Here is a 223,192-nt window from a genome sequence, read left to right as displayed (position 1 = left end):
CCGACTCCTTTGTCCCCGCACTCACGCATGGGCTGTGTAGCTTTGGTGTGACGATCCATGTGACCGTTCACATTGCCACACTATATGCCCGCCGCCGCCGCGCCTGTCAAGCCGATCGTGTCTCAGCTTGGTAACGGCGCGTCTAGAGGCGCGGAGCGGGCCCCGTAGAGGAACGCACGATCAGCTCCGGAGCGATGACCGGCGCGGTGCGGGCACCTACGCCGTCCAGGAGAAGGGCGACGCAGCGGCGCCCCAGTTCGGCGAAGTCCTGCCGCACGGTCGTCAGCGGCGGCCAGAAGTGCCCGGACTCGGGGATGTCGTCGAATCCGACGATGCTGATGTCCCGCGGACAGTCGAGCCCTTCGTCGCGCACGGCGTGCAGCAGGCCCAGCGCCATCTGATCGTTCGAGGAGAAGATCGCGGTGAAGTCGCGGAACCGCAGCAGCTCGCGCCCGGCGTAGTACCCGAAGTCGGCGGTCCAGTCCCCGAGCACCGGCGCGGTGGTGGGGATGTCCCACGCGCTCATCTCCTCGAGGAACCCGCGCATCCGCGCCTCGGCCTCGATCCAGTCCTGCGGACCGGCGAGATGGTAGATCTGCCGATGTCCGAGCTCGATGAGGTGCCGCGTCGCCAGTCGCGCCCCCGCGGTCTGGTCGACCGTGAGCGTGTGCGTGGGGTCGAGATCCGTCGACTGCAGCGTCACGTACGGCACGTCCACCCGCTGCGCCGCGAGCGCGCGGATCACCCGCACCTGCGGGGCGATCACCACCAGGCCCTCGATCGCCTGCGCCGTCAGATGCGACAGCCCATCGGGGATGGACTGCGGGTCGCCGGGGTCGATGTTCGCCGTGGACACCCAGTAGCCGCGCTCCCGCGCGGCTTCCTCGATGGCGGCGATGGACGAGGCGGGGCCGTACTGGTCGGAGGAGGCGGCGAGGATGCCGATCGTGCGGGAACGGCTCGTGACCAGCGCCCGCGCCGCGCGATTGGGCGAGTACGAGAGGTCTGCCATGACGGCGCGCACGCGGTCACGCGTCTCGGGCCGGATGCTGGGATGGTCGTTCAGCACCCGTGACACGGTCTGATGGGAGACGCCAGCCAGCCGGGCGACATCGCGGATGCTCGGCCTGCGGCCTCCGGCGTCGTCGCTCATGGGTCTCCGTGTCGATGGATGTGTACGGTCACATCGCCTGCGGCCCATTATGCACGTTCTGCCTCCCCCGGGCCCCCGGATCCCGATGTGACGTCACATGGTCTGGCACATCCATGTGACACGCCGCCTCATTTGTCACATTCCGTTCGCCGCCTATGCTGGCGCCATGGCCGATCTCTCCCGCCATCTCCCGCTGAGCAACCGGCCGTACACGGACGAGTCATCCGTCACCGGCGACTGGCGACGGGCGGTCGCCGACGTCGTGGCGGCGGCTGCGCACCTCACTGGGGACCCGGATCAGCTCCGCGGGTTCCTCGTCGACGCGAAGCTCGCGGCCGAGTTCCCGGCGGCGTCGCCGGCCGACGTGGCCGCTGCGATCCGCTCCGGCAGACGGCGGCGCATCGCGGAGCTCGCCGATGCCACCCGGGCACTCCTCCGGCTCGCGGGAGACCGGGAGGTCGGGCTCGACCCGACGACGAGCGGCGCCGTCGCGCTGTACGGCGCCACCCGCGCACCCTTCGACCGGCGTGCCGTGCTGACCGGGAGCACGGTGCATGCCACCGACGCCGACTGGTCGTTCGGACGTGGACCGCTGCGGGAGGCGACGGCGCGGCAGATCCTCGCGTTCGTCTTGGAACTCGGCGACGAACCTCCGCCCCTCACCCGCCGCGGATGAGGGCGCGATAGAACCCGATGCCGCGGAGCCACACCTCGACGCGGATGCGCTCGTTGTGCGCGTGCAGAGCGTCGCGCTCGGACCGGGTCAGGTGGAACGGCGTGAAACGGTAGACGTGGTCGCTGATCCGCGTGAACCAGCGGCTGTCGCTCGCACCGAGCTGGATGTAGGGCGTCGTGACGATGTCCGCGGACAGCCCCTCGGCGACCGCCGAGGCGATGCGCCGCCACGGCTCCCCCTTCCACGGAGACACGGGCGAGGGATCGGAGGCGTGCCGCACCTCGATCTCGACCTGCGGGTCGGACACGATCCGCCGCAGCCGCGTCGTGACGCCGTCGACGGTGTCGCCGGCCAGGAGGCGGATGTTGACGGCCGCCTGCGCGGTCGTGGCGAGGACGTTCTCCCCCGGCGCACCCGAGAGCGACGTCGCGACGGCGGTCGTGCGCACCATCGCGTTCATCTCCGGCCCGAGGTGCGGGAAGACCTGCGCGAGGAGCGGTCCGGTGAGGGCGAGGTTGCCGAACACCCAGCGCAGCGGCGGCGGCGCGTAGGGCGCGATCGTGGCGAACAGGGCGCGGACCGGCGGAGCGATGCGCGGGGGGAACGGATGCCGGTGCAGGCGGTCGATCGCGCGCGCGAGCCGCGCCGTCGCGGGTGTCGCCGGCGGCGTGGAGGCGTGGCCGCCGGCTTCGCGGGCCGTCAGCAGCACGGTCATGACGCCGCGCTCGGCGACGCCGACCATCGCGGTCGGGACCGCGACACCTGGGATGACCCCGTCGACGACGGCCCCGCCCTCATCCAGCACGAGACCCGGGCGCACCCCGCGATCCTCGAGCAGATCGACGATCCGCTGCGCGCCGTCGCCGGCCGTCTCCTCGTTGTGCCCGAAGGCGAGATAGACGTCGCGCCCCGGCGTGTAGCCGTCGTGGACGAGCTGCTCGACGGCCTCGAGGATCGCCACGAGGGAGCCCTTGTCGTCGATCGCGCCGCGCGCGTGGATCGCGGCATCCGCGCCCGCGCCGATGAGCTCCGCCGCGAACGGCGGGTGCTCCCACTCGGTCTCGACCACCGGGACGACGTCGATGTGGGCCATCAGCACGAGCGGGTCGCCTCCTGCGGCGCCGCGCCAGCGGTACAGCAGCGAGTGACGTGCGACGACCTCGCGCTCGAGGGCGCCGTGCAGGAGCGGGTAGAGCCGCTCGAGCTCCGCGTGGAACCGGTCGAACGGCTCCGGATCGGTGCGGGTCTCGTCGGCGTCGGACACGGTCGGGATGCGCAGGAGGTCGCGGAACCGGGCGACGGATGCCGCCGGGTCGATCGTCTTCTCGGATGCCACCCCCCGAGCCTACGACCCGCCTCACCCGTCGCCGGGGCGCGGCCGGGCGACCGACCGGCAGCCCCCGCTAGGCTCTGCACATGACCGGACTTCGCTGGGGAATCCTCGCCACGGGTGGCATCGCCCACGCCTTCACCTCCGACCTGCGCACGGCGGGTCTCGACGTCGCCGCGGTGGGCTCCCGGAGCACCGACTCCGCCCGCGCGTTCGCGGACCAGTACGGCATCCCTCGGGCGCACGGCTCGTACGACGACCTCATCGCCGACCCGGACGTCGACATCATCTACATCGCGACGCCGCACAGCCACCACCTCGAACCCGCCGTCGCGGCGCTCGAGGCCGGCAAGCACGTGCTCATCGAGAAGCCCGTCACCCTCGATGCCGACGAGGCCACCGCGATCCGCGACGTCGCGGCAGGTCACGGCCTGCTCGCCATGGAGGCGATGTGGACGCGCTACCTGCCGCACATGGTCCGCATCCGCGAACTCGTCCGCGCCGGCACGCTCGGCGACATCCGCGCCGTGTCCGCCGACCACACGCAGCGGGCACCGCTCGACCCGGCGCACCGGATGAACGCGCTGGAGCTCGGCGGCGGCGCCCTGCTCGATCTCGGCATCTACCCCGTGTCGTTCGCGTGGGACGTCCTGGGCGCACCCGTCGAAGTGCGCGCGCTCGGACGGCTTGGCGACACGGGCGCCGACACCGAGGTCGCCATCGCCCTGACGCACGCCTCCGGCGCCGTGTCGTCGCTGCTGACCTCATCCCGCGCCGTCGGTCCGAACACGGCGCAGGTCATCGGCTCGGAGGCCCGGATCGAGATCGACCGCGTCTGGTACACCCCCACCTCGTTCCGCCTCATCGCACCGGACGGCACCGTGCTCGAGGAGTACCGGTCCGAGGTCGACGGCCGCGGCATGCAGTACCAGGCCCTCGCCGCCGAGCAGATCGTCGCCGAGGGGCGCACCGACAGCGACCTGCTCGGATTCGAGGAGAGCATCGCGATCATGGGGACCCTCGACGAGGTGCGCGCGCAGGTCGGCGTCACCTACCCGAAGGAGCGCTGAGCGCGTCCCGGACTGCCACACTGGGGACATGCCCGACCTGCAGAATCCCCGCGTCGCCGTCTACCTCGACTTCGACAACATCGTCATGTCCTGGTACGACCGCGTCCACGGTCGCAACTCCTACTCCCGTGACCGGCAGCGCATCGCCGAGAACCCCACCGAGCCCGAGATCGCCGAGCGCCTCGCGGCGGCCATGATCGACGTCGGCGCGATCATCGACTACGCCGCATCGTTCGGCACGCTCGTGCTCACCCGCGCGTACGCCGACTGGTCCTCGCCCGTCAACGCCGTCTACCGGCCGCAGCTGGTCGCACGCGCCGTCGACCTCGTGCAGCTCTTCCCGGCCGCCGCCTACGCCAAGAACGGCGCCGACATCCGCCTCGCGGTGGACACCGTCGAGGACATGTTCCGCCTCCCCGACCTCACGCACGTCGTGATCGTCGCCGGCGACAGCGACTACGTCCCCCTCGCGCAGCGCTGCAAGCGGCTCGGCCGCTTCGTCGTCGGCGTCGGCGTCGCGGGCTCCACCGCCAAGTCGCTCGCGGCGGCGTGCGACCAGTTCGACTCCTACGACGGCCTCCCCGGCGTCTCGGCCCCCGTGACCGAGAAGAAGGAGGAGACGACCGCGACCACCGGCCGCCGCGGCGCGAAGAAGGCGCAGGATCCCAGCGCCGAGCTGCTCGGTCGCGCCCTGCGCCTCGAGCAGGAGCGCACCGACGAGGACTGGGTACATCTGTCGGCCGTGAAGAACCTCCTCAAGCGCATGGATCCCTCCTTCAGCGAGAAGGCACTGGGGCACCGCTCGTTCTCCGACTTCGTCAAGGCGCACCCGTCGGTGGCCGAACTCGACGAGTCGACGAACATCGTGCGGGTGCGCCTGCGCGCGGATACCGTCGACGCCACCTGAAACGGCGTGTGCGTCAACGCACACTCTCTGTGCGCAGACCCGACTTGTACCTGAATCGACTCTCAGGTAGCGTTCCTCGCGCGGCAGCCCCCTGCCGCATTCCGCGCTCTACAAGGAGGTAACAGCGCTATGGCATCTGCCACCCCCGCAGCACAGAAGCCCGGGTCCAAGGATTCGGGTCTTCGTCGCGTCGTCACGGCCTCGATGGCCGGCACCGTCGTCGAATGGTACGAGTTCTTCCTCTTCGCCACCGCGGCGACGCTCGTGTTCAACCTGATCATGTTCCCGCCCGCCGACAACCCCTACACGCCCGTCATCCAGGGCTTCCTCACGTACGCGGTCGGCTTCGTCGCCCGCCCGCTCGGCGGCATCGTCTTCGGCCACTTCGGCGACAAGTACGGTCGCAAGAAGCTGCTGCAGCTCGCGATCATCCTCGTCGGCGTCGCGACCTTCCTCATGGGTTGCCTTCCCACCTACGACCAGATCGGCATCTGGGCCACGGTCCTCCTCGTCGTGCTGCGCTTCGCGCAGGGCTTCGCGGTCGGCGGCGAATGGGGCGGCGGCGTCCTGCTGGTCGCTGAGCACTCCCCCGACCACAGCCGCGGCTTCTGGGCCTCCTGGCCGCAGGCGGCCGTCCCGATCGGCAACCTGCTCGCGACCGTCGTGCTCCTCGTGCTCAACAGCGTGCTCTCGCCCGAGGACTTCCTGTCCTGGGGCTGGCGCGTGGGCTTCTGGCTCTCCGTCGTCATCGTCGCGATCGGCTACTACGTCCGCACCCGCATCACGGACGCCCCGATCTTCGAGCAGTCCAAGCAGGAGGTCGCCCAGCGTCCCGAGGTCCGCGTCGGCGTGTTCGAGGTCGTCCGTCGCTACCCGCGCCTGGTCCTCACGGCCATGGGTCTGCGGTTCGCGGAGAACATCATGTACTACCTCGTCGTGACGTTCTCGATCACCTACCTCAAGCTCGCGCTGGAGATGGACACGACCGCGATCCTCAGCTGGCTCGTCATCGCGCACATCGTGCACATGATCGTCGTGCCGTTCGTCGGCGGGCTCACCGACCGGATCGGCCGGCGCCCGGTGTACATGATCGGAACGGTCCTCGCGGCAGGGTGGGGCTTCGTGGCCTTCCCCATGTTCGACACCCGGGAACCGCTCATCATCATCCTGGCGATCTGCCTGGGCCTCGTGATCCACGCGTTCATGTACGCCCCGCAGCCGTCGATCATGTCGGAGATGTTCCCGACCCGGATGCGCTACTCCGGCGTCTCGCTCGGCTACCAGGTCACCTCGATCGTCGCGGGCTCGCTCGCTCCGGTCATCGCGACCGCGCTGCTCCAGGGCTTCGGCAGCGGGCTGCCGATCGCGATCTACCTCGCGATCGCCGCCGCGATCACGTTCGTGGCGGTCATCTCGCTGCGCGAGACGCGCGGCATCTCGCTGCACGACGTCGACGAGGTCGACCGCGCGCGCCTGGACGAGGAGACCGGCACGGTCACCGTCGCCCGTACGCGCTGACCCCGCGTGGGGCTCGCGCCCCACGCTTCGCACCGCGCCCGCCTGCGTGTCCTGGACACGCGGGCGGGCGCGGTCCGCGTTTCGGCGTGTCGTGGAACCTCGGCACGGTGGACAGGAGCGGGTACAGTGGCGATCGTGGTACGCCGGAGCACCCCACCCGGATCGCAGTCCTCGCTGCGAGAGGCGAACCGAGCCCGCCTGCTCGATTCGCTCAAGCGCCATGGGCGCCTGACCCAGATCGAACTGGCCGGGAACACAGGGCTCTCTCCCGCGACGGTGTCGAACATCGTCAAGGAGCTCACCGCCTCCGGCATCCTGCACACCTCCTTCACGTCGCGCAGCGGCCGCCGCGCGACCCTCGTCTCCCTCGCCCGCCAGGTCGGCCTCGTCGCGGGCGTGCACTTCTCCAGCCGGCAGCTGCGGATCGCGATCGCCGACGCGACTCGGACCGTCGTCGCCGAGAACACCGTGCCGCTTGCTCCCGGTCACCGGCACGACGCCGAGCTCGATCGCCTGAGCATCATCCTCGGCGACATGATGGAGACCCTCGGCGGAACGCTCGCCGACCTCCTCGCGGTCGGCCTCGCCGTCCCCGCCCCCATCGACCCGCGCACCGGGATGGTCTCCACCCCGGGTCTCCTCCCCGGCTGGGAGGGCATCGACATCGCCGCAAGCCTCAGCGCCCGCATCAACCGGCCCGTCCACGTCGACAGCGAAGCCAACCTCGGCGGGCTCGCCGAGGCGCGCGAGGGCAGCGGACGCGCCGCCTCCTCCTCCGTCTACATCCGCGTCGGGCACACGATCAGCGCCGGCCTCATCGTGGACGGCGACCTGTTCCGCGGCGTGAGCGGCAAGACGGGGCAGATCGGCCACGTCACGATCGACGAGAACGGTCCCCTCTGCCGCTGCAGCAACCGCGGCTGCCTCGAGACCTACGCCGCCGGCCCCGCGCTCCTCGCCCTCTTCCCCGAGAGTGAGGGGATGCAGCGTCTCGGCGACCTGATCGCCGCCGCCGAGGACGGCGTCGGCGGTGCACAGCGGGTGATCGCGGATGCCGGGCGGCACATCGGCATCGCGGCGGCGAGCCTCTGCAACCTCTTCGACCCCGAGATCATCGTCGTGGGCGGCGAGCTCGCGCAGGCCGGCGAGATCCTCCTGGCGCCGATGCGGCACGCGCTCGAGCGCTCGGCACTGGCCGCGACCGGCGGCCTGCCCGAGATCGTGGGCGCGTCCTTCGGCGAATGGGCCGAGTGCCGCGGCGCGATCGCGACGGCCCTGGACCACGTCCGCGTCGACGCCGACGTCCTCTCCATCACGGCATGAGGCGGCTGCCGGGCCTGCTGCTCGTGCTGGCCGTCGCCGCGGGGCTGCTCACCGCCTGCACCCCGCCGTCGACGAGCGCGCACGGCCCCATCGCGCTCCTCCTTCCGGACAAGAAGACCGCGCGCTACGAGACGTTCGACCGGCCCATCTTCGAGGCGCGCGTCGCCGAGCTCGGCGACTACGACGTCCTCTACGCCAACGCCGATCAGGATGCCGCCCGCCAGCAGCAGCAGGCCGAGTCCGCCCTCGCAGCCGGCGCCGAGGTCCTCGTCCTCGACCCCGTCGACGCGCGCGCCGCGGCGACGATCGTCGCGTCCGCCGCCGCTCAGGACGTTCCGGTCATCGCCTACGACCGCCTCATCTCCGGCGGCGGGCTCGCGTACTACATTTCCTTCGACAACGAGCGGGTCGGCGAGCTGCAGGCGACGGCCCTCGTCACGGCACTCGCGGAGCGCGGGCAGAGCGCCGCCGGCATCCTCATGGTCAACGGCTCCCCGACCGACAGCAATGCTGCCCTCTTCCGCGCGGGCGCGCGACGCATCATCGGCGACAGCGGGCTCCGGGTCCTCGCCGAATACGACACGCCCGACTGGAGCCCCGACAAGGCGCAGTCCTGGGTCGCCGGGCAGATCTCGCAGTACGGCGCCGACATCGCGGGCGTCTACGCCGCGAACGACGGAACCGCAAGCGGCGCGGTGGCGGCACTGCGCGCCGCGGACGTCTCGCCCTTCCCCGTTGTGACGGGACAGGATGCCGAGCTGTCGGCGCTGCAGCGGATCGTCGCAGGCGACCAGCACATGACCGTCTACAAGGCGTTGCGGCCGCAGGCGGAGCGCGCCGCCGAGGTCGCCGTCGACCTGCTGCACGGCCGCCCCGTCACGGGCGACATCGACGTGGACGGGACGCCCGCGACGCTGCTCACGCCCGTCGCCGTGACCGTCGCCGACATCCTGGACACCGTCGTTGCGGACGGGTTCTGGAGCATCGAGGATATCTGTACCCCCGACTACGCCGCGGCGTGCGCGGCCGCCGGACTCCAGTGAGGATCAGACGCTGACCACCGTGACCCCGCCGCGCGCCGGCCGACCGCGCGATCGCGTCCTGACGATGCGCGGCATCGACAAGCACTTCGGCGCCGTGAAGGCCCTCACCGACGTCGACTTCTGGGTCAGCGAGGGCGAGGTCGTGGCGCTCGTGGGCGACAACGGCGCCGGCAAGTCGACCCTCGTGAAGGTCCTCGCGGGCGTCCACCCGCCCGACGCCGGCGAGATCCTCTTCGACGGCGACCCCGTGCACATCACGAGCCCCGCCGATTCGCAGGAGCTCGGGATCGCGACGGTGTTCCAGGACCTCGCGCTGTGCGACAACCTCGACGTGGTCGCGAACCTGTGGCTGGGGCGCGAGCTCACCGCCGAGGGTCGCCTCGACGAGGTCGGGATGGAGCAGCGCACGTGGGCGCTGCTGCGCGAGCTCGCCGCGAAGATCCCCTCCGTCCGGACCCCCGTCGCCTCCCTCAGCGGCGGCCAGCGGCAGACGGTCGCGATCGCGCGCTCGCTGGTCGGGGAGCCCCGCGTCGTGATCCTGGATGAACCGACCGCCGCGCTCGGCGTCGCCCAGACCGCCGAGGTCCTGAACCTCATCGAGCGCCTCCGCGAACGCGGGCACGGGGTGGTCCTCATCAGCCACAACATGGCCGATGTCATGGCGGTCGCCGACCGCATCGTCGTGCTCCGGCTCGGGCGCAACAACGGCGAGTACCACGCGGCCGACGTCACGAGCGAGCTGCTCATCGCAGCCATCACGGGCGCCGTGGACAACTCGGTCAGCCGGCGCCAGGCGCTGCAGCGCGACGAGCCGCCGGCGACGACGGACGCCACCGTCACGCCGCTGACCCCGCGCGGTCGCCGGCGCCCGGACGGCGGCACCTCGTGAGCCTCGAGGAGGCCGAGCGCGAAGGCGTTCGGGCGGCGACCCTGCGGGTGTGGGGGCGTGTGCGCGGCGGCGACCTCGGCGCGCTGCCCGTCATCGTCGGCCTCGCCCTCATCTGGACCGTGTTCCAGATCCTGAATCCGGTCTTCCTCTCGAGCCGCAACCTCGTCGACCTCACGATGCAGTGCGCCGCGATCGGCACGATCGCGCTCGGCATCGTCGTCGTGCTGCTCCTCGGCGAAATCGATCTGTCCGTGGGATCGGTGTCGGGGCTGGCATCCGCGATCCTGGCCGTCGCCTTCGTGCAGCTGCGCTGGCCGCTCGTCATCGCGGTGCTCATCGCGGTCGGCGCGGGCTGTCTCGTCGGCATCCTGTACGGCCTGCTGTACACGCGGTTCGGCTTGCCGAGCTTCGTGATCACCCTCGCCGGACTCCTCGGCTTCCTGGGCCTGCAGCTCTGGGTCCTCGGGGATGCCGGGTCGATCAACCTGCCGTTCGACTCGTGGATCGTCCAGTTCGCGCAGCACGCGTTCCTTCCGGCCTGGGCGTCGTACGTCCTCGTCGTCGGCGGCACCGCCGCCTTCGCGTGGACGCTCGCGGGCCGTTCGCGCAAGCGCGCCGCAGCGAACCTGGACAGCCAGAGCTACCGCGCCATCGCGCTCCGCGCCGCGCTGCTCCTCGCTGTCCTCCTCCCCGCCGCGTGGTACCTCAACCAGTCACGCGGCGTCGGGGTCATGTTCCTCCTGTTCCTCGCCCTCGTCGTGCTCCTGCACCTCGTGCTCACGCGCACCCGCTGGGGGCGCGCCGTCTACGCGGTGGGCGGCTCCGTCGAGGCGGCACGGCGCGCGGGCATCCGGGTCGAACGGATCTACCTGTCCGTCTTCGCCCTGTGCTCGAGCCTCGCCGCGGTCGGCGGCATCCTGGCGGCCGCACGGCTGGCCGCGGCCAATCAGAGCTCGGGCGCGGGCGACACGAACCTCAACGCGATCGCTGCCGCCGTGATCGGCGGCGCGTCGCTCTTCGGCGGTCGCGGCACCGCGTTCGCGGCGCTGCTCGGCGTCATCGTCATCCAGTCGATCTCGTCCGGGCTGACGCTGCTGAACCTCAACTCCTCGGTCCAGTTCATGGTGACGGGAGTAGTCCTCGTGCTCGCCGTGACGGTCGATTCGCTGTCCCGACGCACCCGTGTGGCCGCCGGACGCGCCTGACGGCTGGGTTCACGGCGCGAACGCCGACGCACGGATGCCAATCCGTTATGTTCAAGTCTTGACGCCAAGACGTGAACGGATGATGATCATCACCAGTGCGATGGTGCACGACCCGAACGCTATTCGACGACGAAAGGCGAATCATGAAGAAGAGCTCCCTGCTCGCCGCAGCCGCACTCAGCAGCGCCGCGGCACTCCTCCTGGCCGGCTGTGCCGGCGGCACCCAGACCCCGACCTCCAGCGAGGAACCCGACGCCGAGGCGCAGCGCGCCTGCGTGATCCTCCCCGACGCGGCCTCCTCGCCGCGCTGGGAGAACTTCGACCGCAAGTACCTGCAGGAGGGCCTGGAGGGCGCCGGCTTCGACGTCGACATCCAGAACGCGCAGGGTGACGCCTCGAAGTACGCCACGCTCGCCGACCAGCAGCTCACGCAGGGCTGCGGCGTCATGCTGCTCGTGGACTACAACGGCGCGGCCAAGGGCGTGGCCACCAAGGCCAAGGGCCAGGGCATCCCGGTCATCGCGTACGACCGTCCGTTCACGGGCGCCGACTACTACGTGTCCTTCGACAACGTCGAGGTCGGTCGCATGGAGGGCCAGACGGTGCTCGACGGCCTCGAGGCCGCCGGAAAGGACCCGAGCACGGCGCAGGTGTTCTACATGGGCGGCGACCCCACCGACGGCAACGCGGCGATGTTCCGCTCCGGTGCCGTCGAGGTCATGGAGGCCGCCGGCGTCAAGGCCGTCGCAGAGCCCAAGGGCGTCTGGGACGGTGGCGTGAGCCAGACGAACTTCGAGCAGGCGCTCACGGCCAACGACGGAAAGGTCGACGGCGTCTGGGCGGCGAACGACACGAACGCCGACGGCGTCATCAAGGTCCTGCAGGACAAGGGGCTGACGGGTGTCGCGGTGTCGGGTCAGGACGCCAACCTCGAGGGGCTTCGCAACATCCTCGCCGGCTGGCAGACCGCGACGGTCTACAAGCCCGTCAAGCTCGAAGCCGACAAGGCCGTCGAGGTCGCCGTCGCCCTGCTCAACGGCGAGACGCCGACCGCAGACCAGGAGCTCGAGGACGGCACGCCGTACATCGCCGTGACGCCGCAGCTGGTCGGTCCCGAGCAGGTCAAGGATGTCGTCGCCGCAGGCGATGCATCCGCGTCGGAGATCTGCTCCGGCGAGATCGACGGGGTCAGCATGGCCGACAAGTGCGCGGAGTTCGGGGTCGAGTAAACCCCCACCCGGCGCAGGGGCGTCGCGTCCTCACAGACGCGGCGCCCCTCGCGCGCACCGGTGCACAGGGCACACCATCCAGCGCAAGGAAGCGAACATGACTCAACCGATCATCGAACTGCGGGGCGTGAAGAAGGCCTTCGGGCCTGTCAGCGTCCTCCGCGGCGTCGGCCTCGAAGTCCACCCCGGCAAGGTCACCGCGCTCGTCGGCGACAACGGTGCCGGCAAGTCGACCCTCATCAAGGGGCTCGCGGGCGTCCAGCCGTATGACGAGGGCGAGGTGCTCTTCGACGGCGAGCCCGCCGTCCTGCACACCCCGCGTGACGCGGCCCACCTCGGCATCGAGGTGGTCTACCAGGACCTCGCGCTGTGCGACAACCTCGACATCGTCCAGAACATGTTCCTCGGGCGGGAGGAGACCTCGGCGGGCACCTTCGACGAGGGCCGCATGGAGCGGGACGCCTCCGACACGCTCCGCTCGCTGTCCGTCCGGACCGTCAAGTCGGTGCGCCAGAAGGTCTCGAGCCTCTCCGGGGGGCAGCGGCAGACCGTCGCGATCGCCCGCGCCGTCCTGAAGAAGGCGCGGGTCGTGATCCTCGACGAGCCGACCGCGGCGCTGGGGGTCGCCCAGACCGAGCAGGTGCTCAATCTCGTCTCCCGGCTATCCGAACAGGGCGTCGCGGTCGTCCTGATCAGCCACAACCTCGCGGATGTGTTCGCCGTCGCCGACGACATCGCCGTCCTCTACCTCGGCCAGATGGTCGCCCAGGTCCCCACCGCGGAGACCAACCGCGATGAGATCGTCGGCTACATCACCGGCACCAAGACCCCGCCCGGCGTCGAACTCGTCGGCACCAACACCATCCCCACCGGAGGCGACCTGTGAGCGCGGACAGCAGCACCCGGACGGCCGCGGGACCCGACCCGCTCGCCGGCGACGCCATCGGCAGCGGCGTCGAGGGCGGGCTCGGCGATCAGGTCGGCGCGTGGCTCCAGCGCGTGCGCGGCGGCGAGATGGGGGCGCTCCCCGCGATCGCCGGACTCATCGTGCTCGTCATCCTGTTCGGCATCCTCAACCGGTTCTTCCTCACGCCGATCAACTTCGCGAACCTCATGAACCAGGCCGCGCCGCTCGTCGTCCTCGGCATGGCGCTCGTGTTCGTGCTGCTCCTCGGGGAGATCGACCTCTCCGCGGGCGTCACGGGCGGCGTCGCGATGGCGACGTTCGTCGTCCTGAACGTCAAGCAGGGGTTCCCCTGGCCGATCGCGCTGCTGATCGGGTTCGGGGTGGGCCTGGCGACCGGCGCCCTCATCGGGTTCCTCGTGGCCCGGGTCGGCATCCCTTCGTTCGTCGTCACGCTGGGGTTGTTCCTCGGCTATCAGGGCCTCGCGCTGCTCATCATCGGTGCGGGCGGGCTCTACCCGATCAACGCGCCCGAGCTCATCGCGCTGCAGAACGGCCGCATGCCGGTGTGGGCCGGCTGGGTCATGCTCGCCGTCATCCTCGCGATCTCCGGCGGCATGTCCTTCTGGGATCGTCGGCGCCGGACGCGCGCGGGCGTGCCCAACCGGGCGATCTCGCTCGTCTGGATCAAGCTCGCCGCGATCGCGATCCTCGGCGGCATCGCCGTCGCGATCCTGAACCTGAACCGCTCGCAGTCGGTCATCCCGATCGAGGGGGTCCCCATCATCGTCCCGATCGTCCTGGCGATCCTGTGGATCGGCACCTTCGTGCTGGACCGGACGACCTTCGGCCGCTACGTGTACGCGATCGGCGGCAACGCGGAGGCCGCTCGGCGCGCGGGCATCAAGGTGCGCTGGGTGAAGTGGGGCTGCTTCGTGATCTGCTCCGGCCTGGCCGTCGTCGCCGGGCTGTTCGCGCAGACCCGCTTGGGCTCGGTGGACGGCGCGGCGGGACGCGACATCGTCCTCTCCGGCGTCGCGGCGGCCGTCGTCGGCGGCGTCAGCCTCTTCGGCGGACGCGGCCGGCTGGTGCACGCGGCGATCGGCGCGCTCATGATCGCGACGATCATCAACGGCCTGGCGCTGCTGCGCCTGGACGCGGGCGTGTACCTGATCGTCACGGGCGGCGTCCTGATCCTCGCGGCGACCGTGGATGCCGTGTCGCGACTGCGCGGTGGGAACATCCGCGTCTAGCGGCGGGTGCTCCACAGGGCCCAGGCCACGAGGACCGGCTGGAAGGCGAGCCGGGCGAAGCGCGCCCGGTCGTCGTCCAGGCCGAAGCCCTTCCGCTTTCCGACGGCCTGCGCGACGTTGCCCGGGAAGATCGCCACGAAGAACGCCGCGAGGATCGCGCCGACGCGGCGGCGCTCCTTCGGCAGCGCGATGAGCGCGGCGCCCAGCATGATCTCGACGGCGCCGGATGCGACGACGACGGCGTCCTTGTCGATCGGCAGGAGGTCGGTCACGAGATCCGGGACCTGCGCCTGGAACTCCCGGCGCGCCCAGAACAGGTGGCTGACCCCGGCGAACATCATGGCGGCGGCGAGGATCCAGCGAGCGGTCGTCTTCATCCTCCGAGTATGCGTCACCGCCCGGCCGGTCAGGCGAGGAGGCCCTCGACCCAGCGCGGGACGACGACGCTCGCGGGACCCGCGCGCACCTCGTCGAACGCGACGTCCGCGAGCGTGGGCGCGAGGTTGAGTTCCACCGTATGTGCGCCGAACGCACCGGCGAGGGCCGCGTAGCCCGCGGCCGGGTAGACGGCGCCGGAGGTCCCGATCGCGACGAACACGTCGCACGCGACGACGGCGCCCTCGATGCGGTCGAGCTCGTAGGGAAGCTCGCCGAACCAGACGACATCCGGCCGCAGCTCCCGGTGCCCGCAGGCCGGGCACGACGGACGCTGCACGAGGTCGCCCTCCCAGGTGGGCCGCGCCCCGCACGCACCGCACAGCGCACGCCGCAGCTCGCCGTGCATGTGCACGAGGTTCATCGACCCGGCGCGCTCGTGCAGGTCGTCGACGTTCTGCGTCACGACGAGGAGGTCCTCGCCGAGCGCCCCCTCGAGCCGTGCGAGGGCGCGGTGCGCGGCGTTGGGCTCCACGGCGTGCAGGGCACGACGGCGTTCGTCGTAGAAGCGCTGCACGCGGTCCGGGTCGCGCGCGAACCCCTCGGGCGTCGCGACGTCGTCGACGCGATGCCCCTCCCAGAGGCCGTCCGCATCGCGGAACGTGGGCACGCCGCTCTCCGCGGAGATGCCCGCCCCGGTGAGCACGACGATGCGCATGCCGCCCATTCTGCCGGGCTGAGTAGGCTGGCCACGTGAGCGAAGCGCGGGCGATCGTGCGGATGCCGGACGGCACCGTCAAGCAGGTCGGACCCCTGACGGGGACCCGGGTGTGGACGGTCCCCGGTCGCGCCGGACGGCCGATCGACGTGCCGCCCGCGGAGTCCCGCCACCTCGAACCCGGCGAAGGTGACCGGCTGTGCGCGTTCTGCGCCGGTCGGCAGCTGGAGACGACCCCGGAGAAGGCGCGCCTGGTCGGCCCCGACTTCACCGAGCTCCGCCGCGTCCCCGCCTCGGAGCTCTCCGACACGGTCGCCGAGTTCCGCCGCTTCGGCAACCTGTTCGAAATCGTGTCGGCCGAGTACTGGCGCGAGAACCACGGGTTCCGCCAGCCCGCCGCCGTGTTCGAGTGGGCGCGGGCGTACCTCTCGGACCGCGTGGGACGCGCACACATCGAGCGGCTCGCCGCGATCCGCGCGCACGCCTCCGGCGAGGAGATCTCGATCGAGGAGGCGGCGCTCGACCTCCTCGGCGGCTCGCACGACGTCATCGTCGCGCGGCGCCATGTCCTCGACGGCGCCGAGACCGACGACCAGCTCGTGTCCTCGGGCGCGCTGACCCCCGACGAGCACGCCGCCTACATGGCGTTCACGGTGCGCTCGCTCACCGAGATCCAGGCCGCCCAGCCGCACGCCGCGTACGTCGCCGTGTTCCAGAACTGGCTCCGTCCGGCCGGCGCGTCGTTCGAGCACCTGCACAAGCAGCTCGTCGCGATCGACGAGTCCGGTCCGCAGGTCGATCGCGAGCTGCGGATGCTGGCATCGGACCGGCACCTCTACCAGCATCAGATCGCCGACCTCGCCGTGGCGGAGCGGCTCGTCGTCGCCGCCACCGACGGCGCCGTCGCGTTCGCGGGCATCGGGCACCGCTACCCCGCGTTCGAGGTGTTCTCCACGAGCGCCGCGAACCTCCCGCAGGAGCATTCGGATGCCGGCATCCGCGCCGTATCCGACCTCGTGCACGCCCTGCACGCCGCGACGGGCGTCCACGTCCCCACGAACGAGGAGTGGCACTACCGCCCGCCGCAGGCGCCGTGGCCCATGCCGTGGCGGATCGTCCTCAAGTGGCGGATCTCCACCCCGGCCGGGTTCGAGGGCGGTACGAAGATCTACGTCAACACGATCGACCCGTGGGAGCTGCGCCGCCGTGCCGTCGCCTCCCTCGAGGCGCTGCGGGCCGAGGGCCGCCTCGCGGACGGCATCCGGATCGGCGACGAGTGCGGCGCCGACGATGCGCGGCTGCGGTACGCCGACGACGCGGACGACGGCGCATGAGCCTTCCCTTCGAGCAGCTGCGACGCTGGCCCGATGTGGAGGCGCCCGAGCTGACCGCCGTCGACGCCGCGGACCGGCTGATCCTCGATGAGTCGGCGGCGGCCCGGAGCGATCTCGGACCCGACGGGCTCGTCGTGATCGGAGACACGTACGGGGCGCTCGCGCTGGGCGCCGTCGCCGACGGGTCCGAGCGCGTCCGCGTGCACCAGGACGACCTGCTCGGCGAGCGCGCCCTGGCCGCCAACGCCGAGCGCCTGGGGCTCTCCGGCCGGACCACCTCGCTCGCCCTGAGCGCCGACCTCGTGCGCGGCGCCCGCGTCGTGCTGCTGCGCCTCCCCCGGTCGCTCGACGCCCTGCGCGACATCGCCGGCCTCATCGCCGCCCACGCCGAGCCGGGCGTCCGCGTCTTCGCCGGTGGACGCATCAAGCACATGACGCTCACCATGAACGACGTGCTCGGCGCGCACTTCGCCCGCGTCGACGTCACGCACGCGCGGCAGAAATCCCGCGTCCTCATCGCGTCCGGTCCCGGCGACGGCGCCGATCCCGTCGCCTCCGCCGCGCAGGAGGGCGATCTCGCCCTCCGCGCCTACGGCGGCGTGTTCGCGGGGGCCGGCCTCGACATCGGCACGCGGCTCCTCCTCGCACACCTCCCCGACGATCTCGACGGCGGCTCGGCCGACGACCCGCTCATCGACCTCGCGTGCGGCAGCGGCGCCGTCGCGGCGCACCTCGCCCTCCGGCATCCGACGGCCTTCGTCTACGCCAGCGATCAGTCGGCGGCCGCCGTCCGGTCGGCCCGCGAGACGGCGATCGCGAGCGAGGTGGCCGACCGGATCACGGTCGTCCGCGACGACGCCCTTTCCCGCCGTCCGGACGGGACGGCGTCCTTCATCGCGCTGAACCCGCCGTTCCACAGCGGATCCGCCGTCACCGACCGGCTCGCACCGCGGCTCTTCGCCGACGCCGCCCGTGTGCTGCGCCCCGGCGGCCGGCTGTGGTGCGTGTGGAACTCCCCGCTGCACTACCGCCCGGTGCTGGAGCGCATCGTCGGGCCGACGCGTCAGATCGCCCGCGACCCGAAGTTCACCGTGACGGTGTCGACGCGGCGCTGACGCGTCACGCCCGCCCGGCCCAGACCGCCCAGGCCACGAGCACGGGCTGCAGGAAGAGCCGCGCGAGGCGCCGAGCGTCGGTGTCGAGACCGGGCGCCGATGCCCCCGTCCGCCACTGGTGCACGTTGCCCGGGAACACCGCGACGAAGAACGCGGCGATCACGAGGCCGATGCGCGTGCGCTCGTGCGGCAGCAGCGCGAGCGCGAGTCCGAGCATGATCTCCACGACCCCGGAGACGACGACGATCGTGTCCTTGTCCGTGCGGAAGACCTCGGTCGCCCAGCCCGGCACGGCGATGCGGAAGCCGCGGCGCAGCGTCGTCAGGTGCCCGGCACCAGCCGCGACGAGCAGGGCGGCCAGAAGCCAGCGGGCGATGGTACGGGTCATCCTCCCACGCTAGTCGGCGTGCGGCACCGGCGGCCCGGCGCAACGGCGGAGATCGTGACGGGATGCCGTGGATCACGGCATCCGGACCCCCGTCTGCCTACGAAACCCGCCGTCAGGCTTCGACGTCCCCGACGCCGGTGAGCATGCCGGCCCGGTCGAAGGTCTCGGCAGCCAGCCGGCGGCCGAGTTCGATCTGCTCGTCCGCGAGGTGGAAGTCCATCGTGCCGAGGGAGTCGTTCGGGACGACCACGAGCGCATCCGTCGGGAAAGAGGCCAACTGGTAACGCTGCACGATCGACCGCAGCACATCCAGGGACTGCGTGGCAACGTCCGACGCGCGCAACCCGGTCGGCAGTTCCTCGAACAGCTCGGCCACCGAGGTGCCCGAACCCTCGGTGCGCTCCTGCGGGGGTCGTGCGGCCATGCGCGCGGCGATGGAACGCATAGGCTCCGCCTCCATCAGCTTGCCCATCCTCGTCCGGAGCCGGTCCGACCAGACCGCGGCGTCCTCCTCCTCGTCGGAGGAGGTGTGCACCGGCAGGCCCTTGCCGCGCTGGGTGACGGTCCCGTGCCCGTCGAGGGTGACGGCCACCGTCAGGTCGGCGGCCGAGGAGGCGAGCACGCTCACCGGCACCTGGTTGGCGACACCGCCGTCCACGAGCAGGCGACCGTTGAGCGCGATGGGAGGAAACACGCCGGGGATGGCGATCGACGCGCGGATCGCCGTGTCGATCGGGCCGGAGTCGAACCACACCTCGCGGCGGGCCCACAGGTCGGTCGCGACGGCGGTGAAGGCGATCGGCAGCTCTTCGATCCGCTGCACCCCGATGATCTCGTTGACCCGCGCGAGGACCCGCCCCAGCTTGACCGCGCTCGACCCGGAGAAGTTGGGGTCGAGCAGCTTGACCACGTCGCTGCGCCGGCGCAGGCCACGCACCCATTCGCTGTACTCCGGCAGGCGGCCGGAGGCGAACAGCGCGCCGATGACCGCGCCCATGGATGTGCCTGCCACCTGGACGACGTCATAGTCCCGGGCCGCCAGCTCGTCCAGGACGCCGATGTGCGCATAGCCCCGCGCTCCGCCGCCGCCGAGGGCGATCGCCACCTTCCTGCGTTCCGTACTCACGAACCTCATCGTAGAGAACGCTCGCCGCCCGGACCGGGCGTCCGGCGCGAGCGCGGGCGCGCGCTCGTCAGTCGCTGCGCGGAACCGGGGGTCCGATCAGGACGAGCACGATGTAGAGCGCCGCGACGAGGCCGACGAGGAGGACGGCGAGCACCCAGGGACGGCGGAGGAACCAGCGCATGGCGCGGTCGTACCAGCGCCGGTCGTCCGGATCGGCCGTCTCCTCGATCCGCCACGCACCCTCGAGCAGCCCGCGGCGATGCAGCCACCGTTCGACCGGGACCGTCGCATACGGGATGACGGCGGACGCGACGGCGAGGACCGCCGGCCCCAGGCGCCACCGGTTGTTCAGCGCTACGAGGATCGCGGTGGCGCCGTACGAGAGGAAGACGAACCCGTGGATGCTGCCGCCGATCGTGACGGCGACCGCCCACCCGAGGGTGGCGCGCAGGATCAGGGCGGCGATGAGGATCGTCCACGACACCATCTCGGCGATGGCGAGGACACGGAAGAGCCGAGCGGGGGTGGAGAACACCCCTTCAGACTAGCTGAAGGATCAGATGATCCCGGCCCGGATGCCGTCGAGCGACGTCGCGACGCCGGGGAGGTTCGCGGCGAGCGCGCCGTCGAGGGCCGCGAGGCGGTCGCGCGCTTCCCGCAGGACCCGCGCGCCCTTCTCCGTGACGGTGAGGTCGGATGCCGCGCCGGCGTGCGCCATGGCGTCGGCGACGAGCCCCTCGTCCACGAGCGTGCGCACCGCGGTATGGGCGGATTGGACGGTGATGTGCGAGCGGCGGGCGAGTTCGGAGAACGAGATGCCCGGGTCGGCCCCGATGTGGCCCAGCAGCCCGAACTTGCGGGTCGAGATGCCGAGGTCGCGGAGAGCGGACGCGAGCTGGTCCTCCCACATCGCCGACACCGCGATCAGGGCGATCACGGGGCTGAAACGGGGACTCTCGTCGGTCATGCCCTTATGGTAACGATGCGGCAGGGCTCGTGGAGGGTGCGTCGCGGCGTGACAAACGTCCGCGTCGGATTCAGGTGGTCGGCGCCGGCCCCGTCGAGGCCCGGACGACGAGAGTGGTGTCGAGGAGCTGCGCGGGATCGTCCGGCTGCGCACCGTCGACGAGGGCGATGAGCGAGGTCGCCGCGCGACGGCCCGCGGACTCCAGCTGGCTTCGCACCGTCGTGAGGGCCGGGACGATCAGCTCGCTCCCGAAGATGTCGTCGAAGCCGGACACGCTCACCTGCCGCGGGACCTCGATCCCGTCCTCGGCGAACTGCTGCATCACGCCGATCGCGATCAGATCGTTGAACGCGACGACGGCGGTGGCGCGCGAGGCTCGCACACGGCGGACCGCGGCGCGCCCGCCGTCGATCGTCGGTGCGTTGGGCCCGATCTCGACCGTGGCGATGTCGCGCTGCTCCGCGTGCGCGAGCAGCGCCTCCCAGCGCCGGTCGCTGATCCACGACGCGGTGGGGCCGGAGAGGTAGGCGATCGAGCGGTGCCCGAGCCCCGCGAGGTGGTCGATGAGCGCCGCGACGCCCTTCTCGACGTCGGGGAGGATCGCGGGGACGTCGCTGACCGCCCGGTTGATAAGAACCACGGGCTTCTCGGCGGCGAGGTCGCGGATGCCGGCCTCGCCGAGGCGCGTGGTGGCCAGGATGATGCCGTCGACGCTCGGCATCAGCCGCCGGACGGCTTCGCTCTCCGCCTCGCCCGACTCCTGCGACTCGGCGATCACCAGGGTGTAGCCCCGCTCGCTGGCGGCGTGCTCGGCGCCGCGGACGATGCCGAAGATGACCGGGTTGGTGATGTCGGCGACGACGAGGGCGAGGGTCAGGGTGCGCCCCGTGTAGAGCCCCCGCGCGAGGGGGTTCACCCGGAAGCGGAGTTCGTCGGCGGCGGCGCGGATCTTCGCCTCGGTCGTGGCGCTGATGCGACCCGGCTTGCTGAGGGCCCGCGAGACGGTCGACGGACTGACGCCGGCGAGTTCGGCGACGTCGTAGATCGTCGGCGCCGAGCCCCGGCGCGCCTTCGAACCGGTCTCATCGCTCATGTGTCTCCATCCACGCCACCACGGAGTCGACGATATCGGTGACGGTCGCGTCCACGCCGACGACGAGGCCCACCTCGTCGTCCCCGAGCGCCTCGAGGGTCGCCAGCTGCGAGGCGATGAGGGAGGGCGGCATGAAGTGGCCCGCGCGCGCCTGCGAGCGGGCGACGAGGACGTGCTCCTCCCCCGCGAGGTGGATGAACTGCGCGGTCGGCGCCGCGTCCCGGAGCCGGTCGCGGTATCCGCGCCGGAGGGCCGAGCAGGCGACGATGACGCCGTCATCCGCACCACCGGCGAGCACACCCCCGACGCGGTCGAGCCACGGCCAGCGGTCCGCGTCGGTGAGCGGGGTCCCCGCGGCCATCTTCGCGATGTTCGCCGGCGGGTGCAGCGCGTCGGCGTCCGCCCACGGCACGCCGAGCCGGTCGGCCAGGGCGGCCGCCACGCTGGACTTGCCCACCGCGGAGACGCCCATCACGACCAGCCGCGGCGCTTCAGTGTCGGACATGGCTCACCAGTCGTGGACGGTGCCGTCGAGGAGGCGGTTGTACGGCAGGTAGGCCTGCTCGTACGGGTACCTGCCCGCCTCGTCGACGTCGAGCTCGACACCGAGGCCGGGCTTGTCGCCGGGGTGCAGGTAGCCGTCCTGCCAGGTGAAGGACTGCTCGAAGACCTGGTTGGTCCGCTCCCCGTGCTGCATGTACTCCTGGATGCCGAAATTGTGGATGGCGAGCCCCAGGTGCATCGCGGCGGCCATGCCGACCGGTGAGATGTCGGTGGGCCCGTGCATGCCGGACTTGATCTGGTAGAGCGCGGCGTAGTCCAGCGTCTTCTTCAGGGGCGAGATGCCGCCCATGTGGGTGACGGCGCCGCGCACGTAGTCGATGAGCTGATCGCGGATGATGTCTTTGAAGTCCCAGACCGTGTTGAAGATCTCCCCGATCGCGAGCGGCGTGGTGGTGTGCTGGCGGACGAGCCGCAGCGCCTCCTGGTTCTCCGCGGGGGTGCAGTCCTCCAGCCAGAACAGGTCGTACGGCTCGAGCGACTTGCCGAGCTTCGCCGCCTGGATCGGCGTCATCCGGTGGTGGCCGTCGTGGAGCAGCGGGATGTCGGGCCCGAACTCGTTGCGGACGGCTTCGAAGACTCCCGGCAGGTGGGTGAGGTAGGCGCGGGTGTCCCAATCCTCCTCGACGGGCTTGGCGCCGCGGCGGGCGGGCTCGTGGTCGTAGCGGACGGTCGCGTCGCCCACGTCGGCGCCCTGGGCGGCGATGCCGTAGATCGCCTTGAGGGTGGGGACGCCGGTCTGCACCCGGATGGCCTTATAGCCCTTCTCCTGGTGCGCGCGGATGGAGTCGAACAGCTCCGGCAGCTCCTTGCCCGACGCGTGCCCGTAGGCCATGAGGCCGTTGCGGCTGGCGCCGCCGAGCAGCTGGTAGACCGGCATCCCGGCCGCCTTGCCCTTGATGTCCCAGAGCGCCATGTCGACCGCGGCGATGGCGGCCATGGTCACCGGCCCCCGCCGCCAGTACGCGCCGCGGTAGAGGAACTGCCAGGTGTCCTCGATGCGGGTCGCGTCGCTGCCGATGAGCAGCGGCACGACGTGCTCGCGGAGGTAGGCGACGACCGCCATCTCGCGGCCGTTGAGCGTCGCGTCGCCGATCCCGGTGAGACCGTCGTCGGTGGTGAGCTTGAGGGTCACGAAGTTCCGGTCGGGGCTCGTGACGATGACTTCAGCTTTGTCGATTCTCATCGGATGTCCTTTCGGTCGGCGGCGCGGAAGGCGGCGCTGCTCAGTGTCGGGTCGATGGGCTCGTCCTCGCCGCGCGCTTCGCGACGGCGGGCGATGTCGGCGACGATCTCGCGGTGGCGGGCGTCGGTGAGGGGGTAGAAGAAGATGATGACGACCGCGATGAGGGCGGCGACCGCGGGCAGCAGGCCCGCGGCGGCGCGGATGCCCCACTCCGCGGACTCGGACTGCACTTCTGCACCCGCGACGTAGCCGCCGATGGCGAGGGCGTAGGCGGCGAGTGCGCCTCCGACGGCCTGCCCGGTCTTGCGGGTGAAGGAGAACAGGGCGTAGATGATCCCCTCGGCCCGCACCCCCGTCTTCCACTCGCCGTACTCGACGGTGTCCGCCTCGAGCGCCCACACGAGCATGTTGACCAGCGCGACGCCGACCTGGCAGAGGACCAGACCGCTGAAGGCGAGCCAGATCATCGACGGCGGGGAGAGGAAGACGATGAGGCCGCCCGCGATCATGACGCTGCTGCCGGTCGCGTACCCGGCGCGCTTGCCGAAACGCCGCACGAGCGCGGGCACGACGGCGGCGAGCGCGAAGGTCAGCACGATCTGCACGATCGACAGCGCCGCGTACAGGGGCAGCGCGTGGAGCACGTCGCGCAGGTAGTACAGCTGGACGGTGCTGAGCGCGAGCATCCCGGTGAGGAAGACGAACGAGCTGAGGCACAGCATGAGGAGCGGCTTGTTGCTCTTGAGGATCGCGAAGCTCTGCCGCACCGACACCTTCGGCACGTCGCGGACGACGGTCTCCTTCGCCGTGAAGAACGTCCACATGTAGAGGACGAAGCCGACGACCACGAACCCGAGCGTCATGGCGGTGAAGAGCGACTGCAGGTCGCGGTCGGGCGTGATGAGCGGGGCGACGAAGATGCCGAGCGTCGCGCCGACGAGGATCGCGCCGACCGTGCGGGCGCTGGCGAGCTTGGCGCGCTCGCCCGCATTCCGGGTCATCGCGCCGGCCAGCGAGCCGTACGGGATGTTGACGAGGCTGTACGCGAGGCCGAGCGCCGCGTAGGTGAGGTAGGCGTACAGCAGCATCCCGCTCTCACCGATCTGCGGGACGGAGAACGTCGCGACGCTCAGCAGGAGGAGCGGGAGGGACCCGAACAGGATGAAGGGACGGAACTTGCCGAGCCGCTTGTTGAACGTGCGGTCGACGATGCGCCCCGCGAAGATGTCGGCGAACGCGTCGAAGACGCGGACGACGAGCAGGAGCGTGCCGGCGGCGGCGGCGCTGATGCCGGCGACATCCGTGTAGTAGACGAGGAGGAACATCGTCGCCGTCGTGAACGCGAGGTTGTTGGCGGCGTCGCCGGCGCCGTAGCCGACGACGGTGCGCAGCTTCAGTCGTCCGGTCGAGTCGGTGAGCGGGATGGCGGTGGTCATGTCAGTCGATCTGTCCGTTCTGGTTGCGAGCGCTCCATCGTGCGCGCAGGGAGTGGGCGGCCGCCTTCGGACGCCGGTCACGGGTGAAGACACCCTTCTTGTTGCCGTCGACCCGGAAGATGCCGACGGAGGTCTGGAAGTCGGCGAAGTTCCACACCTGCTCGCCGACGATCGCGGGCACGCGGTCGTGGACCCGGTGGAACATGTCGAGGAGGGCGCTCTGGTACTCCTCGGACCACGGCTGGTCCCAGACGGAGTGGATGCCGGGCATCGTGTCGCCGCCGTACTCGGTCATGATGAGCGGCCGCGCGTAGATGTCCTGCCACTGCAGCAGCTCGCTCTCCAGCGCCGCCTCCGCGGAGGCGAGGTCGCCGGTGTTGACGTACCAGCCGTAGTAGCGGTTCACGCAGATGACGTCGAAGAGGTCGGCGATGCGCTCGACGGGGGGCGGCGCCATCATGACGTTGACGTAGGTGACCGGCCGCGTCGGGTCCGCCGCGCGGGTCACGTCGACGAGCGGTGCGAAGTACTCGCGCGCGCCCTCCTCCTGCGAGGCCGGCTCGTTGGCGATCGACCACATGACGACGCTCGGGTGGTTCTTGTCGCGCGCGACGAGTTCGCGGATGTGCTCGGCGTGGCGCTCGCGCGCCGCGTCGTTGACGCCGTCCGGGGCGAACGTCGCCGGCGCCTTCTGGCCGGTGAGCCCGCCGATGAGGCCGAAGTTCAGTCCGACGGCGGCGGTCTCGTCGATGACGACGATGCCGTGCCGGTCAGCGTACTCGAGCACCTCCTCGGCGTACGGGTAGTGCGAGGTGCGGAACGAGTTCGCCCCGATCCACCCCATCAGCTCCATGTCGTGGACGAGGTAGGACGGGTCATGCCCCTTGCCGCGGACGGGGGTGTCCTCGTGCTTGCCGAACCCGGTGAAGTAGAACGGCTCGCCGTTGATGAGGAACTCGAGCCCGCGGACCTCGACGGTGCGCACGCCGACCGGCAGCCGGTAGGCGTCGACGAGGACTCCGTCGACGTGGGCTTCCACGTCGAGGTCGTAGAGGTAGCCGGCGCCGGGCTGCCAGAGGGTGACATCCGCCACGCGAAGCTCGCCGTCGGCGCCCGCCTGCTGTGCGACGACGAGGCCGTCGGCATCCCGGAGGGAGACGGTGACATCCGCGTCGCCCGCCGTCTCGACGAGGTACGAGACGACGCCGGTGGACTCGTCGACGCCCGTCGTCACGGTGATGTCGGCGACATGGACGGCCGGGCGGGAGGCGAGCCAGACCGACCGGGCGAGACCGGCGTAGTTGTAGAAGTCGTGGTAGTACCGCTGCACGCGACGCCCGTCGGAGAGCTCCTCGACGCGTCCCGGAGGCTGGGTCTCGTTGGTGAGGACGTTGTTCACACCGATGGTGAGATGGAAGGTCTCGCCGGGGGTGACGAGGTCGGTGACGTCGGCTTCGAACGGCAGGTAGCCGCCGACGTGGCGCGCCACCTCGGTCCCGTCGACGTACACGGCGCCCTCGTGGGTCGCGGAGTCCACGCGGACGATCACCCGCTCCCCCGTCCAGCCGCGTGGGACGCGCACGTCGCGCTGGTACCAGACCCACCCGACGTGATCGCGGATCGCGGGGTCGACGAACAGGTCGTTGTAGCTGGACGGCACCGGTGCTTCGAGCGTCGTCGTCAGCGGCGCCGACCACGGCTCGGGCACCTCGGCGGTGTCGAGGGCGAACCGCCACATGCCGTCGAGGTTGACCAGCTCGCGGGTGGCGGATGTCTGAGGCTTCAGCATGGGGTTTCCTGTCTGGGTCAGCGCGTCGCGGACGCGGTCGTGCGGTGGAGCGCCGTGAGCTCATCGTCGATGCGGCGCAGGAAGGGCGCGGATGCGGTCAGACGCGACGACACGGCCGCGAGCATCGCGGCGGTGTCGAGCGGGTCGGCGGGGGCGGGGCCGGGGAGCACGCCGCGGCGGTGCGCGTCGATCCAGACCGCGATGCCGGCGGCGGATGCGGCCGGATCTACGCCGCGGTCCAGGCTCGCCTCCGCCACCGCCGCGAAGCGGTAGCGGACCTTGGTGGCGTCATCCGCGGCGATCTGGGCGAGACGGTGCTCGATGCGGTGGTTGGCGAAGCGGCGGATCAGCGCGGCGCGGTACTCGACGTGCTCGATGCCCTCCGGCAGAGCCTGCACGGCCTCGTCCCAGAACGCGTCGACGAGGGCGCGACATTCGCCGTCGGCGATGGCTTCCGCGACGGTCGTCAGGCCCCGGGTGAGTCCGGCGAAGGAGAGGATGCTGTGCGCGCCGTTGAGGAGCCAGAGCTTGCGGTTCTCCCACGGCTCGAGGTCGTCGACGAACCGGGCACCGGCCGTCTCCCACGCGGGGCGGCCGGCGGGGAACGCACCGGAGAGCACCCAGTCCGAGAACGGCTCGGTGACCACCGGCGACCGGTCCACCCAGCCGGCATCCTCGACGGCGGGCACCGTGGAGTGGATGCGGGGGGTGATCCGGTCGACGGAGGTGCCGACGAACGAGACGTGCGCGGTGATCCAGGCGGCCAGCGGTGCCGACACGGCGCCCGCGAGCGAGAGCAGGCCGCGCCGGACGTACGCGCCGTTTCCGGGGATGTTGTCGCACGGGATGACGGCCAGCGGCCCGCCGCCGGCACGCCGCCGCGCATCGAGACCGAGCAGGAGGCGACCGAGCGCCGTCGTCGGGTGCCTGCCCGACGGGTGGCCCTCGGTGAGCTCGGTGACATCGGCCGCGACGGCCGGGTGGGCCAGGTCGGCGTCGCCGGCCGGCGTCAGCAGGTAGCCGGCTTCCGTCACCGTGAGGGTGACGATGGCGACGTCGGGGTCGGCGAGCACCTGCGTCAGGCGATCCAGCCGTGCGCCGTCGTGGACCTCCACGACGGACGGCACGACCTCCACGCGGTCCGCGGCCTCGCCGCGGACGACGAGGCAGTACAGCCCGTCCTGCGGTGCGAGGAGGTCGGCCTGGTCGGCCGAACGTCCGGTGAACGCGGCGATGCCCCAGTCGGCGGCATCCGCGGCATGCGCCGTGTACCAGGCCTGATGAGCGCGATGGAAGTTGCCGAGTCCGATGTGCACGATCCGCACGCGGGTGGGCCGTGTCCCGCCGTGCGCGAGATACGCGGCGCCGTTCAGGTGCTGCGTGCTCACAGTTTGAACACCTCACGCGGGATGGCATCGACGAGGTCGCGGGCGATGCGGCGGGCCGTGGGCAGGCTGACGCGCCGTTCGACGACCAGTCGCGCGAGGAACGCGGCGTCGACGCGGCGGGACGTGTCGTGGCGGGCGGGGATGGAGAGGAAGGCCCGGGTGTCGTCGATGAATCCGCTGCCCCGGTAGAAGCCCGCGGTCTCCGTCACGGCGCTGCGGAAGCGGAGGATCGCGTCGGGAGCGTCCAGGAACCACCACGGTGCCCCGATATAGACGCTCGGGTAGAACCCGGCGAGTGGCGCGATCTCGCGCGAGTAGACCGTCTCGTCCACGGCGAAGAGGACGAGGTGGAATCCGGGCGCCGTGCCGAACGCGTTCAGCAGCGGCCGCAGGTTGCGGGTGTACTCGGTCTGCACCGGGATGTCGTGGCCGGTGTCCGCACCGAACCGCTCGAACGTCGGCGCGTGGTGGTTGCGGTGCACGCCCGGGTGCACCGTCATGACGAGACCGTCGGCCACGCTCATGCGCGCCATCTGGAACAGCATGTGCCCGCGGAGGAGGCGCTGCTCGGCGGCGTCGAGGAGCCCGGCGCGGGCTCCCTGGAAGAGCCGCTCGGCGTCGGCCGGGTTCACGTCGGTCGTGAACGGCTCGAGCACCCCGTGGTCGGCGGAGACCGCGCCGTGCGCGATGAAGTGGGCGCGGCGGTCTTCGAGCGCAGCCAGGTACCCGTCGAACGTCCCGGGCTGCCCGGTCGCGTCCAGGAGCGCCTGCACGCGTTCGGCGTAGCCGGCACCGGCGGGGTCGAGGTAAGTGTCGGGGCGGAATGTCGGCAGCACCCGCCCGCGGAAACCGGAATCGTCGGCGAGGGACCGGTGGCCCGCCAGGTCGTCGAGCGGGTCGTCGGTCGTCGCGAGGACATCGATGCGGAACCGGTCGAACAGCGCACGCGGGCGGAACGCCGGCTCGGTGAGGACCGCGGAGATCCGGTCGTAGACCGCATCGGCGTTGTCGGCGGTGAGTTCCTCCTGCACATCGAACAGCTCGGACAGCTCGTGCTGCAGCCAGTACCCGCTGGCCGTGCCGGCGAACCGGTGCCCGTTCTCGGCGAGGACGCGCCACACGGCGCGCGAGTCCTGCGGACAGGCCGGGTCGAGGCCGAGTTCGGCGAAGGAGGCTCCCCCGGCGAACAGCAGGCGGGTGACGTAGTGGTCGTGCCGGATGAGCAGCTCGGTGGGGTCGGGGAACGGCTGGTCCTCGAGGAGCAGCCGCGGGTCGACATGACCGTGCGGGGAGATGATCGGCGCGGCGGCGACCTCCTGATAGAGGTCCGCGGCGATCTCGCGGGTGGCTTCATCCGCGGGCAGGAGCGCTGCTGAGGAGAGCCCGGTCTTCACTGACATGACCCCAGTGTGAACCCTCTCGCCTGTCGTGTCAACCGCTTGCCATAAGTCGTTCACCTCGCGTCTCCGTCGGCCAGTAGGCCTATCCCTCCGCTAACGGACTCATTGGCAATCGTTTGCCGTCACGTGTCAGGAAGACCGTGGCGGTGTTCAACCGGAGCCGGGCGCCACCGCGCTGTCGGAGGCGCGGCGTATCGTCGCGAAGCGGAGAGACCGACAGAGAGGACACCCCCATGGACTGGAAGATCGAGCTCATCTTCGTGCCCGTCACCGACGTCGACCGTGCGAAGGCCTTCTACGAGACCATCGGGTTCCACACCGATCACGATCAGAGGCCTACCCCCGACATCCGGTTCGTACAGCTCACTCCCCCGGGCTCGGCCTGTTCGATCGCCATCGGCGAAGGGCTCGGCATCGATCTCGCGCCGGGCATGCAGAACACGATTCAGGTGGTCGTCCCCGATGCCGACGCGGCGCTCGCGCAGCTCCGCGACGCACGTGTCGAGGCGCAGGGCGTGCAGGAACTCGGCTGGGGTCGGTTCGTCACCTTCGACGACCCAGACGGCAACACCTGGACACTGCAGCAGCTCCCGCAGTGGAGTTAGGGGCGCACCCGCGCAGGCGCACGACGAAGGGCCCGGACGCCGCAGCATCCGGACCCTTCGTGCGACGATCAGGCCGCGATCAGAACGCCCAGTCGTCGTCCTCGGTCGCGACGGCCTTGCCGATGACGTACGAGGAGCCCGACCCGCTGAAGAAGTCGTGGTTCTCGTCCGCGTTGGGCGAGAGCGCCGACAGGATCGCCGGGTTCACGTTCGTCACGGACGAGGGGAACATCGCCTCGTAGCCGAGGTTCATGAGCGCCTTGTTCGCGTTGTAGTGCAGGAACTTCTTGACGTCCTCGGTCAGGCCGATGCCGTCGTAGAGGTCCTGCGTGTACTGCACCTCGTTGTCGTAGAGCTCGTACAGCAGCGAGAACGTGTAGTCCTTCAGGTCGTCGCGCTCGGCGGCGGTGAGCTGCTCGAGGCCCTTCTGGAACTTGTAGCCGATGTAGTACCCGTGCACGGCCTCGTCGCGGATGATGAGGCGGATGATGTCGGCCGTGTTCGTGAGCTTCGCCTTGGACGACCAGTGCAGCGGCAGGTAGAACCCCGAGTAGAAGAGGAACGACTCGAGCAGAGTCGAGGCGACCTTTCGCTTGAGCGGCTCGTCGCCCCGGTAGTAGTCCATGACGATCCGAGCCTTCTTCTGCAGGTTCGGGTTCTCCACCGACCAGCGGAAGGCGTCGTCGATCTCGGGCGTCGAGCACAGCGTCGAGAAGATCGACGAGTAGCTCTTCGCGTGCACCGACTCCATGAACGCGATGTTCGTGTAGACGGCCTCCTCGTGCGGAGTGATGGCATCCGGGATCAGCGAGACGGCGCCGACGGTGCCCTGGATGGTGTCCAGGAGCGTCAGGCCGGTGAACACGCGCATCGTCGTGGTCTGCTCCTCGGGGGTGAGCGTCGCCCACGACTGCACGTCGTTGGACAGCGGCACCTTCTCGGGCAGCCAGAAGTTGTTGACGAGACGGTTCCAGACCTCGAGGTCCTTGTCGTCCTCGATGCGGTTCCAGTTGATCGCCTGGACGGAGGTCAGGAGCTTCAGCGGTTCGGGGGTCATGTCCGTGGCTTCCTCGGGGTCAGAGCATGCAGGAGACGCACTGGTCGAGCTGCGTGCCCTCCAGCGCCATCTGCCGCAGGCGGATGTAGTAGATCGTCTTGATGCCCTTGCGCCAGGCGTAGATCTGGGCCTTGTTGATGTCACGCGTGGTCGCGGTGTCCTTGAAGAACAGCGTGAGCGAGAGGCCCTGGTCGACGTGCTGGGTGGCGGCGGCGTACGTGTCGATGACCTTCTCGTAGCCGACCTCGTACGCGTCCTGGTAGTACTCCAGGTTCTCGTTCGTCATGAACGGCGCCGGGTAGTAGACGCGGCCGATCTTGCCTTCCTTGCGGATCTCGATCTTCGACGCGATCGGGTGGATCGAGCTCGTCGAGTTGTTGATGTACGAGATCGAGCCGGTCGGCGGGACGGCCTGCAGGTTCTGGTTGTAGATGCCGTGAGCCTGGACGGATGCCTTCAGCTCGCGCCAGTCGTCCTGCGTGGGGATGTGGATGCCGGCGAACAGCTCGGCGGCCTTCGCGGTCTGCGGGACCCACTCCTGCTCGGTGTACTTGTCGAAGAACTCCCCCGATGCGTACGTCGAGTCCGCGAACCCGTCGAACGCCGTGCCGCGCTCGATCGCGAGCTGGTTCGAGGCGCGCAGCGCGTGGAACACCACCGTGTAAAAGTAGATGTTCGTGAAGTCGATGCCCTCTTCGGACCCGTAGTGCACGTGCTCCCGCGCGAGGTAGCCGTGCAGGTTCATCTGTCCCAGGCCGATCGCGTGCGAGCGGTCGTTGCCGTCCTCGATCGAGCGGACGGAGCGGATGTGGCTCTGGTCGCTGACGGCGGTGAGGGCGCGGATGCTGGTCTCGACGGTGCCTGCGAGGTCCTTGCCGTCCATCGCCAGGGCGATGTTCATCGACCCGAGGTTGCAGGAGATGTCCTTGCCGATCTCGGCGTAGGAGAGGTCCTCGTTGTAGGTGGTCGGGGTGTTGACCTGGAGGATCTCCGAGCAGAGGTTGGACATGTTGATCCGGCCCTTGATCGGGTTGGCCTTGTTCACCGTGTCCTCGAACATGATGTACGGGTAGCCCGACTCGAACTGGATCTCCGCGAGGGTCTGGAAGAAGTCGCGGGCGTTGATCTTCGTCTTCTTGATGCGCGCGTCGTCGACCATCTCGCGGTACTTCTCGGTGACCGAGATGTCGCCGAACGGCACGCCGTAGACCTTCTCGACGTCGTACGGCGAGAACAGGTACATGTCCTCGTCGTTGCGGGCGAGCTCGAACGTGATGTCGGGGATGACGACACCGAGCGAGAGCGTCTTGATGCGGATCTTCTCGTCGGCGTTCTCGCGCTTGGTGTCGAGGAACCGCATGATGTCGGGGTGGTGCGCGGAGAGGTACACCGCGCCGGCGCCCTGACGCGCGCCGAGCTGGTTCGCGTAGCTGAAGCTGTCTTCGAGCAGCTTCATGACGGGGATGATGCCGCTGGACTGGTTCTCGATCTGCTTGATCGGGGCGCCCGCCTCGCGGATGTTGGAGAGGAGCAGCGCGACGCCGCCGCCGCGCTTGGACAGCTGCAGCGCGGAGTTGATGCCACGGGCGATCGACTCCATGTTGTCCTCGATGCGCAGCAGGAAGCAGGAGACGAGCTCGCCGCGCTGGGCCTTGCCGGTGTTGAGGAACGTCGGGGTCGCCGGCTGGAAGCGGCCGGAGATGATCTCGTCGACGAGCTTCTCGGCGAGCTGCTGGTCGCCGTCGGCGAGGCCGAGGGCCGTCATGACGACGCGGTCCTCGAAGCGCTCGAGGTAGCGCTTGCCGTCGAAGGTCTTCAGCGTGTAGCTCGTGTAGTACTTGAACGCGCCGAGGAACGTCTCGAAGCGGAACTTCGCACCGTAGGCGCGGTCGTTGAGGCTCTGGATGAACTCGAACGGGTACTTCTCGAGGACGGCGCCCTCGTAGTACTCCTTCTCCACGAGGTAGTCCAGGCGCTCCTGGAGCGAGTGGAAGAACACCGTGTTCTGGTTGACGTGCTGCAGGAAGTACTCCCGTGCGGCGCGCTTGTCGGCGTCGAACTGGATCTTCCCGTCCTCGCCGTACAGATTCAGCATCGCGTTCAGGGCGTGATAGTCGAGACCTTCGAACCGGGCATCGGTCTTGAAGGTCTTCTCGGTCAATGCAGCTTCCACCATCGTTCCAATCCGTCGCTCACGCGGTCGACGTCTTCAGGCGTGCCGAACAATTCGAGCCGGTACAAGTGCGGCACGGTGCACTTGCGGCTGATCACTTCACCGGCGAGGCAGAAGGCCGCGCCGAAATTGGTGTTGCCCGCGGAGATGACCCCGCGGATGAGGTTCCGGTTTCGCTCGTCGTTGAGGAAGCGGATGACCTGCTTGGGGACCGCGCCCTTCTCCTCGCCTCGCCCTTGTCCCCCGCCGTACGTGGGGGTGACGAGCACGAACGGCTCGTCCACCACGAGGGGCGGGTCAGTGGGGCGGAGCGGGATCCGGACGGACGGCATCCCGAGCTTCTCGATGAATCGCGCCGTGTTGCCCGACACGCTCGAGAAGTAGACGAGCAGCGGCGCCTGGGTCGCGACGGCCGCGCTCATGGTGTCACGCCAGTCGGGACGCGAGCTCGTCGATCTTGTCGGGACGGAAACCCGACCAGTGACCCTCGTCGGTGACAACGACGGGCGCCTGGAGGTATCCGAGCGACTTGACGTGCTCGAGGGCCGCGGGGTCCTCGGACAGGTCGAGGACCTCGTAGTCGATGCCCTTCGAGTCCAGTGCGCGGTAGGTCGCGTTGCACTGAACGCAGGACGGCTTGGTGTAGACCGTGATCGCCATGATGACCTGTCTTCTCCCCTCAAGATCTGTGTGTGCCCGGCAGTGCGCCGCCGGGAGTCCAATACTACATATGGGTGCCGACATTCGATAGCACCACAAGGGCTAGTAGTTACATCCGTGTCATTTTCCACCGCTCTCTACAGGTACAACACATGTTCTCCACCGATTCATCCACAGGATGCCGATGATTTTCGAACCGGGAAAAGCCCTGGAATCCGGCTCTTTCGCGGCGGCCGCCAGGATCCATCCACAGATCGCACGCTAACGGGGGCCTCCGACATCCCCAGCCTGTGGAATTCGGGTTTCGGCGTGTCGTCGGCGTGTCGCGGCGGCGGTACCGTGGAGGGGTGGCCGGCTACCGGGATCTTCTGCGCACCCCCGGTGTCGCGCGCATCATCGCGGCCCAGCTGACCGCCCGCTTCCCCAACGGGATGACGAGTCTCGCGATCCTTCTGCACGTCGAGCAGATCACCGGCTCGTACGGCGCCGCCGGCCTTGTCCTTGCCGCCACGTCGATCGGGCAGGCGATCGCAGGACCGGTAACGAGCCGGTGGATGGGGATCTGGGGCATCCGCCGCGTACTGACCCTCACGACCACGGTGTGCGCGGCGGCGGTCCTGGTCATGGCCCTCGCACCGCTCGAGCTCACCGGCTACATGGTGTTCGGCTTCCTCGCGGGCCTGTCGACCCCGCCCGTGCAGTCGGCGGTCCGCACGATCTACCCGAAGCTCGTCACGTCGCGTCAGCTGACGCCGCTGTTCTCCCTGGATGCCAGCCTGCAGGAGATCATCTGGATCCTCGCGCCGGTCGTCATCACGCTCGTGGCGACGCAGGCGGGCACCGTGCCCGGCCTGCTGCTCATCGTCGCGATCCTCGTCCTCGGCGGCGCGTGGTTCATCCTGTCCCCCGAGGTCGGCCGGGTCCGCATCCCGCGCAGCCGCCGCGCGTTCGGCAAGGTGCTCGGCAAGCCCACGGTGCTGCTCGCCACCGTCATCGGCTTCCTGCTGATCGGCGCGTGCTCGGCCGTCGAGGCGGGCGTCGTCGCGACGTTCGGTCACGGGGGCCTCGAGGCCGGGCTCGTCCTCGCCGTCTTCTCTGTGGGGAGCCTCGCCGGCGGCCTCAGCTTCGGCCACATCCCGATCGGCCGCTGGGCGATGGCGCGCCGCCTCGCCGTGGTCACGGTGGGCCTGACGATGACCTTCTTCTCTCTCACGGTCTGGTGGCTCGGTGCGTCGCTGTTCGTCGCCGGCATCGGCATCGCGCCCGCCCTCGCCGTCATGTTCGCGATGACCTCAGCCAGCGTGAAGTTCAGCGAGACCGCCGAGGCCTACGGCTGGATCGGGACCGGACAGCTCATCGGCGCGGCCGTCGGCTCCGCCGTCGCCGGGTTCCTCATCGACGGGGTGGGCCCGGTCGGGGCGTACTGGGCGGGCGCGGCGTTCGCGGTGGTCGGCGTCATCGTCGCGGTGACGTGCGTGCGCGGATTCCCTGATCTGCGGCATCGCGATGCGAGCCCCATCCCCGACACCGAGCCCGTCCCGATCATCACCTGACCGGCGCCGCGGGCCGGCTCAGGCGACGCGTCGCAGCAGGGCGAGCAGCGCGAGCGCGTACGCGTCCTCGGGCTGCGGGTGGTCGAACTCGTGCCGCTGTCCCGCGATCTGCACCTCGACGCGGTGCGTGTCGGCCAGGCGGCGGAGCGCCCGGAACGCGCCGCCGAGCAGCTCGCGCAGCTGATCCTCCCGCGGGAGCCACAGGGCGTCCTCGAGGGCCACGGAGTCCAGCGCCCACTCCGTCGTGCCGTTGAACGCGAGGATCATCCCGGTCGAGTAGCTCCGCGGCTCGATCGTCATCTCGCTCACCGTGAAGACGTCGGCCTCGAACTCCGGCTCATCGAGCTGGAACCGGTCGCCCGAGGTCGGCCGCCAGACGAGGCCCGCTTCACGCAGCGACACGGCCAGGTCCGTCGAGATCATGCGACCATCCTCCCCCACGCCGCCGGCACCCCGGCGCGGGAGGACAATGTTCGAGTGACCGCATCCGCTCCCGCCTTCGACCCCGCGACCCTCCTCCCCGACGACCTGCTCGAGCGCTTCCGCGGACGCGCGGCGCAGGTCGACCGCGACAATGTCTTCCCCGACGAGGACCTCGCCGAGCTGAAGGATGCCGGGTACCTCGCGATTCTCGTCCCGCAGGCGCTCGGCGGAGCGGGACTGGGGCTCGCGGAGGCGTCGCTCCTGCAGCAGCGACTCGCCGGTGCGGCACCGGCGACCGCCCTCGCGATCAACATGCACCTCGTGTGGACCGGCGTCGCGAAGGTGCTCGCCGACCGCGGCATCGAGACCCTCCGGTTCGTGCAGGAGGGTGCCGCGGCCGGGGAGGTCTTCGCCTTCGGGATCAGCGAGGCCGGCAACGACCTCGTCCTCTTCGGCAGCGACACGGAGGCCGCGCCCCAGCCGGACGGCTCCTACGCCTTCACCGGCACGAAGATCTTCACCTCCCTCGGACCCGTGTGGACGCAGCTGGGCCTGCACGGCCTGGACACGACCTCGCCGGACGGCCCGCAGATGGTCTACGCGTTCGTGCCGCGCAGCGACGCCGTCGTGACCCGCGACGACTGGGACACCGTCGGGATGCGCGGGACGCAGTCGCGCACCACCGAGCTGCACGGCGTCATCGCCCCGGCCGACCGCGTGGTCCGGCGGGTCGCCCCGGGTCCGAACCCCGACCCGATCGTCTTCGGCATCTTCAGCGTGTTCGAGTTGCTGCTCGCCTCCGTCTACACCGGCATCGCGCGTCGCGCGCTCGAGGTTGCGGTCGCGACGGCGAAGAAACGCACGTCGAAGAAGACCGGCGCGGCGTACAGCGACGACCCCGACATCCGCTGGCGGATCGCCGAGATGGCGCTCTCCTACGACGCACTCCCCCCGCAGTTGGCCGCACTGAGCCGCGACGTCGACGCGCAGGCCGACCACGGCGCACAGTGGTTCGCGCTCCTCAGCGGCGTGAAGCACCGCGCCGTCACGACGGCCAAGCGCGTCGTCGACGAGGCGGTCCTCGTCGCCGGGGGCTCGTCCTACTTCAGCGGGAGCGAACTCGGCCGGCTGTACCGCGACGTGCTGGCGGGGCTCTTCCACCCGTCCGACCCGGAGTCGGCGCACTCCACCGTCGCGACGGCGTGGCTCGGGCCGGTCGCCTCCTGAGGCGGCGACGCCGGCGTCAGCGGCTTTCCAGGTCGTAGGCCTTGAGCAGCTCCGCGACGGCCTGCTCGCGCTGCGGGCCGCCCTCCTCGAACATGTGCGTGACGTGCGTCCGCAGGTGGTTCTCCAGGAGCATCTTGTCCAGCGACGCGAGCGCCTTCTGGGCCGCGCGCGACTGGGCGATGATGTCCATGCAGTAGTCCTCGTTCTCGATCATCTTCGCCAGCCCGCGCAGCTGCCCCTCCAGGATGCTGGTGCGGTGCATGGCGCGCTTCTTGATGTCGTCGATCACGCGGCCAGGATACGACGCGTGCGAGGATGACGGCATGGCGCGCACCTCGATGGACCTCCTGAGCCCCGCGGACCAGGAGCGGCTCCGGGGTCTCCGCTTCATGAAGGGGGTCGCCCTCGGCGCGCTCGTCCTCATGGCCGTGATCTTCGTCGTCGCGTTCGCCCTCGAGGAGCAGTACCCCTGGCTCGCGTACGTGCGGGCCGCCGCGGAGGGCGGCATGGTCGGCGCGCTGGCCGACTGGTTCGCCGTGACCGCGCTCTTCCGGCATCCGCTCGGGATCCCCATCCCGCACACCGCGATCATCCCGCGCCGCAAGGACGAGATCGGCAGGACCCTCGGCGAGTTCGTCGAGACCAACTTCCTCGAGGGCGGCGTCGTCCGCTCCAAGCTCGAGTCGACCGCGATCGCCGCGAAGGCCGGCGAGTGGCTGAGCGAGCCCGAGCACGCCGAGACCGTCGCGGCGGAGGCGTCGACGATGGCCGCCGGCATCCTGCAGGCCCTCAGCGACGACGAGGTGCAGGACCTCATCAGCGACCTCGCCCGCGAGCACCTGCTGAGCCCGGAGTGGGGCCCGACGGTCGGCGGCTGGCTCGCCCGCGTCGTCGAGGCCGACGCGCACCGCGGCGCCGTCGACCTCGGCGTCGACAGCATCTCGTCGTGGCTCGAGCACAACCGCGAGTCCTTCAGCGGGCTCGTCTCCCGCCGCCTGCCGTCCTGGGTGCCGTCCGTCGCGATGCGGCTCGTCGACGACACCGTCTACCACGAGGCCGTGAAGTTCGCGGCGGCCATCGGGCGCGACCCGGAGCACCCTGCGCGCAAGGCGATCGACGGCTACCTCGTCCGGCTCGCCGACAACCTGCAGCACGACCCCGAGACCATCGGCCGCCTCGAGGACGCCAAGAGCGCCGTCTTCGACAGCCCGCGGGTCCGCGCCCTCGCCGCGGAGGCGTGGCACACCGCCAAGACCGGTCTCCTCCGATCGCTCGATGACCCGGGGAGCCCGCTCCGTCGTCGCGTGAGCGCCGCGCTCGCCGAGATCGGGGCGCGCCTCGCGACCGATCCCGCCCTGCAGCGCCGGGTCGATGACCGTGTGACGGATGCCGCCGTGTTCCTCGTCGACCGCTACCGCCACGACATCGCCTCGATCATCACCGACACGGTGGAGAAGTGGGATCCGGCCGAGACGACGGAGAAGATCGAGCTCATGGTCGGCCGCGACCTGCAGTACATCCGCCTCAACGGCACCTTCGTGGGCGCCCTCGCCGGCCTCGCGATCTTCGCGCTCGCGCACGCCTTCTTCGGGTAGGGATGACGGGGTCCGCGGACTACTCTGAGCACATGGCCGCCGAACCGGAGGAGCTGCTGTTCAGCTACGCGGAACTGCGCGATCCGCAGCTGCAGCTGGACATGTTCGGCCGCGTGCTGCCCGCCGAGCCCGACACCCTTCCGGGGTACACGGTCGACTACGTCGAGATCGATGACATCCGCTTCAACGACCGGACCGGCCGCACCGTGCATCCGCACCTGCGCCCCACCGGCAACACGAGGGACAAGGTGCTCGGCGCGCTGCTGCGGCTGACGCCGGAGGAGTTCGTCGCCGCCGACGAGTTCGAGGTGGCGATGTTCCGCCGCGTCCGCGTGACGCTCGGCAGCGGTCGCGAGGCCTGGGTGTACCTGACCGCATGAGCGTGCTCTCGATCGATCCGCTCTGGCCCCGTGCCGGTGGCTGGCCCGCGCCCGACGGGCGGGTCGACGCGGTCCTCCTGGGACTGCCCGCCTTCCGGACGTCGCTGAGCCCGACCGGCGCGCATGCGACGCCGGCGGCCGTCCGCGACGCGCTGCGACGCTACAGCCCCACGCTCCTCGGTCCGCCGCCGATCGACCTCGATGAGGCGCTGCGCATCGCCGACGCCGGCGACGTCGCCGACCCCGACGGCCCGGAGGGCGAGGCCAGCGCCCGCGCGCGGGTGCGCGAGCTGGTCGCGATCGCCGACCTCGTCATCGCCCTCGGCGGTGACAACTCGATCACGTACGCGACCGCCCAGGGCGCCGGAGCGACAGGACTCATCACGCTCGACGCGCACTTCGACCTGCGCGACGGCGTCTCCAACGGCTCCCCCGTCCGCCGGCTCGTCGAGGATGGTCTCGACCCGCGGCGCATCGTGCAGATCGGCATCGCCGACTTCGCCAACTCCGCCGCCTACGCCCGCCGGGCCGCCGACCTCGGCATCACGGTGATCCCGCTCGACCACGTCCGACGGCGCGGCGCCGCCGAGGTCATGGCCGAGGCGCTCGAGATCGCCGGCGTCGACGGCCGCGTGCACCTCGACATCGACGTCGACGTCTGCGACCGTGCCGTCGCCCCGGGATGTCCCGCGTCGGTGCCGGGCGGACTGCAGGCGTTCGAGCTGCGCGCACTCGTGCGCGCCGCGGCACGCGACCCCCGGGTCGGCAGCGCCGACATCGTCGAGGTGGATGCCACCGCCGACGCCCCGGACGGCCGCACGGTGCGCCTTGCCGCGCTGTGCGTGCTCGAACTGCTCGCGGGGCTCGTGGCGCGGGACGGCGCCGGCTCGGACGACGGGACGGAGCGACCGTGACCACACTCGTGCTCGTGCGACATGCCAAGAGCGATTGGGGCCGTCCCGACCTCGACGACCACGACCGGCCGCTCAACGACCGCGGCCGCGCGGACGCGCCACGGATGGCGCGGCGGCTCGCGGCCACCGGCATCCGTCTGGATGCGATCCTCGCCTCGACCGCGCTGCGCGCCCACACGACGGCACAGGCCTTCGCCGCCGAGCTCGGCGCGCCGCTGCGGACCGACCCCGAGCTCTACGGGGCTCCCGCCTCCGTGCTGCTGCAGACGGCCGCCGCCGAGCGATCGCCGGCCGTCCTCGTGGTCGCGCACGACCCCGGGATGACGGTCCTCGCCGAGCGGCTGTCCGGCGGGGGCATCGGTCACATGCCCACGTGCGCCGTCGCCCTGTTCACCTGGCAGACGGATGACTGGGATGTCGCGACGGCGACCGACCCGGACGCATGGGAGTTCGACAGCCCGCGCTGAGGGCGGCTCAGACCCGCGCGCCGCCCACGAACACGTCGCGCACGAGCGGGACGCCCGGCCGGTAGGCCAGGTGCACGCGCGTCGGCGCATCGAGGACGACGAGGTCGGCCCGCGCGCCCGCGCCGAGATGTCCGACATCGGTGCGGCGCAGCGCCCGCGCCCCGCCGGCGGTCGCGGCCCAGACGGCCTCCGCCGGCGTCATCCCCATCTCGCGGACCGCGAGCGCGATCATGAGCGGCATCGAGCTCGTGAAGCTCGTGCCCGGATTGCAGTCGCTCGCGAGCGCGACCGTCACGCCGGCGTCCAGGAGGCGGCGGGCGTCGGGGTACGGGTGCCGCGTGGAGAACTCCACGCCCGGCAGCAGCGTCGCGACGACGTCCGAGCCCGCGAGGGCCGCGACATCGTCGTCGGAGAGATACGTGCAGTGATCGACCGACGCCGCGCCGGCCTCGACGGCGAGACGGACACCGGCGCCGTAGCCGAGTTGGTTGCCGTGGAGGCGCGCCGGCAGGCCGGCCGCGGCGCCCGCGGCGATGACGCGCCGGGTCTCCTCGGGTGTGAAGGCGCCCTCCTCGCAGAACACGTCGATCCAGCGCGCATGCGGACGGACGGCGTCGAGCATGGGTCCGCAGACGAGGGCGAGATACGCCCCGCGGTCGCCGGTGAACTCCGACGGGACGACGTGCGCGCCGAGGAAGGTGACCTCCGCGGTGACCTCGGCCGCGAGCCGTGCGAGCCGTGCCTCGCCCTCGACGGTGAGGTCGTACCCGGTCTTCACCTCGAACGCCGTCGTGCCCTGGCGGTGGAGCTCCGCGACGAACCCGGCGAGGCGGGCGCGCAGCTCGTCCTCCGTCGCCGCGCGGGTGGCGGCGACGGTGCGCCGGATGCCGCCGGCCGTGTACGGCGTCCCCGCCATCCGCGCCTCGAACTCGTCGGCGCGGTCGCCGCCGAACACGAGGTGGGTGTGCGCGTCGACGAACCCGGGGATGACCGCCCGGCCGTCGACGTCCTCGACGACGACCGCGGCGCCCGCGTCGTGCGCCGCGACGGCGCCGTGCGCGTCGGCGCCGGGTCCGGCCCACGCGACCCGGCCGTCGACGACGAGGACCGCGGCCCGCGTGATCGTCCCGGTCGGGTCGCCCGGGCGGGGCGTGTTGGTCGTGAGCTCGGCGATGCCGGTCAGCAGCAGGGCGTCGGTCATGGCATCGGCACGATCAGGCCGCGCTCGCGGGCGACCTCGCGGGCGCGTTCGTAGCCGGCGTCCACATGCCGCATGACGCCCGTGCCGGGATCGTTCGTGAGGACGCGCTCGAGCTTCTCGGCGGCGAGCGGCGTCCCGTCGGCGACGGTCACCTGCCCCGCATGGATGGAGCGGCCGATCCCGACACCGCCACCGTGGTGGATCGAGACCCACGACGCGCCGGAGGCCGTGTTCAGCAGCGCATTGAGCAGCGGCCAGTCCGCGATGGCGTCCGACCCGTCCGCCATCGCCTCCGTCTCCCGGTAGGGGCTCGCCACCGACCCGGCGTCGAGGTGGTCGCGGCCGATGACGATCGGGCCGCTCAGCTCGCCGGAGGCGACCATCTCGTTGAAGGTCAGGCCCGCGAGATGGCGCTCCTTGTAGCCGAGCCAGCAGATGCGCGCCGGGAGCCCTTCGAAGTGGACCTTCTCCGCGGCCTTGTCGAGCCAGCGGACCAGTCCGGCATCGTCCGGGAACAGCGCCTTGATCGCCTCGTCGGTGCGGCGGATGTCTTCGGGATCCCCGGAGAGCGCGACCCAGCGGAACGGGCCGCGGCCCTCGGCGAACTGGGGCCGGATGTACGCCGGGACGAAGCCGGGGAACTCGAACGCCCGGCCGAAGCCGCCGAGCTGCGCCTCGGCACGGATGGAGTTGCCGTAGTCGAAGACGGCGGCGCCGGCATCCTGGAAGCCGACCATCGCGGCGACGTGCTGCGCCATCGACGCGCGCGCGCGTTCGGTGAAGCCCTCGGGGTCGCGGGCGGCCTCGCCCTTCCATTCCTCGAACGGCATACCCATCGGGAGGTACGAGAGCGGGTCGTGCGCGCTCGTCTGATCCGTGACGATGTCGATGGGCGCGCCGCGGCGCAGGAGCTCGGGGAACACCTCGGCCGCGTTGCCGACGACGCCGATCGACCGCGCCTGCCCGGCGTCCTTCGCCGCGACGGCGCGCGCGAGGGCGGTGTCGAGGTCGGGCGCCACCTCGTCGAGGTAGCCGTGCGCGACGCGGCGCTCGAGGCGCGACGCGTCGACGTCGACGATGAGCACGGCACCGTCGTTCATCGTGACGGCGAGCGGCTGCGCGCCGCCCATGCCACCGGCCCCGCCGGTGAGGGTCAGGGTGCCGGCGAGCGACGCGCGGCCGAGCGAGCGGGCGACGGCGGCGAAGGTCTCGTACGTGCCCTGCAGGATGCCCTGCGTGCCGATGTAGATCCACGACCCCGCGGTCATCTGCCCGTACATCGTGAGACCGAGCGCCTCGAGCCGGCGGAACTCCGGCCACGTCGCCCAGTCGCCCACGAGGTTCGAGTTGGCGATGAGGACCCGCGGGGCCCACTCGTGCGTGCGGAAGACGCCGACGGGCTTGCCGGACTGCACGAGCAGCGTCTCATCGGGTTCGAGCTCGTCGAGGGTGCGGACGATCGCGTCGTACGCCGCCCACGACCGCGCGGCCTTGCCCGTGCCGCCGTAGACGACGAGGTCTTCGGGGTGCTCGGCGACCTCGGGATCGAGGTTGTTCATGAGCATGCGCTTGGCGGCTTCCGCACCCCAGCTCTTCGCGGTCCGCTCGGCGCCGCGCGCGGCGCGCACGGGTCCCCGCTCGTGGCCTGCGGTCATGGCATCCCCCTGTGTCATCGGGTGTTCTCTTCGAAGCCGGCGGCGTCGGCCGCGGTGCGTGCGATCCGTCCGGAGAGCACGAGCTCGGTGACGGCCTCGATCTCCGGTGAGACGAACCGGTCCGGGCCCGGGCCGTCGACGACGGTGCGGACGAGGGCGCGCACGGCGCCGGTCACGGCGCCCGGCTGGAGCGGCGCGCGGAGGTCGAGCGCACGGCATCCCGTCACGATCTCGATCGCGAGCACCCGTGCGAGCCCGTCGACGGCGCGGCGGAGCTTCCGCGCAGCCGCCCACCCCATCGAGACGTGGTCCTCCTGCATCGCGGAGGACGGGATGGAGTCGACGGATGCCGGGACGGCGAGCCGCTTGAGCTCCGAGACGATGCCGGCCGCGGCATACTGCGCGATCATGAGGCCCGAGTCGACGCCCGCCTCGTCGGCGAGGAACGGCGGCAGGCCGTGGCTGCGGGTGCGGTCGAGGGCCCGGTCGGTGCGGCGTTCGGAGATGGAGGCAACGTCGGCGACCGCGATCGCGAGGAAGTCGAGCACGTAGCCGACGGGCGCGCCGTGGAAGTTGCCGTTGGACTCCACCCGGCCGTCGTCGGTGAGGACGGGGTTGTCGACCGTGGATGCCAGCTCCCGCTCGGCGATCATCCGCGCGTGGTCGAGGGTGTCCCGCGCCGCGCCGTGCACCTGCGGCGTGCAGCGGAGGGAGTACGCATCCTGCACGCGGGTGCAGACCGCGGGGTCGCGGTGGCTCGCGACGATCGGCGACCCGGCGAGGAACGCACGCAGGTTCGCGGCCGACGCGGCCTGGCCGACCTGCGGGCGCAGGGCCATGAGGTCGGCGGCGAAGACGGCGTCGGTGCCCAGCTGGCTCTCGATCGACAGGGCGGCGGCGAGGTCGGCGGTGGCCAGGAGCACGTCGAGGTCGTGCACCGCGAGGAGCAGCATCCCCAGCATCCCGTCGGTGCCGTTGATGAGGGCGAGGCCTTCCTTCTCCTCCAGCACGAGCGGTGCGATGCCGGCGGCGGCGAGCGCGTCGGCCGCCGGGACCACGGCACCGGTCGCGTCGCGGACCTCGCCTTCCCCCATGGCGGCGAGCGCGACGTGCGAGAGGGGCGCGAGGTCGCCCGAGCAGCCGAGCGAGCCGTACTCGCGGACGATCGGGGTGATGCCGGCGTCGAGCATCGCCGCATACGTCTCCACGACGACCGGGCGCACTCCCGTACGGCCCGACGCGAGAGTCTGCAGGCGGAGGAGCTGGAGGGCGCGGATGACCTCGCGCTCGACCTCCGTGCCGGTGCCGGCCGCGTGCGATCGGATGAGGCTGGCCTGCAGCTGGCGGCGGCGCTCGGGGGCGATGAAGGTCGTCGCGAGCGCGCCGAAGCCGGTCGAGATGCCGTAATGCGGCTCGGGGTCGTCGGCGAGACGCTCGACGAGGGCGCGCGAGGTGGCCACCCGGGTGAGCGCGGCCTCATCCACGGCGATGCGGGCGTCGGCGCGAGCCACCGCGACCACGTCGGCGGGGGTGAGCGGCGCGCCCGGCCCGATGCGCACGCGCGGACTCGCCGTGCGGTGGGTGGCGGTCTCCGAGACGGGTGCGGCGGTCATGCTCTGATTCCACCCCCGCGGCGCCCACAGCGCCATGCTCCCGTGGCATCCTGTGTCTGTGATCCCAGACGTGACGCCGCACGCGAGGCCCCAGGTCCCGGCAGCCGACCAGACCCTGCGGGTGCTGACGTTCCTCGCGCGCCAGCGCGGACCGGTCGCGGCGCAGACCGTCGCGACGGCGCTGCGCATCCCCCGGTCCACCGTCTACCACCTGCTGCACGCGATGGCCGGGCACGGCTACGTCGTGCACCTCGAGGCGGAGCGGCGCTGGGGACTCGGCACCGCGGCCTTCGAGCTCGCGGGCGGCTACGCGCGGCAGGATCCGCTCGCCCGTCTCGGCCGCCCGCTCGTCGCCGGACTCGCCGACCGCGCCGGCGAGAGCGCGCACCTCGCGGTCATGACGGGGCGCGACGTGCTGTACATCGTGGAGGAGCGCGCGCCGCGCCGTCCCGCGCTCGTGACCGACGTCGGCGTGCGGCTCCCCGCGCACCTGACGGCCACGGGCCGCGCGATGCTGGCCCTCCTGCCCGCGGGGCAGGTGCGGGCGCTGTACCCGGATGCCGCGGCCTTCGCCGATCGCACCGGCCGCGGACCGCGGCGCCCGCGGGAGCTGCGCGATGTGCTCCGCGCCGTGCGGGCGGACGGCGTCGCCGAAGAGGACGGCGAGGTCACGCTGGGCCTCCGCTCGGTCGGCGTCGCGGTGCGCGATCACACGGGCTGGCCGGCGGCGGCCATCGCCGTCACGTGGCCGGGCGACGCGGATCGGGATGCCGCGGAGCTGGCGCAGCTCGCCCGCGACGCGGCGCGCGAGCTCGAGCGGCGGATCGGCGGCCGCTGACCGGGCGCTGCGTCCCCGCCGCCCTCAGCGCACGACGAGGCGCGGCCGGACGAGGACGTGGGCCTGCCCGGCCTCGAGGGCCCGGTTGCCGATGAGCGAGCCGCCGACGGTGAGCAGATCGAGCGTCCCGACTGCCACCTCCTCGGGCAGCTGCTCGATGCTCGACAGCCCCAGCGCCTCGGCCGCCGGCGTGTTGTCGAATCCGATGACGAGCAGGTCGGCGCGCTGGGCGCCGACGGCCGCGACGTGCGCACCGACCGCGAGCGAGTCGCTCACGCAGACGATCGCGTCGACGCCGTCCCGCTTCAGGAACGCGGTGGTCGCGGCGCGCGCCTTCGCGACGCTCTCCGGGACGGTCAGGCGCAGCGCGGCGAGTTCGGCATCGGTCGCGCCGCCGGCCCGCATCGCCTCCCGCCAGCCGCGCTCGCGGTCATCCCCCGTGCCCGACCCGGCCGGCCAGCCGAGGAAGGCGACCCGCCCTCCCGCATGCTGCCGCGCGTGCTCGGTCGCGGCGCGCGCCGGTCTCGCGTCGCCGCGCGGCCGAATACCAGGTCAAGGGGGTCCGGCCGTGACCGACACCGTCCAGCCCGCCGCCACGAGGATCGCGGCGGCCGAGCCCACCGCACCGACCGCGACGCGCCGCCGCCAGTGGACGAAGAAGGGCATCGCCGGGCAGGTGGTGCTGTACGGCCTGCTCGTCGTGCTCGCGCTCGTGTACATCTACCCGTTCCTCGTACAGGTCGCGACCTCGTTCAAGAGCGAGCAGGAGGCCGCGTCGAACCCGATCTCGCTGCTGCCGCAAACGTTCACCGTCGCCGCGTACGAGCGCCTGTTCCTCAACAGCGACTTCCCGCTGTGGTTCCTCAACTCGGCGGTCGTCACGCTGTTCGTGACGCTCGGCCGGGTGTTCTTCGTGTCGCTCGCGGGGTACGCGCTCGCGCGCCTCACCTTCCGCGGGCGAGGGCTCGTCTTCGCCCTCGTCGTGGGGGTGATGGCCGTCCCGAGCGTCGTGCTCCTCATCCCCCGGTTCCTCGTCCTGAATCAGGTGGGGCTGTACGACTCCTATGCGGGCATGATCCTCCCGCTCCTCGTGGACGCGGCGGGAGTGTTCATCATGAAGAACTTCTTCGAGTCGATCCCGGTGTCCGTCGAGGAGCAGGCGCGCATCGACGGGGCCGGCGCGTTCCGCGTGTTCTGGTCGGTCGTGCTGCCGATGGCCCGGCCCGCGCTCATCACGATCATCATCCTGTCGTTCCAGGGATCGTGGAACGAGCTGAACCACTTCATCGTCTCGACGCAGTCGCCGGAGCTCACGACCCTCACGAAGGGCGTCGCGAGCCTCGCCTCCGGACAGCTGAGCTCGGGCACGCAGTACCCGCTCAAGCTCGCCGCGGCCGCCATCATGACGATCCCGGTCGCCGTGATGTTCTTCGTCTTCCAGAAACGCATCATGACCACCGCCGAGGGGGCGGTCAAGGGATGACCGAGGGACTGCAGCCGTTCCTCTCCGACGGCATCGTCGCGCTGCGCGCTCCGACGCAGGTATGGTCGGGGCGGAGCGGCGAGATCGGCGCTCATGCGATCGACGGGCTCTATCACGGCGACACCCGGTTCGTGCGGGCGACCGCGCTCACCTACGGGCCGGCCGGTGCCGAGCCCGACATCGCCCCGGAGTGGATCTCCGTGGCGGAGCACAGCGCATCCGAGGTCTCCTTCGATGCCGTCCTCCGCGGGGTCGACGACGACTGGCCCGACCCCAAAGTGCGCCTGGAACGCGTGCGGACGGTCACCGACGGCGGCCTCGACGAGCGCCTCACCGTCAGCTCGCACCTGTCCGAGCCGGTCGAGCTGCGGCTGCGCCTCCGCCTCACACCCGACTTCGCGCCGCTCCAGGAGGTGAAGGCCGGCACGCCGCCGACCGCGACGTGGACGGCCACGCGCGGGTCGGACGCAGGCGCCATCGACATCGACGGCGGCGGAGCGCGCATGCGCGTCAGCGCGCCGGACGCCCGCGTGGCCGCCGACGCCGACGTCACGCTCGAGTGGATGCTGACCTGCCCGGCCCGCGGCGAGGTGCAGGTGACATGGTCGGCGACCCTGGACGACCCCTCGCTCGTCGTCCGCGGCGCGGCCGCACGCGCCCCGTGGGCGGACGCCGCGCCCGCGTCGGGCGCCGACCCGCGCCTCGCGCGGTGGGTGCGCCGCGCCCTCTCCGACCTCGACGCGCTGCGCCTCACACTGCCCGGGCACCCCGACGACGAGTTCCTCGCCGCCGGCACCCCGTGGTTCCTCACCCTGTTCGGCCGCGACTCGCTGTGGGCCGCCCGCCTCCTCCTCCCCGTCGACGTCGCGACGGCGGCATCCACCCTGCGCGTGCTCGCGCGCCTGCAGGGCACCGCCGCCGATCCGGACACGGCGGAGGAGCCCGGGAAGATCCTGCACGAGCTGCGCGCCGGAGAGCTGCGCATGCCCGGCGAGGGGATCGTCCTGCCCCCGCGGTACTACGGGACCGTCGACGCGACGCCGCTGTGGGTGTGCCTCCTCGGCGACGCGGCGGCCGCCGGGATGTCCGAGGACGAGGTGCGGGACCTGCTCCCGGCGCTGGAGGCCGCCCTCGGGTGGATGCGCGCCGGCGCGGGCGAGGACGGCTTCCTCGAGTATGTCGACGAGACCGGACGGGGCCTGTCCAACCAGGGCTGGAAGGACTCGGGCGACTCGATCCAGTGGCGCACCGGCGAGCTCGCCGAAGGACCCATCGCGCTCTGCGAAGTGCAGGGCTACGCCTATGAGGCCGCGTACGCGGGCGCCGATCTCCTCGAGCGGTTCGGACGCGACGGCGCGGACGACATCCGCCGCTGGGCCGATGCGCTGCGCGCCCGCTTCCAGGAGCGCTTCTGGGTCACGACCGACGAGGGCACCTATCCCGCGATCGCGCTGGACCGTGACGGTCGCGGCGTCGACACCCTCACCTCGAACATCGGGCATCTGCTCGGCACCGGCATCCTCGACCCTGAGCAGGAGACAGGCGTCGCGCGCCTGCTCGTCGGACCGACCATGAGCTCCGGGTTCGGACTGCGCACGATGTCGACCGGCGCCGCCGGCTACTGGCCCCTCAGCTATCACGGCGGCAGCGTGTGGGCCCACGACACCGCGATCGTCGCGCACGGCATGGCGCGCGCCGGGCTGCACGAGGATGCGGACATCCTCGTGGCAGGGCTCCTCGCCGCCGCGGAGGCGTTCGGGTTCCGGATGCCGGAGCTGCACGCCGGGGATCCGGCCGAGCGCACCCCGGCTCCGGCCCCCTACCCGGCCGCCTGCCGCCCGCAGGCCTGGTCGGCGGCCGCCGCGATCGCGTGCCTCGCGATCACGCAGCGCTGAACCTCCCCGCTCCCCGGCGTTGCGGTCCGCGTCGCCACGGGTGGAAACTGGGCGGAATCCCGACGCCTCCCGAAGGGTTCCCCCTCGTATGACGGAACTGTCGATCCTCGAGCAGCCGAGCTCCCGCACGCACAGCAGCGAAGGCAGGCGGCCCTCGATCGCCGCCCGCATCTCCGCGATGGGCCAGAACCGCATCGGCGCGCTCCTCCTCCTCGTCGCGACGGCCGCCGCCATCCTGTGGGCGAACCTGTCGACCGGGTCGTACGCCGCGTTCTGGGAGACGCACATGACGGTCGGGCTCGGCGACATCCAGCTCGACTTCACCCTGCACGCCCTCGTCAACGATGCGCTCATGGCCGTCTTCTTCTTCACCGTCGGGCTCGAAGTGCGTCGCGAGTTCGCGATCGGCGAGCTCACGAGCTGGTCCCGCGCCATGGTCCCGGTGATCGCGGCGATCGCGGGGCTCGCCCTGCCTGCGCTCCTGTTCGTCCTGATCGCCGCGCCGTCCGGTCACGCCGCCGCGTGGGGCGTCGTGATCTCCACCGACACCGCGTTCCTCGTCGGCGCGCTCGCCCTCATCGGCCCGCGGGTGCCCGGACGTCTGCGCGTCTTCCTCCTCGCCCTCGCCGTCGTCGACGACATCGGCGCGCTCAGCATCATCGCCCTCGTCTACACCGCGGACTTCACACCGGTCCCGCTCATCGTCGCCGCGGTCGGGCTCGCGGGCGTGTGGGCGACCCGATACCTCCGCAGCGGGCGCGGCCCGGTGTACGCGACCCTGGCGATCATCGTGTGGTTCGCGTTCCTGGCATCCGGTGTCCACCCGACGCTCGCGGGCGTCGCGATCGCCCTCCTCGTGCCGGTCTACCGGCCCGACCGCCGCGACGTCGAGCACGCGCTCGAGCTGGCCCGCACGTTCCGCCAGTCGCCGAGCTCCGAGTACGCGCGGGCCGCGGCCAACAGCCTCCGCGAATCCATCTCCATCAACGAGCGGCTGCAGTCGGCCTACGCGCCGTACGTCGCGTACGTCATCCTCCCCTTGTTCGCGCTGGCGAACGCCGGGGTGGTGCTGAGCCCCGAGATCCTCGCGGCCGCCGCGCAGTCCTCCCTCACCTGGGGCATCGTCATCGGTCTCGTCGTCGGCAAGCTCATCGGCGTCCTCGGGTCCACGAGCGTGTTGCGGCTCCTGCGCGTCGGCGAGTTCGGACCCGGCCTGACGCTGGACCGCATCGCCGGCGGCGGGGCGCTCTGCGGTATCGGCTTCACGATCTCGCTGTTCATCATCGACCTCGCGATCGACGATGCGGCGGCGCAGAACGAGGCCCGCGTCGGCGTCCTCGCCGCCTCCGTCATCGCCTTCGTCATCGCGACGATCGTGTTCCGCATCTCCGATGCCCTCCGGCCCGACCTGAACACGGGACAGACCCTCGTGCGTCCCGTCGACCCCGCCCGCGACCACGTGTGGGGCCCCGTCGACGCGCCGTACACGATCGTCGAGTACGGCGACTTCCAGTGCGGCTTCTGCCTCAAGGCATCCGGCTCCATCCAGGAGGTCCACGACGAGCTCGGCGACCGGCTGCGCTACGTGTGGCGGCACGCCCCGCTCGTCCAGCAGCACCCGAACGCGCTCGCCGGCGCGGAGGCGTCGGAGGCGGCCGCCATGCAGGGCCACTTCTTCGAGTTCGAGCGGGGCCTGTTCGCCGACCAGGACAACCAGCGCCCCACCGACATCATCCGGCTGGCCCAGACGCTCGGCCTCGACGTCGCGAAGTTCGAGCGCGACCTCGTCTCCCCCGAGGTCGCCTCGCGCGTCCGCGACGACATGTTCGATGCCGAGGCCATGTCCATCACGTCCGTCCCCACGTTCTTCGTGAACGGACGTCGCCACACCGGTCCCTACGACGCCCAGTCGCTCATCCGCGCGCTCCAGGCGACCGCCGACGACGGCCCCGACGTGTCCACGGTTCACTAGCCTGTCTGCCATGGATGCTGAGAAGAACACGGTGATGTCACCGACGCTCACCGATGCCCAGTGGGCGCGGCTCGCCGGCGCCGGCACCCCGCAGGACGTGGAGCCCGGCGACGTCGCCTTCCATGCGGGCGAGTCGGACTACGACCTCATCCTCATCGAGTCCGGCGCGGTCGACATCGTCCGCGACGCGCTGCGCTGGATCGGCGAGGCCGTCATCACGACGATGGGCCCCCGCACGTTCGCCGGGGAGCTCGGCATCCTCAACGGCCAGAGCGCGTTCCTCACGGCCCGCGTCACGAAGGCGGGCCGTGTCATCCGCGTGTCGCGCGCGCAGCTCCGCGAGGTCATGAACGAGGACGACGACCTCTGCGACCTGATCCTGCACGCGCTGTGGGCGCGCCGCGAGTCGCTGCGGAGCGGCCCCGCGGCCATGACGCTGAAGTTCGTCGGGTCCACGGCCTCGAGCGAGTTCCTCGCCCTCCGCAGGTTCGCCGAGCGCCTCGACCTCGTGCACGCCGCCGTCGCCCTCCCGCCGGGCGAGCTCGGCACGCTCGCGGGCCACGACCTGACCGTCGCCGACCTGCCGGTCGCCTTCATCCAGGGCGAGCCGATCCGTCGCGCGACGCCCGGTATCGTCGCCGAGCAGCTGGGTCTCAGCTATCAGGCCCAGGCCGATGAGGTCGTCGACCTCGTCGTCGTCGGCGGTGGTCCGGCGGGCCTCGCCGCGGCGATCTACGGCGCATCCGAGGGGCTGAGCACGGTGCTCCTGGATGCCGTCGCCCCGGGCGGGCAGGCTGCGTCGACGTCGCGCATCGAGAACTTCCTCGGGTTCCCGTTCGGCGTGAGCGGCGCCGATCTCATCGGGCAGGCGACGCTGCAGGCGCTCAAGTTCGGCGTCCGCGTCTACGCGCCGTGCGAGGCCACCGCGCTCGAGCCGGTCGGCCGTGACCTCGACGTCACCCTCTCCGACGGCCGCATCATCCGCGCGCGGAGCGCGATCATCACCTCCGGCGCCGCCTACCGCAGCCTCGATCTGGAGCGCTGGGAGGACTTCGAGCGCGCCGGCATCTACTACGCCGCCACGCCGCTCGAGCTGCGCCAGGTGGCGGGCTCCCCCGTCGTGGTCGTCGGCGGGGCGAACTCCGCGGGGCAGGCCGCGCTCTACCTCGCGGCGAACGGCTGCGCCGTCGACCTCGTGGTCCGCGGCACCGACCTCCGCACGCGGATGTCGTCCTACCTGGCCGATCGGCTCGGCGAGGAGCCGCGCGTCCGCGTCCACACCGGCGCGAACGTCGTGGGACTGGACGGGACGGAGTCGCTCGAGTCGGTGCGGATCGACAGCGTCGGCGATGTCTCGGCTCGCGGGCTCTTCTGCTTCATCGGCGCCGACCCGGCGACATCCTGGCTCCCGACCCTCGACCGCGACGCGGAGGGATTCATCCGCACCGGCACCGACATCGCCGTGCAGTCGCTGGAGCGCTGGCAGAGCCTCGGCCGCGAGCCGTTCCCGTTCGAGACCTCGACGCCGCGCGTGTTCGCCGCCGGTGACGTGCGGCGCGGGTCGATGAAGCGCGTCGCCGCCGCCGTCGGCGAAGGCTCGAGCGCCGTGGCATCCGTGCACCGCGCCCTGGCCGTCTGACACAGCCGTCCCGTTCCGGAAGGAAACCATGACCGAGGGCTTCAACACGACCGTGCCGCCGTCCGGGACGGGCTGCGCCGAATGCGACGACGTCGACGGCTGGTGGGTGCACCTGCGACGGTGTGCGCAGTGCGGTCACATCGGATGCTGCGACATGTCGCTCGGCCGTCACGCGACCGCGCACTTCGCCGCCACGGGACACCGGTACATGCAGAGCTTCGAGCCCGGCGAGGACTGGTTCTGGGACTACGTCGACGGCGAGACCGTCGACGGCCCCGCGCTCGCCCCGCCGCTCAGCCGCCCCGAGACGCAGCCCTCGCCCGGGCCGCGCGGACGGGTCCCGTACGACTGGCGGGCGATCCTCGAGCGGGGCTGACGCGCGTCAGTCGACTTTCGTGACCGTCCCGCCGGTGAGGCGCACGAGCTCGTCGAAGGTCAGCGGGAACACCGTGTGCGGGGTGCCGCCGGCCGCCCAGATCTCCGGGTAGGCGGAGAGGTCCTCGTCGACGATCGTCGTGAGCGCCGCCGGGTGCCCGGTCGGCGCGACGCCGCCGATCGCCTGTCCGGTGGCTTCGCGCACCTGCTCGACGCTCGCGCGGGCGATCGTGCCGCGGCCGAGCCGCTCCGCGAGCGCGCGGGTGTCGACGCGGTGCGCGCCGCTCGTCATGACGAGGAGGGGTCCGCCGTCCGACCAGAACACGAGGCTGTTGGCGATCGCGCCCACCTCGACGCCCAGCGCGGCGGCGGCGAGCGGCGCCGTCGAGGCGGCATCCGGCAGCACGACGATCTCGCCGGCGATGCCCGCGGCGCGCAGCGCATCGTGGACGAGCCGGCTGCGGGTCGGGAGGTGCGCGGCGGTCATGCGGTGACCGCCGCGTCGACGGGACGGAGGGCGATCTGGCGCATGCGATCAGCCTAGAGCCCGTGACGTTCCGGCTCGGCTGAGGCACAATGGATGCGGATGCCGCAACGCCGCGGCCTCCGCAGCGCAGAGCCCACAAGGCCGCCGAAGAAGGAACGCGATGACGCACACCCTGCCCTTGCCCGATTTCTCCCACGAACGCGTGGAGGTGATCACGGGTCGACGCAGTGGCCTGGTGATCATCGTCGCGCTGCACTCCTCCGTCCTGGGCTCCGCGCTCGGCGGGGCCCGCCTGTGGACGTACCCGCACTACAGCGACGCGATCGGCGACGCCCTCCGCCTGTCCGCGGCCATGACGTTGAAGAACGCGGCCGCGGGGCTGGATGCCGGTGGCGGCAAGGCCGTCATCTGCCTGCCGCCCGACACGGTCCTCGACGCGGCGCGCCGCCGCGCCGCGTTCCTCGACCTCGGCGACGCCGTCGAGTCGTTCGGGGGCCTCTACCGCACGGCCGAGGACGTCGGCTCGACGACGGACGACATGCTCGTCGTCAGCGAGCGCACCGAGCACGTCGTCGGGCTCCCCGACGCCGTCGGCGGATCCGGCGAGCCCGCCGGCCCCACGAGCCTCGGCGTGTACGAGGCGCTGCGCGCGACCCTCGAGCGCGTCACGGGATCGCCCGACCCCGCCGGCCGCCGCATCACGATCTCCGGCCTCGGCCAGGTCGGCAGCCGCCTCGCCGTGCGCCTCTCGACGGAGGGCGCCGTGCTGACCGTCACCGACGTGAACCCGCTCAAGCGCGACCTCGCCGTCGAGCTCGGCGCCCAGTGGGCGGAGCCCGGGACCGAGCACCACGTCCCGGCCGACGTCTTCGTGCCCGCCGGCATCGGCGGTCTCCTCACCGACGAGGTCATCGACGCCCTCGACGCGAAGGCCGTGTGCGGTCCGGCGAACAACCCGCTCGCCGAGCACGCCGGCGCCGAGCGCCTCGCCGCGCGCGGCATCCTGTACGCACCCGACTTCGTCGTCAACGCCGGCGGCGTGCTGTACCTCGACCTCGTCGCGAAGCAGCTCGCGTCGCGGGACGAGATCATGGCGCGCGTCGCGGGCATCGGCGACACGGTGCGGCGGATCTTCCACGACGCGGACGCCCGCGGCATCACGCCGCTCTCGGCCGCGGAGTCCCTTGCCGCGCAGCGGCTCGGCACCGACACGCGCGAGCCGGCGCACGCGCACTGACCTACTGGGGACAGCGCAGGGCGGTGGTCGGGGGGCCGCCGCCCTGCGCGCTACGCCCCCGCGCGGCGGACCCCGCCGCGGGGACCCGGTGCCGCTCGTGCGATCTGCAGGACCGGGTGTGACCTATGCGGCTCACGAGGCTCATGCGCCCCGTCCGTCACACCGCGTCCTGCAGTTTGCGCCGTGAACCCGGACCGACAATCGGCCCCTGCCAGCAGTGCCGCTCGCTCCGGCCGCTCTCAGCGCCGCTCTGCTCGCCGGCTCACGCCGGCGCCGGCGCGGGCCGCGGCACGCGGGCCGCGAGTGCCAGCATCCCCCCGGCGGCCACGACCGCCACCGTCACCCACACGAGCACCCGATAGTCGACGCTCGCGATGAGCGCCGCGCCGAGGATCGAGACGAGCGTCTGCGGCAGGTTGATCGCGACGTTGCCGGCGGCCGCCGCACGCCCCTGCAGGTCGTGCGGCGTGAGGCGCTGGCGGAGCGTCGCGAAGGCGACGACGGTGAGCGGGATGCCGAATCCCATCACCGCCATCCCGCCCGCCGCGACGGCGAGCGACCCGAACACGAGCGGGATCGACCCGATCGCGAGCAGCCCCATCCCGAGCGCCGCCGTGCGCGGCTCGCCGAGGGCGCGCACGAACCGGGCCGACAGGATGCCGCCGACGAGCGCCCCGGCACCCTGCACCGGCACGAGCCAGCCGAGGGCGGCGGCCGGTGCGCCCATCCCGTCCAGGACGGGGAAGACCAGCACGTTGAGGAGCCCCGTCGCCCCGAAGGCGATCGCGATCGAGAGGGTCACCCACCGGAGCGGCCGTACGAGCGCGAGGTGCTCGAACCCGGCGACGAGCTCGCGCAGGTAGCCGCGCGACGCGCCGCGCTCCCCCGACGCGTCGGGCACGGGCAGCCCCAGCAGGATCACGGCGGTGACGGCGAAGCACGCGGCGGTGAGCACGACGACGGCGTGCGGGCCGAGACCCACGTACAGGACGGTGCCGATGAGCGGCGACAGCAGCCGCAGGCCGTTGTCGATCGTCGACAGGGCGCCGTTGCCCGATGCGAGCTGCTCGTCGCGCAGCATCCCGCGGATGATCCCGGACTGGGCGGCGGCGGTGAGGTAGCCGCACGAGCCGTAGAGCAGGATCACGACGTACGACACCCAGACGGTGTCGGCATCCGTCATGAACCACAGGCTCAGCACGACCGGCACCATGAGGACGTTCGCGAGGATCAGCAGACGCTTCCGGGAGAAGCGGTCGGCGAGCATGCCGAGGAACGGGGCGAGGACGGCCGGGATGCCGAGGCTCACGAACACGAACGCGGCGGCGACGTCGGATCTGGTCAGGTCCTTCACCCAGACCGCGACCATCAGGTACAGCGCGCTGTCGCCGAGGTTCGTGAACACCCAGGCGGTGGCGAGGCGCCGGAACCCGGGCGCCGTCCACGCCGACACCGACGTGGTCACGCGCCCTCCGCGGGATCGGCGTGGGCCACGGCCAGCATCCGCGCGTAGCGGGCGCCCGGCGGGCGGAGGGACGGGTCGGCCGACCGGCCGGCGAACCGCTCGGTGATCTGCTGCAGGTCGCGGCTGAGCTCCGCGAGCTCCTCCGCGGTCGCCCAGAACGTGCTGCGCGTCATGGTCGACGCCTGCAGCCATTCGTCGGTCTCGGACGGCATCGCCGCGATGAACGCCCGCGTCCGCTCCGCGTCGAGCTCGAGCCCGGTCAGCGCGATCTGCTGCAGGGCGCTCAGCGACGCGGGCTGCGCGGGATCCGGCCGCATGTCCCACGACGGCGCGGCCAGCCGCCACGGCTTCTCGCGGCCGCGTGCGGGCGCCCGCTCGATGAAGCCGTACTTCTCGAGGGTGCGGAGATGGAAGGAGCAGCTCGCTGGCGACTCCCCCACGCGCGCCGCGCATTCGGATGCCGTGAGCTCATGGTCGTTGAGCAGGTCGAACAGCCGCACCCGGAGTGGGTGCGCGAGCGCCCGAAGGCGCGACGGATCGGTGACGCGCTGCAACGACTGCTCCGGCATGCGGTGAGCGTACGCTGTGAAAGATATCTTGCGCAAGAGTTCTTTCATAGACCTTCTCACCGACGCCTCCGGGCGGATGTGAGCGGAGTGTTCGCGCCGTGCAACACCGCGAACGGCCGCCGGAAACGCACACGAGAGATGCTGAAGCCCACTCACTCGGATGCGTCACCGATCTGGAGGCCCAGATGTCCTACGTCAAGCCCGCTCAACTTGTGACCCGCATGGTGGATGCCGGCGAGTCCAAAGTCTTCATGTCCACCCGCGACACCCTCATCCGCTCCGTCATGGGCGGCGCGATCCTCGCGCTGGCCGCCGCGTTCGCGGTCACGGTCTCAGTGCAGACCGGCCAGCCGCTGCTCGGGGCCGTGCTCTTCCCGGTCGGATTCGTCCTGCTCTACCTGCTCGGTTTCGATCTGCTCACCGGCGTCTTCACCCTCGCGCCGCTCGCCTGGGTGGACAAGCGCCCCGGCGTCACGATCGGCGGCGTGCTCCGCAACTGGGGGCTCGTGTTCCTCGGCAACTTCGGCGGCGCGTTCCTCGTCGCCATCCTCATGGCGATCTACTTCACCTACGGCTTCTCCACCGAGCCCAGCCCCGTCGGCCAGGCGATCGGCGAGATCGGCCACGGCCGCACGATCGGCTACGCCGACCACGGCGCCGCCGGCATGCTGACCCTCTTCATCCGCGGCGTCCTCTGCAACTGGATGGTGTCCACCGGCGTCGTGGCCGCGATGATGTCCGACAGCGTCGCGGGCAAGGTCATCGGCATGTGGCTGCCGATCATGCTCTTCTTCTACATGGGCTTCGAGCACTCGATCGTCAACATGTTCCTGTTCCCGTCGGGGCTGCTCCTGGGCGCCGACTTCACGCTGTGGGACTACCTCCTCTGGAACGAGATCCCGACCGTCATCGGCAACCTCGTGGGCGGCCTCACGTTCGTCGCCGCGACGATGTACGCCACGCACGGGCGCACGGCCCCCGCGCGGATCCCGACGGTGCGGGTCCGGCGCCCGAAGGCGGCGGCTGCCCCGGCCGTCGCGCCCGTGGCCCCAGAGCTCGTCTCGCAGCCCTGACCCCCCGGAAACGCGCCCCCGCCGACTCGTCGGCGGGGGCGTTCCCGTGTGCTGGGGGCGGCTGCCGGGCTCAGGCGATCACAGCAGCACGGGCGCAACGGCACATCCGCCGGGGCCACGGACCTCGGCTCTCAGACCCGGGGTCTCAGACCCGGCCGGACTCCCGCAGGGCCGCCGCGAACCGGTCCGCCACGATGCGCGCGATGCGCGGATCGGCGCCGAGCGGTGCGGTCGTGAGGTCGGCGCCCGCGGCACGCACGACGTCCGCGAAGTGCCCCGGGGCCAGGACGTAACTCAGGCACACGACCCGCGCGGCGCCGTCCGATCGGGCCTGCGTGACGGCGTCGGCGATCCGGGGTGTCGCGCCGGCGGCGAAGCCGACCGACACCGGCACCGAGACGTGCCTCCGCAGGTCGGCGGCGGTCGCCTCGACGTCCACGGCGGCGACGGCCTCGGACGACCCGGCGGCGGCGAGCACGAGATGGTCGCCGGGCCGCAGGCCCTCCGGGCCGAGGGTCTCGGCGAGACGCGCGACCAGAACCTCCGACATGAGCGGATGCGGGCCGAGCGGCGCCGTCTGGACGGCATCCGCACGTGTGCCCACGGCCCGCGCGATGTCGACCTTCGTGTGATAGCCGCGGGAGAGGAGGAGCGGCACGACGACCAGCGGGCCCGTGACGCCGGCGACGACGCCGCCGATCTCCGGCTCCTCGACGTCGACGAACGCGGGGCGGACATCGACGTCGGGCAGCTCGGCGCGGACGGCCTCGACGATCGCGGCGACGACCTGGCGCCCCACGGGTGAGCGGGTGCCGTGCGAACAGGCGACGAGCGTCGTCATCCGTCGCCCCGCACGTTCAGGCGGTAGCCGCGCTTGACGACGGTCTTGATGACATCCGGGGCGCCAAGGGCCTCGCGCACCCGCGCGACCGCCATCTCGACGGCGTGCGTGCTGGGCGCCGAGCGGGAGAGCGAGCTCTGCAGCCGCTCGCGGGGCACGACGCTGCCGGCCGCGTCGAACAGCATCCCGAGCAGCTCGACGCCCGAGCGCGACAGCGGCACGAAGCGCTCGTCGAGCACCGCTCCCCCGCTGCGCAGCTCGAGCCGGCCGCCGACGGTCTCGTGGATGGGGGCGCCGCCGCCGCCGAAGTGTCCGACGACGCAGCGGACGAGCGAGCCGAGGCGGCCGCGCTCGGCGATCGTCGTGCGCAGCCCGGCATCCTGCAGCGGACCGGCCGTGATCGGTCCGACGGCCGCGACGAGCAGCCGGCCGGTCTGCGAGCGGCGCGCGATGGCGTCGAGCGCACCGTCGCGCTCCGCCTCGGCGAGCCACTGCGACGCTCCGGGCGCCGAGGTGAACAGGACCGCGTCGACCTCGCCGGACGCGGTCTGCGCGACCGAGCGGCGCACGGCATCCGGGTCGGCGGGCGGGCCCCACCGGTAGACGGTCATGCTGACCACGTCGGCGCCGTGGCCGGCGAAGAGCTCGTCGAGGCCGTCCGCGCCCGAGCCGTGGTGCTGCACGGCGATACGCCGACCCGCGATGCCCTGCGCGACGAGGTACTCGCCGAGCTCCGCGGAGGTCTCCGACTCGGCGACCCAGTCCGCCGTGAGCCCGGCCTGCTGGATCGCGCCCCGCGCCTTCGGTCCGCGTGCGACGATCTGGGCGCCCTCGAGCGCCTCGGTCAGGCCGGTCACGAGGTCGGCCTCGATGGCCGCCTCGATCCAGCCGCGGAACCCGATGCCCGTCGACACGACCACGATGTCCGGCGGGTCGGCGATGAGCTCGCGGGTCCGTTCGAGGAGTGCCGCGTCGTCGATGTGCGGCACGATCGTGAGCGCGGGCGCCGCGCGCACCTGCGCGCCGTGTCGCTCCAGCGCGGCAGCGAGTTCGCCCGAACGCCGATCCACGGCGATGACGATCGTGCAGCCCTGCAGCGCCGCCGACAGCGGCTCGCGTTCGGTCACCGGGTCGCTTCTCCGATCCACGCAGGGGCGGGGAGCAGGAACCCAGCCCGCGCGACGTCGCCCACGACGATCACGGCGGGGTTGCGCACCCCGACGGCGCGGGCCTCGTCGGCGGCGCGCCCGAGGGTCGTGTGGGTCGTCCGCTGGCTCGGCGTGTGCCCGTTCTCGACGATCGCGACGGGCCGATCGTCTGCGACGCCCGCCCGCCGCGCGGCCTCCGCGATCCGCGGGAGGGCGCGTACGCCCATCAGGATGACGGTGGTCACGGCGTCGTCTGCGAGGGCGGCGAGGGTCGCGGGCGTCACGTCGGCCTGGCCGTTGACGACGTGGAACGCCATCGCGGTCCCGCGATGGGTGACCGGGATGCCGGCGGCCTGCGGCACCGAGATCGCACTGCTCGTGCCGGGGACGACGTCGACGGGGATGCCGGCGGCGACGCACGCGAGGACCTCCTCGCCGCCGCGGCCGAAGACGAACGGGTCGCCGCCCTTGAGCCGGACGACGCGCTTGCCCGCGCGGGCGTGCGTGATGAGGAGTTCGTTGATCTCCTCCTGCGGCACGGGATGGGAGCCCGGCTCCTTGCCGACGTCGATGCGGAGCACGTCCGCGGGGAGCTCGGCGAGCAGCTCGGCGGCGGGACCGAGCCGGTCGGCGACGATGACGTCGGCCTCGGCGATGAGGCGCCGGGCGCGCACCGTCAGGAGGTCGACGGGGCCGGGGCCGCCGCCGACGAGGTCGACGCGGCCGGGCGCGCCGCTGCGCCGCCGCCGCAGCGGCAGGGCTCCACCGGCGAACAGCAGCGCGATGGCGTCGCGCACCGAGGCGGAGCGCCGCGGGTCGACGCCGGCGTCGGAGACGACGCCGACGATGACGTCGCCCGAGGTGGTCTGCGCGGTGAGCCGCGCGCTGCCGTGCGCGCCGTCGGACGCGTTGACGCACAGCACGCGGCGGCGCTCGGCGGCCGCGGCGACGGCCACGTCGACCCGGAGATCACCGGTCGCGGTGTGCACGAGCCACGCGCCGGCGAGGTCGGCGCGCCGGAACCGGCGGGCCGACCAGACGAGGCCGTGCGCCTCGACGAGGGCGCGCGTCTCCGGCGCGAGCTCGGGGGCGACGATGCGCACCCGCGCCCCGTCGGCGAGGAAGCGCGGCAGACGGCGGGCCGTGACGGGACCGCCGCCGACCATGAGGACGTCGCGGCCGGCGAGGGAGACTCCGAGCATCGTGGTCATCTCACTCCTCCCACCGCAGGTAGATGTCATCGCCGCGTCGGGCCACGGGCCATACCTGCAGGGATCGCGGGTCCTTGCCGTGCGCCTCGAGGCAGCTGCCGGTCCGCAGGTCGAAGACCTGCTTGTACATGGGCGACGCGACCGTGGGCGCGTCGCCTTTCGTGCCGACGATACCGCGTGAGATGACCTGGGCTGAGCTGTAGGGGTCACGGTTCGACACGGCGTGCACCGTCCCGTCGCGGAGCAGGAAGAGCGCGACCTGCACATCGCCGTGCAGCGCGGCGCGCCCCCGCTCGACCTCGAGGTCGCCGATCGCGCAGATCCGCACCCAGGTCCGGGTGGCCGTCACGGCGCTCATCGCCGGACCGCCAGGGTCGTGCTCGCGATGAGCACGGCCTCGGATCGCCGTTCGTCCTCGGTCGCGGGGCGCACCTGCCCGCGCTCGGCGACGTACGCCAAGGAAGGATCCGGCGTCGTCGGGGCGTTGACGAACGACTCGAACCTCCGGAGCTTCTCCGGATCGGCGAGGGTCGCGGCCCACTCGTCCTCGTAGCCCTCGACGTGCCCCGCCATCGCGGCATCCAAGTCGGCGCAGATGCCGAGACTGTCGTCGAAGATCACGGCGCGCAGCTCGTCGAGCCCGCCCTCGAGCTCCTGGATCCAGGGGGCGGTGCGCTGCAGGCGGTCGGCGGTGCGGATGTAGTACATGAAGTAACGGTCGATGGCCGTGATGAGCCCGTCGTCGTCGAGCCCTTCGGCGAGGAGCTCCGCGTGCCGCGGCGAGTAGCCGCCGTTGCCGCCGACGTACATGTTCCAGCCCTTCTCGGTCGCGATGACCCCGACATCCTTCGACCGCGCCTCGGCGCACTCGCGCGCGCACCCGGAGACCCCGAGCTTCAGCTTGTGCGGCGCCCGGAGGCCGCGGTACCGCAGCTCGAGGCGCACGGCCATCCCGACCGAGTCGAGCACGCCGTAGCGGCACCACGTCGAGCCGACGCACGACTTCACGGTGCGGAGGGACTTGCCGTACGCGTGCCCCGATTCGAAGCCGGCATCCACGAGTCGTCGCCAGATGTCGGGCAGCTGCTCGAGTCGCGCCCCGAACATGTCCACCCGCTGGCCGCCGGTGATCTTCGTGTAGAGCGCGAAGTCGCGGGCGATCTCGCCGATCGTGATGAGCCCGTCGGGGGTCACCTCGCCGCCCGGCATCCGCGGCACGACGGAGTAGGTGCCGTCCTTCTGCATGTTCGCCATGACGTGATCGTTGGTGTCCTGCAGCGTCGCGTTCTCCCCGTCGAGCACGTGGGTGCCGGTGAGGACGGCGAGGATGCTGGCGAGCGCGGGCTTGCACACATCGCACCCGCGCCCGCGGCCGAACCGCTCGATGACGGCGCTGAACGTGGTGAGGCCCGACACGCGGACGGCGTCGAAGAGCTGCCGCCGCGACAGGTCGAAGTGCTCGCAGAGCGCGTGCGAGACGGTCTTGCCCATCTTGCCGAGCTCGCGCCCGACGATCTTGCCCACCGCGACGACGCACGAACCGCAGGTCGCGCCGGCCTTCGTGCACGCCTTGACGGCGGCGGCATCCGTGCAGCCCTCCTCGTGGACGGCATGCCGGATGCGTCCCGCGGTCACGGCGGAGCAGGAGCACACGATCGCCTCGTCGGGCAGATCGCCGCCGGGCAGCTCGACGCCGCCCTCGGGCAGGAGGAACGCCGCGGGGTCGGCCCCGAGCGCGGTGCCGAGCAGCGGCCGGAGCGACCCGTACGCCGACGCGTCGCCGACGAGGATGCCGCCCAGCAGCGTCTTCGCGTCGTCGGAGAGGACGAGCTTCTTGTAGACGCCGGCCGCGGGGTCGGCGTAGACGACGTCGAGGGCGCCGGGGGTCTCGGCGAACGCGTCGCCGAAGCTCGCGACGTCGACGCCGGTGAGCTTGAGCTTCGTCGACAGGTCGTAGCCGTCGAAGGTCGCCTCGCCGCCCAGGATGCGGGTGGCCGCGACCTCGGCCATAGCGTAGCCAGGAGCGACGAGCCCGACGGCCATGCCGCCGAAGCTCGCCACCTCGCCGATCGCCATGACAGCGGGGTCGTCGGTGTCGCAGCGCTCGTCGATGACGACACCGCCACGCGGATCGCAGGTCAGCCCCGCGCTGCGCGCGAGCTCGTCGCGCGGACGCACCCCGACCGTGAAGACGACGACGTCGGCCGCGGCGTGGCTGCCGTCGCGGAACTCCAGCGCCGCGACGCTGCCGCTGCGGTCGGGGGTCAGGAGGGTCGTCAGGGCACCGGTGCGCACGCGGATGCCGCGGGCCTCGATGAGGCGCGCGAGCGCCGTGCCCGCCGGCAGGTCGAGCTGCGCCGACATGAGGCGGTCGCTGGATTGGACGACGGTGGCCTCGACGCCCAGCTGCTGCAGGGCACCGGCGGCTTCGAGGCCCAGAAGGCCGCCGCCGATGACGTGCCCGGTGAGCGGCCGGCCGAGCTCGCGCGAGCGGGCCTCGACGAACGCCTGCAGCCCCGCGACGTCGCCCAGGGTGCGGTAGACGAAGCAGCCGGGGAGCGAGAACCCGTCGACGGCGAGGCGGGCCGCGTACGACCCCGTCGCAAGCACGAGCCGGTCGTACCCGACGACCTCACCGGACTGGGTGACGACCTGGCGCTCGGCACGGTCGATGCGCCGTACCGGGTCGCCCGGAAGGAACCGCACGCGCGGGTCGGCGTCGATGTGGACGGGGTCCAGGGTCAGCTCGTCGTCGCCGCGCCCGCCGAAGAAGCCGGTCAGCCCGACCCGGTCGTACGGGTGGCGGCCCTCTTCGCCGATGAGGGTGACGTCGAGGTTCTCGTCCGTGCGGGTGAGGAGGCTCTCCAGGAAGCGGTGGGCCACCATGCCGGCGCCCACCACCACGATGCGTTCCCGGAGAGGGGAGAGGATGTCTGACACGGGGCCTCCTGCCGATCGTCGACCGGGGTCGAGCGATGAAGTCGTGCAGGCGACGCTACGAGGAGGGTGTTTCGGCGGGGGCGCGCATTGGGTTACCCCGGTCGAACGTCTTCCTCACAGTCTGCTGTGACCGAATGTGAGTTCCGCGGCGACCAGCGCCGATGCAACCCGCAGGATCGGGCGTGACGACTGTGACTGCCGAGGCTCACCCGCCCCGCCCGTCACACCGCATCCTGCGGTTTGCGCAGCCGCGCCGGAACGGCGCAGACCCCGGGAAACGCGAAAGCCCCCGACGAGCGGGGGCTTTCTCCGGTGGACCTGAGGGGATTCGAACCCCTGACCTCTTCATTGCGAACGAAGCGCGCTACCAACTGCGCCACAGGCCCGTGGACCTCGAAAACACTATCACGACCAGCGGTGTCACCCGCACGCCGGATGCCGTCTCCGGCGGGCTACTGACCGGAGGCGCGGCGCTCGAGCAGGCGGCGCACGTGCGCCTCGATCTCGGCGTCGTCGACGCGTCCCATGGTGCCGAAGTCCGGCGCTGCGGAGGCGGCGCGGGTGCGGCGCGCCTCGTCGATCGACGGCGGCGCGGCGGCCTCGGCGCGCTCGCGCATCGCCTCGTCGAGGGCGGCGCGACGCAGGTCTTCGCGGGCGGCGGCGGCGTCGAGCACGGCGGCCGCGCGGGATCCCGCGGAGGCCGTGAGCGGGCGGGGCAGTTCACGCGGCGTCCAGGCCTCGCGGTCCGCGCCGAGCGCGACATCCTGCACCGACACGGCGGGTCGGAGCGCTCCGGCGTCGACGGCGACGACGCGCACGGCGGAGCGGCGCTGCACGGCGGTCATCCGCTGCAGCATCAATCCGCACACCACGGCGACGGAGACACCGGCCCACAGCAGCAACTGCGCGCCGGTCGAGACGACGATGACGGCGCCCCAGCCGGCGAGGGCCACGGAGGCCAGGCCGACGAGGGTGAAGATCAGGCGCGCGCGGCGACGTGCGCGGGCGCGGCGGACGGCGGGCGCCGACGCGGCGACCGCGGTCTCGGCGGCGGCGCGCTCCCGCGCGACGGCGGCTTCGGCCAGGGCGTGGGCGCGGGCGATCTCGGCCTCGGCGCGGGCCTGCGCACGGGCGATGTCGGCCTCGGCGCGGACGACCTCGGCCTCCGCGCGCGCGGTCTCCAGGTCGGCGCGGGCACCCTCGAGCTCGGCGCTCTCGCGTTCGGCCTGCGCGCGACGTGCCAGCTTCTGCTGGGCGAGGGCGGTGCGGGCGTTCAGCTCGAGGCGGACCTCGTCGGGCGTCTGGCTCGTCTCGGCGAGCACGCGCAGCGCCTGGTTGAGGCGGACGGCGTTGCGCTCGGCGGCGTTGTACTGGTGGCGGGAGTGCCAGGACGGCAGCAGATAGACCATCCACAGCACGACGGCGACCAGCACCACCACGCCGCCGCCCAGAACCTGCCCACCCATGCGGTCCACGGTAGGTGCACGAGGCCTCGCGGAGCCCGCATCCGCCCGCGTGTCTGAAGTTCGAGTCGAACTCGAAGGTTCGCGACGGACCTCCCGCGAGGCGCGCGGCTACTCCGCCCGACGGTCCGCCGGCGGGATGGTGGCCGCACCGACGGGCGCCCGCCCCGACACCCAGCGCTCGAGCACGCCCTCGGGCACTTCTTCGCGCACGAGGGCGAAGGCGTAGTGGTCGCGCCAGTCGCCGTCGATGTGGATGTAGCGGCGCCGGAGCCCCTCGTAGCGGAAGCCGAGCTTCTCCACGACCCGCAGGCTCGCCTGGTTCTCCGGCCGGATGCAGATCTCCATGCGGTGCAGGCGCAGCTCGCTGAAGCACAGGTCGGTCGCCAGCGCGACGGAGGTCGGGGTGATCCCGCGGCCCGCGAAGCGCTCGCTGACCCAGTAGCCGATGGTCGCCGACGCGAGCGAGCCCCGGGCGATCCCCCAGACGTTCAGCTGTCCGGCGATGTCGCCGTCGTGCTCCATGACGAGGGGCACTCCCCCGCCGTCCCGATACTGCTGCAGGAGGCGCCGGATGCCGACACGCATGTCGAAGGAGACCGGCCCGTCGGGGCTCGTGGCCTCCCACGGCCGGAGCCAGGAGCGGTTGCTGAGCAGCTCATCCTGCAGTGCCCGCGCGTCGCGCTGCCGGACGAGGCGAATGGAGACCGGCCCGTTCCGGCGGGGAACCGTCAGATCCATCCGGGTCCCCCTCGACGAAGCGCCGTCACAGCCGCGACGCGAAGTCCTTCAGCCATGGGCGCAGCTCGGGTCCGAGATCGTCACGGTCGGCGGCGAGCTGCACGATGGCCTTGATGTAATCCACTCTATCGCCGGTGTCGTAGCGACGCCCGCGGAAGATCACGCCGTACACGCCGGTCGTGACGGCCAGCTCCTGCAGGGCGTCGGTGAGCTGGATCTCGCCGCCCTTGCCGGGCTCGGTCCGCTCCAGGATGTCGAAGACGTCGGGCGTCAGCACGTACCGGCCGATGACGGCGTAGTTCGACGGCGCATCCTCCCGGTTCGGCTTCTCGACGAGCCCCGTGACCTTCACGACATCCGGATCGTCCGTCGGCTCGACGGCGGCCGCGCCGTACATGTGGATGTGGGCGGGGTCGACCTCCATGAGGGCGATGATCGTGAGTCCCGTGCGCTCGTTCTCCGCGATCATCGTGGTCAGGAGCGGGTCGCGCTCGTCCATGAGGTCGTCGCCGAGGAGGACCGCGAAGGTCGAGGTGCCGACGTGGGCTCGCGAGCGGAGCACGGCATGCCCGAGGCCCTTCGGCTCGCCCTGGCGCACGAAGTGGATGTCGGCGAGGTCGCTGGACTCCTGCACCTTGCGCAACCGGTCGAGGTCGCCCTTGTCGGTGAGGCGGGATTCGAGCTCGGGAACCGAGTCGAAATGGTTCGAGATGTTGTTCTTGTTGCGGCCGAGGATGATCAGGATGTCGTCGATCCCGGCCTGCACGGCTTCTTCCACGACGTACTGGATGGCCGGCTTGTCGACGACCGGCAGCATCTCCTTCGGCATGGCTTTCGTAGCCGGCAGGAACCGGGTGCCCAGGCCTGCGGCGGGGATGACGGCTTTGATGCGCGAATGAGGCATGATGCCCACTCTATCGACGCCGCGCCGACGCCCTCCGATCCCCGACGCCTTCGCGCGCCATGAGCCGCCTACAATCGGACCCATGACCGACGGCATCGACAACGCGAAGCGAGCGCTGCGTGCCGACCTCCGCGAGCGCCGCCAGCAGCGCTCCGCCGCCGCCCTCGAGTCCGCCGAGGAGGGCGTGAAGGCCCAGCTGGATCGGCTCGTCGACGATCTGGGCGTCCGCTCGATGTCGTGCTTCCTCTCGACGACGACCGAGCCCGGCACGCGCGCGTTCATCCGGGATGCCGTGCAGCGCGGCATCCGGGTGCTGCTGCCGATCACGCGGGCGGACGGGCTGCTGGACTGGGCCGTCGCGGAAGCGGATGCCGACGTGACCGAGGGCATCTTCGGGATGCCGGAGCCGGTCGCCGACGTGCTGAGCCCGCTCGCCGTCAACGACGTCGACCTCCTCGTCATCCCCGCCGCCGCCGTCGACCGCACCGGCATGCGTCTCGGCTGGGGCCGCGGCTACTTCGACAAGACCATCGGGTCGATGGAGCGCTGCCCGCCCGTCTACGCCGTCATCTTCGACTCCGAGCTGGTCGACGAGGTCCCCCGCGACCTGCACGACCAGCCCGTCAGCGGCGTCGTCACCCCGACGCGCACCGTCTCGCTCATCCACTGACCACCCGAGGACCCATGCCCACCTACGCCTACGCCTGCAAGGAGTGCGGACATCGCTTCGACGCGACCCAGTCCTTCTCCGAGCCCACCCTGACCGAGTGCCCCGTGTGCGCCGGTCCCCTGCGCAAGGAGTACGGCTCGATCGGCGTGACCTTCAACGGCTCGGGCTTCTACCGCACCGACTCGCGCGCCGCCGCAGGCTCGGGCGCCGGCGGATCCGGCGGTGGCGGCGCCTCCTCTTCTGCGCCATCATCGAAGTCCGAGGCAAAGGCCTCGCCCGCAGCGTCGGGATCGTAAACCCGGTGCGAGCCGGCTGACGAAAGAGGGCTCACATGCTCAAGGGCTTCAAAGACTTCATCCTGCGCGGCAATGTCATCGACCTCGCGGTCGCCGTCGTCATCGGCGGTGCGTTCACGGCCGTCGTCAACGCGATCGTCGCGAGCGTCGTCACGCCCATCGTCGCGCTCTTCTACCAGCCCGACGCGAACGGCAACATCGGGCCGACGTTCACGGGCATCTACGGCCAGGAGGTCGTGTTCCCGCTCGGCGACCTGATCACGGCGCTCATCACGTTCCTGGCCGTCGCGCTCGTCGTGTACTTCGTTTTCGTCGTGCCGATGAACAGGTTCAAGGAGCGTCAGGCCGCCAAGGCGGGTGTCGTCGAGGACGCGGAGCCGCTGCCGACCGAGGCGGAGCTGCTGATCCAGATCCGCGACCTGCTGGAGAAGAACGGCACCCCCGGATCGACTCCCGGCGCCACTCCTCCGAGCGCCACCCGCCTCCCCTGATCCCTCAGTAGTGCGGCGGGACGTCGTTCCGCAGGCGCTCGTCATTGGGTCCGGATGCCCCGGCCGCGCGTGCAGCGTCGGCCGGGGCATCCATCGTCTCGGCCTCATCGACGGCGAGCGGCTCGGCGATCGTGCCGGGCGCGGGGGTCAGGCGGACGCGACGAGATCCCGGGACCCGCTCGATCCGCTGGCGCTCGTCACGGGACATCGATCGGCTGCGTCTCGGCGGCGGCGGTCGGCGTCTGCGGCTGCACGCCGAGGATCGCGGCGACCCGGGATGCGACACCGGCGGGGTCGCTGTAGAGGTCGAACGCGTGCACGCGGATGTAGTGCCAGCCGAGGCGGCGCAGCACCTGGGGACGCAGGCGCAGCGCCTCGCGCAGCGACTCCCCCGTCGTCTCGGGATCGCTCTCGGCGACCACGGCCTTGCCCTTGTACTGCGCGACCAGGGGCAGAAGACCCCGGTAGTCGACGTCGACCGAGACTCCGAGGGCGCGCAGCTGCTGCGCGAGGGCGAGCGTCAGCGGGTCGGCGAGGTCCTCCAGCCGCGACTCGCGCGCACGGGCGGCGACCCCGCCGAGGATCGTCATGAGCGTCGCGGCACCGTACTCGAGCCGTCCGTCGTCGAACGCCGAGGGGCGGATGGAGGACACGACGACCATCGAGCGGCGGGCCCGCGTCATCCCGACCGTGAGGAGGCGCTCCCCGTCGGTGCCGGACAGGTCGCCGAAGTCGCTGAGGACCCGGCCGTGCTTGGTGAGACCGAAGCCGAGGGAGAAGATGACGCGGTCGCGGCTCTCCGCGACCGACTCCTCGAGCCCGAGGACGGCGAAGGGCTCCGCGGTGTCGCGGCCGACGAAGTCGGCGACGTCCGACCGTCCGGCGAACGCGGCCGCGACGGCGGCACGGACGCGCTCGACGTGGCGCGTGGAGGCCGTGACGACCATGAGCGATTCGGTGGGGCGGTTGACGGCGTGCTCGACGACGAGCGTCACGACGCGCGCGACCTCGGCGTCGGGGCTCTCGACGGCGCCCGTGACGGGGTCGGGCGCGCCGGAGCCGCCCTCGACGTAGTCGACGCTGAGGCTTCCCCGCCCGAGGTAGGACCCCGCCCAGGGCAGGGAGACCAGCTCGCCGTCGTAGAACGCGTCGTTGACGAGTTCGGCGAGGTCTTCGCCGCCCGCGCGGTAACTGCGCGTGAGCTTCGCGGTGGGGACGAGGTCGGCGAGCCGCTCGAAGAGGCTCGTCTCGTCGAACGGCACCTCGGGCTCGTCCTCCTGCACCACGAGGCCGGCGCCGACCCGGAACGGCGTGGGCTTCTGCGTCACGGGGTCGCCGAACACGACGACCTGGCGTGCGCGGCGCACGGCGGGGGCGGCCTCGGCGAGGCAGATCGCCGCGGCGTCCGCGATGATGACGACGTCGAAGTCGGGGTGGTCGGGGATGGCGGGCACCTCGTAGGGCGACGCGAGCCACACGGGGGCGAGGGTGCGCAGCAGCGTGGGCGCCGTCGAGATCAGCTCAGCCGGGGTCGCGGTGCCGCCGCGGAGGGCGGACTTCAGCGCCGCGGCCTCGCCGGCCTCGTCGACGATCGCGATCTTCCAGCGGGTGGCGAGCTCGGCGGCCAGGAGCGGCCCGGCCGACGCGGCGTGCGCCTCGTCGACGAGGCGGAAGTCGCGCTCGAGGCGGTCGACGACGGAGGTGTTCGCGCCGAGCAGCGCACGGTCGCTGCGCAGCATGGCCTCCAGCGCCGACTGCCACCAGGCGAACTCGAACTCGGTCGCGACGCGGTCTTCCGGCACGTGCCGGACCGACAGCTCGGTGAGCAGCGGCTCCAGGCCGAGCTCGGCGAGCTCGCCGCGGAGCGTCGCGCGCTCGACGAGGTTGTCGAAGACGTCGGAGTCGGCGGCGAGACCGGCCAGCGTCCGCAGCAGGTGCGGGATCGGGAGCCCGGCGAGGGCCTCGGTGCGTCCGAGCGCACGGTCGAGGTCGGTGAGATCGGCATCCACGCGCTGCCACGCGGTCGCGACGTCGTCGAGTCCGAGCGGGATCTCCGGCGTGACGCCGGCCTGCACGAGCCGCTGCCACTGCGTGCGCTGCTGCTGCACGCGCAGGAGCGACTCGTGCATGTCGGTGATGTGCATCCCCGGGCGCACGTACTCCTTCGAGAGGCGCTTGAGGCGGCGGCGGTTGCTCGCGGACATGGTCGACGCGTCGCGGCGCGGACCGTGGGCCTGGATGAGCTCGTCCAGCGGACGCTCGAAGACCGTGAGGCTGAACCGGTCGAGCGACGCGCGGATCCCCTGCAGGAGGCGGATGTACTGGCCCATCTCCGCGACCGTCGAGAACGGACGCATGCGGGTCTGCCCGATGAGCTCGTAGCCGCGCTCGAGGATCGCCGGCACCTCGTGGCGGTGCAGGCGCCCGGCGAGGGTGTGCGCGGAGCGGGCCTGCTCGGTCGTCGAGAACGCGACGCCGTACCAGGGCGAGTCGTCCGGCCCGAAGCGGAACTCGCCGAGCCGGGCGGCGGTCGCGAGGGCCGTCGCGGCCTCGGCGCGGCGGGTGGAGAGGGTCTGCAGGGTCGACAGGTCGAACCGCGTCTCGGCGGAGGGCTGCGGCGTCGACTTCGCGATCGTCGCGAGGGTCCGGAGGGTCTCGAGCGGTGAGACGCCGATCTGTGGATGCCGTCCGGTCAGCGACCCGCGGTAGTCGCGCAGGACGGTCCGCAGGCGCACGAGCGCGTCGTCGACCTCGGCGACCTTGGGCTGTTCTGCCTTCTCGTTGCGGGCGATCGCGCGGATGAGGTCGCGGTGCAGCCGGCTCGGGGAGACGGCGAGGCCCGGGAGCCCGATCTTGCCGAGCCGGTGCCGGACGCCTTCGAGCGTCGAGCGACGGGCGCTGACGACGAGAACGCGCTTGCCGGCGCGGACGAGCTCGCCGACCGCGTTGATGACGGTCTGGGTGCCGCCGGTGCCCGGCAGCGTGTGCACGGCGAGCGGCTGACCGGCGATGATCCGCGCCAGCAGGGCCTCCTGCTCCGCGTCGGCGTCGAGGAGGAGCCGGTCGGAGGCGGGCGGACGCTCGTCGGCGCTGACGGCCTGCGGGATGCCGCGGACGAGCGCGAGGTCTTCGCGGTCGGCCTCGTGCCCGGCGAGCGCGTTGAGCACCGGGTGGTCGAGGGAGCCGCCGTCGCGCTCCATGTGCGAGGCGACATCGGCGAACGTGGAGACGATGAGCCGCGGCTGCACCGTGAAGGTGTCGACGTGGGCGGTCAGCGCGCGCAGGTGGTCGATGACCGGCTGCGGCTTGAAGACGCCGGCGTCGTGCGCGAGGCTCGCGAGCGCGCGGCCGTCGAGGTCGAGGCCGAAGTGGGTGCGGGCGGCCTGGACGAGCTCGGGGTTCACGGTGAACGCGCCGTGCAGCTTCAGGTCGAAGTCGGAGTGGTGCCGGCGGATCGCGAGGGGGCGGAGCAGGACGGGCGCGCTGTAGGCGACCCCGCCGATCCGCCAGGATGCCATGCCGACGGCGAGGTGGACGGTGTCCAGGCCCCGCGCGGTCCGCAGCTCGACGTCCTTCGCCGCGATGCGCTCGGCGGCCAGCCGCGCGGTCCGCAGCGCCACCTCGTCGCGGAACAGGTTGGACAGCAGCGTCGAGCGGCCGGTGATGAACTGCGGGAGGCTGCCGGGGTGGGCGTTGGTGATCTCGATGCCCGCGTCGCCGGCATCCGAGTAGTGCAGGAGGGTGGACGGCCCGCCCAGCTGCGCGGCCTCCTCGCGGAGTCGGCCGCGCTCGGTCTCGGCGACATGTCCCACGACGACTCCCGGTTCTGACAGCTCGAGGTCGGATGGGGTCACCGGCACCTCGCGCTCGACGTCGCTCACGCCGGGCGCGGCATTGCCCTCTGCTCGCCACACACGAGAAACCTTAGGCGGCGTACCTGCGCGTTCCGTGCAGCACCCCCGAGTTTCGCGGGATTGCCGCCTCGGCGCGACGCGCCGGTCCGATCAGCGCTTCCTCCCCCGCGCCGGCCCGGCGGCCGTGATCCACAGGCCGGTCCTGCGAGGCGGTCGCCGGCATCCGCGGGCGCCATCATGGAGGCATGACCTCCCCCGCGTACTCGGTGCACCCGACACCGATCGGCGAGGCCCTCATCGTCGTCACCGATGAGGGCCTCGTCAGTCTCGACGTCCTCGACGGCCCCGCCGACGCGGTCCTGAGCGGGCTGTCCGCGCGGCTGCATGCGGTCCCCGCCGAGGATGCGGAGGCCACCGCGATGGTCGCGGGGCAGCTCGACGAGTACTTCGCCGGCACCCGGCGCGATTTCGACCTTGCGCTGGACTGGCGGCTCGTGACCGGGTTCGTCCGCGCGGCCCTCGAGGCCGTGTGCGACATCCCGTACGGCGAGACGGCGTCCTATGCCGAAGTCGCGATCATGGCCGGCTCGCCCGGCGCGAACCGGGCCGTGGGCACGGCGTGCGCGCGGACGCCGATGTCGATCGTGGTGCCCGCGCATCGCGTGGTCCGCAGCGACGGGTCCATCGGCGAGTACGGCGGCCGCCCCGAACGGAAGCGGTTCCTCCTCGATCTGGAGAGCGCACCGCCCGAGGGGCGGGCGTCGGGCGCGTAGGCCGCCGGACGCACGCGGGCGCGGCCCCGGGGTCTTCCCCGGGGCCGCGCCTGTCCGCTCGCTGTGTCGGCTCAGTGGTGCGTCGCCTTCTCGGCGCCGTAGCCGGTGAGCGAGCGGACCTCCATCTCGGCGGCCTTCTTCGGGTCCTCCTTGGTGCGGGTCGTCACCGTGCCGAGCCACCCGAGGAAGAACCCGAGCGGGATCGAGACGATGCCCGGGTTGTTGAGCGGCCAGATCGCCGTGCCGACGTTCTTGAACACGCTCGTCTCCGTGCCCCAGAACACCGGGGACAGCAGGATGAGGACGATCGCCGCCGCGAGGCCCCCGTACATGCTCCACACCGCGCCGCGGGTGGTGAAGCGGCGCCAGAACAGCGAGTACAGGATCGTCGGCAGGTTCGCCGACGCGGCGACCGCGAAGGCGAGCGCCACGAGGAACGCGATGTTCTGCCCCTGCACGCCGATGCCGCCGATGATCGCGAGGATGCCGATCACGATCACGGTGCGACGGGCGACCTTGACCTCGCCGTCGGGCGCGACCTTGCCCTTCTTGACGACATTGGCGTAGATGTCGTGCGCGAACGACGCCGCCGCCGTGATCGTGAGGCCGGCGACGACCGCGAGGATCGTCGCGAACGCCACGGCCGAGATGAAGCCGAGCAGCAACGGGCCGCCGAGGGCCTCGGCCAGGAGCGGTGCCGCCGAGTTGACGCCACCCGGGGCCGCCTTGATCACGTCCGGCGTGACGAGCGCGCCGGCGCCGAAGCCGAGGACGAGCGTCAGCAGGTAGAACAGGCCGATGAGCCAGATCGCCCACACCACCGAGCGACGGGCCTCCTTGGCGGTCGGCACGGTGTAGAAGCGCATCAGCACGTGCGGGAGGCCGGCGGTGCCGAGGACGAGCGCGATCGCGAGGGAGATGAAGTCCCACGGGTTGGCGCCGTACTGCAGGCCCGGCTTCAGGATCGCCTCGGCCGGCTCGCTCGTGGACGCCGCGACGGCGCTGCCGAGCAGCGTGTCGAGGTTGAACCCGTTGATCGCGAGCACCCAGATCGTCATGACGATGGCGCCGCCGATGAGGAGGAACGCCTTGACGATCTGCACCCACGTCGTCCCCTTCATCCCGCCGACGAGCACGTAGACGATCATCAGGATGCCGACGACGGCGACGACGATCGACTGGCCGATCCGGTCGTTGATGCCGAGCAGCAGCGAGACGAGACCGCCGGCGCCCGCCATCTGGGCGAGGAGGTAGAAGAAGCAGACCGCGAGGGTCGTGAGCGCCGCCGCCATCCGGACGGGACCCTGCTTCAGCCGGAACGACAGCACGTCGGCCATCGTGAACTTGCCGGTGTTGCGCATGAGCTCGGCGACGAGAAGCAGCGCGACGAGCCACGCGACGAGGAAGCCGATGGAGTAGAGGAATCCGTCGTAGCCGTTGATCGCGATGGCGCCGCAGATGCCGAGGAACGAGGCGGCGGAGAGGTAGTCGCCGGCGATCGCGAAGCCGTTCTGCGGCCCGGTGAAGGAGCGTCCGGCGGCGTAGTAGTCCGCCGCCGTCTTGTTGTTGCGGCTGGCGCGGATGACGATGAAGAGCGTCACCGCGACGAACGCCCCGAAGATCGAGATGTTCAGGACGGGGTTGTTCTCGGTGGTCGTGACCGCCGCCGGCACGGCTGCGAAGACGTCGTTCATGCGGTGGCCTCCTGCTCTTCGAGCTGCTCACGGATCTCGGTGGAGATGGGGTCGAGCGTGCGGTTGGCGAACGAGACATACCACATCGTGATCGCGAAGGTCGTGACGAACTGGCCGAGGCCCAGGAGCAGGCCGACGTTGATGTTGCCCCACACCGACTGCCCCATGAAGTCCGGGGCGAACGACGAGAGGAGCACGTAGGCGAAGTACCAGACGAGGAAGAACACGGCGAGCGGGAAGACGAAGCTGCGGTGCTTCTTCTTCAGCTCGACGAACCGCGGTGATTCCTCGACGGCGACGTAGTCGATGCCGCCTGGCGGGGCATCGTTCACGGGATGGGACATGTGGCCTCCTTGCCTCATGAGTGTGAGCAGCGGTGCTCGCACGCGCCCGTCGGCGACGACAGCCTGCGTGGTAGGGTCGACGCTACGAAAAGCGGTGACATCGTCGTCACCCCCGGAAGTGGGTACCGAGTGGGATCATCGGTCGAGATCGAGAGTGACACGCAGCTCGTCAGCCGCGCCGTGACCGATCTCGCACGCCAGACCCGCTTCCCCATCGTCTTCGCCGGGCTCGAGAAAGCCGGCTCCGTGGAGGTCCTGGCCGTCTCCGGGGCCCGCACGCGCAACCTCGACGGCCTCATCGTCCACGAGGGACGGGGCCTCGGCGGCGCCGCCATGATCGAGAAGCGGCCGCGGCTCGCCCTGGACTACCGCACCGCCCGCTCGATCACCCACGACTACGACCGGGTCATCCTCGGCGAGGGCATCGCGACGCTGTTCGCCGTCCCCATCGTCGTGGCCGGTCGCTCGCGCGGCATCGTGTACTGCGGGTCGTGGTCGCAGGCGCCGGTGGGCGATCTCGTCGCACGCCCCGCGTTCCGCGCGGCCGACGGCATCGCGACCGAGCTCCGCGTCCGCGACGAGGTCGAGCGCCGGCTGCGGAACGTGACGCCGACCGAGCCCCTGCCGACCCTCTCCGCCTCCGCGCAGGAAGATCTGAGGGAGAGCTTCGCAGAGCTCCGGAGCATCGCCGCATCCGTGTCCGACGCGGCGATCCGGGAGCGGCTGGCCGCCGTCGAGGCGCGCCTGGCATCCATCTCCCGCGACGACAGCGACGGCGGCGAGAAGCTCGACGTGCGCCTCTCGCCGCGCGAGCTGGACGTTCTGGCTTGTTGCGCGCTGGGTGCGACGAACGCCGAGATCGGTGCGTCGCTCGCTCTGCGCGAGGGCACCGTCAAGTCGTATCTGCAGGCGGCGATGTCGAAACTGGATGCCTCGACCCGCCACGCCGCGGTCGCCAAGGCGCGGCGCGCCGGCCTCCTCCCCTGAGCGATTCCTGTCGCTCGCAGGCCCCCGCTCACTAGGCTCTGTCCATGGCCCGCAGAATCGTCCACCAGCTCGTCGATGACCTCGACGGAACCGTCCTCGAGGTCGGCTCCGGCGAGACCGTGCTGTTCTCGCTCGACGGCACCGCGTACGAGATCGACCTCACCGACGGCAACGCCGACGCGCTGCGCGCGACGCTCGCGCCGTACATCGCGGCCGCGCGGTCCATCTCGGCGCGCGGCGGGGCGTCGACGTCGTCCCCGCGCGGATCGTCCGGCGGCGCCCGCCGGCAGAAGCGCTCGGGGCAGCGGGACTACACCCCCGTCCGCGCGTGGGCGGCCGAGAACGGGTACACCCTGTCCGAACGCGGCCGCGTCCCGGCCGCCGTGCTGGATGCCTACGACGCCGCGCACTGACCGGTTTGGCGGCACCCTCCATATGGTCTGACCATACGGGTGAAGCCCACTGTCGACGCCCCACGAAGCATTTCATCGGGAACGAGCGACGACAGTAGGACGGGAGCATGACCTCCCGTTCGCCGCGCGCGCTGGTCGCCGCCGCCGCTCTGCTTCTCCTCCTCACCGGCTGCCAGGCAGCCTCGACCGCGGCGCCGACAGCGGCCGCGTCGGCTGCTCCCGCCACCGCCGACGGCTACGGCCTCACCGCTGGCGCCGGCCCCGTTGACGTCCAGCTCTGGACCGACCTGTCCTGCCCCTACTGCCAGGCTCTGGAGGCGGAGACTGGCGCGCTGCTGGAGCAGTGGGTCGCGGATGACGCGATCACCCTCACCCTCCATCCCCTCAACTTCGTGAGCGCCAAGCACGGCGACGAGACCGACTGGTCGACCCGCGCGGCCAACGCGCTGGCCGCCACGGTCGACGCCGGGCAGGGCGATCGCCTGCCTGCCCTCTACGCACTCCTGCAGGAGCACCAGCTGACCGAGGCGGGAGCCCCGACCGACGAGGAGATCCTCGCCTTCGCGGCGGAGGCGGGCGTCACCGCCGACATCGCCGATGCCGTCGCCGCGCAGCGGTTCGGCGCGTGGGTCACGGCATCCAATGAGCACTGGCTCGGCCGCACCATCGACGGGACCGAACGCGTCGTCGACGGCGTGCCGATCCTGCTCGTCGACGGCGCGGTGTTCGAGATCACCGACGGCGCGACGAACGCGCAGCGACTGCAGGATGCGGTGGCCGCCGCGGGCTGACCAGCCTCGGACCTCCCCTTGTCAAGACCGTGGCCGCGGCATCCGCGCACGGCTAACGTCGCGTGCGATGGCGGGGTGGATCCTGCCGCAGCGTTCGACGAGAGGAAGCGGCGATGAGCCTCAATGATCCCAAGCCCAGCCAGGCCGAAGGCGAAGACCCGGACCGTCCTACCGGTCCCCCCGAGGGCACCTCCGGTCACCCGTCCCAGGCGGAGGGCGAGGACACGGGTGTCGCCGCGCCTGACGGCGAGAACGAAGTGTCCGGCGACGCGGACGAGGAGTTCGAGGGCGAGGGGCTCTCGTGATCATGTCGTGACCGGCATTGTGGCCTCTCGCCGCGGCTTGGTCAACAGGTCGCCGGGAACGGCGTCCGCCCCGTACTGTCTGAGCAACGCAGACCAGGTTTGGAACCAGACCATGCCCACTTCGCACTACGTCGTCATCGACAACGAGTTCTTCCCGTTGGCCGAGGGCGATGAGGCGGAGGTCAAGGAGCGGATCGTGGATGCGGTGCACGCGGGCGGCGACTTCGTCGCACTGCGTCGCGACGCGGATCGTCGGGTCGACGTCCTCATCACGCCGTCGTCGTCGGTCACGATCGAGCACATCGAAGAACGCGATACGCCGCCACCGGAAAACCAGACGGAGGCCGCGGCGGCGCACCGCCTGATGCTCGACGACGTGGAGTGGTGGCTCGAGTCCAGCATGTAGCCGACTTGCTTTCGGGTGCCGGTGGGCTATGGTCACTCGGATACCCGCCAGCTGACGAAGGGAAGCGAGTATCACCATGGCAAAAGACACCGGAGCGAAGAAGAGCGCGAAGAAGGCGCCGCAGATGACGCTGAAGGAGAAGCGCGCGCAGAAGCGGACGACCGAGGCCGACGGCCCGTTCATCAAGCCGCGCAAGCGCTGAGCGCCTCCGCCGACGGAGTCGGAGCGCTCACGTGGCAGAGGTGGGGTTCACTCCGCTTCTGCCACGTCTCTCAGCGGGCGAGCCGTGACCGGGACTCCGCCAGTGCCCGGATGTCGGCGGCGACGGCCGCGAGATCATCGCCGAGCTGGTGCCCGCCGGTCACGGTGCGCACCACCGCCCCGGGGATCGCCGCAGCGTATAGGTCGCGGTGGGCGAACGGGACGACCTCGTCGTCCTCGGCGGCGTAGAGATAGACGGGCATCCCGGCCGGGAGCGCACGACCGAAGCCCTCGGGGAGCTCGAAGCCCGGGAACGTCCAATCCGGGTCGCCGCCGGGGAACGGCGCCGCGATGAGGAACAGCCCCGCCACGTCCACCGCCACCGGATGGGTGGCGAGGTGCTTCACGGCAACGTATCCGCCGGCCGAGTGGGCGACGAGGTACACGGGCGCGTGCGCCCGCTCGAGGGCATGGCCGATGACGCGATGCCACGCCTGGTCGTCGCCGCCGTCCTCTTCCGGCAGCCGGGGATAGTCGATCGTGTCGTCGTCGCCCAGGTGCCGCGCGAGCCCGGCGACCATCCGGGCGTCCTCGTCGTACGCACCTGCGCCGGCGCCGTGGAGGAAGATGATGGTGGTCATGGTCAGTTGAGGATCTCGCCGCGCTCGTCCGCGCGCAGCGCCGCCACGCGGTCACGCCACTCCTGCAGCGCCTCCGGCGCCAGTCGCGTCCAGTCGGTGACTTCGCCGAGCACGCGGAGCGGGGCGCCGCTGCGGTACGAGCGGGTGGGGTTGCCGGGGAACTTCTTGTCGGTGACGTTGGGATCGTCCTCGAAGTCGCCGGTCGGCTCGACGGCGTAGACCCGCGGGGCGGCGTCGCCGGGCGCGAGCTCGGCCGCCAGCCCCGCGCCGTCACGGGTCGCGGTGAAGTAGATGTGGTTCATCACGATCTCGGGCCGGTAGTTCGACGGGAAGCCGGCTGTCAGAAGGTCGCCGGCCCGCAGGTCGGCTTTCGTGCCGTGGAAGAACGGGCCCTCATCCGACGGCCGCCTCACGCCGATTCCTTCCACAAGATCTCGCGGATCGGGCCGTCCGCCGCCTTGGCCTCGATGAACGCGTACGAGTCCGCGACGATCTGCTCGAGCACGGACAGGTCGACGTCGCTGAGCCGTTTGATGTACACGCAGTACCCCGTCGTGGAGTGGCTGCCCAGCTGCGCCAGCATCCCTTCGTGGCGCGCGGTGCCGTCCATCAGGTAGACGGTGAGCTTGCCCTTGCGCGGGTAGAAGCCGATCGTGTGGCCGTCGCCTTCGCGGCCGGTGGCGTACTTGTAGTGGTAGGTGCCGAACCCGATGGTGCCCACGTTCCAGAGTGTGGGTTCCAGGCCGCTGATGCGCCGCATCATCGCGATCAGCGTCTCGCTGTCCGCACGCGTCTGCTCATCGAGCGTCGCGAGGTACTCATCGACCGAGCGGCCGTCGCCATCCGTCATTGCGCCTCATCCCTGCCGTCGAGGAGGAATCGATCGCTGGGGACGATACTCCGCCCGCCCGACACGAGCCAGGCCCCGCGGCGCGAGTGAGTCCCACGCCGCGGCGCCCACCGTCTCACTCCCCCGTTTGCACCGCGGCGACATCGAGGATCCAGGTCACGCCGAACCGGTCGGTGAGCATGCCGAAGCCCGGGCTCCACGCCGATGCCGCGAGCGGCTCGACGATCGACGCGCCCATCGACAGCGCATCCCAGTACCGCCGCACCTCGTCGAGCGCGTCGCCGCGCACCGAGACGAAGAACGGCTGGTCGGTCATCGTCATGCCGTTCTCGCGGCGCGTCTGGCCCGCGATCGCCGGCGCGTCGGCCGGCCCGGGGATGTCGTACGCCATGACGCGGAACCCATCTGCGGCGTGGACCTGCCCGAAGACCACGTTCTCGGCGCCTGGCACATCTGCGGGCATGCCGACCTCGCCGTACGTCGCGATCGTGAGGTCGCCGCCGAAGACCGACCGGTAGAACTCCAGGGCGGCGCGGGCCTCGCCGCGGAAGTTGAGGTGGGTGGTGGTCGTGATGGTCATGTCTGCTCCTCAGAAGGTGGCCGGGCGCGTCCCGACGACATCCACTCTGGCAACCGTGTAGGACGGTTTTTGTCCTACACTCTGGCTACTTTCGAGACATGCCGACGACCTCCCGACTGCTGCAGCTCCTGTCTCTGCTGCAGAGACGTCGCGACTGGCCCGGCGCCGTCCTCGCCGACAGGCTGGAGATCAGCCACCGCACGGTGCGCCGCGACATCGACCGGCTCCGCGAGATGGGCTACCGGATCGAGGCGACGATGGGACCGGATGGCGGGTACCGAATGGATGCCGGCAGCGAACTGCCGCCCCTGCTCTTCGACGACGACCAGGTCGTGGCCATGACCGTCGCGCTGCAGGCGGCGACCGCGACCGGCGCGGGCATCGAGGAAGCCGCGCTGCGTGCGCTGACGACGATCCGGCAGGTGATGCCGTCGCGGCTCCGGCACCGGATGAACGCGGTCGAGTTCTCTACTCTCGCTCGCCCCGGTGGCGGGCCGGTCGACCCGGTCTCCCCCGACGTCCTCATCGCCCTGTCCGCGGCGGTCCGCGCGCGCGAGGTGCTGCGGTTCGACTACGCGAGCGTGCGGGCGGATGCCGATGGAGCGCGGCCGCCGCGTCGGGTCGAACCGCACCATCTCATCGCGTCCGACGGCCGGTGGTACCTCGTCGCGTGGGATCTCGATGTCGACGACTGGCGGATCTTCCGCGCGGACCGTATCTCCCCGCGCACGCCGACCGGTCCGCGCTTCCCGCCGCGCGGGGTACCGGGCGGCGATGCCCGCGCGTACGTCGCGGCGCGGTTCAAGGGTTCAGCGGAGGGCGACGGCTGGCCGTGCACGGGGACCGTGATCCTGCACCTGTCGGCGGATGCCGTCCGCCCGTTCATCGGCGACGGCACCGTCGACGCGATCGACGCCGACCGCTGTCGGCTCACGGCCGGATCCTGGTCGTGGGTCGCGCTCGCGGCATCGCTGTGCCGGTTCGATGCGGAGATCGAGGTCGTCGGGCCGGCGGAGCTCACCGAGGCGTTCGCGCAACTCGCTGTTCGGACACGCGCGGCCGCGACCCGTTGACGCCAGCCCCCATCCGGCGCGTGATCATGGCGCGGTGAACGCGCCCTCATCCTCCGCGAGACTGATCGAGACGAGCGTGCCGGCACCTGCGCCCGCCTGGCAGATCACCGCAGCATCGAACGGCGCCTTCCCCGTGAGCGGCCCCTCGCCCACGGACACGTATCCGGGGAGCGTGATGGGCTGGCTCCGCGGAGCATCCGTGTCGCACACCTCCGCCACCACATCCCACGCCTCGGCTTCGGGCTCGATCGTCACGAGTACCTGTGCCTGCGGAGATTGCGGCGCGGGGTCGGCGGGAGGCTCACTCGCTCCGACCGGCGGCTTCCCGAAGATGAAGCTGGTCAGCTTCTCGCCCTTCGGGACGGTGATGATCTTGCCCGCACAGGGCCCACTGGCCGCGAACGCGGTGAACCCGCCGTCCGGGTCGCCGGCGTCGTTGACCGAGACCAGGGTCCCCGCGAACGTGCTGGCCCAGCCCGCTTTCGATCCGCAGTAGGCGAGCTCTTCGGCGGTCTTGGCCGAGTCGGGCATCGTGATCGTGATCGGCATGCCCAAGCCGGACGGCGCCGGGTTCGCGACCGCCCACGCGTAGATCATCCCGCCGGTGACCGTGAGGACCGCGCCGACGAACAGCCACCGCCGGACGAGCCGGAATGTCCCGCGCAGCTGCGACACCCCGGACTCCGCGATGAGGAGGTCGCGGTGCATGAGCCGGTTGTTCAGGATAGCCCGCTGGTCGCTGACGCGGCGGGCGGCCGCCCGGGCGGGGAGGGCTCCCTCCTCGAACGCCGCGGTCGCCGCCTCCAGCGCAGCTGCCGCCTTGGTGACGTCGTCCGGAGCCGGCGTGGCGCCGGCCGACAGTGCATCCTTCGCCTCGCCGAGATGCTCGATCGCCTCCTTCAGCGACGCGTCGGCGGCCTTCAGCTCGACTGGGTCCGGCGCGAAAAGCGACGTGACGAACGCGACCACCGTCGCGTGCCAGGCGGCGACCGCAAAGTTGCGCTCGCGGCCTCGCAGACCCTTGATGACCGTCGTTCGGGAGGGGCCGTCACTCAGGCGCCAGATCCGTTCAGCGTCGGCCTCGTGCTCGGGCGCGAGCGCCGCGATCACCGTGCGGAGCGCGGCCTTGAGCTTCGCCTCCACCTCATTGGTCGAGGTTCCTGCCAGATCGGGCGGGTTGGGAGCCAGCCGCCATCCCGTCTCCAGGGCGAGAAGAGCGGTCTCGGCGGCCGCGATCTCGTCGAGAAGGCGCGACGTGTTCGCGACCGGGTCGCCCCCGCCGATTCCGGGACCGAAGTGCGCGGCCTCGTCTCCGGACAGCACCTGAGCGAGGCGTTGCGCCTGCTTGTGCGGCGGATAGAAGGTGCGCCGCCACCGTTGACGCCGCGCACTGCCCGTCACCGTGCTGGTCAGCGTCTGCTTGATCTCACCGAGGCTCGCGTCTTCGGGTTCCAGCGCCCTCGTCGTCGCCCAGACGACGACGCCCAGACCGAGACCCGCCAGAACGAGGCCGAGGATGACCCATCTCATGTCGACGGCGGTGAGATCGACGAACGGCACGGAGCCGAAGATCAGCAGCCCGATCGCGCTGAAGCATGCCAGCACCCAGCGGACGAGGCTGTCGTACTTTTTCCGCGCCCACGCGAGTGTCGTCGCGGCCTGGTCGGTCGGCGGCGGGGTTTCCGTCGCCTCGTCTTCTTTCTCGCCCGGCCAGGCGTCGGTGAGGGCTTTCAGTGCCTCGCTGAACTTCTTCATCGCATCGGCCAGCGATGTCGTCGGCGCGTCCGCAGCCATGTTGGCTCCCCCATGAGTCGCGTTCCCCTATCCGGACACTAGGGGCGAGGTCTGGCGCGGTCAAGGGAGGTCGGGAGCGAACGGACTATCCACGCAAGGAGCCCCGCACCTCCCGAGGTGTCGGGTGGTGCGGGGCTTCCTGCATGCGGTTCGCGAATCAGATCGACGGCCGCCGACTGTCGTATCCCCAGACGGTGGGCATCCGCCCTCTCGAGTCCCGCGCTGTCCCGACGATCGACCCGATCACCGCGACCATGGAGAGAACCGCGAGGACGATCACGAGGATCATGATCTGCCTCCCTACCGCCGCGTCGCGGTGACGATGAGGTACTCCCACGGCATGACGCCGCCCGCGAGGAAGCGGTCGCCCAGCGCCGCCATGTCGGCATCCAGCGCAGCGACCTTCTCCGCGTCGTCGGCGAGGAACCTGTAGACCGCGATCGTCGGGCCGTAGTTCGCCTTGAAGAAGTCGCGGAACTCCGCACCCGTCACGAACCGGTCGACCCGCAGCTGCTGCTGGTGGGCGACGAAGTCGTCGACGCGGTCGCCGAACAGCGTCCGCACGTGCTCGACGCTCCCCCACAGCGGTGCGGGCGACGCACCGGCTGGCGCCGGCGGGGCGTACGGCTTCATCGTCGCGAAGAGCTGGCCGATGAACCCGTTTGGGGTCCAGCTGAGCACGCCGATCGTTCCGCCCGGCCGGGTGACGCGCACGAGCTCGTCGGCGGCCAGTTGGTGGTGCGGCGCGAACATCACGCCGATGCTCGACATGACGACGTCGAAGTCGGCATCCGCGAACGGCAGCGCTTCGGCATCCGCGGTCTGCCACGCCAGCTCGATGCCCTCCGCCTCCGCGGCGGCGCGGCCGACGGCGAGGAGTTCGGGCGTGAGGTCCGTCGCGACGACGTCGGCCCCGCGTCGCGCCGACGGGATCGCCGACGTGCCGGTGCCGGCCGCGACGTCGAGGACGCGCTGCCCGGGCTGCACGTCGACCGCCTCGACGAGGATGCCGCCGAGCGTGTGGACGACCTCGTCGACGACGGTGGGATAGCTTCCGCTCGCCCACATCGCGGCGTGCTTGGCCTTGAGCGCACGGTCCTCCTCCGTCGCGGTGACGGGGTGGGTGGTGCTGGTAAAGGTTGACATCTGGTTCCTCCAGGTCGTGGTTGGTGAGACCACGGTAGGAATCCGGCATCCTTCGCCACATCGGCGCCGACGCGCAACAATCACCGCGCGAAGAGCGGATGCTGGCGGCTGACGCGTACGCGTTACGTGTGCGACAGCAGCCGCGCGACGGCGGCGGTGCGGGCGGTTCGTCCGTGCAGCCCGAGCTTCGCGTAGGCGTTCTGCAGGTGCCGTTCGACGGTGCGCACGGAGAGGAACAGTTCGGCAGCGATGGTGTCGTTGTCGCGGCCGGCGGCGGCGAGCCGCAGGATGTCGAGCTCCCGCGGCGAGACGAGGCCGGCGATGTCGTCGGTCGTGGTTTCGGGGGTCGCCCGCCTGTCGGGCTCGATGAAATCCGCGATCTCCTGGAGGAACATCGGCCACGCGGGCTCGTCGGCGAGGACGACGTGGTTGTTGCTGTCGAGCCCGACGAGGCGCGCGCCGCGGATGTTCGCGGCGAGGTGCCGGGCGTGGTGGAACTCGTTCATCTGGTCGCCGCGGCTGTGGATGACGAGGGTCGGCAGGTCCAGTTCGGGCAGGCGCCACGTCGAGTCGGTGACCTGACGCTGCGCACGGGAGATGACCGCGGTCTCGGTGTCGCACGCGCGGGCCTGCAGGTCGTCGAGCCACCGCATCTGCTCTTCGGTGCCGCCCGGGATCATCATGCTGCTGAAGACGCGCCGGAACTCGGATGTCGGACGCGCCCACCCGACTTTGATCAGCGCCTCGAACGCCGCGAGCATCTCGAGCTCTTCGGGTGTCGCGGCTGCCTGAGCTCCCGAATAGCTCCCGTAGAACATGAGCCGGGTGAGACGGTCCGGATGCCGGGCGGCGTACTCGATCGCGACCGGACCGCCCTGCGCCATCGCCATGAGCGCGAATCGGTCGAGCCCGGCGTCCTCGACGACCGCCTCGAGGTCGGCGAGGCGCGCTTCGAGGCTGTGGTCGGTGACGCCGCGGTCGGAGAGCCCGTGCCCGCGCTCGTCGTAGCGGATGACGGTCGCGATCTTGCCGAGTTCGACGAGGTAGTGCCGCCAGACCGGGCTCTCCCAGTCGAACTGCAGGTGGCTGAGCCAGCACGCGTCGATCAGCAGCGGCGGCCCGGATCCGTGCACGGCGTAGGCGATCCCGACGCCGTCCGCCGAGCGCGCGAAGCGGATGTCCTGCACGGCATCCGCTCTGAGCGTGTCCACGCGGACATTGTAGGAGCGTGTCGCGGTTGGCACACCTGGGCGGGTTCATGATGGGACCTCGCGCGCCCGTGTGGAGTCGCCTCAGTACCCCCTAGCTCGGCAATGCCCCTAGAGGGACTCGAACACGTTTTGAGCATTTTGCATAGCGCCTTGAAACGGCAGATTCCGCGTAATTACGCGGATCTTCGCGGCCGGATCGACATCCAGCCACGTCCGAAAACAGCCAGTTGGAAATGGAATGCGGCCAAATCGCGGCCAGAAACTTCCCGTCGTGGAGCGCCAGCAGACTCATGCCGAAATGGAATGCGGCCAAATCCGAATTCGGCCTACGCGCATGTCGCCAATTTTGAGCAATTTGCGTGCAGGCGCGCATGCAAACGGAGCAAAGTGTCGAAGTGGCGTTAGATGCACCAGATTGCCGTCAGCGTCCCAACGAGGGGCCCGACGGAGAGCCCGGGAGTTGGTGCGGGCGCGTCAGTTCGTCTTCGTCGGCGCGCATCCGGTTGTAGGTCTCCCGCGTGATCAGGTCCTCAGCGAGGCCGGCTTCGCGGGCACGAGCCATCATGCGCGTCGCTGTGCTGACGCTCACACCGAGCTGCTCCGAGACGAGTTTGAGGGGAGCGAGGTTCACGGTCGCCGCTATCCGGTAGAGCGTCACCGCCTCGCGCACCGTCTCCTGGTAGTTGCGATCGGTACGCGATCTCACTTCCTCGATGTACTGACTGAAGGACTCGGGCTCACCCTCATCGCGCGTCACGGTGACGACGCGCATCGACGAGACCGCGACGAGGTACTGCACGCGCACATCGCGGAGCGCGGCGGCCGTCACCTCGTCCCCCTCCCCCACGCGATCGAGACGGACAGACGCCGCCGCCGTGCGCCGCAGCTGCTCGTCGAACACCACATGAAGGCGGATGGCTCCCGCGACGTTCGGCTCGCCGATCGCGACAGCATCCCACGCCTTGGGGATGCTCACGCCGTCGCCGACATCGACCCGCTCGGTGTCGGTCACCTCCACGTCAACGTCACTCATGCGATGAGCCTGGCACGATTTCGGGTCGATGAGCAATACATGTCGCGGATTGCTCAGGACAGGAGTACGGTGTGGGCAAGTGATGACATGCATTGCTCACCGAAAGGAGAAGGACATGAACAAGACTGACAACTCACTCGCACTGACGATGAAGGATGCCGCCAAACTCGTCGGCGTCGACTACCGCACGATCAAGCTCGGTATCGAGAGCGGGACCATCCCCACAGTCCAGCTTGGCCCGCGCCGAATGATCCCCCGCGTCCCGTTGCTGCGCGTATTCGGGGTAGATGCCTGACATGCGCCGAGCGGATCGCCGCTGGGGTTCCCGATGCGTAGGCGCAGGGCGCCGTCGCTTTGCCTAGTCGGCGCCACCCTGGTTGCCAGACTCGTTGCGCTATCCGCCCTTGTCACAGTCGAACGACACCGCACACGAACCCACGGCCTCGGCGCCACACGCACCCCCTCAATAAGGCCGCCGCACTCACGCTTCGCATAATGTTGAGCTCAACTAAGCCCAGACGAGCAGGAGCAGGTCTTGATTCGCGCCATTCACCCGTTCCCAGCACGTATGGCACCGGAAGTGGCGCTCGCTGTCGTCGGTGAATCGGCACGTCCGATGCGGGTGCTGGACCCAATGTGCGGGTCCGGGACAGTGCTGAGTCTAGGCGTCACTCACGGACACCAGGTCACAGGCTACGACCTTGACCCACTCGCCGTCCTCATGGCCAGAGTTGCAACTCAACCCGTGGATTCGAGCGCATTAGCCGGACTTGCTGATGAGTGCTTGGAAAAAGCTAGACGGGCTCGAGCGACCGATGCCCACTGGTCCGACAGCGAGACCAGGGAGTTCGCGCGCTACTGGTTTGGGCACACGCAGCGGACTCAGCTCGTTCGGTTATCGCGAGCTTTAAATGAACTTGACGACAGCCCGGAGCGCGATGTCCTGCACGTTGGCCTAAGTCGGCTGATCATCACGAAGTCACCCCGGGCCTCCCTAGCGGCGGACACCGCACATAGCAGACCACATCGAGTCCTCGACGACTCGAAGTTCGATGTGTACCAAGGATTCACGGCGTCGGTTGCCGCGATGTCAACGACACTTGGAACCAGGCGGCTCACGGGCTCAGCGCGCATCGAACGCGGCGACGCGCGAAACAAGGCGCTCTTCGCCCCCGACACGTACGACCTGGTGGTGACCTCGCCTCCTTACCTGAATGCCATCGACTACCTGCGCGGTCACCGCCTGGCGCTGATCTGGATGGGTCACACACTCTCCGAGTTGAGAAGTATCCGCAACATCTCGATCGGTTCGGAGGCAGCTCGCAGGGAGGCCCCCACAGAGCCGCATGAGGCTCTAGTCGCCCGCGCCTTCAAAGGGCTGAACCACCTCGATAACGGGACTCATCGGTTAGTCCTCAGGTACGCACACGACATGCTGGAGCTGGCGAACAACGTCCACCACTGCCTGGTTGAGCGGGGCCGAGTCGTGGTGGTCGTCGCCGACTCGGTCCTGAGAGGCAACCGCATCCCCACGGGCGACATCGTCACGATGGCGCTGGCTGATAAAGGCCTAGAAGTCAACTCGGTTCAAACTCGCGAGATACCCGCAACGCTTCGGTACTTGCCCGTAGTAAAGGCCGGGAACCAGCTGTCCAAGCGGATGAAGAGCGAATACATCATCACCGCCGTGAAGGTTGCGTCGTGACCGCCGAGTCGACGACTTTAGTTCGGCTGCGCCCATATGCCCGACTTCTCACGATGCTCGGCGAGCAGCTCATCAAGAACGACCGAATCGCGCTAACTGAGTTGGTAAAGAACAGCTACGACGCAGATGCGACTCGAGTGCAGATAAGGCTGGACGGCTTCGGCCCGAACCTCGAAACGCTCGCTGATTCGTCTATAACCGTCATTGACAACGGAATCGGCATGTCCGCGGATATCGTGCGCGAACACTGGCTAAACCCTGCCACAAACATTAAGGCGGAGAAGAAGCGCAAGGGAGAGTCCAAGACAGTCGGCGGACGCGTCATTCAAGGGGAGAAGGGCATTGGCAGATTTGCAATGTTCAAACTGGGGTCCTCAGTAGAGCTCAGAACCCGCGCCGAGGGCGAAGACCTCGAGGTTTCAACGAACCTTGACATCGGGTTCCTCGACGGCGGAGCGACGCCGGAGGCTTCTCAGGAGCTCACCTATTTGGACGAGCTGCGTGTGCCTGTGACGGTCCATGAGCCCACACGCTTTACTGAAGTGTCGACGATCGGTCCGCATGGGACGGAGCTGATCATCCGGGCACTTCGCAGTACTTGGTCTTGGTCGAGCCTTGAGAACCTTCACCAAGACCTACTTCGCCTCAGGCCGCTGCGGCAGCTCCTTACGGGCGATGCGGGTGTCGATCAGCGCGAGTTCTTGATCGAGTACTTCGTCAACGGCGAGCGACCACCTTCGCTCAAGGATCCGGACGAGTTGCTTGAGAACATCGCTCAGCATGCCGTGCTCAAGGTAGTCGGAGATTACCGCTCGGCTTCCAATTCCTTCGTCCTGACGGTAAACGAGCAAGACCGCGTTCTCGAGTTGGGTTCTGATGAGATTCGGGGGCTAGAGCTATACCGACGCGTCTCGAAGGAACGAGAACCTCATCTATTCACCTCTGGTGATTTTTCCTTTGAGCTGATGGTGTTCGATCTGCGTCCGAGCGCCGAGGCGGAATACCAACTGAATCCGGTTGATAAGGACCTGATCAAGAACCATCGGATATACCTATATCGCGACGGCGTTCGCGTGCTTCCATATGGCGATCCCGACGACGATTGGCTGCAACTTGACACCATTCGAGGGACAATGGGGGCCAACCGGGTTCTGGGTAACGACCAGACTATTGGCTTTGTCTATATCTCTCAGGAGGACAATCCTGAGCTACGCGACAAGACCAATCGCGAGGGCCTGATTGATTCGGGCGGCGCCTACAGAGATTTTCTTCACTTGCTGCAACTACTCATCAACTACTTGCGGAAAGGTGACTTTAGCCGCTATCTGCAGGAGTCGCGCCAGAGATCTGACGCAAAAAAGCGCCGTTCCATCGACGCCCTCGAGCAACGCCTCGAAGAAGTGCGAATAAGCGTTCAAGACGCTCCCTCAGCCAAGCGCGCCCTGGACAATTTCATTGCCGCCTACTCGATAGAGCGGGAGTTTATGCAGGCACGCGTCGAGCAGTCTGAGGACCTTGCTGGCGTCGGCCTCTCGGTCGAAACGGCGTCGCACGACGTCATTGCTGCGTCGAATCAAGCCTACAAGGACGGGCTTCTGCTGGTCCAGCAATTGGGCGGCGAGCTGGGACTAGGGCATGATCTCACGGTCCGTGCCAAAGCGTTATCAGAGACCTTGTCTTTTGTGGTTTCACGCCTCCAGGACGTACAGGGTCTATTCGTATCGAGCCGCAAGCGCCCCAAGGCTCTCAGTGTCGCTCAGTACGTGAAGAAGATTAGGTCGATTTATTCTCGGACTTTGGCTGAAGCCGGAATCGACTTCGAGATAAGCGGCGACGAGAATCTTGATTATGTCGCCCACGAGCCGACGTTGCTCCAAGTGTTCCTGAATCTCACGGACAATGCGGTCTATTGGCTGAGGGTCGCCGATGTGGCGGAGCCTCGCATCACGGTGACTATCGACTCGAAACAAAGGGAGGTGATTTTCAGGGATAACGGCCCTGGAATAGCCGCGCTTGATATGCCCTATGTCTTTGAGCCCTTCTTTTCCGCAAAGGGCGACGAAGGGCGCGGCTTAGGGCTGTACATCGCTCGTCAGGTGGCCGCTCGCGATGGACTTAGTTTGGAATTGGTCGAGGAGGTCGAAGTCGATCAGCGCGGTCGTGTCCCAGCCACCTTCAGATTGAGGGGCTCAGAATGACCGCAACCGCCATGGATGTTGTACGCGGCGCTGCAGTTGTGATTGACGATCGCATCGGACAGGAGAGCGATATCGACGACCTGCTGAAGCAGCTCGACGACGAGGCGATCCCTACAGTGAAGCTGAAGAGACTGCCCCCGCCGGAGTCGCTGGTTCATTGGAAGCAGTTCGCGCTGATCGTGATGGACTGGGCACTGACCGACGTCGATGATGAGTCCGAGATTGAAATTCCGGCCGGAGTGCCGGTCCCGTCTACTCTCTCCCGAGAGATCATCGACCGAAACATCGCCTTCATTGCTGCGCTCCTCGAGCAAACTGCACTACCAGTATTCATTGCTACGAACGAGTCACTCGACGAGGTAAGGACCTCCTTGCGCGAAGGCCTCGAGACGGACTTTCCGGTTTACAACGAGCGGGTGCATGTATTCAGCAAGAGTGAGCTGAAACCTGACCTCTTCGAAACCATCGGCAGCTGGGTTTCCTCCCGGCCGGCCCTCACAGTCCTTAACGCGTGGCGCACCGCTTACGTTGATGCCGAAATCAATGTCTTTCACCAGTTCTCACGAGCGCAACACGATTGGGTGGCGTCTATTCAACGAGCCGCGGCAGCTGATGACGCGGAGCTTCCGGTCATGATGCGCGACCTCATCGCGGCAAACGTATTGAACCGAATCGGGCCGCTCAAGGTGATACTCGGCGATGTGGCTCCTGACGGTGCGCTCGACGACGCGAGCTCGCTTCGCCGAGTCTTGCACTACAGCGCTGTGGTGCCCGACAGCTCTTTGGCTACGTCTGAGGCGAGCACGGGCGATTTGTTTGTGGTCGATGGAGCATCGGAGCCCTTCGAACGGATTCGCATCCTTCTGACTCCCGAGTGCGACCTGACGCTTAGAGACAAGACCTGGCGCTTCACGACGCTGACAGCAGTTCGTAATCCTCGGGCGTCGAAGCAGTCGAAGAATCGAGCGGCAGAGGCGTGGAAGTTGTCGAGGTCACGCGACCTGTTCCTGACCGTAAATCTTCTGACAGAAGACTGCGCCGAGTACGATATTGCGGTCAACGAGTGGACATCCGAGGCTGTCACGCCAACGAAGACGCCCGACGAGTTCGTCATCTGGCCCGGCCACAAGAGGATTGGCAGACTCCTACCTCCCTACTCGAGCTTCCTGCAACAGAGTTTCGCCTCGGTGGCTATACGCAAAGGCATGCCTCGGCTCCCAGCGGACCTGTATGCCGCTGCGGTCGCTGAGGCGGAGTGACGAGTAGGCAGACGTGAACTGCGGTACAGCGGACGATCCGTGCTGGCCCTCCCCAATCGCCACGAGAAGCGATTAGGGTGCCGCGCGCACTCGGCCACCGGGCTCCGCGGGCCCATCCGCGGGGAACGGTCGGAGGGTAGAAGATGTAGGCGCTAGTCGCGGGTCAACGATGGCCGACCTCGACCTCTATTCGCGGTGAGCGCGCGCCAGTGGACTAAAGGCTTAGGCCGCGACCAGATTCAGGCGCCCGACCTACTGACCCGGCTACTGGCCACCTGTACGCGCCGCGCGCCGCGCGCCGCAACTCCGCCTGAGCCGCGCGCACGGCATCCTGCATCGTCAACTCCGGTGTGCCGCGCTGCATCGACTCGACGAGATGCTCGCGGGCGTCGATATCCGTCCGCGCGACCACGATCGCGAGGTTGTGCACCCGCCCGCGGGTGAGGCCCACGTACAGTCCCGCCGCGTCCACATCCGGCCCGACCACGGCCGCATCGGCGGTGTCGCCCTGCACGCCATGCACCGTCGACGCGTACGCGAGCTGCAGATGCTCCCGCGCATACTCGGCAGACACTCGCCGCAACTCGCCGCTGTCGCCAACTGACACAAGATCGACGAACTCCTCGCCGATGCCGCGCACGATCCACTGCGCACGATTCTCGACGCCCGTGAGCCGGTCGTTGCGGCGAGTCTGGACCGTGTCGCCGACGAGGATGCGCTGCTCCCCCATCCCCCACGCGACGACGCCGGGATCCAGCTCGCCGTGATCGACTCGCCTCTGCTGGATCGCGTCGTTGATGGCATCAGCCTCAGCGTTGGTAGCGGACACCAACGTCACCCGCTTGCCACGCGCGTGCCACTCCAAGTAGGCGCCGACCATCCGCTCACGGGCTGCATCATGATGAGCAACTCGCTCGACATGCCCGCGCTCCGCCAGCTCGCCGGCGACCGCGAACGCGCCCTCACGGTCGCGCGCGTCTCGCAACCGGAGAGTGAGCGCCGCGTACTCGGGATCGCGGAACCGGTGCACCGTATCAAGCTCAACCGCGGCGTTCGCGTGCCGAATCGCCGAACCCATCGCACCGGAGTGCCCCACCGGCATCGCCTGGTACGGGTCCCCGACGAACGCGACCCCTCCCCCCTGCTCGATCGCGAGCTCGACGAGGACGTTCGCCGTCTGCAGATCGACCATGCCGGCTTCATCGACCACGATTCGATCGCGAGCACGGAACACGTACTGCGCTGGCCCGCCATACGTGATACCCGTGCTGGGATCGATCTCCCCCACGCGTAGTCGTGTCCACACCTTCGCGCCGGCCTGATCGGCACCCCACCGGTAGCCGTGGTCGGCGAGCAGTGCATGAATGCTGGATGCCGCAGCCCCGACCTCGCGAGACGCCACCGACGCCGCTTTCCGGGTCGGCGCGACGACGAGCATCCGCCGCCGTTGCGCCCCGAGCGCGGCGAACGCAGCACGCATCATCGTCGTTTTGCCCGTGCCAGCAGGGCCGGTGACCGTGACGAGCCCGTCGGTCCCTGCGATCGCGCACGCCGCAACGCGCTGCGAAGTATCGAGTGTTGAGTTGTCCTCGTTCGGCGCGAAACGATGCAACTCGTTCGGCAGGAGCGAGCGGCCCGGCTGGGCGAGCACGTCAAGGCGTCCGTCGAGACGCACCTTGGCCCGCACCGTCTCGGTGGCCATGAAGGCCTTAACGTGCGCGGGCGGAACCTCTGCAACGAGCCGATACACGGCCCTCGCGGCGCGCGCTGTGATCTCGGCAATCACACTGTCGAGCTGATCACGTGGCTCAACGATGCCGGTGCGTGAGAGCGCGCGCGTCGCGCCGGCGCGGATGTCAAAGGTGCTGAATCGCCCGCCACATGATGTGGATCGTTCGTCCGCATCCACGATCGCCGCTGCAGCGAGCAGATCGAGATCGAGGGCAGGCAGGTCTGTCGCGGCGACGGCGATCGGCGCACGCGCCGTGATCAAGCTCGGATCGATCGCCGCGATCTCGTCGCGGACGCGCGACTCCCACGACACCTCGTCGAGGTCGGTCGGCTTGTTCGGTCGCGCCACCGCCCAGGCGCGCCGGTCGATCTGATGGAGCACTTCGACGCTCGGCGCCGATCCCCCGTGCACAGCCGACCACTCCGCTATCAGACGCGCCCGGTTCGTCTCGATCTGCGACGACCGGCGGGAGAGCGGGCGGACGGCGCTGGCGAGTTCGCCGATTTCCCCCGCGCCGTCGATTCTGTACCCATGGCGCGCAAGGGCGGCGATCCACGCGGGGTCTGTACGGGCCGCGAGCTCGCCTTCGGCGTTGATGACCGTGTGTAGCTTCATCGCGACGCGGGAGTCGAGGTTCGACCACTTGCCGTCCGCGCCGAGCACTTTGATGTTCAGCCAGAGGTGTCGGTGGATGTGCGGGTCGAGCGCCCGGGACCGGCGGTGCTGCAGCTCGACGACCTCGATGCGCGTGATCTCCTCGCGGAGGAGCCCACCGTGCCCGCGTCGCGCGTTGAGCTCGGTATGCCAGGTGAGCAGGATGCGCTCCCGCAGCCGGTCTTGCAGCGCCTCGAACTCGGCAGCGAGCTCGGGATGCAGCAACGCCGCGATGCTGTAGGACTTCGGGTGGTTAAGCGTGGCGTCGAGCACCAAGTCCGCGTCAGGGCTCAACCGCTGGTGGCCTCGCTCCTCCCCCGTGACCGGGTCGTGCCCAGTGAGCCAGACACGAAGGCCGCCGGCCGTGAGTTGGTCTGTCGTGATGACGCCGTTGTCGACGATGAACCGAGAGACGGTTGAATCGGATGCTGCGCCATACGCCCCGAGCGCTTCGGTGCCCGTCGAGTAGGGCAGGTGGGCGTCGCACGTGCCCTCGAGAGCGTACGAGATCGCGTGCCGAACCCCGCGGGATTCAACACCCCTCTTCCATCGCTCCAAGCCTCCCCGCATGACGCCAGGGTAGGTCAGGTTTTCGCGGTTATCCAGGGATTTTTCTGCGTTGCAGGTATCTGTAGCCAAGCGGTTTCAAAGGGTGTCGCCCACCATTGGTGCCTGCGTGCATCGCTTATGTTCTTCGCCTCGCGGTGTTCCAAGGGGATGATCGGTCATCGTGCCCGTGCTTGCCAGGGGAGGTGTCCTCTATCGCGCATCGTCACGTACCGGTCTACCGCGAATCGAGTTCGGTGAGCGAGGAAACGGCTCGGGAGGTTCGGCAACGATACGGCGCAGGACAATTGCCTACCGGCTTGCAGGCTCGTCGTCACCAGCCCGGTGCCGATGACCTCGCGAACCCGAGGCGGCAGTCGAGACGGACCTGCCAGGTGGAGGACGCGAGCTCTGCGGAGTGAGTCACGGTGTGGTATTCGCAGCCCTCGCCAGAAACCCAAGATGCTCGTGCAACGCGCTTACGGCTCGGCCGGTGAACGCCTCCTGCCCCTCCACTGTCGGGACGTACTTCCCATGAGCACCCACCCGGGCGGGCATCTGCAGCGGCCGCGGCCGCGGCATGACGAAGATCGACGTCGCGCGTGCTCGCGAGGCCAACCCGGCGGGCGAGTCTGCTGCGTCCATCGGTCGTGGCTTTGGATACAGTCCTCACACCATTGCTCGCGTTGTCCGAGACTCGTGACGCCGACGGCGGGCGGCGAGCTTGTCGATGGCGTCGGCCGTGGATGCTCCACGACGACAGCGCGCTGCGGGTCGATTGCACGACCCGACGATGCGCTCCGTCTAGCTCATCTAGCCGAGCTCTCGCAACACGGCTCGTGCCGGCGAATAGCCCAGGCTCAGAACTGTGTTCAGCGCGGCGCGAGCGAGGCTGGGGTTGCTGCCTGCGACGGCGCGGGAGACGTCAACGAGCTGAGCAGCGAAGGGCGGTGGGAATCGGGTGCCCTGCATCAGGTGATTAGCGACTCGCAGATAATCGGCCGGATAGTAGTCGTGCGGGAAGTCCTCTAGGTCGTAGTAGTCATGGAGTACGTCCTCGTCGACGGCGACCGTAGGACCGCCCGTGAAAAGTTGAGCCGCTCGCTCAACGTCGATGTTGGGGAGGGTCAACCAGCGCAATAGAGCCCGTTGCTCATCTGGCGCGATAGCCGGTTGCCCGTCGATTCGGTGTTGCCAATGACCGAACAGGAGGTCCTGAAAGGTCGCGTCGCTTCGATCGAAGTAGTGCGCGACAGCGCGAATCCACCGGGCTCTGATGTTGGGCTCCGCGTGCGTCAGGAAGGCATCGGGCCACTCGGAGTCTTCCGGACTCGAATCAAAGGCGAAACACACCGCATGGGTCTGTAGGTAGTACTCGACTAGCGAAGGAAGCGATGCGGCGACCTGCCCCCAGCCAACGCGGATCTGTTCTCGGAATCGCTGGCGCATCGACCCCGACCTGAGCCCTCGTACCAGCAGACCTGCCCACAGCGTCAACGCCTGCGGCGTGTGGTCAAGAACAGCGAGTCGGGGCGCAAGATGTTCCTCGAACCACTCCGGCGCGCGGTACGCGATGTGCGGCGCGTACTCGGCCACCATCATTGGGCTCGGATCCGCTGGGTTGTCAACCTGCCCATTGAGGAGCAGGAGAAGGCCCGCCGTGCCCTCGTCCGTGAGTCTCGCCTCGTCGCCGTCTTGATCAGCCGCGCGGAGCAGAGTCTCCGTGTAGTGGTGAGCCAGCGAACCGCGATCCGAGCTTCGGGCCTCGGCAGGGTTCGTCGACGGCGCATGCGAGTGCTCATGCGTGCACAGCATCCACAGACCGAGGAGAAGGCGCGCCCTCTCGACCGGGTTGGTAAGCGGGCCGCCCAGCTGATTGTCGGGGTACGCGGTCGCGAACACGATCCGTGCGGCTACGAGCTGGGGATTCTCCGCCTTCGCGTGCATGCGCTCAAGAATCTCGCCAGCAATCCACGCGTCCCGGCGAACGAGATCCTGGATCACGGTCCGCCAGGCCGCATCGTTCTCTAACCCGGCGGCGACCATGGCATCTAGGACATCAAGGTGACGGCTCGGCCACTTCTCGAGATACGCACCGAGTTCGCGGAGCACCCGTCCATTCGAGTACTCATCACTGAGCTCGTCCGAATCTGCGAGTGCAGCGACCAGAGCATCGGGGTCAAGTTCAACAAAGATTCCCTCCGCCTCTTTCGACGGCTCGGGGTCGCTGAGTCTGAATCCGGCGGTGAGATTCGGAGCCGGGTCGGGCTCGAACCCCTGTTCCCGCTCGTACTCAGTCCGGAGGTTGCGCACCTGCTCATCGTCCGGGGCGACGCTGTTGAGCCACACGAGGACGTTGTAGCGCGCGTAGACGGTGATCTCGTCGTCTTCGGGCACCCCGCTCGCGGCCTGGATGTACTCGACGAAGGCCGCCTTGGCAACGTCGCCCGAGTTGGGGTATGCGAACTTGATGAGACGGAATACCTCGGAGCGGCCACGGAAGTCGAACGGCAGACCCCGTTGGATCAGCAAACTCAGCAGAGCCTCGCCTTCTGAGCTGCGCGCCTCGGCGAGTGCGTCGATAGCGAGCCGGCGATTCATCTCCGACTGATCGTCGAGGAGCCGCAGGGCCTCGGTGGTGCCGTGGTTCTGCACCGCCTCCCGGAGCAGATCGCGGCCCATGTCGACCACGAGGATGTAGGCGTCGTCGCGCAGGGAGCGGCCAGCATCCTCGACTTGCTGCCGTCGCACCGAGATCGCCTCGGGTCGTTCGCGACCAGTGAAGAACGCGTCGGTTGTCTCGACGGTACGGATGAGATTGAGGATGGCGGTTAGGAGGTGGCCACGATCCTTCAGCGCGGGCATCAGTCGCGGCCACGCGTCCTTGAGGAGCGAGGTCCTCCACCGGAGCCGCAGCCGCGTCTCGAGCGAGTCAGCCCAGAGCCCCCAGCCGCTCGCGACCTTCATTCGGAGGGTCGGTTCAAGAAGGTGGACGAGGAGGCGCTCGGCTGTCTCCGGGTTGTTCTCGACGATGCGCGGCACAAGTGCTGACAGCCGGCCGTCATCACGTCCGAGGTCTGCGGCAGCGAGCACGAAGACGAGCTTCCGGTGGGCTTGTGTTCCGTTGAAGTCGCCGTAGAGCTTGTGCCAGATCTGAAACCACAGGTGCTCGTGCATCCGGCCCTCGTGGGCGGCGAGCACCGCGAGGAGGGTCGCGCCATCGTCGTCGTCGATGGATGAGCGGATCCACTGGGCCCACTCCTTAGTCTCCAGTGATGGGTCGACCTCATCAGAGAAGGCTTTGTCGAGCACTCCAATGCCGTCCAGCGCTCGGAGCCACTCGGTGGCGGCGGCATGCGTTCGGAAGTGGCGGGCGAGCTCGGGATCAGACAGTATCCATCTGGCTGCGTCCGTGTCGGCTTCCGCTGCCTCGACGCCGGCCTCCACGAACCGCCCCACCGCGTCGAAGCGTTCCGCGGCGTCGGCGGTGACCCGTTGGCGCCAGCTCTGGAGGAACGCCGCGAGGGCGCCGTATTGGTCGTCCGGCGTAGATGGGAACGGTATCGGTGTGATGTCCAGTCGGTCCCAGAGCTCACGGTCGGACGTGCTCTTGTCGAAGGCCAGCCGTCGCGTGCCGGGCGGGAGCGCCCTGTTGAGGTATTGGACGATGGAGTCCTCGGCGCTGTAGCCGATGAGGACGATCGTGTAGCGCGCGAACATTCGGGTGAGGAACTGGGTTGCCCAGCCTTCAGTGATGTAGGCGCGTCCGAAGTCCTGGTCGGTCAGTACCATGCGGGTCGCGGGCGGTGGGTCGACGACGCCGTGCAGGTGCACGAGGCCAGAGAAGTCGTCGCCCAGCGGCAGTGTGGGCGCGACGTAGGGGGTCGTGGGGATGGAGAGCTCGGCCGCGGCGGCCTCGAAGAGGAGGTCAAAGTTGGTGGTGACGAGCCTGGGCGTGTTGCCCTGCGCTGTCGCGATCTGCCAAATGTCGCGGTGGTAGTCGTTTGGCGTCACGGCAACCTTGAGCCGCGAGCTCACGCGGCTGTGGATGTCGCCGCTGATCTCGTTGAGCTTGCCCATGACGACGTCGAACTGGACGGGAATGTTCTTGTCCTCGGGGACCAGGTCGGGATGCCCCAGTGCGGTCGCGACGTGTCGGGCGAGCCCTCGGAAGCCGGGGAGTTCGGAGGGCGGTGCGGATGAGACGCCGGCCCCGCAGAAGAACACGAGCTTGTTCGCGGTGAACGCGTCCTCGATGACGCGGGGCAGCGTAACGCCGTGGGAGGTCCATTCTGGTCGAGTCACGCCAACCCCTTCTGTATGCCTCTGGATTTGACCACGGTCGTGTTGAGTCTCGACATTCCCCGCACGGAATGCGTCGTCCGGTCACATCGCGCCCGGCGACGAGACGATGGGGCCTCTAGTCGCGAGTGGCCACGAATGCGTTCAACCGTCTCGCGCGACGGATCGGGTAGCGGAACTCCGGCGGATAGACCCCGCGCTCGGGGCTGGCCACCCGCATCCAGGCCTCCTCATCGAGAAACGCGCACCAGTCCTCGCTCGACTCGATTTCCGTCAGTTCCTCAGTCCACTCATCAAGATCTGCGGAGGCAAGATAAACCGCCCCCTGAACCCCGTGGCGAAACTCCTGAGTGCGGTCCTCAAGCCGAGAGTTCACGTCACCGCGAACATAGCGCGCACCGGAGGCGACGTCTCGTGCCACCTGCGCCGCACTCTCCACAAACGGCGAGAAGCTGTACTGCCCGACGAAGGTGAAGCCGTAGACGAGCGGGGCGCCGTCGAGTGTCAGCTGACCGCAGGCGAGGCGAGTCGTACCGTTCGGTCGGCGCGAGTTCAGCCATTCCTCGGCCGCGGCGAAATCCGTTGGCTCTTCGGCGTGCAGGCGCGCCCCCACTCCCGGCTGGTTGCGGAGAGGGAACCCCGTCCACTCACCCAGCTGGTCACGGTGAACTATGTCGGGCGCGATGCTCCAGAAGGCGTGCAGGATGTCGAGCATCACCGCGACGATCTCCCGCCCCTCGACCGTCGCGACATAGGACGGTCGCAGGGCGCGCGTTCCCTTGTGGAGCTTCGCGTCCACGTCTGTGGGGATATGGGCCCACTGCGCGTATGTCCGCAGCCCGTGCATCCCACCGATCAGGCTTGTGTCGTCATCAGGTCTCACGACGTGAAGCACGTGCTCGACGACATTTCGGGCGTACTTGGCGGCGTCGATGAGCCCCGCGGTGCCGTATTGCGTGATCAACGCCTCGTAGGTCGCGGAGTCCGCGACGCGCCTAGAGAGCGATTCATTGAGCTGCTGCACGCTCGTCAGGAACGCCCGCACCGGTGATCCGAGCTCGTCAACGTCGCCGCTCTTGGCCGTGAGTTCGTAGTAGGCTGCCACGGCGAGCTGGATGTCGCGCATCGTTGCGCGCAGGGGACCGAGCTCGTCCCTGGTCAGCCGAAGAGTGCTACGTGAGGTCGTCATGAGTTCAAACTAGCGGCCCGGATCTGGAGCTCAGCAATCTCGGTTTGTACCGCATGTCGCCCTCCTGCTTTTCGACCTGCTTGACGCGACCTCGAACTGCTCGATGAGCACTCCGAGTACATCAAACGCATGATCATCAAGCTCGATGCACCTATCGGACGGCGGGTCTACGTGATCGCCGATCTCAGCGATGGACGACTTTACGTGGGCTCGGCGTCCGGCGAGGCGATTGGGCTCTGGCAGCGATGGTCGGGCTACGCGCACCTGAAGAATCTAACCGGGGGAAACCGCGAACTCGAGCGTATGCGTAGCGATCTCGGCGACGCCCATATCGTCGGGCACTTCCAGTACTCAATCTTGGAGATCTTCGACCCGAAGACGAAGGCGGAGGTCATCCTGGCCCGCGAGTCATTCTGGAAGCAGGCGCTCGATTCTCGCCATCCCCATGGGATGAACGCGAACTGACGACAGTGCGTCGCGTCGACGGTGACAGATGCGCTCAGCCCATTGTGTTCTCATGGCGCACGACGGAGAAGCTCGCTGCGGCGCATATGCGGCCCGTAGGTCTTGAAGACGCTCTGGCGACGCGGGGCAGTCGAGACCGTGGCTTAGACGTGGTGAGCTAATTGGCCGCAGCACAGGTAGAGCACCAATCGGCCCCGGCCTGCCGCCGCAACCGCTATCAATCAGATAGCCGCCACCCCCGGCAAGTGGCTATAAACGCGTGCGACGCGGTCCGGCTCAGTACTGCGCTCGAGTAGTGCCCGGTAGGGATCACTTGCGCACGGTCGGATTCGTCGCCGGCGGCGGTTTGCTGGGTCGGCCGCCTAGACGGTCAGCTTGCGGCGGAAGCCATCGGGCGCCGATGAATCCTTGCCTTCACCATCAATCACGCCGGCGATGTACTCGCGAAGAGCTGGGTCACACACGTACACGTATGTGCCGCGCATGCCCCTCGTCAGAAGAACGCCATAGATGTTCCGGATGAACTCGAGCAGGTCGTGATCGGAGTAGTCGATCCCGCGTTGCTTGTTATTCTCCTTGCCCTTCGCATCGCGATACGAGCCGCGGTCGATAAAGAGCCGTCGCGAGTGCGGGTCGTAGCGGAGGTCATTGCCGATGATCACGCCTGCGTAGTTGAGGTCGTAACCCTGGACCGTATGAATCGACCCAACCTCATGGATTGAGGCGGGACTGTTGATCCAGTCCTTTGCTTGGCTATTCCAGCGAAGGCTCAGGCCATCCAACTCAATATCGAACGCCTCCTTGTCGCGATTGCTCTTCCACTCCCATGCATAGCCCGCGATCAGGCGCGCGAGGCCATGCTCTGCATTGCGGTCGATGATTTCGCGCCGCATCGCCGCGAGGTTGTCGAAGAACCTCAGGTCGTAGTCGCCAAAGTCAGGTCGCTCGCTCGCCCGAGACTCGCCATGCAGGACGTCGCGCATGAACTGCACGTAGTCGGCGCCCGCGCGAACGCGCATCTGGGTGGACAGCGGGTACCGGCGATGCGTCGACTTCGCCTCCTCGACAAGTGATCGGAGCAAACTCTGTGGCAAGTCAGCCGGCCGCACGGTCTGCTCGGCGTCAAGCAAATAGATCTGTTGCCGACTCTGAGTGCGGATCCAATCCAGCTGCGTCTTTGACGGATCATCGGCGCCAAAGAGCTTCTCGTTGATCGTGATGAATCGCTTGTTGTTTACACCGGAGGACTGGTTCGCCCGCTGATTCAGGCGATGGGTTTCGTCTACGATCAGGAGGTCCCACCGCTGATCAGATGCCCCAACATCGAAGGGCGTGAGGATCTGTCCCTCGACGACCTTCGGCGTCTTCTTGAACACACGCTTGATCGACTCGCGCAGAGACTGCTGAGGCACGACGAACCCGATCCGAAGGTCTGCGAGCAGCGCGCGATTCTCGGGGACGAAGAATTCGGCGAACATCGAGTCTGGTTCGATTTCGTCTGCATCACTGTGGTCGCGGATATCCGCGAGGAGCTTCATCAGGAAGATCGCGATGATGGTCTTGCCCGTCCCAGGCTGACCCTCGATGACGCTTGTGGACGAAGCCCCGGTCTCGAGATCGGAGAGTAGCCCTTCCACAATGTCCTCGACGGCGCTTGCCTGTTCCGGCGTGAGCACTTTGAACGGCGACAGCTTGAAGAGGTCGCTGTTCTCAATCTCAGGGATGCTGCGCTGAAAGATTCCCTCTGTTCGCAGCTTCTCGAAGATGTCGCGAAAGCTCTCCCGGTACAGGTCGCGCTCGTAGTACCGAGCATCGATGATGCCCTCGTTGCCGTTCATCACGGTGAACTGGCCGTCGCCGGCGAGCCAGCGAATGAGGTGAGATTCCAGATCGAGGCACGCCGACTTGTTGAAGGTGTCGTCGATAACGACGCGAACGCTCCGGAATGCGCTCTTGGCGGGGTTCGCGACATGCTGGCGCATTCGCGCAGCGGCGTTGACTGTCTCACCGACGTAGACGGACCCGGCCCCCGACGAGTTGGCACCATCGAGCACGTATACGACCGGCCAGTTTCTGAGGCGCTCGTCGCCGGCCACCCAACCCGCGATCGCGCCCGGCGTGAGATTCAGTCGCTCGATCTCAAAGGGCGTCATACTTTGTGCTCCGTCCCCGTGCACGATCGGCCGGGTACTTATCCCCAGTGGCAACAAGCTTCTCGAGCACGATTTCGTCGAGGTCGACCCCGAGCCGCGCAGCGAGCAGTATGCAATAGGTCACCACGTCGGCGAGCTCGGCGCGCACCAGCGCCTCATCCGCATCGTCACTCCACTGGAAGCACTCCAGTAGCTCACCCGCCTCGATCGCGATGCTCTTCGCGAGGTTCGCAGGAGTGTGGAACTGGGCCCAGTCACGCTGTCGAACGAACTCGTCCAGCGCCTTGCGAACCCGCTCACTTGTCACACTTGCGACCGTAGCAGGACACGCGGCTCAGCCTCCGCCCAACGGTTAGTTGCCCTTCCTTAGCCGTCTCGACTGCTCCACTAGCGTGTGGAGCAAAGCGAGCAGCGTGGTTACGGGGAGCAGGATGGCCGGATCCCCGGAAGTGCAAGTTCGGCTTCATGAGACGCTGGTTCGCTCGGGCCTGCGGGGACACCTCGCCTCGCTGGACGGACTTCTACCGACGTTTGAGGCTTTCGACCACGTCGATTGGCCCCACGCGCTCGCGGGACTCCGCGCTACCCGATTCGCACAGTTGATCGCGGAACACGACCGATACGAAGGCGGTATCCGGCAGATCCTGCTCGGTTCCGCCGATAGGCTCGGCTTCAACTTCGAGTCAAGGATGCGCGCGATGGCGATAGTCAGGAACCTGGTCCAGGGACATCAGAATGTTCAAGCACACCCAACGAACGTGGAAGGGTATGTGCAGATCCTCCTTGACGAGTCAGGGCGGCCGCTGGTCCATGTGAGCACCTGGGGCTCTGACAACCGAAAGACCGCGAAGAAGCAGAGCCAGGTCATCCAGTTCGACGAGAGCTCTGCGGGCGAACTAGTGAGGTACTTCGTGCGCGCGTTTGGGCCTAACGTGCTGTCCTAGCGAGTCGTCCCACTCGCGCCAGGTCGCGATCACCGTTTCCGCTACCCACTCAGGACTCTCGTGCTCCCAAAAGCGGAGCACGGTCCATCCCAGCGCTGTGAGCTCGGCGGTGACCTGCACGTCGCGTTCCCGATTCCGTGCGAGCTTAGGTCCCCAGTAGGGCGCGTTCGTCTTCGGCTGCACCCCGTGCAATGGACATCCGTGCCAGAAGCAGCCATCGATGAAGATGGCGACCCGCCGCCGAGAAAACACCATGTCGGCGCGACCGCGCAGGGTCGGGACGGGGCGCGCGTCCACGGTGTAGCGCAGCCCGGCAGCGTGTAGCAAGCGCCGCACACGCAACTCGGGCTGTGTGTCTCGCCGTCGATTCGCGACCATCGTGCGCCGCGCGGCTTCACTTGACGCCCAGGACTCACCCATCCATTCAAGGTAATCGACGGATGACTTGCGGAGCAGGCCCGACCAGGTGGATTCGCGGTGGGCCAGGGCGCAAGCCCTCAGTACGAGTTGTCGGGGATTATCCCCTCCTGCGTACTACGCTCGAGGATACGGGCGAGACGAAGCGCCTGCCGATCGGTAGGCATCGCCTTCTTCATCGCCAGTTGCACCAGGGCCACGTCTGTCGGACTCAGGACACCGGCGCGCGTGCCCTCGGTCAGCACCGCCTCCCACGTCGTCGGCGCCACCTTGATGACCCGGGAGAGCGCCTCGAGTCCCGAATCTATCTGTCGCTCGCGCTTGGCATCGACGAGGCGGCTGCGCTCCTCCGCCACACCTAGGAGATCTCCCGCGATCGAGGCCGGCAGCTCGACGCGACACCTCTTCGCGGCATCCCACGCGGCCTGCTGTTTCGCCCATTGAGTGACGTTCGCTTGGGGTCTGTCGTCGGCGGTCAAGACGAGTTGCATTCGATGCGCGACTTCGGTCAAGGCGTCGCGGCTCACCTGTGACAGGCCCTGTCGACGCCATACCGATTCGAAGTCGTACTTCTGGTCAGGAAAGCGGATCGACAGCTCGTACGCGAATCGAGACATCGCGTACGTCACGATGTTCGCAAGGTAACCGGTCTCGTACCATTCAGATTCCAGGACAGCTTCCCGAATGTCGCTGAACATGATTGCTTTGCCGACGCCGATGCGAAAGTATGCGTCGCCGATCTGATCAGGATCCTTGTCCCAGAGCTCGGAAGCGACTTTCGCATAGGCCATGAAGTTGCTCTGCGCGCCCTTGCTGACCTCGTGAGGTCGCTGCGACCAGCTGAATGCGAACTTCGCCCAGTCCGTCTTTGTCAGCCTCTGCTTCTTTGGATACTCGAGCTCGAACCGCTTCACCTCGGCAGGCGTGCCCGCGTTTCGCTGGTTCTCCCACTGACCACGCGCGCGTTCGTAGAACCACTTTGTCTGGTACAGATGTCCTTCCTTTGCAGGAGCCATAACGCGTCGGCTGATCTGCTCAAGCCGAATATGGAATGGGCTGTTGGAGAACAGATCCGCCTCACTAACAGCATTCTGGCTGTTGGCGAATCGCGAGATTGACGCGACCATCTCAGAGGCGGTTTCGGGTTCGACCGTAACGAGTTTCATCGCCACGTACACGTCATCGACCTTGCGTCCTGCCGCGCCTCGCATGAAGTGAGCTAGCGATGCGGTGGTCTGTCCGCCATTCACGATCTGCCAGTTGTGAAGGCTTCGTATGCGCGTCCCTCCGGAGCCTTCGATGAGTTCCACACCCGTCGCGGTAGTCGTCAGACCGTTGTTGTACGCGAGGAACATGTCCGGCTGGTGCGTAAGTGTTCCCTGAATGCCTCGATTCACCTTTCCCCGTGCGCTCAAGAAGGTCCGAACATTGGACTCGAGTAGCTGACTGCCGTATTCGGCGTATACGTCGGCGAGGAGCTGACCGGGCAACACAGCGAGGTAGGACTTGGCTCGTGAATCGCTCTCAGAGCCAACAAGACATGGCAGGCCGTCCGGCAACCATTTTGTCAGATCCACTTCGAACTCGTCCTGGCCAGACTCGGAGGTGCTGAGGTCCTCGAAACGACGAAGATCCCAGATCGAGTAGGACGCGGGCCGCCCACACACCTCGTCGCTTGGAATCGATCGCAGACGCTCGCTCATGACGCCATCAGTGGCCAGGATGAACTTAAATCGTTCTACTCGATGAAGTGAGTTTCGATGCTCGCGCGACAGAAGGTCCTGGAAGTAGCGTGCGTGCTCTGCTTCTGCAGAACTTATCTCGAGGGCGTCGATCAGGTAGCCGTCCTCTGACTGTTCAATGAATGCGCGCGCGGACGCGAACGCCGCTTCTGCTTCAGTCTTGGTCAGGGTGTTGCCGGGTTGGTTGTAGAACGCCGAACAGAGGACGATCAACGAGCTGTCGGCGGGGTCCTCGGCATATCCGAGCAACCGGAGTTTCCGGCGATTGCGGCCCGTGCACTGCAACGCGATGATCGTAAGGTCGAGCGCGACCTCAGCCTCCTCTAGCCGGTCCGCGACTTCCTCGCCAAACGCGGTGAGCTGAAATCCCGCGTTGCCGTGCGCTCGCAGGGTGATCGCGTTCGAGAACTCGTCGTAGAACTCTGACATGCGATATCTACTCCTCGAGGTCGTTGGCCCAGAATGACTGGGTCTCGAAGTGGGTGACTTGGTCGATGTCAATCAAGTAGCGGACGCCAGATATCGGAGCGGGCACGGCCTCGGCGCGTACTCGCGGAAAGTCGTCGGCGATCTCGTACCACCGCCACTCGCCGATATCGAATCGCCACTGCCGGTAGTACGGGTCAGACGCATCGAGCCCGACGGCCGCAAGAGCCTGCGTGAAGAAGTCCTTCGCTTGCGAATCTTCGCTTACCCATGTCTGTAGTTCTTCAATCAGGCTCAGGAGCGAGGTCCCTTCACCATCGACGCGGCGGTCCAACTCCAGCACAGCGAGTCGCAGATCCTCGCCGCGCGGATCCAGCTGATCGAGATTGGAGATCTGCAGCCTGTGATTCTGACGCCGAATGGACTTCACTTCAACACACTTCTCGCCAGGGAGAACGAAGTCCTTCGCGGCTCGATATGGCCCATGCCAGGCGCCCAGCGCTGTCGCTGGGCCGTAGCCAGCGTCACGGAGTTCGCCGAGGAGCACCAGTTCGGCAAACAGACCGCGGAGGGACGATTCGCTGAGTTGAGCACGATCCTTCGCGAGCATCATCTTGAACTCGTCAAAAGTGTCCACCATGGCGTCTAGGGCGGCCGCCGGGTCGGTCACCCCGGATGTCGATTCAAGGAGGGAATCAATGAGCGAACTGAACATCGGAGTGCGCCCCTTCGCAACCGACTCGAATCTCACATAGGTCTGATCGTCGCCGGACCTATCGACCACCACGGCGATCCCCTTCGTTCCTGCGATGTACCTGTCGACACTGCCCCGGACGTCGACGACGATCGCCGGATGCCCATCGACGTTCTGCGCGTACATCGTGAGCACCCGGTGATCGATCGGAAGCAGCTGGAAGTTCTGCTTCGTCAGCACCTCTGCAATACGCGAGTCCATCTACGCGTCCTCGTCCTCGTCTGCATCATCGTCGGTGCTCATTGACATGCCGAGCTGTCGTCGCGCGTACACGCGGTTGACCTTCCACCTCACGCCTCGCCCGTTGATCAGCTCGTCGTACTCCTCCTCGATCGTCAACTTCGGCGTCGCCACCACCACGGCGACAAGCGGGTTGTCCAGCTCGACCCGAACCCCGTCCTCGGGCACAGACTCCGAGGGATTCGTGTTCGCGACGACCGTATAGAGCAACATTGTTGGGCGAGTGAGCGACTCTCGAGCGACGGCGCGATCTCCCCGAAGGACGGGCGGGCCTTCATCCGACTGGATCCGGGTGTCCGGCGGGATAACAGAAACCAGATCCTGACCGGCAGCCACTCGTCGATTGGGGAACTGGACGGATGGGCCGACAGCCCCGGCAGACGAGTCGAGTTTGAGCCCATTGCGAACGCTCGCTCTATGTCCTTCCGGGACGCCCTTGGAGCGCACATGGTCCCCAGAGCCGGAGATGAGCGCGATGTCCCACGACTCTCCATTCTTGATCTCGACCATGTTCTGGACGATCATTCCCCGCCCTCTGGCAGTCCCGCCGAAGAATGGCTCGTCGACGTAGCTTCGGAAGGCGCTCAGGAACTCCGCGACGATGCGACGATCGACGTTCTGCCAGAACGGATCGCCTCCATGCTTCTTGCCCGGCGTGCGCCCTTCCGATCCCAGGACGCTTAGCAGCGTCTTCAGCGCTTCGAGATTTCGGTTCCGGTCTTCGGGGTGCCATGACAGCGTCGTCGACTCGAAGACCCGTCCGTTGATGGAGATGACGCCGTCATGATCCACCGCATCGCGCATCTTGCGCGCGGCCGCAATCTGGAAGCCCTCGGGGTGCCGCTTGATCTTGAGACCGAACTGAGCCGGTGTCAGCCCGAGACCCTTCATCTCGGATAGGGATTCGCGGAGCTCGGCGGAGATATCCGCGGTCCATCTGAACAGCTCAGCCGTCTCGTCGTCGATCCAGAGACGTACAAGGTCCTCGTATCCCGGCCGATATCCGAACCAACGCCCCATTTGTAGAAGGGTGTCGGCCGCCGCCGCGCGGCGCGAGTAGTAACTGACCTGCAGGCCTTCGATCGTGAGACCGCGCGCGAGCACGTCACCACCAACGTAGATCGTGGGCAATAGCGCTTCGACCTCGCGCACGCTCTTGGGTGTCTCGCGGGTGTGCTTCTCTCGGTTCGCCTTGGTCTGCGAGTTGATGAGCTGCACTTGGAACTCGTCAGCGATGGTCAAGAGCTGCTGTCGCACTGTCTGCCAATCAACATCCGTGCCGTCAAACTGCTCCACGTAGGCTTCAAAGAGAAGTTGGCTGCGTTCGCTTCGGCCGCGTGGGCTCTCCGGAACGCCGAAGTCGCTCAACACAGTCGATGCGAGCTCAACCACGAACCTGTTGACGAGGTCGGCGACTCTCGATTGCACATCGTTAAACCGACTGACATTGATGAGCATCGACGCCGGCTTCGGCTGACCGTCACGTGCTCGCCTGATCGCTGTTCCGATGAAGAACGTGGCGATTGCGCGCCGAACGCTTGCGGGGAGTTCCGAGACCTGCAGCGTGCGCTTGTGCGAGTACGGGATCAGGGTAAGAGTGTCGGCAACGTCGTTCACGATCGCCGGGTGACTTGCATCGGCAAAGTACTTTCCGACGCCTTGGTAGTTGGAGGGACTCTCAAGCGCAAGTATGTAGTCGCGAGGGAAAATGTCCTCCTCCACCTCATCGTCAATGAAGACGTTGGCGAAGGGAGTGGCCGTGATGCCTAGGTAGCTGTTTCGATTGGACGCCGCGAGGATGTCGCGAACTGCCTGGTTCACGGCGGAGACGTCTTCGCGTGAGTTCACATTGATCGATGCCCAGTCAGCCTCGTCGTCGATGAGGATCAGCGGCGGCTGGTTTGCCCAGTTCGGGATGTGGGCGCGAAGGTAGCCGGCGAGGTTCTGCATTACCCTCGCGTTCTTCTTGATGACGAATATGGTCGGAGTCTCGCCGCCGAGCGCGACGTTGCCCGCCCGTTTGCTATGGGCTGAGAAGTCCGAACGTGTAGTCGTAAGGACATTCACGCTAGATGCGAGGGTCTGATCAACCCGCCCGATTCCGATGCGAGCAACGTCAGTCTCGACGATGATGTTGTCGGCAAGATAGGCGGAGTCCACGCCTGTGAGGTCTGAGTCCACTCGAGCCTGGGTCTGTCGTCTCAAGTCCTCGGTGTGCCCACCAATGACGACGATGATCTTGAATCCGTAGTCGATCGCCTTAGCGAGGACTCCGATGTAGCTGCTGGTCTTGCCCGACTGAACCTCGCCGATGGCCAGGCCACGTCTTCCCCACGGCGCGGTCTTTTGTGGGTCGCCCACGAGATCCATGATGAGGTCGGTCTGCTCGTCGAGTGTCTCCACAACATTGCCCGCCCACCCACGCGCGAGAAGGAGCTCCTGATATGCGCTCGATCGTCTGACCTCCGTAAGAGGACGACGATCCTCAAGCCAGGGTTCGTAGGTCTTGGGATCGACGATCGCATCCCCGACCCGCAGTACGATCGCGTTCATTTCCACTGCCCGCGCGATGACCGCCTGAAACTCGTCATCGTCGATCGCGGAGGCCACGAACGGACGAACGCCCTCCGCGGCCCTCTTGAGGGCGGTGAGGTCGAGCGTGTCGTCCTTGCGAAGCATCGCGTTCAATGTCATCAGCAATGTCTCGGCCTCGCCGCTCAGTTGCACGCTCATGTGTTCTCCTCCCAGACCTGAGCCACGAGTGACTGCAGATCGACGACATTGTTGAACGGCTCGACTCTTCGGAGCGCTGGCACGAGTGCCGCCGGGTCGGCTAGCGATCCTCCGGCGTCTCGGATCGCTCGTAGCCTGTCTCGCAGTTCGGACTCGGTGGAGTCCACTTCGATACGTGGCTGACTGTCTGCCATCCGCACGTATAGGTCCGGCGCGGGGAAGTAGTTGGCGAGATCGTTGAGCGTCTGATCGAGAAGCTTCCGCTTTTCAGGGGGCAGTTGCGCTTCGAGGCCGGAGATCATCGGATGCTCGCGATTGATCGCATACCTGTAACCTCCACGCTCCTCGATCGCCTGCCACAGATACACGGCATCCGACCTGGCGCTCGCCCGTCCCCGGAATCGATGCAGCCGCTTGCTTCCGCCTGTGACGTGCTCGATGATCTGACGAAACCGACTTCGAAACGCCTGCGGAGGTTCCACCCGGGACTTCTTGATGTCGAGTTGCCACTGCTGATCGAGCTCTGGAGGGATGTCGACCCTTACTCTCGACTGCTTGGTCAGCTCATCGAGCTTTGCCAAGCCGAACCACCCCCCGTGACTGATCAGACGTTTATTGCGGTAGACGTAAAATCCTTGGTGGTCGCGCATGCTTGAGCCGAGATCGCTGCGCTTCCGGTCGCGGGCGCTGAGCGCGGACGGATGCGGGAGAGTGAACGGGTCTACGTCCACCGTGTGTCCCTCAATCACCACAGTTTCCCGCGGGCCCGCCTGGGTCTTCGAGTTGGACTCTAGGAAAGGGTCCACTGGCGCAACAGCAACGCCGTTCACCTCGACGCGCACGGAACCACGTCCCTCCAAGAACCGCTGGAAGACCAGCCCCAGGTGATGGCGGAGGTGCTGGAGACGTTCGGAGATTTCGAGCGCCGGGTCTCCCGCGCCGGCGAGGAGGTAGTCGAGCGTCTGCCAGACGACGAGGGTCGCATTGGTGTCCAGACTGAGGCGGTCCGCTTGAGGAATGACTGACAGATCTTGGGCGTCGAGCACGCGGATTGACCAGCTCCCGGTCTGAAGCACATGGTCGATGTCCCACTGCAACCCGGTGAGGACTCCGCCCCGCACAGTCACAACGCTGAGTCGGCGACATTGTGAAAGCGACGCTGTCTTGAGTCCCAGGCCGAAGCGCCCGAGATCTGTCGAGCTCCGCTCAATCCGACTGGTTCCCGCGAGCTTCAGCGCTTCCCGCGCTTCGTCGCTTGTCATGCCGCTGCCGTCGTCCAGGAACGCGATGTAGCTCGCGTCGACTGAGTCAGCCACAATCTGAACATGCCGCGCACCAGCGGCGATGCTGTTGTCGACGATGTCTGCCACTGCAGCATCGAATGAGTAGCCGACGGACCGCATCGACTCGAGCAGCTCTACACCAGGGACAAGGATTTCGTCGTGCAATGCGCTACGTCTCTGTAGAAGTGCTCGAGTTGGCCAGCTCCACGATGTCAGGCGAGGAGACGCGACTGCAGGTTTGAATCGATGCTTGCATAGGTCGTTCCGCTGAAGGTCTTGAACAAAGCCTCGAAGATGCGCTGGGCTCCGAGAACAGGAACTGCCATCCCAACCTGCTTGCGGACGCTTTCCTTCGTGCCCTTGAACGTGAAGTCATCGGGGAAGGTCTGTAGGCGGGCTCGCTCCCGATTCGTGAGAGCGCGCGGCTCTTCCCAGTGGTAGCCGTGCGTGCCTCCCCCTCCAGATCCCGTCATCGTGTACGCCGGCTGGTTCGGGTGCAAGCGTCGATAGATGTGGCTAAGGGTCACACCCTTGATGTTGAGCCGCAGATCTGCAGGGATGTCGGCATTGAAGGCGTTCTGGCCGGGCTCGATGTAGGAGAGCCTCTCCACAACACGCGGAGACTGCCGCGTCAGCTCCTGGTTCGTCGCCCAAGCCGGTATACCTGCGAGGGCGCGGGACGCCGTCTCCCAAGTGTCCGCTGTCGGGTGCGACGGAGCCGGCACCCGGAACTCGACCCTAAGGTCACTTCGGACCCCGACGATGATGATGCGATGGCGCCTTTGGGGCACGCCATACTCCTCAAACCGGTACAGATGGGGAGTAAGCGTGTACCCAGGCCCGGCGGCAGACATCGCGTCGAGAATCTGCTCAAAATCGCTACCGCCGTTTGAGCTCTTGAGCCCACTGACATTCTCAGCGACGAACCACTCGGGCTGGTGGTGGTCGAGCACGTCGATTCCGTATCGATACAGCGGGCCGAACTCTCCATTGAGGCCGAGGTTCTCTCCCACCACGCTGTAGTCATTGCACGGAAACCCAAAGGCGAAGCCATCGATCCTTCTCAACGACTTCACATCGAGGTTTCGGACGTCCTCGCAATGAACGGTCTCCGGCGTCGCCCCATGAATATTGGCGAGATACGTCTGGCATGTGGCGTCGTCGTAGTCATTGGCCCAACCGTGGCGAAGGTCGACTCCAAGTCGTGATGCGGCAAGATGTGCGCCGGCCGCCATACCGCCCGGTCCGGAGAACAGCTCACCCATCGTGAAGTTCAGGCCCAATGCGATCTCCATATCAATTCAGCGGCGCCGTATCGTCCAGCCTCGAGCGTCCCGCGGATCGCAACCCGGCGTCTAGCTAGCAGCTTACCCGCTCGCGAGGCCACCGGCGGTGAGTCCACGACGTGTCGCGCAAGTCAATGTACGGAGGGTGGCGGACATCGCTCGAGCGGGCGCTCAACAGCGCCCATCCAAGTCAAGGGTCATCACTTGAGAGAGCTCAGGAATCAGCACTCTCAAGTCGTCGTAGTCATCCTCCGGCCCGACATCCAACCACAGCGGTCGGGTTCGGCGTAGTACCGGGATGTGGAATGTCGCCCGCGCGCAGCGCCGGGAGTGTGTCGTCGAAAGCGCCGCGCGGAGCCGGGCACGATCGGCAGGCGCTCCGCGCCGGACGACGGCGATCCGCTCACTCGCCGGCAACACTTGGCGGCGTCCGCAAGCATCGCCAGGCAAACCGCCTCGGTGTCGTTGACGCGGTCACTGGAGTGTCCGAAACTGGCTCGAGACTGGGCCGTCGAACCGGCAGGAGCGGAGGTCGAGATGGGCACCATCACCTCGTACGGGACGGTGAAAGGGCGCCGCTACCGCGTGCGGTATCGCAAGCCTGATCGCACCGAGACCCAGAAGCGCGGCTTCACGACGATGCGCGAAGCGCAGCACTACCTCTCTTTGGTGACGGTGTCGAAGTCGAAGGGCGAGTACATCGATCCCGTCGCTTCGCGGGTGCCGGTCCGGATGTTCGCCGACAGCTGGCTGCGATCCAAGCAGCCGCCGATGTCGAAGCCCTCGTACTACATGACACTTGAGCAGGCGTGGAAGAACCATGTTGAACCGGTCTGGGCGGACAGGGAGATCTGGTCGATCCGACGCTCTGAAGTTCAGGATTGGGTGTCCGAGCTCGCGACGCAGAAGTCGCGCACCGTCGTCCTTCGCGCGCTCGGCGTCCTCGCCGGCATCCTCGACGTCGCCATCGACGATCGTCGCCTCTCGAACAATCCGGCCCGCCACATTCGCAATCTCCCCCGAAACGGTCCGGGCAAGCGCCGCGTCTATCTCACACATGACCAGGTGGCGACCCTGGCGGCGTGCTCGGCGCATCCGACCATGGTTCTGACGCTCGCCTACACGGGCCTGCGCTGGGGCGAGGCGACCGGGTTGCGCGTGCGTAGCGTGAACCGGCTACGCAAGCGTTTCGTCATCGAGGAGAACGCGGTGATGATCGGCTACGAGATCCATGTCGGCACGCCGAAGACGCACGAGAAGCGCTCAGTCCCCTATCCGGAACGCCTCGCTCCGATGATCGAGCAGGCCTGTGCAGGCAAGGGCCCCGAAGGGCTGCTCTTCGGGGACGGGATCAGTCACATGCGCAACTCGGGCAGTCAGGGCTGGTTCGCGAACGCGGTGAAGCGCGCGCAGGCGGTCGATCCATCGATCCCGCGGCTCACGCCCCACGACCTCCGACACACCGCCGCATCTCTGGCGATCAGCTCCGGCGCGAACGTGAAGGCCGTGCAGCGGATGCTCGGGCACGCGTCGGCTGCGATGACTCTCGACACCTACGCCGACCTCTTCGACGACGATTTGGATGCCGTCGCAGCGCGCCTCAACGACGCGATGCCACTGGTCGCGCTGCCGGCGGGCCCGCAGACCCGCTACGCGCGGCCGCAGCGGCCCTAGAGCAGATTGCTCAGTTTTTAAGGCCCCGAAGTTCGCTCAGAATGCTCGATTTCGACGTTCTGAGACGCCGCACGAAGCACTGTGTAGAGCCTCGTTTCCGGCTCATAGGATTCTCAAATGCGGCCAAAAAGCGGCCAAAAATGCAATATTCGAGGTCTGACCACGCAAGAAATACCTGGTCAGATAGAAAAAACAGCTGTGCCCCTGAAGGGACTCGAACCCCCAACCGTTTCCTTAGGACGGAACTGCTCTTCCATTGAGCTACAGAGGCTGGCCTCCCGATTCTAGGCCAGCCTCGCGCTTGCGGCCCGCGCCCGCCCCGGCTCCGTACATAGCCGGCGCGAACCCCGCACCCGCCACTTGCGCCCACCCGACACAACCCGAGACAGTGTGAACGTGACCGACGAGCCTGCCGCGCCGCCCGCATCCCCCGACACACCGCTCCGCGACCGTGGCCTCTCCCCCACCCCCGCAGACCGCCCCGCCCTGCGCGCCGCCCTCGATCACCCCTTCCTGCTGGGCCTCACCCTCACTCTCGGCGGCCTCGCGGCGATCGTGCTGGGCCTCGCCCTGGCATCCCTGTCGACGATCCTCATCTACATCACCCTCGCCCTCTTCGCGGCGCTGGGGCTCGAGCCCGTCGTCGAGCGCCTCGAACGGCGCGGACTCCCCCGCCCGTGGGGCATCGCGGTGGTCTTCGCGGCGTTCCTGCTGGTCGTGGCGGCGATCATCATCTGGGTCGTTCCCCCGGCGATCGCGCAGATCGGCCAGTTCGTCCGCGCTATCCCTGCGCAGATCACCGAGCTCCAGGCATCCGACTGGTATCGCAGTCTGGAAGCGCAGTTCGGCGACGTGATCGGCGCGGGGCTCGATCAGCTGAAGACCTTCCTCGCCGACCCGGGCAACCTGATGCTGGTCGGCGGTGGCGTCCTCGCCGTCGGGCTCAGTGTCGGCAATGCGCTCTCCGGCGCGGTCATCGTGATCGTCCTGACCCTCTACTTCCTCGCGTCGCTGAGCGCCATGAAGGCCGCGTTCTACCGGCTCGCACCGGCCCGCAACCGGGCCTCGGTCGCCGATCTGACCGAGCGGATCACCGAATCCGTCGGCGGCTACCTCATCGGGATGGTGATCCTGGCAGCGTGCAACGCGGCGTTCGCGACGATCCTCTTCCTCATCCTCGGCCTGCCCTTCCCCGCCCTGATGGGGCTCGCCGCGTTCCTCATCACCCTCATCCCGCTCATCGGCCCGGTGCTCTATTGGGTGATCGCGACCCTCGTCGCGCTCGTCACCAACCCGGTCGGGGCGCTCATCTTCGCGATCCTCTACTTCATCTACATCCAGGTCGAGGCATACGTCCTGACGCCGCGTGTGATGAACAAGGCGATCTCGATCCCCGGCTCCCTCGTCGTGATCGGCGCCCTCGTCGGCGGCACGCTGCTGGGCCTCCTCGGCGCCCTCGTGGCGATCCCGGTCACCGCCGCGATCCTGCTGATCATCAAGCATGTCTTCGTCCCGCGGCAGGACGCGAAGACGTGAGACGACGGTGACGGTGTGATCGAACGAGACATCGCGTCGCCGGACGGACGGATGCTCCACGCGTACGACGCGCCTCCTCCAGGCCGGGTGACGCTGGCACTGCTCTGGCAGCACGGGTCGCCGCAGACCGGAGCCCCGCTCGCGCCGGTGCTCGAGGCGGCCGCGCGCCGCGGCATCCGTGTCTTCTCCTACGGAAGACCCTCCTACGGCGGATCGAGCCCGCACCTCGGACGGGACGTCGGCTCGGCCGCGGCGGACAGCGCGGCCGTCGCCGATGCGCTCGGGATCGATCGCTTCGCCGCGATGGGCGCGTCGGGTGGCGGCCCGCACGCGCTCGCGGCCGGACTCCTGGCCGACCGTGTCATGGGCGCGGTCACGCTCGCGGGTATCGCGCCGTTCTCGACGGAGTTCGACTGGTTCGCCGGGATGGCTACGCCAGCCGCACTCCATTCGGCACGGGACGGGCGCGCCGCGCGAGCCAGGTTCGAGGAGACCGCGGAGTTCGATCCCGCTCAGTTCACACCGGCTGACTATGCGGCGCTCGAGGGCGCCTGGGCATCGCTCGGCGCGGATGTCGAGCGCTCCGGGGCATACGGCTCCGACGGCCTGATCGACGACGACGTCGCGTTCACGTCGCCCTGGGGGTTCGCGTTGGAGGATGTGCGGGCGCCGGTACTGGTCGTGCAGGGCGCGCGCGATCGAGTAGTGCCGCTCGCGCACGGCGAGTGGCTGGCGAGCAGGCTGCCGGACGCGGAATTCTGGCTCCGCCCCGACGACGGACACATCTCCGTGCTCGACGCCGTCCCCGCGGCGATGGACTGGCTGCTCGCCTGTCCCCGGTGACCGGGTGTCGGTGTCAGTTCCGGTTCCGGTTCCGGTGTCGGTGACGGGGAGGAGACTGAGCGGATGCTGCTGTACGAGCTCGTGACCACCACCGATGTCGTGGCATCCACCGCGTCGCGACTCGCGAAGGTCGATGCCCTCGCGACGCTCCTCCGGCTGCTCGAGCCTGAGGAGATCGCGCCCGCCATCGGGTTCCTGCTCGCCAAGCCGCGGCAGGGTCGTATCGGCGTCGGGTGGCGCGGGCTGGCGGCTCTCGAGGTCTCGCACGCCGCAGAGCCCGGCCTCACGGTGCGGGAGGTGGATGCCGCACTCGAACGCCTGGCCGCGGCATCCGGAGCGGGATCGGTCGGCGCGCGCCGCACGGAACTCGACGCGCTCGCCGCGCGTGCGACGGAGGAGGAATGGGGTTTCCTCACCCGCGTCATCCTCGGCGAGCTGCGCACCGGCGCGCTCGAGGGTGTCCTGCTCGACGCCGTCACGCGTGCGTCCGGGCAGCCGGCGGCTGTGGTGCGCCGCGCGGCGATGCTCTCCGGCGACCTCGGTGAGACGGCCCGCATCGCTCTCGCGGGCGAGTCCGGCGAGCTCGCCGCGGTGGGTCTCGTCGTCGGTCGTCCCGTGCTGCCGATGCTCGCCTCGACCGCGGGGTCGGTGGCCGAGGCGATCACGACGATCGCGTGCGAGGCCTCGGTGGAGTACAAGCTCGACGGGGCCCGCATCCAGGTGCACCGCGCCGGCGACCGGGTGCAGGTGTTCACGCGGAACCTCGCCGACATCACGCACCGCGTGCCCGAGCTCGTCGAGATCGTGCGAGCGCTGCCGGTGGATGCCGTCATCCTCGACGGCGAGACCCTGTCGCTGGATGCCGACGGGGCGCCGCGACCGTTCCAGGACACGATGTCGCGGTTCGGGTCGGAGTCCGTCGGCGACACCGCGCTGCGGCCGTGGTTCTTCGACGTGCTCCACGTGGACGGACGCGATCTGATCGACCAAGGACTCGCCGAGCGACAGGCCGAGCTCGAGCGCATCGCCGGGGAGTGGCGCATGCCGGGCGTGATCACGGCGGATATCGAGGTCGCCGCGCAGCTCTCGCGCGACGCGCTCGCGGCGGGGCACGAGGGCGTCGTCGTGAAGGCGCTCGATTCGGAGTATGCCGCCGGGCGACGAGGCAAGAACTGGATCAAGGTCAAGCCCGTGCTCACGTACGACCTGGTCGTCCTCGCGGTCGAGTGGGGGTCGGGCCGGCGCACCGGCCAGCTCTCCAACCTGCACCTCGGCGCGCTCGATCGTGACGGCGAGTTCGGACCTCCCGGAGAGTTCGTCATGGTCGGCAAGACCTTCAAAGGGCTCACGGATGAGCTGCTGCGCTGGCAGACCGCGCATTTCCCCTCGATCGAGACGCACCGCAGCGAGTACGCGGTGCACGTGCGTCCGGTGACGGTGGTCGAGATCGCGATCGACGGCGTGCAGCGCTCGACGCGGTACCCGGGCGGTGTCGCACTGCGCTTCGCCCGGGTCAAGGGCTACCGCCCCGACAAGCGGGCTGACGAGGCCGACACCATCCAGACGCTGCGCGAACTCCTTCGCTGAGTGACCCCCGCCCGCGGGCGGCGTGCGATACCGTCACCGCATGGTTCGTCGCGGCATCCATCCTGCGCATGCGGCCCTGATCGGGGGCGCGCTGGGTGTCGCCGTCCTGAGCGGCTGCACGCCGTCCCCTCCCGCGCCGCCGCCCCCGGGAGCGGTCTTCGATTACCAGTTGGGCGCGCCGTACGAGCCCGACGTGTCCGTGGACGTCGTCGTGCGCGATCGCACCGCCTCACCCGGGGAGGACATGTACTCGATCTGCTACGTGAACGCGTTCCAGACTCAGCCGGGCGAACTCGGTGACTGGCCGGACGAGCTTCTCCTCCGGGATGCCGCGCGCGATGTCGTGTTCGACCCGGACTGGCCCGACGAGGCGTTCGTCGACACCTCCGATGCCGAGGCCGTCGTCGCGGTCGTCGGCCCGTGGATCCGCGGGTGCGCCGAGGACGGATTCGATGCCGTCGAGTTCGACAACCTCGACACCTACAGCCGCGCGCGCGGACTGCTCGAGCGAGCGGATGCCGTCGTGCTCGCGCGTCGCCTCGTCGACGTCGCGCACGCGGCAGGGCTCGCGGCGGCTCAGAAGAACGCCGCGGAGGACACGGCGGTGCTCCACGCGTCCGCGCACTTCGACTTCGCCATCGCCGAGGAATGCGGCGCGTACCGCGAATGCGACGCGTACACCGACGTGTACGGCGACGACGTGCTGGCGATCGAATACACCGACAACCTCACGGGTGTGTCGTTCGACGAGGTCTGCGCCGACCCCGAGCACCCGCGCTCGATCATCCTCCGCGACCGCGCGCTCGGCGCCCCCGACGACGAGGGGTACACGTTCCGGCGATGCTCGTGAGTGGGCGGAGCGCTTCCATCGCAAGGTGTCGCTGATATCTCTGAATGTCGGAGGCTGCGACTAGCGTCGAGTTATGAAGGTTTCGACGATGGATGACGGGATGCAGGGCCTCTGGTCCGACCCCGCGTTCGTCGAGGCCTACACGGCGGTGCTGGACCGCGAGTACGAGGAGCGCGCCGGCTGGGTCGACGACGAGGGCGAGGACGGCGACCTCCCGTCGCCGTCTCCCCTCTCGCTGACCGACGAGCTGCGCGCAGCCGAGAACGCCGTGCGCTCGACCCGGCTGCTGTCCGCGGCACAGGACGAGCTGTTCCACGACGTGCTCGTGCGCGCCGCAGCCGATACGGTGCCGTGGCTCGGCCCGGATCCGACGCTGCACCGTGCCTGGTTGCCTCCGCGGGGCGAGACCATCGCTTCGGTGCGAGCGCGACGGCGCAGCCTCGCCGTGCGGTCGGCGGCGGCGGATCTCAGCGTCCGGGTGCACGTGTCCGAGAACCACGTCCGGACGCGCGCGCATCGCGCCGATGTGCTGCAGCGTCGGTGCCCCGCCCTCTGGACCGCGTATCGCGCGGGGTCCGTCCCCGAGCAGAGCGCGGCGACGATCGCCGAGCTTGCGACAAGCCTTCCGGACGACCCGGAGACCTGGCAGGCGTTCGATGACGGCGTCGCCCAGCCCGCGCAGGAGCTCGGTCATGGCCGGCTGCGCCGCCTCGCGCGAGCGCTGCGGGAACGCGTGCACCCGGAGTCGATCGAGCAGCGCCACGCGCGCGCCGCCGAAGACCGCGCGGCCTGGTTCGACTACGACATGGACGGCATGGGGACGATCCTGGTCTCGGCGCCGGCCGCGAAGGTCAAGGCGATCGAGGAACGCGTCGAAGACCACGCTCGGCACCTCGCCGCGCAGCCCGACGAGCAGCGAACCCTTCCACAGCTGCGCGCCGATCTCGCCTGCGACCTGTTGCAGAGCGGCGACCTCGGCCTCGGGGTGACGACCACGGTGCGCGTGACGGTGCCGGTACTGACGCTGCTCGGGCACTCCGACGAGCCGGCGACCCTCGACGGCGTCGGCCCCATCGACATCGACACCGCCCGGCGCCTCGCCGGCGGCGCGTCCAGCTGGATCCGTGTGCTCACAGACCCCATCTCCGGCGCCGTGCTCTCCGTCGACCGCTCGACGCGTCGGGTCTCGCGCGATCTGCAGCGCTACCTCGGCGTCCTGTACCCCACGTGCACCTTCCCCGGCTGCACCCGCCCTTCGCATCGCTGCGACATCGACCACCGCACCCGCTGGACCGACGGCGGCGCCACGTCAGCCGACAACCTCGGTCCGCTCTGCCCGCACCATCACTCCCTGAAGGACGAGACCCGCTGGTCGTTGGTCGCGAACGGTGCCGGCCTCACCTGGACCAGCCCGACGGGTGTCGTCACCGATACGGACCCGCCCCCGTTCTGATAAGGCTTGCCCCGCCCCGCCCTCGCATCGCACGGCACCGACGCGCTCCACCCGGCGCCGCCTCACGCGGGTCTGCCTTGCGTCGCGATCTCCCCGAAGGATGGGCCGGCCGGCAATGTGCGGTCGCCGACGCCTAACAACGCGACGACCCGCCCCGCTCCGCCTCGCCTCGCCTCGCCTCGCAGTCATGTGCCGCCCGCCGCCAACCGCCCCTACTTGAAGATCCGCCGCCACACGTTGGTGTCGGCAAGGTCCAACAGCTCGTCGCCTCGCCCGGACAGCACGGTCTTGAGCGCCCAGATCGTGAAGCCCTTCGCCTGCGCGAGCGTGATGGCCGGCGGGATCGACAGCTCGTCACGCGCCGTCACCACGTCGAGCAGCACCGGCCCGCCGCTCGCGAACGCGGCCTCCAATGCCGGCCGCAGTTCCGTCCCCTTCTCCACGCGGATGCCGGTGATCCCCATCGCCTGGGCGACGTCGGCGAAGTTCGGGTTGGTCAACTCCGTGCCGAACGTGACGATCCCGGCGGCCTTCATCTCGAGCTCGATGAAGTTCAGCGACGAGTTGTTGTAGACGACGATGACCACCGGCAGGTCGTTCTGCCGCGCCGAGAGGAGGTCGCCGAGGAGCATCGAGAGTCCGCCGTCGCCGGCCAGCGCGATGACCTGCCGCGACCGATCGGCGGCCTTCGCACCGAGCGCCTGGGGCAGGGCGTTCGCCATCGACCCATGGACGAACGAACCGAGCAGCCGCCGGTCCCGCGTCATCGTGAGGTACCGCGCCGCCCAGATCACCGGGCTGCCGACGTCGGCCGTGAAGACGGCATCCTGTGCGGCCAGCTCGTCGATCATCCGCGTGACGTACTGCGGATGCAGCGGCGTCTTGCCGTCGTCGACGGCCAGGTCGTCGAGCTGGCGCCGTGTCTTCGCGTAGTGGTCGACGCTCTCCTTCAGGTGCTTGCCGTTGCGGCCCGCGGTGATGAGCGGCATCAGCGCCAAGGCGGTCTCGCGCACACCGCCGACGATGCCGACGTCGACGGGGGTGCGCTTGCCGAGCTGCTCGCCGCGGATGTCGACCTGCACGATCTGCGCCTTCTCCGGGAAGAACTGCCGGTACGGGAAGTCGGTGCCGAGCATGAGCAGCGCATCGCACTTCTCCATCGCGCGGTAGCCGGACGCGAACCCGAGCAGCCCCGTCATCCCGACGTCGTACGGGTTCTCCCACTCGATGTGCTCCTTGCCGCGGAGGGCATGCACGATCGGCGCCTGCAGGGCCTCCGCGAGCGCGATGACCTCGTCGTGCGCGTCCTCGACGCCGGCACCGGCGAGGATCGTGATCTTCTTCGCGCCGTTGAGCATGTCGGCGGCGGCGCGCAGCTCGGACTCGACCGGCACGACTTCGCTGAGCGCGCGGCGGATGGGCGCGGTCGGCCTGCGGTCGGGCGCGTCCTGGAAAAACAGGTCGCCGGGGACCGTGACGACGGCGACGCCACGCTTCTCGACGGCCGCGCGCATCGCGATCTCCAGCACCCACGGCAGCTGCGAAGGGTCGCCGACGAGCTCGGAGTACACGCTGCACTCGCGGAACAGCTCCTGCGGGTGCGTTTCCTGGAAGTAGCCGCCGCCGATCTCGGCGGAGGGGATGTGCGAGGCGATCGCGAGCACGGGCACCCGGTTGCGGTTCGCGTCGAAGAGCCCGTTGATGAAGTGCAGGTTGCCGGGGCCGCTGGAGCCGGCGACGACGGCGAGCTCGCCGGTCAGCTCCGCGTCCGCGCCGGCGGCGAAGGCGGCGGCCTCCTCGTGCCGCATGTGCAGCCACTCGATCCGCCCGTCCCGGCGCAGCGCGTCGGTGAAGGCGTTGAGCGAATCGCCCGCGAGCCCCCAGACGCGTGTCACTCCGGCTCGGACGAGGGTGTCGATGAAGAACTCCGCGACGTTCGGCATGCGCGCCACGGTACGCCGCCGGCGGCGGCATCCCCAGCCCCTTGCGGGAGCGGCCGGCGCATGACAGGGGACGTCTCACCGGAAGTCGCGCGAGCGGTGCTGCACCCCCACGCGGAGATCGTCGAAGCGGTCGGCCAGCACGTTCGTCACCCCCTCCGTCGAGCGTTCCAGGATGCCGCGGGCGATGAGCGCGGGGCTGTCGCGCAGCACCCGGCGGTAGCGGTTCCACACGCCGGTCGAGCAGATGACGTTGACGAGCCCGTGCTCGTCCTCGAGGTTCAGGAACGTGACACCGGATGCCGTCGCCGGCCGCTGCCGGTGCGTCACGAGCCCGGCCACCTCGATGCGGCGGCCGCTCTCGTGCGTGCGCAGCTCGCGGGAGGTGAGCACGCCGCGCGCATCGAGCTCGGACCGGTAGTGCGTCATCGGGTGGTCGTCGGTGGAGATCCCGGTCGCCCAGAGGTCGGCGGCGAGCGTCTCGTAGCTCGTCGGGTCGGGGAACAGCGGCGGCTGCACGGCCACGAGCGAGTCCGGCAGGAACTCGATGCGGTCCTGCGCGGCATCCCCCGCCAGCCAGATGCCCTCGCGCCGCGTGATGCCGAGGCACTCGAACGCCCCCGCCGTCGCGAGCGCCTCCAGCTGCGCGGTGTTCGCGCCCGTCCGGCGCACGAGGTCGCGGAGGTCGCGGTACGGCCCGCGCGCGTCGCGCTCCGCGACGATCCGCTCGGCCAGCCGCGCGCCGATGCCGGTGACGGCGGCGAGCCCCAGCCGCACGGCGAACGCGCCGTCGCGGCGGTGCGCGGCGTACTCGTCCGGCGCGTGGATGTCGAACGGGCCGACGGGCGGCTGGAGGCGCTCGGCGCACACGTCGCGGCCCGTCGGCGCACCCGCCACACCACCCTCGACCACCTCGAGCCCGGCTTCGACCCCGGAGAGCAGCAGGTCGGGGCGGCGCACCTCCACGCCGTGCCGGCGCGCGTCGGCGACGAGGGTCGCGGGCGAGTAGAAGCCCATCGGCTGGGCGCGCAGCAGCCCGGCGAGGAAGACGCCCGGGTAGTGCAGCTTGAGCCACGACGACGCATAGACGAGCAGCCCGAACGACAGCGAGTGGCTCTCGGCGAACCCGAAGTTCGCGAACGCCTGGATCTTCGTATAGATGTCATCGGCCACGTCGCCGACGAGCCCGTTCTCCGCCATCCCGGCGTACAGCTTCCGCTTGAGCGAGTCGATCCGCTCGATGCCGCGCTTGGAGCCCATCGCGCGGCGCAGCAGATCGGCATCCTCACCCGTCAGCCCGCCGACCGCCATGCCCATCTGCATGAGCTGCTCCTGGAAGACCGGGATCCCGAGGGTGCGCTCGAGCACGGGCCGGAGCTTCTCGTGGGCATACGTGACCTTCTCCTGCCCGAGCTTGCGCCGCACGTACGGGTGCACGGCGCCGCCCTGGATGGGACCGGGGCGAATGAGCGCGATCTCGATCACGAGGTCGTAGAACCGGCGCGGCTGCAGGCGCGGGAGCAGCCCCATCTGCGCGCGGGACTCGACCTGGAACACGCCGATCGAGTCGGCGCGGCAGAGCATGTCGTAGACGGCCTGCTCCTCCTTCGGCATCGTGGCGAGCTCCCACCGCTCCCCCGTGGCCTCCGCGATCATGTCGAAGCAGTACTGCAGGGCCGCGAGCATCCCGAGCCCCAGCAGATCGAACTTCACGAGCCCCATCCACGCGGCGTCGTCCTTGTCCCACTGGATGACGGTGCGGTTCTCCATCCGGGCGTGCTCGATCGGCACGACCTCGCCGACGGGCCGATCGGTGAGCACCATCCCGCCGGAATGGATGCCGAGGTGCCGCGGCGCCTTCAACAGCTCGGCGGCGTACTCGATGACGCGGTCGGGGATGTCGTGGTCCGGTCCCGACTCGAGCATCGCGCCCCACCGCTCGACCTGCTTCGACCAGGCGTCCTGCTGCCCCGGCGAATGCCCGAGCGCCTTGGCCATGTCGCGGACGGCGTTCTTCGGGCGGTACTGGATGACGTTGGCGACCTGCGCGGCCCGGTCCCGCCCGTAGGTGGCGTACACCCACTGGATGATCTCCTCCCGCCGGTCGGAGTCGAAGTCCACGTCGATGTCGGGTTCCTCTTCGCGCAGCGCCGAGAGGAACCGCTCGAACGGCAGCTGGAAGTAGATCGAGTCGATCGCGGTGATGTCCAGCAGGTAGCACACGGCGCTGTTGGCGGCGGACCCCCGCCCCTGGCACAGGATGCCGCGGCGCCGCGCCTCCTGCACGATCCCGTGCACGATGAGGAAGTAGCCGGGGAAGTCCTTCTGCTCGATGACCCCGAGCTCCCGCTCGATGCGGGCGCGGTCCTCCGGCGGGAGGTCGGGGTACTTCCGGGGCACCGCGTCCCACACGAGCTTCCGCAGCCACGTCATGGGCGTGTGCCCCTCCGGGACGGGCAGCTTCGGCAGGGCGGGCTTCGCCCGCCGAAGCGGGAAGGCCAGCTCGTCGGCGAGCTCGACGGTGCGCGCGACGGCGCCGGGATACCGGCGGAACCGCCGGGCCATCTCCACACCGGAGCGCAGGTGCGCGCCGGCGTGGGAGGGCAGCCACCCGTCCAGCTCGTCGAGCCCGCGGTTCGCGCGCACGGCCGCGACGGCCGCGGCCAGCTGCACCTTCTCCGGGACGGCGTAGTGCACGTTGTTGCTTGCGAGGATCGGCAGCCCCCGGTCGCGGGCGAGGGCGGCAAGCAGGTCGTTGTCGCGCGAGTCGGTGGGGGTGCCGTGGTCGATGAGCTCGACGTTGACGGCATCCCGCCCGAACAGGGCGACGAGCCGGTCGAGCTCGTCGGCGGCCGCCGCGGCGCCGCCGGCGGCGAGCGCGTGGCGGACCGTGCCCTTCCGGCATCCGGTGAGGATCGCCCAGTGCCCGTCGCCCTGCGCCGCCAGCTCGTCGAGGTCGTAGAGCGGCCGCCCCTTCTCCTGCCCGGCGAGCTGCGCGTGGGTGATCGCCGCCGCGAGCCGGTGATACCCCTCCTCCCCGCGGGCGAGGACGAGCAGGTGCGCGCCTGCCGGGTCGGGCTCGCCGTTCTGCGGCTTCGGCAGGTCGAGCGACAGCTCCGCACCGAACACCGTCTTCACCGCGAGGTGCTCGGCGGCCTCGGCGAAGCGGACGATCCCGTAGAACCCGTCGTGGTCGGTCACCGCGAGGGCGTGCAGCCCGAGCCGCTCGGCCTCCTCGGCGAGCTCCTCCGGCGACGACGCCCCGTCGAGGAACGAGAACGACGAGTGCGCGTGCAGCTCGGCGTACGCCACGGCGGTGTCGGGACGCTCGATGGGCGGCGGCGCGTACTTCCCGCGCTTGCGCGACCAGGCGGGGCTGTCCCCGCCGTCGGCGTTCGCGGGGGTGCCCTCGGGGCGGCGCCGGTCGCTGAGCAGCCGCTCCATCTCCGACCACGGCACGGAGGGGTTGTGGAAGCCCATCAGTCGTACAGCCCTTCGGCGTGCCAGACGCCCTCTTCGCACACGAGCAGCCAGGCGGTCTGGGTGATGTCGACCACTTGGAAGCGGTGCGCGCGCCGCGCGCGGGCATCCCACCCCCGCTCGATGACCGGCCAGGGACCGGCCCACGTCCCGATCGCGCGGGAACGGCCGCCCGCGACGAGGGCGACGGGGGATGCCGTGAGCTCGCCGCGCCCGTCGACGGCGACCATGTCGCCGTCACCGTCGACCACGGCGACGGGCACCTGCTCGGCGAACACGGTCGCCGGCAGCGGATCGGGCAGGCTCCCCGGCCACGGGCGGTCGCGCGTCTGCGTGCCGACGGGCCGGTCGCCCCACGGCACGAGCATCTGCCGCTCCGCGAGCCACCGGCCGCCGCCGACGGCCGGGATGAGCACGCCGCGATGCCCGAGCATCGCCTGCACACGGGACAGGGCGTGGTGCACGCGCTCCTCGGGACCCGAGCCGAACAGGGTGGCGGTGTGATGGGAGGCGGCATCCACCCCCTCCGGCTCGATCCGCACCCGCGCGACGGGGCTGCGGAGCCCCTGCTCCGCGAGCTGCCAGCGCACCCGGTCGACGACGGCGGACGCGTCGAAGGCGCCGGGATGCAACCACACCCGGTCGCTGCGGTCGCCGTGGTCGCCCGTCAGCACGACCCGCAGCTCCGTGCAGACGAGGTCGACGGCCCCGAGCCCCGCGATGAACTCCTCCGCTGCGATGCGCATGCCGAACGCGACCTGCTCGGCCAGCTCGAGCGGCGGCTCGAAGGAGACCTCGCGGTGCAGCTCGGGCGGCGGGGTCCGGGGTGTCACGGGCCGGGAGTCCGACCCCGCGGCGAGCGCGTGCAGGCGCGCGCCGCGCGGCCCGAACCGCTCGACGAGGCGCTCCGGGGCCATCTCGGCCACCTGCCCGAGCGTCTTCACGCCCAGCCGCGCGAAGAGGTCGACCACGTCGTCCTCCAGCGCCGTGACCGGCAGCGGGGCGAGGAAGGCGGCGGACTCCCCCGCCGGCACGATCCGCAGCGGATCCTCCCGCCGCGTCCCGGCGCGGGCGGCCTGCTCCGCGGTGAACGGCCCATCGGCGATCCCGGCGCGGACATCGGCCAGCCCGGCGTCGGCGAGCGCGCCGACCAGCACCGTCGCAGCGGCCGCCTCCCCGCCGTAGAAGCGGGCGGGACCTCGGGCGCGCAGGGCGCAGAGTCCCGGCTGCAGGAGCTGCACCCCCGGCGCGAGCTCCTCGAGGCGGGCGATGAGCGGCGCGAACGCCCGGTGGTCGCGCGTCTCGTCGGCCTCGACCACGAGCAGATGCGGGCAGCGCGCCTGCGCGTCACGCCGCCGCTGCCCCCGCCGCACCCCCTCGACGCGGGCTGCTGCGGAGCACGCCGCGACGGCGCCCTTCGCGAAGACGGCGATCGGCAGCTCCGGGTCGGGCGGATCGTCGCCGTCTCGCGTGAGGGCGACGACCGGCCAATCGGGCACCCACACGATGAGGCTGCGGAGGGGCTCCATCTCAGCCCACCGCCCGCATCGGCGCCGGCGACGGCGCCGACGCCGACTCCCACTCAAGGCGCTTCCGGTCGTCCCGCATCGGCGCGACGGTGCCGTCCGGCGCGGGCAGCAGCATCCGCTCGGAGCGGGGCGTCGGGAACCGCCGGCTGGAGACGGTCACCGTGAGCTCGCGCGACGACAGCATCCCGTAGCCGTCGCCGAGACCCGACCAGTGCGGCTCGGCGACGTCGATCATCGCCTCGGTCTGCGGCCACGGCCCCTGCACGAGCAGCACCGAGCCGCGCTCGCGCATGCGGGCGGCCAGGCGCGAGATGTCGGCATCCTTCGCCCGTGCCGGCGGACGGACCACGACGAGCGGGAGCACCTCGGCGATCGTCGCCGTCACGACCATCCAGCGCTGCCCGGGATCGGGGATCAGCACGAGACGCGACAGGTCGACGCCGACCTTCTCAGCAGCCTCCGCCCCGAAGCCGGGAACCCCCACGACCCCGCACCACGACCCCGCCTGCGAGGGCTGCGCGAGCAGCGCGAACAGCAGCGACATCGACGAGCCCAGCGAATACGACGACCCCGGGCGCAGCCCCCGCCCGGGCAGCAGCCCCGCCAGCGCGGGATGCGTCGGCAGCACGGGCGCGTCCATGCGGCGCCCCTGCACCTTCTCGAGCTGGGCGCGCAGTCGCTGCACCTCCTGCACCGCAGCCGCGTTCCGCACGATCGTCCTCACTTCAACAGCTTAGAACCTATGTTCTAGTTCCTCAATGCTGTTGTCGAAGATAAGGACGACCTCCGACATCGCGGTCTCGGCGGCGTCGGATGCGGAAGATCAGGCGGCGAGTGCCAGGTACGGCTCCCAGACGGGGTCGCCGCGCTCGGTGCCCCGCACCGTCCACTGCGCACCGCGCGGCGGCTGCGGGACGATGCGCAGCTGCCAGCCCATCTCCTGCGGCGTGCGGTTCCCCTTGGCGTTGTTGCAGCGGAGGCAGCAGGCGACGAGGTTCTCCCAGGAGTCCGCTCCGCCGCGCGAGCGCGGGAGCACATGGTCGATCGTCGTGGCGTTCTTGGCGCAGTACCCGCAGCGCTGCCCGTCGCGACGCAGCACGCCGCGACGCGTCACCGGCACCCGCCGCGCACCGGGCACGCGCACGTATCTGGTCAGCAGGATCACCGCCGGACGGTCGTAGGAGGAGCGGGTTCCCCACACGGGATCTCCGTCCACCCGTTCGATCACGACGGCCTTGTCGTTCATCACGAGCACGAGGGCTCGCTTGAACGACACGACGGCCAGCGGTTCATATCCTGCGTTCAGCACCAGGGTGCGCATTCGGTGTCCTCTCGAACGGCCGTGACGGCTTCAGCGGTTGTCCGGTTGCGACGATCACGTTCCCCGAGCGGGTGCAGGCACGAAAAAAGGCGCTGTCACGAAGACAGCGCCTTACTCCCACGACGGATGTCGCGGCAGTCGTGCACACGATGACGAAGGACATAGCGACCTAGCGCATCCACGGTTCGAATGCGGGGTACTGCGTCCATCGGCTCCCCCTCGGCTCACACGAGCGTCGGGATCAGGGTATTACAGCCTGGAGACACCGGGCGCAGAACGCCCGATGAATCCGCGTGTCGGCTTGTCAGCCGGCGTTGGCGCTGAGGAAGCCCTCGGCGTTGACCCAGGAGCCGCCCACGTAGATCTCGAGGTGCAGGTGGGTGCCGAACGCGCGTCCGGTGTCGCTGACCTGACCGATCAGCTGGCCGGCCGAAACGGTCTGGCCGACCGTGACGCGGCGCGTGCCGTAGCCCATGTGCGCGTAGAGCGAGGTGACGGTGCGACCGCCGATGTTGTGCGCGATCTTGACGTACACACCCCAGCCCGGGCCGCTCTCGCTCGAGGCGACGACGACGCCGTCCGCGATCGAGTAGATCGGGGTACCGCGGGCGACCATGTAGTCGGTGCCCTTGTGGCCGGCATACGGGGTGCCGAAGTTGTCGAAGTGGGGAAGGGGGCGCACGACCGACCCGGCAGCGGCGATCGACGCGGGGACGTCCATGCTCATGGACGAGCTGCTGCTGCTACTGCTGCTGCTGGCGACGGCGGCGGCGGCCAGACGGGCGGCGAGCGCCTTCTTCGCGGCTTCGGCGGCCTTCTTCTTGGCGATCTCCTCGGGCGTCGTGGCGGAGTATCCGCCGCGCTCGAGCGCCTCGGGGGTCGCCTCGGAGGCGACGACCAGGTTCTGCGCGTTCTCGGCGGCGACCTGCTGCAGGGTCATGGCCTCGGCGGCCGTGCCGCGCGACGCCGCGAAGGCGGGGATGGCGACGGTGGCGACGAGCCCTGCGACGGCGGTGACCGTCAGGAGGCTCCGCAGGGGGTGCACCTTGCGGTCGCGGCCACGCACGGGCGCGGATGCCGCGACGACGGCGGTGCTGCGCTGCTGGCGCGCGACGGGAGTCTTGGAGGCGGAGCGACGCGCCAGAAGATGGCGCACGCGGTCCCGCCTCACGGGACTCGTCTTGTCGGTCTCGGGTGACTCCGACGACGAATCGATCTGTTCAGCCAAAAGTTCCTCCGGCGCCCCCGCGTTCGCACGCTGGCTCGTCGGTGATCAGTGTCAGGCACAGATGTACGGGTGTCACCACGCGAACGACGAGCCGATGAGGCAATTCGTGCGGCGGTCCTGTGGCGGGCTTCTCGCCGTTGGACTCTCCGAGGCTACCGGAAGGTAACGAATATGTCACGCAGGCCGGGTTGTGCACACCGGCTTCCCTGGTGACGCTCAGGCTCGGGGCACGGAGCGGCGGGCGTTCAGACCCGCTCGCGCGCGTCCACGAGGAAGATGTGGGACGCCACCTCGACGGGCAGTTCGAGGCCTTCGTCCTTGCCGTCCATCTGGACGAGGACATAGCCCTCGCTGAACCGGTACTCCCCTGCCCCGCCCGGGACGACGCCGGCGTCGCGCAGCTGGATGAGCAGCTCGGGGTCGACCTGCACGGGCTCCGCAAGGCGCCGCACCGTGCCGACGACCGGTCCGCCGACCTGCTCCAGCAGGCGCACGAGGCCGACAACTCCTTCATCGAAGGTGCGCGCCGGGACGTCGCCGAGCTGGTCGAGACCCGGGATCGGGTTGCCGTACGGCGACTCGGTGGGGTGGTCGAGCAGTTCGATGAGGCGCCGCTCGACGAGCTCGCTCATGACGTGCTCCCACCGGCATGCCTCTTCGTGCACGTACGCCCAGTCCAGGCCGATGACGTCGCTGAGGAGTCGCTCGGCCAGGCGGTGCTTGCGCATGACGTCGACGGCCTTCTGGCGCCCGGCACCGGTCAGCTCGAGTCGACGGTCCTCGGACACGACGACGAGGCCGTCGCGCTCCATCCGTCCGATCGTCTGCGACACCGTCGGACCGGAGTGGCCGAGCCGCTCGGAGATGCGTGCGCGCAGGGGGATGATCCCCTCCTCCTCGAGTTCGAGGATGGTGCGCAGATACATCTCGGTGGTGTCGATCAAGTCGGTCATGAAGGGCCTCGGTGCACGGGTCGGGGGTGCCGATCCAGCCTATCCGTTTGTGACGGCCCGGAGACGTGAGAGCCGCCCCACGCTCTCTAGACTCATGACATGGCCCACGTGACGCTGCCTCGCGAGATTCTGCCCGCCGACGGACGATTCGGCTGCGGCCCGTCCAAGATCCGCGAGGAGCAGATCGCCTCGCTCGCCGGCCCCGGTGCCGTGCTGATGGGCACCTCGCATCGCCAGCCCGCCGTGAAGAGCCTCGTGGGCCAGGTCCGCGCGGGACTGTCCGACCTCCTGCGCCTGCCGGAGGGCTACGAGATCATCCTCGGCAACGGCGGCTCGACCGCGTTCTGGGATGCCGCCGCGTTCGGCCTCATCGACAAGCGCGCGCAGAACCTCGTCTTCGGCGAGTTCGGCGGGAAGTTCGCCGCCGCCGCCGGCGCCCCGTGGCTCGAGGCGCCCGACGTCCGCACGGCAGCACCGGGCACCAGCACGACGCCGGAGGAGGTCGAGGGCGTCGACGTCTACGCGTGGCCGCACAACGAGACCTCGACCGGTGTCGCCGCCGCGGTCACCCGCGTGCAGGGCGACGAGGGCGCCCTGACCGTCATCGACGCGACGAGCGCCGCGGGCGGGATCAACGTCCGCGTCTCGGAGAGCGACGTCTACTACTTCGCCCCGCAGAAGAACCTCGGCTCCGACGGCGGCCTGTGGTTCGCCGCGGTCTCCCCCGCGGCCATCGAGCGGATCGAGCGGATCGCGGCATCCGGTCGCTACATCCCGGAGTTCCTCAGCCTCAAGAACGCGGTGGACAACTCGCGCCTCAACCAGACGCTGAACACCCCCGCCGTCGCGACGCTGCACCTGCTGGACAAGCAGCTCGAGTGGATCAACGGCAACGGAGGGCTCGGCTGGGCGAGCGCCCGCACGTCGGAGTCCTCGAACGCCCTCTACGAGTGGGCCGAGGCGTCGAGCTTCGCGACGCCGTTCGTCGCAGACCCGGCCGACCGCTCCCCCGTCGTCGTCACGATCGACTTCGACGACGCGATCGATGCGGCGGCCGTCGCGAAGAGCCTGCGCGGCAACGGCATCCTGGACACCGAGCCGTACCGCAAGCTCGGCCGCAACCAGCTGCGCATCGCGACGTTCGTCTCGATCGAGCCGGACGACGTGCGCCGGCTCATCCAGTGCATCGACTACACGGTGGAGCACCTGGCCGACTGAGCCGGTCCGGCAGGATCACTCCGCGAGCGGAGACGGCTGCGGCGTCAGGACCGAGGCCACGATCGCCTCGATCGCGAACGCGCTCGCGCGCCCGAGGTCGACGGCGGTGGGATCGAGCAGCCACTGCACCTGGAGACCGTCCATGACGGCCAGGATCGACGCCGACGCCGTCTCGACGGCATCCGGCGCCGTGATGCCGCGCTGCGCGCACACCACCGCGAACGCGTGCGCGACCTCGGCGCGCAGGATCGTGTAGCGGCGCTCGAAGAACGGCCGCCCGGGGTGGTCGTCGGTGACCGACTCGGCCGAGAGCACCGCGTAGGCCTGCACGATGCCGGGGCGCTGCTCGTTGCGGAACGCCGTCTGCACGAGGTGGCGGAACAGCGGCAGTCCGTCCGGGATGTGCTGACCCTCGAGGTCGGCGACGTCGGTCTCGTCCCGGTGCGCGAGAACCTCCAGGAGGAGCTGATCCTTCGACCCGAAGTGATGCAGGATGCCGGCGTGCGTCATCCCCACCTGATCGGCGATGTCCTGCAGCGTGCCGCCGGCGAACCCCTTGCTGCCGAAGATCTCCGTGGCGGCGTCGAGGATGTCGCGGCGACGCGCGATCGTCTCGGGCCGCGATCGCGGCGGGCGGCGCTGTCCGGCCATGGATCGGCCCCTTCATCTGCGGTCGGTCACCGATTCTACGCACGGGGATTCCGGCGCCTTCGGCAGGACTTGTAAAAGTTACTTACTTGATTGTAAGTTAAATCTCGCAATCACGCTCGGAGTCGAGTGGCCCGTGAGGCACGGCGACGCCGCCCGTCCACAATGAAGGAGAAGCAATGAGGCTCAGGTCCTCTCTGGCCGCCGTCGGCATCGCCGCGGCACTCGTGCTGTCCGGCTGCGCAGCCGGTGGCAGCAACGATCCGTCCGAGCCGGAAGCCGGCGCGGCACTCACGATCGCGAAGCCCGACGGCGCGATCACCACCGAGTCGCACAACCCGTACCTCGGCGACTCGTCGGCCTCGAAGTACGGCTACGCCAAGGTCATCTTCGAGCCGCTCGCGCTCGTCAACCCCACCGGCGACCTCGCCACGACCCCGTGGCTGGCCGAGTCGGTCGAGTGGAACGAGGACTACACCGAGCTCACCGTCATCCCGCGCAGCGGCGTGACCTGGAGCGACGGCACCGACTTCACCGGCGACGACATCGTCTTCACGTTCGACCAGTACCTGAGCGGCAAGCTCACCGACACCGGCGGCATCAACTACACCGGCTCCACGGTCGACGGCGACGCGATCACGCTGAAGTTCGGCAACTCGAAGTACACCGCGCAGGCGCGGGTGCTGCACACGCCGATCGTGCCGAAGCACATCTGGGAGGGCATCGCCGACCCGAACACCGACCCGCTCACCGAAGAGGGTCTCGCCGTCGGCACCGGCCCGTACGTGCTCGACAGCTGGACCACCGAGTCGGTCACCCTCACCGCCAACCCGGATTACTGGGGCGGCGAGCTGGCCGTGCCCGAGCTGCACTACGTCTCCTACGGCGACAACGCGGCGCTGACGACGGCGCTCGTGTCGGGCGACGCGGACTGGGCGCAGGCCTTCATCCCGCAGATCGAGGCGAGCTACCTGTCGGCCGACGAGGACAACCACTTCCTCGTCTCCCCCACCGCGGGCGCCGGCACCCTGTTCATGAACCTGCAGGAGAAGCCGTTCAACAACCCGGCCCTCCGTCAGGCGCTGGCATGGACGATCGACCGCCAGGCGTACGTCGACATCGCACGTGAAGGCGCGAGCGCCCCAGTGTGGAGCGTGACCGGTCTCGGTGAGGTGCTCGACAGCGAGATCCTCCCCGAGTACCAGGGTCAGGACTACGCGGTCGACGTCGACAAGGCCAAGGGCATCCTCGAGGACGCCGGCTACACCTGGAAGGACGACCAGTTGATCGACCCCGACGGCGAGGCGGTCTCGTTCTCCGTCTCGGTCCCCGCCGGCTGGAGCGACTGGAACACCGAGCAGGCGCTCCTCGCCGAGGAGCTGAAGGAGGGCCTCGGCATCGAGGTCAAGGTCGACCAGCCCGACTGGGGCGGCTGGGACGCCGCTCGCCAGGACGGCACGTTCGACGCGATCATCCACTGGCTCGAGGACACCGGCAACGCGTACGGCATGTACACGTCCACGATGGACCCCAAGTGGATCGTCGACGACAAGGCGCAGTTCAACTTCGGACGCTTCGACGACCCCGCGGTCACCGAGGCGCTGAACACCTACGCGAACGCGTCCTCGGATGCCGACCGTCAGGCCGCCCTGGCCGTCATGCAGAAGGCGTTCGTCGACAACGTGCCGGCGATCCCGCTGGGCTCGCACCCGCTGCTGGGCGAGTTCAACACGCGCAACTACGTCGGCTGGCCGTCCGAGGACGACCAGTACGCGTCGGCCGACCCGACCCAGCCGGGGATCGTCCAGGTCCTCACCGCGCTGACGCCGGCCGAGTAGTCCAGCGCGCGGTGGAGCGGGCGCACCCTGCGCGCCCGCTCCATCGCACCGCGCACCCTCACGAAAGCGAGCACGCTCCGATGAGCGACCCCCTTCTCTCCATCCACGACTTCTCGGTCGTCTACGACGTCGACCCGCCCGTGGAGGCCGTCAAGAACGTCACCCTCGACCTGCAGCGCGGCGAGATCCTCGGCCTCGCCGGGGAGAGCGGCTGCGGCAAGACCACGCTGGCCTACGGCATCCAGCGGCTCCTCAAAGCCCCCGCCGTCATCACGAGCGGCTCCGTCCTCTTCCACGATGCGTCCGGCGAGGACATCGACGTCAACAGCCTCGACGCCGAGCAGATGCTCGCGTTCCGCTGGGACAAGATCTCGATGGTGTTCCAGGGCGCGATGAACGCGCTGAACCCCGTGGCGACGATCGGCTCGCAGCTCGAGGACGTCTTCGAAGTCCACCGCCCCTCCCTCTCCAAGGCGCAGCGCCGCGAGGCGGTCGTCGAGCTCCTCGAGATCGTCAAGGTCGGCGGGCAGCGCCTCCGCTCCTTCCCCCACGAGCTGTCCGGCGGGATGCGCCAGCGCGTCATGATCGCGATGGCGCTGGCCCTCCGGCCCCAGCTGATGGTCATGGACGAGCCGACGACCGCGCTCGACGTGCTCGTGCAGCGCGAGATCCTCCGTCAGATCTCGCAGCTGCGACACGAGTTCGGCTTCTCGGTGATCTTCATCACCCACGACCTGCCGCTGCTGCTGGAGATCAGCGATCGCATCGCGATCATGCGCGAGGGCGAGATCGTCGAGCTCGACACCGCGGAGCGCATCTGGCGGAGCCCGCAGGACGAGTACACGAAGACACTGCTGTCCTCCTTCCCCCGCCTCACCGGCGAGAAAGGCGTGGTCGTGCGATGACCCTCCTCGAATTCGACCACGTGTCGAAGATCTACTCGGTGCGCGGCGCCGGCCAGATGAAGGCACTCGACGACGTGAGCTTCACGCTCCGATCCGGCCAGACCATCGGCCTGGTCGGGCAGTCCGGCAGCGGCAAGTCCACGATCGCCAAGATCCTCACGCAGCTCGAGGTCCCCACGAGCGGCGAAGTGCGTCTGGACGGCACGCCGATCCCCCGCCGCGGCAAGGGACTGCGCGCCTACCGGCAGCAGCTGCGGATGGTGTTCCAGGACCCGTTCGCGTCGCTGAACCCCTATCACTCCATCCGGTACCACATCGAGCGGCCCCTGCGCCTGGACGACGTCGTCCCCCGCCAGGAGATCGAAGCGGAGGTGCGACGCCTGCTCGAGCGTGTCCGTCTGATCCCGGATGCCGTCATCGACCGCCGCCCGCACGAGCTCTCCGGCGGTCAGCGCCAGCGCGTCGCGATCGCGCGGGCGCTCGCCTCGCGGCCGCGACTCCTCGTCGCCGACGAGCCGGTGTCGATGCTCGATGTCTCCATCCGTCTCGGCGTGCTGAACCTGCTCGCCGACCTGCAGCGAGAGGAGGGCCTGGGCGTGCTGTACATCACCCACGATCTCGCGACGGCCCGGCACTTCAGCGACGAGATCATGGTCCTGAACCAGGGCCGCGTGGTCGAGCGGGGCCCCGCCGACGACGTCATCCTCCGCCCCCAGCACCCCTACACGCGGGAGCTGCGGGCCGCGTCGCCCGATCCGGAGAAGCACTTCGCCGCGGCATCCGGAACTCCGGGAGGCACGCTGTGACCGCCGTCGAACCGCAGCTGCCGCTCACCGAGGCCGCGCCGGCCGGGTCGGACCCGCTCGACGACGGCACGACGGCGACGGTCGCCGTCCGCGGCCACTCGCGCATCCCGTGGCGATTCCTCGGCGGACGTGCCGCGTTCTACCTGTTCACCCTGTGGGCCGCGATCACGATCAACTTCTTCCTGCCCCGCCTCATGAAGGGCGACGCGGTCGACCAGTACCTCTCGCGCAACCGGGGGGTGACCCCCGAGGCGGCGGATGCGCTGCGGACGCTGCTGGGGCTCGACTCCGACCGGACCCTCCTGCAGCAGTACTTCGACTACTGGGGACTGCTGCTCCAGGGCGACCTCGGCGTCTCGCTCCTGCACGGCCTCCGCCCCGTGACCGAGGTCATCAGCCAGGCGCTCCCCTGGACGATCGGGCTCGTCGGCTTCGCGACGATCCTGTCCTTCGCGATCGGCACGATCGGCGGGGCGATCGTCGGCTGGCGCCGCGGCAGCCGGCTCGAGGCGCTCATCCCCATCACGACGTTCCTCAGCACGATCCCCTACTTCTGGCTCGGCCTGCTCGCCATCGCGCTGTTCTCGGTGAACCTCGGATGGTTCCCGATCGGCAAGGCCTACGGCGTGGGGATCGCCCCCGAGTGGTCGGCGGAGTTCATCGGCCAGGTGATCCACCACGGGACGCTTCCCGCGCTCACGATCATCATCGCCTCGCTCGGCGGATGGATGCTGGGCATGCGCAACATGATGCTCACGGTGCTCGACGAGGACTACATCACGGTGGCGCAGGCCAAGGGCATGCCGAACAACCGCGTGCTGTGGCGGTACGCGGCCCGCAACGCGGTGCTCCCGCAGCTCCAGAGCTTCGCGCTGTCGATCGGCTTCATCGTCGGCGGCACCATCGTCATGGAGATGGTGTTCAGCTACCCGGGCGTCGGCAAGCTCCTGCTCGACGCCACCAACGCGAAGGACTACGCGCTCATGCAGGGCGTCTTCCTCGTGATCACGCTCTCGGTGCTGGTCGCCAACATCCTGGCCGACCTCGCCTACGCGTTCCTCGACCCGCGCACCCGTCAGACGGAGGCCTGAGCATGACCATCACCGCCCGCCCCCAGGGCACCTGGCGATCCCGGTTCGGCGCCGCGTTCGCGATGTTCCGCAACCGGAAGTCGATCACCGGCCTGTCGATCCTCGGCTTCTTCGTCCTCGTCGCGATCTTCGCCGACGTGCTGGCGCCGTTCTCGCCGACCCAGATCGACAACACGGCCCGCTTCCAGCCGCCCTCCGCGGCGCACTGGCTGGGCACGACGCACATCGGCGAGGATGTCCTCAGCCAGGTCATCCACGGCACCCGCGGCGTCATCGTGGTCGGCTTCCTCGCCGCGATCATCGCGACGATCATCGCGATCGTCGTCGGCGTGATCTCCGGCTACCTCACGGGGTGGCGGAGCGAGGGCCTGTCCGCCCTCACGAACGTCTTCCTCGTGATCCCGGGGCTGCCGCTCATCATCATCGTGGCCTCGGCCTTCGAGGACCCGCCCCTGATCCTGATCGCCGGCGTGCTCGGCCTCATCGGATGGGCGTGGGGCGCGCGCGTCCTGCGCGCGCAGACGATGTCGCTGCGCAACCGCGACTTCATCCAGGCCGCTCGCGCCAACGGCGAGCCGCTCCGCCGGATCATCACGGTCGAGATGCTCCCCAACCTCATGGCGCTCATCGCCGCGAGCTTCGTCGGCACGGTGACCGCCGCGATCCTGGGCCTCACGACCCTCTCCTACATCGGCGTGATCCCGGTCACCACATACAACTGGGGCACCATCCTGAACTGGGCGGGCGCGCAGGGCGCGTTCCGGCAGAACCAGTGGTGGTGGTACCTGCCTCCCGGGCTCTGCATCGCCGCCATCGGCGTCGCGCTCTCCCTCATCAACTTCGGCATCGACGAGTACGTCAACCCGCGCCTGCGTTCGGCCGGAGAGCGCGCCCGCGCGATGAAGAAGAAGGGCCTGAACGTCAACGACGCCGTCACCGTCGTCCGCACGCCCGCCTCGCCCGTCGTCACGACCCCCAAGGACCTCACCGCATGACCACCGTCGACCTGTCGACCGCGCCGTACCTCGACTCCCGCCTGTCCGTCGACGAGCGCGTCGCCGATCTCCTCGGCCGCATGACGCTGCCGGAGAAGGTCGGGCAGATGATGCAGCTGGATGCCCGGGAGGATCTCGATGAGATCGTCCACGGCCGGCACGCGGGCTCGATCCTGCACACCTCCCCCGCGAAGGTCCTGCAGGCGGCGGCCCTCACGGCGCAGACGCGCCTCCGCATCCCGCTGCTCGTGGCGGAGGACTGCATCCACGGCCACTCGTTCTGGGAGGGCGCGACGATCTTCCCGACCCAGCTCGGCATGGCCGCGACGTGGGACACCGACCTGGTCGAACAGGTCGCCCGCGCGACCGCCGCCGAGGTCGCCGCGACCGGCATCCACTGGACCTTCTCCCCCGTCCTCTGCATCGCGCGCGACCTGCGCTGGGGCCGCGTCGACGAGACGTTCGGCGAGGACCCGTTCCTCATCGGCGAGCTCGCCTCGGCCATGGTGCGCGGCTACCAGGGCGACGGCCTCGACGATCCCGACGCCATCCTCGCCACCGCGAAGCACTTCGCCGGGTACTCCGAGACCCAGGGCGGCCGTGACGCGAGCGAGGCCGACATCTCGCGGCGGAAGCTCCGCTCGTGGTTCCTCCCGCCGTTCGAGCGCGTCGCGCGCGAGGGATGCCGCACGTTCATGCTCGGCTATCAGACCACCGACGGCGTGCCCATCACCGTGAACGACTGGCTGCTCAGCGACGTGCTGCGCGGCGAGTGGGGCTACACCGGAACGCTCATCACCGACTGGGACAACATCGGCCGGATGGTGTGGGAGCAGAAGGTGCAGCCCGACTACGCCCACGCCGCCGCGGCGGCCGTCAAGGCCGGCAACGACATGGTCATGACGACGCCGAAGTTCTTCGAGGGGGCGCTCGAGGCGGTCGCGTCGGGCCTCCTCGACGAGGCCGACATCGACCGCGCCGTCGCGCGTGTGCTGAGCCTCAAGTTCCGCTTCGGGCTGTTCGAGAACCCGCGTCTGCCCGACCCCGAGCGGATCGAGTCGGTCATCGCCTCCGGCGCGCACACCGACCTGAACCTCGAGGTCGCGCGCCGCTCGCTCGTCCTGCTGCGCAACGACGGCACCCTGCCGCTGGGCTCGGCATCGGGATCGGGATCGCGGCGGATCGCCGTCGTCGGCCCGCTCGCCGACGACGCCCAGACGCAGCTCGGCGACTGGGCCGGATCCTCGGGTCAGGTCGACTGGATGCCGGACGGCCACCCCCGCGGTCAGATCACCACCGTCCTCGACGGGCTCCGCACGCTCGTCGCGGCCGACTGGAGCGTCGAGCACGCCGACGGCGCCGGGATCCTCGAGCTCACGGACGACCCCGCCGGCGTCTTCCCCGACGGGCAGCCGCGACCGCCGATCGTCGTGCCGAGCGAGCCCGATGCCGCCCAGATCGCCGAGGCCGTCGCGGTCGCGGAGCGGTCCGACGTCGTCGTCGCGGTCGTGGGCGACCGGATCGAGCTGGTCGGCGAGGGCCGCTCGACCGCCACCCTGGAGCTCATCGGCGGGCAGCGCGCGCTGCTGGAGGCCCTCGCGGCCGCGGGCACGCCGCTCGTCGTCGTGCTCCTGGCATCCAAGCCGCTCGTCCTGCCCGACGCCGTGCGCGACGCGTCGCTCGTGTGGGTCGCGAACCCCGGAATGCGCGGCGGGCAGGCGATCGCCGAGCTGCTGCTCGGGATCATCGAGCCGGCCGGCCGCCTGCCCATCTCGTTCGCGCGGCACGCCGGCCAGCAGCCGACCTACTACAACCAGATCCGCGGCCAGCACGGCGACCGCTACGCCGACCTCACGCAGGAGCCGGCGTTCGCGTTCGGCGACGGGCTGTCGTACTCGACCGTCGAGTACTCGGCGCTCGAGGTCCTCTCCCCCGTCGTGCGACGCGGCGAGACCGTGCGCGCGCGGGTGCGCGTCGCCAACACCGGCGACCGGCCGGCCCACGAGGTCGTGCAGGTCTACGTGCGCGACGCCGTGACGTCCGTGAGCTGGGCCGACCGGGAGCTCAAGGCGTACCGGCACGTCGACCTGGCACCGGGTCAGAGCGCCGTCGTCGACCTCGAGGTCCCCGTCGCGGACTGCACGATCGTGGATGCCGCGGGCCGCCGCATCGTCGAGCCCGGCGCGTTCGAGCTGCTCGTCGGACCGTCCTCCCGCGCCGAGGCGCTGCTGTCGTCGGAGTTCATCGTCGAGGCCTGACCCCGGGGCCGGCGCGCGCGCTCGCGCGCGCTGAGGCTGAGAAACCACATCCAGCATCAGAAACACGTTCTGGCGTGGTTTCTCACGCCGGATGTGGTTTCTCGAGCCGGATGCCGTCGCTCGGCCGAGCGGGGGGCGCGGAGGCCGCGACGTCAGTAGGTGCGGTCGGCGCCTTCGTCGTCGTCGGCGTCGGCGTCGTCGTCGTCGTCCGACTCGTCGTCATCGTCGTCCGACTCATCGTCGTCCGCGTCATCGTCGTCCGCGTCATCGTCGTCCGACTCGTCGTCGTCCGCGTCGTCGTCGTCGCCATCCGCGTCGTCGTCGTCGTCCGACTCATCGTCGTCCGCGTCGTCCGACTCATCGTCGTCCGCGTCGTCATCGAGTACATCGATGTCGACGCCGTCGACGTCGCCGGCGTGCAGGATCGACGAGCCGTCCACGTCGAAGTCCGTCGCGTCGAGGTCGTCGAGCTCGCTGAGGGCTTCCTCATCGTCGTCGTCGTCCGCGTCCTCGTCGGCGTCGTCGTCCACCGTCTCGCCGGCGGCCTCGGCCAGCGCCGCCTGCGCGGCCTGGTAGTCGGCGAGGCGCTCGGCCCACGGCGTCCACTCCGGCGCGAGCAGCGCCCCGTCGCCGGGAAGCAGCTCCACCTCGAGCACGGTGGGCTCCGCGCCCTCCACGACGGCGAGGCTCACGGTCCAGAACCAGCCCGGGTATCCCTCGAGGCGGTTGTGGAACCGCAGCGAGACGACACCCTCGTCCTCCAGCGTGTAGCCGGCGGTGTCGCCGACCGTCGCGGCCGGCGTGATCTCGTTCAGAGCCGCACGCGCGAGGTCGTGCGCGCTCAGGAGCCGCTCGTCGGCGGGCTCAGGCGTCGAGGTCATCGGCTACCTTGCGGAGCACGGCCGCGATCTTGCGTCCGTGCGCCGGGGTCGGGTAGCGGCCGTGGCGCAGGTCGCCACCGATGCCGTCGAGCAGCTTGACAAGGTCTTCGACGATAATCGCCATGTCGTCGGCGGGCTTCCGGTTGCGCTTGGCGAGGCTCACGGGCGCCTCGAGCACCCGGACCGCGAGGGCCTGGAGCCCGCGCTTGCCGTCGGCCACGCCGAAGTCCAGTCGGGTGCCCTGCTTCAGAGTCGTGACGCCGGCGGGCAGCGCCGTGGCGTGCAGGAAGACGTCCTGGCCGTCATCGGTCGTGATGAAGCCGAACCCCTTCTCCTCGTCGTAGAACCTGACCTTGCCGGTGGGCATCTCAACCTCGCTCTGCCCGCAGACGGGCGCAGTCCAACCGGGACCGTTCAGCCCCGCCCCCAGCCTACGACACCGACCGCGACGCAGTAGGCTGGAACGGATGAGCACACCACACTCCGGCGAGGATCTGCCGGTTCGCCGGATCGACCGCATCCTCGCGTTCATGTCGCTGGGGCTGCTTGTGCTGTCCATCGTGTGCTTCCTGTCGATCATGATCGGCACGGCGAGCGGGATGGTGCAGGCGGACTTCAGCGCGGGCCTCTGGCCCGTCGTCGGCACGATCGTCTACATCGCCCCCATCCTCGCCTTCGTACTGCTCGTGGCGGTGCTCGTCATGACCTTCGTCAGAAGGGCGCGGGCCAACAAGGGCCTCTGACGTGGCCGCCACGGACGCCCGAGTACTCGCGAGCACGCTCGCGGCGCTCGAGGACGAGTCCCTGCGGCGGGTCCTCGCCGAGCGACGCGTGTCGCCGACGGCCACGTGGTCCGACTACTACGACATGGCCGAGGCCCTGCTCGATCCGGCGCTCGTGGCCCGCGGTGTCGCCGCGCTCTCGCGCACGGATGCCGAGGCGCTGCAGCGTGCGCTGGCTGACGGCACCCCGGTGCCCCCGGGCGCGCACCGGCACGACCTCACGATCCGCGGCTTCGTCGACGACGCCGGCGTGCCCTTCCGCGCCGTCCGCGATGTCTGGCCGGGGTTCACCCCCGCCGCCGACCCGGAGACCGCACCGTCCGACGGGGACTCTGCCGAGCACGCCGCCGAGCGCGCGTTCGCGGCATCCACGTCGCTCGCCGATATCCTGCAGCTGAGCCTCGCGGCGCCCCTGAACCGGATCGGGTCCGGTGCGCTCGGGGCCGGCGACCGCCGCCGGCTCGTCGAATCGGGTGCCGTGAACGACGGCGAGGAAGCCGACGAGCTCATCGCCATCGCGGAGCACGCCGGGCTCATCGCCCCGAGCGACCGGCAGTGGCTCGTCACGGCCACCGGTGTCGAATGGCTCGCGAGCGGCACCGTCGCGCGCTGGGCGAGCATCGCCCGGGCGCTGCGCGACACGCTCCCCGCCGCCCTCCGCAACCCGGACGACGGCTGGATCCCGGTGGCGCAGTGGGCCGACGCCTACCCCTTCGACACGTCCTGGCCCGTCCGCGCGGCGCGCAGTCGCCGGATGCTGGAGCGGTGGGCCATGGTCGACGGCGGCGGCGCGGCGCCCGTCTGGGCCTCCGACCTCGCCCGCGGCGGCGACGCCGATCACGCCGCGCTGCAGGCGCTCCTCCCGCCCGAGGTCGACCGCGTCTATCTGCAGAACGACCTCACCGCGATCTCGCCGGGCCCCCTCGCGCCGCAGCTCGACATGCGGCTGCGCACGATGGCGCGCCGCGAGTCCCGGGCGCAGGCGTCGACCTACCGGTTCACGGCGGAGTCGCTGAGCTCCGCGCTCACGGCGGGCGAGACCGCCGAGTCGCTGCGCGTCTTCCTCGAGGAGCTCTCGCTCACGGGCCTGCCCCAACCGCTCGCGTACGAGATCGAGCGGAGCGCTGCCCGCCACGGCACCATCCGGGTCGGCCCCGACGCCGCGGGCCGCGCCCGCGTCACGAGCCACGACCGGGCACTGCTGCGCGCCGTGGCCGTCGACCAGGCGCTCCGGCCCCTCGGCCTCTACCTCGACGGCGAGGCGCTCATCAGCCGGAGCCTTCCCGAGACGGCGTTCTGGATGCTGGCCGACGCCCGCTACCCCGTCGTCTCGGTCGACATCGACGGGAACCCGCGCGCCCTCGACCGTCACCGCCTCGCGTCCGCGCCGCACAGCGAGCCCGTGGATCCGTATGCGGGCCTGCTGGCACGACTTCGGGGAGCGAGCAGCGACGACTCGGATGCCGCCTGGCTCGGCCGCGAGCTGGAGCAGGCCGTCCGCTCCCACTCCATCGTCACGATCATCGTGCGCCTCCCCGACGGCTCCGACCGGGAGATCACGATGGAGGCCACCGGCCTCGGCGGCGGGCGCCTGCGCGGTCGCGACCGCGCCGCCGACGTCGAGCGGACCCTGCCCGTCTCGAGCATCGTCAGCGTCCGCCCCGGTGCCTGACGGCGCCCGCACCGGCCCGCACCCCGGCCATTCCGGTAGAATCGTCCGTTATGGCTGACGGCCCCCTCATCGTTCAGAGCGACCGCACGGTGCTCCTCGAAGTGGCGCACCCCCGCGCCGAAGACGCGCGCCACGAGCTCGCGGTCTTCGCGGAGCTGGAGCGCGCCCCCGAGCACATCCACACCTACCGGATCACGCGCCTCGGCCTGTGGAACGCCCGCGCGGCCGGGCACGACGCCGAGGACATGCTCGCGACGCTCGACCGCTGGTCGCGCTTCCCCGTGCCGCCGTCGGTGTCCATCGACATCCGGGAGACCGTCGGCCGGTACGGCCGGCTCACGATCGAGCGCGACGACGAGGGCACCCTCATCCTCCGGTCGACGGATGCCGCGGTGCTCGCCGAGGTCGCGCGCAACAAGCGCATCCAGCCGCTCCTGATCGCCCAGCCCGCCCCCGGCGTGCACGTCATCGACGCCTGGGCGCGCGGGCACATCAAGCAGGAGCTGCTGAAGATCGGCTGGCCCGCCGAGGACCACGCCGGGTACACGCCCGGCACCCCGCACGAGATCGCGCTCAATGAGGACAGCTGGACGCTGCGCCCGTACCAGCGCAAGGCCGTCGACACGTTCAGCGCCGACGGCTCCGGCGTCGTCGTGCTCCCCTGCGGCGCGGGCAAGACGCTCGTCGGCGCCGCCGCGATGGCCGACACCAAGACCACGACCCTGATCCTCGTGACCAACACCGTGAGCGCCCGGCAGTGGCGCGACGAGCTGCTCAAGCGCACGTCGCTGACTGCCGAGGAGATCGGCGAGTACTCCGGGCAGTCCAAGGAGGTCAAGCCGGTCACGATCGCGACCTACCAGATCCTCACCGCGAAGCGGAAGGGCGAGTACGCCCACCTCGCGCTGCTCGACGCGCTGGACTGGGGGCTCATCGTCTACGACGAGGTGCACCTGCTTCCGGCCCCGGTCTTCAAGCTCACGGCCGACCTGCAGGCCCGCCGTCGGCTCGGCCTCACCGCGACCCTCGTGCGCGAGGACGGCCGCGAGGGCGACGTGTTCAGCCTCATCGGCCCCAAGCGCTTCGACGCCCCGTGGAAGGAGATCGAGTCCCAGGGCTTCATCTCCCCCGCCGTCTGCTACGAGGTGCGCATCGACCTGCCGGCATCCGACAGACTTGAGTACGCCGCCGCGGCGGACGACGAGCGCTACCGCCTCGCGGCGACCGCGCACGCCAAGATCGGGGTCGTCCGCGACCTCGTCGCTCGGCACGACGGCGAGCAGATCCTCGTGATCGGGCAGTACCTCGACCAGATCGACATCCTCGCCGAGGCCCTCGACGCCCCGCAGATCACCGGGGCGACGCCCGTGGACGAGCGCGAGGTGCTCTACGCCGCGTTCCGCGAGGGCCGCATCCCGCTCCTCGTCGTCTCGAAGGTCGCGAACTTCTCGATCGACCTGCCCGAGGCGTCCGTCGCGATCCAGGTGTCCGGCTCGTTCGGCTCCCGCCAGGAGGAGGCCCAGCGCCTCGGCCGCCTGCTGCGCCCGAAGACGTCGGGGCACACCGCCAGCTTCTACACGCTCATCGCCCGCGACACCGTCGACCAGGACTACGCGCAGAACCGTCAGCGCTTCCTCGCCGAGCAGGGCTACAGCTACACGATCCTGGATGCCGATCAGCTGACGGCCGCGTAACGCGGTTCGGGGGGCTGGCGCGGGGCGGCGCCGCGTCGCCGTCGCGGCCGGTCGTGATGCGGCATCCCATCGCCCGCCGCGTGGCCGTCGCAGCCGGTCGTGTCACACCTCATGCGGGTGAGCCCCCGGGTGGCCCGCAGGTTCTGTGACACGCCACACGCGTATGTCACAGTGGATGCCGGTGTGCGCGGCGATACCCGCAGGTCCTGTGACACGGCCGGTCGGCGCTGCGCGACCGAGCGCCGCCGCTCAGTCCGCAGCGGGCGCGGGCGGACCCACGGGCGGCGCGAGTGCGACGGCCGCGTGCGGCGCGGGCGCGGGCGGCGTGAGCACGAGCGTGCGGCCGAGCGTCCCGCGGCGGAACATCCACTCCACGGCACCGGTGTACGCGCCGATCACGATGAGCGACCAGAAGAAGCTCGCGACCCCCGGCGAGGAGTCGTTGACGTCGCCGAGCCCGGCGAGGGCGAGGAGGAACGCGAGCAGGTTGTTCACGACGTGCAGCGCGATCGCGGCCTCGAGCCCCCCGGTCCGCCAGGTGAGCCACCCCGCGGCGATCGCGAAGACCGCGACGCTCGCCTGCCCGAGCGGGTCGTACAGGTGACCGAGGACGAACAGCGGCACCGGCAGCAGGATCGCGAACGCCGGATGCCGCAGCCACCGGCCGATGGCCTGCTGCAGGTAGCCGCGGAACACGTACTCCTCGGCCGCGGCCTGGAAGGGGATCAGGAGCAGCAGCACGACGAGGGTCGCGAGGAGCTGCGGGTTCTGGTCCGGCGGCACGACGCCGCTGCTGTCGACGGCCTCCGCGGGAAGCAGCGCCGACACGCCGCTCAGCGCGAGCGAGATGACGACGGCGACGGCGCCGCACAGCAGCATCCATCGCCACCGTAGCCGACCCGCGGCGGACGAGACGAGTCCCACCCGACGGCCGTTGACGATGAGGGATGCCAGGACGTACGCCGGCAGCATCAGCACGATCGTGCCGAGGGTCAGCGCGATGAGGAACGGGTCCGTCAGATCGAAGGCGATGTTCTGCCCGAGGGTCATCATGCGCTGGGCGAACGCCGGGTCGGCGAAGGCGGCCGCGAGGATGCCGACGAGCACCACCCCGAGCATCGCCGCGTACAGCGCGACCCCGAGCACACCGACCACGAGCGGCGTCCACCATCCGCTGCGGCGCCGCGCGAAGACGAGCCGGTGGAAGGCGAGGCCGCCGGTGAGGGCATCGGCGGGCAGCGGGGCGGGCGCGGGGAGCGGGCGGAGAGCCGGCGGCGCGGGGATGGGCGTCGTCATGGCTCCATCTTCGCCGATGACGGAGCGCACGGCCGCCGGATCAGTCGGCGCCGCCCTCCCGTCGGAACCAGTCCACCGCGAGGTCCACGACGGCATCCGGGGCGTCGTCCGTGACGAAGTGGGCGGCGTCCGGGACGAACGCGAGAGCGAATCGCTCCGCGCACCGCTCGTGGTCGCGGCACATGGTGCGCACGACCGGCTCGGTGAGCGGCCAGTCACGGGCACCGTAGGCGACGAGCGTGGGCGGCCGCAGTCGCATCCGCTTGTAGTAGCCGCCCATGAGCCGGGGCAGCTCGGGAGCGATCATGCCCAGCAGCACTCTGCGAGTCGCCCGCGCCACCTCGGGACGCGTCTCAACGCGCAGGTAGGCGTCGATCGTGTCGGCGGACATCGGACGCACCGTGTACGGCGGCGCGAGCACCCAGCGCAGCGAGTGCCGGTGACCGCCCCACAGCAGGCGGGGGTAATGCCGGAAGGCCGGGATCATCCGCGGCGAGAACCGCATGAAGCCCGGCGGCACCGCGAGCTGGACGAGCGTGCGGACGCGGTCCGGCCGGGAGTATGCGAGGTGCATCCCGGTGAGCGCGCCGAGATCGTGTGTCATCACGTGCGCGCGCTCGACGCCGAGCACATCCAGCAGCGCAAGAAGATCGTGCATCCGCGTCTCATGGCCGATGCGAGGGTCGTCCGCCTCGGTCCAGCCGGCGCCGCGCAGATCGGGGCAGATCACCCGATATCCGTGCGCGGCGATGGCCGGGGCGACGTCGTGCCACTGCCACCAGTGCTCCGGGAGGCCGTGCAGAAGGACGACGGGCGGTCCCTCCCCGACGGTGGCGACGTGGGTGCGCAGGCCCGGCGTCTCGATGATCGTGTGCGTGAAGCCCGGAGCATCGGGCAGCGGTGGACTCCAGACCGAGGTCTCGGCGCTCGGTTCGCCGATGTGTGGCGTTCCCATGCCGCCGAGGGTACTACTTCCGTAGTGCCGTGTCACTACTTCCGTAGTAATCCCCGCCGTCCTAGGGTCGGAGCGTGAGCGACACCCGCAGCCGCGCCCTCGAGGCCGCCGTCTCCCTCGTCGGCGAGCAGGGCGTCCGCGCGCTCACGCACGCGCGCGTCGACGATCGCGCCGGCCTCCCCCGAGGCTCGACGTCCAACTGGTTCCGCACCCGGCACGCCCTCGTCGCCGGCGTGACGACCTGGATCGCCGAGCGTGAGCGCGCCGACTTCGCGGCCGTCGGCCCCATAGCCCCGCGCGACGAGGACGAACTCGTGGACGCTTTCTGCGTCATGATCGCGGTCGAGACCGGCCCGTTCGCGGCGCGCACACGCGCGCGCTACGCGATGTTCCTCGAGGGGTCCTCCGATCCGGTCCTGCTCGCCCCGCTCCTCGCGCAGCGCGCGGCGCTCGAGGAGTGGATGCAGATCCTCCTCGCCGGCATCGGCGTCACCCCCGCGGATGATGTCACACGGGCGACGATGGCGGCGCTCGACGGCGTCGTCCTGCATCGCCTGACGGTGGATCCGAACGCCGAACTCCGCCCCGTCGTCGCCCGGATCGTGCACGCCGCCGTGGCCGCCTGAGATCGGCGTGCCACCGATATCCAGCACACACATCGAATCCGGTGCCAGGATGGGCCTATGACCGCAGCGCGCATCCTCGTCGTCGACGACGAGCCGAACATCCGGGACCTGCTGGTGACGAGCCTTCGCTTCGCCGGCTATCAGGTCCGCGCCGTCGCCAACGGGGCACAGACGATCTCCGCCGTGCTCGAGGAAGAGCCCGACCTCATCATCCTCGACGTCATGCTCCCCGACATGAACGGGTTCAGCGTGACCAAGCGCCTCCGCGGCGCCGGGTACACCGCCCCCATCCTCTTCCTCACCGCGAAGGACGAGACCGAGGACAAGATCGAGGGCCTGAACGCCGGCGGCGACGACTACGTCACGAAGCCGTTCAGTCTCGACGAGATCGTCGCGCGTATCGAGGCGATCCTCCGCCGCACGATGCAGGCCGACGAGGAGTCCAGCATCCGCGCCGGCGAGCTGACGATGGATCAGGACACGCACGACGTCCTCGTCGGCGATGTCTCGATCGACCTCTCGCCCACCGAGTTCAAGCTGCTGCGCTACCTGATGCTCAACCCGAACCGGGTGCTCAGCAAGGCGCAGATCCTCGACCACGTCTGGGAGTACGACTTCAACGGGGATGCCGGGATCGTGGAGAGCTACATCTCCTACCTGCGCCGGAAGATCGACCCGTACTCGACCGAACCGCTCATCCAGACCAAGCGCGGATTCGGCTACATGCTGAAGGCCGGCAAGACCTCGTAGGACCCGGGAGGCCCGGTGGCCGCGCACGAGAAGAAGACCGACCGGGTCACCTCATGGTGGCGCGGCATCAGCCTGCGCGCCAAGGTCACCGGGGTCACGGTCGCCGTCCTGACGATCGGCCTGTTCGCCTCCGGCATCGGCACGATGATCTTCCTCCGCAACGCCCAGATCGCCGAGCGCGACCAGTCGCTGAGCCAGACCGTGACGACCGACCTCGCGAGCAGCCTGCTCGATGTCGAGGTCGTCGACGGCGTCGCGCGGTTCGAGCGGCGCGATGCGTCGACCCTCAGCCCGTTCTTCATCGCCGTGTACGGCGCCGACGGCACGCTGCTCGCGACCGACGGGCCCTCCAGCACCGTGTGGCCCGACTTCCCGGAGACCGTCGCGCTCGACGAGCCGCTCATGCGCGGCACGGCGCCGTTCGAGCTGACCTCGGAGGAGGGAACCGCCACCTTCCACGCGAGCGTCGACACGCTGCAGATCACCGGGGCGCGGGAGCTCAACGTGCAGCTCCTCGCCCTCCCGCTCGCGCCCGTCAACCAGACCGTGGCGAACTTCATCGGCATCTACACGGCGCTGGGCATCCTCACCGTCCTGCTCGGCGCCCTCACGACGCGGCTCCTCGTGACCCTCACCTTCCGCGGCCTCGGGCAGGTGGAGACCACCGCCATGTCGATCGCGGCGGGCGACTTCACGCAGCGGATGACGGACATCTCGCCCCGCACCGAGGTCGGTCGCCTGAAGACCGCCATCAACGCGATGCTCGACCGGGTCGATCAGGCCCTTGGGCAGCGCGACGCCTCGGTGCAGCAGATGCGGCGCTTCATCGGCGACGCCAGCCATGAGCTGCGGACGCCCCTCGTCACGGTGCGCGGGTACGCCGAGCTGTACCGGATGGGCGCGATCTCCGGCCCCGAGCAGACCGCCCAGTCCATGGAGCGCATCGAGAAGGAGGCGATCCGGATGGGCGTGCTCGTCGAGGATCTCCTCGCGCTGGCACGACTGGACGAGCGGCGCGACATCGTCGTGACCGCCGTGGATCTCCGCCCCGTCGCGCAGGATGCCGCGCTGGACGCGCGTGTGACGGCTCCCGAGCGCGCCGTCACCTACATCGACACGACGACGCTGCCGACCCGGAAGACCACGGATGCCGCCGCGGCGGGCGGGGGCGCCGCCGGGGGCGCTGCGCCGACGCGCCGGGCGAGCGCCTCCCGCCCGGGCGCCGCGTTCTCGCTGCTCCGCCGTCGTCCCCGCGCCGGATCGAACGAGCCCGCCGCGCCCGGCGTGGCCCTCACGGAACCGATCCGCACGATGGAGGCGGTGGAGCCCGACGACTTCGCGCCCGTCGTCCTGGGCGACGAGAACCGCATCCGCCAGGTGGTCGCGAACCTCCTCGGCAACGCGCGCCGCTACACGCCGCCCGGATCGCCCATCGAGATCACCGTCGGTCTCGATGTCCGCGCCGGCATGGGCTGGATCGCGGTCAGCGACCACGGCGAGGGCATCCCCGAACAGATCCGCGACAAGATCTTCCAGCGCTTCTGGCGCGCCGACACGTCGCGGACACGGGAGACCGGCGGCTCCGGGCTCGGCCTGTCGATCGTGGCGTCGATCGTCGACGCGCTGCACGGCTCCATCTCGGTCACCGAGACGCCGGGCGGCGGCGCGACGTTCCGCGTCTCGCTGCCGCTCGCGCGGCAACGGCCCATCCAGGAGCACCTGTCCATCGAGACGCAGCCGCTCCCGCGCATGAGGCCGACCGAGCAGCAGTAGGCGGTGCCGGGCGCTGCTCGGGCGGCTTGTGCAGGCGCCTCCTCCCCAGCACGCGGATCGGCGCGGCCGTCCACCGGCATCCGCACCGGCGTCCGTCGGGGGTGCCGGGATGCGTAGCGTTGCGGCACCACTCGTGAAGGAGCACCCATGGCCGTCTTCTCCGTCGACAGCGACGCCGTCCTCACCGCCACCTCCGCCGTCCGCGCGACGAGCGATCGCCTGCAGGGCGAGACGGCGGCGATGCTCGCCCAGCTCACGCAGCTCCAGGGATCATGGACCGGCGCCGCCTCCGTCGCCTTCCAGGGCGTCGTCGAGCGCTGGCGCGCCGCGCAGCGCGACCTCGACGCCGCCCTCGCGGACATCAACGCGGCCCTCGCCTCCGCCGGCGTCCAGTACGCCGAGACCGAGTCGGCCGCCGCGGGGCTGTTCCGGTGAGTCCGGACCCGCCGCCGCGGCGGGCGAGGGCGAGAAGCGAGCACCCTGCCCGTGGCGCCTGCGGAGCCGATAGCATTCGCGCGTGCGGACCGCGCCGAGCGTCGGTGTCATCCTGTCGTCCGCCGCCGTGGCGGCGGTGGGCGCCGTCGGCGTGTGGATGGGCCTCACGGCGACCTCCGTGCCGACCGTCGATCTGGGCGATTCCACCCAGGACATGGTCGTCGTCTCCACCGACGCGGAGAACGCCGTCGTCGAAGCGGAGTGGCGCCTGCGCACCGACGGCACGGCGGAGGTCACGGTCAGCCTCGGGTTCGACCTGCACGCGGAGACACTGAACGCCGAGCGGGGCACGGTCGTCGTCGAGCTGTGGTGCGACGCGCGCCTGCGGAACCCGGAGCCGGGCCCGGACATCGAACTCGTCGACGATGGGGACGAGGCGCTCTGCGCGGACGGCGCGATCGCCGAGGGCGTGCCCGCGCGTCAGATCTTCGTCTTCGAGGTGACGCAGTTCGAGCCGCAGCAGGTGACGGGGACGCCGGTGCGCGACTGGTCTGCCACGGCGTCGGGGCAGCGGACCGCCCGCTCCCCGGCCCTCGTCCTCGGGGTCGGCGGCATCATGGACGAGGCGCTGCCCGTCATCGTCGCCACCCCCGCGCATGCCTCGACGCTCACCACCGTGTTCGAGGCGACCCCGAAGGAGCTCATCGATGTGAGCGTCCGCCCGGCCGGCGAGATCGACGAGGCGATGAGCGTCGCGGTGCAGTCCGACGGCGAGCGGCTGTGGACGGACTCGGTGACGTGGCGGCTGGACTTCGCCGGGCTCGACACAGCGGCGACCCTCGAGGCCGGCCTCACCCGCTGGACCGACCCCGGCGGGCAGACCTTCACGCAGCTTCTCCTGCTGCTCTCCGGCGCGCTCATCGGCGTCGCGGCCTCCCTCGCCGTGGAGCGGATGTTCTCGTGGCTGAGCGCCCGCGCGCCGCGCGCTGCCCCGTGACGCGGCATCCCGGAGAACGGCGAAGGGCCCCGGCCGAAGCCGGGACCCTTCGCTGAATCAGTCGCTGGACTCAGAAGTCCATGCCACCGGACGGGTCGCCTGCCGGAGCCGACGCCTTCTCCGGCTTGTCGGCGACGACGACCTCGGTCGTAAGGAACAGACCGGCGATCGACGCGGCGTTCTGCAGCGCAGAGCGCGTGACCTTCGCCGGGTCGATGATGCCCGCGGCGAACATGTCGACGTACTCGCCGGTGGCCGCGTTCAGGCCGTGACCGGCCTCGAGCTCGGCGACCTTATTGGCGACGACGCCCGGCTCGAGACCCGCGTTCAGCGCGATCTGCTTGAGCGGAGCCTCGATGGCCACCTTGACGATGTTCGCACCGGTCGCCTCGTCACCCTCGAGCTGGAGGTTGCCGAAGACACGCTGACCGGCCTGGATGAGCGCGACGCCACCACCGGGGACGATGCCCTCCTCGACGGCCGCCTTCGCGTTGCGAACGGCGTCCTCGATGCGGTGCTTGCGCTCCTTGAGCTCGACCTCGGTCGCGGCACCCGCCTTGATGACGGCGACGCCGCCGGCGAGCTTCGCGAGGCGCTCCTGGAGCTTCTCGCGGTCGTAGTCGCTGTCCGTGTTCTCGATCTCGCGACGGATCTGCGTGACGCGACCCTCGATCTGGCCGGCGTCGCCGGCACCCTCGATGATCGTGGTCTCGTCCTTGGTGATGATCACCTTGCGGGCGCGGCCGAGCAGGTCGGTCGTCGCGTTCTCGAGCTTGAGGCCCACCTCTTCGGTGATGACCTGGCCGCCGGTCAGGATCGCGATGTCCTGCAGCTGCGCCTTGCGACGGTCGCCGAAGCCGGGAGCCTTGACGGCAGCCGACTTGAAGATGCCGCGGATCTTGTTGAGCACGAGCGTCGCGAGAGCCTCGCCCTCGACGTCCTCGGCGATGATGAGGAGCTCCTTGCCCTCCTGGATCACCTTGTCGACGATCGGCAGAAGGTCCTTGATGTTCGAGATCTTCTGGTTCGCGATGAGGATGTACGGGTCCTCGAAGACCGCCTCCTGGCGCTCCGGGTCCGTGACGAAGTAGGGGTTGATGTAGCCCTTGTCGAAGCGCATGCCCTCGGTGAGCTCGAGCTCGGTGCCGAAGGTGTTCGACTCCTCGACGGTGACGACACCCTCCTTGCCGACCTTGTCGATGGCCTCGGCGATGAGCTCGCCGATCTCCGGGTCAGCGGCCGAGATGGATGCCGTGGCGGCGATCTCCTCGCGGGTCTCGACCTCCTTGGCGGAAGCCAGCAGCTCGTCGGAGAGCGCCTTGACGGCCTTCTCGATGCCCTTCTTCAGGGAGATGGGGTCGGCGCCGGCTGCGACGTTGCGCAGGCCTTCGCGGACGAGCGCCTGAGCGAGGACCGTGGCGGTCGTCGTACCGTCACCGGCGACGTCGTCGGTCTTCTTGGCGACCTCCTTGACGAGCTCCGCGCCGATCTTCTCGTACGGGTCGTCGAGTTCGATCTCCTTGGCGATCGAGACGCCGTCGTTCGTGATGGTGGGGGCGCCCCACTTCTTCTCGAGCACGACGTTGCGACCGCGGGGGCCGAGCGTCACCTTGACGGCGTCAGCCAGGATGTTGAGGCCGCGCTCGAGGCCGCGTCGGGCCTCTTCGTCGAAAGCGATGATCTTTGCCATAAGTGTGTCGTCCCTCCCGGACGTGAGGATGAGTCTTTAGCACTCGCTATCCGTGAGTGCTAAGCCATTCTGGCACTCGACCATGGCGAGTGCAAGCTGCGACGGACGCGGTCAGCCGACGACGGAGATGCTTCCGGAGGTGGGGACCAGTTCCACCCAGGTGTTGCCGGGCGCCAGTCTGATCTCGCCGCTGGCGGAGTTGGTGAGCGTGATGGGAGAGGTCTGGCTCTGCTTCGACCAGCGGCCGTGGATGACCCTGCCGCCCGTCGAGATCCAGGCGTCGCTGCCGCCGACCATCACGGTGCGCGGGACGATGCCGTAGGACCAGTCGATCGCGACCCGGAGGACGACGACGTTGGTGGCCCGGAGCCGCTTCCCGCTCGCGTCGACGTCGGCGCGCCCGTTCTGCGAGCGGAGGTAGGCGGCCGAGCCGGCATCCCACCGCCACGAGCGCGCCGAGTCGCGCGCGAAGCGCACATCCATGCCGGCGGCGTCCTCGCCGAAGATCGGCGCGTGCCCCCGCGGCGCGAAGAGGAACTGCACGGCGGGCGGCGCGAGCGTCGCGTACCTCGCGCGCAGCTTCCGCGCCTCGACGATCACGTTGTGCGGCGCCGTGCGCTTCGTCGTGCGGTACATGAAGCGGTCGTCCGCGCCCCCGTGGATGGCGTTGTGGACGTCGGTCGCCTTCATCATCCGCACGAACCGCCCCTGCCCACCGGAGTAGGCGACGATCCCCCCGAACGGGGCGATGATGTCGGGGTCCATCGGCCGGATGCTGCGGATCGGTCCGATCTGCGCGGGCACGTCGGAGTGCCAGACGGCGACGTACCGCGTGATCCCGCCCTCGACGAGCTCCTCGAAGACGATGTCGGTGCGCTCGAGACCCCATTGCGGACGCGCGTCGGGATGGTTGTCGATCTTGGCCGACAATGCCGGACCGAGGGCGGCGGCATCCTGGACGACCGTGCCCCGCAGCGGAGCGGTCTGCACGACGCGCGTCGGGGTCGGTGTCGGCGTGGGGCTCGGTGTGGGCTCAGCCGAGCGCGTGACCCGCGGCGTCGCGGACGGCGATGCGGTCGAGGTGGGCGCGCACGCGGCGAGCAGCAGTGCGGCGGCGGTGAGGGCCGTGACCGCCAGGAGGCGACGACGACGATGGTTCACGCAGCAAGGCTACTGCGCCGCCTTCGCCTCCACGGCCGCCCCGCCGGTCAGACGGGCCGGACGGCTTCGGCCTGCGGGCCCTTCTGCCCGGTGCCGACGGTGAACTCCACCTTCTGGCCCTCTTCGAGGACGCGGAAGCCGTTCATCTCGATGTTCGAGTAGTGGACGAAGACGTCCTGGCCGTCGACGACGGTGATGAAGCCGTAGCCCTTTTCGGCGTTGAACCATTTGACAGTGCCCTGGGTCATGCGAATCTCCTGATGCTGTGGGACTTCGCCATGCTAACCACGCGCGGGTGGCGGATTCCCGGCATCCGAGAACTGTTGACAGCGCCGCATAGAACTCTTCACACGCGCGAAACACAGCCCGCGCGGTGGCCCGTCAGGGGGTGGGAGTGGTCTCGGCGCGGTCGAGGCCGAGCACGACGGCGAGCTGGCGCGCGTCGGGGTCGTCGGCCGGCTGATATGCGTCGTCCAGCACGAGCCGCGTCGCCCCGACGAGCTCGGCGACACCGCGCGCGGCGCCCTCGTCCTCGGCCGTCGGGTAGTAGACCGTCGTCAGTTCGAAGTCATCCGCTCCCGCCTCGCTCGCGAGGACGGCGTCTTCCGACCAGCCGGCGGCGAGGATCTCGTCCCGCACGCGGTTGGCGAGGCCGCTCTCACCGGTCGCGTTGAGCACGAGCACGGTGTACGCGGTGTCGATGGTCGGCTCGGCGGTCGCCACGGGGGCGGGCGAACCGGACGGCGCGGGGAAGGGGACGACCCGGCCGGTGGCGATGAGAGTCCCGAAGATGCCGGTGGCGATCAGCGCGACCGTGGCGATCGCGGACCAGAGGAAGACGGTCCCGCCGCGCAGCCGCGGATTCTCCGCCCGGTGCGCGCCGACGCGGCCTCGCTCGACCGGGAGGTCGTCGAAACGGTCCTTCGGGGCGGGCGTTCTCGGCACCAGTGAATGCTACCGGGGGGATGCTGTGAGCACGGACGCGCGGGACATGCGGGCGCGCTCGCGGGCGTCGCGGAGGCGCCGCAGCCGGTGCACGAGCATCGGGTCGTGGGCCAGCGCGTCGGCATCGTCGATGAGGCGGCCGAGCAGCTGGTAGTACCGCGCCGGGGTGAGGCCGAGTTCGACGCGGACCGCCTCCTCCTTCTCGGCACCGTGCCGCTGCCACCGCGCCTCGAAGGCCAGGAGGTCGCGATCGCGGTCGGAGAGGGGCACGTCCTCACGGTAGCCCGGGCACCGCCCGCCGCCGCGGCGCCACACCCGGCTCCGCCCGATGCGGCGCCCGGCGGGTGGCTCAGAACCGCAGCCAGGCGCCGAGCGGGTCGGCGGCGGCCACGACGTCGCCGTCGAGCGCGACGGCGAAGCCGCCGGGCCACGCCTCGATCGGAGCGTTCCAGCCGTCGTGCAGCCCCGGGTCGTCGATCGTGACCCAGCGGCCGGCGCGCCGCGCCGCCGCGATGACGCGGCGCCGGCCGTCCCACGGGATGTGGGCGAGCACGCCGGGCGTCGTGACGACGAGCGTCGCGTCGGCCGGCGCCTGTGCGGCGACCGACGCGAGGAGGTCCACGGCGTCACCCGCGACGAGCAGCGGCGGCTCGGCCGCGGCGACCGCGACGGCCGCGGCGATGCGCTCGGCACGCCCGGTCTCCCCCGGCCACACGAGGCGGGTGAGCCAGGCCGCGGTGTCGGGCGAGGTCGGGTCGAGCGGATTCAGGTCGATGCCGGCACGCCAGACGACCTCGGGCAGCCTCAGCGGCGGGAGGGCGCCGCGCACCTCGCACTCCAGCACGACCGAGGACGGCCCGTCGACCGGATCGAGCCGCAGCTCACCACCGCCCGGTGTCGCGTACCGGTACGAATACCGATCGGGGTACAGACACAGACCCGCGCTCGCACCGATCTCGAGCAGCGCGACCGGCCCGGGGATGCGGCTGAGCGCCGGGAGCAGCGCCGCGCAGCGCAGCGGCTCATTGGACTGCAGAGACCGGCGCGCGCACTCGGCGACGACCTCGTCGGCATGAACGAGCAGCCACGAGCGCCAGCCCGCGAAGCACGGCTCCCCCGACCCGAGCAGGCGCGTGACGGCGAACACGAGGGGCGGCTGCCGCCGGTTCGCCGGGATGCCGGCGAGCACGGCCTGCACATCGGCATCCGCCGCCACACCCGCGGCCCACTGCCGGTAGATCTCGGACCGGCCGGGAGCCTCCGTCGCCGCGAAGCGGGCGTAGCGCTCGGCGACCGCATCCACCTCGCTCTGCTGTCCCACCCGACCATTCTGGGGGAACACTCCCGGCCGCACTCGGGTTGAATGGGGTGAGAAGGAGTCGACATGACATACCGCGTGGACAAGACCGAAGACGAGTGGCGCAGCGAGCTGACGCCCGAGCAGTACGCCGTGCTCCGCGAAGCCGGCACCGAGCGCGCCTGGACGGGCGAACTCCTCGATGAGAGCCGCGCCGGGCTGTACACCTGTGCCGCGTGCCACGCCGAGCTGTTCCAGAGCGGCACGAAGTTCGACTCGCACTGCGGCTGGCCGAGCTTCTACGAGTCGGTCCGCCCCGAGGCGGTCGAGCTCATCGAGGACCGGTCGCACGGGATGCTCCGCACCGAGGTGCGCTGCGCCGCGTGCGGATCGCACCTCGGGCACGTGTTCCCGGACGGGTTCGGCACGCCCACCGGCGACCGCTACTGCATGAACTCGCTCTCGCTGAACTTCGCCCCCGAGTCATGACGGGCCCCGCGCTCGAGGCGGTCCGGGCCCGCCGCTCGTGGTCGAAGGTGACGGCCGAGGCCCCGACGCGCGCGGAACTGCTCACGCTCGTGTCCGCGGCGGCGCGCGTCGCCGACCATTCGGCACTGCGGCCGTGGCGGCTCATCGAGCTGCGCGGCGAGGACCGGGAGCGCCTCGGGCGCGCGATCGCGAAAGCCGACGGCGACACGAAGCCGTCCGGCAAGCCCCTGCGCGCCCCCCTGCTCATCGCGGTCGTCGCCAGCTACCAGAAGAGCGGCAAGGTCCTCCGGTGGGAGCAGGAGGCGGTCGCCTCGGGCGTCGCCCACACGCTGAGCCTGCTGCTCGACGAGGCCGGCTGGGGCGTCATCTGGCGCACCGGCCACTACACACGGGCGAAGGCCGTCGCGAAGGCCCACGGCCTCGACAAGAACGAGGAGCTGCTGGGCTGGCTGTACGTCGGCGGCAAGCCCGCCGGCGCCCGCGCAGGTCGTCGCAAAGCGGTCGACGCGCGGAAGCTCCTGACGCGGATGCCGAAGAGCAAGAAGAATGCCAAGGCCGCCGCCGCTGAGCGTGCCGCGTCGGCGGAAGCCGCGGTCGAACCCGACGCTCAGCCCTGACGGCGGCGCGGACGCCGCGAGAACGGCGCCGTCGCGACCACGACGGAGCACAGCGCGATCCCGACCGTGAGGAGCTCGACGAGGAGTCCGGCGCCGGCCGCGGCCGGCCACAGCGCGTCGAGCAGGAACGCGGCGAGGAGCTGACCGGCGACCGCGCCGAGCCCGAACAGCAGCACGCCGGTGTGCACGATGAGCGCCGCCGACAGGAAGATGTAGACCACGCCCGTCACGCCCCCGAGATAGAGCCACGGCTCCCCCGGCACCATGAGGATGGGCTGCGCGATCACCCCGTGGACGAGGGCGGCGACGACGAGGACGACCGTTCCGCCGGCGAAGTTCACGAGGGTCGCCGTCAGCGGTGTGCCGACCCGCTGACGGAGGCGCCCGTTCGTCGCCTGCTGCCACGCGATGCCGATGCCAGCCAGGAAGGGCATCAGCAGCATCCACCCGGGCACCTCGTCGAGCACCCCGCCCTGCAGGGAGACGACGACGGCGAGCAGCGCCAGCGCCCCACCCGCGACGCGGGGCATCGTGACGGCGACGACCCCCGCGGGGCCGTAGCCGGTCCGGTCGAGGACGAGTCCGCAGAGCGTCTGGCCCGCGACGACGCCGACCGTGAAGAGCGAGACGCCGATGAAGGCGACCGCGATGCCCTGCGTCGCCACCGTGAGCGCTCCGGCGAGGCCGCCGGCCAGCATCCACCACGGGATGGTGCGGCCGCGCACGCCGTCGATCAGCCGCGCGATCCCGCGACGGCCACCCGGTATGGCCACCGACAGCACGATCAGCACGAGCAGGCCCGATCCGAAGGAGATCACGGCTGCGGTCAGTCCGTCGCCGATGCGCAGACCGAGCTGCCCGTTGACGCGCGCCTGCGCGGCCGTCAGCACGCCGACGAGCACCGCCCCCGACAGCGCGACCCACGCGGGCAGGCGCGCGGGGGCGGCGGACATCACGCGACCAGCCTACTGAGGCGGCCCCGGCCGGCCGGACGGTGACTATCGTCGGGGCATGAGCTCACTGCGTATCCTCTTCCTCGGCGGCACCGGCATGATCAGCACGGCATGCGTCCGCGCGGCGGTCGCCGCCGGCCACGACGTCACCGTGTTCAACCGCGGCAGAGGCGACCGCGAGCTGCCGCCGTCCGTCCGCACCGCGCGGGGAGATGTGCGCAACGCCGACGACATCCGCGCCGTGCTCGGCGACGACCACTTCGACGTCGTCGCGGACTTCCTCTCGTTCGTGCCGCAGCACGTGCAGACGGTGCTGTCCGCGGTCGAGGGAAGCACCGGGCAGTACATCTTCATCAGTTCGGCATCCGCGTACGAGAAGCCGCCGCGGACGCTGCCGGTGACCGAATCCACTCCGCTGCGGAACCCGTTCTGGCGGTACTCGCGCGACAAGATCGACTGCGAGGACCTGCTCGTCGCCGCTCACCGCACGCGCGCGCTCCCCGTGACGATCGTGCGCCCGTCGCACACGTACGACGAGGCCGGGATCCCGACGATGGGCGGCTGGACGGACATCGCCCGGATGCGCGCCGGCAAGCCCGTGATCATCCACGGCGACGGCACGAGCCTGTGGACGATCACGCACTCCGACGACTTCGCCGTCGCCTTCACGGCGCTGCTGGGCAACCCTGCCGCGATCGGCGATGCGTTCACGATCACCGGGACGCACACACCGACGTGGAACCAGATCTACGGCTGGCTGGCGGATGCCGCGGGCGTCGCCGCCCCCGAGCTCGTGCACGTCGCGAGTGAGGCGATCGCGCGGTTCGCGCCGGACCTCGGGCCGACGCTGCTCGGCGACAAGGCGCATTCGATGGTCTTCGACTCCTCGAAGGTGACGCGGCTCGCGCCCGACTTCCGCACGACGGTCACGTTCGACGAGGGCGCCCGGCGCATCCTCGCGTTCTACGACGCGCACCCGGACCGCCAGGTCGTCGAGCCGGCGCTCGACGCCGCGTTCGATGCCCTGGCGGAGTACGGCGGGAGGGCCGGCGCGTCGGAGTAGACCGGCGCGGCTACGCGGCCGCCGCGCGGACCTGACGGGCCGCGTCGGCCGGCGATCCCTGCCACGGCGTGCCGTGCCCGGGCAGCACCCACGTCGCGTCGATCGCCGCGAGCCGGTCGAGCGAGGCCAGGGCCTGCGCCGGCTCGTCCGTGAAGGGCGCGGGCTGTGCGCCGGCACGGCCGGTGAGCACGTGGCGGGTCGTCAGCGCATCGCCGACGAAGACCGCCTCGACGGCCGGGACGTGCACCGCGATGCTGCCGGGCGAGTGGCCGGGCATCCCGATGATCTGCGGCGAGCCGGGAAGGTCGAGCACATCGCCGTCGGCGACCTCGACGACATCCTGCAGGTGGTTCGTCCGCCAGCCGCGCTTGCGGAGCGCATACGCGAAGAAGCCGAGCGTCGCACCGATCCGCGCCGGCCCCATCGGGGTCTTCGGCTTCTCCCCGCCGCGGGCGCGGTCGGCGTCCGCCGCGTGGATGAAGACGGGCATCCCGTACTCGCGGCGGAGCCGCTCCGCGAAGCCGAGGTGGTCGCTGTCGCCGTGGGTGAGGACGATGCCCTTGACGTCGGTGAGCGAGCGGCCGAGTGCGGCCAGCTCCGCACGGAGGTCGGCGATGTGGCCGGGCAGACCGGCGTCGATGACGGTGATGCCCTCCGGGAGCACGACGAGGTAGGCGGCGACGATGTCGTTGCCGATGCGGTGCAGGTGCGGAGCGAGTTGCATGAGATCCCCCGATCAGGTCATGGCTAATCTGTATAGCCATGATAGCTTAGATTCGTAGCCATGGGGAGGGCAGGATGCCGACACCGGAACGCACGTCGCTCGCCGCGATCGTCACAGCGGGTCGCGACCTGCTGGAGCAGGGTGGGCCCGCGACCGTGAGCATGCAGGCGGTGGCCGAGCGCGTCGGCGTCAAGGCGCCGTCGCTGTACAAGCGCGTGCGCGACCGCGACGCGCTGCTGCAGCTCATCGCGGAGGCGACGGTGGACGACCTCGGCGCGCGCCTGGCTGCCTCGGACGGCACCCTCGGGGGCCTGGCGCGCGCGTACCGGGACTTCGCGCACGACAAGCCGGAGGGCTTCCGGCTCATGTACGCCGTCTCGGGCAGCGCCGAGGCCCTGCAGCGGGCCAGCGAGCCGGTGCTCGGCGCGGCACGGGCGGCCGTCGGGGACGAGCGGGCGCTCGACGCGGCGCGGCTCCTCACCGCGTGGGCGACCGGGTTCCTCAGCATGGAGCTCGCCGGCGCGTTCCGCCTGGGCGGGAGCGTCGATGAGGCGTTCGAGTACGGTCTCGCCCGCCTCGAGGAGGCGCTGGCCCCCTGACGCCGGTCAGGTGTCGAGCCGCGTCTGCGCCTGGTCGGCCGCGCGACGGGCTGCCTTCGCCTGCTCCCCCGCACGCTTCCGCTCCTCGGCGAGCGCGTCGGTCTCCGCACGCAGCGCGTCGGACTCCGCACGGACCCGCGCGAGGTCGGCCTCGAGCGCTGCGATCCGCTCCTCGAGCAGCACGGCGCGCTCGCGCGCCGCTCGCCACCGCTCCTCGAGTCGGCCCTGCTCGCGCTCGGCGTGCGCCGCGTCACGCTCGGCGTCGCGTGCGGCGCGCTCGGCGTCCCGGCGCTCCCGTCGCGCCTTCAGCTCGTCCGTCGGTGCGGCCGACTCCGCCGGAAGGACGACGTCGAGCGGACCGGCGACGGCGTCGGCGAGGTCGACGGCATCCATCCCCGATGCCTCGAGCGGACGGACGAGGCGACCGGATGCCACCGCCGCCGCCGCACCCGCATCCCGCATCGCCGCGTTCAGGGTCTGCTCGACGGCCTCGACGGCGGCGGCACTGACCGTGGCCCCTCGCGCCTCCGCGAGCGACCCCGCACGGCGGGCCAGCGCGCGGACCAGTGTCCGGCGCTCGCGACCGAGCTTCGACAGCGCGGCCGCGTCGAGATCGTCCTGTGCGGCGCGCAGCTCGCCCGCGAGCTGGAGGGCCTCGCCGAGCGCGTCGGCATCCGCACCGGCGAGCACGTTCACGACCCAGGCGGCGAGCAGCGGCTTGCGCAGGGCCCGCACCTCCGCGGCGAGCGCCGCGTCATCCGTCTCCCGCGCCCGCGCGTTCCGCGCGGCCACGAAGTCCTCGGGAGGCAGCACGCACAGCTCGGCTGCGATCTCGACGATCGTCCGGGGCGCGGCCATGCCCCCATTGTGCCCGGCACGCCCCCGCGCGCACGTTCCTCGGCACGCATCGCCGCGGCGCTGCGGGGCCGCGCGACGGCATCCGGCTCGAGAAACCATATCCAGCGTGAGAAACCATGCCAGAACGTGTTTCCGATGCTGGATGTGGTTTCTCAGCGACGGTGGCGGTCCGGAAAGCGTCGAAGACAGTGCCGGCTACAGGACTTGAACCTGCAACCCCCGTATTACAAGTACGGTGCGCTACCAATTGCGCCAAGCCGGCAGGAGACCCAGTCTATCCGGGCACTCGCACGGGTTACGGCGTCGGGGAGACCGTCGGCGAGGGCGTCTCGACCTGCGTCTTGTAGAACGCATCGCTCGCGCTCGTCAGCACGAACTGCGAGAACTCGGCCGGGTCGCCGAGGACGCCGACGTACTGCTGGCCGTTGACGAGCACCATCGGCGTTCCGGTGAGGCCGAGGTCATCGGTACCGGGGATGCCGGACACGGCGCGCTCGGTCGCATCCTTCACCCAGGAGATGTACGCACCGTCGCGGATGCAGGAGCGCACCGTCTTGGGGTCCTCGACACCGGCGGCCTGAGCGAGGTCGGCGAGCTCCTCGTCGGAGAACCCGTCGGAGTCCACCGCGGGCTGGCGCGTCAGCAGCTCGCTGTTGAAGGTGAAGAAGGTGGCCGGGGAGTGCGTCGCGACGCATGCGGCGGCGCCGGCAGCGCGCAGCGAGTACTTCGTCCCGTTGGACTTCGCGGTCAGCATCGACACCGGGTGGTAGGCGAGGGTCACGGCGCCGTCGTTCACCCAGGAGGACATCTGCTGCGCGTTCGCGAGCTGCCACTCCCGTGCACCCGGCGAGAGGTAGTCGACGTAGACGTCGATCTCCACGGCGGGGACGGCGGCGGCGTCGGTCTCCTCGGCGGCCGGGGTCGGCGTCGGGGTCGGCGTCGCCTCGGCGGCGTCACCCAGACCCGGGGCGGACACGGAACCGGTGATGGACGTGACGGCGAACCCGTCGTCATCCAGGTTCTGCGGCGACAGCTGCGGACGACCCACCGCGGAGGACACCGCCCAGGTCACGACGACCGTGATCGCGGCGACGGCGGCGACGGCTCCGAGTGCCAGCCCGGAGCGGCGCACGAGGCGCGCACGCGACTGCTGAGCGCGCACCAACTGCGCCTTCTCGCGGACGGCCTCGCGGCGGTCGCGCGGCGACGGCGCGTTCGGGGTGTCGCTGGACATGGAACCTTCTCGAGATCGTGCGGCCGTTTCCGGCGGACTCGCCCGGGCGTGGCGATGGTTCCGATGCTAGTAAGACAGCCTGGGAAAAGCCCAGACGCCCCCTCCCCGAACGGCCTCGCCGTGCCATACTGAACACGCGTCCGATGGCGGGCGCGCGGGGAGACCCGCTCACTTCACTACGGATCGTCCGGCACGTACCTGCCGGTGAAGGAGAAGAAACAATGGCGTCCGTCACATTCGACAACGCAACCCGCCTGTACCCCGGGGGCACGCGTCCCGCCGTGGACAAGCTCAACCTCGAGGTCGCCGACGGCGAGTTCCTGGTCCTGGTCGGCCCGTCCGGCTGTGGCAAGTCCACGTCCCTGCGCATGCTGGCCGGCCTCGAAGAGGTCAACTCCGGCCGCATCCTCATCGGTGACCGCGATGTCACCGACGTGCCGCCGAAGGACCGCGACATCGCGATGGTGTTCCAGAACTACGCGCTGTACCCGCACATGACCGTCGCCGAGAACATGGGCTTCGCCCTGAAGATCGCCGGCGTCGGCAAGGAAGAGCGCGCGCAGCGCGTTCTCGAGGCCGCGAAGCTCCTCGACCTCGAGGAGTACCTGACCCGCAAGCCGAAGGCGCTCTCCGGTGGTCAGCGTCAGCGCGTCGCGATGGGTCGCGCGATCGTCCGCCAGCCGCAGGTGTTCCTCATGGACGAGCCGCTGTCGAACCTCGACGCGAAGCTCCGCGTGCAGACCCGCACGCAGATCGCGTCGCTGCAGCGCCGCCTCGGCGTCACCACGGTCTACGTCACGCACGACCAGACCGAGGCGCTCACCATGGGCGACCGCATCGCGGTCCTCAAGGACGGCCTGCTCCAGCAGGTCGGCACGCCGCGCGACCTGTACGAGAAGCCGAACAACGTGTTCGTCGCCGGCTTCATCGGCTCGCCCGCGATGAACCTGTTCCCGGCGGACCTCGCCGAAGGCGGCATCCGCTTCGGCACCGAGGTCGTCCCGCTCGACCGCGACACCGTCGGTCGTGCCCACGGCAGCCAGGTCACGGTCGGCGTCCGCCCCGAGGACATCGAGGTCGGCCCCGCCGACGGCAAGGGTCTGTCGGTCCAGGTCGACCTGGTCGAGGAGCTCGGCGCCGACGGCTACCTCTACGGTCACACCGACATCGGTGGCAAGCGCACGGACATCGTCGCGCGCGTCGACGGCCGCAGCCACCCGAACGCGGGCGAGACCGTGACGCTGGCGGCCAAGGCCGGCCACGTGCACGCGTTCGACCTCGAGACGGGCGAGCGCCTCAACGACAAGGTCGAAGCGTCGCTCTGATCGAATACCACGCATCGCGGCGCGGGGGGTCTCCGGACTCTCCGCGCCGCGTCGTCTGACCCCGAGAGGTGGGCGGCACGTGCCGGCGTCACTGACCATCACCGCCAGCAGCATCGATGCGGGGCTGCTGGCCCTTCCCTGGTCCACACCGCTCGGCGAGTGGCCGAGCGAGACGATCGTGTCGCTGCCGAAGGGGATCTCGCGCCACCTCGTGCGCTTCGCGAACCTGTCCGGCCGGGTCGTGGCCGTCAAGGAGACGACGGCCGAGATGGCGCGGCGCGAGTACGAGATGCTGGGCTCGCTCGCCCGCCTGGACGTGCCGTGCGTCGACCGCGTCGCCGTCATCGGCGGTCGCCGCGACGCGAAGGGCGAAGAGCTGCCCGCCGCCCTCGTCACCTCGCACCTGCGCTTCTCGCTCCCCTACCGGGCGCTGTTCACGCAGGTGCTGCGGCCCGACACCGCGAACCGCCTCGTCGACGCCCTCGCCGTTCTCCTCGTGCGTCTGCACACGGTCGGCTTCTTCTGGGGCGACGTGTCGCTGTCGAACACCCTGTTCCGCCGGGATGCGGGCGCTTTCGCCGCGTACCTCGTCGACGCCGAGACGGGCGAGCTGCACGAGGCAGGCCTCACCCGTGGTCAGCGCGAGCACGACCTGGACGTCGCCCGCACGAACATCGCCGGCGAGATCATGGACCTCGAAGCCGGTGGGCGTCTGGAGGGCGGGGTGGATGCGGTCGCGATCGCGGACGGCATCGTCTCGTCGTACCACTCGCTGTGGGCCGCCCTCACCGACAGCGAGACGTTCTCCGTCGACGAGGCGTGGCACATCACCGAACGCGTCCAGCGCCTCAACGACCTGGGCTTCGACATCGGCGAGATGTCCATCGACACGATGCAGGATGGCACGCGGGTCTCCATCCAGCCGAAGGTCGTGGATGCCGGCCACCACCAGCGCCGCCTGCTGCGTCTGACCGGCCTCGACGTGCAGGAGAACCAGGCCCGGCGGCTCCTCAACGACATGGACGAGTTCCGCGCGCGCGTGTCGCGTCTGGGGTCGGACGAGGAGATGGTCGCGCACGAGTGGCTCACCCGCGTGTTCGAGCCGGTCGTGAAGGCCATCCCGTGGGACCTGCGCGCCAAGCTGGAGCCGGCGGAGGTGTTCCACCAGGTGCTGGAGCACCGCTGGTACATGTCGCAGGGGCGGGGGCGCTCGGTGCCGCTCGCGGAGGTGCTGTCCTCCTACGTCGACAACGTCCTGCGGCACCGCCGCGACGAGGCGACCGTGATGGGCCCGCCGACCGAGACGATGAGCCTGTCGACGATCGACCCCGACACCCCCGACGACGAGGTCCCGACGGATTCCGGGACCGTCGACTGGCGCGACCTCGTCTGAGCGACGAGGCCGCGGCCGTCCGCGTCAGTAGCCGACGGTGAAGCGCTCCCGCACGTGCTTCGGGTTCTCGATCTCGTCGAGGATCGCGATGGCGAAGTCCGCCCCGGAGATGAAGCTCTCCCCCTCGGCGTCCGTCACGATGACGTCGCCGCCGTCACGGTAGGTACCGGTGCGCTCGCCCGGGTTGTAGGCCCCGAACCCGCCGGCCGGGTGCACGAAGAACCAGTCGCGACCGGAGCGGTCGGCCTGCAGGTCCTCGAGCGCGCCGATCGCCTCGAGCGCCTCGGCCTTGAACTCCTCCGGGAAGCCGCTGTCCACGACGCGCGGTCCGCCGGGGGCGACGAGGCTTCCACCGGCACCGCCGATCACGCCGAGGCGCACCGACTCGGGGAGGACGGCGTTGAGGGCGGCCAGGTTCGGGCGGAAGAAGCCCTGCATGTCGCCGCGCGGCGCGATCGCCGACACGACGACGTCGACGCCCTCGAGCTCGGTGACGAGCGAGGGGACGTCGAGGAGCGTGCCCTCGATGTACGTGGCGCCCTCGACCCGCTCGGCGGGCAGGGTGCGGGCGACAGAGACGACGGTGTGGCCGCGCTGCACGGCCTCCGCGACGATGTGGCGACCGGCGTAGCCGGTGCCTCCGAGAACGGCGATGCGTGCCATGGTGTTCCTTCCGTGAACGTGTCGCTCAGAACAAGCCCTCCGCGGATGGCTCTATTCCCGCGAATCGAGCATCACTCGGTCGCGGCGCGGAGCGTGGCGACCTGGTAGAGCGCGACGGATGCCGCGATGCCGGCGTTGAGCGACTCGGTGGCCGCGGAGATCGGGATCGAGACGATCTGGTCGCACGTCTCGGTGACGAGGCGGGACAGGCCCTTCCCCTCCGACCCGACGACGATGAGCACCGGGCGGTCGGCCAGCTCGAGCTGCGGCAGCGACACGTCGCCGCCGCCGTCGAGGCCGAGCACGAAGACGCCCTGCTTCTTGAACTCCTTGAGCGTCGTGGTGAGGTTCGGCGCGATCGCGACCGGGATGCGGGCCGCGGCGCCGGCGCTCGTCTTCCACGCCGCCGAGTTCACTCCGGCCGACCGGCGCTGCGGGATGATGAGGCCCTGTCCGCCGAACGCGGCCGTCGAGCGGATGATCGCACCGAGGTTCCGCGGGTCGGTGACGCCGTCGAGGGCGACGAGGAGGGGCAGCTCGCCTCGATCGATGATCTCCTCGAGGAGGTCCTGCGGGTGGCCGTACTCGTACGGCGGCACCTTCAGCGCGACGCCCTGGTGCACACCGTCGAACCCGGCCATGCGGTCGAGCTCGGGTCGGGTGACCTCCATGACGGGGATGCCGCGGTGCGTCGCGATAGACAGCATCTCCTTGACGCGGTCATCCATCTCCACGCGCTGCGCGATGTACAGCGCGGTGGCGGGGATCTTCGCGCGCAGCGCCTCGAGCACAGAGTTGCGCCCGGTCACGTTCTCGGTGTCGTCGCCGGCCTTCGACTTGGGCGCGCGCGAGCCGCCGGGCTTCTGCCCAGGCTTGCCCTTGCCACCCGCGGCCACGAACCGCTCGGCAGCGGCCTTGCGCTTCCCGGCGGGGTGCCACGCGCGGTCCTCGGCCTTGGGTGTCGGCCCGCGGCCTTCCAGCGACCGCTTGTTCTTGCCCCCGGTGCCCTTGGGCGGGCCCTTCTTCTTGCCCTTGCCTGCGGAGGGGTTACCTGGCTTAGCCATTGCTCAAACTCCAATGGGTCCCGTCGGGACCGTCTTCGAGGGCGATGCCGGCCGCCGCGATCGCGTCGCGGATGCGGTCGGCGGCCGCCCAGTCTCTGTTCGCGCGCGCGTCGGCGCGCTGGGTGATCATCGTCTGCACGAGCGTGTCGAGCGCGGCGGCTTCGCCGCTGTCGCTCCCCGCGCGCCAGAAGGGGTCTTCGGGGTTGAGCCCGAGAAGTCCGGTCATCCGCCCGACCTGCACCGCGGCGGCGGCGGCCGCGGCGCGGTCGCCGGCATCCAGGGCGGCGTTGCCGGCCCGCACCCGCTCGTGGATGAGCGCGAGGGCTTGCGGCACGCCGAGGTCATCGTCCATGACGGCGGCGAACTCGTCCGGCAGGTCGGCGACGGTGAGCCAGCTGTCCGCGCCGAGTGTGCGCGCGGCGCGCTGCTGGAAGGTGCGGATGCGGTCGAGCGCAGCCTCGGCCTCGTCGAAGGTCGTCGGGGCGATGTCGAGGCTCGAGCGGTAGTGCGCGGCGGCGAGGGCGTAGCGGACGACGAGCGGGTCGCGGCCGCGCAGGACGTCGTCCGCGAGGAGGAAGTTGCCGAGCGACTTCGACATCTTCTGGTCGCCGACCGTCACGAGTCCGTTGTGCACCCAGTACCGGGCGAAGGCGTCGCCGGCGGCGGTGGACTGCGCGAGTTCGTTCTCGTGGTGCGGGAAGCGCAGGTCGAGACCTCCGCCGTGGATGTCGAACTCCGCGCCGAGGTAGCGCCGGCTCATCGCCGAGCATTCGATGTGCCAGCCGGGCCGGCCGCGGCCCCACGGCGAGTCCCACGCGGCATCCGCCGGCTCGTCGGGCTTGGCGCCCTTCCACAGGGCGAAGTCGTGCGGGTCGCGCTTGCCGCGCGGGTCGGCATCGGCGGCGGCCTCCATGGCATCCACACCCTGCCGGGTGAGCTCGCCGTACGTCGGCCATGACCGCACGTCGAAGTACACGTCACCGGCTGCCGCGTAGGCGTGTCCACGCTCGACGAGCCGCCCGATGAGCTCGAGCATCTGCGGGATCGACGCGGTCGCGCGCGGCTCGTAGGTGGGCGGGCGGATGCCGACGGCGGCATACGCGCGGGTGAATTCGAGCTCCATCCGGTACGCGAGCGCCCACCAGGGTTCGGCGGCCGTCGCGCCGGCGAGCACCTTGTCGTCGATGTCGGTGACGTTGCGGACGAAGGTGACGCGCCCGAACCGGTGCTCGAGCCAGCGACGCAGGATGTCGAAGCTCAGGGCGGCGCGCACGTGCCCGATGTGGGGGCCCGACTGCACCGTGGGGCCGCAGACGTACATCGTGACGTTCGCCGGGTCCGCGGGCGCGAAGTCGCGCAGCGCTTGCGCCTTGGTGTCATAGAGCCGGACCGTCACCGCACCAGCCTACCGGCGGGGTCACGGTAGAACTGTAGGGTGATCTCCGTCCTCGCCGTCCTCGTCGCGGCTCTGCTGTTCGGAACGACGGGAACCGCGCAGGCGCTCGGCCCGGACGGGACCACTCCGCTCGCGGTCGGCGTCGTCCGGCTCGTGATCGGCGGGACCGTGCTCGCGGGCGTCTCGGCGCTCCTCGCGCGCCGCCACGCCCGCACCCGGATCACCCCCGCACCGCGCGCCGGGACGCGGGCCGTGCTTCTCATGGCCGCGACCGCCGTGTGCCTCGCCGTCTACCAGCCGCTGTTCTTCCTCGGCACGGCGCGCAACGGCGTCGCCGTCGGCACCGTCGTGGCGCTGGGCTCAGCGCCCGTCCTCGCCGGGATCCTCGAGTGGCTGCTCACGCGCCGCCGCCCGAGCGGCATCTGGCTCGGCGCGACCGCCCTCGCCACGGTCGGCGTCGTCCTGCTGGGGTTCGGCGGCCAGGAGCACGCGGCCGGCTCCGCCGGCACCGACCCGCTCGGACTCCTCGGGTCCATCGGCGCCGGGGCGTCGTTCGCCGTCATCGCCGTGTCGCAGCGCCGGCTGCTGGATGCCGGCTGGGACCCGTTCACGGTCGTCGGGGCCATGGGCGCGGGCTCCGCCGTCATCGCCCTGGCCGCGCTGCCGTTCGTCGACGTCGCGTGGATCGCCGAGCCGCGCGGCGCACTCATGGCGACGTGGCTCGGGATCGCGACGATCGTCGTGGCGTACACCCTCTTCACGTGGGGACTCGGCGGGCTGACCGCCGCGACCGCCGCGACTCTCACCCTCGGGGAGCCGCTCACCGCGAGCGTGCTCGGGCTCGTCGCGCTCGGCGAGCGGCTCGCGCCGCTCGCGATCGCGGGGCTCATCGTGCTGGCCGCCGGCCTCGCCCTGCTGGCCGCGGGGTCGCGCGCCCCGCGCGACCCCGCCCCGTTCGCCGTCGAAGGCTAGGAGACCCCATGACGCTGCAGATCCGCGAAGACGACCTCCGTGGCCCCGCGACCCAGGCGCTCGTCGCCCTGCACCTCGAGGGCGTGCACGCCGACTCCCCCGAGGACAGCTGCCACGCTCTGGACCTGGGGGAGCTGCGCGACCCGTCGATCACGTTCCTCTCGGCCTGGGAAGGCGACGAGCTCGCCGGCATCGGGGCCCTCAAGGATCTCGGCGGCGGACGCGGCGAGCTCAAGTCGATGCGGGTGGACGACCGCTTCCGCGGCACCGGCGTCGGGCGGGCGGTGCTGCGGCGCCTCATCGCGGTGGCCCGCGAGCACGGCATGTCGAGCCTGTGGCTGGAGACCGGGACGATGCCCTCGTTCACGCCCGCACGACGCCTGTACGAGAGCGAGGGGTTCGTCGAGTGCCCGCCCTTCGGCGACTACCGGCTCGACCGGCATTCGATGTTCATGACCCGCGACCTGGCGGCACCGGGCGAGGCGGCACCGGACGAGGTCTAGGCCGGAACAGGCCTAGGCCGGGACGACGAGGGCGACGGCGAAGGCCGCAACGCCCTCCCCGGCACCGGTGAAGCCGAGTCCGTCCGTCGTCGTGGCCGACACCGACACGGGGGCGCCGAGCGCCGCCGACAGTGCGGCTTCGGCCTCCGCGCGGCGCGCGGCGAAGCGCGGCCGGTTCGCCTGCACCTGAACCGACACGTTGCCGATGGCCCAGCCCGCCTCGCCCAGCAGGGCGCGCGTGCGGACGAGGAACGTGTCGGCGTGCGCGCCGGCGTACTCGGGGTGCGCCGTGCCGAAGTGGGTGCCGATGTCGCCGAGTCCCGCCGCCGCGAGCAGCGCGTCGACGATCGCGTGGGCGACGGCGTCGCCGTCCGAGTGCCCCTGGAGCGCCGTCTCCCCCGGCCATTCGAGACCGGCGAGCCACAGGGTGCCCTCGCCCCCGAACGCGTGGACGTCGGTGCCGACGCCCACGCGGGGCAGCGCGGGCCGCGCGTCGATCCCGACCGAGGCCGGTGCGACGGCGGCTGCGTGCGAGCCCACGAGACCGCGGGCGCGGTCGAGGTCGGCGGGCGTCGTGATCTTGAACGACAGCTCGTCCCCCGGCACGGTGAACACCGGGAACCCGGCCGCCTGCACGAGCGCGGCGTCGTCGGTGTGCTCGGCCGAGGCGATGCGGTACGCGATCTCGAGGATGTCCCGACGAAACCCCTGGGGCGTCTGCGCGGCGGCGAGCGCAGCCCGATCGACGGCCGCCGTCACGGCCGGTCCGTCGACGCGCTTGAGGGTGTCGACGACGGGCAGCGCCGGGATGACGGCATCCCGACCCGCGGCGACCGCGGCGACCACCCGCTCGAAGACGGCCGCCGGCGTGAGGGCTCGGGCGGCGTCGTGCACGAGGACGATCTCGACGTCGGGCCAGACCGCCTTCAGCCCTGCGGCCACCGATGCCTGCCGCGTGTCGCCGCCGGCGACCACGACGGCGAGGTCCCGCAGGTCTCCGGCCGCCTCGTGCGCATCGGTGAGGGCATCGCCGGTCCGCTCGGCGGGCGCGACGACGATCACCTGCGCGGGCGGGCCCGCGAAGACACCGCGCAGCGCATGCCGCAGGATGCTGTGCCCGTCGAGTCCGACGAAGGCCTTCGGCCCACCGGCATCCAGGCGCTGACCGGACCCGGCGGCGACGACGATGACGGCCACCCCGGGAACGGGAACGATGCTCATGCCTCCGAGCGTACCGATCGGGTCGGGGCGCCGCGCCGGAGCAGCAGGACGGCCGCGGCGAGGAGGATCGCACCGCCCACCGCGAGCTGCACATCCAGGAACCACTGCATGACCGCGAACGGCGGCACGAAGGCGCACAGCCAGCCGATCGCGACGAGCACGGCACCCGGTGTCGCCCGGAGGTCGCCGAGCGCCTCCCAGCGCGCGACGAGGAGCGAGAGGGCGAGGACCGCCGCGAGCACCACGACGAACACGAGCGGCCGCGTCCACCACCACGCCGGTGAGGACGGCGCGGGCGCGGCGCCCGGAATCAGGAGCGTGACGCCCGTCACGGCGAGGATCACCGGCAGGTGCCACAGGTAGACCGTCATGAGGCGCGACCCCAGCAGGAAGACGAACGCCTGCATGGCCCGGAGCTCCATGAGCCGCGACAGCACCGGCTTCGCGAGCCGGAGGAGGCAGGCCTGACCGAGGCCGAGCGCGACGAGCGGCAGCGTCGGCGGGTTCAGGCCGCCGAGCATGCTCGGCGAGTACGGACCCCAGCCGGTCAGCGGCCACAGCACCAGATAGCAGGCGGCCGCGATAGCCAGCAGCGTCACAGGGCTCCGCCGGTCGAACCACCCGTCGGCGTACCAGAAGCCGAACTGCTGGATGAGCGGCCACACGAAGAGGAGGTTGAGCAGGCCCATCTCGGTGACGCCGGTCGTGAACCTCGCCACGTCCACGAGCACCACACCGGCGACCAGCGCGGCGATCGTCATCCGCGGCGCACGTTCGTGCAGCCGGGTCAGCAGCGGCACGCCGGCCTGGCAGAGGAGGTACGCCGCGAGGAACCACAGCGGCGACCCGGCGCCGACCGCGGCCGACTCCACGAGTCCGGGGGCGATCCCGGCGAGGGTCACCGCCACCAGGACGGCGGCGAAGAAGACGAACAGCGGCAGCGCGGGCTGCGCGAGGCGGAGCGTCCGGGTGCGGATGAAGCCGACGGCATCCCCGCCCTTCGCCGTCCACGAACGCCACCCCGTCGCCGCGGCGAATCCGCCGACGACGAAGAACAGCGGCATGATCTGCCCGACCCAGGTGGCCGCGTCGAACCACGGCTCCGCCTCGGCGGGGCGCGTCGCTATGAGCGCGCCGTCCGGGCCGGGACCGATCCCCACCATGAGGATGTGCACCACGACCACGAACAGCACGCAGACGACGCGCGCGAGATCGAGGGTCAGATCGCGGCGCGACAGATCGCGCTGCATCTCATGGGGAGCGACGGTGCTCATGGCACCATCATGCCCGGATCAGGAGGCGAGGACCTCGTCGAGCACGCCGCCGGCGTGGTCTTCGTCGGCCTTCAGCGCGAGGGCGATCTCGGAGACGAGGATCTGACGCGCCTTCGCGAGCATCCGCTTCTCACCGGCCGAGAGGCCGCGGTCCTGGTCGCGGCGCCACAGGTCGCGGACGACCTCGCTCACCTTGATGACGTCACCGGACGCCAGCTTCTCCAGGTTCGCCTTGTAACGGCGGGACCAGTTCGTGGGCTCCTCCGTGAAGGGAGCACGCAGCACGTCGAAGACGCGCTCCAGGCCGTCCTTGCCGATGACATCGCGGACACCCACGAGATCGACGTTGTCCGCCGGAACCTCGATGATCAGATCGCCCTGGGTGACGTTGAGCTTCAGATACTTCTTCGTCTCACCCTTGATGATGCGGTCCTTGACCTCGATGATGGTCGCAGCGCCATGGTGCGGATAGACGACCGTCTCGCCAACCTCAAAAAGCATGTAGTTATGTCCTTTCGGCAACCTCTAGAATACCACAGCCCGTGATGCGCTAAGGTTCTCCCCCGGTCCCGACACCCGCGCCACGGCGCGGCAGCGCGAACCCATACAATGAAGTCGATGCCGCTCGCTTCATCTGGAGGAACCGTGAAATCGCGTCTTGCCGCGTCCCTCGTCCTGGGAGTCGCCGTCGCGCTGGGCGCGACAGGCTGCGCCATGGTCTCCCCGCAGGCGACGACGATCCCCTACTCCCCCTCCGACGGTGCGAACGTCGCCGACTCCGGTCCGCTGAAGGTGCGCAACGCCCTCATCGTCACCGATGAGGCCGGCACCACGGGGAACCTCATCGCCGCGATCGTCAACGACACGGACAGCGCCGAGACGCTCACCGTCGGCATCGACGGGCAGACGCAGACCGTCCGTGTCGACGCCCGCAGTGTCGTCAGCCTCGGCAGCGACGACGAGGAGCCGCTGCTCCTCGAGGGTCTCGACACGTCGGCCGGCGAGACGCTCGCGGTCACCTTCCAGTCCGGCACCGGAACGGGTGTCGAAGCCGAGATCCCCGTCCTCGACGGCGAACTCGCCTACCTCGAGGACTTCGTCCCCGAGTCCTGAGCGAGCAGCCGCGTCAGGCTTCGAAGCGGTAGCCGAGCCCGCGGACCGTCAGCAGCATGACCGGATCGCTCGGGTTCTCCTCGATGCGCGAACGGATGCGCTTGATGTGCACGTCGAGCGTCTTGGTGTCGCCGAAGTAGTCGCTCCCCCACACACGGTCGATGAGCTGGCCGCGCGTGAGCACGCGTCCGGCGTTGCGCACGAGTACCTCGAGCAGTTCGAATTCCTTCAGCGGCATGGGGATCTCGCGTCCGTCGACGGCGACGGTGTGGCGGTCGATGTCGATCGTGACGCGGCCGCCTTCGAGCACCCGGTCGTCGATGTCGCCGTCCGTGCTGTCCGCGCGGCGCAGCACGGCGCGCATCCGGGCGAGGAGCTCACGCGACGAATACGGCTTCGTGACGTAGTCGTCGGCGCCCAGCTCGAGCCCCACGACGATGTCGACCTCGGAGTCCTTCGCCGTCAGCATGATGATGGGAGTGGAGGACGTCGAGCGGATGATGCGGCACACCTCGGTCCCCGGCATCCCGGGCAGCATGAGGTCGAGCAGGACGATGTCGGCGCCGCGCGCGGCGAACGCGTCGAGGGCGGCGGGGCCGTCCTCCGCGATGTCGACCTCGAACCCCTCGCGCCGCAGCAGGTAGGCGAGCGGCTCGGCGAGGTCGGGCTCGTCCTCGACGATCAGGACGCGGGTCATGGCTGGTCTCCCTTCACGAGTCCGACGGACGGGTCGGCTCGCTTCTTGCGCTTCTTGGGCTTCTTCGACTTCTTGTGCGCGTCGACCGACGCGGGGTGCTCAGCGGCGGTGAGGCGGATGGTGAAGGTGGAACCACGCCCCGGGCGCGACCAGAGGAGCACCTCGCCGCCGTGCCGCTGTACGGCGTGCTTGACGATCGACAGACCCAGCCCGGTGCCGCCGGTGCGCCGGGAGCGGGCCTGGTCGGCGCGGTAGAACCGCTCGAACACCCGCTCCTGCTCGGCTTCCGGGATGCCGATGCCGCGATCGGTCACCGCGATCTCCACGAGGTCGTCGGTGCGCTTGACTCCGACACCCACCTGTCCGCCCGGCGGCGAGTACGCGATGGCGTTCGCGACCAGGTTGCCGACGGCCTCGATGAGGATCTGCACGTCGCCGCGGACGTAGAGCCCTCGGTCGCCGCCGCGGACGACGGTGATGCCGGCGGAGTCGGCGGCGACGGCCTGCGACTCGAGCGCGGCCGTCACGACCTCGTCGATCGACACGTCGCGGAGTTCGGTCAGGTCCTCGGCCGACTGCAGGCGGGAGAGGTTCATGATGCGGGAGGTGAGCTGGCCGAGACGCATGGCCTCGGCGGAGAGCCGGCCGGCGAAGTAGCGCACCTGCTCGGGGTCATCCGACGCGGACTCGATCGCCTCGGCGAGGAGTGTCACCGCCCCCACGGGGGTCTTCAGCTCGTGGCTCGTGTTGGCGACGAAGTCGCGCCGCATCTCCTCGAGGCGCTCCCGCTCGGTGATGTCCCGAAGGACGAGAAGCGTGAGGCGCGGCGTGATGGGCGTCGCGCGCGCGACGACCGATCGCGGCTCGGCCCCGCGTCGGAGGCGCAGCGTCTCCACCTGCGCGTGCCCCGTCGAACGCGCACGGCGGAGCAGCGTGCGCAGGTCATCGCCGGGCAGGCTCGATCCCTCCTGCATCCCGAAGAGCTCGGCGGGTGTGGAGGCCGCCACGATGAGCAGCGACGTGTCGACGACGATCGCGGTCTCATCCATCCCCTGCAGCACGTCGCGCGTGCCGTTCGGGATCTCCAGCGACGTCTCCACCCGTGCCCGTTCCCGGGCGCGCAGTGCCAGGAGGACCACGGCGGCGACGGTGCCGCCGATGAGCACACCCATGGCGAGGGCGAGCAGCGCCAGCGGCAGGGGGTCCATGCTCTCAGCGTAGGGTGGTGGGACGGCCGGCCGCCGACGGATTCGGCACGGTGGCGCCATTCACCGCCGAGTGTTCACGGATGCGGCACCGTTCGTTAACCTTCGCGGGAGATGATCGCGGGGTCGCCGGGCAGGGCCCCCTGCCATGCCCGCGACGGCCGCCGACGGCGGAGAGAGAAGGATGCTGTGATGCGCGGAGTGTTCCACCAGTCCCTCGAGGACGTCCAGGCGCGCCTGGTCGAGATCGCCGACCTCGTGACGATCGCGATCGAGAAGGCGACGCGGGCGTTCGCGACGAGCGACGTCGCCCTCGCCGAGGACGTCATCGAACAGGACCGGGTCATCGACGAGAAGGCGATCGCGCTCGACGAGCTCGCGATCGAGATCCTCGCCCGCCAGCAGCCCGTCGCACGCGACCTCCGCATCGTCGTGGCCGCACTCCGGGTCAGCGCGTCGCTCGAGCGGATGGGCGACATCGCCGAGCACATCGCGCAGCTCACGCGGATGCGCTTCCCCGAGCGCGCGATCCCCAAGGGCTTGAAGAACACGTTCACGAAGATGGGCATCCTCGACGTCGAGGTCGCGCGCACGCTCGCCGAGCTGCTTCGCACCGAGAACCTGGCCCTCGTCGAGGTGCTGCGCGCGAGCGAGGACAAGCTCGATGACCTGCACCTGTCGGTCTTCGAGAAGGTGCTCAGCGAGAACTGGCAGGGCGAGGCGGCCGCGACCGTCGATGCGACCCTCGCGAGCCGCTACCTGGAGCGCTTCGCCGACCACGCCGTCTCGGTCGCGAAGAAGGTCGCCTACCTCGCGACCGGCGACTGGACGCCGGACACCGACACCATCTCGGTCATCGTGGGGCACTCGGCCGACGAGTTCTGACCCGCGCCGGAACGACGAAGAGCGGATGCCGACCGGCATCCGCTCTTCGCATGTGCGGCGGCATCCGCCCGCGGCCCGCGCTGCCGAAAACAGCACGCGCTGCCGAACGTTCAGCCGCGTGTGCCGCTTTCGACCGCGCGCGCAGCGCGCGCGGCGCTACTTCTTGCCCTGCGCGGCCACGGCGGCGGCGCCGGCGGCGGCGGCCTCCGGGTCGAGGTATTCGGCGGGCTCGAGCGGCATGAGGTCCTCGCCGAGCCGGTACACGAGCGGGATGCCGGTGGGGATGTTCAGCTCGGCGATGTCGGCGTCGCTGATGCCGTCGAGGTGCTTCACGAGGCCGCGCAGCGAGTTGCCGTGCGCCGTGACGAGGACGGTCTTGCCGGCCTTCAGGTCGGGGACGATCTCGTCGTCCCAGTAGGGCAGCAGCCGGTCGATGACGAGCTTGAGCGACTCGGTGCGGGGCACGTCGCCGTCGATGTCCGCGTAGCGGGGGTCGTTCACCTGGCTGTACTGGTCGTCGTCGGCGAGGTCCGGCGGCGGCACGTCGAAGGAGCGGCGCCAGAGCATGAACTGCTCGTTGCCGTACTCCTCGAGCGTCTGCGCCTTGTCCTTACCCTGCAGGGCGCCGTAGTGGCGCTCGTTGAGGCGCCACGACCGCTTCACCGGGATCCACAGCCGGTCGGCGGCGTCCAGCGCGATGTCCGCGGTCTGGATCGCGCGGCTCAGCAGCGAGGTGTGCAGGATGTCGGGGAGGATGCCGGCTTCGGCGAGCAGCTCGCCGCCGCGCTGGGCCTCGGCTTTGCCCTGTTCGGTCAGGCGGACATCCACCCATCCGGTGAACTGGTTGGACTTGTTCCACTCGCTCTGCCCGTGGCGGAGGAGGATCAGCGTGTACGGCGCGGTCATGCCGCCATCCTATCGGCGAGGGCGCTGGCATCATGGGGGGATGGCGCCGGGGAAAGTCACCGCGGGCGTGGTCGGTCAGATCACGCGCGGGACGACGAACACGAACCGGCTGCGCCGCGTCGACCGGTGGATCGCCCGACACCCGGTGCTGCGCCGCACGCCCGATCCGCTCGTGATCGACCTCGGCTACGGGGCGAGCGGTGTGACGGCGTTCGAGCTCGAGGCGCGGCTGCGCCGCACCCGTCCGGACGTCGAGGTGCGGGGCCTGGAGATCGACCCGGCGCGGGTCGAGCGGGCCGTCGCCCAGCTCGCCGAGGTGCGGTCCGGTCGCACGCCGTTCGCGTCCGACGCGCACGTGTCCTTCTCACGCGGCGGGTTCGAGGTGCCGCTGCCCGATCGGCGGCGACCCGCCGTCATCCGCGCGTTCAACGTCCTGCGCCAGTACGACGAGGCCGAGGTCGCGGGCGCCTGGCAGCGCATGGCGGCGCGCGCCGCGCCGGACGGCATCCTCGTGGAAGGCACGTGCGACGAGCTCGGCCGCATCTGCACCTGGATCGAGGTCGGTGCCGACGCGCTCCCGCGCACCCTGACGCTCTCGCTGCGCCTCGCCGACCTCGAGTCGCCGCTCATCGCGGCCGAGCGGCTGCCGAAGGCGCTCATCCATCGGAACGTGCCGGGCGAGCGCGTGCACGCGTTCCTCGCCGCGCTCGAGTCGGAGTGGGTGCGGGCCGCGCCGGCGTCGACCTTCGGACCGCGGCAGCGCTGGGAGGCTGCGCTCGGCGCCCTGGCGGCGGCGGACTGGCCGGTGGCGGGACGCGCCGGCGGCGGGCGGTCCCGCTGGCGGCTGGGCGAGGTCACGGTGCCGTGGTCGGCCGTCGCGCCCGGGGCGTAGCACCCAAGCGAACACCCGCCTACATCCGCGGCAGCGCGGCCCGAGCCTCCTCCGGCGGCAGTCCCGTCGCCGTCAGCAGGTCGACCGCGAACGGGCGGAGCGCGCCGATGAAGTTCTGATCCAGCACGGCGCCCGGCCCCGCGAGCGTCGCCGGGTCGAGGCGCGTGGCGACGGCACGCAGCGCCTCCCGCGCGACCGGCTCCAGGGAGATGTCGTCGAGCGACTGCGCGATGAGATCCGCGCCGCGGCGCAGCTCGTCCACGAGGTCCGCCGCGATGGGTCGCACGGCGCCGTCGTCGCAGAGGTAGACGACGCGGCGGGCGATGACGCGGAGGTTCCGGGTGGCGAGGTCCATGGCCTCCCGGATCCGCGCCTGGCGGTGCATCTCGAAGCGCTGGCGGCGCAGGAACGGGGAGATGCGGGCGATCGCGGCGCCGGATTCCAGGGCCGTGCGCCAATCGTCGACCGTGCCCTGCAGGGCGCGCGCCTTCTCGAGCCCGCGATCCGCGCGGCGCCGGTCGCCGCGGCGCAGCGCATCGACGAGCGTCGCGGCAGCCCCGTCGAACGCCGCGAACAGCGCCCGCCCGTCGCGGGTGACCGCGCGCAGCGGGCTCCGCGGCACGAGCGCCGTCACGAGCAGCGCCGTCACACCGCCGACGGCGCCGTCGATCAGCCGGAGGAACGGCACGTTGGCCGGGATCACGATGACGATGAGGCTCTGGATCGTGGCCGCGATCGCGAAGCTCGCCTGCGCGGAGAGGAATCGTGCGACCACGAGCGTCGCGGTGAGCGTGATCGCCAGCTGCCACCACCCGACACCCACCCCGAGGGCGATGAGCTCGGCGACGAGGATGCCGACCATCATGCCGATCACGGTCTCCAGCACCCGAGCGGGGCGCGCGTCGCGCACGAGCCCGAGGCTGGAGACGGTCACGACGCCCGCCAGCAGCGGGGCGGGGTGCCCGAGCACGTAGTGCGCGAAGGCGAAGGCGGCCGTCGCGGCGACCACGATCTGGACGATCGCCGGCAGCGACTCGCGCACCCGCGATGCGCTCCGCCGCAGGTCCACGCGCGCGGCGAGGCCGGTCCGGATCGGGGCCGTCGCCGGCGCCGGGTCGGTCACGCTAGCGCCGGCGGGACAGCCGCGGCAGGCGCGGGATGGATGCCGTCCGCCCGGCGTCGGGCGGGACGATGAGCTCCTGCGCCGCGGCGACGATGCCGTCGGCGGTCTGGACCGTGAGGGGTGCGTCGACCGGCGTCGTGCGCTTGACGAGGGCGAGCGCGATCGGGCCCTCCTCGTAGTGCCGGGCGGCGGAGGTGACGACGCCCACGACGTCGTCTCCCGCGTGCACGGTCGCGCCGGGGCCGGGCAGCTGCGCGTCGCTGCCGTCGAGCTGCAGTGCGATGAGCCGGCGCGGCGGGTGGCCCAGGTTGTGCACCTTGGCGACGGTCTCCTGGCCGCGGTAGCAGCCCTTCTCCAGGTGCACGGCGGTGCGGAGCCAGTCCACCTCGTGCGGCAGTGTGCGCCCGTCAGCCTCGCGGGAGACCCGCGGGCGCCAGGCGGCGATGCGGAGGGCATCGACGGCGAGCCGGCCCGCGACGGCGCGTTCGCCGCGCGCGGCGGCCGCCGCGAGGGCGGCGTACGCCTCGACGGTCACGACGGCCTCGCTCCAGTCCCGCTCGCTGCCCGGGTGCGGCTCGGCGGCCGCGTAGGCCCAGCCGCCCGCTGCGACGGCCGGCCACGGATCGTGCCAGAGGGCCGCGGCGGAAAGGTCCGCGAGTGCTGCCGCGGTGCCGCCGATGACGCGGAACTCCGCCGAGGCGTCCTGCGGGTCCACGCGGAGCCGGAACCGCATCCGGGTGAGCCAGGTCAGCAGCCCCGCCGCGTCCGTCTTGTCCACGATGAGCCACGTCCGCGCGCCATCATCCACGACGGATGCCGCGTGCTCCACGTGCCCGTGCGGGTCGAGGACGAGAAGTTCGGTGCTCTCCCCCGGCGCGAGGCGGGCGAGGGCCTGCGACGTGAGGGAGTCGAGCCACGTGAGCCGGTCCTCCCCTGCCACCGTCAGTACTGTCCGGTCTCCGAGGGGCGCGACGGCGGTGCCGCGGGCGAGGTCGCGCTGCTCGCGCATCGGATCGCCGGCGTGCACGAGCCCGTCGTCATCGATGACGGCGCCCGGGACCTGTGCGAACGCGTCGGTCATCAGTCGGCCCGCGCCAGACGTGCGGAGGCGTGCGAGGCGAGCTCGCCGCCGAGCGCGGCGACATCCCATGCCCAGAGCAGGTGGCCGTCGACGTAGCCGTACAGGCGTGTCGCGGCAGCGTAGGGCTTCGCTCCGGCGGGGCGGACGACGGCGTCGGTCGCGATGTCGATCCGGGGTCCGGCGACCTGGCCGAGGTACAGCTCGCTGATCCCGTCGGAGTGGACGAGGGCGACCTCGATCTCGAAGGCGTCGTCAGCGGTGCGCAGCCCCTCCACGTCGTCGGCGGTGCGGGCAGGGGCGCCGGCGATCACGGGCGGCAGCAGCGCGGGCCCGGGGTCGGCGTCGGTCGCGGGACGCGCGAGCCGCCAGTAGCCGCTCTCCGCGACGAGCGGCGTGCGGGCGCCGTCCTCGCCGAGCAGCCATGCGCTCGCGGTGTAGTTCAGATGGCCCTGGCCGTCGTGACTGAAGCTCACCCGATGCGCGAACTCGCCGGAGAAGGCCGCGTCGCCCGCGTGGTAGTCGATGACACCCGTGCCCTCCCAGACTCCGAGGAGCCAGGACAGCGGAACGATCTCCGCCGGCAGGTCGGTGGGCAGGTCGATCACGACGTCAGCGCTGGCCGCGGTAGAGGTTCTTGATCACGACGCCGGAGACGAACACGATCGCGAGCGACGCGAGTCCGAGCAGCCCGACGAAGAAGAGTTCGAGTGCGACGAGGTCCATGGCCCCTACTCTACGCCGACGGCAGGCACCGCCGGATCAGCCGGAGAACAGCGTGGCGAGGCCGAAGCCGACCCCGATGAGGCCCATCACGAGCAGCGATCCGAGGATGCTCGCGGCGACCCGCTCGATGAAGCCCTGCGAGCGGCCGAACCACAGATGCACGATGAACGACACGATGACGCAGGCGCCGAGACCCACGGCCATCCAGGCGGCCCGCCACTCCGGCGGGGCGATGAGACCGACCGCGAGCGCGACGACCGCGGCGAACACCCACGCGACGATGACGCCGACGAACGTGCGGCGCGGTGCGAGATCGGGGACCGTCATGCCTCCATTGTGGCGCACCCTGCAGCGAATGACCCCCGTCGCCGCGCGACGATCGGCCCCCGCGGAACGCTCTAGGATGATGGCACGGTCGGTCATCCGCACCGGGAAGGACCTCACCCTCTTGGCTCAGCTTCTCGTTCTGAGTTCCGCGCACGGCGGCGGCCCCGTTCTGCCCGCGCTGGAGCTGCTGAGCCACCGCGCCCGCCAGATCCCCGCCGAGCCGGCGCAGCTCGTGAATGCGCCCAGCGCCGACGTCATCTTCGTCGACGCGCGGATGGACCTCGTCGGCGCCAAGTCGCTGTGCAAGATCCTCAACACGACGGGCCTCGACGCCCCGCTGATCCTCGTCGTCACGGAGGGCGGCCTCACGGCCGTGTCCACCGATTGGGGCATCGACGATGTCATCCTCTTCTCCGCCGGTCCCGCCGAGGTCGACGCGCGCATCCGTCTCGCCGTCGGCCGGGTGAGCAAGGAGCAGGTCTCCACCCGCATCCAGACCTCCGGCATCTCGATCGACGAGTCGTCGTACTCCGCGAAGGTGCACGGCAAGCCGCTGGATCTCACGTACAAGGAGTTCCAGCTCCTGCACTTCTTCGCGACGCACCCCTCGCGCGTCTTCACCCGCGAGCAGCTGCTGAGCGAGGTGTGGGGCTACGACTACTTCGGTGGCACCCGCACCGTCGACGTGCACGTGCGGCGCCTGCGCGCGAAGCTCGGCGACCTCGAGCAGCTCATCGGCACCGTCCGCAACGTCGGCTACCGCTTCAACGTCTACGAGGACGACCAGCTCCCCACCCCGCGCGAGTCGTCCCAGGCCTGACCCGTGCGCCAGATCCGTTCACACGGCAGTCACTCCGGACTGCAAGGATGAGGGGATGATCGACACCGAGGTTCTCGACTCCGGTCTGGGCGACGCCGACGACGACGACTTCGACTCGGCGGAGGCGTACGACTCGCAGCTGCCCGACGGCCGGTACACCGACCGCGAGGTCAGCTGGCTGGCGTTCAACCAGCGCGTCCTGGAGCTGGCGGAGGATCCGTCTCTGCCGGTGCTGGAGCGCGCGAACTTCCTCGCGATCTTCGCCAGCAATCTCGACGAGTTCTTCATGGTGCGCGTCGCCGGTCTGAAGCGCCGCATCGTGACGGGCCTGGCGGTGCCGACGAACGTGGGCCGCTCGCCGCAGGACGTGCTCGCCGACATCTCCGCCGATGCGCACGCGCTGCAGCTGCGGCACGCGCACGCGTGGGCCGACCTCGTCCGCCCGGATCTCGCCGAGGCGGGCATCGAGCTCGTGTCGTGGATCGACCTCGACGACGAGGAGCGCACGGCCCTCTACGACTACTTCCAGTCGCAGGTCTTCCCCGTCCTCATGCCGCTGGCCGTCGACCCGGCCCACCCGTTCCCCTACATCTCCGGGCTGTCCCTGAACCTCGCGATCCGCATCCGGAACGCGAAGACCGGTCGACAGGAGTTCGCTCGCCTGAAGGTGCCGCCCATGCTGCCGCGGTTCGTCGCCGTGCCCGGCGGCGGCCCGGGCCGATCGCGCTACCTTCCGCTCGAGGCGCTGATCTCGGAGAACCTGCGCGACCTCTTCCCCGGGATGGAGATCCTCGAGCACCACACGTTCCGCCTCACCCGCAACGAGGACGTCGTCATCGAGGAGGACGAGACCGAGAACCTCATCCAGGCCCTCGAGGCCGAGCTGCTGCGCCGCCGCTTCGGCCCGCCGATCCGCCTCGAGATCACCGAGGACATGGACGACGTCACGCTCGACCTGCTGCTGAGCGAACTCGACATCACGGCGCAAGAGGTCTACCGCCTGCCCGCACCGCTCGACCTGCGCGGCCTGTTCGACCTCGGACGCATCGACCGCCCCGAGCTGCGCTACGCGGCGCACGTGCCGACGACCGCGACCGCGTTCCAGCCGGCCGAGCAGAACGGCCGCGCCGACCTGTTCGCCGCGATCCGCGCCGGGGATGTGCTCGTGCACCACCCGTACGAGTCGTTCAACACGAGCGTCGTGGCGTTCCTCGAGCAGGCCGCGCGCGACCCGCACGTGCTCGCCATCAAGCAGACGCTTTATCGCACGTCGGGTGACAGCCCGATCGTCGAGGCGCTCATCGACGCCGCCGAGAACGGCAAGCAGGTCCTCGCGCTCGTCGAGGTGAAGGCCCGGTTCGACGAGGCCGCGAACATCGTCTGGGCGCGCAAGCTCGAAAAAGCCGGCGTCCACGTCGTGTACGGCCTCGTCGGGCTGAAGACGCACTGCAAGCTGCTGCACGTCATCCGCGAGGAAGACGGGATGCTGCGCAGCTACAGCCACATCGGGACGGGGAACTACAACCCCAAGACGAGCCGGATGTACGAGGACTTCGGGCTGTTCACCGCCGATGAGCAGGTGGGCCGCGACCTCACGCGCCTCTTCAACGAGCTGTCCGGCTACGCGATCGAGAAGAAGTTCAAGCGCCTCCTCGTCGCCCCGCTGCACCTGCGGAAGGGGCTGCTCCGTCAGATCGACCGCGAGCGCCGCAACGCGCTGGCCGGAAAGCCCGCGCACATCCGCATCAAGGTCAACTCGATGGTCGACGAGCAGATCATCGACGCGCTGTACCGGGCGAGTCAGGCGGGCGTGCGCGTCGAGGTCTGGGTGCGGGGCATCTGCTCGCTGCGCACCGACCTGCCCGGCGTGAGCGACTCCATCACGGTCCGCTCGATCCTGGGGCGCTACCTGGAGCACTCCCGCATCTTCGCGTTCCACAACAACGGCGACCCGCAGGTCTTCATCGGCAGCGCCGACATGATGCACCGCAACCTCGACCGCCGCGTCGAGGCGCTCGTGCGCGTCGTCGCGCCCGCCCACGTCCAGGAGCTCATCGAGCTGTTCGACACCGCGATGGCCGACACGACGAGCTCGTGGCACCTGGGCGGAGACGGCGTGTGGACGCGGCACAGCGTGGGCGAGGACGGCAAGCCCCTCGCCGACCTGCAGGAACGGACGATGTCCCTGATCCAGCGCCGTCGCCGGGCGCGCGCGGCCCGATGACCGATACGGCCGTCTACGCCGCAGGCGGCGTCGTCTGGCGTCTCGTCGAGGGCAAGCTCATGGTCCTCGTCATCCACCGCACCGCGTACGCCGACGTCACCCTCCCCAAAGGCAAGGTCGACCCGGGCGAGACGCTCGCCGAGACGGCGGCCCGCGAGATCTTCGAGGAGACCGGCATCGCCGTGGCCCTCGGCATCCCGGTCGGCGTCTCGCGGTATCGGATGCCGAACAAGCGGCAGAAGATCGTGCACTACTGGGCCGCGGAGGCCACCGAGGACGCGATCCGCGCCTCGGCGTTCGTGCCGAACAAGGAGATCGCCGCCCTCGAGTGGGTGACGCCCAAGAAGGCGCTCAGCTACCTCAGCTATCCCGTCGACATCGAGATCCTCGAGCAGTTCCTGACCTTCGTGGAGGACGGCATCCTGTCGACCTTCCCCATCGTCGTGCTCCGCCACGCGAAGGCGACCGCGCGGGAGGACTGGGACGGTGCGGACACCGCGCGGCCCCTGACGACGCGCGGCGCCAAGCAGGCGCACGCGATCGTGGGTCCGCTGCGCGCGTTCGGGGTCAGAAAGCTCATCTCCAGCGACGCCGTCCGGTGCGTCACGACCGTCACACCGCTCGCCGCCGCGCTCGGCCGCAAGATCGACCGCACGCCGCTGCTGAGCCAGGACGCGTGGGAGGAGGGCGCCTCCGACGCCCGCTCCGTCGTCGGCAAGCGGGTGCGCAGCCGCAAGCCCGCCGTGCTCTGCTCGCACGGGCCCGTGCTGCCGGAGATCCTCGCCGAGCTCGCGCTCGCGACGGGGACCCTCCGCGGGTCGTACCTGGGCAGCGCGTCGGCTCTCGAACCCGGCTCGTTCTCCGTCGTTCACCTGTCGGCCACGAACCCGGGATCGGGGATCGTCTCGATCGAGACGCACGTCCCGAAGGTCTGAACGCGGTCTGAGCGCGGTCTGAGCGCGGTCTGAGCGCGGTCTGAGCGGGGTGCGGGCGCAGCGTCAGGGTGTCTCGATCCGTTCACCTTTCGTTCACCCGGAAAGCGCACGCTGGTCAGAGACGGTGTTTACCGTCGGGACGAGCCCTGCACCAGGGCGCAACCTGACAACCCGAAGGATCACACAGTGAAGCTTTCCCGCATCGCCCAGCTGGGCGCTGTCGCCGCCATCGCGGCCCTCACGCTCACCGCCTGCGCGTCGAACGAACAGACGCCGGGTGCCGGCCCGTCCGCCGAAGAGACGACGGTCGCGCTGACCGGCCAGCTCGTCGGCCAGGGCGCCTCGTCGCAGCAGGTCGCCGTGCAGGCCTGGACCGCCGCCTTCCTCGCCGCCAACCCCGACGCGCAGGTCGACTACGACCCGGCCGGCTCCGGCACGGGCCGCGAGTCGTTCCAGCAGGGCGCCGTGAACTTCGCCGGCTCCGACCGCCCCTTCAAGGCCGAGGAGATCTCGGCCGGCGGCTTCGGCGCGTGCGCCGCGGACTCCGGCATCGTGGAGATCCCCGCCTACATCTCGCCCATCGCGATCATCTTCAACGTGCCGGGCGTCGACGCGCTCGACCTCGACGCGGCCACGGTCGCCGGGATCTTCGCCGGCACCATCACGAACTGGAACGACCCGGCCATCGCCGCGACGAACTCCGGCGTCGAGCTGCCCGACCTGGCGATCAACCCCGTGCACCGCTCCGACAAGTCCGGCACGACCGGCAACTTCACCGACTACCTCGCCGCGAACGCGCCCGATGTCTGGACGTTCGACAGCGTGGAAGAGTGGCCGGCCGGTGTCGTCGGCGAGGCCGCGGAGAAGACCTCGGGCGTCGTCAACGCCGTCAAGGCCGGCGAGGGCTCGGTCGGCTACGCCGACTCGTCGCAGGCCGGCGGCATCTCGTCGGTCAACATCAAGGTCGGCGACGAGTTCGTCGGTCACTCCGCCGAGGGCGCCTCGGCGACCCTCGACGTCTCGAGCATCGAGGAGGGCCGCACCGAGGGCGACCTCGCCTTCGCGATCGACCGCACCACGACAGAGGCCGGCACCTACCCGCTCCTCCTCGTCAGCTACCTCATCGGCTGCGAGCAGTACGAGGACGCCGACGTCGCGGCGCTGACCAAGGCGTTCTTCACGACCGCGGTCAGCGAAGAGGGCCAGCAGTCCGCTGCCGACAACGCCGGCAGCGCCCCGATCTCCGACGAGCTGCGCGAGAAGTCGCTCGCCGCGATCGAGCTGATCAAGTAATCCCCTGCGGCCCCTCGGCTTCGCGCCGAGGGGCCGCATCCCCATCGACAAGAGAGCAGCGATGACAGCCCCCACCGCCGAAGCACCCGCGCGGATCGAGGCGAAGAAGCGCGCCGGAGACATTTGGTTCTCCGGCACCGCGCTGTTCGCCGGGTCGATGATCGTGGTCACCCTGGCCGCGGTCGCGATCTTCCTGATCGTCCAGTCGGTACCCGCCTTCAGCGCGACGAGCGACACCGCCTCGCTGCTGAAGAGCGACTTCTGGTCGTACGTCCTGCCGCTGCTGTTCGGCACGATCTGGGCCGCGTTCCTCGCCCTCCTCGTCGCCGTGCCGCTGTCGATCGGCATCGCCCTGTTCATCACGCACTACGCCCCGCGCCGGCTCGCGCAGACCCTCGGCTACGTCGTCGACCTGCTGGCGGCCGTCCCCTCGGTCGTCTTCGGCCTGTGGGGCATCCTGGTCTTCGCGCCGGCCCTTGTCCCCACCTACTCGTGGCTCAACGAGTACCTCGGCTGGATCCCGTTCTTCTCCGGCCAGGTGCTCAACAGCGGCCGTACGATCCTCACCGCCGCCCTCGTCCTCGCCGTCATGGTCGTCCCGATCATCACCGCCATCTGCCGCGAGATCTTCCTGCAGACGCCGCGGCTGCACGAGGAGGCGGCGCTCGCCCTCGGCGCGACCCGCTGGGAGATGATCCGGATGGCGGTGCTGCCGTTCGGCCGCTCCGGCATCGTCTCGGCATCCATGCTCGGTCTCGGCCGCGCGCTCGGCGAAACGATGGCCGTCGCCATGGTGCTCTCGGCCACGAACGTCGTGACGCTGCAGCTGCTGACCTCGCAGAACCCGTCGACGATCGCGGCCAACATCGCGCTGACCTTCCCCGAGGCCTACAAGCTCAACATCAACATCCTCATCGCGACGGGCCTCATCCTCTTCATCGTCACGTTCGCGGTCAACGCCGTGGCCCGCTGGATCGTGGGCCGGCGCAAGGAATTCTCGGGGGCCAACTGACATGACCACGCTCGCTCCCTCCCCGACCCCCGTGCGCGCCGCCTCGGCCCACACGAGCCTCACGAGCGGCCGGCTGCCGCGCTGGGCGCCGTGGGCACTGCTCGTGCTGGCCCTGGCCGTCTCGGCCGCCGTGTTCCTCCTGGTCAGCGCCGCGGCCGGGACCGAGTTCCCGCTGACCGGCTGGCTCGTCGTCGGCGCCGTGCTGTACCTCGTGCTCATCTACGTGCTGTCCCGCATCGTCGAGGGCGCGCGCCGCGCTTTCGACCGCTTCGTGACCGGTGTCGTCTCGTGCGCGTTCGCCATCGCGATGGTCCCGCTCGTCTCGGTCGCCGTCACGGTCGTCGGACGGGGCGTCGCCCGCTTCGACGGCGTGTTCTTCTCGTCCTCGATGCGCGGCATCCTGGGCGAGGGCGGCGGTGCCCTGCACGCCATCATGGGCACCCTCCTGATCACCGGCGCCGCGGCGCTCATCTCGATCCCGATCGGGCTCATGACGGCCATCTACCTCATCGAGTACGGGCAGAACACGCGCCTCGGCCGGGCGATCACCTTCCTCGTCGACGTCATGACCGGCATCCCCTCGATCGTCGCGGGCCTCTTCGCCTACGCGGTGTTCGCGCTCATCTTCGGCCCCGGCGTCCGCATGGGCATCGCCGGTGCCATCGCGCTGGCGGTGCTCATGATCCCCGTCGTCGTCCGCTCCAGCGAGGAGATGCTGCGCCTCGTGCCGAACGAGCTGCGCGAAGCCGCCTATGCGCTCGGGGTGCCGAAGTGGCTCACGATCGTCAAGGTCGTCCTTCCCACCTCGATCGCCGGCATCACGACCGGCATCATGCTGGCGATCGCCCGTGTCATCGGTGAGACCGCGCCGCTGCTCATCACCGCCGGGTTCACCGACTCGATGAACTACGACCTCACCGACGACCGTATGCAGACCCTCCCCGTGTACATCTACTCGCAGTACGCCTACCAGGGCATCCCGCCAGAGGCGTACGTCGACCGCGCGTGGGCCGCGGCCCTCACCCTCATCCTCATCGTCATGGCCCTGAACCTCGTCGCGCGCATCGTCGCGAAGGTGTTCGCGCCCAAGACCGGCCGCTGACCGCGGCCCGATCGGAAGAAACTCGTGTCCAAGAGCATCGAAGTCAACGACCTCAACGTCTACTACGGCGATTTCCTCGCCGTGGAAGGCGTCGGCCTGGAGATCCAGCCGCGCAGCGTGACCGCCTTCATCGGCCCGTCCGGCTGCGGCAAGTCCACGTTCCTGCGCACCCTCAACCGCATGCACGAAGTGATCCCCGGCGCGCGCGTCGAGGGCGAGGTGCTGCTCGACGGCGACGACCTGTACGGCCCCGGAGTCGACCCGGTGCTTGTGCGCCGCCAGATCGGCATGGTCTTCCAGCGCCCGAACCCGTTCCCGACGATGTCGATTCGGGAGAACGTGCTGGCCGGCGTGAAGCTCAACAACCGCCGCATCTCCAAGTCGGATGCCGAGACGCTCGTGGAGAGCTCGCTCGTCGGCGCGAACCTCTGGAACGAGGTCAAGGACCGCCTCGACAAGCCCGGCTCGGGCCTGTCCGGCGGCCAGCAGCAGCGCCTCTGCATCGCTCGCGCCATCGCCGTCTCCCCCGACGTGCTCCTCATGGACGAGCCCTGCTCGGCCCTCGATCCGATCTCGACCTATGCCATCGAGGAGCTCATCGGGGAGCTGAAGAAGGACTACACGATCGTCATCGTGACCCACAACATGCAGCAGGCCTCGCGGGTGAGCGACCGGACGGCGTTCTTCAACATCGCCGGCACCGGCAAGCCCGGCAAGCTCATCGAGTACGACGACACCGCGACGATGTTCACGACGCCGTCCGTCCAGGCCACCGAGGACTACGTCTCCGGCCGCTTCGGCTGAGCCGATCGGCTGAGCCTCAGCCCGTCCGGACGCGCTGCCACGCGTCGAGCGCCTCGGACGCGCGCGGGGCGTCGTCCACGGCGCGCCGCAGCAGGGTCCCGACGAGCGCGACGGGGTCGGTCTTCGCATCCCACGGCGCCGCAGTCATCTGCTGGTAGCCGAGGACGGCCGCCACGATGACGACGGCCCTCGCACGCGCCTCCGCCGCGGGGATGCCGAGTTCCGTCAGCAGCTCCTCGATGCCCGCGACCCGGCGCTCGGTGACGCCCGCGACCATGTCGGCGACGCCGGCGGCATCCGCGTCCACGTAGAGGGTGCGCTCGCCGGTCCGCAGCGCCGTGCGGTGCGCGATGACGAGCAGGAGAACGGCCAGCCGACCGCCGGCCGTCTGCTCGCGCTGGAGCTCGGCGATGACCCCGTCGGTCTCCAACTGCTCCCACCGCTCCAGGACCGCCAGCAGCAGCGCCCGGCGATCGGCGAAGTGCCAGTAGAAGGAGCCCTTCGTCGAGCCGAGCACCCGCGCGACCGCCTCGACGCGCACGGCGGCCAGCCCGTCGGTCTGGAACACCGTGTAGGCGGCGTCGACCCACTCGTCACGACCCAGTCTTGCCATGGACCATACGTTAGCGTATGGTCAAACCGTTCCGTACGGTGGGGTATGGAACGAAGGGAGTTCTCCGATGTTCGACGCACCCTCGTTCTCCTCGCTGGTCTTCGATGAGATCGCCGATCCCGACTACACGCACGTGACGGTCGACATCCTGCCCGCGCATGCTGTCGCCGATCCCGCGGCGTGGGCGCGGAGCCTCTTCTCCCCCGATGCGCTGCCGCGGTGGCTGACCGCTCCGATGCGCGCGCTGGCCGTACTCCGGCGACGCTCCGTCGCCCCGTTCTGGGAGCGGTTCACGGTGCGGCGTGTCGTCGGCGAAGAGGCACTGATCCGGTGGGACGCCCGCGTGGTGGATCTGCGGGTCGCCGTCGGCGTGGACGAACGGCTGAGCCTGGTCCGCGTGATCACCTCGATGCGGTTCAAGGGTGCACGCAGCCGCGTGCTGACGCTGCCGGCTCGGGTCGCGCTGCCGTTCGTCCTGCGCGGCATGGTCGCCCGGGCGAAGCGGTCGCTGTCCGGCGTGACCGCCTGACGCGCGGTCAGTCGCGCGCTCAGTCGCGCGGGCTCCGCAGTCGGGTCCGCTGCGGCAGCGCTCAGACCCCAACGGCGGAGATCGTGCGCGCTGCGGCGAGATATGCCATCCATTCAGCCGTCGCGGACGCGAAACCCGCCGTTAGGTCCGCGGCATGGCCTCCTCCCCCGGTGGTCATTACGCGACGAGTGTCGACAGGATGCCGGGGCCGCTGCACGGTGCGCGGGTCCAGGGAGGCAATGTGTCGTGGGTGTGCAGATCCGAGCCGTCGATCGTCGCGACCCGCGAGCTGCGCGGGCGGGGAGTGACGCGGGCAGGAATCGCGGCGGCGCTGCGCAGCGGAGAGTTCATGCGTGTGCGGCGCGGCGTCTACTCCACCCTCGACGCCTGCCCGCTGGCGATCAGGGCTGCCGCGCACGGCGGCGCGCTGGCGTGCGCGAGCGCGGCGAGACATCTCGGACTGTGGGTTCTGGAGAGCGATCCGCGCCCGCACGTATGGATGGGGGCGGGTGGCCACCGCCGGCATGACGAAGGATGCGGGTGCATCGAGCACTGGGATGACGGGCCGCCGCGCGACGCGTTCGGGATGCCGTCGGTCCCGCGCATCCTCCGCCAGATGCTCGGCTGTCTCGGCGTGGAAGCGTTCTTCGTCGCGCTCGAGTCCGCGCGGCGACAGGGGCGGCTCACCCGCACCGGCCTTGACTGGCTCCGCGCGAACACGAACGCCACCGGGCGGAAGGCGATCACGCTCTCGCGCGCTGATGCCGACAGCGGCCTCGAGTCGCTGCTGCGGTGGCGACTCCGCGCGCACCGGCTGCGCGTGCGCACCCAGGTGAAGATCCGCGGCGTCGGGCGTGTCGATGTGCTGATCGGCGAGCGGCTCATCGTGGAGACCGATGGCCGCGACAACCACGACCCCGACTCCCACCGACACCGCGACCTCGTGCGCGACGCGAACGCGGCGGCGCAGGGATACCGGACTCTGCGCTTCGACTACGCCTTGGTCGTCCACAACTGGGACCTCGTCGAGGCCGCCATCATCGGCGCCATCGTCGCCGGGCACCACCTCGCGGCCTGAGGCGCCTCGACTCGCCTGTCCCCAACGGCGGGGATCCTGCGCACGGCGCCGGAGTTCGGCATCCGTTCGACCCACAGGGAACGAAATCCGCCAGTCGGTCGCGGCCTCGACCGACTGCGAGGCCCAGCGGCGGAGATCGTGTGCCGCGCGCCTCGCAGCGGCATCCGTTCCGCCCGACGTGGCACGAAATCCGCCGTTGGGTCGGGGTCACCCGGTCGGTGCGCAACGGCGGAGATCGTGGGCCGCGAGCCGCGCAGCGGCATCCGTTCGGGCCCGCCGTGGCACGAAGTGCGCCGTTCGGTCGGCGCCGAGCGGGTCGCTACCCAACGGCGGAGTTCGTGTGGGTGGCGCCGCGCAGCGGCATCCATCCGGGCCCACCGGCCATCAAATCCGCCATCAGGTCGCCGAAAGCGCGGTCAGTCGCGCGGGCTCCGCAGGTACTCGTTCATGGATGCCGTGACCTCTGCGTCGTGCGGCAGCGCCTGCCCGTCGACGGCGACGATCGGCGCCGCGAGACGGACGCTCGAGACAAGCCACGCCGCATCCGCGGTCAGCAGGTCCGCGGCGGGGATCGTCTCGTAGGCGGTCGCGAATCCCTGCAGGGCCAGGTGCTCGAACAGGCTCAGCTGGGTCGTGCCGTGCAGGATGCCGCCGTTCGGCGCCGGCGTCACGAACGTGTCGCCACGGCGGAGGATGAGCGACGCGGTCGGCGCCTCGAGCACGAAGCCGTCGCTCGAGACGAAGACGGCGTCGTCGGCTCCGCGGCGCTTCGCCTCGCGGATCGCCGCCATGTTCACGGCGTACGACAGGGTCTTCGCACCGAGCAGCAGCCACGGCGCGCGCGCCGGCACGCCGATGTCATACCCGCGGTCGAGGGTGACGACGCGGATGCCGTCGGCGCGTGCCGCCGTGAAGTCCCCGGCCGTCGCCGCCGTGACCCACGCCGTCGGCGTCGGGCCATGCTCGACGCCGCGGCTGAGGATGAGCTTGATGACGGCTTCGCCGTCGCCGCAGCGGGCAGCCGCCCGGACGATCGCCTCGCGCCACTGCGCGACGTGCGGCGCGGGCAGGTCGCACAGGTGCGCCGAGTGCGCGAGACGCTCCAGATGCGCCTCGACCTCCTGCGCGTGCCCGTCGACGACGCCGATGGATTCGAAGATGCCGTCGCCGCGTTGCGTGCTCAGCTCGCCGACGGTGAGCGCGGGGGCGGACGGATCCACCTCCGTGAACGTCGTCGAGAAGTCGGTGCGGGCATCGTCGGATGCCGCGGGGTCGATCATGAGGGCGAAGCGCCAGGCCATGCTCCGAGCCTAGCCTCCGGGAATACCCGCTCCGCGGTCTCGGTTACACTGGTTCGGCCGGGCCGCAGTAACCCCGGGCTCCATCTTCTGCCGCTGTGAGCGGCCTCGCGCCGAGAGGCGTTCTGCGGCCCGGCACTTTCCTGCCCCGGCGCGGATCATCGCAGCGATCGCAGCGGCGATTCAGGTCAGCGCGTCCCGGCGCCACAGCGCCGCGCAGGCGCTCAGATCCTCGCCGTAGGTCGACAGGCGCAGCGCGCGCGTCGTGAACGCGGTGGCCCGGTCGGGCTCGGCCGCGTCGTAGTCGTCCGCGAGATCGGTGGCTCCCGCCGCCTCGACCCGCGAGAACGATGCGGCGCGGTCCAGCGCAACAGCGAAGTCGCCCGTGAACACGCCGCGCAGGATCTCGTCGATGAGACTCATCAGCTCGTCCGGCCCGGCCGGTGTCGGCGCGCCCGCGACGACGTCATCCGGCGACGCCAGCCGCGTGCGCCCGCGTTCGTACAGGAGGGCCGCCGTCTGCGGGTCGTCGTGGATCATCAGCTGCAGCAGGTACAGCCGCCACAGCGCGCCCGGCAGCGACCGCGCCGGCGAGCGCGACCACAGCTCGGCGATCGTGTCGATGCCATGGTCGTCGGTGAAGGCGACGAGACGGTCGACGACCTCGCCCTCCGGGTCGCTGCGCACGCGCGAGAGCAGAGCGGATGCCGTGACATGCGCGACGCGCGACACCTCCGCGGGGTCCTCCGCGGCGAAGCGGCGATCGAACGTCGAGGCGGGCCGGCGCAGCGGCTTGTGGAACTCCCTCGGCTCGTCGGTCATGCCTTCCAGGCTACCGGCCGTCGCCGACGGCGGGCCGGCTCAGGCCGTGGGGATCGCGACGATCGGGTCGGTGGTCGGGTCGCCATCCGGCGATCCCCCGGCCTGCTCCACCGTGATGGCGATCGTGTCACCGGGCTCCACCGCGCCGGTCAGAAGCGTCGTGCTCTCCGCACCCGACGCGTCGAACGTGCCGGCCGAGATCGCCTCCTCGCCGCGGACGAACCACAGCTCGAACGTGCGGTCGGAGGGGATCTCCGGAAGGCCGTCGGCGACCAGCACCACCTTGCCGAGCGACTCCGACCAGTGCACGGTCGCCTCACCGCCGTCTGCGAGCTCGGCCGTGGCCGACTCGGCATCCGGCGCCTGCTCGATCTCCTCGAGCGCCTGCACGGCAGGCGGGTCGGCCCAGAGATTCGCGAGCGCTCCCGCACCCCAGCCGAGCCCCACGAGCAGGACGATGGATGCCACGAGCCCGAACAGACCGCGCGTCCAGGTGCGGCGCTCGATGGCCTGCACGACCTCCGTCGGGGGTCCGGCGCTCGGCGCCGGGGGCGCATCGGCCGCGATCGAGGCGGGAACCTCCGGCAGCGGCGGCACGGCCGGCGCGTCCTCGGTCGCCCCGGCGTCCGCCGTGGTCGGATCGGCGGCGGGCGCGGCGCTCTCCCGCGCGATGCGGCTCAGCAGACGCGAGCGCATGTCGACGGGCGGGGCGACATCCGCGACGCCTTCCGCGAGCACGACGACAGTTTCGGCATCCACGTCGACGATCGCCGCCCACTCGGGGTGCGCGGCGAGCGCGTCCGTGTACGCGCGCTCGTCCTCCGGCGACAGCGCGCCGAGGGCGTGCCCGGCCGACAGTTCGGCGAATTCTTCCTCGTTCACAGCGCCACCCCCATCTCCGTGCGCAGGCGCGACAGTCCGTCGCGCATCCTCGTCTTGATCGTTCCGAGCGGCGCGCCCACGAGGGCCGCCACTTCGCTCTGACTGTAACCACCGAAATAGGCGAGGGTCAGCGCCTCACGCTGCGGCTCGGGAAGCGCGGCCAGCGCGCGCGCCACCCGCCTGCTCTCGATCCTCAGTTCGACTTGCTCGTCCACGTTCTGCTGCGGTGTGCTGAGATCCCGGAGACCGGCTTTCACATCCCGGTCCGCACTGGCTTGCGACGACCGAACCCGATCGACGGCCCGCCGATGCGCAATTGTCAGCACCCACGACCTTCCCTGCCCCTTGTTCGGAGCGAAGGATGCGGCGGATTGCCATACGTCGAGGAAGACCTCCTGGAGGACCTCTTCGCTCTGCGCGCGGTTCACGAGTACGCGGAGGATGAGACCGAAGGCGCGCGGCGCGAGCATGTCGTACAGCCGCGCGAAGGCGTCGTGGTCGCCCGCGGCCGTGCGGATGAGGAGGTCGGCGGCGTGATCAGTCGCCGGCCCGTCCTCGGGCACGTCCACACCATCGATGACCATCTCCACCAGCATGCCTCATCACCTCCCCTCCTGCGCGCAGGCGGATCACCCGAATGTGAAGGAAGAGCACCTGCACTCCGGGGTCGACCTGCCGGTTTCGTCGGCGGCGGCGACGCATCGGAGGGATTCCGGCCGGATCCCCATCCGATGCGAGGAGGGTTCCGAACCATGTGTGAGGCCGCATCCGTGGCCCCACACTCATGGAGGACATCATGCTCAGCACCAAGAAGAAGATCACCGTCGCTCTGACCTTGACGCTCGCCGGCGCCTTCGCGCTGTCGGCCTGTTCGATGGGCGGATCGACCGCCGAGGAGTCGATGGATCCCGCCCCGCAGGCGAGCGAGACCATGGCGCCCGAGGAGACCATGGACCCGGCCGCGAACCTCGTGGGCGCCGGTTGCGCCGACTACGCCGCGGCTGTTCCCGACGGCGCCGGCTCGGTGCAGGGGATGTCGCAGGACCCCGTGGCCGTCGCCGCGTCCAACAACCCGCTCCTCACGACCCTCGTCTCGGCCGTGAGCGGCGAGCTGAACCCCGACGTGAACCTCGTCGACACCCTCAACGGTGGCGAGTTCACCGTCTTCGCCCCGGTCGACGACGCGTTCGCGAAGATCGACGCCGCGACGATCGAGACCCTCAAGACCGACAGCGAGCTGCTGACCTCGATCCTCACCTACCACGTGGTCGAGGGCCAGATCGAGCCGTCCGACATCGCCGGCATGCACACGACCCTCAACGGCGCCGACCTCGAGGTCACCGGTTCGGGTGACGAGTGGATGGTCAACGACGCCATGGTCATCTGCGGTGGCGTGCAGACCGCCAACGCCGTGGTCTACCTCGTCGACTCGGTGCTGATGCCGCCGACCGAGTAACCCGGTCATGTGGTACCCGGTCGAGTGAACCGGGAAGAGGCCCTCGGACCCCGCGCTAGGCTGGGTTCCGAGGGCCTCTAGCTCAGTCGGTAGAGCATCGGACTTTTAATCCGCGGGTCGTGGGTTCGAGCCCCACGGGGCCCACCGCGTCATCTTCGCCCCGATCCGTCCTGCGACCTGGATACCCTGAGTTCGATCCGGTCAGCGCTGTGCGGAACAAGGGAGATCAGCGGGATGAGATCACTCCGATACTCGATCAACGTCACGCTCGACGGATGCTGCCACCACGAGGTGGGACTTCCCCCGGACGCGGAGTCGATGCGGCACTGGACCGCCGAGATGGAGCGCGCCGACGCCCTCCTCTTCGGCCGGGTGACCTACGAGATGATGCAGGCGGCGTGGCGGCGGCCGGCCACGGGAACCTGGCCCGACTGGATGAGCGAGTGGGACATCCCCTTCGCGGAGGCCATCGACCGCGCGAAGAAGTACGTCGTGTCGAGCACGCTGAGCAGCGTCGATTGGAACGCCGAGCTGGTGCGAGGAGACGTCGGGCACGCGGTTCAGCAGCTCAAGCAGGAGCCCGGCGAGGGCCTGTGGGTCGGCGGTGTGACACTGCCCAGGGTGCTGGCAGAGCTGGGACTGATCGACGAGTACGAGTTCGTCGTGCATCCGGTCCTCGCCGGACACGGGCCGACACTCCTCGCCGGTCTGCGTGAGCGCATTCCGCTGGAGCTCGTCGACCGGCACGAGTTCGGATCGGGCGCGGTCGCCCAGCGATACCGGCCTCGCATCCTGCCGGAGGACGCACGCTGAGCTAATGCTCCGCGAGCACTCCCAGCGGGCGCTCCAGCGCATGTGCTCGCGCGTGGTCGTGGTGGGCGACCTCCGCCAGGAACTGCGCGATCAGCAGCCGCTTCGATCGCTCGAGGGCGCCCGTCGTCACGTCCGCTGATCTGCTGCGTCTCAGCGCGTCCTGGTCGGCGGCGGGAAGGCGGTCGACCTCGCGGCCATGCCACGGGTTCAGCCCGACCCGGATGCACGCGAGGGCGATGATCTGGTTGCGGAGCTCGTCGAGCATCATGACTGCCTGCCACAGCCTTCCCCGTGCGATCGCAGACCGAGCGTGCAGGGCGTACAGCCACCCCATCCCGATGAGGGTGCCCGTATCCGGCGGGGGTGGGGATGAGGAGGGGTTGGCCGTCCCGAAGATGAGCTCGAAACTCTCCCCGGTGCCGCGGAACTCTTCGTACGGCCAGAAGGAGACGTCGATCTGCAGCGACGAGGTCAGGAGGAACACACGATAGCGGGCCCCCGCCACGACATCGAAGGTGTCCGCGAGATCCAGTCGATCACCGATCCATCGCGTCCACGCGTCGACGACCGTCGGCTCGTCCGCGTCGGGTGCAAGCTGGAGAACCAGGTCGATGTCCGACCACGCGTCTTCGTCGCCCCGGGCCGCCGACCCCACAAGAGCGGCGCCGGCGATCTGCTCATCCGTTCGGGCATGCGCGATCAGCACATCGCGCGCATGGATGCGTCCGGCTGCGTCGAACATGCCTCAACTTCATCGAATGCGCCCGCGATGGTCAACCCCGTGTGCACCCGCCACGGTCGACCGCATGCGTCGTCACATGGGGCAGAAGTATCGCTGGTACATTCCGTGCCATGACCTGGCCCGCGCTCCATGTCTCGCGATCGGTGGATGCCGACCCCGAGACCGTCGCCCGTGTCGCCGGTGACCCCGAGAGGCTGCCCCTGTGGGCGGCCGGTCTCAGCACCGGGATCCGTCTCGAGGGCGGTCGTTGGTACGCGGACTCACCGATGGGGCTCGTCGAGGTGGCCTTCACCGGTCCGATCGAGCTCGGCATCCTCGATCATGACGTGACGATGCCCGACGGCACCGTCGTGCACAATCCGATGCGGGTGCTCTCCAACGACACGGGCAGCGAGATCGTCTTCACGCTCTTCCAGCGGACCGGGATGACCGACGAGGAGTTCCGGGCCGACGCCCGCCTCATCGCGGACGACCTGGCTCGTCTCGCGGAACTCCTCGAGCGACCGTGACCCCGACATCGCCGCGCATGACGGTCATCTTCGTCGAGGGGGAGAGCGACCGGGTCGCGCTCGAAGTCCTCAGCGCGCGCCTGGGCATCGGGCTGCCCGCGGTCGTCGCGGTGGGCGGGGCGAGCGGGGCGCGGCGTGCCCGATCCGACCGGTCGGACGATGACGTCCTCGGGTTGGTCGATGTCAATGAACGGACGCAGTTCGAGCAGGTCGTCGACCAGGTCTTCGTGTGCGACCCCGATCTGGAGGGCGAGCTCGTCCGCGCGCTGGGCATCGACGCCGTAGAGGCCGTGATCGCCGCCCAGGGCGAGCTCGCGTCGTTCCGGCGCCTGCAGAATCAGCCGGCGCAGCGCGGCCGTCGGTCGATGCGCAGCTGGCCCGCTTCTTCGGAGGTCGGAGCGGCAACAAATGCCGCTACGCTCGCCTGCTGGCCGAGGCACTGCCGCTCGATCGGGTCCCTCTGCCGTTGGCCGAACTCATCAGGGCCGCGGACGCCGCGTCGGACTAGCGGCGAAGCGCGGGGCTCATGCCGTCGGCACGAGAGCGGACCAGCGCGTTGAGGCGCTCGGACATCAGCAGGCCGAGCGCCACCAGAACGGCGAGGAACAGCGGCAGGATCCACATCCCGGTCCACGTCGAGATCGCGCCGAACAGGGGCGGGGCGAACGTGGAGCCGGTGTAGGCCGCCGCCATCTGGATGCCGATGATGGCCTGCGAGTTGCGGCGGCCGAAGTTGACGGGGGTCGAGTGGATGATCGCGGGGTAGATGGGGGCGCACCCGAGCCCGAGGACCACGAGTCCGACGAGCGCGAGGATCGTGGTCTCCAGCGGCAGCGCGAGCAGGACGACCCCGATGCCGACGGTGAGGAATCCGCCGCGGATCATCTTCTGATCGCCGACCCGGTCGGCGAAGAAGCCCGCCAGGAACCGTCCGGCCGTGACGCCCAGCAGGAAGAGCGACGCGAAGGCGGCGGCCGTTGCCGGCTCGACGCCGCGATCGGTGACGAGGTACGACGATGCCCAGAGGATCGCCGTGCTCTCCAGCGCGCAGTACGCGAAGAAGGCGGTCAGGATCAGGAGGACACCGGGGATCCGAAGGGCGCGAGCGAGCGGGACGTGTGCGCTGCCCCGTCCGGACGGCTCGTCGCCGTCCTCGTGGTCGGCCTCGGCGGGATGGACGATCGGAGTGATGCCGTTGACCTTGCCCCATAGCGGGATGCTGATGAGCAGCGCGAACGTGAGGACGACCTGCATCATCCCGACGACGAGGTAGGCGCTCGACCAGCCCGACCCGGAGGTGAGCGCGTAGCTCATGATGAACGGACTGATCGACGCGCCGAGCCCCCAGCATCCGTGCAGCCAGTTCATGTGGCGGGCCGCATAGTGCAGGGCGACGTAGTTGTTCAGGGCAGCGTCGACGGCGCCCGCTCCGAGGCCGTACGGGATCGCCCAGAGGCACAGCATCCAGAACGAGTCGGAGAAGGAGAAGCCCACGAGAGCGGCCGCGGTCATCCCGACGCTGACGGCCGTCACGATGCCGGCACCGAACCTCCGCGTGACCCGCTCGGAGGCGAGGCTCGACAGGATGGTGCCGGCGGCGATGATCATCGTGATGATGCCCGCGAAGGCGATCGGGACGCCGAGGTCCTGATGCATGACCGGCCAGCCGGCGCCGACGAGCGAGTCCGGCAGTCCGAGGCTGACGAAGGCGATGTAGATGATCGCCAGGAGGAGCGAGTACACGGCGGGCGAGCTTCCTTTCACGGGAGCTGGATCTGGCGATCGCGGAGAGAACGGCCGTCGTAGAGACTACGCGTTACGGCGCGCTCGACTCCCCCGACCGCGACCCGCGCGACGCGGAGACCGCCGACCGGTGGTCGGCCTACTCGGGCACGTACTTGAACGAGAGCTGGATCCGCACCCGGAACAGCAGCGCCCCGTCATCGCCGACGACCACGTCCTGCTTCGACACTTCGGCCACACGGAGGTCGTGCAGCGACCCCGCCGCTGTCGTGATCGCTTCCCGGGCCGCCTCCTCCCAGGATGAGGCACTCGTGCCGATGACCTCGATCACTCGATAAACGCTCATTTCGACCCCTCGCTGCTCGATTCGGCAGATCCATACTGATCGCGCTCGCGCTCACAGGGAAGGGGGTGTCCCAATACGTGTATATACTCGCATTCGTGGAGACGGATTGCTACTGCACGAGTCTTCGGGTCGCCGTGCGCCGGGTGACCGCGATCTATGACCGCGCGCTGGAGCCTGCCGGCATCAACGTCGCCCAGTGGGCCCTGATCCGTCGCATTCCGCAGCCCGGCGCCGATCCCATCACCATCCAGGATCTGGCGGAGCGGGCCGAGCTCGAGCGTTCCACCGTCGCGCGCAACCTCCGCGTGCTGAGGAACGCGGGGCTCGTCGAGATGACGACGTCGCCTTCCGATCGCCGCGCGAGCGCCATCGTGCTGACCGAGAAGGCGGTGGCGATCACCGCCCAAGCCGTCCCGCTCTGGGAGAGCGCCCAGGCCGAGATCGAGCGGACGCTGACCACCGCGGGCGCCCGCGAGCTCCGTTCGCTGGCCCTGTCCACCTGACCGGCCGATGGAGGCATCATGACCCGCGTCACGCCGACGACCGACGACACCCGCCCTCCTCTGGGGCGCCGCGTGATCCACCCGGCCTGGTGGGTGGCCGCGGTCGCATTCCTCGCGCTCCTCGCCGCGGCCGGGTTCCGCGCCGCGCCGGGAGCGCTGATGGTGCCGCTGAACGAGGAGTTCGGCTGGTCCACGAGCGTGATGTCGCTCGCGGTGAGCGTCAATCTCCTCCTCTACGGGCTCACCGCACCCTTCGCCGCGGCGCTCATGGACAAGTTCGGCGTGCGTCAGGTCGTCGCGACCGCCCTCACGCTCGTCGCGCTCGGCGCCGGCGGAAGCGTCCTCATGACCGCATCCTGGCAACTGCTCATCTTCTGGGGACTGCTGATCGGCCTGGGCACCGGATCGATGGCGCTCGTCTTCGCCGCCACCATCGCCACCCGCTGGTTCGTGCACCGCAGGGGTCTCGTGATGGGCATCCTGACCGCGGGATCCGCCACCGGCCAGCTCATCTTCCTGCCCCCCGTCGCCCTCTTGGCCGAGACCACCGGATGGCGGTCGGCATCGCTCGTCGTCGCGGCGGCCGCCCTTCTCGCCGTCCCCCTGGTCTGGGTCGTGATGCGCGACCATCCCGCCGACCGCGGCGCACTCCCCTACGGCGCCGACCCCGACACGTATGTCCCGCCGGTTCCGGCCACCGGCGGCGCCGCACGGCGTGCGTTCGAAGGACTGGCGTTCGCTGCGAAGACACGGGCCTTCTGGGCGCTCGCGATCGCCTTCGCCATCTGCGGAGCGACCACCAACGGCCTCATCGGCATCCACTTCATCCCCTCCGCGCACGACCACGGGATGGCGACCACGACCGCCGCCGGCCTCCTCGCCGTCGTCGGCGTCTTCGACATCGTCGGAACGGTGGCATCCGGCTGGCTCACCGACAAGTTCGACCCCCGCAAGCTCCTCATCGTCTACTACGTCTTCCGCGGGGTCGGGCTGCTCCTCCTGCCCTGGCTGCTCGCCGACACGATCCATCCGACAATGGTGCTGTTCGTCGTGATCTACGGCCTCGACTGGGTCGCCACCGTCCCGCCCACCGCAACGCTCTGCCGCGAGATCTTCGGCGACCGCGGCACGATCGTCTTCGGCTGGGTCTTCGCCGCGCACCAGATCGGGGCCGCCGCCGCCGCCCTCGGCGCGGGGGTCATCCGCGACGTGTTCGGCGAGTACACCTACGCCTGGTGGGGCGGCGCGGCGCTCTGCGCCATCGCCGCCGTCCTGTCCATCGCCGTCAAGCGCGCACGCATCCTCCCCACCGTCGGGACGTGATCCCCGGTCTTCCGGATCGCCGGCAACGGTGGCATCGTGGCGCCATGGAGATCATCGAGTGGTGGCCGAAGCTGGACGCCGACGCGCGGGCGTGGCTCGTCGCGCACAACGGCGAGGCCGTCGCTCCCGACGTGCTGCTCGAGATCGTCGCCGCCGGCGGGTCTGTGACGTCGGATGCGTGGTGGGTCGGCGAGTCCGGACCCGACGGCTTCTTCCTCTCCGACGAGGCTGTGGACTGGATCGAGGCGACCGCCAACGGCGAGGCGGACTGACCGGGCGTCGGGGCTCATCCGATCGGCGTGACCTCACGCCTCGCCGAGTCCCACCGCCGCAGCGCAACGCCGGTCCCTGCATGCTCGGCGCCCAGCAGAGCGAGGGCGTCATCGAGCGCATCCAGGCGCAGCCGCCGCGCGAGCGTGACGTGCGGCGTCCACTCCCCCGGCTTGGTGTGGGCGGCATCCGGTCCCGGCGGCACGGCCGCGTGGACCGCACGGTGGAGGCGCACCAGCTCATCGGTCGGCACGACACGACGGGCAAGCACTCCGCGGTCACCATGCCGGAACACGATCGGCTCCGCGAGGGTGAGCGCGATCGGCAGAGAGGCGACGGCTCCCTCGAACCGCGCCGTCGGCAGAGAAGGGCGCACCAGCAGGGTCACGTGCGGCCGGTTGCTCGGCGCGGTATGCGCCGCCATGCTGGAGAGGCCCGCGGCCGCCAGCCGGCCCCAGTCCGCACGCACGAGCGATTCGGACTCCGGATCCAGCAGCAGTTCGATGCTGACGATGTCGCTCATATGCGAGCGAGGCTAGCCGACGATCAGCTCCCCTCGAGCCCGTTCGCCTTCGCGACGCCGCCGAGCCATGCCAGGCTCGGCTTCGGCCGTCGCTCGAAGGTCTCCCGATCCCACGCGATCAGCCCGAACGTGGGCCGGTACGAGCCCCATTCGTAGTTGTCGAGCAGCGACCAGTGCAGGTACCCGATCATCGGGAGCCCGGCGGCGATCTCGGCATGCAGGGCCTCCAGCGCGCCGCGCGTGTAGTCGATGCGGCGCGCGTCGTCCGCCGTTGCGATGCCGTTCTCGGAGACGAACACCGGCAGGCCGGTGATGTCGTACGCGAGTCGCGCCGCCTCCGCGATCGCCGGCGGGTAGTACTCCCAGCCGGTGAGGGTCTGCTCGACGTCATCCGGCGCGGGCAGCGGCCCATCGAGCGTGATGCGCGTGCGCGTGTAGGCCTGCACGCCGATGAAGTCGTCGCCGCGCGACGCCTCGAGGAAGATCGTCTCGCGCGGGTACGCGTAGGCGCGCATCACCTCTTCGGCTCCGGGATCGGCGAAGAACTGCTGCGGGGCGACCGGCCAGCCGACCGGGCGGCCGGTGGTCTTCACGAGCTCGACGGCGCGGTGGTGCGCGGCGATGATGTGCTCGGTGACGACGGCGTCGGGTTCGGGCAGGGCGCCGGCCTGGATCTGCTGGTTGCCCTCCTTGCCCGCGAAGATCATCGCGAGGATGTTGGGCTCGTTGATCGTGAACACGTGCGAGGCGGTGTGCAGCAGCGGCAGCACGATCTCGACGAAGCGGGCGAAGCGATCGACGGATGCCGGGTTGCGCCACCCTCCGTCATCCGCGAACCAGCGCGGGGTCGTGAAGTGGTAGATCGTCACGGCGGGCTTCACGCCGAGCTCGTGGCAGCAGTCGATGACGCGGCGGTAGTGGTCGAGCGCGGCGCGCGACACCATCCCCTCCTCCGGCTCGATGCGCGACCACTCGAGCGAGAACCGGTAGGTGTCGAGCCCCGCCTCGGCCAGCAGAGTGATGTCTTCGCGGTACCGGTGGTAGCTGTCTGCGGCGTCGCCGGAGGGCTCCGGGATGTCGGTCCCCGGTGCGACCTCGCGCGGCCACCAGTCGCTGTTCACGTTGCCGCCCTCGATCTGGTGGCCCGCCGTCGCGGCGCCCCACAGGAATCCCTCGGGGAAGGTGAGCGTGGTCATGGATGGGTCCTTGTCTGAGCTCACTTGAGCCCGGTCATGGCGATTCCCTGCACGAAGTAGCGCTGGAGGAAGAGGAACAGGATGAGGATCGGCGTGACGACGAGCACCGAGCCGGCCATGAGGAGGCCGTAGAAGGTGCCGTTCGAGCCGACCGAGTAGAGCGACAGCGCGACCGGGAGGGTGTACATCTGCTCGGTCTGCGCGACCACGAGGGGCCACAGGAAGTTGTTCCACGAGCCCAGGAACGTCAGGATCGCGAGCGTCGCGATCGCCGGCCCGCACTGCGGCATGACGATGCGCAGGAAGATGCGGAACTCGCCCGCGCCGTCGATCCGCGCGGCTTCCAGCAGCGCATCGGGGACGCCCATGATGAACTGCCGCATGAGGAAGACGCCGAGCGGACCTGCCAGGAACGGCAGGATCAGCGCCGGGTAGGTGTTCACGAGCCCCATGTTGGCCACGAGGACGAACATCGGCACCAGTGTCACGACGCCCGGCACCATGAGGGTCAGCAGCACCAGGACGAACAGCACCTTCTTGCCGGGGAACTGCATCTTCGCCAGCGCGTAGGCGACCATCGAGCAGAACGCGATGTTGCCGAGCACGACCACGAGGGCGACGACGACGGAGTTGAAGAAGAACTGCCCGTAGTCCAGCTGCGTGAGCCAGCGCGAATAGTTGTCGAGCGTCGCCTGCTCAGGCCACCACGTGATGGGGCGCTGCAGCAGCTCCCCCTGGGTCTTGAAGCTGCCGAGCAGCATCCAGATGAACGGCATCAGGGTGATGATGAGCCCGATGGTCAGCGCGATGTACGTCGCACCGCGCGACCAGTCGGGGCGGCGGCTGCGGCTGCGGGGCCGACGGTCCTCCGTGGTCGCAGTCGCCGCGACGGCGGTCTCGGTGATGGTGGCCATGTCAGTTGTCCTTCGAACGCAGCAGGCGGAACTGCACGGCCGACAGCGCCGCGATGAACGCGAACAGCACGTAGGCGGCAGCGGATGCCAGCGAGTAGTCGCCGTAGCCGAACTGGTTGTAGACGTAGTAGCTGATGCTCAGGGTGGAGTTCAGCGGCCCGCCCTGGGTCATGACGAACGGCTCCTCGAACACCTGCAGGAACCCGACGGACAGCAGCACGGCTCCGAGCAGGAGCGTCGGGCGCATGAGCGGCAGGGTGATGCCGGTGAACCGTCGCCACGACCCCGCGCCGTCTACCTCGGCGGCCTCGTACAGCTCGCGCGGAACCGCCTGGAGCCCCGCCAGGAAGATGATCATGAGCGTGCCCATATTGCGCCAGACGCCCATCGCGATGATCGACGGCATGGCCCAGAACGGGTCGTTCAGCCAATCGGGGCCGTCGATGCCCACCCAGGAGAGCACGGTGTTCGCGAGGCCGGAGTCCTGCAGGATGAAGCGCCACACGACGGCGACCGCGACGATCGAGGTGACGACCGGTGTGTAGTAGCCGACGCGGAAGACGCTCCGGAACTTCTCGATACCCGAGTTGAGGGCGACCGCCAGAAGCAGTCCCGCCGCCATCGTCAGCGGGATGCCGACGATGACGAAGTAGAACGTGTTGAAGATCGACTTGACGAACAGCTCGTCCTGGAAGAGGGCGACGAAGTTGTCGAACCCGACGGGGTTGACCGCGAAGGGCGTCCGCAGGTCCTTCACCCCGAGATCGGTGAACGACATCGCGAACGAGCCGATCAGCGGGCCCAGCATGAACACCGCGAAGATCGCGACGAACGGCAGGGCGAACAGCCAGGCCGCCACCGCGGTGCGGCGCCGCTGGGCGGCGAATCCTCCTCGCCGCCCAGCCGCGCTCGTCGGAGCGAGCGCCATGGTGTTACCAGCCCGTGCCGAGGGACTCGGCCTTGGAGATGATGGCCGCAGCCGCGTCCGCGGCGCTGCCACCGTTGGCGACCTTCTCGGCCTCGGTCTCGATGAAGGCCGACATCTCGTTCCAGCTCGGCACCGACGGCGGGGCCACGGTGTTCTCCAGCTGGTCGTTGAGCACCGTCAGGCGCGGGTCCGACGTGAACGGCTCCGCGTCCAGCGCAGAGCTGACGGCGGGAAGGGCGTTCACCTGCTCGAACCAGGCCTGCTGCGTGTCGGCGTCGGACAGCCAGCGGATGAGCTTCCACGCGCCGTCGGCGTTCTCGGCATCCTCGAACACGCCGAGGTGTCCACCACCGAGGTAGGAGTCGTTGTTGTCGGCGCCGGTCGGCACGGGGGCGGTGCCGACGTTCTCCTCGACCCACTCCGGAGACTCCTGGTCCCCGAGCACGCCGATCATCCACGGACCGGAGATGAACGACGGGTTCGAGCCGTCGGCGAACGCCGCGGTCTGCGCGTCGCCGTAGCCGGACATGGGTGCGAGGCCCTCGGTGAAGAACGAGGCGTAGTAGTCGAGCGCGTCGGTCAGCGCGGCCTCATCCCAGGCGTAGGCGTCGCCCTCGTCGTTCAGAACCTCGCCACCGGCCTGCGCGTAGAAGGGCAGGATGACCTGGGTGGAGTCCTCCGCGTCGCCCATCGGCAGCTGGATGCCGTACTGCGCGCCGTTGGCCTTCATCGCCTCGCCGAACGCGGTGAGGTCGTCCCATGTGGCGGGCGGCTCGACGCCGGCCTTCTCGGCGAGATCCGTGCGGTAGTACATGACGCGGGTCTCGACGTACCACGGCACGGCGTAGGCGGTGCCCTCGACCTCGGTCGACTCGAGGGCGGTCTCGTTGAAGCTGTCGTCGTCGACGAGGCCGTCCGGAACGGCGGCGAGGCCACCGGCGGCGACCATGGACGGCAGGAGGGACGAGCCGATCATGATCGCATCGGGCACCGTGCCGGCGGCGACGGCGGTCTGGTACTTCGTCATGACGTCGGCCCACGGGATGTTGGTGACCGTCACGGTGGCGTCGGGGTTGTCCTCGATGAAGGCATCGGCGAAGGCGCCGAGGTTCTCGCCCTCTTCGCCCATCGCCCAGACCGTGATCTCGCCGGTCGCGGGCGAATCGTCGATCGTCGCGGTCTCGGCCGCGTCGTCCGTGCCCGCGTCGTCGGCGCGGCCGCAGCCGGACAGGGCCAGCAGGCCGACGATGCCGATCGCTCCGATCGTGAGCGCTTTGCGTCCCATCTTCATGGGGTCCTCCTCGTTGAGTGTGGGCGACGACGTGTCGCCCTGCCGAAACTAACTTAGCGATTGCTCGCTTAGTTTGTTCACCATAGACTGACATGGAATCGCTCGCAAGGGAGTTGCGCATGACCGACGAAGATGCTGCGGCGGTACCCGACGCGGCTGCGCGCCCCGATCTGCGGCGGGTACGCGGCGACCGAAGACGGACGACGATCCTGTCGACCGCCGTCGAGGTGTTCGGCGAGCAGGGCTACCGCGGAACGTCCCTGCGGGAGATCGCGCGCCGTGTCGGCATCTCCGACGCCGGCCTGCTGCACCACTTCGGGTCGAAGGTGGGCCTCCTGGCCGCCACCATCGCGGAGCGCGACGAGATCGATCGTCTGCGCCGCGAAGCGTCCGAGGCGGCGGGAGTGCCGTTCGTCGACACGATGCGCGACCAGGTCGCCCGCAACGCCCAGTCCCCCGGCCTCGTCGCTCTGCACGTCGTGCTGTCGGCGGAGGCGACCGACCCACAGCATCCGGCCCATGAGTCGGTCCGCGAGCGCTATCGGCAGATCCGGCACCAGGACGACACCTCGTTCTCGCGCCTGCAGGCCGACGGAGAGCTGCGCAAGGACCTCGACCCGCGCCGGGTGGGCCAGCTCGTCACCGCCATGATGGACGGCCTGCAGCTGCAATGGCTACTGGACCCCGACGCGGTCGACATGGTGGGCTTGTTCGAGGACTTCCTGCATCTGCTCGAGATCCCCGCCCCTGGCGCGAAGCCGACGACCGAAGGGATCGCCATGTCCCCCGAGAACGAGCACCTCTCCCCGAAGCACGTCCCGAATCCGGATGAACCGACGATCCCGGAACTCGAGGAGGACGAGAACATCGCCCCTCGCCCCGAGGAGGAGATCGCCGACATCCTGCGGGCCGAGCCCGATGTCGAGGATCACAGCCGACGCACCGAGTGACCGACGCGGTCCCGCGGGGACTGCCGACCCCTTGCGCGGCGCGCGCACTTTGGCTGTATTGGCCGTAGCTCGGGGGGTGGGCATGCGGATACTGCGGTGGTTCGGCGCGGCACGGCCCGCTCGCCCGGCGGTGACCGACGTCGCCGCGATCGAGAAGCGCATCCAGGTGCTCCTCGAATCCACGAGGCGCGAGCGCGATCGAGCTGCCGCCCGCATGGATGGCATCCAGACGCGGGCGACCGTGCTGATCGGTGCCGCGGGGATTCTCGGGGGCATCCAAGGCGGGAGGACCGACACGTCGACGTGGGGCATCGTCGGGATCGTCCTCTCCGTGCTCGCTGCGGTCGCCGGGCTGGCGCTGCTCTGGCCGCTGAAGGTCCTCGGGATCACGAACCAGGAGTTCTTCGCGACGATGCTCGACTATCACCCGGTCGATCTCCAGGAGGCGATCCTCCGCAATGAGCTCACCGCCGCACGCCACACGCAGACGAGGCTCAAGGTCCGCTCGTGGACACTCATCGTCGGGTTCACCCTGCTGGCCGGCGCGTGGGGCACGTCGCTCCTCGCCCTGACCGGCGCCTCGGTCAATCCGCCCACGGATCCCCCGATCAGAGTCGAGATCGTCGAATGAAGGGAGCATGACATGACCTCTGGTGACTGCCCTCCGGGCTACATCCGGACCGCGCTGGGCAACTGCATCAAAGACCCCACCGGACAGCCCGAGTGGGAGCTCGACGAGGAAGCTCCGCCGCAACAGGGAAAGGTCGAGCCCTTCGGGGTCGAGTAGGAGAGCGACGATGACGCAGCAGCACTGGTCGGGTGCGGGCACCGCGGCGGACCCGTGGATGCTGAAGACCGCGGACTACACGATCCACCGGGACGACGACAGCGACCCGGCGCTCCTGGTGTGCCAGGTGGGATCGACCAGGCTCACGTATCTCGCCCGCGCGATCGAGGACCTCCACACGGAACTCCTGCGCCGCGGAGACTGGGTGGCACTGGGAGCCGCGGACGAGAAGAAGGAGCCGGCACCCGAATCGGTCGAGGCGTGGGGGCGATCGGAGGACAACCCGGTCGGTGGCTGGTACGGCCAGCGCAAGGGTTACCGGGGCCGCTTCGGCATGTACCTTCCGCCGCTCCTCGAGGCGCTCGGACTCGTCGAACTCGAGCACAACCCGCGCAACAATCGCGTCCGGGCGATCCCGACGGGGTGACCGGCATCCCGCGATCGGTCAGTTGACCGGGATGCGCTCCAGAAGCTGCTGCGTGAACGTGATGCTCCACACCGAGATGACGACGAAGCCGAGCACGGTCGCGGCGATCCACACCCACAGCGGGGTGAGCCCCTTGCCCGTCTCGCGCTTCACGACGACCGTGCGGCCGATCACGTAGACGCCGATCGTGACCACGAGGGCGAAGAACGCGAACGCCCAGTGGAAGGGCTTGTCGATGCCGCGCTTGCGCAGTTCGCGCCAGTCGAACCAGGCGAAGAGCACCGACAGACCCAGGAACGCGTATGACAGCAGCGTGATCAGCAGGATGCCGCCGACCCACGTCATCATGGCGCTCGCGGCCGCGGACGACGGGCGACCGGACATCTCGACCATGACGTCGATGTAGCCGTCCCAGTCCATGAGGAAGATCGTGAACATCGGCAGCGTGCCGGCGATGATCGCGAGGTAGATCCAGATGGTGTCGGTCGCGACACCGGGCGCCGACGGGCCGGAGCGCGCGACCGGTGGTGCTGCGGTCGGCCACGGGGTGACGGCGGGCGCCGCTGACGGCGTGGGCGTGGCGTAGGACGGCGCAGGGGTGGCGTAGGTCGGAGCCTGCTCAGCCGGGGCCGGGACGGTGGGCGCGGCATCCACCGGCGGCGCGGCCGCTCCGGCCGGTGCCGCCTGCTGACCCCAGTACGATCCGTCCCACCAGCGGACGCGCGAGGGGTCGGTCGGGTCGGGGTACCAGCCGGCGGGAACCTGAGGACTCATCGGGCACTCTCCTGGAGTTCGGCGCCCGCATGGGCGAGTTCGGCAAGGGCGGCTTCGCTCGTCTCGGGAGCGACGCCGGCGACGAGATCGGTCAGGATGCGCACGTGCCGACCGTGCTCGATGGCATCCATCGCGGATGCCTTCACGCAGTAGTCGGTCGCGAGCCCCACGACGTCGACGTCGACGACGCCGTGCGCGGCGAGCAGGTCGCCGACCGTCTCACCGGCATCCGTCACGCCTTCGAAGAGCGAATAGGCGGGCTTGCCCTGGCCCTTCTTCACGTGGTGGGTGACGGCGGTCGTGTCGAGACCCGGATCGTACGCGGCGCCGTCGGTGTCTGCGACGCAATGCACGGGCCAGGTCCCCGCGAAGTCGGGCTCCGCGGCGAAGTGGCCGCCGTTATCCGAATCCGCGTCGTGCCAGTCCCGTGAGGCGACGATGAGGGCGTACTCCCCCGCATGCGCACTCAGGTAGGCGGTGATGCCCTCGGCGACCGCGTCACCGCCGTCGACGCCGAGGGCACCGCCCTCCGTGAAGTCGTTCTGCACATCGACGATGAACAGCGCTCTGGTCATTCTCCGAGCGTACGCCGGTACTCCGCGCGGGTCATCTCCTCAGGCTCCTCGCGCGCCACGACGGCGTCCTCCTCGCCGGCGAAGCGCGACAGCTTCGACGGCCACCAGATCGCGCGCCCGATGTCGTGCGACAGTGCGGGGACGAGCAGGGACCGCACGACGAACGTGTCGAGCAGCACGCCGAAGGCGACGATGAACGCCAGCTGGGCGAGGAACAGGATGGGGATGACGCCGAGGGCTGCGAACGTCGCCGCCAGCACCAATCCGGCCGAGGTGATCACACCGCCCGTCGCGACGAGCCCGCGCAGGATGCCGGCACGGGTGCCGTGCTTCAGCGATTCCTCGCGCACCCGCGACATCAGGAAGATGTTGTAGTCGATGCCGAGGGCGACGAGGAACACGAACCCGTACAGCGGGACCGCGGGATCGCCGCCCGGGAACTGGAAGACGTGGTTGAAGACGAGCGCGCTCACGCCCATCGCCGCACCGAAGGAGACGATGACGCTCAGGATGAGGATCACCGGCGCGACGATCGCACGGAGGAGGAGCATGAGGATCAGCAGCACCACGACGAGGATCACCGGGATGATCACCGTGCGGTCTCGGATCGACGTGTCGTTCGTGTCGAGGTCGACCGCTGTGGTGCCGCCGACGAGCGCGACGCCGTCGCCGAGCTCGTCCGTGAAGGCTGCGCGGAGGTCGCGGACGGTCTGCTCGGCCTCGAGGGAGTCGGCCTTGTCCGCGAGGGTCGCCGCGAGGAGCACGTCGCCGTCGGAGACCGTGGCCTCCGGCGCCGGGGTCCCGGGCGGGCCGACGGCGGTGAGCACGGCTTCGCCGTCCTGCAGCTCGACCGATGCCTGGCCCGTGGGCGAGTCCGCGGAGGTGACGGCGATCGAGGCGACGCCGACCTCGTCGGTGAGCACCGCCACGGCGCCGGCGAGGCTCTCCTCGGCGACGATGACGTACGCCGGGCTGCCGGAGCCGGCCGGGAAGTGCTCGGCGAGCTCCTGCTGGCCGTCGCGGGCCTCGGAGGCCCCGAGGACGAGGTCGCTCGCGGGCACGCCGTCGGCTTTCAGCTGGAAGACGCCGGCGGCCATCGCGAGCAGCAGAAGAGTCGAGATGATCCACACCGGACGCGAGTGACGGGCGACGAGGCGCGCCTGACGTGCCCAGAAGCCCTTGACGGGCTGGGTGAAGTCCTTCGGCAGCTCGATGCCCGCCGTCTTCGGGACGAAGGGCCAGAACGCGGCGCGGCCGCAGAGGGCCAGGAGCGCCGGCAGGAAGGTGAGCGCCGAGAGCATCGAGAAGGCGATGCCGATCGAGGCGATGGGTCCGAGCGCGCGGTTGCTCGCGAGGTCGCTCAGCAGGAGGCAGAGGAGACCCGCGATGACCGTGCCGCCCGAGGCGAGGATCGGCTCGAACGCGCCCTTCCACGCCTGGACCGTGGCATCCCATCGACGGAGCCCTCCCCCGATCGCTTCGCGGAAGCGGGCGACATAGAGCAGCGCATAGTCGGTCGCGGCGCCGATGACGAGGATGAAGAGAATGCCCTGGACCTGGCCGTTGAGCACGACGATGTCGGCCTTGGCGAGCCACCACACCGTCAGCAGCGCGACGCAGAGTGCGAACAGCGACGTCATGAGGACGAGCACGGGCAGCAGGGGCGACCGGTACACGATCACGAGGATGACGAACACGGCGCCGAGCGCGACGATCAGCAGCAGCCCGTCGATGCCGAGGAAGCCCTTGACGAGGTCGGCGGTGAATCCGGCGGGCCCGGTGACCCAGCCCTCCATGCCCTCGGGGAGGTTGTCCTGCACGAGGGCGCGCACCTCGGCGACGAGGTCGCCGATCTCGCCCGACGAGTCCAGGGGCACGAAGATCTGCACGGCTTCGCCGTCGTCGGAGGAAAGGGGCGGAGAGACATCGCCGACGCCGTCGATGGAGCCGATCTCGTCGGCGAGGTCGGCCAGCTCGGCGATCTGGCCCTCGTCGAGCTCGGCATCGCCGGAGATGACGACGACCGCGGGGATGGTGTCGCCGCCGGTGAAGTCGGACAGCCGCTCCTGCACCTGCGTCGCCTCGGCGCTGGAGGGCAGGAACGTCGACTGGTCGTTCGTGGCGACTTCGCTGACCTTGCCGAAGTACGGTCCGCCGATCGAACCGCCGGCGGTCCAGATGAGGACCAGCAGAAGCGGGATGCCGATGCGCAGCCAGCGGGACGGTTTCACGGAGGACGACATATTGCTAGCTTATCTAGCAATCTCGGTTCCTGCCAATTTCGCTTTAGGCTGGCGCCACCATGATCGCCGCCGCCCTCGCCCTGCTGGGCGCCCTCGTCTACGGGGCGGCGGACTTCCTCGGCGGCCTGGCCGCGCGCCGTATCCGGCCGGTCGCGGTGACGGCGACGTCCGCGCTCTCCGGGCTCGCGGTGCTCGCGCTCCTGCTTCCCGTGCTCGGTGGTGCGTGGTCGGCCTCGGACGCGCTGTGGGGCGCGCTCTCGGGCGTGACCGGCGCCCTCGCGATCGGCCTGCTGTATGCGTGTCTCGCCATCGGCCCGATGAGCATCCTCTCCCCCGTCACGGCGGTGGTGTCCGCGATCGCCCCCATGCTGTGGGGAATTCTCATCGGCGGCGAGCGTCTCAGCGGTGCGGGCTACGCCGGGCTCGCGCTGGCCCTCGTCGCGATCGTGCTCGTGGCGTTCCTCCCCGGCGAGTCGGTCGCCCGCCCGAGCGCGCGGGGGCTTCTCATGGCGGTCGGGTCGGGGCTCTCGATCGGCGCGTTCCTCATCCTCATCGACCAGACGAGCGAGGCGAGCGGCGTCCTGCCGCTGCTGTTGAACCGCGGCGTCAATGTGCTCATCACCGGCGCCGTGGTCCTCGTCGTGGTGATCGCGGCACGGCGACGCGGCGTGCGGGCAGCGGCGGCGCTCGGAACGGCGCACGGGGGCGCCGGTCGAGGGATGATGGCCGGCCGCGCGTGGACGATCGCGCTGGTCTGCGGACTCGTCGACGCCTCCGCCAACGTGCTGCTGCTCCTCGCGCTCCGGTCCGGCGGAGACCTCGCCGTCGTCTCGGCCCTCACGGCGCTGTATCCGGCCGGCACCGTCCTGCTCGCCGCGGTCGTGCTCCGGGAGCGCATCGCGCGCGTCCAGTGGATCGGGCTCACCCTGGCCCTCGCGGCCGGCGCGCTGCTCGCGATCGGCTGACCCGCTGCGTCCGGTCTTCAGCCGCGCGCGAAGAGCAGGATCCAGGAGGCCGTGAGCGCCAGGACGCCCAGGGCCAGCATGCTCGCCGCTGCCCAGACGACGGCGCGGAACCCGGCGGCGCGGCGCGTGAGCCGCATCCGTCCGCGCCAGCCGTGCCGATACCAGATCGGGGTGCGGTCGGCGCCGGCGAGGTGCTGCGCTTCCGCCGGTGACGCGTGGGCGGAGTTGGCGTCTCCGTCGGCGTCGAACCAGCGGACGACTGTGCCGTCGTCTTCGTGATCGACGATCGCATCGGCGGGAAGCCAGGTGCCGTCGACGGCCCACAGGATGACGGCGACGGCGGCCAGGAGAACTCCCGCGCCGAGGCCGAGCCACGAGAAGACCTCGAGCAGGATGTCGAGGGCTGTGTCCATCGGCTCCGATCGTACTCGAACAGGGGGGTTCACCACGATCGCACCGGGCGTGCGCGCGCGTTCAGGTGCGCGTCAGCACCGGAGGCGCACCATGGGAGCCATCGACGCGAGGCGTCACGAGGCGAGGAGCAGATCATGGGGAAAGCGGGGCGCACGATGGGCGCTGCGGTTGCGATCGCGGCGAGCGGTCTGATGATGGTGGGATGCGGGGCGCAGACGGGGCCGCCAGTGCCCTCGGGCAGCATCCACGACCCGGCCGACCTGCCCGTCGGGGACGAGCCCGTCGAGCTCGTGCCCGGGGAGTTCACGACGGAGATCGACAACCCCTACTGGCCGATGAAGCCCGGCACGCGGTGGACCTACCGCGAAGTGGAGGCCGACGGCGCCGAGTTGACGGTGACGGTCACGGTCACATCGGCCACCCGGGAGATCGCGAACGGCATCACCGCCCGCGTGGTGCGCGACACCGTCCTGCGCGGAGACGAGATCGTCGAGGACACCTTCGATTGGTACGCGCAGGATGCCGACGGCGCCATCTGGTATCTCGGCGAGGACACCGCCGAGTTCGAGAACGGCCGGATCACCTCGCGCGAAGGGTCCTTCGAAGCCGGTGTCGACGGGGCGCTGCCCGGCATCGCGATACCCGCCGACCCGGAGCCGGGGATGGCCTACCGCCAGGAGTACTTCGAGGGCGAGGCGGAGGACAACGGCGCCGTGCTCAGCATCGACGCGATGGCGGACACCCCTCTCGGCCACTACACCGACGTCCTGCTCACGTGGGACACGATCACCCTGGAACCCGACGTCGCGGAGCTGAAGTTCTACGCACCGGGCCTCGGTCCCGTCCTCGCCATCGGCGTCGCGGGCGACCCCGGATCACGGGAGGAACTCGTCGCCGTCGACACCGTGCCGAGCGGCACCGGCACCCAGCCGCTGGGCGAACGCGACTGATGCGAGGATGTGTGGAGCCACCTAAGGGAATCGAACCCTTGACCTATTCATTACGAGTGAATCGCTCTGCCGTCTGAGCTAAGGTGGCGCGCTTCGCTTGCGCGTTGCACGATCAACGATCTTACAGGGTTCATCGGGGCGTCGCGAACCACGCGGGTGCGCCGCCGGTGTCGGACTGTTACGCGCGAGTCGAGACCGCGCGCCGTGCGACGTACGGTCGATGAGGCACCGCGACGAGGCGAGCGCGGTACCCGCCGACTCTCGTGGCGTTCCGCGCCCGACGAGGTGCCCTGACCCCCCAAGGAGCACCACATGTCCAAGAAGTCGCTGTCCGCAGCAGCCCTCCTCCTCCCTCTGGCCCTGGCTCTGGGCGCATGCGCCGGTACGGCAAGCGACGCCGGCAGCACGGATGAGGCCACCACCGGGCCGGTCCGCATCGGCGTCGTCGGCGCGGGCGACCCCTACTGGGAGCTCTACACCGAGGCCGCCGCCGAAGAGGGCATCGAGGTCGAGATCGTCGACTTCACCGCCTACGACCAGCCCAACCCCGCCGTCTCCGCGGGCGAGCTGGACCTCAACCAGTTCCAGCACATCATCTACCTGGCCACCTACAACGTCGCCGCGGACGACGATCTGCAGCCGATCGGCGCCACCGCCATCTACCCGCTGGGCCTGTACTCGACGAAGTACGACGACGTCGCCGACATCCCGGAGGGCGAGACCATCGCGGTCCCCAACGACGAGTCGAACCAGGCGCGCGCCCTCCTCGTGCTGCAGTCGGCCGGCCTCATCGAACTCGAGGACGGCGGCTCGATCTTCTCGACCGTCGCCGACATCGACGCCGCCGCGTCCACCGTCACGGTCGAGGCCGTCGACGCCGACTTCACAGCCTCGTCGCTGCCGGACTTCGCCGGCGCCATCGTCAACAACGACTTCGTGACGAAGTCGGGCCTCACCGAGGACGAGCTGCTCGCGCAGGACGACCCCGCCGACCCGGCCGCCTTCCCGTACATCAACATCTTCGCGGCCAAGGCCGAGGACGCCGACAACCCGACGTACCTCAAGCTCGTCGAGATCTTCCAGGAGACCCAGTCGGTCCAGGACGGCGTGCTCGAGACCTCCGGCGGCACCGCCGTGCTCGTCAAGACGCCGGTCGCCGACCTCGTCACGTCACTGAACGACGTCGAGGACGACATCCGCGCCAACCAGTAAGGCCCCTGTATGCGGCCCGGTCCTGCGACCGGGCCGCATACGCATTCCCGCCCTACCCTCTCGCACCATCGTCGAGGAGCACCCATGACGCTCATCCGCCTGACCGGCGTGACCAAGTCCTTCCCGCCCGCCGGCAAGGACGCCGCGCCCGTCACCGCCGTCGACGACGTGTCGCTGTCGATCGAAGCGGGCGAGATCTGCGGCATCATCGGCTACTCCGGCGCTGGGAAGAGCACCGTGCTCCGGCTCGTCAACGCTCTCGAGGCACCCACGTCCGGCGCCGTGGAGATCGACGGGACCGACATCACCCGGATGCGTGAGCGCGAGCTGCGACGGCTCCGCGGCGACATCGGCATGATCTTCCAGCAGTTCAACCTCTTCGACTCACGGACCGTCGCCGGCAACGTGGCGTACCCGCTCGAGATCGCCGGCCGGCCACGGGCCGAGATCCGGGCGCGCGTCGAGGAGCTGCTGCGCTTCGTCGGCCTCGCCGACAAGGCCCGCAGCTACCCGGAGCAGCTGTCCGGCGGACAGAAGCAGCGCGTCGGCATCGCCCGCGCCCTCGCGACGAGTCCGCGCATCCTCCTCGCCGACGAGGCCACGAGCGCCCTCGATCCGGATACGACGCAGGAGGTGCTCGCGCTGCTGAAGCGCGTCAACGTCGAGTTCGGCATCACGATCCTCGTCATCACGCACGAGATGGAGGTGATCCGCAGCATCGCCGACCGCGTCGTCGTGATGGAGCGCGGGCGGGTCATCGAATCGGGCGCCGTCTTCGACATCCTCGCCGCCCCGCAGCATCCCGCGACCCGCCGCTTCGTCGCGAGCATCATCGAGGAGGTGCCCGTCGGCGCGCAGCTGCAGACGCTGCGCGAGCGCCATCCCGGCCGGATCGTGACCTTCCGGGTGCGCGACGGCGAAGGCGCACAGGCCGACGTGTTCGCCGCCCTCGCAGGCGAGGGCGTGCGCTTCGAAGTCGTGCACGGGGGCATCAACGACATCCGCGGGCGCGTGTTCGGGCACCTGACCCTCGCCCTCGCGGGTGAGCCGGATGCCGTGCAGCGCGCCATCGACGCGGCATCCGCGTTCGCACCCCTGCACGAAGAGGAGGCCGTCCGTGGATAGGCTCATCGATCTGCTGCCCGAGCTCTGGGCGGCCACCGCCGAGACTCTCTACGTCGCCTCGCTCGCCCTCATCCTCGGCGGACTCGGCGGGCTCGTGCTCGGCATGGCGCTCTACGCGACGCGCGACGGGAGCCTGTTCCCGAACAAGGTGGTCTTCGGCATCCTGAACGTCATCGTCAACACGATCCGCCCGATCCCGTTCATCATCCTGCTCGCGGCGGTGCAGCCGCTCGCGCGCAGCGTCGGGATCCCGGGCATCGGCGTCACGTTCGGGATCTTCGCGATCACGATCGCGTCGCTCTTCGCGATCAGCCGAATCGTGGAGCAGAACCTCCTCACCGTGCGTCCCGGCGTCATCGAGGCGGCGCGCGCGGCGGGCGCGAGCCGGTCACGGATCCTGTTCCGACTCGTCCCGCGCGAGGCCCTCGGCCCGCTCGTCCTCGGCTACACGTTCGTGGTCGTGGCGCTCGTGGACATGACGGCGATGGCCGGCGCCGTCGCGGCCGGCGGCCTCGGCGAGTTCGCGATCGTCTACGGGTTCAAGCAGTTCAACCCGTGGGTGACGTGGGCGGCCGTGCTGATCATCGTCGTCATCGTGCAGGGCGTGCAGTTCTTCGGCAACGCGCTCGCGCGGCGGGTCCTGCGGCGGTAGCGCGCCCCCTCGTCGCCGGGATGCCCGCGCGCCGCTGCGGTCAGCGGCAGACGAGGCCGTCCGTCGGAACGGTGCCCTCGAGGAGATAGGTCTCGACCGCGTCGTCGACGCAGTCGCTGCCCTTGTTGAAGCCGGTGTGCCCCTCCCCTTCGCGGGTGACGAGCACCCCCGAAGCGAGCTGCTCCGCGAGAGACACCGACCATTCGTAGGGTGTCGCGGGGTCGTTCGTCGTGCCGACGACGACGATCGGGGCAGCGCCTTCGGCGGCGATCTCGCCACGGGTGCCCGTGGGCGGGTAGGGCCACACCTCGCAGGCGTCGACTCCGGTCCAGTACGGTGCGATCGTCGGTGCCTTCTCGGCGATGAGGGCGTCGGCGGCGTCCTCGGCGGCGGCGTCCGTCTCAGCCGGGTAGTCCATGCAGTTGTACGCGCGGAACGCCTCGGTGGAGTTGTCGTCGTACCCGGATTCGCTGCGGTTGTAGTAGAAGTCCGCGAGGAAGAACGCGAACTCGGGGTCACCGCTGAGCGCCTGGCCGAGGGCCTGCGTGAGGTAGGTCCAGCTGTCCTGCGAGTACAGTGCCGCGACGATGCCGGTCATCAGCGAGTCGGCGCCCAGCATCCGCCCGTCGTCGTTTCGGAGCGGTGTCCTGTCCACGCTTGCGAGCAGCGTGCCGAGGTCGGCCATCGCGTCGTCGACGGTGCCGCGGAAGGGGCACTCGCGATCGGTGAGGCAGTCGGCCATGTAGGCGCGCAGCGCGGACTCGAAGCCGATCGCCTGCGTGGTGCCGACCTCCAGCCCGGACACCGAGGGGTCGATCGCGCCGTCCAGCACGAGTCGCCCGACGCGGTCGGGGAAGAGCTGCGCGTACGTGGCGCCGAGGAACGTCCCGTACGAGTAGCCGAGGTACGTCAGCTCGTCGTCGCCGAGCACGGCGCGGAGCAGGTCCATGTCGTGCGCCGCGTTGACGGTGGTGATGAACGGCAGGATGCCGTGGCTGCCCGCCTCGCACGCCGCCGCGAACTCCTCGTTGCGCTGTGTGAGCTCGTCCGTCCAGCCGTCGCTGCCCCGCGGATCGGCGGGGATGTCGAACAGGTAGGCGTCCATGCCGTCGGTGTCCAGGCACGTGACGGCCGTCGAGCGTCCGACGCCGCGCGGGTCGAACCCGACGACGTCGTAGGCCTCGGCGAGCTTCTCCCCCACGGCGAAGACGGCCGAGTCGGCGACCAGGTCGTAGCCGCTCGCGCCGGGCCCGCCCGGGTTGGTGAGCAGGGATGCCGTCGACTCTCCGCTGTCACCGATCCGCACGATGACGGCCAGCTCGAGCTCACCGGCATCCGGGGCCGACCAGTCCAGCGGAGCCGTGACTGTCGTGCAGTAGTAGCTGCCCTCGTCCGCGCCCTCGCAGGCCGTCCAGTCGAGCTGCTGACCGTAGTACGGGAGGAGGTCGGCGGCGATGCCGGCGATGACCGGCGCGCGATCGGGAGCCGGGAGCCGGTCGGCGGTGGCGCCGGGGATGACGCATGCGGTCAGGGTCACGCACGCAGCGGCCAGGGTGGCCAGGGCGGCGAGCACGCGGGCTCTGCGGTTCACGGGGTCCTTCCGCTCGCGACGGTCACGAGCATGCTCTCGAGTGCGAGCGCGGGCGCGGCGTTGCCTTCGAGGTTCGTCCGGGTGGTGGAGATCTGGTCGAGCACCGTGAGCGTGCGCTGCGCCGTCCAGGCCTTCGCGAGAGCGGCGAGGTCGGCGCCGATCTCTCGGTTGATGAGCTCGGCGTCGGGACGCAGCTGCAGCATGAGCGTGTCGCGGTACATCGACTCGAGGTCGGTGAGCACGCGGTCGATGCCGTCCCGGAGACTGCGTGTCGCGCGACGCTTCTGGTCGTCCTCGAGAGCGTTCAGCTGACCGCGGACGGCGGGGGGCACGGCGGCGCCCGGCGCGATGCCGAGGGTGCGGAGGAGGGATTCGCGCTCGGCCTCGTCGCGCTCGGCGGTGAGGGTCTTGGCGTCGTCGGTCGCGAGCGCGACGATGCGCGCGGCGACCTCGACGGCGTCGCCGACACCCCGGACGCGGAGGACCGCACGGAGGGTCTCGTCGCGGCGGGCGCGGGCATCGGCGTCGGTCGCGAGGCGCTGCGCCATGCCGATGTGACGCTGCGCCAGGCGGGCGGACTGCTCCGCCGTGACCTCGTCGACGCCCGTCCGGGCGACGATGAGCCGGGCGACGTCGGAGACGTCGGGCTCGCGGAGGCGCAGCGTGCGGACGCGGGACCGGATCGTGGGGAGCAGGTCGGCGTCGCTCGGCGCGCAGAGGACCCAGACGGTCCCCTCGGGCGGCTCCTCGAGGGCTTTCAGCAGGACGTTGCTGGTGCGCTCGACCATGCGGTCCGCATCCTCCATGACGATGACCCGGTGGCGGCCCAGCGAGGGCGAGAAGTACGAGCGCTCGACGAGGGCGCGGGCGTCCTTGATGGAGATGATGACGCCCTCGGTGCGCAGCGCGGTGAGGTCGGGATGCGTACCGGCCAAGACCTGGCGCATGGCGTTGTCGTCGCCGGGTTCGGCGATGAGCGCGGCGGCGAAGGCGTAGGCGAGGGTGGAGCGTCCGGAGCCCGGAGGCCCCGTGATGAGCCACGCGTGCGCGAGCTGCGTCGGGTCTTCTGCGGCGGCTTTGAGCTGGGCGACCGCGGCGTCCTGGCCCCACACATCGGTCCACGGCAGCTCGTGGACGAGGGGGGCGGACTCCATGCGGACCAGCCTAGGCGCTGGCGCCGACCCCGCCGCGCTGGCGGCGGCCTGTGGAGGAGGCTTCGCGGGAGGTTCCGGGCCCGGGCTCAGGATGCGGAGCCTGGGTGCCTTCATCCGCGGGTGACCGGTCGGTCGGCGCCCGCAGGGCTTCACCCGTGGCGAAGTGCGGGTTCCGGGCCCGTCGACCCATTATTTGCCGCGGATCAAGAGACCGACCCCGGTTCACCCGCGGCGAC

The 223,192-nt window shown here is 70.0% G+C and carries 216 protein-coding genes and 5 tRNA genes; 103 read left to right on the top strand and 118 right to left on the bottom strand.

Annotation, left to right across the window (positions count from 1 at the left end):
- Positions 1 to 142: 142 nt before the first annotated feature.
- Positions 143 to 1,153 carry a LacI family DNA-binding transcriptional regulator gene (locus QZL85_RS01105; RefSeq protein WP_295572573.1) on the bottom strand — a complete coding sequence of 337 codons (1,011 nt, stop codon included), beginning with the start codon at positions 1,151 to 1,153 and terminating at the stop codon, positions 143 to 145.
- A 166-nt stretch (positions 1,154 to 1,319) separates the two neighbouring features.
- On the opposite strand from QZL85_RS01105, the gene QZL85_RS01100 reads away from it, so the two are divergent.
- Positions 1,320 to 1,829 (top strand): hypothetical protein, encoded by a 510-nt coding sequence (locus QZL85_RS01100; RefSeq protein ID WP_295572570.1) that lies wholly within the window; start codon positions 1,320 to 1,322, stop codon positions 1,827 to 1,829.
- On the opposite strand, the gene QZL85_RS01095 is transcribed toward QZL85_RS01100, so the two are convergent.
- On the bottom strand, positions 1,813 to 3,165 hold the full coding sequence (locus tag QZL85_RS01095) for a M20/M25/M40 family metallo-hydrolase (RefSeq protein ID WP_295572567.1): 1,353 nt from the start codon (positions 3,163 to 3,165) through the stop codon (positions 1,813 to 1,815). The two genes, QZL85_RS01100 and QZL85_RS01095, sit on opposite strands and share 17 nt — an antisense overlap.
- A gap of 80 nt (positions 3,166 to 3,245) precedes the next feature.
- On the opposite strand from QZL85_RS01095, the gene QZL85_RS01090 reads away from it, so the two are divergent.
- From QZL85_RS01090 to QZL85_RS01045, 10 genes are all read left to right on the top strand, one after another.
- A complete protein-coding gene (locus tag QZL85_RS01090; protein WP_295572565.1) occupies positions 3,246 to 4,229 on the top strand; it encodes a Gfo/Idh/MocA family protein in 984 nt (327 codons plus the stop codon).
- Positions 4,230 to 4,257: 28 nt separating this feature from the next.
- Positions 4,258 to 5,136 (top strand): NYN domain-containing protein, encoded by an 879-nt coding sequence (locus QZL85_RS01085; protein WP_295572558.1) that lies wholly within the window; start codon positions 4,258 to 4,260, stop codon positions 5,134 to 5,136.
- A 129-nt stretch (positions 5,137 to 5,265) separates the two neighbouring features.
- Positions 5,266 to 6,654: an MFS transporter gene (locus tag QZL85_RS01080; RefSeq protein ID WP_295572555.1), complete on the top strand. Its 1,389-nt coding sequence runs from the start codon at positions 5,266 to 5,268 to the stop codon at positions 6,652 to 6,654.
- Between the two features lie 126 nt (positions 6,655 to 6,780).
- A complete protein-coding gene (locus QZL85_RS01075) occupies positions 6,781 to 7,977 on the top strand; it encodes an ROK family transcriptional regulator (RefSeq protein ID WP_295572552.1) in 1,197 nt (398 codons plus the stop codon).
- Positions 7,974 to 9,020, top strand: coding sequence for a sugar ABC transporter substrate-binding protein (locus QZL85_RS01070; protein ID WP_295572550.1), 1,047 nt, complete (start codon positions 7,974 to 7,976; stop codon positions 9,018 to 9,020). Before QZL85_RS01075 ends, QZL85_RS01070 begins: the two co-directional genes overlap by 4 nt.
- A gap of 64 nt (positions 9,021 to 9,084) precedes the next feature.
- Positions 9,085 to 9,909 carry an ATP-binding cassette domain-containing protein gene (locus tag QZL85_RS01065; RefSeq protein ID WP_295573891.1) on the top strand — a complete coding sequence of 275 codons (825 nt, stop codon included), beginning with the start codon at positions 9,085 to 9,087 and terminating at the stop codon, positions 9,907 to 9,909.
- Entirely contained in the window at positions 9,906 to 11,114 is a 1,209-nt protein-coding gene (locus tag QZL85_RS01060; protein WP_295572548.1) for a sugar ABC transporter permease, read from the top strand. Before QZL85_RS01065 ends, QZL85_RS01060 begins: the two co-directional genes overlap by 4 nt.
- Before the next feature lie 143 nt (positions 11,115 to 11,257).
- Positions 11,258 to 12,343: a sugar ABC transporter substrate-binding protein gene (locus QZL85_RS01055; protein ID WP_295572546.1), complete on the top strand. Its 1,086-nt coding sequence runs from the start codon at positions 11,258 to 11,260 to the stop codon at positions 12,341 to 12,343.
- Positions 12,344 to 12,440: 97 nt separating this feature from the next.
- Entirely contained in the window at positions 12,441 to 13,229 is a 789-nt protein-coding gene (locus QZL85_RS01050; protein ID WP_295572543.1) for an ATP-binding cassette domain-containing protein, read from the top strand.
- On the top strand, positions 13,226 to 14,500 hold the full coding sequence (locus tag QZL85_RS01045; protein WP_295572541.1) for a sugar ABC transporter permease: 1,275 nt from the start codon (positions 13,226 to 13,228) through the stop codon (positions 14,498 to 14,500). Before QZL85_RS01050 ends, QZL85_RS01045 begins: the two co-directional genes overlap by 4 nt.
- Here QZL85_RS01045 and QZL85_RS01040 read toward each other — a convergent pair.
- Both QZL85_RS01040 and QZL85_RS01035 read right to left on the bottom strand, forming a co-directional pair.
- The gene (locus QZL85_RS01040) at positions 14,497 to 14,877 is read right to left on the bottom strand and encodes a hypothetical protein (protein ID WP_295572538.1); all 381 of its coding nucleotides are present in this window, start codon (positions 14,875 to 14,877) and stop codon (positions 14,497 to 14,499) included. The genes QZL85_RS01045 and QZL85_RS01040 overlap by 4 nt on opposite strands.
- 29 nt (positions 14,878 to 14,906) lie before the next feature.
- Positions 14,907 to 15,593, bottom strand: coding sequence for an NAD-dependent deacylase (locus tag QZL85_RS01035; RefSeq protein WP_295572536.1), 687 nt, complete (start codon positions 15,591 to 15,593; stop codon positions 14,907 to 14,909).
- 35 nt (positions 15,594 to 15,628) lie between these two features.
- Here QZL85_RS01035 and QZL85_RS01030 point away from each other — a divergent pair, with 35 nt between their 5' ends.
- Positions 15,629 to 16,927 (top strand): DUF4921 family protein, encoded by a 1,299-nt coding sequence (locus QZL85_RS01030; RefSeq protein WP_295572535.1) that lies wholly within the window; start codon positions 15,629 to 15,631, stop codon positions 16,925 to 16,927.
- Positions 16,924 to 18,042 (top strand): class I SAM-dependent methyltransferase, encoded by a 1,119-nt coding sequence (locus QZL85_RS01025; protein WP_295572532.1) that lies wholly within the window; start codon positions 16,924 to 16,926, stop codon positions 18,040 to 18,042. The genes QZL85_RS01030 and QZL85_RS01025 overlap by 4 nt, the downstream gene beginning before the upstream one ends.
- Before the next feature lie 4 nt (positions 18,043 to 18,046).
- Here QZL85_RS01025 and QZL85_RS01020 read toward each other — a convergent pair whose 3' ends face one another.
- From QZL85_RS01020 to uxaC, 11 genes are all read right to left on the bottom strand, one after another.
- The gene (locus tag QZL85_RS01020; protein ID WP_295572530.1) at positions 18,047 to 18,430 is read right to left on the bottom strand and encodes a hypothetical protein; all 384 of its coding nucleotides are present in this window, start codon (positions 18,428 to 18,430) and stop codon (positions 18,047 to 18,049) included.
- 112 nt (positions 18,431 to 18,542) lie between these two features.
- Complete coding sequence (locus tag QZL85_RS01015; protein ID WP_295572527.1) at positions 18,543 to 19,556, bottom strand: patatin-like phospholipase family protein; 1,014 nt, start codon at positions 19,554 to 19,556, stop codon at positions 18,543 to 18,545.
- Between the two features lie 67 nt (positions 19,557 to 19,623).
- Complete coding sequence (locus QZL85_RS01010; protein WP_295572525.1) at positions 19,624 to 20,091, bottom strand: DUF3817 domain-containing protein; 468 nt, start codon at positions 20,089 to 20,091, stop codon at positions 19,624 to 19,626.
- 21 nt (positions 20,092 to 20,112) lie between these two features.
- A complete protein-coding gene (locus QZL85_RS01005) occupies positions 20,113 to 20,523 on the bottom strand; it encodes a MarR family winged helix-turn-helix transcriptional regulator (protein ID WP_295572523.1) in 411 nt (136 codons plus the stop codon).
- Between the two features lie 70 nt (positions 20,524 to 20,593).
- Positions 20,594 to 21,616, bottom strand: a complete 1,023-nt coding sequence (locus tag QZL85_RS01000; RefSeq protein WP_295572521.1) for a LacI family DNA-binding transcriptional regulator — start codon at positions 21,614 to 21,616, stop codon at positions 20,594 to 20,596.
- A complete protein-coding gene (locus QZL85_RS00995; RefSeq protein WP_295572517.1) occupies positions 21,606 to 22,121 on the bottom strand; it encodes a gluconokinase in 516 nt (171 codons plus the stop codon). The genes QZL85_RS01000 and QZL85_RS00995 overlap by 11 nt, the downstream gene beginning before the upstream one ends.
- 3 nt (positions 22,122 to 22,124) lie before the next feature.
- Positions 22,125 to 23,363 (bottom strand): D-mannonate dehydratase ManD, encoded by a 1,239-nt coding sequence (gene manD / locus QZL85_RS00990; protein ID WP_295572514.1) that lies wholly within the window; start codon positions 23,361 to 23,363, stop codon positions 22,125 to 22,127.
- The gene (uidB, locus tag QZL85_RS00985) at positions 23,360 to 24,799 is read right to left on the bottom strand and encodes a glucuronide transporter (protein WP_295572512.1); all 1,440 of its coding nucleotides are present in this window, start codon (positions 24,797 to 24,799) and stop codon (positions 23,360 to 23,362) included. Before uidB ends, manD begins: the two co-directional genes overlap by 4 nt.
- Position 24,800: 1 nt before the next feature.
- Positions 24,801 to 26,588, bottom strand: a complete 1,788-nt coding sequence (gene uidA / locus QZL85_RS00980; protein WP_295572509.1) for a beta-glucuronidase — start codon at positions 26,586 to 26,588, stop codon at positions 24,801 to 24,803.
- 17 nt (positions 26,589 to 26,605) lie between these two features.
- Positions 26,606 to 27,976 (bottom strand): mannitol dehydrogenase family protein, encoded by a 1,371-nt coding sequence (locus tag QZL85_RS00975; protein WP_295572507.1) that lies wholly within the window; start codon positions 27,974 to 27,976, stop codon positions 26,606 to 26,608.
- A complete protein-coding gene (uxaC, locus tag QZL85_RS00970; RefSeq protein ID WP_295572506.1) occupies positions 27,973 to 29,376 on the bottom strand; it encodes a glucuronate isomerase in 1,404 nt (467 codons plus the stop codon). The genes QZL85_RS00975 and uxaC overlap by 4 nt, the downstream gene beginning before the upstream one ends.
- Before the next feature lie 233 nt (positions 29,377 to 29,609).
- Between uxaC and QZL85_RS00965 the strand changes: the two genes are divergently transcribed.
- Complete coding sequence (locus QZL85_RS00965) at positions 29,610 to 29,981, top strand: VOC family protein (RefSeq protein ID WP_295572504.1); 372 nt, start codon at positions 29,610 to 29,612, stop codon at positions 29,979 to 29,981.
- A gap of 79 nt (positions 29,982 to 30,060) precedes the next feature.
- On the opposite strand, the gene nrdF is transcribed toward QZL85_RS00965, so the two are convergent.
- Genes nrdF through nrdH form a run of 4 tightly spaced genes read right to left on the bottom strand, consistent with a single transcriptional unit; the run spans position 30,061 to position 33,871 of the window.
- Positions 30,061 to 31,038, bottom strand: coding sequence for a class 1b ribonucleoside-diphosphate reductase subunit beta (nrdF, locus tag QZL85_RS00960; protein ID WP_295572501.1), 978 nt, complete (start codon positions 31,036 to 31,038; stop codon positions 30,061 to 30,063).
- Positions 31,039 to 31,057: 19 nt separating this feature from the next.
- A complete protein-coding gene (nrdE, locus tag QZL85_RS00955) occupies positions 31,058 to 33,214 on the bottom strand; it encodes a class 1b ribonucleoside-diphosphate reductase subunit alpha (protein WP_295572499.1) in 2,157 nt (718 codons plus the stop codon).
- Positions 33,196 to 33,633, bottom strand: a complete 438-nt coding sequence (gene nrdI / locus QZL85_RS00950; RefSeq protein ID WP_295572496.1) for a class Ib ribonucleoside-diphosphate reductase assembly flavoprotein NrdI — start codon at positions 33,631 to 33,633, stop codon at positions 33,196 to 33,198. Before nrdI ends, nrdE begins: the two co-directional genes overlap by 19 nt.
- 4 nt (positions 33,634 to 33,637) lie before the next feature.
- A complete protein-coding gene (gene nrdH, locus QZL85_RS00945; protein ID WP_028495102.1) occupies positions 33,638 to 33,871 on the bottom strand; it encodes a glutaredoxin-like protein NrdH in 234 nt (77 codons plus the stop codon).
- Between the two features lie 347 nt (positions 33,872 to 34,218).
- Between nrdH and QZL85_RS00940 the strand changes: the two genes are divergently transcribed.
- The gene (locus QZL85_RS00940; RefSeq protein WP_295572493.1) at positions 34,219 to 35,424 is read left to right on the top strand and encodes an MFS transporter; all 1,206 of its coding nucleotides are present in this window, start codon (positions 34,219 to 34,221) and stop codon (positions 35,422 to 35,424) included.
- Positions 35,425 to 35,442: 18 nt separating this feature from the next.
- On the opposite strand, the gene QZL85_RS00935 is transcribed toward QZL85_RS00940, so the two are convergent.
- On the bottom strand, positions 35,443 to 35,847 hold the full coding sequence (locus tag QZL85_RS00935) for a pilus assembly protein CpaE (RefSeq protein ID WP_295572490.1): 405 nt from the start codon (positions 35,845 to 35,847) through the stop codon (positions 35,443 to 35,445).
- 54 nt (positions 35,848 to 35,901) lie between these two features.
- Between QZL85_RS00935 and QZL85_RS00930 the strand changes: the two genes are divergently transcribed.
- Complete coding sequence (locus tag QZL85_RS00930; RefSeq protein WP_295572487.1) at positions 35,902 to 37,074, top strand: acyl-CoA dehydrogenase family protein; 1,173 nt, start codon at positions 35,902 to 35,904, stop codon at positions 37,072 to 37,074.
- 16 nt (positions 37,075 to 37,090) lie between these two features.
- On the opposite strand, the gene QZL85_RS00925 is transcribed toward QZL85_RS00930, so the two are convergent.
- Positions 37,091 to 37,363 (bottom strand): metal-sensitive transcriptional regulator, encoded by a 273-nt coding sequence (locus QZL85_RS00925; RefSeq protein ID WP_295572485.1) that lies wholly within the window; start codon positions 37,361 to 37,363, stop codon positions 37,091 to 37,093.
- Between the two features lie 34 nt (positions 37,364 to 37,397).
- Between QZL85_RS00925 and QZL85_RS00920 the strand changes: the two genes are divergently transcribed.
- From QZL85_RS00920 to QZL85_RS00905, 4 genes are read left to right on the top strand one after another with little or no spacing between them, the layout of a single operon-like run.
- Entirely contained in the window at positions 37,398 to 38,669 is a 1,272-nt protein-coding gene (locus QZL85_RS00920; RefSeq protein ID WP_295572482.1) for a DUF445 domain-containing protein, read from the top strand.
- A 32-nt stretch (positions 38,670 to 38,701) separates the two neighbouring features.
- Positions 38,702 to 39,049, top strand: coding sequence for a gamma-glutamylcyclotransferase family protein (locus tag QZL85_RS00915; protein WP_295572480.1), 348 nt, complete (start codon positions 38,702 to 38,704; stop codon positions 39,047 to 39,049).
- Positions 39,046 to 39,963, top strand: a complete 918-nt coding sequence (locus QZL85_RS00910; protein ID WP_295572479.1) for an arginase family protein — start codon at positions 39,046 to 39,048, stop codon at positions 39,961 to 39,963. Before QZL85_RS00915 ends, QZL85_RS00910 begins: the two co-directional genes overlap by 4 nt.
- Positions 39,960 to 40,430, top strand: a complete 471-nt coding sequence (locus tag QZL85_RS00905) for a histidine phosphatase family protein (protein ID WP_295572476.1) — start codon at positions 39,960 to 39,962, stop codon at positions 40,428 to 40,430. The genes QZL85_RS00910 and QZL85_RS00905 overlap by 4 nt, the downstream gene beginning before the upstream one ends.
- A gap of 7 nt (positions 40,431 to 40,437) precedes the next feature.
- Here QZL85_RS00905 and hutI read toward each other — a convergent pair whose 3' ends face one another.
- Genes hutI through hutH form a run of 3 tightly spaced genes read right to left on the bottom strand, consistent with a single transcriptional unit; the run spans position 40,438 to position 44,899 of the window.
- Positions 40,438 to 41,631, bottom strand: coding sequence for an imidazolonepropionase (gene hutI / locus QZL85_RS00900; protein ID WP_295572474.1), 1,194 nt, complete (start codon positions 41,629 to 41,631; stop codon positions 40,438 to 40,440).
- Entirely contained in the window at positions 41,628 to 43,286 is a 1,659-nt protein-coding gene (gene hutU, locus QZL85_RS00895) for a urocanate hydratase (RefSeq protein ID WP_295572471.1), read from the bottom strand. Before hutU ends, hutI begins: the two co-directional genes overlap by 4 nt.
- 14 nt (positions 43,287 to 43,300) lie before the next feature.
- Positions 43,301 to 44,899, bottom strand: coding sequence for a histidine ammonia-lyase (gene hutH, locus QZL85_RS00890; protein WP_295572469.1), 1,599 nt, complete (start codon positions 44,897 to 44,899; stop codon positions 43,301 to 43,303).
- Between the two features lie 34 nt (positions 44,900 to 44,933).
- On the opposite strand from hutH, the gene QZL85_RS00885 reads away from it, so the two are divergent.
- On the top strand, positions 44,934 to 45,737 hold the full coding sequence (locus QZL85_RS00885) for an IclR family transcriptional regulator (protein ID WP_295572466.1): 804 nt from the start codon (positions 44,934 to 44,936) through the stop codon (positions 45,735 to 45,737).
- Positions 45,738 to 45,761: 24 nt separating this feature from the next.
- Here the strand turns inward: QZL85_RS00885 and QZL85_RS00880 are convergent, their stop codons facing one another.
- Positions 45,762 to 46,283 (bottom strand): substrate-binding domain-containing protein, encoded by a 522-nt coding sequence (locus tag QZL85_RS00880; RefSeq protein ID WP_295573888.1) that lies wholly within the window; start codon positions 46,281 to 46,283, stop codon positions 45,762 to 45,764.
- Positions 46,284 to 46,401: 118 nt separating this feature from the next.
- On the opposite strand from QZL85_RS00880, the gene QZL85_RS00875 reads away from it, so the two are divergent.
- The 5 genes from QZL85_RS00875 to QZL85_RS00855 all read left to right on the top strand — a co-directional run bounded on the left by QZL85_RS00875 (position 46,402) and on the right by QZL85_RS00855 (position 53,102).
- Positions 46,402 to 47,220 carry a carbohydrate ABC transporter permease gene (locus tag QZL85_RS00875; RefSeq protein WP_295573885.1) on the top strand — a complete coding sequence of 273 codons (819 nt, stop codon included), beginning with the start codon at positions 46,402 to 46,404 and terminating at the stop codon, positions 47,218 to 47,220.
- Positions 47,217 to 49,115, top strand: a complete 1,899-nt coding sequence (locus QZL85_RS00870; protein ID WP_295572464.1) for a glycogen debranching N-terminal domain-containing protein — start codon at positions 47,217 to 47,219, stop codon at positions 49,113 to 49,115. Before QZL85_RS00875 ends, QZL85_RS00870 begins: the two co-directional genes overlap by 4 nt.
- A gap of 88 nt (positions 49,116 to 49,203) precedes the next feature.
- Positions 49,204 to 51,087 carry a Na+/H+ antiporter NhaA gene (nhaA, locus tag QZL85_RS00865; protein WP_295572462.1) on the top strand — a complete coding sequence of 628 codons (1,884 nt, stop codon included), beginning with the start codon at positions 49,204 to 49,206 and terminating at the stop codon, positions 51,085 to 51,087.
- Positions 51,088 to 51,097: 10 nt separating this feature from the next.
- The gene (locus QZL85_RS00860; RefSeq protein ID WP_295572460.1) at positions 51,098 to 52,726 is read left to right on the top strand and encodes a cyclic nucleotide-binding domain-containing thioredoxin-disulfide reductase; all 1,629 of its coding nucleotides are present in this window, start codon (positions 51,098 to 51,100) and stop codon (positions 52,724 to 52,726) included.
- Between the two features lie 28 nt (positions 52,727 to 52,754).
- Positions 52,755 to 53,102, top strand: a complete 348-nt coding sequence (locus tag QZL85_RS00855) for a UBP-type zinc finger domain-containing protein (protein ID WP_295572458.1) — start codon at positions 52,755 to 52,757, stop codon at positions 53,100 to 53,102.
- A gap of 6 nt (positions 53,103 to 53,108) precedes the next feature.
- Here QZL85_RS00855 and QZL85_RS00850 read toward each other — a convergent pair whose 3' ends face one another.
- Complete coding sequence (locus tag QZL85_RS00850) at positions 53,109 to 53,588, bottom strand: YbaK/EbsC family protein (RefSeq protein ID WP_295572455.1); 480 nt, start codon at positions 53,586 to 53,588, stop codon at positions 53,109 to 53,111.
- A gap of 160 nt (positions 53,589 to 53,748) precedes the next feature.
- On the opposite strand from QZL85_RS00850, the gene QZL85_RS00845 reads away from it, so the two are divergent.
- Complete coding sequence (locus QZL85_RS00845; RefSeq protein ID WP_295572453.1) at positions 53,749 to 54,825, top strand: Glu/Leu/Phe/Val dehydrogenase family protein; 1,077 nt, start codon at positions 53,749 to 53,751, stop codon at positions 54,823 to 54,825.
- A 262-nt stretch (positions 54,826 to 55,087) separates the two neighbouring features.
- On the opposite strand, the gene QZL85_RS00840 is transcribed toward QZL85_RS00845, so the two are convergent.
- Both QZL85_RS00840 and QZL85_RS00835 read right to left on the bottom strand, forming a co-directional pair.
- Entirely contained in the window at positions 55,088 to 56,290 is a 1,203-nt protein-coding gene (locus tag QZL85_RS00840) for an MFS transporter (RefSeq protein ID WP_295572451.1), read from the bottom strand.
- Positions 56,287 to 56,859 (bottom strand): winged helix-turn-helix domain-containing protein, encoded by a 573-nt coding sequence (locus QZL85_RS00835; protein WP_295572448.1) that lies wholly within the window; start codon positions 56,857 to 56,859, stop codon positions 56,287 to 56,289. Before QZL85_RS00835 ends, QZL85_RS00840 begins: the two co-directional genes overlap by 4 nt.
- Before the next feature lie 185 nt (positions 56,860 to 57,044).
- On the opposite strand from QZL85_RS00835, the gene QZL85_RS00830 reads away from it, so the two are divergent.
- Positions 57,045 to 57,932 carry a formate/nitrite transporter family protein gene (locus QZL85_RS00830; RefSeq protein WP_295572446.1) on the top strand — a complete coding sequence of 296 codons (888 nt, stop codon included), beginning with the start codon at positions 57,045 to 57,047 and terminating at the stop codon, positions 57,930 to 57,932.
- A 145-nt stretch (positions 57,933 to 58,077) separates the two neighbouring features.
- Here the strand turns inward: QZL85_RS00830 and QZL85_RS00825 are convergent, their stop codons facing one another.
- The 9 genes from QZL85_RS00825 to galU form a co-directional block, all read right to left on the bottom strand.
- Entirely contained in the window at positions 58,078 to 58,773 is a 696-nt protein-coding gene (locus QZL85_RS00825) for a sirohydrochlorin chelatase (protein WP_295572444.1), read from the bottom strand.
- Positions 58,770 to 59,900 (bottom strand): uroporphyrinogen-III synthase, encoded by a 1,131-nt coding sequence (locus QZL85_RS00820; RefSeq protein ID WP_295572442.1) that lies wholly within the window; start codon positions 59,898 to 59,900, stop codon positions 58,770 to 58,772. Before QZL85_RS00820 ends, QZL85_RS00825 begins: the two co-directional genes overlap by 4 nt.
- Positions 59,897 to 61,132 carry a uroporphyrinogen-III C-methyltransferase gene (gene cobA / locus QZL85_RS00815; RefSeq protein WP_295572440.1) on the bottom strand — a complete coding sequence of 412 codons (1,236 nt, stop codon included), beginning with the start codon at positions 61,130 to 61,132 and terminating at the stop codon, positions 59,897 to 59,899. Before cobA ends, QZL85_RS00820 begins: the two co-directional genes overlap by 4 nt.
- 1 nt (position 61,133) lies before the next feature.
- The gene (gene nirD / locus QZL85_RS00810) at positions 61,134 to 61,490 is read right to left on the bottom strand and encodes a nitrite reductase small subunit NirD (protein WP_295572438.1); all 357 of its coding nucleotides are present in this window, start codon (positions 61,488 to 61,490) and stop codon (positions 61,134 to 61,136) included.
- Positions 61,487 to 64,072, bottom strand: coding sequence for a nitrite reductase large subunit NirB (gene nirB / locus QZL85_RS00805; protein WP_295572436.1), 2,586 nt, complete (start codon positions 64,070 to 64,072; stop codon positions 61,487 to 61,489). Before nirB ends, nirD begins: the two co-directional genes overlap by 4 nt.
- Positions 64,073 to 64,385: 313 nt before the next feature.
- Positions 64,386 to 64,458: transfer RNA gene (locus QZL85_RS00800), tRNA-Ala, on the bottom strand.
- A gap of 66 nt (positions 64,459 to 64,524) precedes the next feature.
- The gene (locus QZL85_RS00795; protein ID WP_295572434.1) at positions 64,525 to 65,538 is read right to left on the bottom strand and encodes a large exoprotein; all 1,014 of its coding nucleotides are present in this window, start codon (positions 65,536 to 65,538) and stop codon (positions 64,525 to 64,527) included.
- A 108-nt stretch (positions 65,539 to 65,646) separates the two neighbouring features.
- Complete coding sequence (locus tag QZL85_RS00790; RefSeq protein ID WP_295572432.1) at positions 65,647 to 66,276, bottom strand: GNAT family N-acetyltransferase; 630 nt, start codon at positions 66,274 to 66,276, stop codon at positions 65,647 to 65,649.
- Between the two features lie 25 nt (positions 66,277 to 66,301).
- The gene (galU, locus tag QZL85_RS00785) at positions 66,302 to 67,180 is read right to left on the bottom strand and encodes a UTP--glucose-1-phosphate uridylyltransferase GalU (RefSeq protein ID WP_295572429.1); all 879 of its coding nucleotides are present in this window, start codon (positions 67,178 to 67,180) and stop codon (positions 66,302 to 66,304) included.
- An 82-nt stretch (positions 67,181 to 67,262) separates the two neighbouring features.
- Between galU and QZL85_RS00780 the strand changes: the two genes are divergently transcribed.
- From QZL85_RS00780 to mscL, 3 genes are read left to right on the top strand one after another with little or no spacing between them, the layout of a single operon-like run.
- Entirely contained in the window at positions 67,263 to 67,850 is a 588-nt protein-coding gene (locus QZL85_RS00780) for a 5-formyltetrahydrofolate cyclo-ligase (protein WP_295572426.1), read from the top strand.
- 14 nt (positions 67,851 to 67,864) lie between these two features.
- On the top strand, positions 67,865 to 68,146 hold the full coding sequence (locus QZL85_RS00775; protein ID WP_295572423.1) for an FmdB family zinc ribbon protein: 282 nt from the start codon (positions 67,865 to 67,867) through the stop codon (positions 68,144 to 68,146).
- A 35-nt stretch (positions 68,147 to 68,181) separates the two neighbouring features.
- Complete coding sequence (mscL, locus tag QZL85_RS00770) at positions 68,182 to 68,637, top strand: large conductance mechanosensitive channel protein MscL (protein WP_295572421.1); 456 nt, start codon at positions 68,182 to 68,184, stop codon at positions 68,635 to 68,637.
- Positions 68,638 to 68,641: 4 nt separating this feature from the next.
- On the opposite strand, the gene QZL85_RS00765 is transcribed toward mscL, so the two are convergent.
- Both QZL85_RS00765 and QZL85_RS00760 read right to left on the bottom strand, forming a co-directional pair.
- Entirely contained in the window at positions 68,642 to 68,845 is a 204-nt protein-coding gene (locus QZL85_RS00765; protein ID WP_295572420.1) for a hypothetical protein, read from the bottom strand.
- Positions 68,835 to 72,551 carry an AAA family ATPase gene (locus QZL85_RS00760; RefSeq protein WP_295572418.1) on the bottom strand — a complete coding sequence of 1,239 codons (3,717 nt, stop codon included), beginning with the start codon at positions 72,549 to 72,551 and terminating at the stop codon, positions 68,835 to 68,837. Before QZL85_RS00760 ends, QZL85_RS00765 begins: the two co-directional genes overlap by 11 nt.
- A gap of 185 nt (positions 72,552 to 72,736) precedes the next feature.
- On the opposite strand from QZL85_RS00760, the gene QZL85_RS00755 reads away from it, so the two are divergent.
- Positions 72,737 to 73,264, top strand: coding sequence for a methylated-DNA--[protein]-cysteine S-methyltransferase (locus QZL85_RS00755; RefSeq protein ID WP_295572416.1), 528 nt, complete (start codon positions 72,737 to 72,739; stop codon positions 73,262 to 73,264).
- A 71-nt stretch (positions 73,265 to 73,335) separates the two neighbouring features.
- Here the strand turns inward: QZL85_RS00755 and QZL85_RS00750 are convergent, their stop codons facing one another.
- Both QZL85_RS00750 and QZL85_RS00745 read right to left on the bottom strand, forming a co-directional pair.
- On the bottom strand, positions 73,336 to 74,958 hold the full coding sequence (locus tag QZL85_RS00750; protein WP_295572414.1) for a cation acetate symporter: 1,623 nt from the start codon (positions 74,956 to 74,958) through the stop codon (positions 73,336 to 73,338).
- On the bottom strand, positions 74,955 to 75,302 hold the full coding sequence (locus QZL85_RS00745; protein ID WP_295572412.1) for a DUF485 domain-containing protein: 348 nt from the start codon (positions 75,300 to 75,302) through the stop codon (positions 74,955 to 74,957). The genes QZL85_RS00750 and QZL85_RS00745 overlap by 4 nt, the downstream gene beginning before the upstream one ends.
- Before the next feature lie 129 nt (positions 75,303 to 75,431).
- Between QZL85_RS00745 and QZL85_RS00740 the strand changes: the two genes are divergently transcribed.
- From QZL85_RS00740 to QZL85_RS00715, 6 genes are all read left to right on the top strand, one after another.
- Positions 75,432 to 76,289, top strand: a complete 858-nt coding sequence (locus QZL85_RS00740; RefSeq protein ID WP_295572410.1) for a response regulator transcription factor — start codon at positions 75,432 to 75,434, stop codon at positions 76,287 to 76,289.
- Positions 76,290 to 76,333: 44 nt separating this feature from the next.
- The gene (locus tag QZL85_RS00735) at positions 76,334 to 76,702 is read left to right on the top strand and encodes an Lsr2 family protein (RefSeq protein ID WP_295572408.1); all 369 of its coding nucleotides are present in this window, start codon (positions 76,334 to 76,336) and stop codon (positions 76,700 to 76,702) included.
- Positions 76,703 to 76,809: 107 nt separating this feature from the next.
- Positions 76,810 to 77,493, top strand: a complete 684-nt coding sequence (locus tag QZL85_RS00730) for a thioredoxin domain-containing protein (protein ID WP_295572407.1) — start codon at positions 76,810 to 76,812, stop codon at positions 77,491 to 77,493.
- A gap of 113 nt (positions 77,494 to 77,606) precedes the next feature.
- Positions 77,607 to 77,798 carry a hypothetical protein gene (locus tag QZL85_RS00725; protein WP_295572406.1) on the top strand — a complete coding sequence of 64 codons (192 nt, stop codon included), beginning with the start codon at positions 77,607 to 77,609 and terminating at the stop codon, positions 77,796 to 77,798.
- Between the two features lie 112 nt (positions 77,799 to 77,910).
- Positions 77,911 to 78,204, top strand: a complete 294-nt coding sequence (locus QZL85_RS00720; protein WP_295572404.1) for a hypothetical protein — start codon at positions 77,911 to 77,913, stop codon at positions 78,202 to 78,204.
- 76 nt (positions 78,205 to 78,280) lie between these two features.
- A complete protein-coding gene (locus QZL85_RS00715; protein ID WP_295572402.1) occupies positions 78,281 to 78,406 on the top strand; it encodes a hypothetical protein in 126 nt (41 codons plus the stop codon).
- Between the two features lie 70 nt (positions 78,407 to 78,476).
- Here QZL85_RS00715 and QZL85_RS00710 read toward each other — a convergent pair whose 3' ends face one another.
- The 4 genes from QZL85_RS00710 to QZL85_RS00695 all read right to left on the bottom strand — a co-directional run bounded on the left by QZL85_RS00710 (position 78,477) and on the right by QZL85_RS00695 (position 80,476).
- Positions 78,477 to 79,046, bottom strand: coding sequence for an alpha/beta fold hydrolase (locus tag QZL85_RS00710; protein ID WP_295572400.1), 570 nt, complete (start codon positions 79,044 to 79,046; stop codon positions 78,477 to 78,479).
- Positions 79,047 to 79,048: 2 nt separating this feature from the next.
- Positions 79,049 to 79,459, bottom strand: a complete 411-nt coding sequence (arr, locus tag QZL85_RS00705) for an NAD(+)--rifampin ADP-ribosyltransferase (protein ID WP_295572398.1) — start codon at positions 79,457 to 79,459, stop codon at positions 79,049 to 79,051.
- Entirely contained in the window at positions 79,456 to 79,896 is a 441-nt protein-coding gene (locus tag QZL85_RS00700) for a DUF1801 domain-containing protein (protein WP_295572395.1), read from the bottom strand. Before QZL85_RS00700 ends, arr begins: the two co-directional genes overlap by 4 nt.
- Positions 79,897 to 80,011: 115 nt before the next feature.
- A complete protein-coding gene (locus tag QZL85_RS00695; RefSeq protein WP_295572392.1) occupies positions 80,012 to 80,476 on the bottom strand; it encodes a VOC family protein in 465 nt (154 codons plus the stop codon).
- Between the two features lie 98 nt (positions 80,477 to 80,574).
- Here QZL85_RS00695 and QZL85_RS00690 point away from each other — a divergent pair, with 98 nt between their 5' ends.
- Entirely contained in the window at positions 80,575 to 81,549 is a 975-nt protein-coding gene (locus tag QZL85_RS00690; protein WP_295572389.1) for a YafY family protein, read from the top strand.
- Between the two features lie 24 nt (positions 81,550 to 81,573).
- Here QZL85_RS00690 and QZL85_RS00685 read toward each other — a convergent pair whose 3' ends face one another.
- From QZL85_RS00685 to QZL85_RS00665, 5 genes are all read right to left on the bottom strand, one after another.
- Positions 81,574 to 83,343, bottom strand: coding sequence for a hypothetical protein (locus QZL85_RS00685; protein WP_295572387.1), 1,770 nt, complete (start codon positions 83,341 to 83,343; stop codon positions 81,574 to 81,576).
- 157 nt (positions 83,344 to 83,500) lie between these two features.
- Complete coding sequence (locus QZL85_RS00680; RefSeq protein ID WP_295572385.1) at positions 83,501 to 83,632, bottom strand: hypothetical protein; 132 nt, start codon at positions 83,630 to 83,632, stop codon at positions 83,501 to 83,503.
- Between the two features lie 11 nt (positions 83,633 to 83,643).
- Positions 83,644 to 84,489 (bottom strand): class I SAM-dependent methyltransferase, encoded by an 846-nt coding sequence (locus QZL85_RS00675; RefSeq protein WP_295572382.1) that lies wholly within the window; start codon positions 84,487 to 84,489, stop codon positions 83,644 to 83,646.
- A gap of 122 nt (positions 84,490 to 84,611) precedes the next feature.
- Positions 84,612 to 85,700, bottom strand: a complete 1,089-nt coding sequence (locus tag QZL85_RS00670; protein ID WP_295572379.1) for an alpha/beta fold hydrolase — start codon at positions 85,698 to 85,700, stop codon at positions 84,612 to 84,614.
- A 421-nt stretch (positions 85,701 to 86,121) separates the two neighbouring features.
- Positions 86,122 to 86,733, bottom strand: coding sequence for a hypothetical protein (locus QZL85_RS00665; protein ID WP_295572377.1), 612 nt, complete (start codon positions 86,731 to 86,733; stop codon positions 86,122 to 86,124).
- 115 nt (positions 86,734 to 86,848) lie between these two features.
- Between QZL85_RS00665 and QZL85_RS00660 the strand changes: the two genes are divergently transcribed.
- The 4 genes from QZL85_RS00660 to QZL85_RS00645 all read left to right on the top strand — a co-directional run bounded on the left by QZL85_RS00660 (position 86,849) and on the right by QZL85_RS00645 (position 91,895).
- The gene (locus QZL85_RS00660; protein WP_295572374.1) at positions 86,849 to 87,028 is read left to right on the top strand and encodes a helix-turn-helix domain-containing protein; all 180 of its coding nucleotides are present in this window, start codon (positions 86,849 to 86,851) and stop codon (positions 87,026 to 87,028) included.
- Positions 87,029 to 87,301: 273 nt separating this feature from the next.
- The gene (locus tag QZL85_RS00655; protein WP_295572371.1) at positions 87,302 to 88,438 is read left to right on the top strand and encodes a hypothetical protein; all 1,137 of its coding nucleotides are present in this window, start codon (positions 87,302 to 87,304) and stop codon (positions 88,436 to 88,438) included.
- Positions 88,435 to 90,636, top strand: a complete 2,202-nt coding sequence (locus tag QZL85_RS00650; RefSeq protein WP_295572368.1) for a sensor histidine kinase — start codon at positions 88,435 to 88,437, stop codon at positions 90,634 to 90,636. The genes QZL85_RS00655 and QZL85_RS00650 overlap by 4 nt, the downstream gene beginning before the upstream one ends.
- A complete protein-coding gene (locus QZL85_RS00645; protein ID WP_295572365.1) occupies positions 90,633 to 91,895 on the top strand; it encodes a hypothetical protein in 1,263 nt (420 codons plus the stop codon). Before QZL85_RS00650 ends, QZL85_RS00645 begins: the two co-directional genes overlap by 4 nt.
- 214 nt (positions 91,896 to 92,109) lie before the next feature.
- Here the strand turns inward: QZL85_RS00645 and QZL85_RS00640 are convergent, their stop codons facing one another.
- From QZL85_RS00640 to QZL85_RS00630, 3 genes are all read right to left on the bottom strand, one after another.
- On the bottom strand, positions 92,110 to 94,851 hold the full coding sequence (locus QZL85_RS00640; RefSeq protein ID WP_295572362.1) for an AAA family ATPase: 2,742 nt from the start codon (positions 94,849 to 94,851) through the stop codon (positions 92,110 to 92,112).
- Positions 94,852 to 95,640: 789 nt separating this feature from the next.
- Positions 95,641 to 99,132: an SIR2 family protein gene (locus QZL85_RS00635; RefSeq protein ID WP_295572359.1), complete on the bottom strand. Its 3,492-nt coding sequence runs from the start codon at positions 99,130 to 99,132 to the stop codon at positions 95,641 to 95,643.
- 115 nt (positions 99,133 to 99,247) lie between these two features.
- A complete protein-coding gene (locus QZL85_RS00630) occupies positions 99,248 to 100,318 on the bottom strand; it encodes a hypothetical protein (protein ID WP_295572356.1) in 1,071 nt (356 codons plus the stop codon).
- A gap of 129 nt (positions 100,319 to 100,447) precedes the next feature.
- On the opposite strand from QZL85_RS00630, the gene QZL85_RS00625 reads away from it, so the two are divergent.
- Positions 100,448 to 100,783, top strand: coding sequence for a GIY-YIG nuclease family protein (locus QZL85_RS00625; protein ID WP_295572354.1), 336 nt, complete (start codon positions 100,448 to 100,450; stop codon positions 100,781 to 100,783).
- A 362-nt stretch (positions 100,784 to 101,145) separates the two neighbouring features.
- Here QZL85_RS00625 and QZL85_RS00620 read toward each other — a convergent pair whose 3' ends face one another.
- Positions 101,146 to 102,936: a DUF2075 domain-containing protein gene (locus QZL85_RS00620; protein ID WP_295572351.1), complete on the bottom strand. Its 1,791-nt coding sequence runs from the start codon at positions 102,934 to 102,936 to the stop codon at positions 101,146 to 101,148.
- A complete protein-coding gene (locus QZL85_RS00615) occupies positions 102,923 to 103,243 on the bottom strand; it encodes a nucleotide pyrophosphohydrolase (RefSeq protein WP_295572348.1) in 321 nt (106 codons plus the stop codon). Before QZL85_RS00615 ends, QZL85_RS00620 begins: the two co-directional genes overlap by 14 nt.
- A gap of 124 nt (positions 103,244 to 103,367) precedes the next feature.
- On the opposite strand from QZL85_RS00615, the gene QZL85_RS00610 reads away from it, so the two are divergent.
- Positions 103,368 to 103,880 carry a hypothetical protein gene (locus tag QZL85_RS00610; protein ID WP_295572346.1) on the top strand — a complete coding sequence of 171 codons (513 nt, stop codon included), beginning with the start codon at positions 103,368 to 103,370 and terminating at the stop codon, positions 103,878 to 103,880.
- Here QZL85_RS00610 and QZL85_RS00605 read toward each other — a convergent pair.
- From QZL85_RS00605 to QZL85_RS00580, 6 genes are all read right to left on the bottom strand, one after another.
- Positions 103,833 to 104,300: a very short patch repair endonuclease gene (locus QZL85_RS00605; protein WP_295572343.1), complete on the bottom strand. Its 468-nt coding sequence runs from the start codon at positions 104,298 to 104,300 to the stop codon at positions 103,833 to 103,835. The genes QZL85_RS00610 and QZL85_RS00605 overlap by 48 nt on opposite strands.
- 77 nt (positions 104,301 to 104,377) lie before the next feature.
- A complete protein-coding gene (locus tag QZL85_RS00600; RefSeq protein WP_295572340.1) occupies positions 104,378 to 106,468 on the bottom strand; it encodes an AIPR family protein in 2,091 nt (696 codons plus the stop codon).
- 7 nt (positions 106,469 to 106,475) lie between these two features.
- A complete protein-coding gene (locus QZL85_RS00595; protein WP_295572338.1) occupies positions 106,476 to 107,420 on the bottom strand; it encodes a PD-(D/E)XK motif protein in 945 nt (314 codons plus the stop codon).
- Positions 107,421 to 110,192: a Z1 domain-containing protein gene (locus QZL85_RS00590; RefSeq protein ID WP_295572337.1), complete on the bottom strand. Its 2,772-nt coding sequence runs from the start codon at positions 110,190 to 110,192 to the stop codon at positions 107,421 to 107,423.
- Complete coding sequence (locus QZL85_RS00585; RefSeq protein WP_295573882.1) at positions 110,189 to 111,595, bottom strand: ATP-binding protein; 1,407 nt, start codon at positions 111,593 to 111,595, stop codon at positions 110,189 to 110,191. The genes QZL85_RS00590 and QZL85_RS00585 overlap by 4 nt, the downstream gene beginning before the upstream one ends.
- Before the next feature lie 92 nt (positions 111,596 to 111,687).
- Positions 111,688 to 112,770, bottom strand: a complete 1,083-nt coding sequence (locus QZL85_RS00580) for a DNA cytosine methyltransferase (protein ID WP_295572334.1) — start codon at positions 112,768 to 112,770, stop codon at positions 111,688 to 111,690.
- A gap of 528 nt (positions 112,771 to 113,298) precedes the next feature.
- Between QZL85_RS00580 and QZL85_RS00575 the strand changes: the two genes are divergently transcribed.
- On the top strand, positions 113,299 to 114,435 hold the full coding sequence (locus QZL85_RS00575; RefSeq protein ID WP_295572332.1) for a site-specific integrase: 1,137 nt from the start codon (positions 113,299 to 113,301) through the stop codon (positions 114,433 to 114,435).
- A gap of 199 nt (positions 114,436 to 114,634) precedes the next feature.
- On the opposite strand, the gene QZL85_RS00570 is transcribed toward QZL85_RS00575, so the two are convergent.
- Positions 114,635 to 114,706, bottom strand: a tRNA-Arg gene (locus QZL85_RS00570).
- A gap of 125 nt (positions 114,707 to 114,831) precedes the next feature.
- Here QZL85_RS00570 and QZL85_RS00565 point away from each other — a divergent pair.
- The 5 genes from QZL85_RS00565 to QZL85_RS00545 all read left to right on the top strand — a co-directional run bounded on the left by QZL85_RS00565 (position 114,832) and on the right by QZL85_RS00545 (position 120,704).
- Positions 114,832 to 115,971 (top strand): AI-2E family transporter, encoded by a 1,140-nt coding sequence (locus tag QZL85_RS00565; protein ID WP_295572330.1) that lies wholly within the window; start codon positions 114,832 to 114,834, stop codon positions 115,969 to 115,971.
- A 15-nt stretch (positions 115,972 to 115,986) separates the two neighbouring features.
- The gene (locus QZL85_RS00560) at positions 115,987 to 116,814 is read left to right on the top strand and encodes an alpha/beta fold hydrolase (protein WP_295572327.1); all 828 of its coding nucleotides are present in this window, start codon (positions 115,987 to 115,989) and stop codon (positions 116,812 to 116,814) included.
- Positions 116,815 to 116,877: 63 nt separating this feature from the next.
- Complete coding sequence (locus QZL85_RS00555) at positions 116,878 to 118,401, top strand: ATP-dependent DNA ligase (RefSeq protein ID WP_295572324.1); 1,524 nt, start codon at positions 116,878 to 116,880, stop codon at positions 118,399 to 118,401.
- Positions 118,402 to 118,441: 40 nt separating this feature from the next.
- A complete protein-coding gene (locus QZL85_RS00550; protein WP_295572321.1) occupies positions 118,442 to 119,251 on the top strand; it encodes an endo alpha-1,4 polygalactosaminidase in 810 nt (269 codons plus the stop codon).
- A 73-nt stretch (positions 119,252 to 119,324) separates the two neighbouring features.
- Complete coding sequence (locus QZL85_RS00545) at positions 119,325 to 120,704, top strand: HNH endonuclease signature motif containing protein (protein ID WP_295572318.1); 1,380 nt, start codon at positions 119,325 to 119,327, stop codon at positions 120,702 to 120,704.
- A 212-nt stretch (positions 120,705 to 120,916) separates the two neighbouring features.
- Here the strand turns inward: QZL85_RS00545 and poxB are convergent, their stop codons facing one another.
- The 7 genes from poxB to QZL85_RS00510 all read right to left on the bottom strand — a co-directional run bounded on the left by poxB (position 120,917) and on the right by QZL85_RS00510 (position 131,155).
- Positions 120,917 to 122,647, bottom strand: a complete 1,731-nt coding sequence (poxB, locus tag QZL85_RS00540; protein WP_295572316.1) for a ubiquinone-dependent pyruvate dehydrogenase — start codon at positions 122,645 to 122,647, stop codon at positions 120,917 to 120,919.
- 75 nt (positions 122,648 to 122,722) lie between these two features.
- Positions 122,723 to 126,124, bottom strand: a complete 3,402-nt coding sequence (locus tag QZL85_RS00535; protein ID WP_295572313.1) for an error-prone DNA polymerase — start codon at positions 126,122 to 126,124, stop codon at positions 122,723 to 122,725.
- Positions 126,124 to 127,653 carry a DNA polymerase Y family protein gene (locus tag QZL85_RS00530; RefSeq protein ID WP_295572310.1) on the bottom strand — a complete coding sequence of 510 codons (1,530 nt, stop codon included), beginning with the start codon at positions 127,651 to 127,653 and terminating at the stop codon, positions 126,124 to 126,126. The genes QZL85_RS00535 and QZL85_RS00530 overlap by 1 nt, the downstream gene beginning before the upstream one ends.
- Before the next feature lies 1 nt (position 127,654).
- Positions 127,655 to 128,365, bottom strand: a complete 711-nt coding sequence (locus tag QZL85_RS00525; RefSeq protein WP_366208640.1) for a hypothetical protein — start codon at positions 128,363 to 128,365, stop codon at positions 127,655 to 127,657.
- 111 nt (positions 128,366 to 128,476) lie between these two features.
- Positions 128,477 to 128,974 (bottom strand): HNH endonuclease, encoded by a 498-nt coding sequence (locus QZL85_RS00520; RefSeq protein WP_295572304.1) that lies wholly within the window; start codon positions 128,972 to 128,974, stop codon positions 128,477 to 128,479.
- Positions 128,975 to 129,278: 304 nt separating this feature from the next.
- The gene (locus QZL85_RS00515) at positions 129,279 to 130,130 is read right to left on the bottom strand and encodes a M23 family metallopeptidase (RefSeq protein WP_295572302.1); all 852 of its coding nucleotides are present in this window, start codon (positions 130,128 to 130,130) and stop codon (positions 129,279 to 129,281) included.
- Between the two features lie 317 nt (positions 130,131 to 130,447).
- Positions 130,448 to 131,155, bottom strand: a complete 708-nt coding sequence (locus tag QZL85_RS00510; RefSeq protein WP_295572300.1) for a metal-dependent transcriptional regulator — start codon at positions 131,153 to 131,155, stop codon at positions 130,448 to 130,450.
- Positions 131,156 to 131,254: 99 nt separating this feature from the next.
- Between QZL85_RS00510 and serC the strand changes: the two genes are divergently transcribed.
- Positions 131,255 to 132,373 carry a phosphoserine transaminase gene (serC, locus tag QZL85_RS00505; protein WP_295572299.1) on the top strand — a complete coding sequence of 373 codons (1,119 nt, stop codon included), beginning with the start codon at positions 131,255 to 131,257 and terminating at the stop codon, positions 132,371 to 132,373.
- Positions 132,374 to 132,388: 15 nt separating this feature from the next.
- Here the strand turns inward: serC and QZL85_RS00500 are convergent, their stop codons facing one another.
- Positions 132,389 to 133,024 (bottom strand): TetR/AcrR family transcriptional regulator, encoded by a 636-nt coding sequence (locus QZL85_RS00500; protein WP_295572297.1) that lies wholly within the window; start codon positions 133,022 to 133,024, stop codon positions 132,389 to 132,391.
- Positions 133,025 to 133,200: 176 nt separating this feature from the next.
- Between QZL85_RS00500 and QZL85_RS00495 the strand changes: the two genes are divergently transcribed.
- From QZL85_RS00495 to QZL85_RS00470, 6 genes are all read left to right on the top strand, one after another.
- Positions 133,201 to 134,859: an ABC transporter substrate-binding protein gene (locus QZL85_RS00495; protein ID WP_295572295.1), complete on the top strand. Its 1,659-nt coding sequence runs from the start codon at positions 133,201 to 133,203 to the stop codon at positions 134,857 to 134,859.
- Positions 134,860 to 134,939: 80 nt separating this feature from the next.
- Positions 134,940 to 135,764 (top strand): ABC transporter ATP-binding protein, encoded by an 825-nt coding sequence (locus QZL85_RS00490; protein ID WP_295572293.1) that lies wholly within the window; start codon positions 134,940 to 134,942, stop codon positions 135,762 to 135,764.
- The gene (locus QZL85_RS00485; protein ID WP_295572291.1) at positions 135,761 to 136,570 is read left to right on the top strand and encodes an ABC transporter ATP-binding protein; all 810 of its coding nucleotides are present in this window, start codon (positions 135,761 to 135,763) and stop codon (positions 136,568 to 136,570) included. Before QZL85_RS00490 ends, QZL85_RS00485 begins: the two co-directional genes overlap by 4 nt.
- Positions 136,567 to 137,661 (top strand): ABC transporter permease, encoded by a 1,095-nt coding sequence (locus QZL85_RS00480; RefSeq protein ID WP_295572289.1) that lies wholly within the window; start codon positions 136,567 to 136,569, stop codon positions 137,659 to 137,661. Before QZL85_RS00485 ends, QZL85_RS00480 begins: the two co-directional genes overlap by 4 nt.
- Positions 137,662 to 137,663: 2 nt before the next feature.
- Entirely contained in the window at positions 137,664 to 138,656 is a 993-nt protein-coding gene (locus QZL85_RS00475) for an ABC transporter permease (RefSeq protein ID WP_295572286.1), read from the top strand.
- Entirely contained in the window at positions 138,653 to 140,914 is a 2,262-nt protein-coding gene (locus tag QZL85_RS00470) for a glycoside hydrolase family 3 N-terminal domain-containing protein (protein ID WP_295572283.1), read from the top strand. Before QZL85_RS00475 ends, QZL85_RS00470 begins: the two co-directional genes overlap by 4 nt.
- A 152-nt stretch (positions 140,915 to 141,066) precedes the next feature.
- Here QZL85_RS00470 and QZL85_RS00465 read toward each other — a convergent pair whose 3' ends face one another.
- Together QZL85_RS00465 and QZL85_RS00460 are read right to left on the bottom strand one after the other, a co-directional pair.
- Positions 141,067 to 141,795: a DUF3027 domain-containing protein gene (locus tag QZL85_RS00465; RefSeq protein ID WP_295572281.1), complete on the bottom strand. Its 729-nt coding sequence runs from the start codon at positions 141,793 to 141,795 to the stop codon at positions 141,067 to 141,069.
- On the bottom strand, positions 141,779 to 142,162 hold the full coding sequence (locus tag QZL85_RS00460) for a cold-shock protein (RefSeq protein WP_295572279.1): 384 nt from the start codon (positions 142,160 to 142,162) through the stop codon (positions 141,779 to 141,781). Before QZL85_RS00460 ends, QZL85_RS00465 begins: the two co-directional genes overlap by 17 nt.
- A gap of 100 nt (positions 142,163 to 142,262) precedes the next feature.
- Here QZL85_RS00460 and QZL85_RS00455 point away from each other — a divergent pair, with 100 nt between their 5' ends.
- The 3 genes from QZL85_RS00455 to QZL85_RS00445 are packed head-to-tail and all read left to right on the top strand — an operon-like array spanning position 142,263 to position 145,943.
- Positions 142,263 to 142,538, top strand: a complete 276-nt coding sequence (locus QZL85_RS00455) for a multidrug ABC transporter ATPase (RefSeq protein WP_295572276.1) — start codon at positions 142,263 to 142,265, stop codon at positions 142,536 to 142,538.
- 1 nt (position 142,539) lies between these two features.
- Entirely contained in the window at positions 142,540 to 144,249 is a 1,710-nt protein-coding gene (locus QZL85_RS00450; protein WP_295572274.1) for a helicase-associated domain-containing protein, read from the top strand.
- A 50-nt stretch (positions 144,250 to 144,299) separates the two neighbouring features.
- Positions 144,300 to 145,943, top strand: coding sequence for a DNA repair helicase XPB (locus QZL85_RS00445; RefSeq protein WP_295572271.1), 1,644 nt, complete (start codon positions 144,300 to 144,302; stop codon positions 145,941 to 145,943).
- Positions 145,944 to 146,192: 249 nt separating this feature from the next.
- Here the strand turns inward: QZL85_RS00445 and QZL85_RS00440 are convergent, their stop codons facing one another.
- A complete protein-coding gene (locus QZL85_RS00440; RefSeq protein ID WP_295572268.1) occupies positions 146,193 to 147,239 on the bottom strand; it encodes a CPBP family intramembrane glutamic endopeptidase in 1,047 nt (348 codons plus the stop codon).
- A 40-nt stretch (positions 147,240 to 147,279) separates the two neighbouring features.
- Positions 147,280 to 148,194, bottom strand: coding sequence for an alpha/beta fold hydrolase (locus QZL85_RS00435; RefSeq protein ID WP_295572266.1), 915 nt, complete (start codon positions 148,192 to 148,194; stop codon positions 147,280 to 147,282).
- 74 nt (positions 148,195 to 148,268) lie between these two features.
- Between QZL85_RS00435 and QZL85_RS00430 the strand changes: the two genes are divergently transcribed.
- From QZL85_RS00430 to QZL85_RS00410, 5 genes are all read left to right on the top strand, one after another.
- Positions 148,269 to 148,820, top strand: a complete 552-nt coding sequence (locus tag QZL85_RS00430) for a TetR/AcrR family transcriptional regulator (RefSeq protein ID WP_295572264.1) — start codon at positions 148,269 to 148,271, stop codon at positions 148,818 to 148,820.
- A gap of 57 nt (positions 148,821 to 148,877) precedes the next feature.
- Positions 148,878 to 149,570: a response regulator transcription factor gene (locus QZL85_RS00425; protein ID WP_295572262.1), complete on the top strand. Its 693-nt coding sequence runs from the start codon at positions 148,878 to 148,880 to the stop codon at positions 149,568 to 149,570.
- Between the two features lie 144 nt (positions 149,571 to 149,714).
- Positions 149,715 to 151,343 carry a cell wall metabolism sensor histidine kinase WalK gene (locus QZL85_RS00420; protein WP_295573879.1) on the top strand — a complete coding sequence of 543 codons (1,629 nt, stop codon included), beginning with the start codon at positions 149,715 to 149,717 and terminating at the stop codon, positions 151,341 to 151,343.
- Positions 151,344 to 151,490: 147 nt separating this feature from the next.
- Positions 151,491 to 151,778 carry a WXG100 family type VII secretion target gene (locus tag QZL85_RS00415; protein WP_295572259.1) on the top strand — a complete coding sequence of 96 codons (288 nt, stop codon included), beginning with the start codon at positions 151,491 to 151,493 and terminating at the stop codon, positions 151,776 to 151,778.
- An 82-nt stretch (positions 151,779 to 151,860) separates the two neighbouring features.
- Positions 151,861 to 152,775: a hypothetical protein gene (locus QZL85_RS00410; RefSeq protein ID WP_295572257.1), complete on the top strand. Its 915-nt coding sequence runs from the start codon at positions 151,861 to 151,863 to the stop codon at positions 152,773 to 152,775.
- A 70-nt stretch (positions 152,776 to 152,845) separates the two neighbouring features.
- Here QZL85_RS00410 and groL read toward each other — a convergent pair whose 3' ends face one another.
- From groL to QZL85_RS00380, 6 genes are all read right to left on the bottom strand, one after another.
- The gene (groL, locus tag QZL85_RS00405; RefSeq protein ID WP_295572255.1) at positions 152,846 to 154,465 is read right to left on the bottom strand and encodes a chaperonin GroEL; all 1,620 of its coding nucleotides are present in this window, start codon (positions 154,463 to 154,465) and stop codon (positions 152,846 to 152,848) included.
- A 111-nt stretch (positions 154,466 to 154,576) separates the two neighbouring features.
- On the bottom strand, positions 154,577 to 155,626 hold the full coding sequence (locus QZL85_RS00400; protein WP_295572253.1) for a DUF3048 domain-containing protein: 1,050 nt from the start codon (positions 155,624 to 155,626) through the stop codon (positions 154,577 to 154,579).
- A gap of 47 nt (positions 155,627 to 155,673) precedes the next feature.
- On the bottom strand, positions 155,674 to 155,874 hold the full coding sequence (locus QZL85_RS00395) for a cold-shock protein (protein WP_295572251.1): 201 nt from the start codon (positions 155,872 to 155,874) through the stop codon (positions 155,674 to 155,676).
- A 133-nt stretch (positions 155,875 to 156,007) separates the two neighbouring features.
- Positions 156,008 to 156,571, bottom strand: coding sequence for a LytR C-terminal domain-containing protein (locus QZL85_RS00390; protein WP_295572249.1), 564 nt, complete (start codon positions 156,569 to 156,571; stop codon positions 156,008 to 156,010).
- Between the two features lie 9 nt (positions 156,572 to 156,580).
- Positions 156,581 to 156,841, bottom strand: coding sequence for a DUF3263 domain-containing protein (locus tag QZL85_RS00385; protein WP_295572247.1), 261 nt, complete (start codon positions 156,839 to 156,841; stop codon positions 156,581 to 156,583).
- Between the two features lie 79 nt (positions 156,842 to 156,920).
- Positions 156,921 to 157,892, bottom strand: coding sequence for a DUF2332 domain-containing protein (locus tag QZL85_RS00380; RefSeq protein ID WP_295572245.1), 972 nt, complete (start codon positions 157,890 to 157,892; stop codon positions 156,921 to 156,923).
- A 63-nt stretch (positions 157,893 to 157,955) separates the two neighbouring features.
- Here QZL85_RS00380 and msrB point away from each other — a divergent pair, with 63 nt between their 5' ends.
- Positions 157,956 to 158,357, top strand: a complete 402-nt coding sequence (msrB, locus tag QZL85_RS00375) for a peptide-methionine (R)-S-oxide reductase MsrB (protein WP_295572243.1) — start codon at positions 157,956 to 157,958, stop codon at positions 158,355 to 158,357.
- Entirely contained in the window at positions 158,354 to 158,974 is a 621-nt protein-coding gene (locus tag QZL85_RS00370; RefSeq protein WP_295572241.1) for a nitroreductase family protein, read from the top strand. The genes msrB and QZL85_RS00370 overlap by 4 nt, the downstream gene beginning before the upstream one ends.
- Here the strand turns inward: QZL85_RS00370 and QZL85_RS00365 are convergent.
- On the bottom strand, positions 158,965 to 159,927 hold the full coding sequence (locus QZL85_RS00365; protein ID WP_295573877.1) for a DMT family transporter: 963 nt from the start codon (positions 159,925 to 159,927) through the stop codon (positions 158,965 to 158,967). The genes QZL85_RS00370 and QZL85_RS00365 overlap by 10 nt on opposite strands.
- A 58-nt stretch (positions 159,928 to 159,985) precedes the next feature.
- Here QZL85_RS00365 and QZL85_RS00360 point away from each other — a divergent pair, with 58 nt between their 5' ends.
- Complete coding sequence (locus tag QZL85_RS00360) at positions 159,986 to 160,990, top strand: NAD-dependent epimerase/dehydratase family protein (RefSeq protein ID WP_295572239.1); 1,005 nt, start codon at positions 159,986 to 159,988, stop codon at positions 160,988 to 160,990.
- A gap of 10 nt (positions 160,991 to 161,000) precedes the next feature.
- Here the strand turns inward: QZL85_RS00360 and QZL85_RS00355 are convergent, their stop codons facing one another.
- Positions 161,001 to 161,714: an MBL fold metallo-hydrolase gene (locus QZL85_RS00355; RefSeq protein ID WP_295572237.1), complete on the bottom strand. Its 714-nt coding sequence runs from the start codon at positions 161,712 to 161,714 to the stop codon at positions 161,001 to 161,003.
- 74 nt (positions 161,715 to 161,788) lie between these two features.
- Between QZL85_RS00355 and QZL85_RS00350 the strand changes: the two genes are divergently transcribed.
- Complete coding sequence (locus tag QZL85_RS00350) at positions 161,789 to 162,313, top strand: TetR/AcrR family transcriptional regulator (RefSeq protein WP_295572235.1); 525 nt, start codon at positions 161,789 to 161,791, stop codon at positions 162,311 to 162,313.
- Positions 162,314 to 162,319: 6 nt separating this feature from the next.
- Here QZL85_RS00350 and QZL85_RS00345 read toward each other — a convergent pair whose 3' ends face one another.
- From QZL85_RS00345 to QZL85_RS00335, 3 genes are all read right to left on the bottom strand, one after another.
- Positions 162,320 to 163,171, bottom strand: a complete 852-nt coding sequence (locus tag QZL85_RS00345) for a transposase (protein WP_295572233.1) — start codon at positions 163,169 to 163,171, stop codon at positions 162,320 to 162,322.
- Between the two features lie 189 nt (positions 163,172 to 163,360).
- A tRNA-Thr gene (locus tag QZL85_RS00340) sits at positions 163,361 to 163,433 on the bottom strand.
- Between the two features lie 33 nt (positions 163,434 to 163,466).
- A complete protein-coding gene (locus QZL85_RS00335) occupies positions 163,467 to 164,405 on the bottom strand; it encodes a thioredoxin domain-containing protein (protein ID WP_295572231.1) in 939 nt (312 codons plus the stop codon).
- 221 nt (positions 164,406 to 164,626) lie between these two features.
- On the opposite strand from QZL85_RS00335, the gene ugpC reads away from it, so the two are divergent.
- Together ugpC and QZL85_RS00325 are read left to right on the top strand one after the other, a co-directional pair.
- Positions 164,627 to 165,730, top strand: a complete 1,104-nt coding sequence (gene ugpC / locus QZL85_RS00330) for an ABC transporter ATP-binding protein (RefSeq protein ID WP_295572228.1) — start codon at positions 164,627 to 164,629, stop codon at positions 165,728 to 165,730.
- Between the two features lie 79 nt (positions 165,731 to 165,809).
- Positions 165,810 to 167,123: a DUF4032 domain-containing protein gene (locus QZL85_RS00325; protein WP_295572226.1), complete on the top strand. Its 1,314-nt coding sequence runs from the start codon at positions 165,810 to 165,812 to the stop codon at positions 167,121 to 167,123.
- A gap of 24 nt (positions 167,124 to 167,147) precedes the next feature.
- Here the strand turns inward: QZL85_RS00325 and QZL85_RS00320 are convergent, their stop codons facing one another.
- The 3 genes from QZL85_RS00320 to cysS form a co-directional block, all read right to left on the bottom strand.
- Complete coding sequence (locus QZL85_RS00320; protein ID WP_295572224.1) at positions 167,148 to 167,786, bottom strand: NAD(P)-dependent oxidoreductase; 639 nt, start codon at positions 167,784 to 167,786, stop codon at positions 167,148 to 167,150.
- Between the two features lie 71 nt (positions 167,787 to 167,857).
- A complete protein-coding gene (rlmB, locus tag QZL85_RS00315; RefSeq protein ID WP_295572222.1) occupies positions 167,858 to 168,850 on the bottom strand; it encodes a 23S rRNA (guanosine(2251)-2'-O)-methyltransferase RlmB in 993 nt (330 codons plus the stop codon).
- A complete protein-coding gene (cysS, locus tag QZL85_RS00310) occupies positions 168,843 to 170,246 on the bottom strand; it encodes a cysteine--tRNA ligase (protein WP_295572220.1) in 1,404 nt (467 codons plus the stop codon). The genes rlmB and cysS overlap by 8 nt, the downstream gene beginning before the upstream one ends.
- Positions 170,247 to 170,285: 39 nt before the next feature.
- Here cysS and QZL85_RS00305 point away from each other — a divergent pair, with 39 nt between their 5' ends.
- Positions 170,286 to 171,218 carry a DMT family transporter gene (locus tag QZL85_RS00305; RefSeq protein WP_295572218.1) on the top strand — a complete coding sequence of 311 codons (933 nt, stop codon included), beginning with the start codon at positions 170,286 to 170,288 and terminating at the stop codon, positions 171,216 to 171,218.
- 8 nt (positions 171,219 to 171,226) lie between these two features.
- Positions 171,227 to 171,721 carry a GNAT family N-acetyltransferase gene (locus QZL85_RS00300; RefSeq protein WP_295572216.1) on the top strand — a complete coding sequence of 165 codons (495 nt, stop codon included), beginning with the start codon at positions 171,227 to 171,229 and terminating at the stop codon, positions 171,719 to 171,721.
- Between the two features lie 12 nt (positions 171,722 to 171,733).
- Here QZL85_RS00300 and ispD read toward each other — a convergent pair whose 3' ends face one another.
- Genes ispD through QZL85_RS00285 form a run of 3 tightly spaced genes read right to left on the bottom strand, consistent with a single transcriptional unit; the run spans position 171,734 to position 174,717 of the window.
- Positions 171,734 to 172,942: a 2-C-methyl-D-erythritol 4-phosphate cytidylyltransferase gene (gene ispD, locus QZL85_RS00295; protein ID WP_295572213.1), complete on the bottom strand. Its 1,209-nt coding sequence runs from the start codon at positions 172,940 to 172,942 to the stop codon at positions 171,734 to 171,736.
- Positions 172,939 to 174,216 (bottom strand): acyltransferase, encoded by a 1,278-nt coding sequence (locus QZL85_RS00290; protein ID WP_295572211.1) that lies wholly within the window; start codon positions 174,214 to 174,216, stop codon positions 172,939 to 172,941. Before QZL85_RS00290 ends, ispD begins: the two co-directional genes overlap by 4 nt.
- Positions 174,217 to 174,234: 18 nt before the next feature.
- Positions 174,235 to 174,717, bottom strand: a complete 483-nt coding sequence (locus QZL85_RS00285; RefSeq protein ID WP_028494997.1) for a CarD family transcriptional regulator — start codon at positions 174,715 to 174,717, stop codon at positions 174,235 to 174,237.
- 144 nt (positions 174,718 to 174,861) lie between these two features.
- On the opposite strand from QZL85_RS00285, the gene QZL85_RS00280 reads away from it, so the two are divergent.
- Positions 174,862 to 175,329 carry a DNA modification methylase gene (locus QZL85_RS00280; RefSeq protein WP_295572209.1) on the top strand — a complete coding sequence of 156 codons (468 nt, stop codon included), beginning with the start codon at positions 174,862 to 174,864 and terminating at the stop codon, positions 175,327 to 175,329.
- A 13-nt stretch (positions 175,330 to 175,342) separates the two neighbouring features.
- Here the strand turns inward: QZL85_RS00280 and QZL85_RS00275 are convergent, their stop codons facing one another.
- Together QZL85_RS00275 and QZL85_RS00270 are read right to left on the bottom strand one after the other, a co-directional pair.
- Positions 175,343 to 176,026, bottom strand: a complete 684-nt coding sequence (locus QZL85_RS00275; RefSeq protein ID WP_295572207.1) for a response regulator transcription factor — start codon at positions 176,024 to 176,026, stop codon at positions 175,343 to 175,345.
- Entirely contained in the window at positions 176,023 to 177,234 is a 1,212-nt protein-coding gene (locus QZL85_RS00270; RefSeq protein WP_295572205.1) for a cell wall metabolism sensor histidine kinase WalK, read from the bottom strand. Before QZL85_RS00270 ends, QZL85_RS00275 begins: the two co-directional genes overlap by 4 nt.
- A 189-nt stretch (positions 177,235 to 177,423) precedes the next feature.
- Between QZL85_RS00270 and phoU the strand changes: the two genes are divergently transcribed.
- On the top strand, positions 177,424 to 178,116 hold the full coding sequence (phoU, locus tag QZL85_RS00265) for a phosphate signaling complex protein PhoU (protein WP_295572201.1): 693 nt from the start codon (positions 177,424 to 177,426) through the stop codon (positions 178,114 to 178,116).
- Between the two features lie 156 nt (positions 178,117 to 178,272).
- On the opposite strand, the gene QZL85_RS00260 is transcribed toward phoU, so the two are convergent.
- Positions 178,273 to 179,022, bottom strand: coding sequence for a phosphoglyceromutase (locus tag QZL85_RS00260; protein ID WP_295572198.1), 750 nt, complete (start codon positions 179,020 to 179,022; stop codon positions 178,273 to 178,275).
- Between the two features lie 40 nt (positions 179,023 to 179,062).
- Between QZL85_RS00260 and QZL85_RS00255 the strand changes: the two genes are divergently transcribed.
- Entirely contained in the window at positions 179,063 to 179,914 is an 852-nt protein-coding gene (locus QZL85_RS00255) for a class I SAM-dependent methyltransferase (protein WP_295572196.1), read from the top strand.
- Positions 179,915 to 179,933: 19 nt separating this feature from the next.
- On the opposite strand, the gene QZL85_RS00250 is transcribed toward QZL85_RS00255, so the two are convergent.
- The 4 genes from QZL85_RS00250 to QZL85_RS00235 form a co-directional block, all read right to left on the bottom strand.
- Positions 179,934 to 181,037, bottom strand: a complete 1,104-nt coding sequence (locus tag QZL85_RS00250; protein ID WP_295572193.1) for an aromatic acid exporter family protein — start codon at positions 181,035 to 181,037, stop codon at positions 179,934 to 179,936.
- Between the two features lies 1 nt (position 181,038).
- Positions 181,039 to 182,118 carry a folate-binding protein YgfZ gene (locus tag QZL85_RS00245; protein ID WP_295572191.1) on the bottom strand — a complete coding sequence of 360 codons (1,080 nt, stop codon included), beginning with the start codon at positions 182,116 to 182,118 and terminating at the stop codon, positions 181,039 to 181,041.
- On the bottom strand, positions 182,118 to 182,723 hold the full coding sequence (locus QZL85_RS00240) for an FABP family protein (RefSeq protein ID WP_295572188.1): 606 nt from the start codon (positions 182,721 to 182,723) through the stop codon (positions 182,118 to 182,120). Before QZL85_RS00240 ends, QZL85_RS00245 begins: the two co-directional genes overlap by 1 nt.
- Positions 182,724 to 182,877: 154 nt before the next feature.
- Positions 182,878 to 183,168 carry a hypothetical protein gene (locus tag QZL85_RS00235; RefSeq protein ID WP_295572186.1) on the bottom strand — a complete coding sequence of 97 codons (291 nt, stop codon included), beginning with the start codon at positions 183,166 to 183,168 and terminating at the stop codon, positions 182,878 to 182,880.
- 121 nt (positions 183,169 to 183,289) lie between these two features.
- Here QZL85_RS00235 and QZL85_RS00230 point away from each other — a divergent pair, with 121 nt between their 5' ends.
- From QZL85_RS00230 to pstB, 7 genes are all read left to right on the top strand, one after another.
- The gene (locus tag QZL85_RS00230; RefSeq protein ID WP_295573876.1) at positions 183,290 to 183,988 is read left to right on the top strand and encodes a winged helix-turn-helix domain-containing protein; all 699 of its coding nucleotides are present in this window, start codon (positions 183,290 to 183,292) and stop codon (positions 183,986 to 183,988) included.
- A 55-nt stretch (positions 183,989 to 184,043) separates the two neighbouring features.
- Positions 184,044 to 186,212, top strand: coding sequence for an RNA degradosome polyphosphate kinase (locus tag QZL85_RS00225; protein ID WP_295572184.1), 2,169 nt, complete (start codon positions 184,044 to 184,046; stop codon positions 186,210 to 186,212).
- Positions 186,209 to 187,147, top strand: a complete 939-nt coding sequence (locus QZL85_RS00220) for an NUDIX hydrolase (protein WP_295572181.1) — start codon at positions 186,209 to 186,211, stop codon at positions 187,145 to 187,147. The genes QZL85_RS00225 and QZL85_RS00220 overlap by 4 nt, the downstream gene beginning before the upstream one ends.
- A gap of 186 nt (positions 187,148 to 187,333) precedes the next feature.
- A complete protein-coding gene (locus QZL85_RS00215) occupies positions 187,334 to 188,440 on the top strand; it encodes a phosphate ABC transporter substrate-binding protein PstS (protein ID WP_295572178.1) in 1,107 nt (368 codons plus the stop codon).
- A gap of 61 nt (positions 188,441 to 188,501) precedes the next feature.
- Entirely contained in the window at positions 188,502 to 189,452 is a 951-nt protein-coding gene (pstC, locus tag QZL85_RS00210) for a phosphate ABC transporter permease subunit PstC (protein WP_295572177.1), read from the top strand.
- Between the two features lies 1 nt (position 189,453).
- Positions 189,454 to 190,554 carry a phosphate ABC transporter permease PstA gene (gene pstA, locus QZL85_RS00205; RefSeq protein ID WP_295572174.1) on the top strand — a complete coding sequence of 367 codons (1,101 nt, stop codon included), beginning with the start codon at positions 189,454 to 189,456 and terminating at the stop codon, positions 190,552 to 190,554.
- A gap of 24 nt (positions 190,555 to 190,578) precedes the next feature.
- Entirely contained in the window at positions 190,579 to 191,358 is a 780-nt protein-coding gene (gene pstB / locus QZL85_RS00200) for a phosphate ABC transporter ATP-binding protein PstB (RefSeq protein WP_295572171.1), read from the top strand.
- 16 nt (positions 191,359 to 191,374) lie between these two features.
- Here pstB and QZL85_RS00195 read toward each other — a convergent pair whose 3' ends face one another.
- A complete protein-coding gene (locus QZL85_RS00195) occupies positions 191,375 to 191,971 on the bottom strand; it encodes a TetR/AcrR family transcriptional regulator (RefSeq protein WP_295572168.1) in 597 nt (198 codons plus the stop codon).
- A gap of 67 nt (positions 191,972 to 192,038) precedes the next feature.
- Here QZL85_RS00195 and QZL85_RS00190 point away from each other — a divergent pair, with 67 nt between their 5' ends.
- Together QZL85_RS00190 and QZL85_RS00185 are read left to right on the top strand one after the other, a co-directional pair.
- Complete coding sequence (locus tag QZL85_RS00190) at positions 192,039 to 192,500, top strand: DUF2867 domain-containing protein (RefSeq protein WP_295572165.1); 462 nt, start codon at positions 192,039 to 192,041, stop codon at positions 192,498 to 192,500.
- Positions 192,501 to 192,750: 250 nt separating this feature from the next.
- Positions 192,751 to 193,578: a type IV toxin-antitoxin system AbiEi family antitoxin domain-containing protein gene (locus QZL85_RS00185; RefSeq protein ID WP_295572162.1), complete on the top strand. Its 828-nt coding sequence runs from the start codon at positions 192,751 to 192,753 to the stop codon at positions 193,576 to 193,578.
- Between the two features lie 416 nt (positions 193,579 to 193,994).
- Here QZL85_RS00185 and QZL85_RS00180 read toward each other — a convergent pair whose 3' ends face one another.
- The 4 genes from QZL85_RS00180 to sigK all read right to left on the bottom strand — a co-directional run bounded on the left by QZL85_RS00180 (position 193,995) and on the right by sigK (position 197,176).
- Entirely contained in the window at positions 193,995 to 194,879 is an 885-nt protein-coding gene (locus QZL85_RS00180) for an aminodeoxychorismate lyase (RefSeq protein ID WP_295572160.1), read from the bottom strand.
- Between the two features lie 180 nt (positions 194,880 to 195,059).
- Positions 195,060 to 195,698 (bottom strand): DNA-directed RNA polymerase subunit beta, encoded by a 639-nt coding sequence (locus QZL85_RS00175; RefSeq protein ID WP_295572158.1) that lies wholly within the window; start codon positions 195,696 to 195,698, stop codon positions 195,060 to 195,062.
- 39 nt (positions 195,699 to 195,737) lie between these two features.
- The gene (locus QZL85_RS00170) at positions 195,738 to 196,580 is read right to left on the bottom strand and encodes an anti-sigma factor (protein ID WP_295572155.1); all 843 of its coding nucleotides are present in this window, start codon (positions 196,578 to 196,580) and stop codon (positions 195,738 to 195,740) included.
- The gene (sigK, locus tag QZL85_RS00165; RefSeq protein WP_295572154.1) at positions 196,577 to 197,176 is read right to left on the bottom strand and encodes an ECF RNA polymerase sigma factor SigK; all 600 of its coding nucleotides are present in this window, start codon (positions 197,174 to 197,176) and stop codon (positions 196,577 to 196,579) included. The genes QZL85_RS00170 and sigK overlap by 4 nt, the downstream gene beginning before the upstream one ends.
- A 200-nt stretch (positions 197,177 to 197,376) precedes the next feature.
- Here sigK and QZL85_RS00160 point away from each other — a divergent pair, with 200 nt between their 5' ends.
- The 3 genes from QZL85_RS00160 (at position 197,377) to QZL85_RS00150 (ending at position 198,849) form a co-directional block, all read left to right on the top strand.
- Complete coding sequence (locus tag QZL85_RS00160) at positions 197,377 to 198,036, top strand: fasciclin domain-containing protein (RefSeq protein ID WP_295572151.1); 660 nt, start codon at positions 197,377 to 197,379, stop codon at positions 198,034 to 198,036.
- 71 nt (positions 198,037 to 198,107) lie between these two features.
- Positions 198,108 to 198,180 (top strand) — tRNA-Lys (locus tag QZL85_RS00155).
- 90 nt (positions 198,181 to 198,270) lie between these two features.
- Complete coding sequence (locus QZL85_RS00150; RefSeq protein ID WP_295572148.1) at positions 198,271 to 198,849, top strand: dihydrofolate reductase family protein; 579 nt, start codon at positions 198,271 to 198,273, stop codon at positions 198,847 to 198,849.
- A 1-nt stretch (position 198,850) separates the two neighbouring features.
- On the opposite strand, the gene QZL85_RS00145 is transcribed toward QZL85_RS00150, so the two are convergent.
- Positions 198,851 to 199,591, bottom strand: coding sequence for a nucleotidyltransferase domain-containing protein (locus QZL85_RS00145; RefSeq protein WP_295572146.1), 741 nt, complete (start codon positions 199,589 to 199,591; stop codon positions 198,851 to 198,853).
- Between the two features lie 110 nt (positions 199,592 to 199,701).
- On the opposite strand from QZL85_RS00145, the gene QZL85_RS00140 reads away from it, so the two are divergent.
- The gene (locus QZL85_RS00140; RefSeq protein WP_295572143.1) at positions 199,702 to 200,100 is read left to right on the top strand and encodes an SRPBCC family protein; all 399 of its coding nucleotides are present in this window, start codon (positions 199,702 to 199,704) and stop codon (positions 200,098 to 200,100) included.
- A gap of 17 nt (positions 200,101 to 200,117) precedes the next feature.
- Positions 200,118 to 200,660 carry a hypothetical protein gene (locus QZL85_RS00135; RefSeq protein WP_295572141.1) on the top strand — a complete coding sequence of 181 codons (543 nt, stop codon included), beginning with the start codon at positions 200,118 to 200,120 and terminating at the stop codon, positions 200,658 to 200,660.
- Here QZL85_RS00135 and QZL85_RS00130 read toward each other — a convergent pair.
- Both QZL85_RS00130 and QZL85_RS00125 read right to left on the bottom strand, forming a co-directional pair.
- The gene (locus QZL85_RS00130; RefSeq protein ID WP_295572139.1) at positions 200,605 to 201,864 is read right to left on the bottom strand and encodes a sugar MFS transporter; all 1,260 of its coding nucleotides are present in this window, start codon (positions 201,862 to 201,864) and stop codon (positions 200,605 to 200,607) included. The two genes, QZL85_RS00135 and QZL85_RS00130, sit on opposite strands and share 56 nt — an antisense overlap.
- A 118-nt stretch (positions 201,865 to 201,982) precedes the next feature.
- Entirely contained in the window at positions 201,983 to 202,189 is a 207-nt protein-coding gene (locus QZL85_RS00125) for a dodecin family protein (RefSeq protein WP_295572137.1), read from the bottom strand.
- Between the two features lie 134 nt (positions 202,190 to 202,323).
- Here QZL85_RS00125 and QZL85_RS00120 point away from each other — a divergent pair, with 134 nt between their 5' ends.
- The 3 genes from QZL85_RS00120 to QZL85_RS00110 are packed head-to-tail and all read left to right on the top strand — an operon-like array spanning position 202,324 to position 204,287.
- Positions 202,324 to 202,692 (top strand): MarR family winged helix-turn-helix transcriptional regulator, encoded by a 369-nt coding sequence (locus QZL85_RS00120; RefSeq protein ID WP_295572135.1) that lies wholly within the window; start codon positions 202,324 to 202,326, stop codon positions 202,690 to 202,692.
- A gap of 18 nt (positions 202,693 to 202,710) precedes the next feature.
- Positions 202,711 to 204,015 (top strand): MFS transporter, encoded by a 1,305-nt coding sequence (locus QZL85_RS00115; protein WP_295572133.1) that lies wholly within the window; start codon positions 202,711 to 202,713, stop codon positions 204,013 to 204,015.
- 44 nt (positions 204,016 to 204,059) lie between these two features.
- Positions 204,060 to 204,287, top strand: coding sequence for a hypothetical protein (locus QZL85_RS00110; RefSeq protein ID WP_295572131.1), 228 nt, complete (start codon positions 204,060 to 204,062; stop codon positions 204,285 to 204,287).
- A gap of 14 nt (positions 204,288 to 204,301) precedes the next feature.
- Here QZL85_RS00110 and QZL85_RS00105 read toward each other — a convergent pair whose 3' ends face one another.
- From QZL85_RS00105 to QZL85_RS00085, 5 genes are read right to left on the bottom strand one after another with little or no spacing between them, the layout of a single operon-like run.
- A complete protein-coding gene (locus QZL85_RS00105) occupies positions 204,302 to 204,808 on the bottom strand; it encodes a 2'-5' RNA ligase family protein (protein WP_295572128.1) in 507 nt (168 codons plus the stop codon).
- Positions 204,809 to 204,831: 23 nt separating this feature from the next.
- Positions 204,832 to 206,004 (bottom strand): glycoside hydrolase family 1 protein, encoded by a 1,173-nt coding sequence (locus QZL85_RS00100; protein WP_295572126.1) that lies wholly within the window; start codon positions 206,002 to 206,004, stop codon positions 204,832 to 204,834.
- Positions 206,005 to 206,024: 20 nt separating this feature from the next.
- Positions 206,025 to 206,918, bottom strand: a complete 894-nt coding sequence (locus QZL85_RS00095) for a carbohydrate ABC transporter permease (protein WP_295572123.1) — start codon at positions 206,916 to 206,918, stop codon at positions 206,025 to 206,027.
- A 1-nt stretch (position 206,919) separates the two neighbouring features.
- Complete coding sequence (locus tag QZL85_RS00090) at positions 206,920 to 207,846, bottom strand: carbohydrate ABC transporter permease (protein ID WP_295572120.1); 927 nt, start codon at positions 207,844 to 207,846, stop codon at positions 206,920 to 206,922.
- A gap of 4 nt (positions 207,847 to 207,850) precedes the next feature.
- The gene (locus QZL85_RS00085) at positions 207,851 to 209,137 is read right to left on the bottom strand and encodes an extracellular solute-binding protein (RefSeq protein ID WP_295572117.1); all 1,287 of its coding nucleotides are present in this window, start codon (positions 209,135 to 209,137) and stop codon (positions 207,851 to 207,853) included.
- Between the two features lie 119 nt (positions 209,138 to 209,256).
- Here QZL85_RS00085 and QZL85_RS00080 point away from each other — a divergent pair, with 119 nt between their 5' ends.
- The 4 genes from QZL85_RS00080 to QZL85_RS00065 all read left to right on the top strand — a co-directional run bounded on the left by QZL85_RS00080 (position 209,257) and on the right by QZL85_RS00065 (position 211,301).
- Complete coding sequence (locus tag QZL85_RS00080; protein ID WP_295572115.1) at positions 209,257 to 210,087, top strand: TetR/AcrR family transcriptional regulator; 831 nt, start codon at positions 209,257 to 209,259, stop codon at positions 210,085 to 210,087.
- 82 nt (positions 210,088 to 210,169) lie between these two features.
- Positions 210,170 to 210,718, top strand: coding sequence for a hypothetical protein (locus tag QZL85_RS00075; RefSeq protein ID WP_295572113.1), 549 nt, complete (start codon positions 210,170 to 210,172; stop codon positions 210,716 to 210,718).
- A 12-nt stretch (positions 210,719 to 210,730) separates the two neighbouring features.
- Positions 210,731 to 210,874 (top strand): hypothetical protein, encoded by a 144-nt coding sequence (locus tag QZL85_RS00070; protein ID WP_295572110.1) that lies wholly within the window; start codon positions 210,731 to 210,733, stop codon positions 210,872 to 210,874.
- A gap of 10 nt (positions 210,875 to 210,884) precedes the next feature.
- Positions 210,885 to 211,301, top strand: coding sequence for a DUF6855 family protein (locus QZL85_RS00065; protein ID WP_295572107.1), 417 nt, complete (start codon positions 210,885 to 210,887; stop codon positions 211,299 to 211,301).
- 18 nt (positions 211,302 to 211,319) lie between these two features.
- On the opposite strand, the gene QZL85_RS00060 is transcribed toward QZL85_RS00065, so the two are convergent.
- From QZL85_RS00060 to QZL85_RS00050, 3 genes are read right to left on the bottom strand one after another with little or no spacing between them, the layout of a single operon-like run.
- Complete coding sequence (locus QZL85_RS00060; protein WP_295572105.1) at positions 211,320 to 212,075, bottom strand: DUF2510 domain-containing protein; 756 nt, start codon at positions 212,073 to 212,075, stop codon at positions 211,320 to 211,322.
- Positions 212,072 to 212,650 (bottom strand): isochorismatase family protein, encoded by a 579-nt coding sequence (locus QZL85_RS00055; protein ID WP_295572103.1) that lies wholly within the window; start codon positions 212,648 to 212,650, stop codon positions 212,072 to 212,074. The genes QZL85_RS00060 and QZL85_RS00055 overlap by 4 nt, the downstream gene beginning before the upstream one ends.
- Entirely contained in the window at positions 212,647 to 214,893 is a 2,247-nt protein-coding gene (locus QZL85_RS00050) for an efflux RND transporter permease subunit (RefSeq protein ID WP_295572100.1), read from the bottom strand. Before QZL85_RS00050 ends, QZL85_RS00055 begins: the two co-directional genes overlap by 4 nt.
- Positions 214,894 to 214,952: 59 nt before the next feature.
- Here QZL85_RS00050 and QZL85_RS00045 point away from each other — a divergent pair, with 59 nt between their 5' ends.
- Entirely contained in the window at positions 214,953 to 215,858 is a 906-nt protein-coding gene (locus tag QZL85_RS00045; protein WP_295572099.1) for an EamA family transporter, read from the top strand.
- Between the two features lie 17 nt (positions 215,859 to 215,875).
- Here the strand turns inward: QZL85_RS00045 and QZL85_RS00040 are convergent, their stop codons facing one another.
- Complete coding sequence (locus tag QZL85_RS00040) at positions 215,876 to 216,271, bottom strand: hypothetical protein (RefSeq protein ID WP_295572097.1); 396 nt, start codon at positions 216,269 to 216,271, stop codon at positions 215,876 to 215,878.
- A gap of 135 nt (positions 216,272 to 216,406) precedes the next feature.
- Between QZL85_RS00040 and QZL85_RS00035 the strand changes: the two genes are divergently transcribed.
- Positions 216,407 to 217,222, top strand: coding sequence for a hypothetical protein (locus QZL85_RS00035; protein ID WP_295572096.1), 816 nt, complete (start codon positions 216,407 to 216,409; stop codon positions 217,220 to 217,222).
- Positions 217,223 to 217,234: 12 nt separating this feature from the next.
- On the opposite strand, the gene QZL85_RS00030 is transcribed toward QZL85_RS00035, so the two are convergent.
- A tRNA-Thr gene (locus QZL85_RS00030) sits at positions 217,235 to 217,310 on the bottom strand.
- A gap of 224 nt (positions 217,311 to 217,534) precedes the next feature.
- Between QZL85_RS00030 and QZL85_RS00025 the strand changes: the two genes are divergently transcribed.
- The 3 genes from QZL85_RS00025 (at position 217,535) to QZL85_RS00015 (ending at position 220,211) form a co-directional block, all read left to right on the top strand.
- The gene (locus QZL85_RS00025; protein WP_295572094.1) at positions 217,535 to 218,434 is read left to right on the top strand and encodes a MetQ/NlpA family ABC transporter substrate-binding protein; all 900 of its coding nucleotides are present in this window, start codon (positions 217,535 to 217,537) and stop codon (positions 218,432 to 218,434) included.
- An 84-nt stretch (positions 218,435 to 218,518) separates the two neighbouring features.
- On the top strand, positions 218,519 to 219,559 hold the full coding sequence (locus QZL85_RS00020) for a methionine ABC transporter ATP-binding protein (RefSeq protein WP_295572091.1): 1,041 nt from the start codon (positions 218,519 to 218,521) through the stop codon (positions 219,557 to 219,559).
- Positions 219,552 to 220,211 carry a methionine ABC transporter permease gene (locus QZL85_RS00015; protein ID WP_295572089.1) on the top strand — a complete coding sequence of 220 codons (660 nt, stop codon included), beginning with the start codon at positions 219,552 to 219,554 and terminating at the stop codon, positions 220,209 to 220,211. Before QZL85_RS00020 ends, QZL85_RS00015 begins: the two co-directional genes overlap by 8 nt.
- Positions 220,212 to 220,251: 40 nt before the next feature.
- Here the strand turns inward: QZL85_RS00015 and QZL85_RS00010 are convergent, their stop codons facing one another.
- The gene (locus QZL85_RS00010; RefSeq protein ID WP_295572087.1) at positions 220,252 to 221,802 is read right to left on the bottom strand and encodes an alpha/beta hydrolase; all 1,551 of its coding nucleotides are present in this window, start codon (positions 221,800 to 221,802) and stop codon (positions 220,252 to 220,254) included.
- Positions 221,799 to 222,956, bottom strand: coding sequence for a DNA polymerase III subunit delta' (locus QZL85_RS00005; protein WP_295572083.1), 1,158 nt, complete (start codon positions 222,954 to 222,956; stop codon positions 221,799 to 221,801). Before QZL85_RS00005 ends, QZL85_RS00010 begins: the two co-directional genes overlap by 4 nt.
- Positions 222,957 to 223,192 lie beyond the last annotated feature (236 nt).

The organism is uncultured Microbacterium sp. (assembly GCF_900078385.1).
Classification (GTDB): Bacteria; Actinomycetota; Actinomycetes; order Actinomycetales; family Microbacteriaceae; genus Microbacterium.
The sequence above is the reverse complement of the archived record's forward strand: the minus strand, read 5'-3'. Positions and strand labels throughout refer to the sequence as shown.

What these genes read in the sequence shown, in the direction of transcription:
- QZL85_RS00395 (WP_295572251.1), bottom strand. Translation starts at nt 155,874, where the DNA reads ATGACCCAGGGCACTGTCAAATGGTTCAACGCCGAAAAGGGCTACGGC.
- QZL85_RS00420 (WP_295573879.1), top strand. Translation starts at nt 149,715, where the DNA reads ATGATCTTCCTCCGCAACGCCCAGATCGCCGAGCGCGACCAGTCGCTG.
- QZL85_RS00145 (WP_295572146.1), bottom strand. Translation starts at nt 199,591, where the DNA reads ATGTTCGACGCAGCCGGACGCATCCATGCGCGCGATGTGCTGATCGCG.
- QZL85_RS00920 (WP_295572482.1), top strand. Translation starts at nt 37,398, where the DNA reads ATGGCGCGCACCTCGATGGACCTCCTGAGCCCCGCGGACCAGGAGCGG.
- QZL85_RS00680 (WP_295572385.1), bottom strand. Translation starts at nt 83,632, where the DNA reads ATGATCCTCGTGATCGTCCTCGCGGTTCTCTCCATGGTCGCGGTGATC.
- QZL85_RS01085 (WP_295572558.1), top strand. Translation starts at nt 4,258, where the DNA reads ATGCCCGACCTGCAGAATCCCCGCGTCGCCGTCTACCTCGACTTCGAC.
- QZL85_RS00040 (WP_295572097.1), bottom strand. Translation starts at nt 216,271, where the DNA reads ATGGACACAGCCCTCGACATCCTGCTCGAGGTCTTCTCGTGGCTCGGC.
- QZL85_RS00685 (WP_295572387.1), bottom strand. Translation starts at nt 83,343, where the DNA reads ATGGCTGCGGACGCGCCGACGACATCGCTGGCCGATGCGATGAAGAAG.
- QZL85_RS00135 (WP_295572141.1), top strand. Translation starts at nt 200,118, where the DNA reads ATGACGGTCATCTTCGTCGAGGGGGAGAGCGACCGGGTCGCGCTCGAA.
- QZL85_RS00285 (WP_028494997.1), bottom strand. Translation starts at nt 174,717, where the DNA reads ATGCTTTTTGAGGTTGGCGAGACGGTCGTCTATCCGCACCATGGCGCT.
- QZL85_RS00050 (WP_295572100.1), bottom strand. Translation starts at nt 214,893, where the DNA reads ATGTCGTCCTCCGTGAAACCGTCCCGCTGGCTGCGCATCGGCATCCCG.
- QZL85_RS00125 (WP_295572137.1), bottom strand. Translation starts at nt 202,189, where the DNA reads ATGAGCGTTTATCGAGTGATCGAGGTCATCGGCACGAGTGCCTCATCC.
- sigK (WP_295572154.1), bottom strand. Translation starts at nt 197,176, where the DNA reads ATGCTGGTGGAGATGGTCATCGATGGTGTGGACGTGCCCGAGGACGGG.
- hutH (WP_295572469.1), bottom strand. Translation starts at nt 44,899, where the DNA reads ATGACCGCCGCACCCGTCTCGGAGACCGCCACCCACCGCACGGCGAGT.
- QZL85_RS00500 (WP_295572297.1), bottom strand. Translation starts at nt 133,024, where the DNA reads ATGGCCGGACAGCGCCGCCCGCCGCGATCGCGGCCCGAGACGATCGCG.
- pstC (WP_295572177.1), top strand. Translation starts at nt 188,502, where the DNA reads ATGACAGCCCCCACCGCCGAAGCACCCGCGCGGATCGAGGCGAAGAAG.
- QZL85_RS00445 (WP_295572271.1), top strand. Translation starts at nt 144,300, where the DNA reads ATGGCTGACGGCCCCCTCATCGTTCAGAGCGACCGCACGGTGCTCCTC.
- QZL85_RS00260 (WP_295572198.1), bottom strand. Translation starts at nt 179,022, where the DNA reads ATGACCGCGCCGTACACGCTGATCCTCCTCCGCCACGGGCAGAGCGAG.
- QZL85_RS00045 (WP_295572099.1), top strand. Translation starts at nt 214,953, where the DNA reads ATGATCGCCGCCGCCCTCGCCCTGCTGGGCGCCCTCGTCTACGGGGCG.
- QZL85_RS00005 (WP_295572083.1), bottom strand. Translation starts at nt 222,956, where the DNA reads ATGGAGTCCGCCCCCCTCGTCCACGAGCTGCCGTGGACCGATGTGTGG.
- QZL85_RS00730 (WP_295572407.1), top strand. Translation starts at nt 76,810, where the DNA reads ATGACCTCCCGTTCGCCGCGCGCGCTGGTCGCCGCCGCCGCTCTGCTT.
- QZL85_RS00825 (WP_295572444.1), bottom strand. Translation starts at nt 58,773, where the DNA reads ATGACGACGCTCGTCGCCTGTTCGCACGGCACCCGCTCACCCGTGGGG.
- QZL85_RS01025 (WP_295572532.1), top strand. Translation starts at nt 16,924, where the DNA reads ATGAGCCTTCCCTTCGAGCAGCTGCGACGCTGGCCCGATGTGGAGGCG.
- QZL85_RS00455 (WP_295572276.1), top strand. Translation starts at nt 142,263, where the DNA reads ATGAGCACACCACACTCCGGCGAGGATCTGCCGGTTCGCCGGATCGAC.
- QZL85_RS00630 (WP_295572356.1), bottom strand. Translation starts at nt 100,318, where the DNA reads ATGACGACCTCACGTAGCACTCTTCGGCTGACCAGGGACGAGCTCGGT.
- QZL85_RS00345 (WP_295572233.1), bottom strand. Translation starts at nt 163,171, where the DNA reads ATGGCCGCGCCCCGGACGATCGTCGAGATCGCAGCCGAGCTGTGCGTG.
- QZL85_RS00290 (WP_295572211.1), bottom strand. Translation starts at nt 174,216, where the DNA reads ATGAGCACCGTCGCTCCCCATGAGATGCAGCGCGATCTGTCGCGCCGC.
- QZL85_RS00105 (WP_295572128.1), bottom strand. Translation starts at nt 204,808, where the DNA reads ATGAGCGACATCGTCAGCATCGAACTGCTGCTGGATCCGGAGTCCGAA.
- QZL85_RS00580 (WP_295572334.1), bottom strand. Translation starts at nt 112,770, where the DNA reads ATGGAGATCGCATTGGGCCTGAACTTCACGATGGGTGAGCTGTTCTCC.
- QZL85_RS00150 (WP_295572148.1), top strand. Translation starts at nt 198,271, where the DNA reads ATGAGATCACTCCGATACTCGATCAACGTCACGCTCGACGGATGCTGC.
- pstA (WP_295572174.1), top strand. Translation starts at nt 189,454, where the DNA reads ATGACCACGCTCGCTCCCTCCCCGACCCCCGTGCGCGCCGCCTCGGCC.
- QZL85_RS00610 (WP_295572346.1), top strand. Translation starts at nt 103,368, where the DNA reads ATGGCCGGATCCCCGGAAGTGCAAGTTCGGCTTCATGAGACGCTGGTT.
- QZL85_RS00700 (WP_295572395.1), bottom strand. Translation starts at nt 79,896, where the DNA reads ATGACGGATGGCGACGGCCGCTCGGTCGATGAGTACCTCGCGACGCTC.
- QZL85_RS00550 (WP_295572321.1), top strand. Translation starts at nt 118,442, where the DNA reads ATGGTTCGTCGCGGCATCCATCCTGCGCATGCGGCCCTGATCGGGGGC.
- QZL85_RS00365 (WP_295573877.1), bottom strand. Translation starts at nt 159,927, where the DNA reads ATGTCCGCCGCCCCCGCGCGCCTGCCCGCGTGGGTCGCGCTGTCGGGG.
- QZL85_RS01040 (WP_295572538.1), bottom strand. Translation starts at nt 14,877, where the DNA reads ATGAAGACGACCGCTCGCTGGATCCTCGCCGCCGCCATGATGTTCGCC.
- QZL85_RS00710 (WP_295572400.1), bottom strand. Translation starts at nt 79,046, where the DNA reads ATGACCACCATCATCTTCCTCCACGGCGCCGGCGCAGGTGCGTACGAC.
- QZL85_RS00530 (WP_295572310.1), bottom strand. Translation starts at nt 127,653, where the DNA reads ATGGAGCCCCTCCGCAGCCTCATCGTGTGGGTGCCCGATTGGCCGGTC.
- QZL85_RS01080 (WP_295572555.1), top strand. Translation starts at nt 5,266, where the DNA reads ATGGCATCTGCCACCCCCGCAGCACAGAAGCCCGGGTCCAAGGATTCG.
- QZL85_RS00690 (WP_295572389.1), top strand. Translation starts at nt 80,575, where the DNA reads ATGCCGACGACCTCCCGACTGCTGCAGCTCCTGTCTCTGCTGCAGAGA.
- QZL85_RS00300 (WP_295572216.1), top strand. Translation starts at nt 171,227, where the DNA reads ATGACGCTGCAGATCCGCGAAGACGACCTCCGTGGCCCCGCGACCCAG.
- nrdF (WP_295572501.1), bottom strand. Translation starts at nt 31,038, where the DNA reads ATGACCCCCGAACCGCTGAAGCTCCTGACCTCCGTCCAGGCGATCAAC.
- QZL85_RS01005 (WP_295572523.1), bottom strand. Translation starts at nt 20,523, where the DNA reads ATGACCGACGAGAGTCCCCGTTTCAGCCCCGTGATCGCCCTGATCGCG.
- QZL85_RS00850 (WP_295572455.1), bottom strand. Translation starts at nt 53,588, where the DNA reads ATGACCGCCGCGCACCTCCCGACCCGCAGCCGGCTCGTCCACGATGCG.
- QZL85_RS00870 (WP_295572464.1), top strand. Translation starts at nt 47,217, where the DNA reads ATGACCGAGGGACTGCAGCCGTTCCTCTCCGACGGCATCGTCGCGCTG.
- QZL85_RS00100 (WP_295572126.1), bottom strand. Translation starts at nt 206,004, where the DNA reads ATGACCACGCTCACCTTCCCCGAGGGATTCCTGTGGGGCGCCGCGACG.
- galU (WP_295572429.1), bottom strand. Translation starts at nt 67,180, where the DNA reads ATGCCTCATTCGCGCATCAAAGCCGTCATCCCCGCCGCAGGCCTGGGC.
- QZL85_RS00025 (WP_295572094.1), top strand. Translation starts at nt 217,535, where the DNA reads ATGTCCAAGAAGTCGCTGTCCGCAGCAGCCCTCCTCCTCCCTCTGGCC.
- QZL85_RS00065 (WP_295572107.1), top strand. Translation starts at nt 210,885, where the DNA reads ATGACGCAGCAGCACTGGTCGGGTGCGGGCACCGCGGCGGACCCGTGG.
- QZL85_RS01105 (WP_295572573.1), bottom strand. Translation starts at nt 1,153, where the DNA reads ATGAGCGACGACGCCGGAGGCCGCAGGCCGAGCATCCGCGATGTCGCC.
- QZL85_RS00745 (WP_295572412.1), bottom strand. Translation starts at nt 75,302, where the DNA reads ATGTCCCATCCCGTGAACGATGCCCCGCCAGGCGGCATCGACTACGTC.
- QZL85_RS01000 (WP_295572521.1), bottom strand. Translation starts at nt 21,616, where the DNA reads ATGAGCGATGAGACCGGTTCGAAGGCGCGCCGGGGCTCGGCGCCGACG.
- QZL85_RS00110 (WP_295572131.1), top strand. Translation starts at nt 204,060, where the DNA reads ATGGAGATCATCGAGTGGTGGCCGAAGCTGGACGCCGACGCGCGGGCG.
- manD (WP_295572514.1), bottom strand. Translation starts at nt 23,363, where the DNA reads ATGAGAATCGACAAAGCTGAAGTCATCGTCACGAGCCCCGACCGGAAC.
- nirD (WP_295572438.1), bottom strand. Translation starts at nt 61,490, where the DNA reads ATGAGCGCCGTGACGGCCACCCGGACCTGGGTGCGGATCTGCGCGATC.
- QZL85_RS00355 (WP_295572237.1), bottom strand. Translation starts at nt 161,714, where the DNA reads ATGCAACTCGCTCCGCACCTGCACCGCATCGGCAACGACATCGTCGCC.
- QZL85_RS00620 (WP_295572351.1), bottom strand. Translation starts at nt 102,936, where the DNA reads ATGACGCCCTTTGAGATCGAGCGACTGAATCTCACGCCGGGCGCGATC.
- QZL85_RS00655 (WP_295572371.1), top strand. Translation starts at nt 87,302, where the DNA reads ATGGCACCGGAAGTGGCGCTCGCTGTCGTCGGTGAATCGGCACGTCCG.
- QZL85_RS00585 (WP_295573882.1), bottom strand. Translation starts at nt 111,595, where the DNA reads ATGCGGTCCGTCGGCTACTCATTCGATGCTGCAGTGGCAGACATCGTC.
- poxB (WP_295572316.1), bottom strand. Translation starts at nt 122,647, where the DNA reads ATGCCGAACGTCGCGGAGTTCTTCATCGACACCCTCGTCCGAGCCGGA.
- nrdI (WP_295572496.1), bottom strand. Translation starts at nt 33,633, where the DNA reads ATGAGCGCGGCCGTCGCGACCCAGGCGCCGCTGCTCGTCTACTTCTCG.
- QZL85_RS00255 (WP_295572196.1), top strand. Translation starts at nt 179,063, where the DNA reads ATGGCGCCGGGGAAAGTCACCGCGGGCGTGGTCGGTCAGATCACGCGC.
- QZL85_RS01035 (WP_295572536.1), bottom strand. Translation starts at nt 15,593, where the DNA reads ATGCGCATCGTCGTGCTCACCGGGGCGGGCATCTCCGCGGAGAGCGGC.
- QZL85_RS00415 (WP_295572259.1), top strand. Translation starts at nt 151,491, where the DNA reads ATGGCCGTCTTCTCCGTCGACAGCGACGCCGTCCTCACCGCCACCTCC.
- QZL85_RS00350 (WP_295572235.1), top strand. Translation starts at nt 161,789, where the DNA reads ATGCCGACACCGGAACGCACGTCGCTCGCCGCGATCGTCACAGCGGGT.
- QZL85_RS00595 (WP_295572338.1), bottom strand. Translation starts at nt 107,420, where the DNA reads ATGGACTCGCGTATTGCAGAGGTGCTGACGAAGCAGAACTTCCAGCTG.
- QZL85_RS00750 (WP_295572414.1), bottom strand. Translation starts at nt 74,958, where the DNA reads ATGAACGACGTCTTCGCAGCCGTGCCGGCGGCGGTCACGACCACCGAG.
- nrdE (WP_295572499.1), bottom strand. Translation starts at nt 33,214, where the DNA reads ATGGTGGAAGCTGCATTGACCGAGAAGACCTTCAAGACCGATGCCCGG.
- uidB (WP_295572512.1), bottom strand. Translation starts at nt 24,799, where the DNA reads ATGACCACCGCCATCCCGCTCACCGACTCGACCGGACGACTGAAGCTG.
- QZL85_RS00695 (WP_295572392.1), bottom strand. Translation starts at nt 80,476, where the DNA reads ATGACCATCACGACCACCACCCACCTCAACTTCCGCGGCGAGGCCCGC.
- QZL85_RS00735 (WP_295572408.1), top strand. Translation starts at nt 76,334, where the DNA reads ATGGCCCGCAGAATCGTCCACCAGCTCGTCGATGACCTCGACGGAACC.
- QZL85_RS00020 (WP_295572091.1), top strand. Translation starts at nt 218,519, where the DNA reads ATGACGCTCATCCGCCTGACCGGCGTGACCAAGTCCTTCCCGCCCGCC.
- QZL85_RS00075 (WP_295572113.1), top strand. Translation starts at nt 210,170, where the DNA reads ATGCGGATACTGCGGTGGTTCGGCGCGGCACGGCCCGCTCGCCCGGCG.
- QZL85_RS00245 (WP_295572191.1), bottom strand. Translation starts at nt 182,118, where the DNA reads ATGACCGACGCGTTCGCACAGGTCCCGGGCGCCGTCATCGATGACGAC.
- hutU (WP_295572471.1), bottom strand. Translation starts at nt 43,286, where the DNA reads ATGACCGCAGGCCACGAGCGGGGACCCGTGCGCGCCGCGCGCGGCGCC.
- QZL85_RS00220 (WP_295572181.1), top strand. Translation starts at nt 186,209, where the DNA reads ATGACCGATACGGCCGTCTACGCCGCAGGCGGCGTCGTCTGGCGTCTC.
- QZL85_RS00855 (WP_295572458.1), top strand. Translation starts at nt 52,755, where the DNA reads ATGACCGAGGGCTTCAACACGACCGTGCCGCCGTCCGGGACGGGCTGC.
- cobA (WP_295572440.1), bottom strand. Translation starts at nt 61,132, where the DNA reads ATGACCACGATGCTCGGAGTCTCCCTCGCCGGCCGCGACGTCCTCATG.
- QZL85_RS00035 (WP_295572096.1), top strand. Translation starts at nt 216,407, where the DNA reads ATGGGGAAAGCGGGGCGCACGATGGGCGCTGCGGTTGCGATCGCGGCG.
- QZL85_RS01020 (WP_295572530.1), bottom strand. Translation starts at nt 18,430, where the DNA reads ATGACCCGTACCATCGCCCGCTGGCTTCTGGCCGCCCTGCTCGTCGCG.
- QZL85_RS00995 (WP_295572517.1), bottom strand. Translation starts at nt 22,121, where the DNA reads ATGTCCGACACTGAAGCGCCGCGGCTGGTCGTGATGGGCGTCTCCGCG.
- QZL85_RS01090 (WP_295572565.1), top strand. Translation starts at nt 3,246, where the DNA reads ATGACCGGACTTCGCTGGGGAATCCTCGCCACGGGTGGCATCGCCCAC.
- groL (WP_295572255.1), bottom strand. Translation starts at nt 154,465, where the DNA reads ATGGCAAAGATCATCGCTTTCGACGAAGAGGCCCGACGCGGCCTCGAG.
- QZL85_RS00060 (WP_295572105.1), bottom strand. Translation starts at nt 212,075, where the DNA reads ATGAGTCCTCAGGTTCCCGCCGGCTGGTACCCCGACCCGACCGACCCC.
- ispD (WP_295572213.1), bottom strand. Translation starts at nt 172,942, where the DNA reads ATGAGCATCGTTCCCGTTCCCGGGGTGGCCGTCATCGTCGTCGCCGCC.
- QZL85_RS00845 (WP_295572453.1), top strand. Translation starts at nt 53,749, where the DNA reads ATGACGCACACCCTGCCCTTGCCCGATTTCTCCCACGAACGCGTGGAG.
- QZL85_RS00490 (WP_295572293.1), top strand. Translation starts at nt 134,940, where the DNA reads ATGAGCGACCCCCTTCTCTCCATCCACGACTTCTCGGTCGTCTACGAC.
- QZL85_RS00475 (WP_295572286.1), top strand. Translation starts at nt 137,664, where the DNA reads ATGACCATCACCGCCCGCCCCCAGGGCACCTGGCGATCCCGGTTCGGC.
- QZL85_RS01100 (WP_295572570.1), top strand. Translation starts at nt 1,320, where the DNA reads ATGGCCGATCTCTCCCGCCATCTCCCGCTGAGCAACCGGCCGTACACG.
- QZL85_RS00605 (WP_295572343.1), bottom strand. Translation starts at nt 104,300, where the DNA reads ATGGGTGAGTCCTGGGCGTCAAGTGAAGCCGCGCGGCGCACGATGGTC.
- QZL85_RS00270 (WP_295572205.1), bottom strand. Translation starts at nt 177,234, where the DNA reads ATGGACCCCCTGCCGCTGGCGCTGCTCGCCCTCGCCATGGGTGTGCTC.
- QZL85_RS00160 (WP_295572151.1), top strand. Translation starts at nt 197,377, where the DNA reads ATGCTCAGCACCAAGAAGAAGATCACCGTCGCTCTGACCTTGACGCTC.
- QZL85_RS00510 (WP_295572300.1), bottom strand. Translation starts at nt 131,155, where the DNA reads ATGACCGACTTGATCGACACCACCGAGATGTATCTGCGCACCATCCTC.
- QZL85_RS00320 (WP_295572224.1), bottom strand. Translation starts at nt 167,786, where the DNA reads ATGGCACGCATCGCCGTTCTCGGAGGCACCGGCTACGCCGGTCGCCAC.
- QZL85_RS00675 (WP_295572382.1), bottom strand. Translation starts at nt 84,489, where the DNA reads ATGTCAACCTTTACCAGCACCACCCACCCCGTCACCGCGACGGAGGAG.
- QZL85_RS00175 (WP_295572158.1), bottom strand. Translation starts at nt 195,698, where the DNA reads ATGACCGACGAGCCGAGGGAGTTCCACAAGCCGCTGCGCCGGCCCGCC.
- QZL85_RS01055 (WP_295572546.1), top strand. Translation starts at nt 11,258, where the DNA reads ATGAAGAAGAGCTCCCTGCTCGCCGCAGCCGCACTCAGCAGCGCCGCG.
- QZL85_RS00885 (WP_295572466.1), top strand. Translation starts at nt 44,934, where the DNA reads ATGCTCCCGTGGCATCCTGTGTCTGTGATCCCAGACGTGACGCCGCAC.
- QZL85_RS00225 (WP_295572184.1), top strand. Translation starts at nt 184,044, where the DNA reads ATGATCGACACCGAGGTTCTCGACTCCGGTCTGGGCGACGCCGACGAC.
- QZL85_RS00910 (WP_295572479.1), top strand. Translation starts at nt 39,046, where the DNA reads ATGAGCGTGCTCTCGATCGATCCGCTCTGGCCCCGTGCCGGTGGCTGG.
- QZL85_RS00590 (WP_295572337.1), bottom strand. Translation starts at nt 110,192, where the DNA reads ATGAGCGTGCAACTGAGCGGCGAGGCCGAGACATTGCTGATGACATTG.
- QZL85_RS00665 (WP_295572377.1), bottom strand. Translation starts at nt 86,733, where the DNA reads ATGAGTGACGTTGACGTGGAGGTGACCGACACCGAGCGGGTCGATGTC.
- QZL85_RS00775 (WP_295572423.1), top strand. Translation starts at nt 67,865, where the DNA reads ATGCCCACCTACGCCTACGCCTGCAAGGAGTGCGGACATCGCTTCGAC.
- QZL85_RS00625 (WP_295572354.1), top strand. Translation starts at nt 100,448, where the DNA reads ATGATCATCAAGCTCGATGCACCTATCGGACGGCGGGTCTACGTGATC.
- QZL85_RS00140 (WP_295572143.1), top strand. Translation starts at nt 199,702, where the DNA reads ATGACCTGGCCCGCGCTCCATGTCTCGCGATCGGTGGATGCCGACCCC.
- QZL85_RS01050 (WP_295572543.1), top strand. Translation starts at nt 12,441, where the DNA reads ATGACTCAACCGATCATCGAACTGCGGGGCGTGAAGAAGGCCTTCGGG.
- QZL85_RS00795 (WP_295572434.1), bottom strand. Translation starts at nt 65,538, where the DNA reads ATGGGTGGGCAGGTTCTGGGCGGCGGCGTGGTGGTGCTGGTCGCCGTC.
- QZL85_RS00965 (WP_295572504.1), top strand. Translation starts at nt 29,610, where the DNA reads ATGGACTGGAAGATCGAGCTCATCTTCGTGCCCGTCACCGACGTCGAC.
- QZL85_RS00765 (WP_295572420.1), bottom strand. Translation starts at nt 68,845, where the DNA reads ATGTCCCGTGACGAGCGCCAGCGGATCGAGCGGGTCCCGGGATCTCGT.
- QZL85_RS00085 (WP_295572117.1), bottom strand. Translation starts at nt 209,137, where the DNA reads ATGAAGATGGGACGCAAAGCGCTCACGATCGGAGCGATCGGCATCGTC.
- QZL85_RS00725 (WP_295572406.1), top strand. Translation starts at nt 77,607, where the DNA reads ATGAGCCTCAATGATCCCAAGCCCAGCCAGGCCGAAGGCGAAGACCCG.
- QZL85_RS00790 (WP_295572432.1), bottom strand. Translation starts at nt 66,276, where the DNA reads ATGGATCTGACGGTTCCCCGCCGGAACGGGCCGGTCTCCATTCGCCTC.
- phoU (WP_295572201.1), top strand. Translation starts at nt 177,424, where the DNA reads ATGCGCGGAGTGTTCCACCAGTCCCTCGAGGACGTCCAGGCGCGCCTG.
- QZL85_RS00095 (WP_295572123.1), bottom strand. Translation starts at nt 206,918, where the DNA reads ATGGCCACCATCACCGAGACCGCCGTCGCGGCGACTGCGACCACGGAG.
- QZL85_RS00440 (WP_295572268.1), bottom strand. Translation starts at nt 147,239, where the DNA reads ATGACGACGCCCATCCCCGCGCCGCCGGCTCTCCGCCCGCTCCCCGCG.
- QZL85_RS00830 (WP_295572446.1), top strand. Translation starts at nt 57,045, where the DNA reads ATGTCCTACGTCAAGCCCGCTCAACTTGTGACCCGCATGGTGGATGCC.
- msrB (WP_295572243.1), top strand. Translation starts at nt 157,956, where the DNA reads ATGACATACCGCGTGGACAAGACCGAAGACGAGTGGCGCAGCGAGCTG.
- ugpC (WP_295572228.1), top strand. Translation starts at nt 164,627, where the DNA reads ATGGCGTCCGTCACATTCGACAACGCAACCCGCCTGTACCCCGGGGGC.
- QZL85_RS00520 (WP_295572304.1), bottom strand. Translation starts at nt 128,974, where the DNA reads ATGCGCACCCTGGTGCTGAACGCAGGATATGAACCGCTGGCCGTCGTG.
- QZL85_RS00495 (WP_295572295.1), top strand. Translation starts at nt 133,201, where the DNA reads ATGAGGCTCAGGTCCTCTCTGGCCGCCGTCGGCATCGCCGCGGCACTC.
- QZL85_RS00435 (WP_295572266.1), bottom strand. Translation starts at nt 148,194, where the DNA reads ATGGGAACGCCACACATCGGCGAACCGAGCGCCGAGACCTCGGTCTGG.
- QZL85_RS00535 (WP_295572313.1), bottom strand. Translation starts at nt 126,124, where the DNA reads ATGGGCTTCCACAACCCCTCCGTGCCGTGGTCGGAGATGGAGCGGCTG.
- rlmB (WP_295572222.1), bottom strand. Translation starts at nt 168,850, where the DNA reads ATGGCTAAGCCAGGTAACCCCTCCGCAGGCAAGGGCAAGAAGAAGGGC.
- QZL85_RS00115 (WP_295572133.1), top strand. Translation starts at nt 202,711, where the DNA reads ATGACCCGCGTCACGCCGACGACCGACGACACCCGCCCTCCTCTGGGG.
- QZL85_RS00645 (WP_295572365.1), top strand. Translation starts at nt 90,633, where the DNA reads ATGACCGCAACCGCCATGGATGTTGTACGCGGCGCTGCAGTTGTGATT.
- QZL85_RS00190 (WP_295572165.1), top strand. Translation starts at nt 192,039, where the DNA reads ATGTTCGACGCACCCTCGTTCTCCTCGCTGGTCTTCGATGAGATCGCC.
- QZL85_RS00460 (WP_295572279.1), bottom strand. Translation starts at nt 142,162, where the DNA reads ATGCCCACCGGCAAGGTCAGGTTCTACGACGAGGAGAAGGGGTTCGGC.
- QZL85_RS00370 (WP_295572241.1), top strand. Translation starts at nt 158,354, where the DNA reads ATGACGGGCCCCGCGCTCGAGGCGGTCCGGGCCCGCCGCTCGTGGTCG.
- serC (WP_295572299.1), top strand. Translation starts at nt 131,255, where the DNA reads ATGGCCCACGTGACGCTGCCTCGCGAGATTCTGCCCGCCGACGGACGA.
- QZL85_RS00640 (WP_295572362.1), bottom strand. Translation starts at nt 94,851, where the DNA reads ATGCGGGGAGGCTTGGAGCGATGGAAGAGGGGTGTTGAATCCCGCGGG.
- QZL85_RS00755 (WP_295572416.1), top strand. Translation starts at nt 72,737, where the DNA reads ATGACCTCCCCCGCGTACTCGGTGCACCCGACACCGATCGGCGAGGCC.
- QZL85_RS00600 (WP_295572340.1), bottom strand. Translation starts at nt 106,468, where the DNA reads ATGTCAGAGTTCTACGACGAGTTCTCGAACGCGATCACCCTGCGAGCG.
- QZL85_RS00555 (WP_295572324.1), top strand. Translation starts at nt 116,878, where the DNA reads ATGCTGCTGTACGAGCTCGTGACCACCACCGATGTCGTGGCATCCACC.
- hutI (WP_295572474.1), bottom strand. Translation starts at nt 41,631, where the DNA reads ATGACCGACGCCCTGCTGCTGACCGGCATCGCCGAGCTCACGACCAAC.
- QZL85_RS00425 (WP_295572262.1), top strand. Translation starts at nt 148,878, where the DNA reads ATGACCGCAGCGCGCATCCTCGTCGTCGACGACGAGCCGAACATCCGG.
- QZL85_RS00485 (WP_295572291.1), top strand. Translation starts at nt 135,761, where the DNA reads ATGACCCTCCTCGAATTCGACCACGTGTCGAAGATCTACTCGGTGCGC.
- QZL85_RS00070 (WP_295572110.1), top strand. Translation starts at nt 210,731, where the DNA reads ATGACCTCTGGTGACTGCCCTCCGGGCTACATCCGGACCGCGCTGGGC.
- QZL85_RS00360 (WP_295572239.1), top strand. Translation starts at nt 159,986, where the DNA reads ATGAGCTCACTGCGTATCCTCTTCCTCGGCGGCACCGGCATGATCAGC.
- QZL85_RS00720 (WP_295572404.1), top strand. Translation starts at nt 77,911, where the DNA reads ATGCCCACTTCGCACTACGTCGTCATCGACAACGAGTTCTTCCCGTTG.
- QZL85_RS00335 (WP_295572231.1), bottom strand. Translation starts at nt 164,405, where the DNA reads ATGTCCAGCGACACCCCGAACGCGCCGTCGCCGCGCGACCGCCGCGAG.
- QZL85_RS00275 (WP_295572207.1), bottom strand. Translation starts at nt 176,026, where the DNA reads ATGACCCGCGTCCTGATCGTCGAGGACGAGCCCGACCTCGCCGAGCCG.
- QZL85_RS00090 (WP_295572120.1), bottom strand. Translation starts at nt 207,846, where the DNA reads ATGGCGCTCGCTCCGACGAGCGCGGCTGGGCGGCGAGGAGGATTCGCC.
- QZL85_RS00465 (WP_295572281.1), bottom strand. Translation starts at nt 141,795, where the DNA reads ATGACCTCGACGCCTGAGCCCGCCGACGAGCGGCTCCTGAGCGCGCAC.
- QZL85_RS00470 (WP_295572283.1), top strand. Translation starts at nt 138,653, where the DNA reads ATGACCACCGTCGACCTGTCGACCGCGCCGTACCTCGACTCCCGCCTG.
- QZL85_RS00545 (WP_295572318.1), top strand. Translation starts at nt 119,325, where the DNA reads ATGAAGGTTTCGACGATGGATGACGGGATGCAGGGCCTCTGGTCCGAC.
- QZL85_RS00780 (WP_295572426.1), top strand. Translation starts at nt 67,263, where the DNA reads ATGACCGACGGCATCGACAACGCGAAGCGAGCGCTGCGTGCCGACCTC.
- QZL85_RS00915 (WP_295572480.1), top strand. Translation starts at nt 38,702, where the DNA reads ATGGCCGCCGAACCGGAGGAGCTGCTGTTCAGCTACGCGGAACTGCGC.
- QZL85_RS00080 (WP_295572115.1), top strand. Translation starts at nt 209,257, where the DNA reads ATGACCGACGAAGATGCTGCGGCGGTACCCGACGCGGCTGCGCGCCCC.
- nhaA (WP_295572462.1), top strand. Translation starts at nt 49,204, where the DNA reads ATGACGGAACTGTCGATCCTCGAGCAGCCGAGCTCCCGCACGCACAGC.
- QZL85_RS00935 (WP_295572490.1), bottom strand. Translation starts at nt 35,847, where the DNA reads ATGATCTCGACGGACCTGGCCGTGTCGCTGCGTGAAGCGGGCCTCGTC.
- QZL85_RS00715 (WP_295572402.1), top strand. Translation starts at nt 78,281, where the DNA reads ATGGCAAAAGACACCGGAGCGAAGAAGAGCGCGAAGAAGGCGCCGCAG.
- QZL85_RS01070 (WP_295572550.1), top strand. Translation starts at nt 7,974, where the DNA reads ATGAGGCGGCTGCCGGGCCTGCTGCTCGTGCTGGCCGTCGCCGCGGGG.
- QZL85_RS00055 (WP_295572103.1), bottom strand. Translation starts at nt 212,650, where the DNA reads ATGACCAGAGCGCTGTTCATCGTCGATGTGCAGAACGACTTCACGGAG.
- mscL (WP_295572421.1), top strand. Translation starts at nt 68,182, where the DNA reads ATGCTCAAGGGCTTCAAAGACTTCATCCTGCGCGGCAATGTCATCGAC.
- uxaC (WP_295572506.1), bottom strand. Translation starts at nt 29,376, where the DNA reads ATGTCAGTGAAGACCGGGCTCTCCTCAGCAGCGCTCCTGCCCGCGGAT.
- QZL85_RS01065 (WP_295573891.1), top strand. Translation starts at nt 9,085, where the DNA reads ATGCGCGGCATCGACAAGCACTTCGGCGCCGTGAAGGCCCTCACCGAC.
- QZL85_RS00575 (WP_295572332.1), top strand. Translation starts at nt 113,299, where the DNA reads ATGGGCACCATCACCTCGTACGGGACGGTGAAAGGGCGCCGCTACCGC.
- QZL85_RS00835 (WP_295572448.1), bottom strand. Translation starts at nt 56,859, where the DNA reads ATGCCGGAGCAGTCGTTGCAGCGCGTCACCGATCCGTCGCGCCTTCGG.
- QZL85_RS00180 (WP_295572160.1), bottom strand. Translation starts at nt 194,879, where the DNA reads ATGGCCTGGCGCTTCGCCCTCATGATCGACCCCGCGGCATCCGACGAT.
- QZL85_RS00660 (WP_295572374.1), top strand. Translation starts at nt 86,849, where the DNA reads ATGAACAAGACTGACAACTCACTCGCACTGACGATGAAGGATGCCGCC.
- QZL85_RS00235 (WP_295572186.1), bottom strand. Translation starts at nt 183,168, where the DNA reads ATGACGGTCCCCGATCTCGCACCGCGCCGCACGTTCGTCGGCGTCATC.
- uidA (WP_295572509.1), bottom strand. Translation starts at nt 26,588, where the DNA reads ATGCTGAAGCCTCAGACATCCGCCACCCGCGAGCTGGTCAACCTCGAC.
- QZL85_RS00860 (WP_295572460.1), top strand. Translation starts at nt 51,098, where the DNA reads ATGGATGCTGAGAAGAACACGGTGATGTCACCGACGCTCACCGATGCC.
- nrdH (WP_028495102.1), bottom strand. Translation starts at nt 33,871, where the DNA reads ATGGCGATCACGGTCTACACCAAGCCGTCCTGCGTTCAGTGCAACGCG.
- QZL85_RS00195 (WP_295572168.1), bottom strand. Translation starts at nt 191,971, where the DNA reads ATGGCAAGACTGGGTCGTGACGAGTGGGTCGACGCCGCCTACACGGTG.